This is a genomic window from Roseimicrobium gellanilyticum, assembly GCF_003315205.1.
Classification (GTDB): Bacteria; Verrucomicrobiota; Verrucomicrobiia; order Verrucomicrobiales; family Verrucomicrobiaceae; genus Roseimicrobium; species Roseimicrobium gellanilyticum.
Genome location: NZ_QNRR01000011.1, coordinates 57,672 through 238,772 on the forward strand (window position 1 = coordinate 57,672; position 181,101 = coordinate 238,772).

At 58.4% G+C, this 181,101-nt stretch carries 155 protein-coding genes, 4 tRNA genes and 2 pseudogenes (1 of these 161 cut by a window edge); 85 read left to right on the top strand and 76 right to left on the bottom strand.

The features are described from left to right. From DES53_RS24560 to DES53_RS24575, 4 genes are all read left to right on the top strand, one after another. On the top strand, nt 1–398 hold the 3' portion of the coding sequence (locus tag DES53_RS24560; RefSeq protein ID WP_113960984.1) for a YceI family protein. The gene continues 187 nt to the left of window position 1, outside the view; the window shows 398 of its 585 coding nt (coding positions 188–585); its start codon lies beyond the left edge, outside the window; it ends in the stop codon at nt 396–398. 5 nt (nt 399–403) lie between these two features. Then, nucleotides 404–1,588: a type III polyketide synthase gene (locus tag DES53_RS24565; RefSeq protein ID WP_113960985.1), complete on the top strand. Its 1,185-nt coding sequence runs from the start codon at nt 404–406 to the stop codon at nt 1,586–1,588. Continuing rightward, entirely contained in the window at nt 1,554–2,720 is a 1,167-nt protein-coding gene (locus tag DES53_RS24570; RefSeq protein WP_170157367.1) for an FAD-dependent oxidoreductase, read from the top strand. The genes DES53_RS24565 and DES53_RS24570 overlap by 35 nt, the downstream gene beginning before the upstream one ends. Nucleotides 2,721–2,919: 199 nt before the next feature. Next, entirely contained in the window at nt 2,920–3,060 is a 141-nt protein-coding gene (locus tag DES53_RS24575; protein ID WP_211325672.1) for a hypothetical protein, read from the top strand. Between the two features lie 447 nt (nt 3,061–3,507). Here DES53_RS24575 and cysN read toward each other — a convergent pair whose 3' ends face one another. The 3 genes from cysN to DES53_RS24590 all read right to left on the bottom strand — a co-directional run bounded on the left by cysN (nt 3,508) and on the right by DES53_RS24590 (nt 6,503). Continuing rightward, nucleotides 3,508–4,827 (bottom strand): sulfate adenylyltransferase subunit CysN, encoded by a 1,320-nt coding sequence (cysN, locus tag DES53_RS24580; protein WP_113960987.1) that lies wholly within the window; start codon nt 4,825–4,827, stop codon nt 3,508–3,510. 66 nt (nt 4,828–4,893) lie between these two features. Next, nucleotides 4,894–5,802, bottom strand: coding sequence for a sulfate adenylyltransferase subunit CysD (gene cysD / locus DES53_RS24585; protein ID WP_113960988.1), 909 nt, complete (start codon nt 5,800–5,802; stop codon nt 4,894–4,896). A 44-nt stretch (nt 5,803–5,846) separates the two neighbouring features. Further along, a complete protein-coding gene (locus DES53_RS24590) occupies nt 5,847–6,503 on the bottom strand; it encodes a phosphoadenosine phosphosulfate reductase domain-containing protein (protein WP_113960989.1) in 657 nt (218 codons plus the stop codon). A 150-nt stretch (nt 6,504–6,653) separates the two neighbouring features. On the opposite strand from DES53_RS24590, the gene DES53_RS24595 reads away from it, so the two are divergent. From DES53_RS24595 to DES53_RS24615, 5 genes are all read left to right on the top strand, one after another. Continuing rightward, nucleotides 6,654–7,079, top strand: coding sequence for a hypothetical protein (locus tag DES53_RS24595; protein WP_170157368.1), 426 nt, complete (start codon nt 6,654–6,656; stop codon nt 7,077–7,079). Between the two features lie 30 nt (nt 7,080–7,109). Continuing rightward, entirely contained in the window at nt 7,110–7,412 is a 303-nt protein-coding gene (clpS, locus tag DES53_RS24600; RefSeq protein ID WP_113960991.1) for an ATP-dependent Clp protease adapter ClpS, read from the top strand. An 8-nt stretch (nt 7,413–7,420) separates the two neighbouring features. Next, on the top strand, nt 7,421–7,969 hold the full coding sequence (locus DES53_RS24605; protein ID WP_113960992.1) for a DUF2017 family protein: 549 nt from the start codon (nt 7,421–7,423) through the stop codon (nt 7,967–7,969). Between the two features lie 166 nt (nt 7,970–8,135). Then, nucleotides 8,136–11,264: a PVC-type heme-binding CxxCH protein gene (locus tag DES53_RS24610; RefSeq protein WP_170157369.1), complete on the top strand. Its 3,129-nt coding sequence runs from the start codon at nt 8,136–8,138 to the stop codon at nt 11,262–11,264. A gap of 40 nt (nt 11,265–11,304) precedes the next feature. After that, nucleotides 11,305–13,200 carry a GDSL-type esterase/lipase family protein gene (locus DES53_RS24615; RefSeq protein ID WP_113960994.1) on the top strand — a complete coding sequence of 632 codons (1,896 nt, stop codon included), beginning with the start codon at nt 11,305–11,307 and terminating at the stop codon, nt 13,198–13,200. Nucleotides 13,201–13,210: 10 nt separating this feature from the next. Here the strand turns inward: DES53_RS24615 and DES53_RS33180 are convergent, their stop codons facing one another. Further along, the gene (locus DES53_RS33180; protein ID WP_170157370.1) at nt 13,211–13,894 is read right to left on the bottom strand and encodes a DUF998 domain-containing protein; all 684 of its coding nucleotides are present in this window, start codon (nt 13,892–13,894) and stop codon (nt 13,211–13,213) included. A gap of 244 nt (nt 13,895–14,138) precedes the next feature. On the opposite strand from DES53_RS33180, the gene DES53_RS24625 reads away from it, so the two are divergent. Continuing rightward, nucleotides 14,139–14,630, top strand: coding sequence for a cation transporter (locus DES53_RS24625; RefSeq protein WP_113960995.1), 492 nt, complete (start codon nt 14,139–14,141; stop codon nt 14,628–14,630). 85 nt (nt 14,631–14,715) lie between these two features. Here DES53_RS24625 and DES53_RS24630 read toward each other — a convergent pair whose 3' ends face one another. Continuing rightward, nucleotides 14,716–15,318 (bottom strand): TlpA disulfide reductase family protein, encoded by a 603-nt coding sequence (locus tag DES53_RS24630; RefSeq protein ID WP_170157371.1) that lies wholly within the window; start codon nt 15,316–15,318, stop codon nt 14,716–14,718. Between the two features lie 89 nt (nt 15,319–15,407). Then, nucleotides 15,408–15,617, bottom strand: coding sequence for a hypothetical protein (locus DES53_RS24635; protein ID WP_113960997.1), 210 nt, complete (start codon nt 15,615–15,617; stop codon nt 15,408–15,410). A gap of 192 nt (nt 15,618–15,809) precedes the next feature. On the opposite strand from DES53_RS24635, the gene DES53_RS24640 reads away from it, so the two are divergent. After that, on the top strand, nt 15,810–18,515 hold the full coding sequence (locus DES53_RS24640) for a DEAD/DEAH box helicase (protein ID WP_170157372.1): 2,706 nt from the start codon (nt 15,810–15,812) through the stop codon (nt 18,513–18,515). Here DES53_RS24640 and DES53_RS24645 read toward each other — a convergent pair. Continuing rightward, nucleotides 18,504–19,424, bottom strand: coding sequence for a LysR substrate-binding domain-containing protein (locus tag DES53_RS24645; protein WP_113960999.1), 921 nt, complete (start codon nt 19,422–19,424; stop codon nt 18,504–18,506). The two genes, DES53_RS24640 and DES53_RS24645, sit on opposite strands and share 12 nt — an antisense overlap. A 221-nt stretch (nt 19,425–19,645) precedes the next feature. Here DES53_RS24645 and ilvD point away from each other — a divergent pair, with 221 nt between their 5' ends. Next, on the top strand, nt 19,646–21,340 hold the full coding sequence (ilvD, locus tag DES53_RS24650; RefSeq protein ID WP_113961000.1) for a dihydroxy-acid dehydratase: 1,695 nt from the start codon (nt 19,646–19,648) through the stop codon (nt 21,338–21,340). A 49-nt stretch (nt 21,341–21,389) separates the two neighbouring features. Here the strand turns inward: ilvD and DES53_RS24655 are convergent, their stop codons facing one another. Continuing rightward, nucleotides 21,390–21,965, bottom strand: coding sequence for a hypothetical protein (locus DES53_RS24655; RefSeq protein WP_147263592.1), 576 nt, complete (start codon nt 21,963–21,965; stop codon nt 21,390–21,392). A 269-nt stretch (nt 21,966–22,234) separates the two neighbouring features. On the opposite strand from DES53_RS24655, the gene DES53_RS24660 reads away from it, so the two are divergent. Together DES53_RS24660 and DES53_RS24665 are read left to right on the top strand one after the other, a co-directional pair. After that, nucleotides 22,235–23,269 (top strand): tetratricopeptide repeat protein, encoded by a 1,035-nt coding sequence (locus DES53_RS24660; RefSeq protein ID WP_147263593.1) that lies wholly within the window; start codon nt 22,235–22,237, stop codon nt 23,267–23,269. Between the two features lie 131 nt (nt 23,270–23,400). After that, complete coding sequence (locus DES53_RS24665; protein WP_147263594.1) at nt 23,401–23,955, top strand: hypothetical protein; 555 nt, start codon at nt 23,401–23,403, stop codon at nt 23,953–23,955. Nucleotides 23,956–24,207: 252 nt separating this feature from the next. Here the strand turns inward: DES53_RS24665 and DES53_RS24670 are convergent, their stop codons facing one another. The 8 genes from DES53_RS24670 to DES53_RS24705 form a co-directional block, all read right to left on the bottom strand. Beyond that, the gene (locus DES53_RS24670) at nt 24,208–24,885 is read right to left on the bottom strand and encodes a hypothetical protein (RefSeq protein ID WP_211325673.1); all 678 of its coding nucleotides are present in this window, start codon (nt 24,883–24,885) and stop codon (nt 24,208–24,210) included. 122 nt (nt 24,886–25,007) lie between these two features. Continuing rightward, a complete protein-coding gene (gene fmt, locus DES53_RS24675; RefSeq protein ID WP_113961005.1) occupies nt 25,008–25,961 on the bottom strand; it encodes a methionyl-tRNA formyltransferase in 954 nt (317 codons plus the stop codon). An 80-nt stretch (nt 25,962–26,041) separates the two neighbouring features. Beyond that, entirely contained in the window at nt 26,042–26,698 is a 657-nt protein-coding gene (locus DES53_RS24680) for an adenylate kinase family protein (protein ID WP_113961006.1), read from the bottom strand. A gap of 51 nt (nt 26,699–26,749) precedes the next feature. Further along, a complete protein-coding gene (locus tag DES53_RS24685) occupies nt 26,750–27,751 on the bottom strand; it encodes a glycosyltransferase family 9 protein (protein WP_170157373.1) in 1,002 nt (333 codons plus the stop codon). Nucleotides 27,752–27,796: 45 nt separating this feature from the next. Then, nucleotides 27,797–28,393, bottom strand: a complete 597-nt coding sequence (locus DES53_RS24690) for a hypothetical protein (RefSeq protein ID WP_147263595.1) — start codon at nt 28,391–28,393, stop codon at nt 27,797–27,799. 88 nt (nt 28,394–28,481) lie between these two features. Beyond that, nucleotides 28,482–29,849, bottom strand: a complete 1,368-nt coding sequence (gene miaB / locus DES53_RS24695; RefSeq protein WP_113961131.1) for a tRNA (N6-isopentenyl adenosine(37)-C2)-methylthiotransferase MiaB — start codon at nt 29,847–29,849, stop codon at nt 28,482–28,484. Between the two features lie 102 nt (nt 29,850–29,951). Next, complete coding sequence (locus DES53_RS34075; protein ID WP_113961009.1) at nt 29,952–30,497, bottom strand: SMI1/KNR4 family protein; 546 nt, start codon at nt 30,495–30,497, stop codon at nt 29,952–29,954. Then, nucleotides 30,415–31,743 (bottom strand): carboxypeptidase-like regulatory domain-containing protein, encoded by a 1,329-nt coding sequence (locus tag DES53_RS24705; protein ID WP_113961010.1) that lies wholly within the window; start codon nt 31,741–31,743, stop codon nt 30,415–30,417. Before DES53_RS24705 ends, DES53_RS34075 begins: the two co-directional genes overlap by 83 nt. Nucleotides 31,744–32,018: 275 nt before the next feature. Here DES53_RS24705 and DES53_RS24710 point away from each other — a divergent pair, with 275 nt between their 5' ends. Further along, nucleotides 32,019–33,278 (top strand): sialidase family protein, encoded by a 1,260-nt coding sequence (locus DES53_RS24710; RefSeq protein WP_113961011.1) that lies wholly within the window; start codon nt 32,019–32,021, stop codon nt 33,276–33,278. Between the two features lie 3 nt (nt 33,279–33,281). Here DES53_RS24710 and DES53_RS24715 read toward each other — a convergent pair whose 3' ends face one another. The 4 genes from DES53_RS24715 to DES53_RS24730 form a co-directional block, all read right to left on the bottom strand. Then, nucleotides 33,282–33,572, bottom strand: a complete 291-nt coding sequence (locus DES53_RS24715; protein ID WP_113961012.1) for a hypothetical protein — start codon at nt 33,570–33,572, stop codon at nt 33,282–33,284. 153 nt (nt 33,573–33,725) lie between these two features. Further along, nucleotides 33,726–34,142, bottom strand: coding sequence for a hypothetical protein (locus DES53_RS24720; protein WP_147263596.1), 417 nt, complete (start codon nt 34,140–34,142; stop codon nt 33,726–33,728). A 185-nt stretch (nt 34,143–34,327) separates the two neighbouring features. Then, on the bottom strand, nt 34,328–36,553 hold the full coding sequence (locus DES53_RS24725) for a BamA/OMP85 family outer membrane protein (protein ID WP_113961014.1): 2,226 nt from the start codon (nt 36,551–36,553) through the stop codon (nt 34,328–34,330). Next, nucleotides 36,550–41,043, bottom strand: coding sequence for a translocation/assembly module TamB domain-containing protein (locus DES53_RS24730; protein ID WP_113961015.1), 4,494 nt, complete (start codon nt 41,041–41,043; stop codon nt 36,550–36,552). The genes DES53_RS24725 and DES53_RS24730 overlap by 4 nt, the downstream gene beginning before the upstream one ends. 231 nt (nt 41,044–41,274) lie before the next feature. On the opposite strand from DES53_RS24730, the gene DES53_RS24735 reads away from it, so the two are divergent. The 3 genes from DES53_RS24735 to DES53_RS24745 are packed head-to-tail and all read left to right on the top strand — an operon-like array spanning nt 41,275 to nt 44,920. After that, nucleotides 41,275–42,705 (top strand): DUF1501 domain-containing protein, encoded by a 1,431-nt coding sequence (locus DES53_RS24735; protein WP_113961016.1) that lies wholly within the window; start codon nt 41,275–41,277, stop codon nt 42,703–42,705. 8 nt (nt 42,706–42,713) lie between these two features. After that, nucleotides 42,714–43,013 carry a hypothetical protein gene (locus tag DES53_RS24740; protein WP_113961017.1) on the top strand — a complete coding sequence of 100 codons (300 nt, stop codon included), beginning with the start codon at nt 42,714–42,716 and terminating at the stop codon, nt 43,011–43,013. Between the two features lie 11 nt (nt 43,014–43,024). Beyond that, on the top strand, nt 43,025–44,920 hold the full coding sequence (locus DES53_RS24745; protein ID WP_113961018.1) for a DUF1549 and DUF1553 domain-containing protein: 1,896 nt from the start codon (nt 43,025–43,027) through the stop codon (nt 44,918–44,920). 87 nt (nt 44,921–45,007) lie between these two features. On the opposite strand, the gene DES53_RS24750 is transcribed toward DES53_RS24745, so the two are convergent. The 10 genes from DES53_RS24750 to nuoD form a co-directional block, all read right to left on the bottom strand. After that, nucleotides 45,008–45,766, bottom strand: a complete 759-nt coding sequence (locus DES53_RS24750; RefSeq protein WP_113961132.1) for a Nif3-like dinuclear metal center hexameric protein — start codon at nt 45,764–45,766, stop codon at nt 45,008–45,010. Between the two features lie 207 nt (nt 45,767–45,973). Then, nucleotides 45,974–49,885, bottom strand: coding sequence for an FtsK/SpoIIIE domain-containing protein (locus DES53_RS24755; RefSeq protein ID WP_245958255.1), 3,912 nt, complete (start codon nt 49,883–49,885; stop codon nt 45,974–45,976). A 13-nt stretch (nt 49,886–49,898) separates the two neighbouring features. Then, nucleotides 49,899–50,111, bottom strand: coding sequence for a hypothetical protein (locus DES53_RS24760; RefSeq protein ID WP_113961020.1), 213 nt, complete (start codon nt 50,109–50,111; stop codon nt 49,899–49,901). Next, nucleotides 50,108–50,656 carry a hypothetical protein gene (locus tag DES53_RS24765; protein ID WP_113961021.1) on the bottom strand — a complete coding sequence of 183 codons (549 nt, stop codon included), beginning with the start codon at nt 50,654–50,656 and terminating at the stop codon, nt 50,108–50,110. The genes DES53_RS24760 and DES53_RS24765 overlap by 4 nt, the downstream gene beginning before the upstream one ends. 62 nt (nt 50,657–50,718) lie before the next feature. Then, nucleotides 50,719–50,991: a WXG100 family type VII secretion target gene (locus DES53_RS24770; protein ID WP_113961022.1), complete on the bottom strand. Its 273-nt coding sequence runs from the start codon at nt 50,989–50,991 to the stop codon at nt 50,719–50,721. Nucleotides 50,992–51,477: 486 nt separating this feature from the next. After that, nucleotides 51,478–52,023, bottom strand: coding sequence for a ribonuclease H-like domain-containing protein (locus tag DES53_RS24775; RefSeq protein WP_113961023.1), 546 nt, complete (start codon nt 52,021–52,023; stop codon nt 51,478–51,480). Between the two features lie 33 nt (nt 52,024–52,056). Beyond that, nucleotides 52,057–52,851 (bottom strand): RDD family protein, encoded by a 795-nt coding sequence (locus tag DES53_RS24780; RefSeq protein WP_113961024.1) that lies wholly within the window; start codon nt 52,849–52,851, stop codon nt 52,057–52,059. A 65-nt stretch (nt 52,852–52,916) separates the two neighbouring features. Beyond that, on the bottom strand, nt 52,917–53,333 hold the full coding sequence (gene infA, locus DES53_RS33970) for a translation initiation factor IF-1 (RefSeq protein WP_342782376.1): 417 nt from the start codon (nt 53,331–53,333) through the stop codon (nt 52,917–52,919). A 123-nt stretch (nt 53,334–53,456) separates the two neighbouring features. Then, nucleotides 53,457–53,957, bottom strand: a complete 501-nt coding sequence (locus DES53_RS24790; protein WP_113961025.1) for an NADH-quinone oxidoreductase subunit NuoE family protein — start codon at nt 53,955–53,957, stop codon at nt 53,457–53,459. Between the two features lie 26 nt (nt 53,958–53,983). Further along, nucleotides 53,984–55,231 (bottom strand): NADH dehydrogenase (quinone) subunit D, encoded by a 1,248-nt coding sequence (gene nuoD / locus DES53_RS24795; protein WP_113961026.1) that lies wholly within the window; start codon nt 55,229–55,231, stop codon nt 53,984–53,986. Between the two features lie 744 nt (nt 55,232–55,975). Here nuoD and DES53_RS24800 point away from each other — a divergent pair. From DES53_RS24800 to DES53_RS24815, 4 genes are all read left to right on the top strand, one after another. Beyond that, entirely contained in the window at nt 55,976–56,941 is a 966-nt protein-coding gene (locus DES53_RS24800; RefSeq protein WP_211325674.1) for a DNA-methyltransferase, read from the top strand. After that, the gene (locus tag DES53_RS24805) at nt 56,928–57,326 is read left to right on the top strand and encodes a PD-(D/E)XK nuclease superfamily protein (RefSeq protein WP_113961027.1); all 399 of its coding nucleotides are present in this window, start codon (nt 56,928–56,930) and stop codon (nt 57,324–57,326) included. The genes DES53_RS24800 and DES53_RS24805 overlap by 14 nt, the downstream gene beginning before the upstream one ends. A 67-nt stretch (nt 57,327–57,393) precedes the next feature. Beyond that, nucleotides 57,394–58,200 carry a restriction endonuclease gene (locus tag DES53_RS24810; protein ID WP_113961028.1) on the top strand — a complete coding sequence of 269 codons (807 nt, stop codon included), beginning with the start codon at nt 57,394–57,396 and terminating at the stop codon, nt 58,198–58,200. Nucleotides 58,201–58,916: 716 nt separating this feature from the next. Continuing rightward, entirely contained in the window at nt 58,917–59,165 is a 249-nt protein-coding gene (locus tag DES53_RS24815; protein WP_113961029.1) for a hypothetical protein, read from the top strand. Nucleotides 59,166–59,269: 104 nt separating this feature from the next. Here DES53_RS24815 and DES53_RS24820 read toward each other — a convergent pair whose 3' ends face one another. Both DES53_RS24820 and DES53_RS24825 read right to left on the bottom strand, forming a co-directional pair. Further along, entirely contained in the window at nt 59,270–59,638 is a 369-nt protein-coding gene (locus DES53_RS24820) for a glyoxalase superfamily protein (RefSeq protein WP_113961030.1), read from the bottom strand. A 42-nt stretch (nt 59,639–59,680) separates the two neighbouring features. Then, complete coding sequence (locus tag DES53_RS24825) at nt 59,681–60,382, bottom strand: metallophosphoesterase family protein (protein WP_113961031.1); 702 nt, start codon at nt 60,380–60,382, stop codon at nt 59,681–59,683. Nucleotides 60,383–61,213: 831 nt separating this feature from the next. Between DES53_RS24825 and DES53_RS24835 the strand changes: the two genes are divergently transcribed. From DES53_RS24835 to DES53_RS24860, 7 genes and pseudogenes are all read left to right on the top strand, one after another. After that, the gene (locus DES53_RS24835) at nt 61,214–62,491 is read left to right on the top strand and encodes a site-specific integrase (RefSeq protein ID WP_113961033.1); all 1,278 of its coding nucleotides are present in this window, start codon (nt 61,214–61,216) and stop codon (nt 62,489–62,491) included. Between the two features lie 18 nt (nt 62,492–62,509). Next, nucleotides 62,510–63,460 (top strand): hypothetical protein, encoded by a 951-nt coding sequence (locus DES53_RS24840; RefSeq protein WP_113961034.1) that lies wholly within the window; start codon nt 62,510–62,512, stop codon nt 63,458–63,460. A 75-nt stretch (nt 63,461–63,535) separates the two neighbouring features. Further along, a complete protein-coding gene (locus DES53_RS34080; RefSeq protein WP_113961035.1) occupies nt 63,536–63,880 on the top strand; it encodes a helix-turn-helix transcriptional regulator in 345 nt (114 codons plus the stop codon). A gap of 626 nt (nt 63,881–64,506) precedes the next feature. Beyond that, nucleotides 64,507–64,791, top strand: a pseudogene (locus DES53_RS34085) (reverse transcriptase N-terminal domain-containing protein); the annotation flags it as partial. A 36-nt stretch (nt 64,792–64,827) separates the two neighbouring features. Then, nucleotides 64,828–66,219 (top strand): reverse transcriptase domain-containing protein, encoded by a 1,392-nt coding sequence (locus DES53_RS24850; RefSeq protein WP_245958256.1) that lies wholly within the window; start codon nt 64,828–64,830, stop codon nt 66,217–66,219. Between the two features lie 81 nt (nt 66,220–66,300). Beyond that, nucleotides 66,301–67,347, top strand: a complete 1,047-nt coding sequence (locus DES53_RS24855; protein WP_113961037.1) for a helix-turn-helix domain-containing protein — start codon at nt 66,301–66,303, stop codon at nt 67,345–67,347. Nucleotides 67,348–67,367: 20 nt separating this feature from the next. Beyond that, entirely contained in the window at nt 67,368–68,207 is an 840-nt protein-coding gene (locus DES53_RS24860; RefSeq protein ID WP_211325675.1) for a phage Gp37/Gp68 family protein, read from the top strand. A gap of 55 nt (nt 68,208–68,262) precedes the next feature. On the opposite strand, the gene DES53_RS24865 is transcribed toward DES53_RS24860, so the two are convergent. Both DES53_RS24865 and DES53_RS24870 read right to left on the bottom strand, forming a co-directional pair. Continuing rightward, the gene (locus DES53_RS24865; RefSeq protein WP_113961039.1) at nt 68,263–68,499 is read right to left on the bottom strand and encodes a hypothetical protein; all 237 of its coding nucleotides are present in this window, start codon (nt 68,497–68,499) and stop codon (nt 68,263–68,265) included. Between the two features lie 11 nt (nt 68,500–68,510). Continuing rightward, complete coding sequence (locus DES53_RS24870) at nt 68,511–69,362, bottom strand: hypothetical protein (RefSeq protein ID WP_147263597.1); 852 nt, start codon at nt 69,360–69,362, stop codon at nt 68,511–68,513. A 134-nt stretch (nt 69,363–69,496) separates the two neighbouring features. On the opposite strand from DES53_RS24870, the gene DES53_RS24875 reads away from it, so the two are divergent. The 24 genes from DES53_RS24875 (at nt 69,497) to DES53_RS24985 (ending at nt 96,449) form a co-directional block, all read left to right on the top strand. Then, entirely contained in the window at nt 69,497–69,700 is a 204-nt protein-coding gene (locus DES53_RS24875; RefSeq protein ID WP_281270205.1) for a helix-turn-helix domain-containing protein, read from the top strand. A 93-nt stretch (nt 69,701–69,793) separates the two neighbouring features. Next, nucleotides 69,794–70,189, top strand: coding sequence for a hypothetical protein (locus DES53_RS24880; protein ID WP_113961042.1), 396 nt, complete (start codon nt 69,794–69,796; stop codon nt 70,187–70,189). 129 nt (nt 70,190–70,318) lie between these two features. After that, on the top strand, nt 70,319–71,596 hold the full coding sequence (locus DES53_RS24885) for a TolC family protein (RefSeq protein WP_113961043.1): 1,278 nt from the start codon (nt 70,319–70,321) through the stop codon (nt 71,594–71,596). 19 nt (nt 71,597–71,615) lie between these two features. After that, complete coding sequence (locus tag DES53_RS24890; RefSeq protein ID WP_113961044.1) at nt 71,616–72,335, top strand: efflux RND transporter periplasmic adaptor subunit; 720 nt, start codon at nt 71,616–71,618, stop codon at nt 72,333–72,335. A 1-nt stretch (nt 72,336) separates the two neighbouring features. Continuing rightward, complete coding sequence (locus DES53_RS24895) at nt 72,337–75,501, top strand: efflux RND transporter permease subunit (protein ID WP_113961045.1); 3,165 nt, start codon at nt 72,337–72,339, stop codon at nt 75,499–75,501. Between the two features lie 23 nt (nt 75,502–75,524). Further along, nucleotides 75,525–75,932 carry a hypothetical protein gene (locus tag DES53_RS24900; protein ID WP_211325676.1) on the top strand — a complete coding sequence of 136 codons (408 nt, stop codon included), beginning with the start codon at nt 75,525–75,527 and terminating at the stop codon, nt 75,930–75,932. 581 nt (nt 75,933–76,513) lie between these two features. Beyond that, nucleotides 76,514–76,933 carry a hypothetical protein gene (locus DES53_RS32575; protein WP_147263599.1) on the top strand — a complete coding sequence of 140 codons (420 nt, stop codon included), beginning with the start codon at nt 76,514–76,516 and terminating at the stop codon, nt 76,931–76,933. A 167-nt stretch (nt 76,934–77,100) separates the two neighbouring features. Further along, nucleotides 77,101–78,345, top strand: coding sequence for a TolC family protein (locus DES53_RS24905; RefSeq protein ID WP_113961047.1), 1,245 nt, complete (start codon nt 77,101–77,103; stop codon nt 78,343–78,345). Between the two features lie 26 nt (nt 78,346–78,371). Continuing rightward, nucleotides 78,372–79,544, top strand: a complete 1,173-nt coding sequence (locus DES53_RS24910) for an efflux RND transporter periplasmic adaptor subunit (protein ID WP_147263600.1) — start codon at nt 78,372–78,374, stop codon at nt 79,542–79,544. 3 nt (nt 79,545–79,547) lie between these two features. Continuing rightward, nucleotides 79,548–82,718, top strand: a complete 3,171-nt coding sequence (locus DES53_RS24915; RefSeq protein ID WP_113961049.1) for an efflux RND transporter permease subunit — start codon at nt 79,548–79,550, stop codon at nt 82,716–82,718. 92 nt (nt 82,719–82,810) lie between these two features. Then, a complete protein-coding gene (locus DES53_RS24920; RefSeq protein ID WP_147263601.1) occupies nt 82,811–83,296 on the top strand; it encodes a hypothetical protein in 486 nt (161 codons plus the stop codon). Nucleotides 83,297–83,360: 64 nt separating this feature from the next. Continuing rightward, complete coding sequence (locus DES53_RS24925; protein WP_147263602.1) at nt 83,361–83,858, top strand: hypothetical protein; 498 nt, start codon at nt 83,361–83,363, stop codon at nt 83,856–83,858. A gap of 170 nt (nt 83,859–84,028) precedes the next feature. Further along, nucleotides 84,029–84,529 carry a methyltransferase family protein gene (locus DES53_RS24930; protein WP_113961052.1) on the top strand — a complete coding sequence of 167 codons (501 nt, stop codon included), beginning with the start codon at nt 84,029–84,031 and terminating at the stop codon, nt 84,527–84,529. 176 nt (nt 84,530–84,705) lie between these two features. Beyond that, complete coding sequence (locus DES53_RS24935) at nt 84,706–86,514, top strand: heavy metal translocating P-type ATPase (RefSeq protein ID WP_211325677.1); 1,809 nt, start codon at nt 84,706–84,708, stop codon at nt 86,512–86,514. Between the two features lie 72 nt (nt 86,515–86,586). Next, the gene (locus DES53_RS24940; protein WP_147263603.1) at nt 86,587–86,919 is read left to right on the top strand and encodes a hypothetical protein; all 333 of its coding nucleotides are present in this window, start codon (nt 86,587–86,589) and stop codon (nt 86,917–86,919) included. A gap of 557 nt (nt 86,920–87,476) precedes the next feature. Continuing rightward, nucleotides 87,477–87,680: a hypothetical protein gene (locus DES53_RS33185; RefSeq protein WP_113961056.1), complete on the top strand. Its 204-nt coding sequence runs from the start codon at nt 87,477–87,479 to the stop codon at nt 87,678–87,680. A gap of 214 nt (nt 87,681–87,894) precedes the next feature. After that, nucleotides 87,895–88,203 carry a hypothetical protein gene (locus tag DES53_RS24955; RefSeq protein WP_113961057.1) on the top strand — a complete coding sequence of 103 codons (309 nt, stop codon included), beginning with the start codon at nt 87,895–87,897 and terminating at the stop codon, nt 88,201–88,203. Nucleotides 88,204–88,331: 128 nt separating this feature from the next. Further along, on the top strand, nt 88,332–88,595 hold the full coding sequence (locus DES53_RS24960) for a hypothetical protein (protein WP_113961058.1): 264 nt from the start codon (nt 88,332–88,334) through the stop codon (nt 88,593–88,595). Between the two features lie 104 nt (nt 88,596–88,699). Next, on the top strand, nt 88,700–89,005 hold the full coding sequence (locus tag DES53_RS24965) for a hypothetical protein (protein ID WP_113961059.1): 306 nt from the start codon (nt 88,700–88,702) through the stop codon (nt 89,003–89,005). Beyond that, nucleotides 89,002–89,484, top strand: coding sequence for a hypothetical protein (locus DES53_RS33190; protein WP_170157378.1), 483 nt, complete (start codon nt 89,002–89,004; stop codon nt 89,482–89,484). The genes DES53_RS24965 and DES53_RS33190 overlap by 4 nt, the downstream gene beginning before the upstream one ends. Nucleotides 89,485–89,486: 2 nt before the next feature. Next, nucleotides 89,487–90,068 carry an RNA polymerase sigma factor gene (locus DES53_RS24970; protein WP_170157379.1) on the top strand — a complete coding sequence of 194 codons (582 nt, stop codon included), beginning with the start codon at nt 89,487–89,489 and terminating at the stop codon, nt 90,066–90,068. Continuing rightward, nucleotides 90,065–91,345, top strand: coding sequence for a TolC family protein (locus DES53_RS24975; RefSeq protein ID WP_113961061.1), 1,281 nt, complete (start codon nt 90,065–90,067; stop codon nt 91,343–91,345). Before DES53_RS24970 ends, DES53_RS24975 begins: the two co-directional genes overlap by 4 nt. Then, entirely contained in the window at nt 91,342–93,048 is a 1,707-nt protein-coding gene (locus DES53_RS24980; protein WP_113961062.1) for an efflux RND transporter periplasmic adaptor subunit, read from the top strand. The genes DES53_RS24975 and DES53_RS24980 overlap by 4 nt, the downstream gene beginning before the upstream one ends. Further along, nucleotides 93,045–96,449, top strand: coding sequence for an efflux RND transporter permease subunit (locus DES53_RS24985; protein WP_113961063.1), 3,405 nt, complete (start codon nt 93,045–93,047; stop codon nt 96,447–96,449). Before DES53_RS24980 ends, DES53_RS24985 begins: the two co-directional genes overlap by 4 nt. A gap of 31 nt (nt 96,450–96,480) precedes the next feature. Here the strand turns inward: DES53_RS24985 and DES53_RS24990 are convergent, their stop codons facing one another. From DES53_RS24990 to DES53_RS25035, 10 genes are all read right to left on the bottom strand, one after another. Further along, nucleotides 96,481–98,010 (bottom strand): argonaute/piwi family protein, encoded by a 1,530-nt coding sequence (locus DES53_RS24990; RefSeq protein ID WP_170157380.1) that lies wholly within the window; start codon nt 98,008–98,010, stop codon nt 96,481–96,483. After that, the gene (locus tag DES53_RS24995) at nt 97,907–99,205 is read right to left on the bottom strand and encodes a hypothetical protein (RefSeq protein WP_147263604.1); all 1,299 of its coding nucleotides are present in this window, start codon (nt 99,203–99,205) and stop codon (nt 97,907–97,909) included. Before DES53_RS24995 ends, DES53_RS24990 begins: the two co-directional genes overlap by 104 nt. A gap of 189 nt (nt 99,206–99,394) precedes the next feature. After that, complete coding sequence (locus tag DES53_RS25000) at nt 99,395–100,192, bottom strand: DUF932 domain-containing protein (RefSeq protein WP_113961066.1); 798 nt, start codon at nt 100,190–100,192, stop codon at nt 99,395–99,397. Nucleotides 100,193–100,292: 100 nt separating this feature from the next. Then, the gene (locus tag DES53_RS25005) at nt 100,293–101,792 is read right to left on the bottom strand and encodes a beta clamp domain-containing protein (protein ID WP_113961067.1); all 1,500 of its coding nucleotides are present in this window, start codon (nt 101,790–101,792) and stop codon (nt 100,293–100,295) included. Between the two features lie 110 nt (nt 101,793–101,902). Next, nucleotides 101,903–102,340: a hypothetical protein gene (locus DES53_RS25010; RefSeq protein ID WP_147263605.1), complete on the bottom strand. Its 438-nt coding sequence runs from the start codon at nt 102,338–102,340 to the stop codon at nt 101,903–101,905. After that, on the bottom strand, nt 102,324–102,680 hold the full coding sequence (locus DES53_RS25015; RefSeq protein ID WP_113961069.1) for a hypothetical protein: 357 nt from the start codon (nt 102,678–102,680) through the stop codon (nt 102,324–102,326). The genes DES53_RS25010 and DES53_RS25015 overlap by 17 nt, the downstream gene beginning before the upstream one ends. 81 nt (nt 102,681–102,761) lie before the next feature. After that, entirely contained in the window at nt 102,762–103,838 is a 1,077-nt protein-coding gene (locus DES53_RS25020) for a WGR domain-containing protein (protein ID WP_113961070.1), read from the bottom strand. A gap of 115 nt (nt 103,839–103,953) precedes the next feature. Then, complete coding sequence (locus DES53_RS25025; RefSeq protein WP_113961071.1) at nt 103,954–104,790, bottom strand: RecB family exonuclease; 837 nt, start codon at nt 104,788–104,790, stop codon at nt 103,954–103,956. Next, nucleotides 104,787–105,380, bottom strand: a complete 594-nt coding sequence (locus tag DES53_RS25030; protein WP_113961135.1) for a hypothetical protein — start codon at nt 105,378–105,380, stop codon at nt 104,787–104,789. Before DES53_RS25030 ends, DES53_RS25025 begins: the two co-directional genes overlap by 4 nt. A gap of 114 nt (nt 105,381–105,494) precedes the next feature. After that, entirely contained in the window at nt 105,495–105,719 is a 225-nt protein-coding gene (locus tag DES53_RS25035) for a hypothetical protein (protein ID WP_113961072.1), read from the bottom strand. A gap of 182 nt (nt 105,720–105,901) precedes the next feature. Between DES53_RS25035 and DES53_RS25040 the strand changes: the two genes are divergently transcribed. The 8 genes from DES53_RS25040 to DES53_RS25075 all read left to right on the top strand — a co-directional run bounded on the left by DES53_RS25040 (nt 105,902) and on the right by DES53_RS25075 (nt 111,678). Further along, nucleotides 105,902–106,318 (top strand): ArsR/SmtB family transcription factor, encoded by a 417-nt coding sequence (locus tag DES53_RS25040; RefSeq protein WP_113961073.1) that lies wholly within the window; start codon nt 105,902–105,904, stop codon nt 106,316–106,318. A 24-nt stretch (nt 106,319–106,342) separates the two neighbouring features. Next, nucleotides 106,343–107,353: an ArsJ-associated glyceraldehyde-3-phosphate dehydrogenase gene (locus DES53_RS25045; protein WP_113961074.1), complete on the top strand. Its 1,011-nt coding sequence runs from the start codon at nt 106,343–106,345 to the stop codon at nt 107,351–107,353. A 9-nt stretch (nt 107,354–107,362) separates the two neighbouring features. After that, entirely contained in the window at nt 107,363–108,628 is a 1,266-nt protein-coding gene (arsJ, locus tag DES53_RS25050) for an organoarsenical effux MFS transporter ArsJ (protein WP_113961075.1), read from the top strand. Nucleotides 108,629–108,700: 72 nt separating this feature from the next. Beyond that, the gene (locus DES53_RS25055) at nt 108,701–109,108 is read left to right on the top strand and encodes an ArsR/SmtB family transcription factor (protein WP_170157381.1); all 408 of its coding nucleotides are present in this window, start codon (nt 108,701–108,703) and stop codon (nt 109,106–109,108) included. After that, nucleotides 109,105–109,578, top strand: a complete 474-nt coding sequence (locus tag DES53_RS25060) for a DUF6428 family protein (protein ID WP_211325678.1) — start codon at nt 109,105–109,107, stop codon at nt 109,576–109,578. The genes DES53_RS25055 and DES53_RS25060 overlap by 4 nt, the downstream gene beginning before the upstream one ends. 22 nt (nt 109,579–109,600) lie before the next feature. Then, the gene (gene arsB / locus DES53_RS25065) at nt 109,601–110,701 is read left to right on the top strand and encodes an ACR3 family arsenite efflux transporter (protein ID WP_113961077.1); all 1,101 of its coding nucleotides are present in this window, start codon (nt 109,601–109,603) and stop codon (nt 110,699–110,701) included. Beyond that, nucleotides 110,698–111,141: an arsenate reductase ArsC gene (locus DES53_RS25070; protein WP_113961078.1), complete on the top strand. Its 444-nt coding sequence runs from the start codon at nt 110,698–110,700 to the stop codon at nt 111,139–111,141. Before arsB ends, DES53_RS25070 begins: the two co-directional genes overlap by 4 nt. Before the next feature lie 111 nt (nt 111,142–111,252). Further along, the gene (locus tag DES53_RS25075) at nt 111,253–111,678 is read left to right on the top strand and encodes an ArsR/SmtB family transcription factor (protein WP_113961079.1); all 426 of its coding nucleotides are present in this window, start codon (nt 111,253–111,255) and stop codon (nt 111,676–111,678) included. A 101-nt stretch (nt 111,679–111,779) separates the two neighbouring features. Here the strand turns inward: DES53_RS25075 and DES53_RS25080 are convergent, their stop codons facing one another. Beyond that, nucleotides 111,780–112,964, bottom strand: a complete 1,185-nt coding sequence (locus DES53_RS25080) for a porin (RefSeq protein WP_113961080.1) — start codon at nt 112,962–112,964, stop codon at nt 111,780–111,782. Between the two features lie 237 nt (nt 112,965–113,201). On the opposite strand from DES53_RS25080, the gene DES53_RS25085 reads away from it, so the two are divergent. The 9 genes from DES53_RS25085 to DES53_RS25125 all read left to right on the top strand — a co-directional run bounded on the left by DES53_RS25085 (nt 113,202) and on the right by DES53_RS25125 (nt 124,103). Continuing rightward, nucleotides 113,202–114,155, top strand: a complete 954-nt coding sequence (locus DES53_RS25085) for a PstS family phosphate ABC transporter substrate-binding protein (protein ID WP_113961136.1) — start codon at nt 113,202–113,204, stop codon at nt 114,153–114,155. Between the two features lie 78 nt (nt 114,156–114,233). Beyond that, nucleotides 114,234–116,549 (top strand): ABC transporter permease subunit, encoded by a 2,316-nt coding sequence (locus DES53_RS25090; RefSeq protein WP_113961081.1) that lies wholly within the window; start codon nt 114,234–114,236, stop codon nt 116,547–116,549. A 119-nt stretch (nt 116,550–116,668) separates the two neighbouring features. Continuing rightward, nucleotides 116,669–118,252 carry a phosphate ABC transporter permease PstA gene (gene pstA, locus DES53_RS25095; RefSeq protein ID WP_245958258.1) on the top strand — a complete coding sequence of 528 codons (1,584 nt, stop codon included), beginning with the start codon at nt 116,669–116,671 and terminating at the stop codon, nt 118,250–118,252. A gap of 288 nt (nt 118,253–118,540) precedes the next feature. Continuing rightward, nucleotides 118,541–119,287 (top strand): phosphate ABC transporter ATP-binding protein PstB, encoded by a 747-nt coding sequence (gene pstB, locus DES53_RS25100; RefSeq protein ID WP_245958262.1) that lies wholly within the window; start codon nt 118,541–118,543, stop codon nt 119,285–119,287. A 5-nt stretch (nt 119,288–119,292) separates the two neighbouring features. Further along, on the top strand, nt 119,293–120,132 hold the full coding sequence (gene pstB, locus DES53_RS25105; RefSeq protein ID WP_113961084.1) for a phosphate ABC transporter ATP-binding protein PstB: 840 nt from the start codon (nt 119,293–119,295) through the stop codon (nt 120,130–120,132). Between the two features lie 29 nt (nt 120,133–120,161). Continuing rightward, nucleotides 120,162–120,851 (top strand): phosphate signaling complex PhoU family protein, encoded by a 690-nt coding sequence (locus DES53_RS25110; protein WP_113961085.1) that lies wholly within the window; start codon nt 120,162–120,164, stop codon nt 120,849–120,851. An 83-nt stretch (nt 120,852–120,934) separates the two neighbouring features. Next, the gene (locus tag DES53_RS25115; protein WP_113961137.1) at nt 120,935–121,900 is read left to right on the top strand and encodes a PstS family phosphate ABC transporter substrate-binding protein; all 966 of its coding nucleotides are present in this window, start codon (nt 120,935–120,937) and stop codon (nt 121,898–121,900) included. A gap of 84 nt (nt 121,901–121,984) precedes the next feature. After that, on the top strand, nt 121,985–122,695 hold the full coding sequence (locus DES53_RS25120) for a response regulator transcription factor (protein WP_113961086.1): 711 nt from the start codon (nt 121,985–121,987) through the stop codon (nt 122,693–122,695). Between the two features lie 178 nt (nt 122,696–122,873). Continuing rightward, on the top strand, nt 122,874–124,103 hold the full coding sequence (locus DES53_RS25125) for an MFS transporter (protein WP_113961087.1): 1,230 nt from the start codon (nt 122,874–122,876) through the stop codon (nt 124,101–124,103). A 362-nt stretch (nt 124,104–124,465) separates the two neighbouring features. On the opposite strand, the gene DES53_RS25130 is transcribed toward DES53_RS25125, so the two are convergent. Beyond that, a tRNA-Thr gene (locus DES53_RS25130) sits at nt 124,466–124,541 on the bottom strand. A gap of 530 nt (nt 124,542–125,071) precedes the next feature. On the opposite strand from DES53_RS25130, the gene DES53_RS25135 reads away from it, so the two are divergent. The 5 genes from DES53_RS25135 to DES53_RS25155 all read left to right on the top strand — a co-directional run bounded on the left by DES53_RS25135 (nt 125,072) and on the right by DES53_RS25155 (nt 133,711). Next, nucleotides 125,072–126,013 (top strand): trypsin-like serine peptidase, encoded by a 942-nt coding sequence (locus tag DES53_RS25135; protein WP_211325680.1) that lies wholly within the window; start codon nt 125,072–125,074, stop codon nt 126,011–126,013. A gap of 82 nt (nt 126,014–126,095) precedes the next feature. Continuing rightward, nucleotides 126,096–127,847 carry a phospholipase D-like domain-containing protein gene (locus DES53_RS25140; RefSeq protein ID WP_113961088.1) on the top strand — a complete coding sequence of 584 codons (1,752 nt, stop codon included), beginning with the start codon at nt 126,096–126,098 and terminating at the stop codon, nt 127,845–127,847. A 64-nt stretch (nt 127,848–127,911) separates the two neighbouring features. Beyond that, complete coding sequence (locus DES53_RS25145; protein ID WP_113961089.1) at nt 127,912–128,985, top strand: hypothetical protein; 1,074 nt, start codon at nt 127,912–127,914, stop codon at nt 128,983–128,985. A 2-nt stretch (nt 128,986–128,987) separates the two neighbouring features. Beyond that, nucleotides 128,988–132,623: a hypothetical protein gene (locus tag DES53_RS25150; RefSeq protein ID WP_147263606.1), complete on the top strand. Its 3,636-nt coding sequence runs from the start codon at nt 128,988–128,990 to the stop codon at nt 132,621–132,623. Between the two features lie 14 nt (nt 132,624–132,637). After that, nucleotides 132,638–133,711 (top strand): trypsin-like serine peptidase, encoded by a 1,074-nt coding sequence (locus DES53_RS25155; protein WP_113961091.1) that lies wholly within the window; start codon nt 132,638–132,640, stop codon nt 133,709–133,711. 456 nt (nt 133,712–134,167) lie between these two features. Here DES53_RS25155 and DES53_RS25165 read toward each other — a convergent pair whose 3' ends face one another. The 15 genes and pseudogenes from DES53_RS25165 to DES53_RS25230 form a co-directional block, all read right to left on the bottom strand. Beyond that, entirely contained in the window at nt 134,168–135,067 is a 900-nt protein-coding gene (locus tag DES53_RS25165; protein ID WP_211325681.1) for a Nal1-like putative serine protease, read from the bottom strand. A 210-nt stretch (nt 135,068–135,277) separates the two neighbouring features. Then, nucleotides 135,278–136,621, bottom strand: coding sequence for a hypothetical protein (locus DES53_RS25170; RefSeq protein WP_113961094.1), 1,344 nt, complete (start codon nt 136,619–136,621; stop codon nt 135,278–135,280). Nucleotides 136,622–136,696: 75 nt separating this feature from the next. Then, nucleotides 136,697–137,860, bottom strand: coding sequence for a response regulator (locus DES53_RS25175; protein WP_113961095.1), 1,164 nt, complete (start codon nt 137,858–137,860; stop codon nt 136,697–136,699). After that, nucleotides 137,857–141,642, bottom strand: a complete 3,786-nt coding sequence (locus DES53_RS25180; protein ID WP_113961096.1) for an ATP-binding protein — start codon at nt 141,640–141,642, stop codon at nt 137,857–137,859. The genes DES53_RS25175 and DES53_RS25180 overlap by 4 nt, the downstream gene beginning before the upstream one ends. Next, nucleotides 141,639–142,256 (bottom strand): hypothetical protein, encoded by a 618-nt coding sequence (locus DES53_RS33785; RefSeq protein ID WP_245958259.1) that lies wholly within the window; start codon nt 142,254–142,256, stop codon nt 141,639–141,641. The genes DES53_RS25180 and DES53_RS33785 overlap by 4 nt, the downstream gene beginning before the upstream one ends. Nucleotides 142,257–142,274: 18 nt before the next feature. Then, nucleotides 142,275–143,201 (bottom strand): annotated as a pseudogene (locus DES53_RS34090) (ATP-binding protein); the annotation flags it as partial. After that, nucleotides 143,198–143,773 carry a hypothetical protein gene (locus DES53_RS25190; protein ID WP_113961098.1) on the bottom strand — a complete coding sequence of 192 codons (576 nt, stop codon included), beginning with the start codon at nt 143,771–143,773 and terminating at the stop codon, nt 143,198–143,200. The gene DES53_RS25190 and the pseudogene DES53_RS34090, both read right to left, overlap by 4 nt. Before the next feature lie 16 nt (nt 143,774–143,789). Beyond that, nucleotides 143,790–144,386 (bottom strand): sigma-70 family RNA polymerase sigma factor, encoded by a 597-nt coding sequence (locus DES53_RS25195; RefSeq protein ID WP_113961099.1) that lies wholly within the window; start codon nt 144,384–144,386, stop codon nt 143,790–143,792. Nucleotides 144,387–144,587: 201 nt separating this feature from the next. Continuing rightward, a complete protein-coding gene (locus DES53_RS32580; RefSeq protein ID WP_147263608.1) occupies nt 144,588–145,151 on the bottom strand; it encodes a hypothetical protein in 564 nt (187 codons plus the stop codon). Nucleotides 145,152–145,520: 369 nt separating this feature from the next. Continuing rightward, entirely contained in the window at nt 145,521–145,883 is a 363-nt protein-coding gene (locus tag DES53_RS25205; protein ID WP_113961101.1) for a YciI family protein, read from the bottom strand. A gap of 155 nt (nt 145,884–146,038) precedes the next feature. Beyond that, the gene (locus tag DES53_RS25210) at nt 146,039–146,869 is read right to left on the bottom strand and encodes a sialate O-acetylesterase (protein ID WP_211325682.1); all 831 of its coding nucleotides are present in this window, start codon (nt 146,867–146,869) and stop codon (nt 146,039–146,041) included. Nucleotides 146,870–146,880: 11 nt separating this feature from the next. Continuing rightward, on the bottom strand, nt 146,881–148,362 hold the full coding sequence (locus tag DES53_RS25215) for a sulfatase family protein (RefSeq protein WP_113961102.1): 1,482 nt from the start codon (nt 148,360–148,362) through the stop codon (nt 146,881–146,883). 28 nt (nt 148,363–148,390) lie between these two features. Further along, nucleotides 148,391–150,508, bottom strand: a complete 2,118-nt coding sequence (locus tag DES53_RS25220; protein WP_113961103.1) for a sulfatase family protein — start codon at nt 150,506–150,508, stop codon at nt 148,391–148,393. 70 nt (nt 150,509–150,578) lie between these two features. Then, nucleotides 150,579–152,117: a phospholipase D family protein gene (locus DES53_RS25225; RefSeq protein ID WP_211325683.1), complete on the bottom strand. Its 1,539-nt coding sequence runs from the start codon at nt 152,115–152,117 to the stop codon at nt 150,579–150,581. Nucleotides 152,118–152,501: 384 nt separating this feature from the next. Beyond that, the gene (locus DES53_RS25230) at nt 152,502–152,759 is read right to left on the bottom strand and encodes a hypothetical protein (RefSeq protein ID WP_113961105.1); all 258 of its coding nucleotides are present in this window, start codon (nt 152,757–152,759) and stop codon (nt 152,502–152,504) included. A 378-nt stretch (nt 152,760–153,137) separates the two neighbouring features. On the opposite strand from DES53_RS25230, the gene DES53_RS25235 reads away from it, so the two are divergent. From DES53_RS25235 to DES53_RS25245, 3 genes are all read left to right on the top strand, one after another. Beyond that, nucleotides 153,138–154,043, top strand: coding sequence for an alpha/beta fold hydrolase (locus DES53_RS25235; protein WP_170157385.1), 906 nt, complete (start codon nt 153,138–153,140; stop codon nt 154,041–154,043). A 124-nt stretch (nt 154,044–154,167) separates the two neighbouring features. Further along, a complete protein-coding gene (locus DES53_RS25240) occupies nt 154,168–155,166 on the top strand; it encodes a ribokinase (protein ID WP_113961107.1) in 999 nt (332 codons plus the stop codon). A gap of 225 nt (nt 155,167–155,391) precedes the next feature. After that, on the top strand, nt 155,392–156,516 hold the full coding sequence (locus DES53_RS25245; protein WP_113961108.1) for an aldo/keto reductase: 1,125 nt from the start codon (nt 155,392–155,394) through the stop codon (nt 156,514–156,516). Between the two features lie 207 nt (nt 156,517–156,723). On the opposite strand, the gene DES53_RS25250 is transcribed toward DES53_RS25245, so the two are convergent. Next, a complete protein-coding gene (locus DES53_RS25250; protein ID WP_113961109.1) occupies nt 156,724–157,254 on the bottom strand; it encodes a cytochrome C in 531 nt (176 codons plus the stop codon). Between the two features lie 125 nt (nt 157,255–157,379). Between DES53_RS25250 and gluQRS the strand changes: the two genes are divergently transcribed. Together gluQRS and DES53_RS25260 are read left to right on the top strand one after the other, a co-directional pair. Next, nucleotides 157,380–158,225, top strand: coding sequence for a tRNA glutamyl-Q(34) synthetase GluQRS (gene gluQRS / locus DES53_RS25255; protein WP_113961110.1), 846 nt, complete (start codon nt 157,380–157,382; stop codon nt 158,223–158,225). Between the two features lie 94 nt (nt 158,226–158,319). Next, nucleotides 158,320–159,231: an aldo/keto reductase gene (locus tag DES53_RS25260; RefSeq protein WP_170157386.1), complete on the top strand. Its 912-nt coding sequence runs from the start codon at nt 158,320–158,322 to the stop codon at nt 159,229–159,231. Nucleotides 159,232–159,276: 45 nt separating this feature from the next. On the opposite strand, the gene DES53_RS25265 is transcribed toward DES53_RS25260, so the two are convergent. Then, nucleotides 159,277–159,924: a hypothetical protein gene (locus DES53_RS25265; RefSeq protein ID WP_170157387.1), complete on the bottom strand. Its 648-nt coding sequence runs from the start codon at nt 159,922–159,924 to the stop codon at nt 159,277–159,279. Nucleotides 159,925–160,004: 80 nt separating this feature from the next. On the opposite strand from DES53_RS25265, the gene DES53_RS25270 reads away from it, so the two are divergent. After that, nucleotides 160,005–161,375 carry a Gfo/Idh/MocA family protein gene (locus DES53_RS25270; RefSeq protein ID WP_113961113.1) on the top strand — a complete coding sequence of 457 codons (1,371 nt, stop codon included), beginning with the start codon at nt 160,005–160,007 and terminating at the stop codon, nt 161,373–161,375. An 80-nt stretch (nt 161,376–161,455) separates the two neighbouring features. Here DES53_RS25270 and DES53_RS25275 read toward each other — a convergent pair. Further along, nucleotides 161,456–161,529, bottom strand: a tRNA-Gln gene (locus DES53_RS25275). A gap of 116 nt (nt 161,530–161,645) precedes the next feature. On the opposite strand from DES53_RS25275, the gene DES53_RS25280 reads away from it, so the two are divergent. Continuing rightward, on the top strand, nt 161,646–162,851 hold the full coding sequence (locus DES53_RS25280; protein ID WP_211325684.1) for a sialidase family protein: 1,206 nt from the start codon (nt 161,646–161,648) through the stop codon (nt 162,849–162,851). An 18-nt stretch (nt 162,852–162,869) separates the two neighbouring features. On the opposite strand, the gene DES53_RS25285 is transcribed toward DES53_RS25280, so the two are convergent. The 11 genes from DES53_RS25285 to DES53_RS25335 form a co-directional block, all read right to left on the bottom strand. Next, a complete protein-coding gene (locus DES53_RS25285) occupies nt 162,870–165,035 on the bottom strand; it encodes a carbohydrate binding family 9 domain-containing protein (protein WP_170157388.1) in 2,166 nt (721 codons plus the stop codon). Between the two features lie 337 nt (nt 165,036–165,372). Then, nucleotides 165,373–165,446, bottom strand: a tRNA-Gln gene (locus DES53_RS25290). An 82-nt stretch (nt 165,447–165,528) separates the two neighbouring features. After that, nucleotides 165,529–166,890, bottom strand: a complete 1,362-nt coding sequence (locus tag DES53_RS25295) for an ABC transporter permease (protein WP_170157389.1) — start codon at nt 166,888–166,890, stop codon at nt 165,529–165,531. 73 nt (nt 166,891–166,963) lie between these two features. Beyond that, a complete protein-coding gene (locus tag DES53_RS25300; RefSeq protein ID WP_113961116.1) occupies nt 166,964–167,635 on the bottom strand; it encodes an HAD family hydrolase in 672 nt (223 codons plus the stop codon). A gap of 71 nt (nt 167,636–167,706) precedes the next feature. Beyond that, entirely contained in the window at nt 167,707–168,135 is a 429-nt protein-coding gene (locus DES53_RS25305) for a type II secretion system F family protein (RefSeq protein ID WP_113961117.1), read from the bottom strand. Nucleotides 168,136–168,533: 398 nt separating this feature from the next. After that, complete coding sequence (locus tag DES53_RS25310; RefSeq protein ID WP_113961118.1) at nt 168,534–170,702, bottom strand: thioredoxin domain-containing protein; 2,169 nt, start codon at nt 170,700–170,702, stop codon at nt 168,534–168,536. A gap of 52 nt (nt 170,703–170,754) precedes the next feature. Then, nucleotides 170,755–171,327 carry a polysaccharide biosynthesis/export family protein gene (locus tag DES53_RS25315; protein ID WP_170157390.1) on the bottom strand — a complete coding sequence of 191 codons (573 nt, stop codon included), beginning with the start codon at nt 171,325–171,327 and terminating at the stop codon, nt 170,755–170,757. A gap of 42 nt (nt 171,328–171,369) precedes the next feature. After that, a complete protein-coding gene (locus DES53_RS25320) occupies nt 171,370–173,556 on the bottom strand; it encodes a GumC family protein (protein WP_113961120.1) in 2,187 nt (728 codons plus the stop codon). 109 nt (nt 173,557–173,665) lie between these two features. Beyond that, nucleotides 173,666–174,865: an outer membrane beta-barrel protein gene (locus tag DES53_RS25325; protein ID WP_113961121.1), complete on the bottom strand. Its 1,200-nt coding sequence runs from the start codon at nt 174,863–174,865 to the stop codon at nt 173,666–173,668. Between the two features lie 110 nt (nt 174,866–174,975). Next, nucleotides 174,976–175,302, bottom strand: coding sequence for a hypothetical protein (locus tag DES53_RS32585; protein WP_147263610.1), 327 nt, complete (start codon nt 175,300–175,302; stop codon nt 174,976–174,978). 270 nt (nt 175,303–175,572) lie between these two features. Then, nucleotides 175,573–175,646 (bottom strand) — tRNA-Gly (locus tag DES53_RS25335). A gap of 315 nt (nt 175,647–175,961) precedes the next feature. On the opposite strand from DES53_RS25335, the gene DES53_RS25340 reads away from it, so the two are divergent. Next, nucleotides 175,962–176,615, top strand: coding sequence for a tetratricopeptide repeat protein (locus DES53_RS25340; protein ID WP_147263611.1), 654 nt, complete (start codon nt 175,962–175,964; stop codon nt 176,613–176,615). 19 nt (nt 176,616–176,634) lie between these two features. Next, nucleotides 176,635–179,001, top strand: a complete 2,367-nt coding sequence (locus DES53_RS25345) for a ComEC/Rec2 family competence protein (protein ID WP_211325685.1) — start codon at nt 176,635–176,637, stop codon at nt 178,999–179,001. A 56-nt stretch (nt 179,002–179,057) separates the two neighbouring features. Here the strand turns inward: DES53_RS25345 and DES53_RS25350 are convergent, their stop codons facing one another. Beyond that, nucleotides 179,058–179,783 carry a response regulator transcription factor gene (locus DES53_RS25350; RefSeq protein ID WP_245958260.1) on the bottom strand — a complete coding sequence of 242 codons (726 nt, stop codon included), beginning with the start codon at nt 179,781–179,783 and terminating at the stop codon, nt 179,058–179,060. A gap of 129 nt (nt 179,784–179,912) precedes the next feature. Between DES53_RS25350 and DES53_RS25355 the strand changes: the two genes are divergently transcribed. Next, entirely contained in the window at nt 179,913–181,010 is a 1,098-nt protein-coding gene (locus tag DES53_RS25355) for a YHYH protein (RefSeq protein WP_113961126.1), read from the top strand. The last annotated feature ends 91 nt before the right edge of the window (nt 181,011–181,101 follow it).

Consider the following 181,101-nt stretch of genomic DNA (forward strand, 5'->3'; position numbering starts at 1 on the left):
GCCCCAAGAGCCTCAGCGCCACCGTGAAGGTCAAGGCGGCGGGCATGGACACGAACAATGACAAGCGGGATGCGACCATGCACAAGTCCATGAAGGTCGCAGACTACCCGCTCATCGAGGGAAAGTTTCAGGACATCTCCTTCACCACCATCATGCCGGATGGGAAGACACCTTCGAATCTACCCTTCTCCCTGACTTTGCTCGGCAAGAAGCACGACGTCGTAGCGACCGTGGGCAACTGGAAGTTTGGAGAGGATACCGCCACCTTTGACGTGAGCTTCAGCCTCTCGCTGAAACAATGCGGCATCAATGTTCCATCCGCAATGCTGGTGGTGCGCGTTGGAGATACGGTGAAAGTAACAGCCTCGGTGAAGCTCGTGCGCGCGAAGGGAAACTGAATACCATGCCGGCCTTTGTTCATCACATCACCACACTGACGCCGCCGTTTGCGTACCATCAGGATTTCGCACGGGATCGACTGAAGGATTTGGCGGAGGATGAGCGGACCAAACGCCTCATTCATGCCATCTACCGGCGCTCCGGCATTGTGACCCGGCACAGTGTGTATGGAGACTTCCTGCCGGACGCGGAAGGTTCGCTTTTCAAGTTTGATGAGCATGGCACGCTCATACCTCCCACCACCGGGGAGCGGAATTCGGTCTATGCCGAGTGGTCGCGGAAGCTCGCTGTGGACCTCGCTGGCAAGCTCCTTGCCGAGGTGGAAGACTTCACAAAAGACGAAGTCACCCATCTCATCTTCGCGTCGTGCACGGGCTTCATGAATCCGGGGCCCGACTTTCACATCATCCGCGAGCTGGGACTTCCGCAGAGCGTGGAGCGCTACACTCTGGGCTTCATGGGATGCTACGCGGCCTTCCCCGCTCTTCGCATGGCGGCTCAGTTCTGTGAGGCCAACCCGGATGCGGTGGTCCTGGTGATGTGCCTCGAGCTTTGCAGTCTGCACATGCAGTCCAATGCCCATCAGGATACCATCCTTGCGAACTCGCTCTTCGCAGATGGCGCGGCCGCGGCCATCGTCAGTGCTCGCTCACCTGCGCCCAAACAACCTTCCTACCGCTTGGACGGGTTTGTGTCCTCCCTCGTCGCGGCAGGTGAAGCAGACATGGCATGGGACATCGGAGATCAGGGGTTCAACATCGTGCTCAGCAGCTACATACCGGACATCATCCAGTCCAGTCTGCGCCCCATTGTGGAAGATGTCTTCCAGCAGAAGGGGCTGGTACCCGAGGACATCGATGCTTGGGCAGTACATCCCGGTGGCCGCGCGATTCTTGACAAGGTGGAGCAGAGCCTGTCGCTGCCCGCGACAGCTTTGGAGACTTCCCGACAGGTGCTGCGCGACTACGGCAACATGAGCAGCGCGACGGTGCTCTTCGTGCTCAAGCAGATGTTGGCCGATGCCGGGAAGGAAGATGCTCTCACGTGCGCCATTGCCTTCGGCCCTGGTCTGACAGTGGAGACTGCGCTGTTGACGAGGCTTGGCGTTTCTTCTGACGACGCGAATGCACTTCCCATGTCCGCAGGTGCTGCCTATGCAGAACACGCGCCCGCCGCGCCCGCAGTTTGATTGCGAGGTGGCCATCGTCGGCGCCGGCCCGGTGGGCCTTTTGCTGGCGAATCTCCTCGGAGATGCGGGCATTCGCACCCTCGTGCTGGAGAAGCGCGCCGATTTGCCGGGCAGTTCCCAAGCCATTGGGATCACGCCACCGTCACTGGCCATCCTCTCAAAGATCCGGCTGGCGGAAAAGTTTGTGGCTCGCGGCATTCCAATCCGGGATGTATTCGTGCACGGTGATCAGGGTCTCGTCGGGTGTTGCTCATTCAGGCGCATCCCCGGCGATCATCCCTTCGTCTTGTCTCTGCCGCAACGTCTGAGCATGTCACTCCTGGAGGAGAAGCTGCGTTCCTGTGACTCCGTTCGTCTGGTGAGAAATGCTGCGGTAACCGGCATCAGCCCACAGGAGGATCACGTGACTCTACAGACGAACGGCATCGGCGGTATCACCGCCGCATTCGCGGTTGGCTGTGATGGGCATCGCAGCGCAATACGCGAACTCATGGGAGTGCGAACAAGGGCGCACACCTACGCCTGCCATTTCGTCATGGGGGACTTCACGGGGCACAGCGGCATGGGAGATGACGGTCATGTGTTCTTCACTGAGGAGGGTGCCGTGGAGTCGTTTCCTCTTCCGGATGGGCTGCGTCGGTGGATCGTGCAGACCCATTCACCCATGGAGTGGACTCCACCTGAGTTCATCAGTGCGATGGTGCGCCAACGAACAGGAGTCAACCTGGATGCGGGTCAGCAAATCAACCAGACGTGGTTCACACCGAAGCGCCTCGATTGTCATGCTTACGTGAGCAGTCGTGCGATCCTCTGCGGTGACGCCGCTCATGTGATGAGCCCAATCGGTGGCCAGGGAATGAATGTTGGCTTCGCCGATGCCGCAATGCTTGTTGATGTGCTGAAGCAGGTTCTGAGACGTGATGGCGATGTGAAAGCGCTTCTCTCCACGTACGAAAAAGTGCGCAAACGTGAGGCCGCGATCGCCGCCAATCGTGCCGCTGGAGGCATGTGGTTGGGCACCAGAAGAGGATTTTTTTTGTCCCGGGCACGAGGCGTTTTGATGCGCGGTGTTCTATTGGGTTTCATGCACGACGTTGTATCGGAGCATTACGCCATGATGCATTCTCCCTAGTGAAATCACATCATTGATGATGCAGGCGCGACAAAAGTTCATCTATCCACAATCCAAATGGATCAATCGCATGCGCGCGTCATGACGCTTGGCGTGAGCCTGCGGCGAACAATTTATGCTTCCTTATTTTGAAAAGCTGTGATATCAGTTGTTCCTCGCAACCAATGCGACTGTGAACGAAACCTAAAACAACATCATCATGGCAACCAAGAAGACCGCAAAGAAAGCAACCAAGAAGCCTGCAGCGAAGAAGGTGAAAGCCGCCGCTGTGAAGAAGAAGGCCACCAAGAAGACCGCAAAGAAAGCAGCGAAGAAGGCTGCGAAGAAGAAGGGCAAGTAAGTCCGTTCCGCTTTGAGAAGTCGCGCTAAGCCTTCGCAAAGCGGTAATGAGACACATGCCATTCGTTGCCTGCGCGGCAGCTCCATAGCTCCGCGCAGGCCATGAAAAAGAAAACGACGCGCCATCGCAGTTACCGTTTCGAGGCATAGTCCTCCCCGTACGTGGCGCAAGAGAGGGAAAGCCTCCTTCCTGCTGGAACCAAATTTGCCAGCCCGGCATCCAGCCCTGGTAGTGCGTGTTGTTCACGACCCACGCTGCTTGATGCGCAAGTCCTCTTGGAAGTTGCCAACGAGCGAGGAGCCATCACCCTACCACCTCATGAGCATGAGAGGTTGACGTCAGCGAGGCTCCGACGGCCCACGTCCAAGTCGTCGCAGCGTTCTGGCAGACGAAAAAGGCGCGGCAGGTTTGCCGCGCCTTGGAACGAGGTAGTTAAGCGAGGGTGAGTTAAATCGCGAACTCGTCTGTGCTCTTCGTCGATTCGTCACCCACGGCGCGAAGGATCATGCCGGCGGCCACGGTGTTGTTGGTCTGTTCATCCACGAGGACGAAGCTGCCGGTGGTGCGGTTCTTCGAGTAGGCATCAAAGAACAACGGAGCGGCGCATTTGATGCGGATGCAGCCGATGTCATTGAGCCCGAATTCCTTCACGTCCCCCACCTGCTCCATGGTGCTGATGTCCACCTTGTAGTGCAGGTCAGTCACTGTAGCACGGAGATCGCGGGTGGTGTGGCGCAGGTGAAAGCGCGTGCGGGGCTTGAGTTTCTTCTCGGTAAACCAGCAGATCATCGCATCGATGTGCGGGCTGTGCTGCGGAGCCTGGTCCGGCCGCACAATCATGTCACCGCGGCTGATGTCGATCTCGTCTGCGAGCGTGATGGAGTACGAAAGATCGGGCGTCGTCTCCTCCTTGCGACCTTCAAAGGTGTGAATCCCAGTGATGCGCGAAGTCATACCAGCAGGAAGCGCGAGCACCTCCTCACCCACCTTGAAGGTGCCGCTGGCCATGCGCCCGGCGAAGCCACGGAAGTCATGGTAGTCATCCGACATGGGACGGATGACCCATTGCACGGGGAAGCGGGCATCGTGCTGAGAGGTGCCGCCGCGTACCTGTACGGTCTCGAGATGCTCCAGCAGGGTCTTGCCGCTGTACCAGGGGGTGTTGTCCGACTTGTCCACCACGTTGTCACCGTTCAACGCGCTGATGGGGATGAGCGTGGCATCCACCTCGTTCGGAAGGCTCTTCCGGAACTCGTTGAAGTCCGCAATGATCTTGTTGAAGACTTCCTCGCTGAAATCCACGAGGTCCATCTTGTTCACGGCCAGGACCACCTTCTCAATGCGAAGGAGAGAAGCGAGGTAGGAGTGGCGGCGGGTCTGCTCAACCACACCATGACGCGCATCCACCAGGATGATGGCGAGGTCCGCCGTGCTCGCGCCGGTGACCATGTTTCGCGTGTACTGGATATGACCCGGTGTGTCTGCGATGATGAACTTGCGCTTCGGCGTGGCGAAGTAGCGGTAGGCCACGTCGATGGTGATGCCCTGCTCGCGCTCGGCACGAAGGCCATCGGTCAGCAAGGCGAGATTCACATGGGCATCGCCACGGCGCTTGGAGGATTCCTCCACAGCCAGGAGCTGATCTTCGAAGATGCTCTTGGAATCATACAGCAGGCGGCCGATGAGCGTGCTCTTGCCATCATCCACACTGCCGGCGGTGGTGAAACGCAGGAGGCTGGATTCGGTGGGGTTAACGAGGAGGTCCATGAAAATCAGTAGCGAAAGAAGAGGTGGTCAGAGATGCGGTAGCGCGAGAAGGCAGGCAGGCAGAAATCAGAAGTACCCTTCCTTCTTGCGGTCCTCCATGGCGGTCTCGCTGCGCTTGTCGTCAGCGCGGGTGCCACGCTCGGTCTGGCGGGCGGCAGCGACTTCGGCCACCACATCGTCGATGGTCTTCGCATCGGAGAGCACGGCGCCGGTGCAGGTGGCGTCACCCACGGTGCGGAAGCGGATGGTCATCTCCTTCACCTTGGCCTTCTCTTCTTCCAAGAGGGTCACGAAGCCGGTCTCGGCATCGAGAAGTTGGCCGTGACGCTCAATGATACGGCGCTGGTGGGTGAAGTAGAGATTCGGCAGGGGAATCTCCTCCTGGCGGATGTACTGCCACACATCCATTTCCGTCCAATTGCTCAGGGGGAAGACGCGGAAGTGTTCACCGAAGTTCTTTCGGCCATTGAAGATGTTCCAGAGCTCGGGGCGCTGGTTCTTCGGGTCCCACTGGCCGAACTCGTCACGGTGCGAGAAGAAGCGCTCCTTCGCGCGGGCCTTCTCTTCGTCGCGACGACCACCGCCAAGGCACGCGTCGAACTGGTGCTCCTCAATGGTGTCCAGCAGGGTCACGGTCTGCAGCTTGTTGCGGCTGGCATTGTGCCCGCGCTCCTCCACCACACGTCCGTCATCAATGCTTTTCTGAACCGAGCCGACCACAAGCTCGGCGCGCACTTCCTTCACGAACCAGTCGCGGTAGGTCATCGCCTCGGGGAAGTTGTGCCCGGTGTCGATGTGCAGCAGCGGGAAGGGAAGCTTGGAGGGGTGGAACGCCTTGCGCGCCAGCCATGCCATCACGATGGAGTCCTTGCCGCCGGAAAAAAGCATCGCCGGCTTCGTGAACTGCGCGGCGGTCTCGCGGAGCACGTAGATGGCTTCGCTCTCAAGAAACTGAAGGTGCGTGATGTCGGACATGAAAAAGGAAAATGGTCAGGGCTGGTGCGGGTCGGCCGGAAGGATCAGGCCTTGTCAGTGGTGAGCTTCGCGTGCAGGCCGCACTCGTGCTTCTCGTCGCCCTTGGCAGGGTCGTAATAGGTTCGCTCGTTGGGCAGCTCAAATTCGGCGAGGTAGGCCTCCATTTCCACCGGGGTCCAGTCGAGGATGGGGTTCACCTTCAGGGTCTGGAATTTCGCGTCCCACATGACTGGCTGGAGGGTCGCGGCGCGCTGGGGATTCTGCTCCTTGCGCAGGGCGGTGATCCAAACGGTGGGGGCCAGTTCACGCATGCCGCGCTCAAAGGGTTCCAGCTTCATGATGCGGCTGAAAGCCTCCACTCGCTCCACCTCATCCGGCATGGGGGGCTGGCCGCCATTGAGCGCCAGCCAGTGGTTGGCGGTCATCAGGGGCAGGTACGGTTTAATGTTCAGTTCGAGCTGATTAATCGTCTTGTCTGCAAAAATGTAGGTCTCCGGAAGGTTCGTGCCATGATCCACCCAGAGCACAGGGATGTCCGCTTGGGCTTGGGTCGCGAGATGCAGGATGACGGCCTCGTACGGACGGAAATTCGTGGTTACAATGGCCCGGCCAGCGCTGCGCTCCACGGCCCAGTGGGTGAGTTCCAAGGGGGAAAATCCGCGGACAGCGGCGTTGAGTTCTTGTACTTGTTCGGGGCTCATGGGTGAGGGGTGGCGATGTTAATTCCTAGTTCCCGATATGGCAAGTAGGATTTGAGTATCATACGCTTGGGCAGAGTTCACCAGGTGCAGCGTCCAATCCGCGCCCGGTTGGGTGTTCACCAGCAAACTCAGATGCAAACTTCAATATTCGTGTTGGCGGCTCTCGGTGCGCTGGCCTGGCTGGGCAGCAGGTGGTGGATGAAAAGGAAGAACCTGGCCCCCACCATTCTGCTCGGGGCGGATGTGCACGGCCTGCTCATTCGCGAGCTCACTCCCACCCAGGATCACACGCGCACCATTCCGTGGACAGACGTCCATGCGGTGGCGGCGTACAAAATTGACCTGTTCTCATTCGATACCATTGCGCTGGGATTCCAACTGGCGAATGGGACGCGTCTCGAATTCTGCGAGGAAGTGGAAGGCTGGTCTGACTTGGCCCAAGGTCTGCACCACTACCTGCCCGGATGCATTCCTTTTCACGAATGGTTCAAGCCAGTAGCATTTCCCGCATTCCAGACTAATTTTACAGAGATCTTCAAGCGCGAAACCGCGTTGCAGGTCGAACTTCACCAGTAACACTTTCCGTCCCGATTTCGTCATCAAGCCATGCCTCCTGTCACCACCCCAGAGCGTCGCACCATCGAGCTGCCTCGTGAGGACACCGACAGCCAGCTTGACACCCCGTGGAGCGTGGTCATTCACAATGACCCGGTGAACCTGATGAGCTACGTCACCCACGTGATCCGGAAAATCTTCGGCTACCCGGAAAGGGAAGCCCAGCGACTGATGCTGCAGGTGCATGAACAGGGCCGCAGCATTGTCTGGACTGGGGCGCGTGAACGCGCCGAGCACTATGTGAGGGAGCTTCACGGATTCCAGCTTCTCTCCACCATCGAAAGAGCCGACTAGCAAGCACCATGCGGCTGACCCTTCAGAAGGAACGAGAATCCTGGCGCATGAGCGATCTGGATGACTTCCACCTGCACCTGCTGCGGCAAGTGGCGGAAGATGCCAGTGTGGCCGATGAAGCGGCCCACAAACGCCTCTTCCCACCACCCATCCGGGCGGCCCAGAATGATGACGATGATGAGTTCCTGGAGGACTGGAAGGACTTCGTCGCGGATGAGCTCGAGCAGCAGTTCGCCGGAGACGTGGGCACCGTGCTCGCCGATCTGGACAACGTGCGCCAGCATCGCGGCATCAAGGAGGGACAAGAGCCCCGCCACCTGCTGGAGATTCCCCTCGACCATGCACGTGCGTGGTTCAGCGCGCTGAATCAAGCGCGGCTCATGCTGGATCAAAAATTCAATCTACATCCCGGCGGAGAGAATGAGTTCCGCCTCTTCGTCACCGAGGAGGAGTCCGGTGGCATCGATGTGAAGGATCGCCTCGCGGTTTATATGCGCTACGAGTTCTACGCGGCCATCCAGGAGTGGCTGGTGCAGCGCGCGATGAAGCTGCCGTGAGGACACAAGCCTTCGCAGGGTAAGTTTGCCCGCACATGGGGACCAATGCGCCCAATGGGTCATGGGGCAATGGAGCTCCCATGACAAAAGTACTGAAAGCGGTCATCCCCTGCCCGCACTCGCTGCTTCCTGCGCCGTAGCTTTCCTCGCACACTTGCCCTTTCCCATGAAGCCTCGTTCCGTGCTCCCCTATCTCCTAGCTTTTGCTGGACTATCGAACTCCGTCCTGCATGCGCAACAGCCAAGGGCACAGATCCAGTTGCAGAGTGACTCAAAAAGGATCGAATCCAAGACGACCTACGCAAAGGCGTATGGCGAAACCAAGGGTGCCGTCACTGTGGATCCGGCGAAGGATCTGCCACGCTATCCCGCCGTGGAACCGAAGGACGCCATCGCCACCTTCCAGGTGAAGAAAGGCTTTGCCTTGGAGTTCGCCGCACATGAACCCAATGTGCGCTCGCCCATCGCCATCAGCTTCGATGAGCACGGGCGTATGTTCGTGTGCGAGATGATTGACTACTCAGAGATGCGCGACGCCAATCCGCATCTCGGCCGTGTCTCCATGCTGGAGGACAAGGATGGTGATGGCTTCTTCGAAACAGCCAAGGTCTTCGCAGACAATCTCGCATGGCCTACGGGGCTCATCTGCGCCAACGGAGGTGTGTTCGTGGTCGCAACGCCTGACATCATCTTCTTCAAGGACACGGATGGAGATGGGAAATCCGACGTGCGGGATACCATGTACACCGGATTCGGCACGGGGTTGAAGATTCTCAATGTGCAGGGTATGGCGAATTGTCCGCAGTGGGGTCTGGACAATCGCATCCATGTGCAGGCCGGCGGTGGGAACCGTGGCAAGGTAAAGTGCCTGAAGCGCCCGGAACTTCCCGAGATGGAGCTGGGCGGACGCGACTTCTGGTTTGATCCCCGCACCCTGGAGTTTGGCCTGGAGGCGGGGGGGGGCCAGTACGGCATGAGCTTCGACGATTGGGGTCGCAAGTATGTGTGCAGCAACAGCGACCACCTGCAGTTCTTCATCTACGATGACCGCTTTGCGACCCGGAACCCCTTCTTCACGATGCCTCCCACCAAGCGCAGCGTGGCCGTAGATGGTGGAGCGGCAGAGGTCTTCCGCATCAGCCCGGATGAACCATGGCGCATCATCCGCACCCGGTGGCGTGTGGCTGGCGTGGTGAAGGGTGCGGTCGAAGGCGGTGGACGTGTGAGCGGGTACTTCACCGGAGCGACGGGAACCACGGTGTATCGCGGTGATGCTTATGGACCGGAGTTCGTGAACAACACCTTCTCCGGCGATGCCGGCGGACAGCTCGTGCATCGCAAAATCATCTCCCCGGATGGGGTGAGTGTGAAGGGCGCTCGCCCGGCGGATGAGCAGGGATATGAGTTCCTCGCCAGCAAGGACACCTGGGTGCGCACGGTGAACTTCGCCAATGCGCCCGATGGGCACCTGTACATCTGCGATATGTATCGCGAGGTGATTGAGCATCCCTGGAGCATTCCAGACGAGATCAAGAAACACATCGACCTGAACAGTGGCAACGATCGTGGCCGCATCTACCGCCTCATCAAGAACGGACAGAACCCGAAGAAAGTCGCCCCGCTGGCGGAAGTGTCTCTGCAAGATCTGGTCAACACCTTGGAAAGTCCCAACGGTTGGCATCGTGACTGCGCCTCGCGCCTGATCTATGAGCGCAACGAGAAAGCCGCTGTTCCGCTGCTGGATTCCCTCATCAGGAAGACTTCCAATCCCCTCGCGAAACTGCATGTACTGGGGTGCCTGGACGGCTTCAAGGCGCTGACGGATGAACATCTGGTCATCGCACTCAAAGACTCCAATGAACATGTGCGCGCTCGTGCAGTCATGCTGGCGGCCATTCGGACGAACGGCAAGATCCCCTCCCCTGTCCTGTGGAAGTCATTGGAACCGCTGGTAAAGGATGCATCGCCACGAGTACGCCTGCATCTCGCATTTCTCCTGGGTGGGATGGATGACGGCTCAAAGGATGGCATTGAGCCGTTTCTCTCAAAGCCCGTCGACCGCCCCAATCCTCACTACGCCGCGCTTCAGCTTGCGGAAGTTTCCGCCGATGATGAGTACATCACTTCGGCCATCCTTGCCGCACCGCCGCAACGCGCGCTGCGCTTGTTGGAGAACATCATCAGCACCCGGTCTGCACCGCTGCAGGGCAAGTTTGCCGCGGATCTCATCCGCATCATCGGCAGTGCCGGCGATCCAACCGCGAACTCGTACGTGCTGAAGCTTCTCTCGGCCTCGAACGCGCCTGCAGCATCCCGCAACCTGTGGATCAGCTCCTACACCCAGGGACTGAAGCGTGCAGGCACCACCTTGGAAAAAGCCGACAAGGAAGGAAAGCTCTCCGCTGTCTTTACCACCGCGTCATCCGTGGCTGGCAATCCGTCCGCGAAGGAAACTGAGCGGCTTGATGCCATCGCCTTCATGGAGTCCGCTCCGTTCGCGCAAGCAAAGGCAGCACTCACCCCCTGCCTCGCTTCCGGCCAACCCGAGGCTGTGCAAGCGGCAGCGGTGAAGACGCTCGCCACCTGGTCTGCGGATGACGCGACGAAAGCCATCATCAATCACTGGTCCACCTACACGCCCAAGGCACGCGAAGCCGCGCTCGCCGCCCTCGTTGCCCGGCCCGCCCGCATCGTGGCACTCCTCACAGCGATGCAGGGTGGCGGCGAGAAGGGCATCAAGCCTGCCGACCTCAGCGCAGCCCAGGTTCAGGCTCTGCTGAAACTGGAGGACAAGGCTATCGCCAAGTCTGCCCGTGAGGTGCTGGCCAGTGTGATTCCGCCATCGCGTGAGTCGGTGATCGCGAAGTTCCAACCGGCACTGACATCGAAGGGGGACACGGCCAAAGGCCAGGTGGTGTTCATGCAGCGCTGCTTTGCGTGCCATCGTGCAGCTGGCCAGGGACTTGAAGTAGGCCCCGACTTGATCACGGTGAAGACGAAGGGCCGTGATGCCTTGCTCACTGCCATCCTCGATCCTCACAAGGAAGTCGCGCCACAATACATCGCCTATGCGGTGAACACCAAGGATGGCCAGACGCTCAGTGGCATCATCACCCAGGACGAGGCAGCCAGCATGACCATCAAGATGATGGGCGGCGCACAGCTCAACATCCCGCGCAGCAATATCAAAGGCTCGTCGTCGTCATCTCAAAGCCTGATGCCCGAGGGCCTCGAAACCGGCATGACCACCCAGGACATGGCGGACCTTCTGGATTTCATTGAGGGGCTCAAATAGCCGGTCGAACTCCATCATTCACGCCGCAGTACCGCACACCATGAAGCGAAATCACTTTGTGCCTTTTGCGTTTTTTTGCGGCTGTCTCCTTTCATGCGCCATCGCCCCTGATGCCGCGGCACAAGAGAGCATCCGCATCATCACACTGGGTGACTCCATCACCAAGGCCGTGCGACCCGGGGTGACCACGGAGCAAAGCTTCGCCGCCCTCGTGCAGAAGCAGCTCCGTGCCCAAGGCTTGAACATCGAAGTGCAGAACGTCGGCATCGGAGGTGAACGCACGGACCAGGCACTGCTCCGGCTTGACAAGGCGGTGATTGCACAAAAGCCACACCTCGTGACCATCATGTACGGCACCAATGATGGCTGGGTGGACAAGGAGAAGACCGAGAGCCGTCTGCCGCTCAACAAGTACGAGGCGAACCTCCGCGAATTGGTCTCTCGCCTGAAGACGGCAGACATCCAGCCCGTGCTCATGACGGAGCCGATGTTCGGCGAGAAGAATCCCAAGAACGGCCTCGGCGAAGACGGCAACACTCGTCTCGCGCAGTACATGGAACTCTGCCGCAAAGTGGCGCGCGAAACACAGACCCCGCTGGTGGATCACTTCGGTCACTGGGGCTTCATGCAGACGAAGCTCAAGCACGTGCTCCAGGACTGGACCACAGACGGCTGCCACCCGAATCCCGTCGGCCAGGAAATTCTCGCGCAACGCATCACACAGGTGCTGCTACCGCTGACACAACGTCTCGCAGACAAGCACAAGGCGTGGCAGAGCGACGCCCCCTATCGCGTGCAGGTGGATGTACTCACGCGAGGTTACGATGGCAAGATGTGCTGGGTGCATCCGCGTGCGGGCATCATTCCAGGCAATCCAAATTCCGTGGTCTTCACCATGCAGCGGCTGCTCCTCACCGGCAGTGATGTCTTCTATGCGCTGAACGACATGCGCTCTGATGATCTCGGCGAGACGTGGACCGCGCCCAAGGAACACCTGGCTGAGCTTGGCCGCCGCAATGAGGAGAATGACATTGTGGTGGCCACGTGTGACTTCTGGCCAAAGTGGCACGCGAAATCCGGCAAGCTGCTCGGCATCGGCCACACCGTGCGCTATGAAAACAACAGGGTGATGCACCAGCGGAAGCGCGAGACGAGCTTCTCCGTATACGATGACAAGACCCGCACGTGGACGCCATGGGCCATGCTCGACATGCCCGCTGAGGCCAAGTTTTACAACAGCGGCGCAGGCTGCGTGCAGCGTGTGGACCTCGAGAGTGGCGACATTCTGTTGCCCATCTACTTCCAGGCGAAGGGCGACAAGTACTATCGAGTCACCGTGCTGCGTTGCTCCTTCGACGGCAAAACGCTGAAGTACGTGAGCCATGGCACGGAGCTCGAACTTGAGTCCGGTCGCGGCGTGTATGAGCCCTCGCTCACACGATGGAAGGGCAAGTACTATCTCACTCTCCGCAATGACACCGCCGGCTATGTGAGCGTGAGTGATGACGGTCAAGCCTTTGGCCCCATCAAGAAGTGGACTTGGGAGGACGGCACTGAACTCGGCACTTACAACACGCAGGCACACTGGGTGAATCACGACGATGCGCTCCATCTCGTATACACCAGGCGCGGCGCGTACAATGACCACATCATGCGCAATCGCGCCCCGCTCTTCATGGCCCAGGTGGACACCGGGAAGCTCGTGGTGCGTCGCGACACCGAGCGCATCATCCTGCCCGAAAACGGGTCCCGTTTTGGGAACTTCGGCATCACCGAGGTGAACGAGAATGAAACGTGGGTCACCGACTCGGACTGGATGCAGACGCACGGGCCGAGCTACATCATCCCCAAGAACAACGCCTATGGCGCGGATGACCGAATCTACGCAGCTCGCATTTTGTGGACCAAGCCGAATACGGGGTGGGATAAGAGATAATCGAACCCATTTACCTCGTCAGCCGTGCGTTGAAGAGCAGGTGTCGCATCACCAGCATCCAACCGAACACTGCCAGAAAGCCCACGCGCTGCCACAGTCCGGGAAGCCATTGACGCCCCGTGACCATTGCCACGACCTGTGCCGCCAGCGCGACCACAATCAGCACAAGGATTGCCCCTCGCCCTCGCCGGCACTGATCCAGCAGAAGGCTTGCAGCCATCCCCAACAGCAATGCGGCCATGGAACGCGTGATCGCAAGGAAGTGAGCCCTGTCCCCTGAAAAGGCGGTGAAGACTTCATGAGCAGAGCGCTCCGTGGCCTGATGGAAGACCCCTTTCATGGAGGCCCACAGTCTGTCCCACGCGCCGGCATCCATCCTCGCCTGCAGTTCTTCAAGGCTGATTTCCGGCGGTTTGACCGGAAACACGGCGACCTCAATCATGCTCAACGCACCAAAAGCGAAACATGACACCACGAGAAATTCTTTTGCTGAATGTGTGGAGGACGAAAAAATCCGCCATGCAAACCATGCCTGCACCACCGCAAATGCCAGCATGCACCCCGTAAACAACCACCAGACCGGACTACGGTAAGCATAGTCACTGACATAGTTGTCCCATGGATTGAGGGTCTTCCCATCACTGAAGTTCCATGTGGTTCCCGCGCTCAACAGGTGCCCTGCAAGAAAGGCCACGAGCGTTCCCGCGAGAATGCCAAGCAAAGCTCGGGTCTGCCAGAATGATGGAGAGTCATCGGACGTTGAGGCCATGGTAGATTGGAGATCAAACTCAGCCTGATTCTCCTGCTTCCGCAAGTGCCGGGCGGACGGTGCCTGTGGATTGCGGCAAACTTCAGCTGCCCGCCCTGCCTTTCCGTCACGTTTTCCCCACGATCTTGAAAAGACAGGCCGTGGATCCACGTCTATCCTCCCCTCTCCCATGAAATCCATCACTCTGCTTACCACCGCCATTCTCCTCACTCTGGGCCTTACCGCCCGTGCGGAAACCACCGTTACCCTCACCGGCCTGCACAATTGCTGCGGCTCCTGCGAAAAGGGCATCACCAAGGCGCTCACCAGCGTCAAGGACGTGACCGCTGTCGTAGAAGACGACAAGGCCACCATCACCGCCAAGACCAAGGCAGGTGCCGACAAGGCCATCGACGCTCTTCTCGCCGCCGGCTACTACGGCGTTGGCGCTCCTGAGCAGAAGATCGCCGACAAGAAAGTGAAGTCCGCCACTGTGAGCGGCACCCACCTGTGCTGCGGCAAGTGCGTCACTGGGATCGCCAACGCCATCAAGGACGTCCCCGGCGCCACCACCCACACCGCCACCAAGGGCGCGAAAACCTTCACGGTGGAAGGTGACTTCAACCTGAAGGATCTCCTTGCCGCCCTGAACAAGGCTGGATACCACGGCGAAATCAAGTAAGCGAAACGCTCGCTGATATTTCCATCCCGAAGCCTCCGTCGGAAACGATGGGGGCTTTTTTCATTTGGGCCACGTCGGAAGGGATTCACCCTTCTCGCAGCAGCTCCCTGACCTTCTCCTCCATCAGCTTCGCGTCACCACTGCCGCTTTCATAGCGGCCACCTTCGTGGATGTGGCGTATCACACCCTGCTTGTCGATGAGGAAACTCACGCTGGTCCAGGGACGGTCGCCCGTTTCCAGCCACCACTTCTTGAGCGTGGTCCAGTTGCGATCGATGGCCACAGGGAATTGGAATCCCAGACGCTGCGCATGGGCCGCAACTTCTGACTCCTTCAGTGGCGTGCTGCTTTTGTGGTGGTACACCCCCACAATGACCAATCCCTTGTCCGCGTAATCCTTCTGAAAATCATTCAGCACCGGCGCTGTCGCCACACAATGGGGACACTCGGGGGCCGTCCACCAGCGCACCAACACCACCTTGCCTCGCAGATCCGCGAGCTTCAGCGGCCTGGAGTTCAGCCATCCATCCAGATGCCACTCCGGCGCACGAGTGCCAATCAAATCACCCGAGCCACCCTTGGGCGGCGGCATGGCGGGGAGCTGGACACTGTTGATCGTCATGACGAGCAGACACGCGGCTACCACCGTCATTTTCACCGGCAACGTGGAGGTACAAATGGATGGCATGGCAGCGCTTTGACTCCTTCCCAAGGGATACGTCACACCAGGCGCGACTGCATCACACAACATAGGCGCATACGACGTACCACCCAGGTCTACTCACGCCGTGCGGGGTCCGAGCTGCCGGAGACTTCGCCATTGTGATCCATGGTCTTATCAGACCCGCCACCCATCTGGTAGGGCTTGGTGGTGGTTTCCTCGGTTCGTGGGGGTGGCACAGGGTCACACGCGGCCAGCACCAGCACGGCTGCTGCTGAAGTCACTCCGGTGAGGATGCCGGACTGCACCATCTGCAAAAGCTTCATGATTCATCGAATGGGCTGGGTTGCTGCCCACATTCCTTTCCTCTAATGAGATCGCTCTCGCAGCGGCTCATGCGTGCCTTGGGCTACTCTCCTGACGAAACAGCAGGCCCCGTGCAGAACACACGAAACCTCCAACTCAGTCGTCCTTATCCCTTTTCACTTCCCACTTTTCACTTAAAGAACCTGTCCCCCATGGATTTCGCAACAGTCTGGCAGCATCTGCATTCGAGAGAATGGATGTGGACCTTCGGCCGCAATGCGGTGGAAGGCACCCAGCTTGCGAAGGCAGGCCGTGTGCGCGTGCGAAATGCAGAACTGGTGGATGGACGCGACTTGGAAATCACCGCACACGTGACGGACACCCGCCTCACGCTGTATGAAACCACGGTAACGTTACGGTGGCAGGAGCAAAAGCGTGTGACCATCCTGAGTCGATGCCTCTGCCCGGCAGGCACCCTCTGCAAACATGCCGCCGCCCTCGTGGCACATGCGAGCGAAAAACTGCACCAGCCCGACATAGAGGAGCGCGTGACGAAGCCGCCACCACCTCCTCCTCCAGAGCCCAAAGCCACGGCTGCCCCCGCAGCGAAGGCGATGCGCATCGAGCACCACGCAAAGGTCGCGCCACAACCGCTGCTGCTGCTGCGCCGCATCGATGCCTCGTTGCCGAAGGATGCGAAATCCGCCAGGACCCTGCGTCTTCCCGTGGCGGATCCCATGGTGACGTATCCCGGCTGTCCAGACCGCCTCTCCATCACGGTGCGCTCGCCGGAGCATGAATGGCACACCGCGGATGGCATCACGCATCGCCTGCCTCGCGACACAGAGGCGGAGCGTGCGCTGCTGCGTGAGATCATGTTCCTGGGGATGCTGCCTTTCATGGAGGCGCACCCGGGAGTGGTCACCAGCGCACCACTGAATCACCTCGCCGTGCTGCAAGGACATGAGCTGGAGTTTTGGAAGACCTTCCGCCAGCAGGATGCGCCTCGACTGGAAAAGTGCGGCTGGCGTGTCGAGGCCTCAGATGATTTCGGCTTCGATGTGATTCCGCTGCAGGATCACCACTGGGTCACCTCCCTGAACACAGAGCAGGGCAGCGGCGCCGGTATCATGTATTCCTTGGAGATGGGCGTGGAGATTGAGGGACGCCGTGTCTCGCTGATCCCCATCCTCGCGGAGGCAGTGCAACAGGGTTTGACCGTGCAGGAAGTAGCGGAGAGCCCGAATGCGCCTTTCCTCTTCGTGGTGCCGGAGCTTGGAGAGCGCCTCATCTCGCTGCCAGGCCATCGCCTCCTGCCCATCCTCTCCATCTTGCATGAGCTCTTCACTCCAAGCGCGAAGAAGAAGGGCAAGCTCATGGTGGACCGCCTCCGGGCCGCGCAGCTCGGCATGCAGCAGGGCATGGCTTTGCAAATGCCCAGGGAGCTCACTGCTCTGGGAGAGAAACTCGCCACCTTCACGGAGCTGCCACAGGTGGAGCCGCCGCCGGGTCTCCGCGCCACGCTGCGACCGTACCAGCTGGATGGCCTGCGCTGGTTGCAGTTCCTCCGCGAGTACGGCCTGCATGGCATCCTTGCCGATGACATGGGCCTGGGGAAGACAGTGCAGACCATCTCGCACCTCTGCACGGAAGTGGAATCTGGTCGCGCAGACCGGCCCAGCCTCATCCTCGCGCCCACGAGTGTGCTCCGCAACTGGGCATCTGAGATCAAGAAATTCGCTCCTGCCCTGCGCGTGATGATCCTGCACGGGGAGAATCGTCGTGAGCGCTTCGCCTATATCCGGCAGCAACATGTGGTCATCACCTCCTATCCGTTGTTGATACGAGATATTGAGAAGCTGCAGACCTATGAGTGGCATGTTGCCGTGCTGGATGAGGCACACGGCATCAAGAACGCCCGGGCCAAGGCGGCGCAGGCTGCCCGCTCGTTGAATGCACGCCATCGCCTCTGTCTCACGGGCACGCCGATGGAGAATCACCTCGGCGAGCTCTGGAGCCTCTTCCATTTCCTCATGCCCGGTTTCCTCGGTGAGCAGGATGCCTTCCGCGCCTTCTTCCGGAATCCCATTGAGAAGAAGCAGGACGCGCATGCGCAGCAGCGTCTCGCCGCGCGTTTGCAACCCGTGATGCTGCGACGCACCAAGGATGCCGTGGCCAAGGATCTGCCTCCGAAGACAGAAATCCTCAATACCATCGAGCTCGACAAGACACAGGCGGATCTCTACGAGACCATCCGGGCGGCGGTGAACAAGCGGGTGGCCGATGCCATCAGCGATCAAGGCATCGAGCGCAGCCAGCTCATCGTGCTGGATGCGTTGCTCAAACTCCGCCAGGTCTGCTGCCATCCAGCATTGCTGAAAACGGAGAGCGCGAAGAAGATTGAAGCCTCCGCAAAGACCGAGTTCCTCATGGAGGAATTGCTGCCAGAGCTGCTGGAGGAAGGACGACGCATCCTCATCTTCTCGCAGTTCACCGAGATGCTCGCACTGCTGGAGCAGCAGTTCGTGGAGAAGGGACTGCGCTTTGTGAAGCTCACCGGCTCCACCACCGACCGTGAGAAGCCCGTGCGCGAATTCCAAGAGGGCAAGGTGCCGCTGTTCCTCATTTCATTGAAGGCTGGCGGCGTGGGGCTGAACCTCACCAGGGCAGACACCGTGATTCACTACGACCCCTGGTGGAATCCAGCAGCCGAAGCCCAGGCCACGGACCGTGCGCATCGCATTGGCCAGCAGAATCCGGTCTTTGTGCACAAGCTCATCTGCCAGGGTACGATTGAGGAGCGCATCGTGGAGATGCAGCGGCGGAAGAGCGCACTCATCACGGGATTGCTCACAGGCAGCGCAGAGTCCTTGAAGCTCACGCATGAGGACATCAAGGAGCTGCTGTCACCGTTGTGAGGAGCCATGCACAGTCAGCAATTCCAGGAACTCCCGCATCGCACCGCTCATCCTGCCAGGTCCGTGCGCGAACACGTGCGTGATTTCCGGCGACTCCTTCAACGGCACCGCGCACACTGCTCTGCCCATCAAATGAGCCAGACTCTCCGGTAGCAAGGCGATCCCGGAGCCCGCAGCCACCATCACGGCCACGGCCTGCGCACGCGGAGACTCCAGCACGATGCGGGGACGGAACCCTGCCTCGCGGCACAGCGTGTGTACAAGCGCAGCGAAAGCGGGAGCAGCTCCCGCGCTCACAGCGATGAAGGGTTCACGAGAGAGATCAGCGAGACCGATGCGGAGTTTCTTCTGCATGCCATGCTTCAGCTTCGTCAGCCGATGCCCTTCCGGCAGGAAACACAACAAGGGCTCCTTCCTCCAGGGAACGAACTTCACACCAGCAGGATGGTCGTCCGGCATCAGCCCCACGAAGCCACCCTCGAGGCGACCCTCCGCAATCGCTTGGAGCTGTTCTGCGGGCGGACTGTCGTGCAGCATCACCTGCACTTGAGGATGTGCACCGCGGAACTTGCGGAAGGTCTCCACCAACTCCGCGCTGAGCACGGCGCTCACGAAACCGAGGCGCAGTCGTGTTGTTTCACCGCGCGCGGCGCGACGCACGGCTTCGCTGGCGCGTGAGAGCTGCGGGAGGATGCCACGCGTTTCTTCATAGAAAAGACCGCCTGCCGCCGTGAGCGAGACACCCTTCTGGTCACGCTCGAAAAGGCGTACACCCATCTTTTCCTCCAGCACGCGGACGTGCCGCGAAAGAGGTGGCTGGGCCAGATGCAACCGGCGCGCGGCGCGCGTGAAGGAAAGCTCCTCTGCGACGGCGGTGAAGCACTCCAGTTCGCGCAGGGTATAGTCCATACTGAAATGGTATCACAAAATGACAAAATGGGTAATTTTGTGATGGGATCTGGGGATGGAGTTTGGAGGTGCAAAAGTGATCAGAGGACGTTGCTGCTCTGCAATGCCCAGACGCGGCGCACGCGACACCCACTCACCAGAACAACAACCCACCCTGCATACCCGACAGGCCAGAGGCCCATCGTCCTCTGTCAGGCCGGAGGCCTAACCTCCTTCCCCCCATGCTCAGCGATACCATCAAGTCCGGCCCTCGCCGCGCGCCTCATCGTTCCCTGCTTCGTGCCACGGGAGCCATCCAGTCGGAGGACGATTGGGGAAAGCCCTTCATCGCCATTGCGAATTCCTTTGTGCAAATCATCCCCGGACACGCACATCTGGACGTGGTGGGATGGAAGGTACGCGAGGCCGTGCGCGCCGCAGGTGGTGTGCCCTTTGAATTCAACACTATCGGAGTGGATGATGGCATCGCCATGGGCCACACTGGCATGAAATACTCCCTGGCCTCGCGCGAAATCATCGCAGACAGTGTGGAGACCATGCTGCGGGCACATTGCTTCGATGGCGTGGTGTGTATCCCGAACTGCGACAAGATAACCCCAGGCATGATGATGGCCGTGGCGCGTGTGGACATTCCCGCGGTGTTCGTTTCGGGCGGCCCCATGCAGACGGGTCGCGACCCGGTGACGGGACGCGCGCTGGACCTTTCCTCCGTGTTTGAGGCCGTGGGTGCGCATGCGGCGCAGCGCATCACCGAAGGCCAGCTCAATGACATCGAACGGAACGCGTGCCCCACGTGCGGCTCGTGCTCCGGCATGTTTACCGCGAATTCCATGAACTGCCTGTGCGAGGCCCTCGGGCTGGCGCTTCCGGGCAATGGCTCCACCCTCGCGACTGACCCGGCACGTGACCGGCTTTTTGCAGAGGCGGGACGTGCCATCGTGGAACTGGTGCGGCGAGACATCCGACCCTCGCACATGCTCACGCGTGCCGCTTTTGAGAATGCACTCGCGCTGGACATGGCCATGGGCGGTTCGTCGAACACCGTGCTGCATACCCTGGCAATCGCCCGTGAAGCGGGTGTGCCGCTCAGCATGCAGGATTTCAATGACGTGAGCGACCGCATCCCTCACCTGTGCAAGGTCGCACCCAGCGGCATTCACTACATGTCAGACATCCATCTTGCTGGTGGCGTGTCTGCCATCCTCAAGACACTCTGCGGAAAGCCCGGGGCCGTTCATCAAGACTGCCTCACCGTGACAGGCAGGACGCTCGGAGAGAACATATCCACAGCAGAGGTGCTGGACGCAGAGGTGATTCGTCCGCTCGACCGCGCCTATTCCGAGCGTGGTGGGCTGGCCATCCTCTTTGGCAATCTCGCGCCGAATGGCTCCGTGGTGAAAGCTGCCGGTGTGGCTCCCTCCATGATGCGCTTCCGTGGACCCGCCGTGATCTTTGAATCCCAAGAGTCCGCTACCATCGGCATCCTCACGGGTCAGGTGAAGGCGGGGGATGTGGTCATCATCCGCTACGAAGGTCCCAAAGGCGGCCCAGGCATGCAGGAGATGCTTTCGCCCACCGCTTCGATTGCCGGTCGCGGCCTCGGTGAATCCGTCGCGCTCATCACCGATGGACGGTTCTCCGGTGCCACGCGTGGAGGTTCGATTGGTCATGTGTCACCGGAAGCAGCAGCGGGTGGTCCCATCGCATTGGTGCAGGCTGGCGACCTCATCGAAATCGACATCCCGGCGCGAAAGCTCACCTTGTGTGTGGATGATGCGGAACTGGCGAAACGGAAGGCTGCATGGGAGCATTCACCACCCAAAGGAATGCAGAAGCTGAAGGACGTGCCACGGGGCTACCTGCATCGCTATGCAAAGCTCGTGGGCAGCGCAGATGTGGGAGCAGTGCTCACTTGATGGTGGCATCGGTGCTGTAGCTGTAGCTATTGGATAGCCACCCCTGCCATCACCACATCACACGCTCTTCGATGTCGCGTGTTGAGGGTCTATCCAAGTCGCCTCCTCGCGGCAGCTTGCTCTCGACCTTGGGCAAAGACGGCATGAGGAAACCAGTGGGGAAGTTCCGTTCCGCCTTTCGTCGCAGATGATGTGGCAGTTGGCTCACCTTCCCCTGGTCGCTACGGCCTTGGAGATTCTTGACGTGCACCCAGCGGAAGTTGCCCGGCTGCCCGCGATACTCCAGCACGTCATGCCTGGCTCCGCGGTGCTGGATGGCACCCGTGATGCCATGGACGTACCATCCACTCAGGCAGACGTCGGCTTCAGTAGGCCCCCTGAGGTGATACCAGTCATCGACCAACGCAGCCTCCCAAGCTCTCAGTAGAGGATAAGGTTTGAAGCCATAGTATTTCCTCAAGCGCTTGTCAGCCTCGGCACGGCTCAGGTTGAGCCTGGCCACCTGAGCCTTGTATTCGGGTGTACCCATCCAATACACCCTTGGCGCCGCTGGCCCCACCTTGGGACTCGTGCAGCTTGAAAGAAGCAGCGCCACAAGAGCGGCTGTGAGAGGGAGAGCATTCATCCCGGTCATGGTTTCAAAACTGTTGATGTGCACGCACGCAATGACGGATTGCTCCACGGAGCCCATGACACAACCTAGCGAAAAATCGCCGACGCTGGCAACGGCGAAAGCAAGACCGGGACGATGTTCCCCATGTCCTCGTACAATCCATTTACGTGCGTGGTTCCCTCTGCTCTCTTGCCGTCTGAGTGATCCTCGTCCCACTGACCCTCCTCATTTTTCTGCCGTTCCTGTTCGCAGGTGTTGTCTTCGTGTGGGCCCATCTTCGCATGGTCTTGCATGAGACGGCGCACTACCTCGCAGCGCGCGCAGTCAGTTTCAACCCGTTGCAGATGGAGTGGGGCACCAGCGAGAAAGGGTGGCGCTTCCATCTGTTGGGTGTGCCGGTGGTCTGGCATCTGCAGCCATGGAATGGCATCACCCACTGCCAGCCGACGTCTCTCGAAGGTTTCTGCTGGCGTGGTGCTGTCTGCGTCCTTGCCGGCATAGTGGTGGATGTCCTGCTACTTTTGCTTATCGCCTGGGTGAACCGTCATGCAGAGGCCACGTACACCGAGCCTCCGTTGTGGTACTGGATCACGAAACCCCTCGTCTTCGCGCAGTCGGTCATCCTGATGTTCACACTCCTGCCCATGGACCTGCAAATTGAAGAGTGGAAGAGCTGCACGGATGGCAAGCAACTCTTGAAACACCTCAGCGGCAGATCGATCCGTGACACGCGGGCGGGGCTGGAGGAGTATCTGGCGGTCGTCCGGCGCTATCAGCCAGGCTTCACCTTTGAGGAGAGCTGGCTCTACCGTCCCGACCCCGAGCTCGTGCGTCTTCACCATCGTGCCGTGGCTGCGGCGCGGGAGGGCAAACTCAAGGAAGCTCTGGCCAACGCCGAGACAGTGCTGGCCCGCGCCTCCATGGCACCGGGGGAACGTGCAATGCTCCTCGACAACATGGCTGCTGCCGCCGGTCTTCAGGGGAAACGCTGGGACCTCGAGCGTGCTCTTGCATGGGCACGGGAGGCTCATGCCCTTCTACCCGCAGCGCGTCCTGTGCATGCCACCTTGGGCGGACTGCTCGTGGAGAGTGGCGAGCTCACGGAGGCGGTCATCCTCCTGGAGCCGCTCACCGCGCCGGAGAACGAACCTGAGGTTCGCATCCAGGCTTGCTGCTACCTCGCCAAGGTGTGCAACCAGCTGAATGATCGCAACGAAGCTCGCCAATGGATGGAGAAGGCAAGGGCCATCCAGCCCGACCATCCCCTCGTCATGCAGATGGATGCTGAGCTCGGCGCGACTGCGGTGGAAGCATGATTGAATCGCGTTCTTCATCGCCTTGCTCCCGCGCCCCCGCACCTCCGAAAGTGTGTTGAGCATTTGAACCATCGTTCACCGCTTCCTTGTGGAGCAAGGGTCGCTCAACGGCGAGGTTGCCCCCTCCCTCCATGTCCCTCCCATCTCTCCTTCCCGATATGCTGGCAACACTTGGGTTGGACTATGGGATGGTGATAACGCTCGTGGGCGTAGCAGGTGCGGTGGTGATGCGAGTCCTCATGAACTGGAGCAAGGAGGAGGTGCGGCAACACACGGGGGCGCAAGTATTGCAATATCCCAAGGGTGTCCGACTGATGGTACAGGGGCTCTGGGTGGTTGGGTTGGGATTGCTGGCCTTGGCGGGTTTCGCGTGGGGTGGACCGCATGCGAAGTTCGCACTGTCGTTTGCGACGGTGGTCAATGCCATCGTTCTGACGCTCCACCTGCTGGTTTTTGGAGAGCGGGTGACGTGGGACGCAGCCCACATTCATGTGTTCTCTTTGTGGGGCAGGACTCGCGTGATTCCGATTCACACGGTAGTAGCCTGTGAATTCTCCCGGATGTGGCAGCAGTACCGTGTCCAGACGGAGGGACATGGGCCGGTGAAGGTGAATGTGCACTGGGTAGGCGTGCCGGAGTTTCTAGCCATGCTGCCATGCAGGGTTCCAGCATATCCGCCAGCATAAGATGGGCGTGCCCCTCCTCGCGAATGGAATGAGGGCTGCTTTTTTCACCTGCTCTCCACTTCGGAATATTTGATACAACCGCCGCGGAAAGCAGCGGCGATTCTCCGGGTCGGCATACAACCTTTTTGCCCTGTGTGTCCGATGACCCCAAGACATCCTCCGCCCGCCGGCCTGACCGGTCGAACTGCCGGCGGGCGAGAGGACTTTCAAGGTGTGGCATGTGGCCAACACCGACGGACCGGAAGGCTCATCTTAGTTACCAAACAACCGGCGTAGGAAGCCTTTTTTCTCTTCCTTGGGCGGAGGCTGGGCCTGCCGTTGAGGCTGCGACGGCACAGCGGGATTGTCCTGCGGCTGAACCATGATGCCACCGCTGGCATTCGTACGGTAGCCGGGCGCCGCAGACTCGATTTGCGGAGCCTGGCCGGGCTGCTGGGGAGCTGCGTTGGGGTCCTGCTTCGGCGGAAGCTTGGGCATGTTCGTGAAATCCAGGGTGGAGGCGGACATGTGTGGGGCGCTCACCTTGTAGTCGAATGCCTTCGGCGGCAGGGGGCGGCCACTCTTGTCATACTGGCGAATGACCTGGCGGAAGACTTCATTCCGGGTGTTTACACACCGTTCCTCCACAACCCGGCCGAGGTCATCAAAATAGAACATCACCTTGGCGACCAGCGTACCCTGGCCATCATAGATGGCGCCGTGAGTGGGATCGCCGTTCTGGTTGAGCACGAAGATCTTTTCCGCGATGACGACGCCGCGCGCGTCGAAAGTTTTTTCCGTCTGCTGGAGTTTGATTGGGTCCTTCGTCGATTCGGTCTTGGTGCCGTCTGGATGAAGCACGGTGCGCGCGTTCACACTGGGGCCGGTGATGCGCTGGGCGTGGATGACCGTGGGGCTGAGAAGGGCGACACCGCAGCACCAACAGACCATGGTAAAAATACTGGTCGGTGAAAAGAGGCGGCGGATGGGGAGAAACGTCATTTCTCGAAAAGGGTACTGGAAAGGGGGGAAGAGGGCAAGGGGGATGGAGACGAGCTCCGACTGGCCAGCTACTAAGCCAGCACCATACCCACCTCTGCCGCGCGGCCTTGCAGGAAATCGCGGGCGCTCATCCGCTTGCGACCTTCGAGCTGCACCTCGGTCAGATCCAGCACACCCTGACCGCAGGAGACGAGGAGGTGGTCATCGGCTCGGAGGATGGTTCCGGGCGTGGGACAGGCCTCAGCATCAGGGACGACGCCAGCCTGGTGGACCTTGAGCTGTAGCGCAGGAGCTCCCCCCACAGCGGGCAGGAGGCAATAGGTACCCGGCCATGGATTGTACGCACGGATGAGCAGTGCCAGCTCCTTCGCAGGGCGGGTCCAGTCCAGCTTGCCATGCACGCGCTCCAACTTCCGTGAATGCGTCGAGAGAGCGTCGTTCTGCTTGATGCGCGGCGCGGTCCCCTGCTCCACCATGGCTAACGCACGAAGCAGTCCCTCGGGAGCGAGCGCCGCCAGCTTGTCGTGCAGCACACCTCCGGTGTCCGAGGGGTCGATGGCAATGGGGACGGGAAGGAGAATGTCCCCGGTGTCGAGACCTTCATCCATCCACATGATGGTGACACCGGTCTCTGCATCCCCCTCGCGAATAGCCGCCTGGATGGGCGAGGCGCCGCGATGCCTTGGCAGGAGAGATGCGTGGACATTCAAACAGCCCAGACGCGGGATCTCCAAAACAGTGCGCGGCAATATCTGGCCGTAGGCGATGACCACAAACACATCCGCCTGGAGCCCCTTGAGTTTTTCCACCTCATTCCGAATGCGCTCCGGCTGCAGCACCGGCACACCGGCAGCGAGCGCACGCACCTTCACCTCGGGCGGGGTGAGCACCTGCTTCCGTCCCACCGGCTTGTCCGGCTGGGTGACGACGGCGACGACCTCGTGGTCGTGCCCTTGTTTGGAAAGCAGAGCCTCCAGCGAGGGCAGGCCAATGTCTCCCGTGCCGAGAAAAGCGATGCGCAGCATGTGTGATCCTGCCGTGGGGAAGAGGGCGAGTGGCGGATGATGGTTAACGGGCAAGCACGAGGCGATTCGGCAGGGAGGCCCTACACGCGCACCTTCTCGCGCTCCTTCCACACATCCAGCTCCATGATGCGGGACAGCACATCCAGCACCACCTTTGCCGGGGGCTGGCTGGCATCGACGTCTGTCACCATCTGGCGACCTTCGTAGATGCCAGTGCTGTAATAGTCGAGAATGGGTTTGCTCTCCTCCTCGTAGGTGCGGATGCGCTTGGCAATGACCTCTTCATTCGCGTCATCGAAGCGGTTTTCCTTCAGCGCGCGCTTGCGCAGGCGTCGGGCCAGCTCAGAGCGGTCCGGGCAGCTCAGGTGAAAGACCTGCACCACGTCGATGTCCTGCTCCATGAACTTCGCCTGCTCCACATTCCGCGGGATGCCATCCAGCACGAGGAAGTCGATGTCCGGCTTGAATTGGTGTGTCGTCACACGGTCACGGATGTTCGCGCGCCAGAGCTTCACCGTGGTCTCATCCGGCACGAGCTGGCCACGACTCGAGAAGGCCACAAACTCCTGGCCAAGCGAGGTGCGCGTATCCAGCGAACGGAAGACATCGCCACACGCCATGTGATGAAAACGTGGAATGGTACCGAGCACCTTGCCCTGGGTGCCCTTGCCACTGCCGGGCGCGCCAAACATCAGGAAGGTGCGGAAGCGTTCGAAAGGCTTGGGATTGGCGGACATGTGAGTGTGACACAATCGTAGCGCAACCTGCCCGCCCCTCAAGCGGCGGCATCACTTTTCACTTCCGAGGCGCAGACCTTGCAAGAATCGGCGCATCTCCGCCAGAGCACGGTCCGCAGGCCAGTCCTCCAGCGTCCCCTCCGGCGCGCTCACCACCTGCACACCGGCATTGCGCGGTGCCCAAGTGAGGGGTTCCGTGGGACCAAAGAAGAGCAGGCACGGAGCGCCGCACGCCGCGGCGAGGTGGGAAATGCCACTGTCATGCCCGATGAATGCCGCGGCGCTGGAGAAATGCCCGGCCAGCTGGGTGAGGGGGATCTGATCCCAGTGCAGGTAGTCCAGCCCCTGCCAGCCTTCCTGGACCCGTGCTGTGATGCCCCGCTCATGCTCCGCCTCACCCGTGATGAGTGCGAGGCGCACCAGGGGAAATGCCGTGCTGAGGGCCCGCCCTGCGGCGATCCAGAGCTCCACCGGCAGGTTCTTTTTCAATGAACCACTGCCCGGATGCAGGGCCACGATGGGGCTGGCCGCGGGAGTCTCAGAAAGAGAGCTGGCGAAACGAACTATCGTTTCGGGTGCGGCCACGGGCTCTGCGACGGCGATACGCGGAGCGGGGTCCTCCAGGTACATGGCCAAGCTCTCCAGAGGTTTCGCAAGCTGCTCAGCGGCATGACCTTTCCCCGCCACCACCCGGTGCGGACATGCGAGGAAAGTCTTCACCCCCATGCGCTCCATGTTCTCCCGGAAGTGGCCGTCCGGATCGTATAAATAGCTGACGATGAGGTTAAAGCTTCGAAAATAGTCGGCCAGCTCCCCCTCGGCAGGGGCCTTGGGGGCGAAAAGGCGGGCCATGCTGCCGTGCTCCAGACTGCGGGTCGCATCCGCCACCTCCGCAGCCAAGGCGAGGTCGATGATCGGCTTGTACCCCAAGACCTCAATGTATGCGTTCGGGATATTCTCCCTCAGTAGGCGAATGGCAGGGAGGGTAAGGATGAAGTCTCCAATTGCCCCGCCACGAATCACCAGCACGCGGGGGCGGGCAGGAGCGGCCATGACCATGCGGTGAATGCTTCCGGCTATTCCGTGCCGCTCTGGCTGCTACCAGGCAATCGCCGCCACCACCAGCATGAGCACGCCGTAGGCGGCGCCGCCAGCGGAGGCCATCTTCCAGCGGCCCGGATTTGCCGTCGCCCAAGTGATGCCATCCCTCAGCAAGTAAGGCATGCCGACGAGGAACATGCCGCCCAGCACCCACACATAGGCAAGAATGGGCACCAGAAGGCGGCTGGTCTGCGGCTGGAGGAACGCGGCGTGCAACACGGGAGATGCCGCCAGCAGCAGCAGGGCACCGAGCGCGCGCACGGCCAGGAACTCCGGCACAAAACTCACCACCAGCACGAAGGTCACCGGCAGCAGCATGACAAGCCATCGGCGCCAGGTGAAGAACTCACCCATGTCCATGTACGAGACGAGGAAATAGCTCCACACCGCACCCACGGCCAGCAGGGCAATGCCCCAAGCACGATTGCGCGGAAAGTTCTTCGCGATGGCCATGGCCTGCTCCGACTTCAGATAGGCCCACAGATGGCTCAGCACCAGCAGGGCACCCACGACGAAGCCCGTGGCCTTCAGCGACAATCCTTCGCCATCCGGGCGCTGATGGAAAATCCAGTCGTAGAGCTCTTGCAAATTCATGGAGGGGGTGCGGAGGACTGCATTCCCGCTGGATGAGGCGGCTTGCAAGGGGAAAGAAGCAAGCCGCCGCGCCGCCAAGCAGTTACGCTTACGCCGTCAGGGCAGGATCGCCATACAGGGTGAATCCCTGAAACTCCGTGATGTGGACGTCGAAAATCTGGCCGATGTGGCGCTCGGGGTTCCCTTCGAAAACCACGATCTTGTTCGTGCGCGTGCGACCGGTGAGGCGGGAGGCGTTCGTCTTGCTCGGGCCTTCGCAGAGGATTTCCACATTCGTGCCCACGAGCGGCACATACTTGGCCTGGGCATGCTTGTTGATGAGGGCCAGCAGGTCCTGGTTGCGCTCCTCCTTCACGCGCTCGGGGAGTTGCAGGGCGTCTTCCATCTCGGCAGCGGGGGTGCCGCGGCGCTTGCTGTAGCGGAAGATGAAGGCGTTCTCGAACTCCAGGCGGTCGCACAGGGCGCGGGTCTCGGCGTAGTGCTCATCCGTCTCGCCGGGGAAACCGACGATGATGTCCGTGGTCACGGCGATGCCGGGGCGGGCGGCGCGGATCTTCGCCACCAGTTCCTCAAACTTCTCCGCGGAGTAGGGGCGGTGCATCTTCTTCAGGATGGCATTGCTGCCGCTCTGCATGGGAAGGTGGACGTGCTCGGCCAGCTTCGGCAGGCAGGTGAAGGCATTGATGAGGTCTGCCTTGTAGCCAATGGGATGCGGGCTGGTGAAGCGGATGCGCTCGATGCCGTCCACCTCGTGCACGGCCTCCAGGAGTTGCACGAAGGGGCTCTTGCCATCCTTCATGGGGAATTCATGGCGGCCGTAGAGATTCACAATCTGGCCCAGCAGGGTGACTTCCTTCACGCCACGTGCGGCGAGACGACGGACTTCCTCCACGATATCGGCAATAGGACGGCCTCGCTCACCCCCGCGGGTGTACGGCACGATGCAGAAGGTGCACTTCATGTTGCACCCCTGCATGATGCTCACGAAGGCGGAAGCCTGGCGGTCCTTCAGCTCGTGATCGCGGATGGCATTCTGCGAGGCCTGCTCTTCCTCGGTGTCGACGATGGAGAAGCGTTCGTCATCCATCTGGCGCTGCTCGCGGCCGCGGATGATCTGCTCCACATACTCCACCACGCGGTGGTACTTCTGCGTACCGACGACGAGGTCCACCTTGGAGGTGGTGATGAGCTCAGACCCGCGGCTCTGGGCCATGCAGCCCATGAAGCCCGTGACGAGCTGCGGGCGTTCCGCGCGGAACTTGTTCATCATGCCCATCTTCCCCAGCGCCTTTTGCTCGGCCTGATCACGCACGGAGCAGGTATTGATGAGGATGACATCCGCCTCGGCCTCCTGGGCCGTCATGGTATAACCGCGCTCCACGAACATCTGCGACACCTGCTCGGAGTCGCGCTCGTTCATCTGGCAACCATAGGTACGGATGTGGACGCGGGGCATGACGGTACTGACGGGATACAGAAAGGGAATCTGGAGGGCCGGGAAGATACCGCCCTTGGTGGGGATGACAACTGCGGAGCAAGGGTAGCGCAAGCTGGCTCCTCAGGCAGGAACTAGCCCTTCCATCAACTGCCGAAAGGAGTCTGCAATTCTCACGACACCCAACCCCAAAGCCTCCTCACGATCCACAAAGTGGATGGCGCCACTGTCCGGACCCCGTGTGGCGATAAAGAACTCGGAACCGCCGGGGTCCCGACCAAAGCAGAGATGACCCAAGCTGTACGCCATCTCCCAGTTCAGCGACTTACACATGCGATCAAGCTCGTAAGGGAAGTTGTCATTCAGCGAGTAAAGCGAATGTAAGCAGTAGTCCCGATCTAAAAACGTGAAGTGCGCCAAAGGGCTTACCATCCCCCCATTGTATGCGCGCATGAACTTCCGGTAGCCCTTCGGCAAAGATACGCCGTGCCTGCCTTCGAAGGCGTCAAGTTCAGCTGCGGTGATTTGTCTACCGCAGAATTGCATTGCTATGTCAGCGCTCAGGCCCATTTCAATCGCTCCCCCCTTACGGGGCACCGCGCAACGGTTGTTTCTGGAGCTCCGGCATCTGAGCTCGCTGGTACCGACTTTGATTGTCAGGACGTTCATCGTTCTTGCCCGGGTCCAGCAGCACCTGCAGACCGCTGATGTCCTCGTCGACACGTCCCAGGAGATTGTTATTCAAGATTTCGAAGCTGCCGTTCTTTTCCGAAAGGCGGTATCCCGGCACCCGCAGGCTCACGCTGTACGTTTCTGCGGGAAGTCCTTCGAACGAGAATGAGCCGTCCGGGGAGACCGAAGCTATCTGGAGATCCCATGCCACATCCCGACAGATCATGACACGGACATCGGGAGGCAGAGGTTTGCCATCTGAAAGCACCACCTTCCCGGAGAGCTTGCTGGCACGCCCCAGCTCCATGGTACCCACATCAGAGGTGGATCCGTGTGCCCCGGTGGCCACCTTCCGCAAGGTTGCGGCGCCGCGGTCCTTCAGCCCGCCCATGAGCGAGTACACCGCGAACTCCATGTCTGGGTGCACATTGAAGAAGACGAACTCGCCGACTTCATTCGTCGCGATGTCCGTGTGCCCCAGGAATCCATCCGCACCGCGATCCGTCTGTACGAGGCCCATGCCAGCGGGATGGACAGGCTTGCCATCCTTCACCAGCTTTCCGGAGACTGTGACTCCCACATCCATGCGGATGAGGTGCTCGGACTCCTGAGGGCTGAGCCGGGGCGTGGTGAGTGGAGCCAGGCCGCGTGCCCTGGCATTGAGCGCCACATAGCTAATCGGGTCCTTGGCAGTGATCACGAAGTGACCATCGGCATCGGACACGGCCACGGGGTCGAAGATGTTGGGAGAGTACCCCTCCCATGAGCTGGTCTTGAACATGCCCGCCGAGAATTCTGCACCCACCACAGGTGCCCCTTTGGCGTCAACGACACGGCCGCGAATGACCCGCTTGGGATCGAGCTGCTTCCAGTCAAAGGTCTCCAGCTTCGCTTCCATGGCACCTTTAGCTGGGTCGACCTTGCGCACCAGCAACGGCTTGTACCCCTCCCGCTGCACGAGGATGGTGAACTTCAGTTCTGGGTCCAGGGCGGGGATGGTGAAGGTGCCGGCGGCATCCGTCACTGCCTTCTTCGAACAGTCCGCATAACAGCTCGGGCACAGGGGATTGGTGCCCTTCTTCACACTGGCGGTGTAGATCCAGACGTGCGCTTCATGGATGGGCTTGCCTACAGCGTCCTTCACCACGCCCTTGAGGTCGGGACGCTCTGCGGTCCATCCCTGGGAAGCCATCAGGCTCGCGAGGATGATGATGGCGTGAAGTGGCGAGGTCACGTTTCTCATAGGGATGTTGAACCAGTTTTACAACGTGTGAACAAGATCGATTTTTTCTGTCCGTGATGTGTCGGGAAGCGACGTCAACAGCACGGGAAATGAAATCGGAACCAGTCCTCCATTCAACCGCCGAAAGATTGGGCCTCCGGCATGACAAGCATGCCAAATGAAAGGATGCGCTTCCACTGCATTTGCCCCACTTTTTCCAACCGACACGCGAAATGGCGCCCCTTCCGGCATCGTTGTGAACCGTTCTCCAGCTCACTTCGCCGGCATCTTCCTCCATGACCCACTCTCCCTTCCGCTTCCTTTCGCTCACATGCGCAGTGATGACAGCACTGCTCATCCCCGGCCTCACGCTCCACGCTGCCCAGCCGCTTGCTCAGGATTACACCGTCATCTTCCGCAATCCAGACCCGGAATTCTATGTGGAAGGCCCCGGCTTGGCGAAACTAGATGATGGCTCGCTGCTCGCCGTGGTGCCCGTGGTTCCGCGAGCGAAGTGGAGTGAAGAACGGCGAGCGACGAAAAGCGTGACGCATCTGCTGAGCAGCACGGATGGTGGGAAGACGTGGACGGAGATTTCGAGCCTCCCCTACTACTCCGCCGCGCCTTTCTTGCACAAGGGCACGCTCTACCTCTTCGCGAACAAGGGCGGCACGAAGTCGCGCAATGATGATCTCGTGCTGCTGAACAGCATGGACGGCGGAAAAACATGGTCCGAGCCAGTGACGCTTTTCAAAGGACACTTTTGGAACTGCCACACGGGCATGGTGCAGCGCGAGGACAAGATCTACTGGGCCACGGATGACCTGAGCCTGGGCAAGAATCGTGGTCCTCGCCTCATCGCAGGTGATCTCTCGCACAACCCGATGGATCCAGCATCATGGCGCTTGTCAGCACCTGTCCCCTTTCCCGGAGTACCCAGCATGATGACACTCGCGAAGGATGACGCAGTCTCCAGCCAGTATCTGGAGCCCAATGTGCTCGAAGTAGGTGGCAAGCTGCGCGTGCTCTGTGCCGTGAAGCTGAAACGTCAGGCTGTGACGAATCTGTGCGGCGTGCTGGATGCCACGAATGAGGGTCCGAGTGCACCTCTCGGGCTGAAGTTCACCCACTACCACGCCATGCCGGGTGGGCAGCTCAAGTTCTGCGTGATTCGTGATGAGCCTTCCCGCTTGTTCTGGGCCACCGCGAACTATCCCGCCGACAGCACCGATGTCTTCGACTGGTTCAAGACCGTGAAGGAGAAGACCGACACCAAGGAGTCCACCACCACGGCGGGCGGCAATGATCGCCGCTTCCTCATGCTGCAGTACAGCGTGGATGGGCTGAACTGGTTCCCCGCCGGATGCGTGGCCCAGGCGAAGAAGGTCTCACAGTCCTTCATGTATGCGCGCCCTGTGGTGGATGGAGACGACCTTGCGATTATCGCGCGGTCGAATATCAACGGGCCGAATCATCATGATGCGGACTGCGCCACGTTCCACCGCGTGAAGAACTTCCGGGAGCTGGCGTTGGATTTGTTTCCGGAGGGGGAGTAGTGGTTAGAACCGGATCGACTCCGTCATCAGGTGCGCTTCGTCAAGCTCCTGAAGCGCCGCATAAGAAATTTCCGCCCAATAGGTGACAAAGGTCAAATGTTCTCCATCCGAGATGTACCAGGCTCTGGATAGCCAACCATCTCTGAGATAGTCCGCGTAGATCCCAAAAGTTCCGAAGCATGAGAGTCCCACTTCAAGAATGGTGGGTGCCATGGGCAATTGCTGTGCAATTTCAAACTCCCTCAACAGCTCTTGCAGCACTCTCTTGTCGAACTTGGGTTTTTCACCCGCCACACCTCGCCGTTGTGAACTGCAAGGCGCCTAAGCCACAATCGCCCTTCCCCAAAGTCGGTGGAGCGCCCTCGGGAAGGGAATCTGTCACATCGAGCCATCCTTCCACGAAGTCGATGTTAACGTCTGCAAAGGGGTATCTCATCAATAGGGAGCTCAGTCTCCGCCTCGAATCTCCTCCTCCGCGAAGGTGGTGAACACCCTGCGCTGTGGGAGGATGAGAAGAGCGTCAGGATAGAAATCGAACGATACCGCAAAGGGACGATGGGCAGAGTTGATAGCCTCGAACGCAGCCTGTGCAGCCCTTGAAGGTGGAACATCGTCACTGGGAACAATGGTAATCCACGGTATCTGGTCCACATACCGATAGCCGCTGAAGTCGGCACCCGACCCCGCCCCCTCTGCGAATGTCCCAACCCGACCGAGTGCCTCGGCCAAATGCTCGAAGAGTTTGTCATATTCCGACTCTGCGATGATTCCTTCAGCAGCATCACCATGAGTTTCAGCAAATTCCGACCCCATGTGTTCAGCTTCTTCGTATGTGACAGGATGAAATTCAAAGCTGTTGGACATATTCCCAACAACTGACGCATCGAATGTGGACGCACAAAGACAAAATCTCACACATTTCGAGACGCCATCACGCCGGCCGGAGGCCAGCGCATCCCAGGGCTGATGGATGCCAATCACGCTGCACGGTTCGTTTTTGCGTCTTTCTGTTAGCGAGTGTTAGCGTCCATTAGCGGTCCGGTGTTCGCCTAGAAAGCATACCCAAACGTGATGTGCAGCGCGCCCATGTCCTCGCCTTCTTCGCGGTTCAGGTTGTAGCCGTAGTCGATGCGGAGGGGGCCGACGGGCAGCTTGTATCGGATGCCCAGGCCGACGGCGTAGCGGACGTCCTCCGGTCGGCTGAAGACGGTATCCTCCTCGCGGGTCAGGGTGCCCATGTCAGTGAAGACAGCGAGTTCCAGGTTCTTCGCAACTTCATACGAGAACTCAACGCTGAAGGTCTGGCTCAAGGTGCCGCCCACAGGGGTATCGCCATTGATACTCTTCAGACCCATCTCGCGCTCGGCGAAGCTGCGCACGCTGTTCGCGCCGCCGTTGAAGAGACGGAGGTCGATGGGCACCTCATCCAGACTGCGCTCGGGTCGGATGGCACTGGTGCGTGCCAGCAATGCGGCGCGCATCTTCTTCGTGAAACGCACGAAGTAGGCAAAGCTGAAATCGGCCCGGGTGTAGGAGATGTCTCCGCCGAGCGTGCCGGAGATGCTGCCGTTGAACACAAAGCCTTTCGAGGGAAGCACCGGGCTGTCTCGGAAGTCGATGATGGTGGAGAAGCCGACAATGCCGAGATTGTAATCATCCGGCCCCAGTTCCTCCGGTGTGAGCACGTCGGACTCGGAAGTGTTCATCGAGTAGTCGCCAAAGATGTTCGTGGAGAACTCCTTCGTCCACTGGCGTGAGAGGACCACCTTTCCGCCGTAGCTTTGCCGCTTGTAGTCGAAGATGTCCTGGCCGTCCGCATACAGGGACATGTCCAGCGTGTGTGAGGTGTTGAAGACCGCCGGGTCCGTGAGTCTGGCCACTCCCGTGATGCCCACACCACTCCACTCCGCCTTGAGCTGCCCGGCGTTCCCCGAGTTGAAGATGTTCACCTTGCGCAGTTCGCCCCCAACGATGGGACCCTTGAAGGTTTCATAACCGACATACGCCGCCCGAGTGCGCGTGGGGCCTTCTTCACCGGTGAGTTCCAGGGTGATGGTGTCATCCGTCATCTTCTTGGGGGTGACATCCAATCTTGAGAAAACATCCGACTTCAGGGCCTGCTTGTGCATGACCTCCAAGTCGGCAGGAGAGTACACATGGTTCACCGAGCGCTTGAAGCTGGCACGCACAATGCGATCCGCCCCCTTGGAGAAGCCCGGTGCCACGGAGATGCCGACGATGCGGAAGAGATTTCCTGGGATGACCTGATACACCACCGGCACGGGTCCACCGCGCACCCTGGACAAGTCGGCTGAAGAGATGACTTCCGCAGCGAAGTACCCGCGCTGCTGGTAGAGGCCGACGAGTTGCTTGCGCACTTCTTCAATCTTCACCTCGCTGAAAGGCTGACCGGTCATGCCCTCGATGGCTGCCATCACCTCCTTGCGCTGGGATTCCCAATCGCCTGTGACTGAAACATGCCCGATGTCATAGCGCGGTCCTTCGGTGATCTTCACCAGAATATCCTGCGTCTTCGTCTCCGAGCGCATGGTGATCTGTGGCTCTGCCACCACGGCATTCAAATAACCCTGCGCCTGGAAATAGCGCTGTACCATTTCCGCGCCTTTCTGGATGTCGTTCTCGACGAGAGGAGGGTTGGCATCATTCCGCCCCAGCTTCTCATGCGTGGGCCGCAGGAGGTAGGCGCGCAGGTCGTCCTCCTTCTGTGAGGTGTTCCCTTCAAAGGTGATGGTACCCACCAGGTAGCGTGGTCCTTCCTCGACTTTGAGGACGGCTGTGCCGCCTTCCACCGTCCATGCGACGGTGGCCTCGGGATAGCCCAAGTCGAGCAGGCGCTGCCGCAGGAAGAACGCCATGTCATCCGCCAGCGGGTCGGACATGGAAGTGTCTCCCGCGAGGCCGAGCTGCTCTTCGAGGACTGCTTTTACGTCATCCACATTGGTTTGTGATACACCATCGGCGCGGACGGAGAGCCCCTGCAACTCCACCGGCACGGAGACAGTCGCGGCGGGTACGGGAGTGTTGGGGGAAGGGGTTTCTTTTACGGCGGGTGATTGGGCGGGAAGGGTGACGGTGGCGCAGAGAATAAGAGCGATGATGAGGACACTTACTCGTGGGCCAAAGCGTCCGGAAGAGTTTGGCGACTTCGTCGCGGTGGGGTGTGCAGCAGGCTGCACTATTGGAAAGCGGCAGCAGGCTGCACGCAGTCCAAGGCCTTCGGCTTTAGCTTCGATGGTGTCCCCCGTTTTCATCATCGCAGCCTCACCAGGTAGTAGAGCAATCCACGGAATCCTTCCCCGCCCGCAGAGCCCGTGGCCTGGAGCTTGTCATTGATTTCATACCGCGCGGTCACGCCCGGTCCTGTGCCGCCACCGCTGCGACCACCTCCACTGCCGAGTGGGTCCACGCTGAAGCTGAGCTTGGAGGGTTCTTCATCGAACCGGCGCTTGGGCGCGGCCTTGTTGAAGAGCTTGCGGTACATCTGGCTCACGAGAAGATAGGCGGCGCGATTGGCGGCCATGCCCTCGGCACCGCCTGCGTCCCCTGCCGTGGAACCGGTGGCGAGCAGGGAGGCAATTTCATTCTCCGGCAGCGGCGGGCTGGAGGTGAAGCGGAGCTTTGGATCACGCGCCCTGCCATACGCATACACGGTCACCTGATAGTTGTTGATGAGCGAATCTCCCTGCACGTCGATTTGCGGGTCGAGTGGATTGTCCTTGGTGAAGATGATTTCGCCACGGGTGATGGTGAGTCTGCTGAAGGGCAGCATGAGCTTCACCCCCTCCATGGTCGCCTTTCCCTCGATGGCGGGAGCAGCGCCGCTGCCGCGGACACCCGCGTTCACGAGCACGCTGCCATTCATCACATTTCCCAGCAGGCGGATGGGATCGCGCGTGACCACGGCGACGTCAAAGGTCCAGTCCTTCAGCAGTCCAGGTGCGGCAGGAGGTCCTGCCTTGCCTGTGCGCACCGCAGGTGGTGGAGGGGGGAGTTGATTCGGCAGCGACAGAGGAAGAAATTCCACTTCCTTGAACACACGCCCTCGCACCAACTCGACGCGACCGGTCACGGCGGACTTCGTGAGGGAGCCTTTGCAAGAGACGTCCGCATTGGCGCGGAAGCTCATGGTGTTGTCACGCACCAGCAAGGCTTGATCCGCCACGAGTCGCAGGTCCATCGCGGGGTTCTTCATGTCCTTCGCATCGACCGAGCCTTGCACACGGACCTTGCCACCGGCCACCGTCGCTGACACATCACTGAGTTCCACGCGCGTTTCACGAAAGTCGAGATTTGCCTTCACGTCCTTGATGTCCATGGGCACGTCCTTCACCGTCACTCCAGTCACCAGGGTACGCAATTCACCGGACCACGTGGGCTTCGCAGGCGTACCTGTGATGTCCGCCTCCAGAGCGATGGTGCCATCGAGCTTCTCCAGCTTTGGCACGAAACGCGGCACCACATCCAGCTTTGATGCAGGCAGGCTCACGTGTGCTTTGAAGGATCTTTCCATCAGCGCCTTCGGATTCTTCGTCACCATCTCGGCATCGAGGGCCATGGAACCGGTGACCTTGAGAGGTTGCAACGGCGACTGCCTCACGGTGGTATCGAGCGTGAGTTGATCACGCGCCAGAACGAGTGCCACGTCCGCCTGTGCCGCATCAAGCTTGCCTTGCAAGGCTTTGCTCTTCACGCCACTGAGCGAGGCGTTCACTTTCCCCTGCAGTTCCCTCAGTGTTCCCTCAAACAGGACGTCGCCTGTTACGGTGCCTTCCACCGGGGCCTTCTTCCCGATGGTATCGAACACCTGCTGAAGATTCAGCTTCTCCATCTTGAGCTGCAAATGCATGGGGCGAGCTTCATCCAGTGGCACAGCGGGGCGTGGTTGTTTGGTAAGTGCGAGGGGGAGCTGTACCGTGCCATCGAGCAGCTTCACCTTTTGCGTGGAGAGGGTGAGCCTGGGCACGTTGAGATCGGTGTCGGAGACGGTGGCCTGCGCTTCGAGTTTGAACTCTCCCGCGCTCGCCCTCAGTTCTGTGATCTCCGCGCGCTTGCCTTCGTGTTTGGTATTGAGGAAGAGGTCATAAGTTTCAGTACGGCCCTCCAACTTCACGGCATTCACCGCAATGGTGCCGCCGCCGGTGATGTTGCGTGTGGCGATGATGCCGCTGCCTTTCCAATCGATCTCGGCGCTGCCGGAGGTGATCTTGGGTGACTTCGCGGTGCCCATCCATGGTGCGAGTGCGGTGAGGCGTGGGAGTTTCGCATGCACCTCCGCGCTGAAGGGCTGCTGTACATCCAGCGGCATGCGGCCCTGCAGGGTGATGAAGTTGTCCTTGTCGAATCTCAGCATGCCTGAGGCGATGTCTGCGATGCCCTGCTGCACGGTGAAGGCGAGATCGAGATTTTCCACCGTGCCGCCGCGCCACTGCAATCCGGCCACGGTAAGCCCGCCCTTTGCAGTGGGACGGGTGTATTGCTTCTCCTTCAGGTCGGCCACATCGAATGAGGCTGTGCCTTGTGAGCCTACTGTGCCTGCCGTGGGTGCGGGTGACAGGCCCATGAGGGGTCCGAGTGTGGTGAGCTCGTTGAGATTCACCTGCCACTTCGCGGCAGTGGTTTGACGACCGGTGAGTTGCATCTCAGCATCCACGTCGGCGGTGTTTTTCCCCTCGTGTTCGATGTGGCTGCTAGCGCGCAGGAGGCCATTCGTCACGGAGAACTGGGATGCAAAGAGATCGAGCTTCCCTTCGCGCCAGGCGAGCTTGGAGAGTTGCACATCACCCTCTGCCGCGATTTTCTGAAACTGCTTCTCACGCAGGTCTGCCAGGGCGAATGTGGCGCTGCCTTTCGAGGTCACGGCACCGGCTTGTGGTGGTGGGGAGAGCTGGACGCCGGCGAGTGGAAGCAATGATGCGAGGTCGCCGAGCTGCGCGGTCCACTCCACTTTTGCGGGCTGACGTTCGGAGAGTTGGAGTGATGACTTGAGCGTGGCGGTGTTGGTGCCCTGATGATTGAGATTGGCCGTGAGTGCGAGGATGCCGTCGCGCAGGGATACATCGGTCACGAGTGCCTGGAGGTCGCCATTGCGCCACTTCAGGGCATTCACCTGCAGTGAGGCCTGGGCGGTGGTGCGGTTGAAATTCTTCTCGCGCAGATCCATGAGATCGAAGGCGGAGGTCACCTTCACCTCGGCGCGTCCGGCTTCGGGTGGTGGAGTGTTTGTGAGCTTCAGCACACGGAAGAGACTCGCGATGTCCGAGACGTTGCCGTCTACTTTCAGTTGGGTGGGCTGACGTCCGCTCAACACCATCTCTCCCGTGGCGCGAAGGCTGTTGCTGCCTAGCTCATCCAGGGTGGCGGTGAATTCATTGATGCGCACCGCGGTGTCGTTCGAAGTGATGTCGACTTTGAGGGAGGGAATGTCTGCCTGAGGCAGCTTGATGCCAGCACCGTCCAGCTTCGCGGTGGCTTCGCGCACCTTTCCTTCTGCGAGGGAGACGGTGCCATTTCCATTGAGGCGACCTTGCAGGGCCACACCGGCCTGCTTGACGGTGGAGAGATCCGGCGCGGCGAGGGACCACTGCACCTGCATGTCTGCCTTGCCGAATTGCTTCCACGATTCGGGAAGTTGCACGGTGGCCTGGCTTTCGAGGAGATTGGGGCCTGAGGCGACTTTGAAGGAACCCACGCGCAACGTGCCTTCCTTGATGGTGCCCAGGAGTTCCGCAGTATCACACGCATAGCCGGCCACGCGCACGCCGCTGACCTGCAACACGACTTCAGCATCCAGTTGCCGCGGCCACTGCGGCCGCCCCTTCACCTTGATGTCTGCAAGTGTGACCGTGGTGGCGAAGCCCTCAGGCAGCTTTGTCCAGCGCTGTACTTCGGTGTGGGCCATGTTCGTGATCTTGACCGTGGAATTCAACGCTGGCTCGGTGCCCACGCCTTCCATGCGGCCTTTGGAAGAGAAGGTGCCCTTGCCCGAGTGCACGTCGAGCTGGTACTCCATCGCGCCTTGATGGAGATCCTTCACATCGACATAGAGCAGGGGCACGGTAACACTCGGGTCGATGCGCAGGTCGGCAATGGTGAGGCGGCGGTCCTTCACCGTGGTGCGGCCCTCAACGTCCTGCACATGGAGGTTTGCCGAAGGCAGGATGAACTCCTGGATGCGCAGGGAGCCGGGCTCGTCTTCATCGATGAGCAGGTTCAGGTCTTTCAGGACGATGTCGCCCTCGTCGGTGTGGATGAGCGCGTTGACGTTTTGGAGGTTGATGCGATTCACCCAGATGTCGGGCGGTCGCTTGTTCCGCTTCACCTTGGGCGGTGGCACAGGGGTATCGATGCGGGTTCGGATGTCCGCCTCAATCGTGGCGCCTGAGAGGCGAATCTCCTCCAGGAAGCTGCCGGTCCCCTCCCGCCACAGTTTCCACAGGCTGTAGCGCAGCTCGGCGTCCTTCATATCAATGTCCACCACCGTGGAGCCCTCGGGGCCGCGAACCTTGAGGGCGTTGACCTTGAGGTCGGAGAGCATGGAGCCCTCCAGGTCCCACTCGAGGGTGAAGCCCTGCTTCTGTGCGAAGTAGGTGGCGCCCCAGTTCAGCCCAAACTCGAGGAGCTGCCGGTGGAAAATGACCGCCAGGATAAGGAGCCCGAAAAGCACCAGAAACCCGCGCTTCAGCCATCGCCAAAACCGGGACTTGCGTGGGGGCTTGGATTCCGCAGCAGGCGGCGCTTCAGTCATCTTCTGGAGTTAAATCGTCTCTGCCCCCACTTGAGGACGAGATGGATTCGCACGGGGCCAAGGGGCCGGTTCTGAAGGAGTGACGGCGGGTTGCGCCATCATCGCTGGTATTTTGCACGAGCGAAAGGTGGAATTGCGCCTCCGCTCTTTTTCCTCGCTCCACAGTCCCGTTCCCGATATTCTCGCGTCTGCAAGAAATCCCGATGAGGGTTCGTCATCTACGCCTGAACCATGGCTGCCTGCTCCTGCTCCCCGCACCTGTCCACGGACCGCCGACGTTTTCTCGGTGGCATGGGCAGTATTGCGCTGACGCATCTGCTACAGCAAGACGGCCTGCTGGCCTCCGGCCCGATGACGGGTTCAGGGAATCCCCTCGCGGCGCAGCGGACCCATTTCCCTGCGAAGGCGAAGCGGGTCATCTGGCTCTTCATGCATGGGGGGCCGAGTCATGTGGACCTCTTCGACCCAAAGCCGGAACTCATGAAGTGGGCGGGCAAACCGCTGCCGGAGAGCGTGGGCACCTTCGAAACACGTCGCAAGGTGGCGCAGAATCCCCTGCTGGGTCCGGTGAAGCCCTTCGCGCCACGTGGGCGGAGCGGGATTGAGATGAGCGATTTCCTCCCGCACATGGCGGGTGTGGCGGATGAGTTATGCGTCATCCGGAGCTGCCATGGCGACAGCGTGAATCATCCGCAGTCCGTGTACCAGATGAACACGGGCAGCATCCTCATGGGCAAGCCGAGCATGGGTAGCTGGGTCTCGTATGGTCTGGGTTCGGAGAACGCGGACATGCCTTCCTTCGTGGTGATGCCGGACCCGGGTGGTGGACTCAAAGGCGGTGCACCTGCGTGGGGCAGTGGATTTTTGCCTGCGACGTATCAAGGCACGCCAGTGCGGCCGGGGCCGAATCCGATTTTGCATTTGCAGCGACCGGAAGGGATGACGGCGGAGCGTCAGCGCAGCACGCTGGATGTGCTGCATGAGTTGAATCAACTGCACCTCGACGAGCGCGATCACGACACGCAACTCGCGGCGCGGCTGGAGTCCTATGAACTGGCCTGGCGCATGCAGAGCGCCGCGCCGGAGGCAGTGGACATCTCCAGCGAGAGCGAGGCGACGAAGAATCTCTACGGACTGGATGATCCGGTGACGCGTGACTTCGGCACGCGCTGCCTGCTGGCGCGTCGACTGGTGGAGCGCGGGGTGCGCTTTGTGCAGCTCTACTCCGGCGATACCAATGGCTGGGACGCGCATGAGGATGTGCTGGACAACCACACTGCCCACTGCGCCAAGACTGATAAGCCGGTCGCAGGACTTATCCGCGACCTGAAGCAGCGCGGTCTGCTGGAGGATACGCTGGTCATCTGGGGCGGCGAATTCGGCCGCATGCCCATGAGCGAAAAGGGCAAGGGCCGCGACCACAATCCCTACGGCTACACCACGGTCTTCGCCGGGGCGGGAGTGAAGGGCGGCCACGTGCATGGCGCCACGGATGACTTTGGCCTGCGTGCGGAGCGGGACAAGGTGCATGTGCATGACCTGCACGCCACCGTCCTGCATCTGCTGGGCATCAATCACGAGAACCTCACCTTCCGACACAACGGACGGGATGAGCGACTCACGGATGTGGCGGGGAATGTGGTGAAGTCGATACTCGTGTGAGCATTGCCATGCCGTCTCCTTCCTACATTCAGAGGGCACTCCTAAGTGCGGCGATTATATCTGTTTTGAGCTGCCTGGTCTGGCTCATCGACAGTTGGGAAACCGCCCTCCGCTCACCGTGGAGGCTCCTGGCATTCATCTTTGAAAACACGCGTGCGATGGCTGCCCTACTGGAATCGCCCTTTTATGCGGGAGCTGCGACGCTCGCACTCATTTTGCTCGCAGCACGGCGGGATCTGTATGCGATGTTGGCGACCCTGTACTTTGCCCTCAACATCTTTGCGACTATCCATTTTCTAAAGAGCTAGGACGGTCACTCATGAATCGCAGGACTGTCAGTTTCACCACACTCACACGGGCGATGATCCTGCCCTGCGCGCTGCTGTCGCTGCATGGACCTCCGGCCCTTTCCGCCAGGGCCATTCGGGCCTCTGCCGACCCCGTGAAGGATGAACCGGTCATCACGGAGAAGGATCGGCAGCATTGGGCCTTTGTGCCGCTGAGCACGCCGGTACTACCCACGGTAGCGCATCAGGGTGTGATACGAAATGAGGTGGATCGATTCGTGGAAGCTGAACTGGAAAAGGTGGGACTCAAGCTTCTGCCTCAGGCGGATGCGGCCACGCTGCTGCGGCGCGTGACCTTTGACCTCATCGGCCTGCCGCCTGCGGAGGCGGAGGTGGCGGCGTTCGTGGCGAATCCGAGTGATGATGCGTATGCGGCGTATGTGGATCGCCTGCTGGCTTCACCGCAGTATGGGGAAGCTGCGGCACAGCCGTGGCTGGACCTGGCGCGCTTTGCGGAGACGGATGGCTTCGAGCACGACATCGAGCGCAAGCATGCGTGGAAGTACCGCGACTGGGTCATCTCCGCGCTGAATCGGGACATGCCGTTTGATGCGTTTGTGCGCCATCAGATCGCAGGGGACAAGATGGAAGGTGGTGAGGCGGCGGCGACTGGGTTCCTGCTTTCGGGACCGGACATGCCGGACATCAACAATCAGGATGAGCGCCGGCACTTTGTGCTCAATGACATGACGTCCACGGTGGGGTCGGTGTTTCTGGGGCTCACGATGAGCTGTGCGCAATGCCACGATCATCCCTATGACGCCGTGAGTCAGGCGGACTTCTACCGGCTTCGGGCGTTCTTTGATGTGCTGCCGCCCATCGCGCGGGACCGTCAGCTGGGGCCGGAGATGCGCGAGGCAGATGGGCCGCGTCCTGTGAGCCATGCGTATGTGCGTGGAGACGTACGCCGTGCGGGACCTGAGGTGCAGCCTGGATATCCGCGCATTGCCAATCCGCGTGGAGAGGTTGCGGGTGGGAGCCGCGAGGCGTTGGCAGATTGGCTGGCAACGAAGGACAATGCGCTCTTCCTCCGGGTGGCGGTGAATCGGTTGTGGCAGCAACACTTTGGCAAGGGGCTCGTGGTGAGTGCGAGTGATTTTGGGAAGCAGGGGGACAAGCCGACCAATGCGGAACTGCTGGACTGGCTGGCGATGGAGTTGCCACGTCAGGGCTGGAGCTTGAAGAAGATGCACCGGATGATTGTGCTCTCAGCCACGTACCGACAGCAGAGTGTAGGCAAAGGTGCTGCGTGGGAATCCGCGCTGGCGAAGGACCCGGAGAATAATCTCTACTCCCGCATGCCGCGGAAGCGTCTTACGGGTGAGGCGATTCGTGATGCGATGCTTTACACTTCAGATCATCTCAATCCAAAGGCGGGTGGTCCGAGTGTGCGACTGCCGCTGCCTTTGGAGGTGCGCAACAACCTGCTGAAGAAGCAGCGGGAAGATGTGACGAAGGATCCCACAGAGCACGCGAGACGGAGCGTGTACACGTTCTCGCGGAGGAATCTGCGGTATCCGTTGTTTGACTTGTTCGACCGGCCGGATGCGCTCATCAGTTGCGCGCGACGCGGTGAATCCACAACAGCGCCGCAGGCGCTGCTGCTGTTCAACTCGGAGGTGAGTCAGGAGACGGCAAGAGAGCTTGCGAAGAAGGTGATGAGCGAGAGCGGTGGCGATAGTGCGCCGGAGATGCTGGTGAAGGTGACGAGTCGGGTGCTGCTTTCGCGTGAGCCGACAAAGGAGGAGCTTGCGGTAGGTGCGGCGTTTTTGCAGAAGCACACGGCGCATACGGAGACCTTGCAGCAGGCGTTGACGGACTATTGCCTCGCGGTGCTGAACTCGAATGCGTTTGTCTGGGTGGATTGAGGGGGCGCATTCAAAAGTAGTTTCGGCTTCAGCCGAATGGAATGCCCCCTGATACTGAATGCGGCTGAAGCCGAAGCTACTTTGGAGCTACATCCCCGTGGGATGATCGATGAACTCCCACGGAAGGCCGAAGGTGTTGTTCAGATGTTCTGCGAGGGCGACGACGCCGAAGGTCTCGGTGGCGTAGTGACCGCCGTAGAGGAGATTCACGCCCAACTCTTCGGCGAGGGTGTAGCTCCAGTGGGGGCCTTCGCCGGTGAGGAAGGTGTCAATGCCCAGGGCTTTCATGGCGGCGACTTCGGAACCTGCGCCGCCCGTGACAATGCCGATGTTCCTCACGATGTCCGGGCCTGCTGCGCAGATGTGGGATTTGCCTTCGATGGCTTGCTCGAAGCGTTGCACGAGCTCGATGCGTGGGATCTCGACGGTGGCGCGGACGCCGATGTTGAAGCCTTTGTAGGGGAAGAAAGGTTCCCATGCCGCATCGGGTTCGATGGCACGTCCGAGCAAGATGGAGTTTCCAAGGTCGAGATGGCCATCGAGCGGAAGGTGAGCGCTGTAGATGGCGAGATTGTTTTCGGTGGCGAGTTTGATTTTCTCAAACATGGCGCCGGTGATAGGCTGGAGGCCGCTCCAGAAGAGACCGTGATGCACGAGCAGGAGATCGCAGCCGCGGGCGATGGCGGCCTTCACCACGGGCAGGTGGGCGTCCACGGCAGCGGCAATCTTTGTGATCTCACCGCGAGTGTTTTGAAGCTGCAGACCGTTGAGTGCTGGTGGGTAGTCCGGGACGGTGCTGACTTGCAGCAGGTTATTGAGATGCGTGGTGAGGTCCGCGAGCTTCATGAGGGGATGGTAGCATACCAGCACAACGCCGGCAGTCGCTAGTGAATGTGGAAAGGCGATGTCAGGGGTGATGTAGCGCCGCCAGGATTAGCCGCAAAAAGACGCAAAAGGCTCAAAAAATTAGGAGCTGATGCCAAAATGAAATCAGCTCCCATCACTTGTTTTTATTAGCGTTGATTAGCGCCCATTAGCGGTCCGCGAATTCACTCACGGACTCGGCAACAGCGTCGACAACTCCGAACGCGACACGAGATGCTCGGAGGCTTGTTGAAGCCAGGTGGCATCGGGGGCGGCGTAGGGGCGGAAGGTTTCGAGGGTGCCTTCCTGTTCGTTGTAGTAGAGGGCGCGGTGGAGGCCGAGGTTTCCGGCCTTGGGTGAGTCGATGAGGCTGGCGGAATCGTTGGCGCTCATCTGGAAGACGACGCGCATCTCAAATTCGCCCAGGGCCTTGCGGCTCATGGAGCGGTTCAGATTATTGTACGTGTCCACCGTGGTGATGACGTGGATACCCGCACCGCTACCCTCGGTGATGAGGGTGTTGAACTGCGAGGCGGGATTCGAGCCGGAGGAATCATCCATCGAGAAGGAGAAGTCGTCCTCCTGGCGGAGCTTCTTGAACTTGTGCAGGCCGTGCACAATCAGGAAGGTGCGTGGGGCATCCGCACCATGTTCGGGACTGACGGTGCGGGTCTTCAGTTCTTCGGAGAGGATCTCCATCGCGCCGCTGATGTCCTGGCCACGGGCCACGGTGACCTCATGCGGGACCATGCCGGCCACGCGCTCAAAGAACTCCGCATCCTGCGAGCCGGGATTCGCGCTGTGGAAGAGCACGATTTTCAGCGTCCCAGGAGGATGCTGCGCGGCGAGGGAGAGCATGGACATGCCGAGCATGACCACGGCCGCTTCGTCGCGCTGGCCCACTACGAGCAAGTGATTGCCACTCTGGCGATGGAAGACCGCTTCCGTGGGTCCCTTGATGGAATTCGGCGCGCCAAGCCAGCAACGAGCAGCAACGGGTGCAGTTGCCGGGGGCTTGAGCAGGTAGTGACGCAGGCGTTCGTTCTCGCGGATGTCGGCAGGTGCATTGCCTTCGAAGACGACCGGAGCGGGATGCTCGTCGTTCTTGGCCACGGCCATCTCGTGCACCTTCGCGAGCCACTTATCGCGCTCTTCATCGGAGAGCCAGCACACCTGGAAGGGGCTGTTCCCCTCGATGGCACCGGCAGCGTCGTTGTAGATGCCCTCACCGGGACGGGAGAGCAGGCGTGGCGCGGCGTTGTTCTCATCCATGATGAGATAGGCATCCGCTTCATTGCACTGCAGGGCGACACGAATGACCATCTGACCGAGGGTGGCGCGGGCGAGCGAGTAGGAGCCACCCAAGGTCTGCGAACCGAGCAGCACATGAATGCCGAAAGCACGGCCCTGACGCACGATGCGGTCGAAGAGCAGTGACGCAGTCTGCGCAATGGTGTCGTCATCGACGAAGAACTCCTGGAACTCATCGATGATGAGCAGGGAGCGCGGCATGGGCTCGGCGCCGCCAGCTCGCTTGTAGCCGGCCACGTCCTGCACGCCCAGCTTGCGGAAGATGTCCCCGCGACGTTTCAGTTCATCATCCACACGCTGGAGCACGCTGAGGCCGAATTCGCGATCGCTCTCGATGGCAACCACACGCGCATGCGGCAGTTTGTTTTCCGCGTAGCACTTGAACTCGACGCCCTTCTTGAAGTCGATGAGGTAGAACTCCACCTGGTCCGGACTGCAGGTGAGCGCGAGATTGGTGATGATGATGTGGAAGAGGGTGGACTTACCGGAACCCGTCTTACCCGCGAAGAGCGCATGCTGGCGCGTGCCCTTGCCGATGGCGAGGTACTGCAGCTTCGTGGCGCCGGTGCGGCCGATGGCAATGCGCAGTTCGTTCGTGGTATCGCCGGTCCACAGTTCTCCGGGCGCGGGCGCAATCTGCTCAAAGGGCACCTCCACACGATTGGAGTCAATGCTCGCCTTCCCGATGCGGTGCGCAAGCGCGGCGGCATCCTCCGGCAGAGGTGGCGCATCCAGTGTGAGCGTGGTGCCCGTCTTCGCCTGCGGATAGCCGAGGATGAAACGGTCCTTCTGCTTGATGAGCCGGATGCTGCTCTGCTGCAGTTCATCTGGCGAGAAGCCATCCGGCAGGGGCTGGCGCTGATCCCAGTGGATGAGCGTGTACACGCCGCAGCGAGGGCCGCTGGTGGCGATGCTCTGCAATCTGCGCGCGGCGACTTCACTGAAGTTTGCCGGGAAGTCCGCCACAATGAGGAAGTGATACTTCTCTGCCACACTGCCCGCCTGTTCATTGTACTCGGTGATGGTGGCGTACTCGTTGCGCAGGTACATCTGGATCACCTTCTCGATGTGCTCACCGAGTTCCGCGAGGCGTTCTTCAATCTGGTCACGTTGGGTCCAGATGCGGCGGTTGATGATGCCCTCCTCATAATCCGCAAGGTGCATGAGGCCGGCAAAGTTTTGTCCAAGCCCCACCGGATCGATGATGGTGAAGGCCACCTTCCCCGGAGGCGTCTTGGCGAGCAATCGCAGGATGATATTGTTCAGCGTGCCGACCACGGCGGGTTCGCCGGAGATGCCGCCCTCGAAGAGCACAGAAGCCTCATCCGGCATGGAAAGCGAGATGGGCAGCGAGTACGTCGTGCCGGCAGGCAGGGCCAGGCGCGGATCCTTGGGAACAGACACCCGCTGGGCCAAGTCCACATCGAGACGTCCGAACCGTGAGAAGGAGGTGAAGTCGCGCGGAGGCTGCCAGGTATCCGCCGTGATCTGCGACCACGCCGGGAACTCTGCATCCCCCGTTTCATTCATCTGCACGATCTCCTCATGCAGATGCGTGACGCGCTCCTTCCAGTCCGACTGCAGTGTCTCCCAGGAGGTCTTCTCATGGGAGGAGTAGGCGGAAGACTCGGTGGCGTGGCGTTCACGGGCCTCCTGGCGCTGTGATTCCGCCTGTGCATGGAATCCCTGCACCTGAGAAGGTCCCTGGGAAGTGATGGCAGCCACCTTCGAACTATGCGCCGCGTCGATGCGTGCCATCACTCGCGGATACTGCGCGTCGATGCGGGCCTTCTCCGTGCGCTCGAATTCCTTCTGCACCGAGTCCGCATGCTGGCTCTGCTCCTGGATGTTCGCATTCGCTTCGTCAATGGCGCCTTGATAGCGCTGCCTCATGTCCTCGCGAAGTTTGTCCGAGCCCGCTGCCACCAAATCCAGCAACCGGCGCGCCTCAACGAGTGAGCCTGCAATGCGCTTCGCACTCTCACCGCCCTGGCTTCCGCCCATGAAGTGCAGGACCCAGAAGACCAGGAAGATCGCCGCCGCCGCGATTCCCGCGATGGTCACTGAAGTCTGCGAGGCTCCGGGCACGTAGATGATGGCCGCGCCAATGAGCAGCGCCACGATGAAAATCATCCACAGGGGGACCATCGCGAAGAACTTCGGCAGGGCCAGGGCCTTGAAGGCAGGGAGTTCCTGCTCCGCCACATCGAGATGACCTCCGGCATCCACCAGCATCTGGTGAAGCACGCCCGGATCCTGCGGCACGGGCTCGCCTGCACGCGGAGATTTGCGGCGCAGCCGGCGGAGGAACCCACCATACCCGCCGAAGAGCGTGCCCGCCTGCCGACGCATCTGATCCTGCCGCTCCGAATAGGCCGGGACATGCTGGGTGGGATTGCCCATCCCCTGCTCCAGCGCATTGAGGTCAGAGGCCAGTTGCCGCTCCAGGCGGAAGCGTTGCATCTGCAGCTCACTCATCCAGCGATCTCGGGTCTCACGCGCACGGCGGGGGAGGTTCCTCACACGGTTCTTCTGTGTGCGTTCCACGCGGGCGCGACGGCTGGCGTACCTGGCCTCGATGCGTTCCTCCTGGGCCTTCAGCGCGGCTTCCGTCTCCGCGACCTGCGCAGCGAGGTGGGACTCAGTATGGCCGGAGGCCTCGTGCAGCCGTCTTTCGACGGCCTGCTGGCGAGCGCGCAGATCCTTGTTGAGCTCCTCCTCCCGCTTCGCGAACTCCGCGACGGTCTTTTCCAGAGTCTCCAGGAGCTGCATGCCCCGGCTTGTTCGCATGTCGGTCATCGTCTTATTCACAATCGCGCTTCAGTTTGGAAAGCAAAGTGTCCATCTCATCCATCACATTCCTCGTGATCTGGACGTAGCCCGGGAGTTTTTCGAGGTACTTGTGCTCGAATTCGGCACTCTTGGCATCCCGCCAGTAGTTGCGGGTGTCCTGCCATTGAATCAAGTATTCCTTGAGTATCTGGCCAAGGTTCGAGGCGGCGGCTTTGGTACTCATGCAGTCGGAGGCTTCTCGTCAGGGGTTTCGGGCAGAGGGAGGTCCGCTGCCGGTGGCGCCGAGGCATGCAGCGGGCTCACTTCCGCATAGGACTCAAGCGTGCGCTGGATCTGCACAATGTGCGCCACAGCCTTGGGCAGATCATTGTCCAGGTACTGGCGCAAGACATCCAGTTTCTTGGTCAGAGGGTCAAAGGAGGTGTCAAAATTCCGCAGCCAGCCTTTGATGCGGCGGAGCTTGTCCTCGGCCTCGACCACCGCTTCCTTCGCCTTGCGCACGGCGGAGCGCTGCATGGTCTGGGTGTCATTGAACTCGGAGTACTTGGCAGAAAGCAACTCCTGCTCAGCGCGGTGCAGGTTGGCGGTGCGGCGCTTCAGCTGGCTTTCCCAGTGCGGGCGACGGTCATGCTCCAGCCAGTAGCGGGCTCGACGGACTTCATCGGAGCCCTGGTCCACGGCGGTGCGCGCCTTGGTCATGAAAATGATGGATGCCGCCCGCAAAGAATCGAGCGCATCCAGCGAAGTGACTTTTGCCTGGTCTGCCATGGTGGGAGGATGCCGCTAGCCGGGAAGGAGCGCCATGTTCGACGCGCGCCGGACCTTCACGTTCAACGCTGGTCGAGGTATTGCTCGATGCGCTGCGCCTTGCGCAGGAGGAAGGGCGTGTGCTTCTCCGCAATCTCGGTGAACTTCTTCAGAGCCTTCATCGTGGTGATGAACTCCTCCGCGAACTTTTCATGCTCCTGGTCCTGCCAGGTGCTGCCCAGCGCAGTGAAGCGGGCGTGCAACGCGCCGGCCTTGACCTGCACGTCGTCATTGAAGCGCTTGAGCTCCTTGGCGAAGCGGCGCACTTCCTCGGGATCCATGATTGCCTGGGCCATAAACGTAGGAAATTGAGGTGGAAACGAATGGGGGAAGGATCAAATTGAATACGAGCACCAACCCGCCGGGGAGACCCGGGTTGCGCAGGGCTAAATTCTTTTCGATCCAACCGCGCCGGAAGGCGAATGTCACGAAATTTTGTCTGCGGGGTGGGGCGATTTCGCTTCGAAAACGGTGTCTGCTCCGTAGTGTAAGGCCATTGTGAAGCATGTCCGACGGAAGGGAATGAGCGCAAAGAGCACAAAAGGATGAGGCTGGAAGGGGGAGAAATGTAGAAGGCTTCTCCAGAAGCCTTTCAGGCGTGCGCCTCCGTCAAACGAGGCGCGGAAATCTCGAACTTCCAAGGCTTCTGGAGAAGCCTTCTACTTTCCGAACGTCGCCTCTGCACCTGTGCTCCCGCAAAGCGGAACGAGCCCTCCCACTACATCACCTCGCCCAGCACCCAACCTTCTTTGCGTTCTCTGCGTTCTTTTGCGGCTATTGAACTACAGCGTCCAGTTCACCGCGAGCTGCTGTTCCCTGCCGTTGCGGTCCTTGTATTTCACATGGCCGTGCTGGGCGCCGTATTCGTGGACGCACTTGGTGACTTTCACGTCGTAGGCGCAGTACTCGGCGATTTCGGCCAGCTTACCCTGCTGCCACCAGCGGATGGCCTGGAGACCTTCGGCGGTCTTGCCGACGCCGAGGGTGGCTACGGCGACGTCCTCCAGCTTGGGGCGATGGCCGAGCTCCTTTTCCAGATCCACCATGAGGTCCAGGCTGCGCAGTTCCATGGCAAGGTCGAAGGCGTAGTAACCTCCGAGCACGCCGTAGTCGAAGCTCACATGGTTGAACCCTATCACGAGGCTGGCGGAGCGCAGCTCGGCGATGAGCTGGTTCACCATCTGCTCGCTGTAGATGTTGTACACGCCCTGCCCGGCGTTGTAGGTCACGCCGATGGACATGCCCATCTGGTGCTTGTTGGACCAGCCGCCGACGTCGTTGGCGGTGCGCTGGGTTTCGAGGTCAAAGTAGACGATGCTGCCGGCCATGAGGTTGCTTTCACCTCATGAAGCACAGGCCGCTCACCTGGACAAGTAGTTGCGCCTCGCTGCCTCAAGCTCGGGCCACTTTTGCACCAGCAGGAGGCCGAGGGTCATGGCGACGCCGAGGACGATGCCGGTGAGCAGGACGTAGCGCCAGGGTTCCGGCTCGCCATGCTCCACGCGGGTCTCTGACGATTCATCCCAGGGAGCGACGCGCGACTCCATGATGCGAAACTTCCACCAGAGCATGACCAGCATGGTGATGAAGGGAAGCCCCAGAGCGAGACCTTTCACATACACCAGCAGGCTGCGGTGGAGGGCCTGCCGATACGAAGGAAAACCGCCAGGAAGGGTACGCACCTGGATGCGCAGGAGGGAGCGTCCCGGCGTGGTGCCATAGCGGGAGAGCATCCAGGCCTCCACTGGAACATAGAAAAGTAGAAAGAAAGGCTCCAGCGGGATGAGCGGACGCTCGATCTGCCCAAGCCACTGCCGGGCAGACTCCGGCAGAATCAAGCCCAGCAAGAAGGTGACGGCGCAGAAAAACCACGCCATGTCCAGCATGCGTGCCCAGAAGCGCAGCCACGGCTGGGGCTGGTCCAGCGCGGTGCGGGCCAGTTCTTTCGCGGACTCTGCCTTGGCCAGCATCTCCGGCGAAGGCGGCCAGTAGCTGGAGAAGTCCTCCAGCTCACGGAGCGGCTGCCAGCCTTCCATGCCAAGACGCCAGATGAGTTCGCTGCCACGGAGGCGCCCCTCCCGGATGCCCTGGATGATGTAGAACTGGCTGTGTGGGCCAGTCTGCTTGTCCGCGATGGTGAGGTGATAGTCAGACATCGCGGAGCTCTTGGCGAGAGTGAGGCGGACCTGCGGTCATGAACCGCAGCAGGCTCCTGCCGCGGTCACAGACGGTAAACGATACGCGCCTTGTCCGGATCGTAGGGCGACATTTCGAGCTTCACTTCGTCGCCGATCACGAGACGGATGAACCGCTTGCGCATCTTTCCGGAAATGTGGGCCAGGACCATGTGGCCATTGCGCAGCTTCACGCGGAACATGGTGCCCGCGAGCACAGCGGCCACGGTGCCTTCCACTTCCACGGCATCTTCAGGATTCGTGGGCTCCTCAGGTCCGGGCCGGCCAAACCGGCCGCCACCCATGGGGCCACCACGACCGCGACCGCGACCGCCGCCACCCCCACGACCACGTCCGCCACCGGGCCTGTTCGGCTGCCTGGTGGCTTGGGTGGGACCAAAGCCAGCTCCGGCGGGCGATGAAAGTTCGGACGAGAGAAAGGTAGGACGGAACGGGGAAGACATGCAGTCAATGAGCAAAATCCTGCGCAATAGCAGAAACCGCAACGTGCCGTCACCCAAGGGCGCTGACAAGGAGTTTTTCGCCAGAGATAAAGGGCGGACCGAGGTGACGGCCCGCTTTTCCCCTTACTGGTACTTCTTCAGCAGGTCTTCCGCCTTGTCCGGCTGGATGGCTTCGTGGAAGTCATCCTCCACCATGCAGACCGGACCGAACCCACAACTCGCAAGGCACTCGGCGAACTCGATGCTGTACTTCCCGTCCGGGCTCACCGCGATGGGGTGATGGTGGTCCGTGTGGGAGCGGTCAATATTTGTCACCTTGCACAGGGAGTCCATCAATTCATAGCTGCCTGCCATGGCGCAGGAGAGCGTGCGGCACACGCGGATGTGGAACTTCCCGGGCGCGGTCTGGCGGAAGCCGGGGTAGAAGGTGACCACTTCCAGCACCTTGATGGGCTCCAGCTCCAGCTTCGCCGCGACCCACGTGACCGCCTCCTCGCTGATGTAGCGGAAGTGATGCTGGATGAGGTGAAGGAGCGGCAGCACGGCACTGCGCTTCGAGACGGGGTAATGCGTGATTACCTCATCCATCTTCGCTTCGAGCTCTGCGGGGACTGCCAGTGCCATGGTCGGATATCTGAAAAAGAAAGATTCTACCGGTCGCACTCGCCCATCACGAAGTCGAAGCTGCCAAGGATGGCAGGGACGTCGCTCAGCATGTGGCCGGGGAGGAGCTTGGGCAGGATGCTCAGGTTGATGAAGGAGGGGCTGCGAATCTTCAGGCGGTAGGGGACGCCGCCGCCCTTGCTGCAAAGATAAAAACCGAGTTCGCCCTTGGGATTCTCCGCGCCGAAATACACTTCGCCGGCGGGAGCATCGAGGCCCTGGGTGGCGACGATGAAGTGGTGGATGAGCTCCTCCATCTTCATGAGCACGCCTTCCTTCTTCGGAAGCATGCCCTTGGGGTCGCCCACGTTGATGGCGCCACCGGGGAGGTCAGCGAGCACCTGATTCAGGATGCGGACGCTCTGGCGCATCTCTTCCATGCGGACGAGGTAGCGGTCATAGCTGTCCCCCGTGGTGCCGATGGGGATGTCGAACTCGTACTTGTCGTAGTCGAGATAGGGATTGGCTTTGCGGATGTCGAAGTCGACACCGCTGCCACGCGCATTCGGGCCAGTGATGCCCCAAGTGATGGCGTCTTCCTTCGTGATGACGCCGAGGCCCTGGGTACGGCCGAGGAAAATGCTGTTCTTCGAGAGCAGGGCTTCCAGCTCATCGATGACGGGGAGGATCTCACCCAGGAACTTCTTCAGGCCGGTGATGAAGGCCTCATTCATGTCGCGGGTCTGGCCGCCGACACGGGTGTAGCTGGTGGTGAAGCGGGCTCCGGTGAGCTGCTCGCTGAGATTGTAGAGCTTCTCGCGCTCCGTGAAGGTGTACAGGAACGCGGACATGGCGCCCACGTCCATGGCAAACACCCCCACACCGAGCAGGTGGGAGGAGATGCGGGCCATTTCGCAGCAGATGACGCGGATGGCCTTGCCACGGGCGGGGAGTTCCCAGCCCATGAGCTTTTCCACGGTCATGGCGTAGGCCACGTTGTTGGCGAGGGGGGCCAAGTAGTCCAACCGGTCCGTGTAGGGCACGAACTGGTTGTAATGCATGTTCTCGGCGATTTTCTCATCCCCACGGTGCAGGTAGCCGACATCCGGGTCTGCCTTGGTGATGATTTCACCGTCGAGTTCCAGCACCAGGCGGAGCACGCCGTGGGTGGCCGGGTGAGAGGGGCCCATGTTCAGCACCAGCTTCTCACCAATCATGTCTGACACCGCCTCTTCGTGCAGCGCGGATTTCGCGGCGGCATCGGGAGCTTCAAGTTCGCGGACGGTGGTAGCCATGAGGGAGGCGGAAGGGAGGGGCTGAAAGGGAAAGTGCCCGCGGCAGGGCGTGCGGCAAGATCAATTTGTGAAAAATTTCACAAGCGCGATCGGGGAGTGGACGGGCGCAGCCCAAAAGTAGCGACGGCTTCAGCCGTCTGGGTCAGGGCCATGACTGCGGGTTCGCCGCAAAAAGACGCAAAAGTCTCAAAAGGGATGAGGTCGCTGGGTGGAAGCACTGTGGCTGGGTCATTTCTGGTTAACCGCAAAGGGGCAGAGAGGCAAAGGACGCAGAGGATTATGGGGATGGGATCATGAGTGGTGAATGTGCCTCAAGAATGGTGCCCCTCGATGCGGAGGAGGCAGAGGGCGCGGAGGGATGCTTGCGGGCCTTCTCCGGCCATCCCCCACTCTTTTGAGCCTTTTGCGTCTTTTTGCGGCTACCTCATTCAGTCAGAGCGAACGCTCCACCTGCGCGTCTCTGCCTCCTCTGCTTCGAAACGCAACTACCCCACCCCGTGCCGCGCACCGCGGACCCAAAACCCTCCCCCCCTCTGCGTCCTTTGCCCCTCTGCCCCTTTGCGGTTAACCCGAAGCGTCTCCTTCACCCGCCACTCCCTTCCGCCCACCCTTTTGAGCCTTTTGCGTCTTTTTGCGGCTAATCCTCTCCGCACCACCCGCCTGCCGCTCAAAGTTACACGTATCTTCCGCGTGAACTCTCGAATCGTGCTTGACTCGCCCCCCGCGTATTCGATTGAACAGGGAATGTCGTCCCGCCGAAATGCTCCCAGCAAAAAACCGAAGTCCGACACTGCGGACCCGGTGCTGCGGCCGGAGTGGCTGGTGAAACAGGCGCCGATTGTCGCCAGCGTAGGTCCCACGGATGCGCCGCGGCTCATTCATGAGGACAAGCAACACGGCGCGTGGCTCTACCAGGGCGACTGCCTCGCGCTCATGGAGGCCGCGGTGGACCTGCATCCGAATGGCGTGTTTGACACTATCTTCGCCGACCCGCCCTACTTCCTCTCAAACGGCGGCATGACCTGCAAGAACGGCCGCATGGTGAAGGTGGACAAGGGCGACTGGGACAAGTCCCGCGGCGCGGAGCTGAACCATGAGTTCAACCTCGCCTGGCTGGAGTGGTGCCAGAAGGCGCTCAAGCCCGACGGCACCATCTGGGTGAGCGGCACGCACCACGTCATCTTTTCCGTGGGCTATGCGATGCAGCAGCTCGGGTTCAAGATTCTCAACGACATCACCTGGGAGAAGCCCAATCCCCCACCGAACCTCTCCTGCCGCTACTTCACCCACGCCACGGAAACCGTGCTCTGGGCCGCGAAGTCCGCAAAGAGCAAGCACACCTTCAACTACGCCGCCATGAAGGCCGTGACCGGCAAGCAGATGAAGTCCGTGTGGCGCTTCCCCGCGCCAGGCAAGGACGAGAAGCAGCACGGCAGGCACCCCACGCAGAAGCCGCTCACCCTGGTGGAACGCTGCATCCTCTCCTCCACCAAGGAAGGCGCGCTGGTCTATGACCCCTTCATGGGCAGCGGCACCACGGGAGTCGCTGCCTTGCGCACGGGACGACGCTTCGTCGGCACCGAGATGGAGCGCGACCACGCCACGCTCGCGGTGAAGCGCGTGAGCCATGCGCTGTCCACACCCGCATCGTCGGCATCATCTTCCATCACACCACATCATCCCTCATTGAATCAACATGGCTGGGCGTAAGACGGCAGTCGCCAACGGAGCGCAGCTCGTGAAGCTGTGCATGGAACTGGCCGCCAAGCTCGGCCTGCAGGCACGCGAACAGGTGGTCGTCGCCCGCCGCATCTGGGGAGCCCGCCGTCGCATCGATGTCGTCCTCACCGACCCCGTCACGCGCAAGACCCTGGGCATCGAGTGCAAGTTCCAGGGCGTGGAAGGCACTGCCGAGGAGAAGATTCCCTCCGTGATTCAAGACATCGCCGCCTGGCCCATCCCCGGCATCGTCGTCTTCGCCGGCGAAGGATTCACCGAGAACATGAAGTCCTTCCTCATCTCCACCGGCAAAGCCGTGGAGTTCGAGGACGTGGAGCCGTGGCTGCGGTTGTTCTTTGGGCTGGAGTTGGAGTGAGGGGGAAGTCTTGCGCCTTGCGCTTTGAATGTGACCTGCTCTGTTCTGTAACATCCTCGCCAAACTCATGGCTGAATTTCCCCACCGTCAGACTCTCATGCAGGCCTCCTTGGAAGCCCTGCAGAAGCTTGGCGGCTCAGCTTCAAAAGAGGAGTTGGTTCAAGAAGTCATCGCCTTACTGAAGCTCCCCGATGAAATAGTGGAGCAGAAACACAAGACACGCTCCGCGACCTACAATCGCACCCATCTCGACTATGAGCTCGCGTGGTCTTGGACTTACCTGAAGCAGCTTGGCTTCTTGGAAAATTCTATTCGCGGAATTTGGGCATTGACCGCGAAGGGCAAGACCGGAACCCTGAAGAACCTTGGCGAGGCCACCGAACGAGAGACAGAAGCTGAGATGAATGCCTCCTCGTGGGAGGAAACACTTCTTCGCTTTCTAATCGATAGGCTCTCTCCCAAGGCGTTTGAGAGATTAATCCAGCGCGTGCTCCGCGAAACGGGATTCAGCCAGGTGGAAATCACCGGCAATACGAACGATGGAGGCATCGATGGCCGGGGCATTGCCACTATCAATGGCATGCTTAGCTTCCGCGTGGTGTTTCAATGCAAGCGCCACAAAGGCGGCGTCGGCGCACCTGTGGTTCGAGATTTTCGAGGAGCCATGCAGGGTAGAGCCGACAAGGGCTTATTGATCACGACAGGGCATTTCACGAGAGAAGCCATCAAGGAATCGAATCGTGACGGAGCCATTGCAATTGACCTCTACGACGGCAGCAAATTGGTCGCAAAACTCAAGACACTGGGTCTTGGCGTCAAAGTCACGCAAGTTGAGCACGTGGAAATCGACGAAGGTTGGTTTGACACTTTGTGAAGCGCCGGCTAGTGCCTCCCTCAGGAGGACACATGCATACAGACTCACTGGTTTGCAAAACGGTTCGAGGACACTTGCTTCGAAACATTGGCAAGGGGCTCAGCATTGCGTCACTGGGTGGGTCAGACTACGGAACATCTGCCGTTGAGGATGCCATTCGAGAGCTGTCGGAAAGCCAGGGATACGTGATTGAAAGATTAGATGCAGACACTCCCGCATCGTTTGTCCTTCACAACCCCGCTCCACTTCCGTGGTTCGACCGCTCAATTCCGCTACAGCTCGTTTCCACCCTCATCGAACAAGATGACATTGCCTGTAGTAGGTGTGGTGCAGTGTCTGGTGAACCAGATCCCTATGACAACACGCGTCGGGTGCGGCTCTACATAGATTGGATAGCTGGCGAACCACAAGTATGCTTGCCCGAGTTGAGCGACCTCCGGGCCATTTGTTCTGTTTGTAATGAGGGTGCCTCAAACATCACGCTGCAAAGACCAACCGCTCACAAACTTCTGGTTCAAATCAGGCGTGCTCCAGCACCTGACCAAATCGAGGTGCTAAAGTGGCTGGCGTCGAAATTTCCTAAGCAGATGGTTGAACTAGCGAGTTCATCCAAGCCAAAGAAGCCTGCCGAATCGTAGGAGCACCATCAATCAGGCGCTCGGAACCATTCACCTCCCCCTTGACATCCGTCCAACAAAGTGTTCACTCGAACACTTATGAACCCACCCATTCATGATGTCGTTGAGCGCGTGCCCGGAGAGGGCGATTCGGTGCGAGTTTGGCTGGGGGATGGCATGGAGTTGGCGGCCATCTTCAGCATGCATTGGTGGGATGAGGCGAAGGCACGCCCCATCCACCCGCATCCGGTACGCTGGCAGATGAGGCAGGGATCCGGGAATGGAAATGCCCCAGGGGAAAGGCAGCCGGAGCTGGGGTTGGGACTTGGCTTGGGGCTGGAGGCTTGAAGCTAGCAGCCCGAAGCCTGCGACGGGGATTACGGGGCGACACTTGGCGAAGGCGGCCGCTCCTTAAAGACGCACAACTCGTCTTCATCGCAGCCAGTCCTGCCTCACCCCACACTCTGGTGGGACCAAATCTTGTTCCCGAAGGGATCCGTCACCTCCACGACTTTCGCATTCCAGGGCATGGTCTGTACGGAGGGATTCATGCGCGGGTGGCGGCGGATGCTGGTGATTTCTTGATGCAGGGCATCGGCGTCATCGACATGAATCACTGCCTTGGAACCTGGAGTGCAGTCACCGTGATGCTCAGTGAGATGAAGCAAGGTGCCCCCGCGGCTGATTTGCAGGTAGCGCGGGTAATCAGGTGTGTACTGGTGCTCCCAGTCCACGGTGAAACCAAGCCAGTCGCGGTAGAAGGCCAGAGCCTGATCGTAGTCGAAGATGCGAAAGACAGGGATGGCGGGCTGGAAGGCCATGACAGTATGGAGTGGGGAGACGCGGTACGAAGGCGTGAAGTCTCACGCCAGAGGCGCCTGCACGGCAGCCGGTGTCATCGGACGCCCCAGCATGCCCTCGCGCATTTCACCCTTCTGATTCGCCTGCCAGTACTGACCGGTGGCAGGCTCCAGGCAGGTGAGCCACTGGCCTCCGTAGGCAAAGGTATCAATGCAGATGCCGTGGCCGAAGTCGCGGGGCTCGCCGTTGCGCTGGGGGGTGTGGCCGCAGACGAGGGTCTTGCCGGAGACGTGGCGTCCGGAGTTCCAATAGCGCTCCCAGTAAAGCATGTGATCCTGCTGCTCATTCATGGGCGCCTCTGGATCCACGGTGGCGTGCACATAGATGTGCGTAGCAGTCTCGTGATAGGGCAGTGTCTTTTGTAGAAAGTCCCAATGTGCATCCGGAATCCCCGCGAGCTTCGTGCCCATGTAGGAGGCGATGGTGGCATCCCCGCCGGCGTCGCACCAATCACGGATGATGGCCTCATCCCGATGCGCCATGAGCATCATAATCTCATGATTCCCCCGCAGCGTGATGAGCTGCACTACTTGCGTGCTGCGCAAGGCCATGAGCCTCTCGATGACACCACACGAATCCGGCCCGCGATCGACATAGTCCCCCAGGGTCACCAACGCATCCTCGGAAGACAAGGGCACGATGGAGAGCAGTGCCTCAAAGGCCGCGAGGCAGCCGTGGATGTCGCCAATGGCAAAGGTTCGCATGGGGATTTGTGACGGAGGGAAGACAACGATGCAAAACAACTATTCAATAGGACTAAAAACCAAAAAAACCAGCACCTCTGTGTGAAAGAGCCGTACACGTGAGCCCCCCATCACCAGCATCTCCCACGCCATCACCTCCAGTCGGCACGTTTTTTGCAGCACAGGAAAAACTGCTGGTGCCAGGAGGAAAATTCACGATTCATGCCCTCTCCTGAATCGTGCTCAAGGCCGCCTCCAGCCGTCATGAGACCCACCAAGAAAACCGGGCTCACAGAGCCCATTCGCCGGAAAACTGTTTCCCTACCTAAACCGCATACTTCCCCCCACCCCAGATGTTTTCCATGAGGATCCCAAGGATGTAACAGATGGGATTTGTATCCACTTGGATGGCCTCAGCAGACACAACCGCGAAGCGGCAGGACCAACTCAGAAGTCCATTCCCGAAATTGCAACGGTGCCGTCATCCAGCTTCATGCATTGCATCTCATGATCCCGACGCTGCTTCCGAGTTTTGTACCTACTTGCGCGAACGCTCCCCTCAAAAACAAGGTCCAGGAAATGGGCGAATTTTGCACGGCGCATGCATCTCAACTGCTCGACCGATTCGCACACTCCGTTCATCCTGAATGGAGCCAGTTGTCGGACTCGAACCGACGACCTGCTGATTACAAATCAGTGAGAACATTGTCACCGATTGTCGCTCATTGTCCGCCATTGTCACACTAAATTGTTGTACTCCAACATTTTGTGGCAAATTGGCTCGGTCACTCGTTGACATGTTGAGTCGAACGCGGACAGTGAAAGTGTCCAAAAAGTGTCCTGCTTTTTGCCATGCATTCAAAGACAGATATCCGGCATTGGCGCAGCGTCGTCTTCAGACCCAAAGTTAGTAAATCGGGTCGGGAGATTCAGCAGCTTTATGTGAAGATTCAATACAGAGGTCGGCGCGAAACGTTCGCGCTACAAACCAACAACCAAGACAAAGCTGCGGAAAAAGCCCGCCAGATCTATCTCTCCCTCGTTGCCAAGGGCTGGGATGAAACGTTGGCGGAGCGTAAGCCCAAGAAGCACAGGGCCGCTGGCAAGGTGGCCACAGTGGGAGACCTAATCAAAGTCGCTTCAGAAAGGAGCGATATCGAGCGCCGCACAGTGGCGGACTACTGCCGGGCTTTTCGCCTCATCGTGGGTCACATTCTTGGCATGGGTGCGGCGCCCAGGAATAGCTCCCGGGATGATCTGCGGAGACGCCAAGCCCGAATTGATCAGACAATGCTTTCGTCAATCACCACTCTGAAGATCGAGCAATGGCGCCACAAGATTCTAGCTACGGCAGCGAGTAAGGGCCCCTCCGTTTCCCGGCGGGCTAAGAACTCTCTGAATTCCCAGCTGCGTCAGGCAAAGTCACTCTTCAGTGGAAACGCGTTGAAGTATTTAGAGGAAGGTAAACTCATTCACAATCCATTCGAAGGGGTGGGTTTGGAGCCCCGGCAGTCAATGCGATATCACAGCGAGATCGATCTCGACCATCTAATCGATTTAGCACTCCATGGTAATAAGGAGCGGGACATTGATCGGCTTCCATCTGCACAATTGAAAGTATTTCTCCTGGCGGCTCTCGCCGGTCTTCGGCGGAATGAAATTGACAAACTCGAGTGGAGCTCGTTTCGGTGGGACGAGAACACGATTCGCCTGCAAGCAACCGACTACTTCAGACCCAAGACGGAAGAGTCACTGGGCGACGTAAATGTCGACCGAGAACTGATGCATGCTCTCCAAACGCTGAGGGGAAACTCAACGAGTGCCTTTGTGGTCGAAGCTCCCTCATCTCCCAGACTCAACGTTGGCTATTCGGCCTACAGGTGCACCAAAGTGTTCGATGCCACCACAAAATGGCTGCGGAATGCCGGGGTTAACACACGCACTCCACTCCACACTCTACGTAAGGAGTTTGGCAGTCTGATGTGTTCGCGATACGGCATCTACGTTGCATCGCGTGCACTGCGGCACCGGGACATTCACATTACTAGCCAGCACTACGTGGACACGAAGCAACGACTTGTTCCAGGTCTGTCGGGCGCCCTGGCTGTGGTGCGTTCGCCCACAGCATGACCCCTCAAAAAGCATGCCATGAGAGCCGACGCACCGATTCAAATATCCGACACCGTCATCCGACCAAGGTCCTCGCGTGAGCTTGTCACCTGTTTCATTGCGGAAAGGATGTGGCAGGAACCAGGAGTCACCGATACGTTCGAGACCATTCTTCCACCTTTGCTTAGTGAGTATGGAATTGTGCATGCACAAATCGTACAGACTTTGGAAGGATATTTTGCAAAACTAGGCGACAATGCGGCCATCAGTGATTTTGCGGAGTTCCCGACATCTGGACGCGTTGACTTCAAAGAGACAATTCTCGGATCGGATCAGCCCGCTGAGGCATTCAACAGTATCTTACGCCGCCATCTCTCGTTTTGCGGAATTCTGCAACCTGACGACTGGCCAGAACAGAAAGGTCCATTGCCGACGCTTCCCGTGATTCCTTGGCTGCTGTTTCGAGGGGCTGTCTTCTCAGACAAGAGGCTTCTGAACTCCACGACGTCTGCTGAACTTGCACGCGCTCTAGCAACTGAGAGAAGTCTGCCAAAGTGGATTAGGGAAAAAATTGTTCCGCAAAACTGCGAGCGATATGTGCGCCGCCTGAAAGATGCGCTTGTCCTCGTCCGAAAGGGCAGATTGAGCCGCTTCAACGAGGCGGGGGGCAACGCTTCAGAGATGGCATCGGCCCTTCCCGAGCTCGCTATCATGTATCCAAAGAGCTTACAAACGCTTGGGGCCACGCTGCTAGACCTGGATAAGTTGAAGAGTGTTCTCGAGTGGATCCCAAACGCTGCCTATAAGAAACACATGGCTGCGAAAGGTGTGCACGTTGACTTTCGGCCGGCACTCAGCCCGGCACAGCTCGCCAAATTAGGGTTGCTTATGGCCGGGATTAGGCCTCAAGCTCTACCCGTCGACTTCACTCCACAGAACCCGCCAAACAAGCCTGCGTTGGGCGATGAAGAATCTGTCAAGGATATTTAGCCTACAGGATCCATTGTCCTCGACCTGTAGGGTGGGACAACTGGAAGAAGGGTCGAGGCCAGCAAAGGTGGCCACGTGCGACCTTTGTTGTCATTCAATGACGTAGCTGCGCTGTGCCGGGTATCCACCCGCACCGTTCGCCGTTTCGTTGCCCGAGGCCTACTAAAGCCGATCCATATCACTTCGAAGACAGTCAGGTTTTCGGAGGCCGATGTGCTTCGCTTGATAGAGGACTCAGGCATCACGAGCGATCAGGATTCGGCTTCTTCGTTCACTGAAATTACGCAAAGTTCGCACGGCCCCCGCAAGTGCGGGGAGAACCGGCGGCACGATTCGCCTTCGACTGCCGGTTCGGACACAAGCTCGCGCGTTGATTCTACGTGCGACTCGATGGGGGTGAAGAAGGAGGAACTCGCATGAGCGACGCCTTCGAATCTCCACTGCGTGCGCCCTCCGAGAAGGTAGCCGCGCACCAGAAACAAGCTCGGCTGAGCGGGTGCAATTCCCGCCGTGCTGACAGTGCATTGAAGCATCGGCCACGCGGCCCCGCCAGGAAGAATGCGGTGGAAGCGGAGCTGGCCGAAAAGCTGGAGGAGCGGGAACTGACCTGCTCCATACCGGCGAGCGAAGAGGCCATGGACAATACGGAACGCGTGAAGGACTGCATCGTCGTAAGCGCTAAGCTGCCTAACTCAGGAGCCGCTCGGAAACGGCGCGGCGGGCAGCATTCAAAAGGAATACGTCCCATAGCGGGTGTTGGTGGTGTGGATACACCAACGACTGTCACCCCTGGGATCGGCGAAAAGGTCCGCCCTAAAGCCTCAAATGCAGCCGAGCTTGAACGAGGAAATCTCCCTGCCGTGCTCCATGTGGATTGTTTCACAGTCCCCGTGGAGGATTCGTCTTCCGAATCAAGGCGTGCCGAACAAACCAACAAACCGGCGCAAACATGGAGCGAAGGAATCGCCCCAAAGCAGATGCTCGCGGTAACGCGCGGGATGAGCCCACAGGGCGACGGTTACGAAGGTAAGACTGAGACAGGCCCGATGCCCCAGAGCCGCAAGGTGGGGAAGAAGGTTGGAGAGGCCACCTGCTGGGAAGAAATTCCCTGGAAGCATGTGTACTCAACAACCTATCGGTGGGCGTGCCGCATTCATGCCGCTGCAAGAGCAAACGCAAACAAAGAGACAAAGATCCTGCAATCGCAAATGGCCCGCTGTTTTGCGGCGCGCCTCTACGCGGTCAGACAGGTGTGCGAAATCAATTCAGGAAGGAATAGCCCTGGCATCGACGGCGTGTGCCGCCTGACGAATCCGGAAAAGTGGGCGCTTGCGCAAAGCCTCAACTTTACAGAGCCCCACGCTCCCTTGCTCCGCAAGTGGATCCCGAAACCCGGAAAGTCAGAGCAGCGACCACTGTCCCTGCCAACGGTCAAAGACAGATGCCGCAGCAGGCTCGTCGCCCTCGTCCTTGAACCCGAGGTAGAGGCCCGACTGCATCGTGACGTGTACGGATTCCGTCCCGGGAGGTCGCAGCACGATGCGATCGCCTCGATCCGGAATTTCACAAACAAAGCCCGCAATGGTAAGTTTGTTTTGGACGCGGACATCGAAAACTTCTTCGGCTCTGTCCCTCGCGACTTTCTGATGCGCAGCCTCAAGCTGCCCCGCCCTCTCCTGCGGTTCATCCGTTCGATGCTACATGCGCCGACGATGGACAGCGGGAGGCTGATGCGCACCACCGGCATACCTCAAGGCAGTCCTCTGTCTCCCGTCCTCGCCAACCTGGTTCTCTCCGGGATGCATGAGCATGTGGAGCAGCACTTCCTGAAACTGAGGCACACTGACCAGACAACTCGCTGGAAGGTCCCAGCCATCATCGTATACGCTGATGACTTGGTGGCTCTCCACACGAGCGAAGAGGCCCTCGCACACACGCGCGACGCACTGAACGACTTCCTGCGCATCCGCGGATTGAGACTGCATCCCACGAAGACACAAGTCCGCCACACGGTGGAAAGGTCCTTCGGCAACGTTGGCTTCGACTTTCTCGGCTTCACCATCCGGTCATTCCCGGTTGGGAAGCATAAGAAGACCGCAAGCCAGTCAGGAATGCAGACCCTCATCCAACCGAGCCGCAAGAGCCTGCTCAGGCACCACGCACAACTGGCCACCATTCTGCGATACCACCGGCACTCGCCAACCCGCGATGTCATAGCCGCCCTGAACCGGAACATCCGGGCATGGAGCGCCTACTACAAAACGGAGAACGTGAGCAACGCGTTCTCGCGTGAAGACCACACCCTCTTTCAGATGTTGTGGGCCTTCATCAAGAGACGCCATCAGAAGAAGACGCCAGCCAAGGAGCTGTACGCCCTCTACTGGCCATCGGTGAATGGGCGCAAACGATTCCGTGATCCCAACGGCGGAGAACCTCTCTTGAGCCATGCAGACTTCCTAGTGGAGCCGCATATTAAGGTCCGAGGGTCACTCTCCTTCTACAACGGGGACCGGATCTATTGGGCGACCAGACGAAAGAGGATCCACGCACTCGCCAGGGCCCGGAGGAAACTCCGTGACCATGGAGAAGACGAGGTAGACACGCATCATGCTGCCGGTGTCTCTGAGACCCAGACAGCAGAGGATCTGTGGCTGCTTCACAGAGCTCGAGCTCTTGCAGAGCGAGTAACCGGGGAGCCGGATGCGGTGAAAGCCGCCCGTCCGGTTCTGAAGGAGAGGTCGGACCCGGCGACGGGCTGATCGACTCTAACACCACAACACGCGCGAGCCAGTGTCCCAACTTAGAAGGCAAGCACATCTACCAACAGAGTGACTAATCCCATGGAAGACAAAACTGCAGCAGAAGCTCTCATGACGCCGAAGGAAGCTGCACTTCATCTGAAGTGCCAGCGGCCTAACATTTATCCTCTCATCAAATCAGGCAAGCTCGTGGGCGTCAAGAAGGAGCGCATCACGATGGTCACGAAGGAATCCGTTTCGGCGCTCGCGAAGGCGCGGGGCCACAACGCTCCGGAAATCCAATCTCAGGATCTCAAGACATCGAAGCACGTGGCTGGTGAGACTGGAGATCCTGCCGCCATCAAAAAAGCGGACGTGGTGGACACGCCATCGATCAACCCCCGCGAGCCCGCCAACACCGGCGAGTCGACTCTCCAGATCACGACCATGGAGCGCAGGGTTCCCATCCGCACCATCGTGTTTGATGAAAGCGTCCAAGTGCGTGTGAACCTCGACGAGGCCACGGTCCTTGAATACTCCGAGCGGATGCGCGCCGGTGAAATGTTCCCCCCGGTCCAACTATTTGATGACAAGGGAAAGCTTTTTATCGGCGATGGATGGCATCGTTTGAAGGCCGCGAAAACGCTCAACTACGTCCATTTCCCTGCGGTTGTGAGCACCGGCGGCAGGCTCGCTGCCATCAAGTTTGCATTGTCCGCAAATGCCTCCCACGGCTTGCCGCGCAGCCAGGCGGACAAGCACAAGGCGATTGTGGTCGCAGCTCTCGAGTTTCCCAACATCAGCAACCGCGAGCTCGCGCGCCTTTGCGCCGTCAGCGAGGGATTTGTCAGAACGCACCGCACCAGTTGCGTAACAAACGCACCTGATACTCGGCTGGGTGCGGATGGGAAGCGCTATGCGTCCCGGAAGCCCAGCGGACAGCAGAAGAAAGCCGGGCTACTTGATCCCCGCGTCCGTCAGAAGGCGAACGAGGCTCAGGCGAAAAAGGTCTGCGCATTACTTGAGCGCTTAGACCTCCCCTCACTGCTTGCCATCCGCGGCACCCTTGAGTCGAAGATTGCGCTGTTCGCAGCGGAAAAGAACAGCGCCGCAGCAACACCGACCACCCCTTCGAAGAAGGTCGCATGACCACATTCCATTTTTCTCTCATGAAGGACACAAAAATCGAGTGGGCACACCACACATTCAATCCGTGGTGGGGATGCAGGAAGGTCTCCCCTGCTTGCCTGCACTGCTATGCTGAGACCTTTGCCAAACGTGTGGGACAGCCCGTGTGGGGTAGCCGCGCACCCAGGCGTTTCTTTGGCGATGCTCACTGGAACGAACCTCTCAAGTGGAACGAGGAAGCGAAGGCCAATGGTGTTCGCCGGCGCGTGTTCTGCGCCAGTATGGCGGACGTGTTTGAGAACCGCACTGACTTGAATCCCTGGCGTGAACGGCTCTGGGCATTGATCGAAGCCACACCCTGGCTCGATTGGCTCCTGCTTACGAAACGCCCCGAGAACATCGAATCCATGGTGCCTTGGAAGAATGGTTCATGGCCCCCTAACGTGTGGCTTGGAACGACCGTCGAGTCTCAGGAATACGCCGAGCAGAGGCTGCCTCATTTGCTGAAGCATGCTGCAGCGGTCCGCTTCCTTTCGTGTGAGCCGTTACTGGGGCCGGTTGACCTTTCGGCCTGGTTCCAGAAGCCGGAACTCTATCCCATCGACTGGGTAATCGTAGGAGGCGAAAGCGGTCACCACTCTCGCCCGATGTATCCGCAGTGGGCTCAGGACCTGTTGCATCAGTGTGTTGCCGCCAAGGTGCCTTTCCATTTCAAGCAGTGGGGTGATTGGAAGCCGGTTCGCAAATCCAGCGGCCGGAGGAAGACGTTGCACGATTCGGTAGATGGAAAGAGCATTATCCTGGAACGCGTCGGGAAGAAGGCAGCGGGAAGGACGTTGCTTGGCAGGACCTGGGATCAGGTTCCGAAGCCGCGGTCGTAGACCGCAGGTTCCCCGTGCTCCCTCGCACGTGAGCACCATCAGCGACTCATGACACCTACTGCCTGGAGGCCTTGAGCTTGTCTCTGAGTTCTTCTAATCGCTGTGTTTTCTTGCGCTGCGCATCGCGTTGCTGCAGCTCACTGCGACACGCGATGGAGCCAAGTACGCCGATGATGATCACATACGTCCATGTGCGCCAAACAGGACGCCTCTTCTGAGTTCCCAGGACAGCAGAGATCAACAGCAAAATGGTGCCCAGAGGGCCGAGCAAAGCTGAGAAACCTTCGGACATGGCCAATGGGGCTACTTCGATTCCAACAGCGAATCCATGGCGGCTTTCCCGAGAATCACTCCAATGCCAAAGGCGATTTCTCCGACTTCTTGGTTTGTGGTGCCAGTAGTTTCCACCAATTCATGGGCAGTCACTGCGTTCAGGGCAGCGTTGAACTTCAGGCGTAGCTTCGTATGTCCCGTGGGGCGCACGACCCCCTGCCAGAAGAGGGTGTAATCCACAACGTAGCGCTGGATGCCCTCCGCAGATGTCTTGGTGGCACCTTCCTTCCAGTCGATAGAAACATCCGTCACGCATACACTTACCCCGGAGCCGACCGGGTGGATTGCTTGGAAGAGCCCCTGGGCACCGGTAACGGTCGTGCCATCCTGTAACTTAATCGGCGAGTTCAGGTCAGCCTCCAGTCGCAACTTGAAGAGCTTCCGGAAGGACTCCTCAGATGTGATTGCTCCGTCTGTCTCTGCGGTCTCCAGTTCCGCCTCCCACTCGCCGACTTGCCGATCTGTTCCTGTCTTTGGATTTGCAGCACTGACGTATTCGCCGATTAGCTTATCTCCTCGACGCACCCCTTCCCAAGTGATGGAAAGTCCCCATAGCGGGTCGGAGGTGGTGAACTTGTAGGTATTACCGGCGCGGGATCCCTTGAGCGGCCCGCTGCCGACCAGCCACCCACTGATGGACATGTATCCTTCAAGAGCGCCGTCGGGCTTCTGCACAACGAAGAGCTTGAGCAAGCCGTCCACCCCGTGGGTGACGTTCCGGCAGGTGCCTGCGAATAATGTTGAGTCGTCCGCGCGGACGGTAAAGGCGAGTGTCAAAAGACTCACCAGCAAAAGGGCCGAACGACATGTTTTCGACTTCATGGGTAATAACCGTGTTTTAGCACCGGCTACCCAAACCTATTTGCTCTCATTTTGGAAGCAAGAGGTTTTGCTCTCAAAATCGCAGCGTGCGCAAAGCCGTCCACAGCGCCCTGTCCAAAATTTTCTGCGACCGCGTGAGGGCGCTGCGGGAGAAAGCTGGCATGACCCAACGAGACCTTGCTGAAGCCTTGGGCCGCGAGCACGGCATGGTTGCACGTATTGAGTTGGGTGAGCGCCGGGTGGATCTGGTGGAGGCATATGAGCTATTCAAAGCCCTGAAGGTCGATCCGGTCCGGGAAACGGCAGTGCTCATGAAACGGTTTGCCGAGGCCGGTTGATTTTGGCCTTGGAAAGTCTGCAGTCCTCCAACGACACCACCTGCAAAACTGACAATTGACAATTCGCGGTGGGCCTTCATCGTTACAATCGAAATGAGATCCCCTCTCAAAAACCGGCTTCTTGGCCTTCTGACGTTGCTGCTTTTTGCGGCGGGGATTTTCTATCAACCGCTCTGTTCGGCAGGGTTCATCGACTGCCCGCCGTGTCATGAGGAGTCTACCGCGGGTGGCGGTGAGGAGGAAGGTGATTGCCCGACTTGCCAGAAGTCGGCGCAGTTGGCTCATTCGACCCAGCAGCCGACGAAGTCAGTGGATGCACAGGTTGCGCTTTTCCAACTAGCCTTTGCCTTGGCTGAACAATTTGTGCTTACGGCTCCGGAGAGTCCGGTTGAGGTGCCCAAGCCTCAGACGACCGACACACCAAAGTCGCTCATTATCCGGGACATCAAGCGAAGTATCCCGATTCGCGGCCCATCGATCACGGCCTAACAGAAGCTGCCGCTAGAGCGAGCTTCTGACCTAGCGACCTGCCCCAATACAGGGGCGATGGCGCATTTTCGTGTCTTCATGCCGAGCAGTGGCAGGGCACATTTCCTCAAACCGTGATCTGTCAAAATTATGCCTCGAATCTACGTCTTCCTTACCCTTCTGCTTGCCCTGGCGCAGGCCCCTCGCATGCCCGGCGCGGCGCCTGAGCGTGCGGTGGACACTCTCGTCAAAGAGGTGCTCGCCAAGAACCCCGAGATTGCTTTCTACGAAGCGGAGATTGCTGCAGCCCGGGCCGGACGGTCTGTAGCGGGACGCCTCTCCAATCCTGAATTGAGCCTGGAAATTGGGCACAAAAGGGTATCTTCTGGCAACGGAACTTCCGAGGGGCTTGCCTACGCGACAAGCATCGTCCAGCCCATCGAATGGCCAGGCCGACTCGGGCTCCGGAAGGCCATTGCCAACCGCGACATTGCCCTGGCAGAACTTGGGCTGGAACGCTTCAAATTCCACCTCGCATCACGGGTGCGCACACTGGCGTACACGCTGGCGGCAAATCAGGATGTCTCCAAGGCTGCCAACGAAGTGGCGGATCGCTACAAGGACCTCAAGGACGTGATGGTGCAACGCGAGCCGGCGGGCATAGCCCCACAGCTCGAACTCAAGACCATCGAAGCCGCTGCCGTGGTGTCCCAATCGAAGGCCGCCAAGGCGGACATCGAGGTGCAGAAGGCATTGCTGGAGCTGAATCAGCTCATGGGTCTGCGTGCCGATTCCACCCTGACCGTCGTTCGACCGGCATTCACTCTGGGGGAACTTCCTTCTTCCGAAAAGCTGCTGCGAACCGCTGCTGAAAACAACTATGAGCTGCGAATTCGCCGCTCAGAGCTTGAGCAACAGGGCTTCAAAGTCGCCCTGGCCGAGAACGAGCGCTATCCCACCTTCACTGTCGGCCCGTATGTTTCGCAAGAACGAGCGGATGAGCGGGAGACCGTTGTCGGACTCAGCTTGTCGGTCCCTCTACCGGTGTGGAACGACGGCAAGGCGAACGTGACCACGGCGCAGGCTCGGCAGATTCAGGCTCAAGCCACGCTCAATACCGCTCAGCGGGAGATGGAAAAGCAGGTGATGGAAGCCGTCCTGCTCTTCAGATCGCATCAAAAGCGGCTGAGTCTCTGGAAGGACGATGGCATCGCCAAGTTCAGCGAGGCGGCCTCTCTTGCCGATCGCCACTACCGCCTTGGAGCAGTTCCCATCACCACATACGTCGAGCTCCAGGATAAGTATCTCGAAGCAGTTGAAGCCATCAATGAGGCACAGGCCGAAGCGCTGGAAGCGGCCCTTACACTCGAAGAGCTGACCGGAACCCCGGCAAGCCTCGTCCGTCCAGCTAAACAAAAAGCTGAATAAGCAAAACAGGACCCTCACCATGAAAATTCTAATCGCTACTCTCATTCTTTCCCTCGCCGGCATCATGACGAGCTGCACGGAATCTCAGGCCAGCAATGTGCATGCAGCCGAAGCCGCTCCTGAGAACGGCGCTCAGTTCAAGGAGGGCAAAGGTGTTGCCCTGACGGAGGTGATGGCAAAATCCATCAATCTCCAGACTGCCGAGGTGGCGGAGGAAACACTCACGCCGACGATCTCCCTTCAGCTACAGACGGTGGAACGAGGCGCCGAAGCCTGCGGATGGCTGACCGAGGAACAGGCGGCAAGCATCCGTCCTGGCATGGAAGTGGAACTTCAAGCTACCCAGCCCAAGCCTGCCACACTCAAGGGCAAGGTGACTCGGGTGGACAAGGCGGGCTTCTCAACCACCGGGGAACTGGAGGTCGCTGTAGCGCTGCCCTCGGCTTTCGATGCGGGCATCGCCTTCAGTGGCACCGTTAAGCTGCCAGAGAGCGAAGGGCACACCGCCATCGCGAAATCCGCACTTCTTTCCACCGCGGAAGGCAACTTCGTTTATGCGAAGAACGGAGAGTTCTACGTCAGGACCCCAATCAAAGTGGGAGCCGTGAGCGGCGAACATGTGGAGATAGCCGAGGGGCTCTATGCTGGCGATGAAGTTGTGACGTCGCCCGTGATGTCACTGTGGCTTGCGGAGCTGCAGGTGCTTCGTGGTGGCAAAGCATGCACATGCGGACACTGATATGCTTGGCCGTCTCATCGAGTACGCAATGCGGCAACGGGTGACCGTGCTGCTCGCCACAATCGTGTTGATCGGTGTAGGCTCATGGTCAGCGCTCAAGCTGCCCATCGATGCCGTTCCGGACATCACCAATCCGCAGGTGCAGATCAACACAGCAGTTCCGGCCCTCGCGCCTGAGGAAGTGGAGAAGCTGGTCACCTTCCCCATTGAGAGCGAGATGTCGGGCCTGCCGGACATGATGGAGCTGCGATCTCTTTCGAAGTTCGGACTCTCGCAGGTTACGATGACCTTCAAAGATGGGGTCGACCTCTATCGCATGCGGCAGCTCGTTACCGAGCGCTTGCAGGGCGTGCTGGATGAACTGCCGGAGGGGCTCAGTCCCAAGCTCGCTCCCGTAGCCACCGGCCTTGGTGAAATCTTCTACTACAGTCTAGACTATACGGAAGACGCAGAGCACAAGCCGGCGACTCGTGAAGAGCAATTGATGGCTTTGGCGCAGATCCAGGAATATCAGGTTAAGCCACTCCTGAGAGGAACGAAGGGGGTGGTCGAGGTGAATACCAGTGGGGGCTACGAGAAGCAGATCGTCATTCAACCTGACCCGGCCCGCCTCGCGTCACGCGGCCTCTCGCTCGATTCGCTTGCCGAAATCGTGGAGCAGAACACCAAGAACTCCGGCGGAGGGTATGTCGAAATTGGGGGAGAGCAGCTCATCGTCCGGGCGCCGACGCGGGTAAACACCATCGAAGAGATTGCCAGCCTGCCGCTCAAGTTTGGCGGCGGAGTGAAACCGATTCTGCTGAGTGAAGTGGCCACGGTTTCCATCGGCAGCAACTTCCGAACCGGCGCGAGCACTGACGACGGAAAAGAATCGCTGGTCGGCGCTGCCATCATGCTTGCCGGGGAGAACTCCCGACTGGTCGCAAAGGCCGTCCGTGCCCGGTTGGATGAGATTCAGGAAAAGCTCCCCCACGGAGTTGTGATCCGCCCTCTCTATGACCGCAGCGAATTGGTGAATCGCACCATTGCAACGGTAGAGAAGAATCTCGCGGAGGGTGCCCTGCTCGTGGTGGTGGTGCTTTTCCTGCTTCTGGGCAATTGGCGCGCAGCATTCATTGTCGCACTCGTCATCCCGCTTTCGATGCAGTTCGCCATATCCGGAATGGTGCAGTGGCATTTGAGCGGCAACCTCATGAGCCTCGGGGCCATCGACTTTGGCCTCATCATCGACGGGGCGGTCGTCATGGTGGAGAACATCGTCCGCCACCTCGGAGAGAGACAGCATGAGCTGGGACGAAAGCTGACCTCCGATGAACGGCGGCAGGAGGTTCTGCGCTCCGCCAGGGAGGTGGCCAATCCGATGTTCTTCGGCGTGCTCATCATCACCGTGGTGTATGTGCCTATCCTCGCGCTTCAGGGAATTGAGGGGAAGATGTTCCAGCCTATGGCTCTGGTGGTGATGCTGGCACTCGGCGGCTCCCTGGTGCTGGCCCTGTTCCTGATGCCGGTGCTTTGCTCCTACCTCCTGGGGGGCAACATCAAGGAAAAAGACAACTGGCTCGTGACAGCTACCAAGCGTGTCTATGCACCGCTCCTGAAATTTGGCCTGCGTTTCCGCCTGCTGGTGGTCCTGCCCATGGTGCTGCTCTTCTGCTCGTCCATCTGGCTCTTCACCAAAATGGGAGCGGAGTTCATCCCTCAGCTTGATGAAGGTGACTTCGCCTTTCAACTCATTCGCAGCAGCAGTGCAGGACTCTCGGCTTCGCTGGAGCTTCAGAAGCAAAGCGAGGCTGTAATCCGAAAGGAGTTCCCGGAGGTGAAGGAAATATTCTCCCGCATCGGCACAGCCGAGGTGGCTACGGATCCGATGAATCCGAATGTGGCTGACACTTACATCATGCTCAAACCGCGGGAGCAGTGGCGGCAGAAAAACGGGAAACCCATCTCGAAAGAAGAGCTGGGTGCTCTCATGCGCAAGGCTCTCCTGGATCAGGTGCCGGGGCAGAACATCCTCGTCACCCAGCCCATTCAAATGCGTTTCAATGAGATCATGGCCGGTGCGCGAGCTGACCTTGTCTGCAAAGTGTTTGGTGACAGCTATGATGAACTCGAGCGCTTGGCAGGTGAGGTGCGAACCGCAATCATGGCGGTTCCCGGAGGTGGCGAAACCGAGTTCGACAGCATTGGCAAGAACCCAATGATCGAGATCCAGCCCGACCGGGAGGCTCTCCGCAAATTCAACGTCCATGCAGATGACCTCAATCGCTTGATTGAGACGGCCCTCGCCGGCGCAGAAGTGGGCATGGTCATTGAAGGCAATCGTCGCTCTCCCATCGAGGTCAGACTGTCCGATGAACGACGCAACGATATCGCGGCGATGTCGCGGCTTCCCCTGAGAACGGAGGAGGGCAGCATGCTCACGTTGGGGCAAGTCGCAAAAATCCAGCTCGTTCCGCAACCTGTGCAAATCGCGCGGGAAGATACACAGCGAAGAGTCAGCATCCTTATCAACGTGAGAGGGCGGGATACCGAGAGTTTCGTGCAGGAAGCAACCCGTGCCATCCACGAGAAAGTGAAGTTCCCGGACGGCTACTACTTCGAATTCGGCGGGCAGTTCAAGAATCTCGTGGAAGCCAGAGAGCGACTCCTCGTGGTCGTGCCAATGGCGTTGGCGCTCATCTTTGCCCTCATCTTCCTGTCCTTCGGCTCTCTCCGGCAGGCGGCCTTGATCTTCACCTGCGTGCCACTGGCTGTCACGGGTGGGATTTTCGCTCTCTACCTCAGAGGCATGCCTTTCACCATTTCGGCAGCCGTGGGGTTCATTGCCCTCAGCGGTATTGCCGTCTTGAACGGCATCATGCTGATTAGCTTCATCAACCAGCTTCGGACGCAAGGTTTGTCTCTTCGCGATGCCGTCGTTGAAGGGACTCTCACCCGTCTCCGGCCCAAACTGATGACCGCCTTTGTGGCCTCACTAGGCTTCGTTCCCATGGCCATCGCGACCGGCGCAGGAGCGGAAGTGCAGCGGCCCATCGCTACTGTGGTCATCGGCGGCATCATCACCTCGACTTTCCTCACCCTGCTCGTCGTGCCTGTGCTCTACGAGTGGATCGAGAGAAACACCAACCCGAAACCGAAATCAGAACCCGAAATCCGAACCTTATGAAAAAGCTACTGCTCTCCTTCGCCATGCTTGCCCTGGTCATCTCACCTGCGCTGGCGGACAAACACGTAAAGGCGGGCCCACGCAAAGGCCTCATCATGGAACTTCAGGGAAAGAATGCGGAGTTCTTTGTGGAGAAGGATCATACCGTGAGCATCGCATTCTATGATGCTTCAGGAAAAGCCCTCACCCCATCTGACGAGGTGGTGACCGCTACTGCTGAAGCTCCTTCCGGGAAGGCAAAGCTGGAGTTCGAGAAGAAAGGAAATCTCCTTGTCTCCAAAGCCCCGCTGCCTTCAGGCGATGGCTATCAAGTAGTGGTGCAGGCGAAGGCCAGCGCAGATGCGAAGTCCAAGAACTTCCGGGTCAAGCTGCAACTTCACACCTGCGCTGGGTGCAGCAACCCCGAGTATGCCTGTACCTGTGATGAATAGGTTTTGAGAAGTGCAGCCGTCGCCATCATGCCGTCGGCGGCTGCATGTCCGTCCCCCCCTGTCCTCTGGGCATTCCAGCAACTCTCCCTGAACATCTTGAGCATTTCTCGCTGAAGTCGGACAAACAATAGTACGAAAGGAAGCCATGAACTCATATCCAAGATGTCAAATCTTGATGTGGCTGACGATTGCCACCCTTGGTATCGGAGGACACTCAAACAAAGCATTGGCCCTGCCTCCGTCTTCGAGGACCTCTGATGGTACGATTGAAGATGTATGCACCACATGCAAGGCGGTCACCTTCAAGGATTCCAAAACGCAAAAGGCGTATTTTTTGGAGGTGACTCCACGCACAAAAATCTACTCCAACGGTATGGTATTGCCTTTTAGTTCGTTACAGCCCGGCACTGAAGCAAGAGTGACGCGAAAGCATCCTCTGTTCACACCGGCCTCGGCCAAGCGAATCTCAATCGATGGCCGTCCGAACGTTGATGCACGAACGAATGCTATAGGATCATCCAGCAAATGACATTGAACAAACTTGACGCCTTCACCGTCTGACAGCAGACTCTCGATAGCTAATGCGCAAACTCTGGCAGCTCACAGCTTTGCTTATGCTGGTACTATTTGTACCAGCATCGGGGCATTGCCTGTCCCCCGCTGGTGGGATTTTTGGCCTGCTGCCCTCGCTCGAAACGGATGCTGATCGCTCGCATGCAGAGCATTCCGAGAACGAGCCGGGGCACAATGAGAGTCAGCATGACTGCCCGACCAACAGTCTGCCAAAATCAACGTTACCTGTTCAGGTTCTGGCGCCAGCAGCTCCTTGCGAAGACATGCTGGCCATCTTTGCACTCTTGCAGCGTCTCGCTAATGAAGCGTTGCTGACCGAACAGGCCTCGTTGCCTGATACAGATGTTGATACCACGGCACTCACTAGTTCGTGGATCTTCACTTCGCGAGCGGCATTGCCTGCTCGCTGGCCATCAGAATTGGCCTGATCCCTGAGCGTCGCGGCTCCCTCACCTGAGGGGATTTGCCAACGCTCACCCATGAATACTCCGTAAGGCGGACTGCCTTCACGTGGAGTCACATCTGCGCCTTTTCGGCGAAGCCATGCTCATGGCGCTAGCAATTGCACTCACCATTCACTCAACGCGTTTCTCTTATGTTTCGGTTATTCTCTTTCCTCGCTGCGCTATCCATTGCCGGGCAGCTCTCAGCCCTGACGGTCAGCATCGATGGCATTCCCACTCGTGTACGCTCATCGAACCCGGACTTGGCCGCAGCGCGGCTTCGAATCGAAGAAGCCAAAGGCCGACTGCTCGGGGCCGGCCGTCTTTCCAATCCTGAAGCAGGGGCAGCATTCAAACACGACAAGAGATTTGAGGAAGGCACGGTCGAATTGTCTTTTGATCAAAGGTTCCCCGTTACAGCGCGTCTCCGACTCGAAAAGGTGCTCTCTGCGAAGCTGGTAGAAGCCGCCGAACTCGAAGTGCGTGACCGCGAAAGACTAACGATTGCGGAAGCGCAAGTCCTGGCGGTCAAGCTACTGGCCATTGATCAGCAGGCCGCTCTCCGCACGCAACAGGTTCAGCTTGCCAACAAACTCTCTACATTCGCAACGGATCGTGCGGCCAAGGGTGAAATCTCAGCGCTCGATGCAGCGCAGGCTCAAGTGGACAGCCAGCGCCTCCTCCTGGAGAGCAAAAAGCTGGAAGCCGAGCGCGTTGGTTTGGTAGGTGAATTGAAGCCGAAACTCGGGGTGTCAGCGACGGGCAACCTCGAAGTGACTGGGCCGCTTCCCAAAACAGCCTTGCCCAGCACGATTCCGTGGCAGCGCCGTGCTGACTACCAACTCTCATTGGTCAATGAACAAGCCTCTCTCATGGAGGTGGACCTCGCACGAGCCAAGAAGTGGGACGACGTCACCGCAGGCGTGATGTGGGAAGGAGAGCGCATGGAAGACGCTCCTGAAGGACTGGAGCGCACCGGCTTTTTTGGCTTCCGAGTCTCCATCCCGCTTCCGTTCTGGAACAAGAACCAGGGTGAGATCGCGGAGAAGACCGCTTCTGCCACAAGAGCAGTGCTCGAAACGAAAGCCTTGGCTTCCGACATCACCAATCAAGCGGCAGCTGCACGGGCGGATATGGCCGCCAACGCAAAACTCGCCACAGACACCAAGGACACCCTCCTTCCTCTCGTGCTTGAGCAGACCAGCAAGCTCGAAAAGGCATACGAGCAAGGACAAGTGGACCTCTTTACGGTTCTTCGTGCCCGCGAGCAGCGCCTTCAGCTTGAGGTCGCAGTGATCGACGCAACACGAGACTTCCACCTTGCCCGCATCAGGTACGAGTCCGCCACCGGCAAGCATGCTCCGGCAACTCTTAAACCCGCTTCCAGTTCGAAGTGAACTCCCGGCAAAATCTCTCCCATGTCATGAAAATCTCGCGATACCACATCATCATCATTGGTCTGCTTGCTGCAGTGTGCAGCGTTCAAGCCGTCGACACTAAACGTGCTGCAGCAACCGTCGTCCTAGACGATACGGGCGTGAAGAACCTCCGCATCGAGACGGTTGAGGTAGAAGAAACCGACTTCGAACAGACTGTGTTCGCTCTTGGAAGAGTCGAACACATACCGATTCGTGCGGGAGCGGTGAGCAGCCGCATTTCTGGAAGGGTCATCGATCTGAAAGTCAGTGTTGGCGACGCGGTCAAAAAAGGTCAGGAAGTGGCCCGCGTCGAGAGCAGGCAGCCCGGCGATCCTCCGCCGGTGGTTCCGCTCCTGGCTCCTCTTGACGGACTGGTCACTGAAAGCTCGGTGCGGATTGGCCAACCGGTAGAGCCTGAAAATGCCCTACTGGAAATTACCGACCTTTCCGAAGTGTATGCCATCGCCCGGGTGCCAGAGCATCAGGCTGGCAAGATGAAACCCGGCACCATTGCGCACATCAAGGTTACGGCGCTCCCTCAGGAGAAGTTCGATGGCGAGTTGCTGCGCTTTGGCACGACCGCCGATAAGGCGAGTGGCACCATAGACGCCATCTTTCGTCTACCGAATCCCACGGGGCTGCTGCGTCCGGGCATGCGCGCAGAGTTCAGCATTGTGATGAGCAAACGCGCCAATGTGGTGAGCATACCGCGTGCCTCTTTGCAAGGTGAAGCGAGTAACCGCTTCGTCTATGTGAAGGACTTCGACCTTCCCAACGCGTTTGTGAAAACTCCTGTCACGGTCGGCGAGATCAATGATCGTTTCGTGGAAGTCACCAACGGCCTGTTGCCGGCTGACGAGGTGGTGACGCGGGGAGCCTATTCCCTCTCCTTTGCGGGAGCCAGCAGCGTCTCTCTCAAAGAAGCGCTTGATGCCGCACATGGACATGAACATGCGGCAGATGGATCAGAGCTGACCCCGGAAAAGCTCGCAGAGGCGGAAGCCAAGAAGAAGGGCACGGCTGGCGGGCACGGCCACGAGGAGGGAGCCAGTCCGATGTGGAAGTACGCCAGCGGTGTTCTGCTGGTCTTGCTACTCATCTCCGTTTTCACAAAATCTCGTGGCTCACGCGATAGCGATGAAGCTCCCGCCAAGCCTGCTGGAAAGGAGGCTGCATAGTCCATGCTCAATAGAATGATCCATTGGGCGCTCGCTAACCGCGCGCTCGTATTCGGAGCTTCGCTCGTGCTCATGGTGCTTGGGCTTCGCACCGCAGTGCAGTTGCCTGTTGAGGTGCTTCCGGACCTTACGAAACCCACCGTAATCATCCTGACGGAAGCGCCTGGTCTTGCCCCGGAAGAAGTAGAAACTCGCGTCACTCAGCCAATCGAAAGCGCTCTTATGGGCGTGGCCGGGCTCACTCGCGTGCGCTCGAACTCTGACGTGGCGCTGTCGCTCGTCTATGTGGAGTTTGGCTGGGAGACGGACATCTACAAAGCGCGCATACTCGTGCAGGAGCGGTTGCAGGGCGTGCGTGAGCAGCTGCCTGAGGGTGTGCAGCCGTTCATGACGCCTGTTGCTTCCCTCATGGGAGAAATCCTGCTCGTCGGCGTGCGCAGCACGGTGAAAGAAGGTGAACCTGGTTACTTGCCCCCGCGTGAAGTCCGCTCGCTTGCTGATTGGACGATAAAGCGCCGTCTGCAAAGCATCTCCGGCATTGCGGAGATCCTCAACATGGGCGGCGGTGTCAAGCAGATCGAAATCCAGCCGGATCCTTACAAGATGCAGGCTAACGGAATCAGCTTCGACGAGCTTGAAGAAGCAGCGAGCGAAGCCGCTAACAATACCACGGGTGGATTCATCAATACCGGGCCCACGGAAATCATGGTGCGCAATCTCGCTATGACGGTGGAGTTGGACGACATCGCACGTACGCCGATCAAGAAGATCAACGACCGACCGATTTCAATCGGTGACGTGGCAGATGTTGTCTGGGGCATTGAGCCGATGCGCGGTGATGCCACTGTCAGCCAGTCGCCTGAGACTTCGCCTACCTACGGAGTCATCATGTCGATCACCAAGGCTCCCGGATTTGATACCCGAAAGCTCACCGAGCAGGTCAAAGCCGCACTTGAGGAGCTGAAGCCTACGTTCCCAAAAGGAGTGGAGACTACGCTTCTGTTCCAACAGAAGGACTTCATCGATCACGCCATCGGCAACCTGACGGAGGCCATTCGCGATGGTGCCATCATGGTGACCATCGTGCTCTTCCTCTTCCTGATGAACTTCCGCACGACGTTCATCACGCTCATGGCCATGCCGCTTTCCTTTGGCATCACCATGCTGGTGTTCAAATGGTTTGGAATCAGTGTGAACTCGATGACGCTTGGCGGTCTCGCCGTGGCCATCGGCATGGTTGTGGATGATGCCATTGTAGACGTTGAGAACGTCTTCCGAAGACTGCGTGAGAATGCAGCTCGCGAGAAACCGCACCCCCGGTTGCAGGTCATCGCCAATGCATCGGGTGAAGTGCGAAACTCCATCCTCTACGCGACGGTGCTCATCATCCTGGTGTTCCTGCCGCTGCTTGGGCTCACCGGCGTTGAGGGCAAGCTATTTGCCCCCATCGCGGTAGCCACGATCATCTCAATGGTCGCGTCCTTCATTGTGTCGCTGACGGCTATTCCCGTTCTGTGCTCCATGCTCCTGAATCCAAAGGAAGGCCACGAACACAAGGATGGATTTATCACGAGGGGGATGAAGTGGCTGCTGGAGAATACTTTGCTCAAGTTCGGCCTCAACCAGCCATACCTCATGCTGGGCATCGTGTTGATGATGGTAATCGGGGCATTCTCTCTCTACCCGAGAATGAACAAGGACTTCCTGCCGAAATTCCAGGAGGAGACTGCGTTGGTGGCTGCGACTGCCGCGCCCGGGACCTCATTGGAAGAGATGAACAAGATCTCCGATGTTCTGGAACAGCAGATATTGTCCGTACCTGAGGTGCGGAAAGTCGGGCGGCGTCTGGGGCGTGCTGAGCGCGGGGACCATGTGGTGCCTGTATCCACGGCCGAGTTTGACGTGGACTTCCGTGAACTGGAAGGGGAGCACAAAAGCAAAGGCCGCAGTCGCAAAGACATCCTGGCTGATATTAACCAGAAGGTGCGCTCTGTTCCCGGCGTCTTTGCCGTTGTCAGTGGTCCACTTGCTGACCGCATCGGCCACATGATGAGCGGCGTCTCCGCCCCTGTGGCAGTGAAAGTTTTTGGTCCGGACCTCGACAAGCTGCGTCAGATAGGCATCGAAATTCAGAAGGTCGCCAAAGGCATTCCTGGATTCGAAGATTGCAAGCTCGACCAGACCTCCAGCATTCCGCAGCTCCGTATCGAGGCTGACCGGGATCGTGCCAAAGCATACGGCATCGCGGCCGGAAAGCTCAACGATCAGCTCTCGGCGCTTATCGGTGGCAAAGAGGTGGCAGAACTCCGTGAGGGGCAGCGAGCGGTCAACCTTGTGACACGCCTACCTCTGGAATGGCGGGATTCTCCTGACAAGATCGCCGAACTGCCGGTAGAGACCGAGGAAGGACAGCGCATCCCGCTTTCTCTCGTTGCCGACGTGCGCGAGGCAAAGGGGCCCAACGTTATCTTCCGCGAGAATTCTCAGCGGCGCTTCGCTCTTGCGATCAAGCCGACGGTGCAGGATGTGACCAATCTGGTTACCCGTCTGCGCGATGAGGTGACTGCGCAGGTACAGTTCCCCGAGGGCTACTTCGTTACTTACGAAGGAGAGTTCCAGGCACAGAAGGAAGCGACGCAGCGTATCGCGATCTTCACGGCTGTGGTCCTCGGCATCATTGCCTTCCTGCTCTACGGCTACTTCCGCACGCCATTCTTCGCGTTTCAGGTGTTGTGCGACATCCCGCTGGCTCTGGTGGGCGGTCTCGTATTCACTTACTTCAAGCTGAACAACATCAGCATTGCCACGCTGGTGGGCTTTATCGCCGTAGCTGGTGTGGCTGCTCGAAACAGCATCATGCTGCTGAGCCACTACCTGCACCTGATGCAGCACGAAGGTGAGAGCTTCAGCAAGAAGATGGTGATTCGCGGCACCAAGGAACGGCTTGTACCCGTTCTTATGACTGCACTCGCGGCCGGCATCGGGCTTATCCCGCTTGTGTTGGCTGCAGACCAGCCGGGCAAGGAAATCCTGCATCCTGTGGCAGTAGTTATCGTCGGCGGCTTGGTGACGAGCACCATCCTGGGGCTCGGCGTCACGCCCACTGTCTTCTACACCTTCGGACGCAAGGCGGCTGACAAGGCAATCCAGAATGAGGCCCCAGCTTCACACTAGTCATATGAATTTCCAACGCGGTACCGGCATCCAACGCCGTGCCGTCGAGGCAAAACGACAAAGAACACAAACCAAACAAGGTAACTAAGACCATGAAACGACACATTATCACTACGCTTCTCACGCTTGCACTTGGGTTCACCCTGAGTGCTGCTGACAAGGACAAGCACGATCATGACCATGGCGCCAAGGCTGGCCCCACTGGAGGCAAACTCATCACAGAGATTGAGCCACACGCTGAGTTCTTCGTAAACAAAGACAAAAAGGTGGAAATCCGATTTGTGGATGATGACAACAAGGTGGTACCGCCCGCGGCTCAGACCGTCAATGTCACGTTGGGTGACCGGTCCGCCCCAACAAAACTCACCTTCACCAAAGAGGGTGACAAGCTCATCAGCGACAAGGCGATCCCGGCTGGCAACGATCTTCCGACCGTGGTGCAGATCAAAGCCACTCCCGATGCCAAGTCTGTGACGGAGAAGTTCAATCTGAACCTCAACGATTGCCCCACCTGCAAGAACAAGGAATACGCCTGCACCTGCGAGCACGGCGATGACCACAAGCACGAGAAGAAATAGTGCTTTGATGACCTGCAGCCCGGCTGCCTCAGGCACCGGGCTGCAGGTAATGCCCATTTCCACCATGAAGCGATTGCTGACCTTCGTTTTGCTAACCTTGTTTACCCAAGGCATTCCGTCTGCATTCGCAGACCATGCCGTTCGGGTTGAAGTCAAACTCTCTACGTCGCATGATGATCCCAAGAACAGCCAGGCAGAAGTGGTGAACAAGCAGATGACGGTAGTCCTCGCTGGCAGTGCGAAATCGGGAGGAGACAAGCTGACCGTCAAAGCACGTTTCTACGCGGACGACCTCAAGACCGACCAGCTTGTTGTGGAGAAGGAATTGCAGACGGAAACAACACTCATGAGTGGCAGGGTTGAGGTACCGCTAACTGCTGTCACCTTTAACTTCACACCCGCCCACGCAAAGAGCACGGGGACTGGAAGAAGAGCAAAGTCAGTGCGGGTTCCGGCAAGCGGCAGGCGCTACCACGGCTGGGTTGTTGAGGTGCTCAAAGGTAGTGAAGTGGTCGGTCAGGCGGCGAGCCATCCATCCCTTGTTGAGTCCCGGAACCAATAGAAAGGCGCAAAGGTTCAAAAGTGAATCCCTCTACCGATTCGAGTTCGTCAAAAAGGAAGAAACGAAAGTACACAGGTTGGCGACGTGGACGGATCCTAGTCACTCGCATTGTCGCCACGGTACTGTTCGCAGGATTGTTTGTAATCACTCATCCAACGGAACTGCATGGAATGAAAGATCTTCTGATGGCCGTGTTTGGATTGTATCTCGTACTTGCGAGCATCAAGGGGCGCATCTGGTGCATGCTCTACATTGGAGGAAGGAAGACCGAGACATTGGTCGTCGACGGTCCATATGCCCGGAGCCGAAATCCGCTCTACTACTACAGTGCAATGGGAGTCGTTGGGATCTCCTTCGCGTCTGGGATGTTGAGCATCGTAGCCGTCATGAGCCTCTTGTTCGCTGCCTCTTACCCGTTCGTGATTTGGGAAGAAGAGAAGCGACTGCTGAGCATTCACGGCGAGAGATACAGGCGCTATTGCGAAATGGTGCCTCGCTTTTGGCCTCGCAGAGATGTGCGCGGGGAGAATCGAAGACACGAGTTTGTGCCAAGCTTGTTTCACAAGGCGTTCTGGGACGCGGTCGGATTTCTGGTCGGCTGGCTTCTTGTCGCCGGCACGCATTTTATGCACGCCATCGAGTCTCTTCCAAGATGGATGCGGTTTGTATGACGTCGTAGAGATTCAACATTCAATGAACGGGAGGAAAAATGAGCGGAGAACATCATAGTGAAGAATCAAGTCACGGTGGCTGCGACGGATGCCACGGCGATAGCAGGCTTCCACAGGGGCTTCTGGTCACAGTCTCGGGTGTGCTGACCGGGTTGGGTCTTGCGTTTGAGTGGTTCGTGCCAAGTCAGACCTGGCTGGCCACTGGCTGCTTTTTGCTGGCGACGATATCGGGTGGACTGCTCGTGTTTCCCGCAGCATGGAAAGCACTTCGTGCGCGTCGTCTCGACATGAATGTCCTGATGGCTGTCGCTGTTACTGGTGCGTGGCTTATCGGACAGGGGGAGGAAGCTGCAAGCGTGGTATTCCTGTTCGCTCTGTCTGAGCTCTTGGAATCCTGGTCAGCAGGCCGTGCTCGCCGTGCTATTGCTTCCCTTCTCAAGCTCAGCCCTGAAACAGCTCTTGTCACTGACTCCTCCGGAAAACAGGTGGAAAGGCCGGTCGGCGAACTTGAAGTCGGCACAGAGGTGCTGGTCAAGAGCGGCAGTCGTGTCCCGGTGGATGGTGTGATAGTCACCGGAAACTCCGCCATCAACCAGGCGCCCATTACGGGGGAATCTGTGCCGGTGGAGAAGCAACCCGGCGACCAGGTCTTTGCCGGCACGATCAACGGTGAGAGCTCGCTCACGGTGAAGGTCACGAAGCTCGCAGGGGATTCCACCCTGGCCAGAATCGTTCGCTTGGTTGAGGAGGCAGAAGGTCAGAAGGCTCCCACCCAGCGGTTCGTGGATCGCTTTGCAAGCTACTACACGCCCGCCGTATTCGTAGCGGCGCTGCTTGTAGCGACAATCCCCCCGTTGCTGTTTCAGCAATCATGGACCGATTGGCTCTATCGCTCACTGGTGCTGCTCGTCATCGCTTGCCCATGCGCATTGGTGATTGCAACACCCGTGTCCATCGTCTCAGGTCTCACTGCTCTTGCGCGCAGAGGGGTGCTGGTGAAGGGCGGAGCCTACCTTGAAGCGATTGGGAAGCTGCGGGCACTTGCAGTCGACAAGACCGGCACCATCACACAGGGACGTCCACAGGTGGTAAGAATTGTATCGCTACAAGGTGTCAGTGAGTACGAGATTCTGGCCAAGGCTGCGGCGATTGATACTCATTCGGAACATCCGCTTGCCAAAGCCGTGGTAGACGAGGCGGAGAAACGCGATGTGATCTTTACGCCCGCGTTGGACTACACTTCCCGGACGGGACGAGGCGCTGAGGGGCGCATTGGAGGTCATCCATTCTTTGTGGGCAATCATCGTATGACGCACGAATTGGGCGCGTGCACAGAAGAGGTGAAAGCCAGGCTGGCGGAGGTCGAGTCGGCAGGGCTGTCACTGGCAGTCGTTGGCCACATGCCCCATGATGGATGTTCCGCACAGGCTCTCGGCATCATCGCCATAGGCGATGCCCTTCGCCCTGAAACCCGGGAGGCCTTGAGGCTGCTACATGATGCCGGCCTTGAGAAGGTAGTGATGCTGAGCGGTGACAATCAGCGAACCGCGAGTGCCATCGCTCAGAAAGCCGGGATTGATGAAGCGATTGGTGACTTGCTTCCCGACCAGAAAGTTGAGCATGTCAAAGCACTGGTGATCAAGCACCGCTACGTCGGTATGATCGGCGATGGTGTCAATGACGCCCCTGCGCTCGCGGTCGCCAGTGTTGGTATCGCCATGGGAGCCATCGGCAGCGATACGGCCATTGAGACGGCAGACATGACGCTGATGAAGGATGACCTGACAAAGGTAGCTGAAGCGATCGTGCTCGGAAGACGCACCGTACGCATCATCCAATTTAATGTGGCCTTCGCCCTTGCCATCAAGGCCATTTTCCTAGTTCTAGCCCTGATGGGCCATGCCAGTCTCTGGATGGCCATCGTCGCCGATACCGGCGCCACGTTGCTTGTGATACTGAACGCCCTTCGGCTACTTCGAAACTAACCCAAAGGTAAACATATGAGCCGCGCCGTAAAGAAACGAAAAGCGCCGCCTCCTCAAAAGACGGTGATGACGTTGAGTGACAAACTCCTGGCCTTCGGGATTCCAGGGGTCATTTTCGGAAGCCTGATCTACATCTTGATTTCAGGCAACATCGAGAAGCACAGCATGGTACTCGATCGCACCCTCTCAAAGTGGCAGTCGCTATACCACCTTGATGAGGGACAGAAAGCGGAGATTAAGAGGATTGAAGTCGAGTTCCATGGGAAGGGAAATCCCTTCGCAGTCAGGACGGAACATTCGCGTGAAGAAATTCGGGAACACCATGTCTCAATTAGCAAGGTGATGAAACCTGAGGACGGTTCACGCTTTCTTGAAGCCATGGAGAGGGAACAAAGGTCCCACTAAACAATTCTGTTTTTCGAACCGGGCTGCCGTACTACTCGCTTGACGGCAGCCCGGTCGGTTCCTCCGTTACTCGTGCCCTGGGCAACGGTAACTTTGGTGATCTGCTCCATGCCAGATATGTGCATGGTGATGGTGGTGGCTCCCGCATGACCGGTTGTGAACATGTCCACCGCCATGTGAGTTGCCGCCTCCACCATGAGAATGTCCTCCATTGCCGCCGTGACCATTGCCACCGCCGTGGCTGTGGTCACCCTTCTTTTTGTGGTTGTGGTCCTTTGCTTCTAGCGGCGAGGAAAGACCGAAAGTTGCAACAGTCGCGAAGGCCAACATGGCAATCTTGCTGGCTTTGGAAGTGAAGAGTCTCATTTGTCTTTTAGGTTGGGATTTTAACCGTGCGGCGTTGTATCCGTGCCGAGGTTGTTGGTGAGACGAGACCCCTCCAAAATCTATTCGACATCGGATTCGAATTCTTTCCTGCCATAGCGTGCAGCAGCTAACCGGCGTATCGGCACTCGCGATCTCTTCTTGGCCAGTGGCAGTGCTCGCGACTATGTCGCGTGGGCGGATGGCTCCTCATTCCGCTACTGCTCAAGCGTCGCATCGAGTTTGGCTACTTCCTCGCGTGGACGTACTTTACCGCGATGGCAATCACCGAACTGGCTTACTTCATCTTCCCGTTCTTTTCAGGCCGGGAGCATGGTTACTTTCCAAGGATACTGAGCGTTGTTGCACTTGCGCCGGCTGCTTGGTGGGGCATGTGACGCCTCTCGAATTTTGAGAAGCAATAAGTGATTCGGCCCGAGAAGAGCGGGCGGGCAGCTTTGCAGGATGGGTCGTTTAATCGGCTCATGTTCAGTGAGTTGATGCTTCAGTGAAATCCACTGCATTTTTTCAAGGGTTTGGGGCCTGGGCGGTGTTCTCCCTAGTGAAGGCTCGAAGACATTCTTCGAACTGAAACACTGAACCAACCCTGAAATGAAAACGAAACTTACCCTGCTTCTCACCGCACTGGCCATGATTGGCGGCATCTCTACGGCCACGGCGGGCCCGGACATGCTGACGCTGGAACTGCGCAAGCAGATTGCAGATTCACACCGAGCGGCCCGCATCGCAGTGAGTGACAGCGGCCCTGTCCACTATGTGGCGTCTCCTTCTGGCAAGGGCGGCACTGTTGCGCGGACGGACGGCACAACCGGCATCGCTGTGTTCAAATCCAAGCCCACCAAGATGGCGGGCTGCAATGATGCGGCGTGCTGCGCCAAGGCCAAATCTCACAGTCACTAAGCTGGATCTGCCTAAGACCCGGCATTCTAAAACTCAAACGCCCCGCCTGTGAGTCTCAGGCGGGCGTGGTCTTCTTAAGGCTCACAGCTCTACCTCCCGAAACCGAATTCACTCCACGAACAAAAAGCATGAAAACCTCCAAGTTCCTCCTTCTTCTTGCCGCCGCTCTCTTCAGCTCCGGCATCCTCTCTGCCGCTAACGATGTGCCTGCTGGCTATCCTCTGAAAAAATGCGTCGTGTCCGGCGAATCGCTGGGAGAAATGGGCAAGCCCGTCAAGGTCACCAGCGAAGGCACGGACGTGTATCTCTGCTGCAAGTCCTGTGTGAAGGACTTCAACAAGGAGCCCGCCAAGTACGTCAAGATGGTCAAAGACGCTGCCCCCAAGAAGTAGCCATCCAGCCCCTTCCGCATTCTCGACAAAGCTGTCACAATGATACCGAGTCCTCCACCCCCAATCGTTCCCTCCGCCGGAAGGCGGTTGCGAGCATCCCCGCCATGAATGACGAGAAACTCAATCAGATGTTGCACTCCTGGAAGGTGGAGGCGGAGTTGCCGCCCTCGTTCCAGCGCGATGTGTGGCGTAAGATCGAAACGGCACAGGCAAATACCTCTGTTTTTGCCAACTGGCTGACCTCCTTTTTGAACTGGCTCGCCAAACCCTTGCCAGCGGTCGCCACCTGTGCGCTGACCCTTGGCGCTGGGCTTGTCGTGGGCGGTTTGGTCGGCAGGGACCAATCCGTCTCCAAACCCGCCGCCTACGCATATTCCATAGATCCACTCGCACAACTCTCCAACCCATGAAAACCGGATGGCTCATACTGATGGTCGCGGCCTTGCTCGGTGTCGCCGGCTTTACTGCCAGACTAGTTCAGTCCAAATCGCATGCCTCGTGTGCGAGCTGCGCGGCAAACGTTCGCGATCCGGGCACTGCCCTGGCGTGGATGAAGAGCGAGTTCCAGCTAAGTGAGGAAGAGTTCCAAAAGGTGTGTTCGCTGCATGAAGCCTATCTTCCGAAATGCGATGCCATGTGTGAGCGCATGAAGGAGGCCGGCACCCGGTTGTCTTCCATCCTGGCCCAGAGCGGACCGGAGATGACTCCCGAGGCCGAGGAGGCACTCCGTAACTATGAGACGCTCAGAGCAGAATGCCAGCGCGCGACCCTCGGCCATCTTGCCGAAACCGCCCGCGTGATGAAGCCGGAGGCGGGACGCGCCTACATGAAGAAGGTGCTGCCACACCTTTTAACCACGAACCAGCATGTCTCGGAGGTTACCCGCTAGGCATGGAGACTGGCGCCGACACTGATGCCTCCGCGATGTCGCGCCTGGCGGCGGGAGAAGATATGGCCCTCACGGAACTGATGCACCGCTGGCAGGACAGGGTTGCCTCTTTCCTGCTGCGCATGACAGGTAGCCACGCTACTGCGGGTGACCTTGCCCAGGAGACGTTTGTTCGCCTCTATCAAAACCGCACGCGCTATAAGCCGTCGGCATCATTTTCCAGCTACATCTTCAGCATCGCCGCAAATCTCGCACGCAATCACCACCGCTGGAGCGCCCGGCATCCTGCGGATCCCATCCATGAGCTGCAGAAGGATGGGAAAGAACCAACGATCGATGATTCCAGCCCTGATGAGGCACTGGCGCGAAGCGAAACCGCTGACGCAGTACAGCGGGCCGTCCAGGACCTGCCACCCGACTTACGCGAGACGCTGGTGCTCTTCACCTATCATGATCTCGGCTATCACGAAATCGCCTCCGCAGTCGGCTGCTCACGAAAAGCGGTGGAGACGCGGCTGTATCGGGCTCGGCAAACCCTGAAGGAAAAGCTGCAGCACCTCGCATCCTCACCCGTCTCCTCATGAATCCTCGTTTCCTGGCTATTTCCATGCTGGCTGCCACGGGCATCAGTCTTTCCACTGCGGTTGCCGCCGATGACACCACTACTACAGCGAATTCCGCGTTCATCCGGAAGCTGGTGAATGAAGCCCTGACCAATCATCCGAAGATGGACGCTGCGGAGGCCCGCACCCAAGCGGCAGAAGCTGCTGTCCGCACCGTGCGGCTGTGGGAGGATCCGCAACTCATGCTGGGCGGGACGGCTGCCCGTAAATCCATGCGCATGGACGATGGCGACATCATGGTGGGGGCTGAACAGATGCTTCCGCGCCGTGGGCTCTTCCAAGCGGAGAAACGCCGGGCTACTGCGGAACAGGCCATGCAGGGCGCGGAACAGCGCATGACAGCCTCGGACCTCGGGCTCTCCGTCGCACAGTCTGCCCTGGAACTCGCCCTGGCAGATGACCTCTTGCGGCTGCAAGCCGCAGAGCTGCGTGAGTTAAACGCTCTGGTCGATGTGGCACGCGAGCGCGCCAAGAACCCCGATGCGACCGCGGTGGAGACGCTGCGCCTCGAAGGCGAGCTGGAACTTCGCACACAAACCTTGGAAGCCGCAAAGCGACAGCGCACTCGGTTGGGTCTTACGTTGAGCCTGCTCACGGGCCGTTCGCCTCGCGCCGAGTGGCCTGAGCTGTCCCTTCCCAATACGGTCAGCGCAGAGCCAAGCTCATCCGCCCTTCTGGCCCGGCTTGAGAAAGACAACCCGTCTCTTGCCGTGCTGCGCCACAAGATTGAGGCCGCTCAAGCGGAAACCGACGCTTCGGTACAAAAGCGCAAACCTGCCTTCATGGTTGGTGTGGAATCAAACATCTATTCGGGCGGCGATCTGCGCGACGTCATGTTCACCCTCAAGATGTCGCTCCCTTGGTTCAACGATCCCATCTACAAGGCTGAAACGGCCCGTACGAATCTCCTCCGGGACGCTGCGCAACACGACCTCGCCTCAGAGGTGCGTACTCTCGACGGAGAACTTGCCTCAATGCTCACCGAAGCGGAGAACCAGCGGAGGCTTGCCAAAGCCTACCGCACACAGGTGTTGCCTCGTCAGGAAAAGACGGTTGAAGCCGTCAAGAACGCTTGGGTGTCTTCCAAGGCCACACTGCTTGAAGTCCTCGAAGCTCGCCGCATGCAGCTCGATACCCGCATGGAGATGGAGCGTGCCCTCGCCGCGCATCATGCCGCCCTGCAAAGTCTTACTGCTCTCACGGGCGGCTTTGCCCTCCCCAAAGTATCCAAGCCATGAAATTTGTTCTCGTCCTAGTGCTCCTCACTGCCGCAGCGGGTGCGGGATGGTACGCCCGCGACCGTTTCGGATCCACGCAACAGCACAGCGATGCGCCGGCAGCCAAGGGTGAACGCAAAGTGCTCTACTACCAGAGCGCCATGCATCCCTGGATCAAGAGCGACAAGCCGGGACGCTGCACCATTTGCGGCATGGAACTCACGCCTGTCTATGAAGGAGAAAAGGGCTTCGATAGTGCAGCGGAGGGCGATGTCGTGGCACTGACGCAGACCCAGATTCAGGTGCTGCATGTACAGACCGCTGAGGCCAAGGTCCAGCCATTGACTAAAACGTTGCGAGTGGCCGGTGTGATGGATGACGATGAACGCCGCCACCGGATCATCAGCGCCTACGTCGATAGTCGTGTGGACAAGCTCTTCGCCAACCACCACGGAGCGGAAGTCGTTGCCGGCGAGCCTCTAGCCCGAATCTACAGTCCCACCCTGCTACAGGCCGAGCGTGAGTATCGTCAGCTTACCGGCGACCTGAAAAAGAACACGGCGCTCCGCCTTCAGCAGATGGGCCTCACACCCGATCAGATCGAAGCGCTTCCACAAAAGCCAGCGGACACCCTCTACTCGGAGATTCTGTCGCCTCTCACAGGGACCGTGGTGGAACACGATGTGTACGAAGGCCAGTACGTAACGATGGGTCAGAAGCTCTTCGAGATCGCAGACTTCGGCGTCATGTGGTTTCAGTTCCGGGCCTATGAACAGGACATGCCGTGGATCAAGATCGGACAGAAGGTGGAGGTCGTTACTCCCTCTGTGCCAGGCAAGGTATTCACCGGAGAGATTACCTTCATTGACCCGAACTTTGATGAAGCCACTCGCTCAACCCAAGTGCGGGTAGAGCTGCCGAATCCCCTGGTGGATGGCCGCCGGGAGATTCTGCACCGCCTCTACGCGGATGGGGCTGTGAAAGTGGAAATTCCCGAGGTGCTCGCTGTACCGAAATCCTCGGTCATGCAGACAGGGCCGGAAGCCGTGGTGTATGTGGACGAAGGAGGCGGTGTTTACGCACGCAAGGTGGTGAGACTCGGACGCCGCGGTGACTCGTTGCTAGAGGTCCTCTCCGGCATCAAGGCAGGCGACAAAGTGGTGACCAATGGGAACCTGCTCATCGACGGACAAGCGGAAATGAACCGTTCCTTCATGACGCCGGCGGAGCCAATACCCTCCATGCTCGGGAAACTGACCGAGCCTCAGAAGAAATCCATCGGTGACTTCCTGAAGGTGGCAGACGCCATGGCAGCCGCCCTTTCCGCCGACAACCTGGCCGCTTTCAACAAGGCCAGCGAACCGGCAATGAAGACGACTGGCGCGATGGTTGAAGCCCTGCGTGCCCATGAAGAGCTTGTCCCCAAGCTGGAGGTCTTGGAAAAAGGCAGCCACTTCCACGGGTTTGAGAACATTCAAAAAGCGCGTGAAGCCTTTTACGGGTTCACGATGGCAACCACCGCATTGCTGGAGCCACTGAGAACGAGCGAAGGCATGCCGGAGTTCCAGGTATGGGAGTGCTACATGGTCGATCGCATCATCGATGGCGCTCCCAAGTTTGGTCACTGGGTGCAGACTGGCGGCCGCCCCGGGCACAATCCCTTCTTCGGTAGCGACATGCTGGAGTGCGTGAAGGAAATCAAACCGGGAGAGGCCAAACCGTGATCGAGCGCATCATTGAGTGGAGCCTCAAGAACCGCTTCCTTGTCGCCTGTGGCGCCTTGCTGCTCATCGCCATGGGGGTGAGAGCCATTTACCTCACCCCGGTAGATGCGATTCCGGACCTCACGGAAAACCAAGTCCTCGTCTATGCCGACTGGATGGGCCGCAGTCCGCAGGAGGTGGAAGACCAGGTGACCTTCCCCTTGTCCACCGGCCTGCAAGGCTTGGCTGGGGTGAAGGAGGTGCGTGCGACCTCCATGTTCGGATTCTCGCTTGTCACCATCATCTTCGAGGACAAGGTGGACACGTACTTCGCGAGGGCGCGTGTCCTGGAGCGGCTCAACTACCTGCAAGGATCCATGCCAGAGGGTGTGCAGCCTCAGCTTGGGCCGGATGCCTCGGGCCTCGGCTGGGTCTATCAATACTACTTTGATGTGGATCCGGCGCAGGCAGCAAACGGCGGCTACGACCTCTCGCAATTGCGTTCACTTCAGGACTGGTATGTGCGCTATCAGCTCGCCAGCGTGCAGGGCGTGGCCGAGGTGGCCAGCATTGGCGGTTTCGTGAAACAGTATCAGGTGGAGCTGTCCTCCACCAAGATGCGCATGGCAAACGTCACGCTCATGGACGTGATGACCGCAGTGCAGAACGCCAATCTCAACGTCGGCGGCAAGGTGGTGGAGGAGAACGGCGCGGAGTTCGTGTTGCGCGGCATTGGACTGGTCACGAGCCCTGAGGATCTGGAACTCGTCACGGTCAAATCGGTGGAGGGAACCCCCGTCTATCTGAAGGACATCGCCACAGTCCAGATCGGCGGTGACTTCCGGCGAGGTGCTCTTGACCTGAATGGTCAAGAGGCCGTGGGGGGCACGGTGGTAATGCGCACAGGTGAGAACGCCAAAGCTGTAATCGAACGCATAAAAGAAAAGATCGAGCAGATCGCTCCCAGCCTGCCCCCGGGAGTCACCATCAAGCCATTCTATGATCGCAGTGAACTGATCGACAACACCATCGGCACGCTCAAGCATGCGCTGACCGAGGAGATCATTCTGGTCACGCTCGCGCACATCATCTTCCTCTGGCATTTCCGCAGCATTCTCATCGTCACGCTGCCACTTCCTGTCTCCATCCTGATTTCCTTCCTGCTCATGAAGGAGTTCGGTATCACGAGCAACATCATGTCCCTGACGGGCATCGCCATCGCCATCGGAGTGCTGGTGGATGCCGCCATCGTGGTCACGGAGAATGTCATTCGCCACTGTGAAAGGGCCGAAGAAGAAAAGGGCGGTAGGCTGAGTTCGCAGGAGACCTGGGATGTCACGCTGGCAGCCTGCAAGCAGGTAGGCAGGCCCATCTTCTTTGCCATGGCCATCATCATCCTGGCCTTTGTGCCGGTGTTTGCTCTGGCCGGACAGGAGGGCAAACTGTTTCACCCGCTCGCCTTCACCAAGACGTTCGCGATGATCGGATCCACGCTCCTCGCGGTGACTTTGGTGCCGGTGCTGTGCTCGTTGCTGGTCCGCGGGCCATTCCACTCCGAGGAACACAACATCGTGATGAAGTTCCTGCTGCGCATCTATGAGCCGGCGCTCGATTGGGCACTCGACCATCGCAAGACGGTCATCATGACAGCGCTGTTCATCCTCTCCGTCGCACTGCTCACTGCCTTCGGACTACCACGCACCACGGTGAAACAGATCCGCGATGCTGGCCATCCACGGCTGGCGGACGTGCTCACTGGCTTTGGCAAGGAATTCATGCCGCCGCTCAATGAGGGCAGCCTGCTTTACATGCCGGTGATGATGCCAAAAACGGGCCTCAGCGAGATCCAGCGTGTCATGTCCTGGCAGGACAAGATCATTGCAGCAACGCCCGAAGTGGAGACGGTCGCTGGCAAGCTGGGCCGATTTGAAACCGCCACGGATCCTGCGCCCACCGAGATGCTGGAAACGACCATCATGCTCAAGCCTGAGTACATTCCGGATGGCCGCTGGCGCGTGAAACGCAACCCCGCGTGGCGCGAAGGCATGACAGTCGAAAAGCTGAAAGCCGAACTCACCGAGAAGATGAAGCAGGTGCCTGGCTATGTCCCCGCATTCCTGCAGCCCATCGAAAACCGCATCCTGATGCTCTATACTGGCATCCGCGCGCAGGTGGGCGTGAAGATCTACGGCGACAATCTCGACAAGATCCAGCGCAAAGCCTTCGAGGTGGAGCGGCTGATCAACAGCATCGAAGGTGCCAGCGGTGTCTCGCCCTCCCGCGTCCAGGGCAAACCGTATCTCAACATCCAGGTCGATCGTCAAGCCATGGCCCGCTATGGCCTCAGCGCTAAAGACGTACTCGATGCCGTGGAAATTGCCATCGGCGGAAAGAACGCCAGCACCACGATTGAAGGCAGACAGCGTTTCCCCATTCAGATCCGCGTGGAGCGAGGCGAACGTGATGACATCGAAAAGCTGAGCAGCATCCTCATCGCAGCGCGGCCCGGTATGAGCGCTGCCAGTGCGTCACCGGCAGTTGGCGGAATGAGCGGTGGCATGGCTGGTGGCGGCAGTCCAGCAGCCCCAGTCGGCGGCATGGCCACCGCAGGCTCTGAGCAGCCTATTCCCTACATTCCGCTGGGCATGGTGGCGAAAATCACCCGCGAGGTAGGCGCCAACGAAATCGCCAGCGAGAATGGCCGTCTGCGCTCCTACGTGCAGGCCAACGTCCAGGACCGCGACTTGGGCGGCTTTGTGCAGGAAATCGAGCAGAAGCTCAAGAGCATTAACTGGGAGGGCATGACCTACAAGATGACGGGCGAGTACGAGAATCAGCGCCGCTTCGTGCAGACCATGCAGGTCGTCTTTCCCATCGTCCTGCTCATCATCTTCGTCCTCCTGTACATCGTCTATCACAGCGCTCTGGAAGCCGCTCACGTCATGCTTGCCGTGCCTTTCGCACTGAGCGGTGGCGTACTCCTGCAAAAACTCCTGGGCTACAATTTCAACGGTGCCGTCTGGGTTGGCTACATCGCGCTCTTCGGAACCGCCGTCCAGACCGGGGTCGTCATGGTCGTGTATCTGGAGGAAACCGTGAAAGCTCGCATGGCCGCACTCGGCAGCGCATTCTCATACGCCGACCTCGTCCAGGCCGTGAAGGACGGCGCCCGCCTCCGCCTCCGCCCAAAAGTGATGACCGTCGCCACCATCGTCGCATCCCTGATGCCCATCATGTGGAGCCACCGCCAGGGCGCCGAAGTCATGAAGCCCCTGGCGACTCCCGTGATCGGCGGCATGATTTCCAGCCTTGTTCACATCCTCATTGTCACCCCGGTGATTTTCCTGTGGCTTCGAAGCAGGGAGTTGAGAAAAGGCCATCAATTGCCATCGACCCGAGTGGACAGTATACCAAAAGGTTGACGCCGGCCGGAGTGGTCATCACATGTCAAAACTATACGTAAAACTTATATTTGGGATGGGGAGTGATGTTTTCCGGAACCTCGCGGAGGATGTCGCCCACCAATCGAGCGAAGCGGACCGTTATTGGCATAAGCCCATACATGCGAGCCGAGTTCCAATTCATTTTCGTGAGGGCAAGCGCCTCCTTTAGCAACTGCGAACGAGGAGTGTCTCCGATGTGGTCGGCCAATTCAAGGGGGCTGGGAACGTGTCCTTGCGGAAATCGCCCGAGGAAGGGGATGTAGCCCGTGGTATAGAGGAAAGAAACGTCGCCAAGAGTAAACGACGTCCCTCGCAAAGGCGGGTAGGAGCCAGCGCGAATTAAACGGATCTCGCTGGTTGGGCGAAGAGCTACCAAATCACATTGGGACACCCGTCGTAGAGACCTTTGGAAACCCCGAGTTTCGTCCGGGTCGAACCGCGAGGTCTTATGGACCACGATTCGAGTAGGTCGTTGATGACGAAGTTTCTCATACTGCTCCAACACGTCATCAATCAATTGCGCCGCCAAATCCTCTGTCAGGTGAGGGGTCTTCCCCTGTTTCTGCTCGTCCCAATTGAAGTTGTGCCCCCTGAGTACCAGCCCTTCTCCGTTCTCGTCAAACGCCTGTACGAGGCTTGTCCGCAGCGTGGAAGCCTGTCCAAGCGGTCTGTAGAAACTGACGCCAACGAAGCAGCTGGAGGCCGGCAGATCGGCGGGTCCCCATGGCAGGCCATCGACTTTAAAATAGAGACCGTTGAAGAGATTCCATGCCCGCTCAGAAAGGTGATCGAGTTCACGGGAGCTAGCTTCTACATTCAACGTCGATTCCTGAATGATCTGGGTTGCGGTGTTGTACTGCATCGCCCTTGCTTTGAAGGCACGTCGCAGATCGCGATGGACCATTCCCACACCCTTCTCGTGGTAGTCAGCAACGCGGCACTCCTTGAACATTTCTGGAGGGACCACAAGCACCACGTAGTTCAGCGGGTGATCGTGCTCTTGTGTCATGAGCCGAAGCTTTTCCGTGAGCAGCTCCAACGTTGCGTCGAAACGTTGTTTGCTGTCGCGAATCTTAAGAAGGTCACCGAGTTCAGTTTGGGTGATCTTTTCGTTAAAGCTATCATCCATCTTGAGGGTGAAGCGGTAACCTCTGTCAATCTTGCATCCCGGGAACGGAGCATGCTGATCGTCGCCATCAAGACCATCGCAGCAGGTCTCATAAAACCGCATCGCCTTCTGAATTCCTTCGCCCGTGCCAATGAATCCAGCGTGCACCTCGGTCTTGTGCCGGGATGTGCCCACCGAAGCTGGACCATAGAGAGGGATTCCAACTTTGGGATCCACGTGCATCGAGCCACCTCCGAATGTCAAAGACGGCTCTTCGAACCACTCTGATGAGGCTGTGATCTGTTTGAGCTGCTTCTGCTGAAAGGGTTTAGTCGGCCTCATCGTCGGAATCCTCCTCATCTGTCTCTTCTTCCTCGTCATCTTGCCCAGAGGACGCTTGCTGAAGTTCACCAAAGGTGAAAAGGTCTTCATCAAAGACTTGGTTGGTAAATGCCTTGGCGTCGGCTGGAATGCCCTCCCACTCTACATCGAGGGACAATAGCTGTGTTTCAACAATGGCGAACTGTGCCCCAAAGTTCAGGATGAAGCGCGGTTTTCCGCCAGACAAGAAGTCACGCCAAAAGTGGACTTCGCTCAAATAGCCGTCGTTGAACATCCTGGCTTTCAACTTCGTGACTTTGCGGCCGACGAATTTTGAATTGTAAGGAGTCACTCCATCTTTGGTGACGTGCCGTTCGGGGCGAATGGTGAAGCACCATTGCTCAGCAGCGAGTTGATGGAAGCTGAGGTCGGCGGCCAGGTGAAGCCAGTGCCTTTTCCCTTCGCCTGTTTTCCGCGTTTTTGGATTCCACACGACATTGCGAGACTCGTTGCGTCCAGTGAGAGTGCGATATGGTTCAACTCGTTCGGTTTCGGCTTCTGTCGGGACAAAGTAGAAGCGGTGATGTTCTCGGTCGAAGAAGACTCTCTTTCGTCCGCAGTGCTTCGCTATCGCGCTATTCAGTAAACTTACGAATCGTCGCTTCCCCTCAGCCTCCGTGCACAAATCTCTCACGGGAATACGGATCGCTCCAACCGGGTTCGCAACTTTCGCGAAGGGGTTCTCATAGGCGCGAAGATCCTGGAAGGCGAACAGCCGGTTCTCTCTAAGAATGAAAGGGACGAACTCCTCTCGGCTGATGCTCATGTAATCAATTTCCTTCTTCACTTCGTCCTTCTGCTTCTCTGTGTAGTCGGTTTCGGCAGAATAAACGTACCTTGGCAACTGCGAAACGTGAAGGAGCGTGCTGTGCAACGATTCCTTTGTTTTGGCTGTTGGCGCTTTTGTCTGAGGAAGACGGGTTGCCTTTGCGATTTTGGCCTCGTGGTCTGCCTTCATCTGCCGCAGAACCTGCACACTGTAGACCTGGGGATTACGGTCGACTACGGTGTGGTGAGGAGAACATAACAAGAGAATATTCGTGGCCTTATTACGTTGCTCATCACTCATCTTCTCTCGACCACGAGGTCCCTGTCGTTGCTCTGCAACAATGTGAGCGAGTTCGCCAATAATCGTGGCATCGGATCCGGCATCGTAGTTGACAAGCGATACTCCGCAGCCCGGAAAGGCGCACACGCCACCCGAAGCTAGGCAAACCAATTTCTGCTCTGGAAGCGGAATTGACATGTCATCGATTATAATCTTTTTTCGACAATTTCAAAAAGTTAATAATCGCCAATGGCAGACTCTCTTCCACTTCTGTGGAACGCCGGAGCGCACTATGGACTAGGAAGCCTAGGGATGAGAAGCTGCTTAGGGATCGCACAGCTAAAAGAAAAGCCCCGCTGATTCAGCGAAGCTCTCCTTGAGGGCACCTCAGTTGAGCCCGAGCCCAACGTGGGTGTCCAGCAAGCCGTGGAGTGCTTCCGTGCGTTTCGGAAGCTCAGCCAGGTTGCCATCTTTTAACGATTCCGTGAATGCGTTGAAGAGCGACCAAACATTGCGTGCCTCGAATGCAGCATGCCGAGGTTCTCGCCATTCATGAAGAACGGAGGGAATGAGGCGATTACTGCAGACGCCGACATCCGTGGCCCGGATGACGAGGTCGTGGGCGCTGGCGTCGTCGATATCGGCCTCTTTGTAGGCGCCGATACGCTTGTCTTGATCGTGCCATTTGGCCATGAGGCGACCCACGGCCCGCTCAGTGAGTTGGGGCAGATCGCGCATGATGAAGCGCGTGTGCTTCCTGGCGAATTTGACCTCTCCGGAGAAGCTGAGGTTGTCGCAGCAAAAGACAGTGGCGCCAGCGACGATACCCGCGGGGAATGTCTTGTCATGGCTGTTACGTAGGCCTAGCACCCAGCAGTAGTCCTGGCTGGAACTGCGGCCCATGATTTCCATGAGACCAAAGTAGCGATTTCCTTCAGCATCCAGGCTGTGGGCTACACTGCCCAAGCGAAGGTTAGAGGCTGCCAGAGTCCGCTCGATGGTTTGAACCAGTGTGGCATGGGGGATGGGTTGCCAGGTCGCAGTTGATGGCGGGGTGCGAACTCTGGCAACTTCATCCAATGTGGCGAGGCGGGCACCGCAATGGAGGATGAGATTTGGATGGTGTGGCCGGGCCTGAACGGGAGGCGCCGTGACGACCGGGAGTGCGAGGGCATTGTCATTCATGATGGTGGTTCCTTTCTTATGGTGAGACTCAAATGAAGAGGCCCATGCAGCGGGTTGCTGCATGGGCCGGAGCGGTGGTTGCGGAGTTGAGCGAAGTCGGTCAGAACTGGACAGCTTGCAAAGCACGCAGGCGTTGGCGGAATGTGTGGAGTTCCTTGGTGCCTGCCTTTTGTTCCCGCAGCGCGATCCGCAGCTTGGTGCCGAGGTCGCGCAGTTTGTCCTGGGACTGGCTGTGGTAGGCGCGAAGTTCGTCCACCAGTTCGATGGCGTGTTCCATCTGACTCTTGTTGGCCGAGTTTGGCGAGGCATTGTGATCGCCGCTTTGGAGAGAGGCCACGTTTGGTGGCGTCTCGAGCGATGCTGGGCTGGCCTCAGTCTGTTCTAGCGCAGGTGTGGGCGTTGCTTGTGGTATCGTGGCCTCCGCCTCCCTTGCTGGCACTTCTGATGTACTGGGCGTAGTTTCGCTCGGACCGTTCGGTCGCAAGGGCATGACGATCATCTGGCGCCCCCCTTCGGTGAACCGCAGGGGTGAGATTTCGTCGATGAGGCCAATGGTGCAAAGACCGAAGCCCAGCGCCTTGGCCAGGAATCGCCGATCCACAAAGACGCGCTGGTCCGGACCTTTTGCCTCTACGTTGGGCAGGGGCACCCGGGTCCAGTCTCGGTCTTCAGGCGCTTTAGCCAGCAAGGCGGCTTCGCCATGGTCCCAGGCAATGCCGATGGTCTGATGCAGTGGCTCATGGCAGGGCAGGCGATTGATGGCCTGTTGTACCTGTTCCACAGTGTCTGCACCGAGGACCAGGGTGGTCTTGGTGGACGCTGCGTCCGGTACAGCAACTTTCCACTCTGGGTAGTTGCCGGTCAGTTGCCGGGTGATGAAGCGCCAACGGCGGCTACTCAGCTGCACCCAGCCTGGGACGTCCGTCTCTTGCGAGGGAGTCACCTTGAGCCGCCAGTTGCCGTCGAGGGCAAAGTCCCGCCAGCCCAAAAACTTGTGCTTGGGCAGCACCATGGATTGGGTGAGCGGCAGTGTGAATGAGTTGCTGCTGTAGAGATGTTTGCCATCGGTGCCCACCACGTAGTGAGCCCCAGCTTTGGAAACGTCAATGCAGGCGCTTTGGAGGATGTAGCGGCCGGGATCGCCGCTGGAACACTCCAGCGCCTCCAGCAGGGATTGGCGGAGGGTTTCAGGGAGCGGGATGGGCTCGCCTTTGAGCTTTGGCACTTCGGGAAACTCACCGACCGGGAAGGCCCGGATCTTGGCCTCGCCGGTCTGTCCTGCCAGGGGGAACCTGAGCAGCGCAGTGTCTTCTGAGGCCGGTTCCAGTTGGAGGGTTTCGCCCTTGCCGCAGTTCTTGCTGAGACGCTGGAGGTCTTCGAAGGAAACCACCATGGCGCAGGGACTGCCCTGACCGGGCTGTTCGAGGCGCATGGTGACGAACCGATCGAGGTCAGTGGCGGTGAGGCACACCCAGCCGTCGGCGGTGCGTTCCACCTGGATGCCGCCGAGGATGGGCAGGGTAGTGTGGCGATTGATGACTTTGCTCAGGCCGGTGAGCGCGGGTTTGAGTTCATTGAGGGGAAGGGAAATCGGATTCATGAGGTTGTCCTTTCTGTTTGGTTGAATTGAGGGGTCGGGTGTGGGCACAAAAACGCCGATGCCACCGCGAAGGACGGCATCGGCAGTGGTAGGGAACCGCGAGGTTGGGTTCAGTGGCGCAGGAGCCAGCGCAGGAGCAGGCCGCCTGCCACGGCAATGAGCACGCCTGCACTGAGGCGTCCCGGAATCTGCGCGAGATTGGAGCAGATCTGCAGCAGGGCGGCTGACCAGGTAGTGAGATGTTCCAGGAATACTGCCACCAAGGGACTGATGCACAGTAGTGGCACCGCAGTGAACAGTGCCAGCAGCAGGCAGCGGCGGCACCATTCGCGAAGCAGGCCGTTGGGGGACAGCCAGAACTCGAAGCGATGCAGCGTGTGATGCAGGACCGTGGTCGAGCGAGCCAGATGGCCTTGTCGGGGAAGCGAGCGATCCACGCGTGGTGGTGCCAGCGGTATTGCCGACAATTTCCACCGCGAGATGGCCAGAGACCACTCTTTCCGATTCGAAACCTCGTGGGGAGGTTCGTTGTCAGGAGACGTTGTCATGGCTGTCTTCCGCCTCCTTTCGAGTATCGGAGCCAAGGCTCATGCCGATGAGCAGCGCCAGCACCGTGGTGACGCCGGCGATGACAGTCAGGGTCTGCCACCGGCTGCGCCAGGACTGCTCCAGGGCGAGTCGCTGCTCTGTTTTTTGGTGCAGTTCCTTTTGCGCCTGGAGTTGTTCCTCCAGGATCGTGTTCTGTTGAACGAGGTTCTCCACCGAGATTGCCGGGATGCTGGAAACTCCATGGTCCCTGGACTCCGGCGGCGTCCGGCGTCCGCACGAGGTCACGAGGCATATCAGCAGGAGCCAAAGGATGGGATGAATGATGCAGGTAATCTTCATGGCTATGCAGATGGATGAGGTTAAACCCGCCTCCCAGTGGAAGACGGGCTTGGCATGTGGATGTGAGCAGCGAGGTGCCCTTCAGACCGTAACCGGCTCGGGTTTGTATTTGAGCTGGGCGGTAGTGCACTCTTCCGCGCGGATGTCCTCCCTTGGACCGAGATACACTGGCTGGTAGATGGAGCCGGACTCACGGAAGGCGTACAGGTAGCGGCATTCCACAATGGTGCCCGGAGCCGGGACATTGTGGTTGGGTGGAATAGTCACGTTGCCCGCGGACACGACGCGGTCCCCATCAAAGAGGATCAGGGACACGCTGCGTTTGGGGTTGGGCTTGGTGACGATGAAGGAGGCTGTCTCGCAGAACTTGTACTTGAGCTGCATTCCTCCCGAGGCGGGACGGCCCGGAGTGTACGGAGCCATCATGTGTCTGAAGACCGCCCCTTCGCGATGCTCGCGCTGAAGCCGCGTGAACATTTCCCGCTTGGCACTGAGCTGGCAGGCGATGTCCACGAGTTTGAAGTGCGGAGGAATGGAGACCTTGAGGAACTTGCTCAGACGCACGAAGCGTTCGGCGTAGCCCTCATGGCGCAGATCCTCGCTGTGGAGGCTCAGGGCATCGAACACGTGAAGCACGTCGCCCAGACCTTCTCCATCGAGGATGAAGTCGGCAGTGCAAGCCAGGGCGCTCTCCACCATGGTTTGGGGAAGAGCGGTTTCCTGGCCGAGGCGATTGATGCCGGTGATGGTGGTGCCTTCCTTGCGGATGAGGAGACGCCGGCCATCGATTTTCTCCTGCAGCCACCAGTCCGGGTGAGTGAGCAGTTCCTGGACTTTCTCCTCCTCAACGGGATTGAGGAGTTGGCAATGGATGCCGGTAGGTGCTTTGGCGGTTGCCGGGAGGGTGGCGGCGGTCACGCCGCCGTTGCCATCAGCTACCAGATAGCCTTTGGCAGTTTTCTCGCGCACCAACTTGTCGAAGGTGCGCTTGGCTTCGTCGTGCCTGACTGGTGTGGGTGTCTTGGTGCCTGCGTTGAGGGTCGAACCGCGACGGCCATAGGCGAAGGTGACGACATATCCGCCGTCCTTGGGCACAATGGAGGCCTGGTAGACTTTGTCAGAGGCGCCTTCGCGGTAGTAGAGGGAGATGCTTTCCATGGGTTGGAGTCCTTTCTGTCGAGGTTTGGAGTTTGAGTTTCGGGGTGAAAACAGAGCGACCCGCACACCGGAAAGGCGTGCGGGTCGCTTGTTGGTTGAGGTGGATGGTCGTTCGCTACTTCCAGCGCCGGCATTCGTTGAAGAACTCACAGCTGGCGCACTGCATCCCGGGCGAGGGAACGAAGTCGCCACGCTGGAGGCCGGTCTGGTACGCGTCCATGAGATGGAACAGCCGGGTTTGCTGGTCGTCACTCATGGGTGGCATGGGAGTGATCACCACCTTGGGGTTCTTGAGTTTGACCAGGTGATGCAGTTCCAGCCCCAGCTCGCGCTGCCCGGTATTGTGCCGGTACAGCACGGCGTAGCCGCTGGTCTGCACTTCGTGGGTGTGAGCCACCTTCTCCGGGTTGGGGGTGGTGGATGAGGTCTTGTAGTCGATGATGCGGCGTTGTAGGACCAAATCGAGGATGCCCACCAGACGAGGCAGACCGTGCTGGCGCAGGTCTGCTTCGATAGACACCTCGATTGCATCCGGCTTGAGATCCTCCGGGAGGGGATGCTCCCGGAGGTACGTCTCGAATAGGCGCCAGCCGATGGCCTTCTCCTCGGCCTCGGAGCTGGCCCAGTCCACCTTGCCCTCGCTCTCATCCGTCCACGCTGCAGAGTATGCGTCGTGGAGGGCTTTGAGTGAGAGTGGCTGCTGGAGCCAGCGGGCTCGGTTGCGGGCTTTGAGCGCTACATGCACGGCATTGCCGACATGCAGGGCTGGAGTCTTGGGCTTGGGAATGGATAGCACGTATCTAAAGAAGAACTTCAACCGGCATTGCAGGAACAGCGTCAGCCGGGAAGCTGACACGGCCTGCAGGAGTTCAGCGATGATGTCTTTTTCGGCCCGTGTGCTTGCCTCCGGGGTGGAGACAGGCGTCTTGGGCTGGGTGGTGCGGGCACTCATGATGAGACGGCAGGTTCGTGTTGGGATGATGACGGCTGCCTGCGGCGGTGGGTCTGACGGGGCTGACCCACCTTCGCGAGCAGTTCGTCCAAGAGCTGGGAGGCCTGCATCTTGTTGAGCTCCCGGACACCGATGCCGAAGAACTGGCGGGCCAGATCTTCTACCCCTTGCTTGTCGAGGTTGTGCTCGTTGACCAGGCGCAGGATGAACCCGCGCTGGCCATCGGTGCAGTTCCATCGCTCGCTGCTCGCATTGCCATTGCTGGCCCGAGAGTGACCGTTGACGCTGTTTCCACGGCCATTCCCGTTTCGGGCATGGCCGTTTGTGTGCCCATGGGCATGCCCGGTTCGGTGGCCATTGTTCCCCGATTGGTCCACGGCGTCGATGCCGTAGAACTCCCCGGGAACAAAGCCGACCTGCTGGATCTCATGATCAACCGATTGCTGAAGAAGCTGGTAGAGCTTCTGGCATTCGGCCTCCACTTGGGAGAGATCGGTGAGTTCCACTTCAACAGAAGCGCTGAAGCTGTGAGAGCTGAAGCCAGGAAGGCCGAGTTTCTTGCTGTAGTTGGCGGACAGTTTGACTGCCATGAGGTTGGTTTCCTTTCGATTGGGTTTGGTGTGGGATGAACCTTCCACCCCAGAAACGACAAAACCCGGCGCGGGGCCGGGTTCGGAGGTGAGGGATGGAAGGAACAAAACTGGCTACCGCTTGGAAGCGGTGTCAGCGTGGTCTGGATGCTCCTGTATTGCGGATGAGGTCTGTGCTTGCATTTGGGCCAACTGCCATCCCGTAGTCCCTTGAAGGGCCACGGTCAGCAGCTCGTCCACGAGGCGAGTCATCGGCTTGCGCCGGTGTCGAGCTTCGTGGTAGAGAGCACAGACCACATTCCGCGAGATGCAGGGCACATAGTGCCGGGGACTGGACATGGTGAATGAAGCAACCGGTAGGAGGTGCTTCACAAGTATATGACACGGCGAAGCAGCCTATTGCAGTGAGGTCCTCAGGCCGGACCGGCTGAAGTGGCGACACCAGTGCATTCTGACTTTTTTGTAACATTTCCAGCCGATTCGAGATTTGACGAATCGTAAATTACCGATACGACTCAGGCATGGAAAGGTCGATTGCCGTCGCTCATGCCCTGGCTGATGAAACTCGCTGGCGCATCGCAGCGCTTATGACTGACGAAGCACTGTGCGTCTGCGAGCTGGCCGACGTGCTCGAAATGGCCCAGTCCACCGTGTCCAGTCACTTGCAGGTGATGCGAAAGGGAGGGCTCGTCACTGTGGAGAAGGAAGACAAGTGGGCCTACTATCAACTGTCTGAAGAAGTGCTGCCCGTATGGAATGCGCTGCGAGCACTCGAAGCAGAAAAGGCCGACAAAACCTTGGACCGCGATCGCAAAAAGGCCATTGCGCGGTTGGCATTAAGAGGGCGCAGCGAATGCAAAGGGCCCCGTCGCAGCATTCCTCCCCTAAGAACTGCGCCCCAGCTCGGCACCGGCATGCGCAAGGCGCAGCCCGCTTGATTTTCAATCTCTCACACAACATCTATGGCAACACGCATCGGCATCAATGGTTTCGGCAGAATGGGACGTCTCGCGTTACGCGCAGGCTGGGCCTGGCCTGAAGTAGAGTTTGCTCACATCAATGAAATCGGTGGCGACGGAGCCACTTCTGCACACCTGCTCTATTTTGACTCCGTTCACGGCCGGTGGGATCGCGAATGTTCTGGCGACGCCGACAATGTCTTCATCGACGGCAAGACGGTCAGCCACACCAGCAAAAAAGACTTTTCCGAAGTGCCGTGGGGTGATCTCGGGATCGATATTGTGCTTGAGGCCAGCGGAAAGTTCCGCAAACAAGAACAGCTGGAAGCTTACTTCAAGGCCGGCGTGAAGAAGGTCATCGTCGCGGCTCCAGTAAACACCGGTGCACTGAACATCGTGATGGGCGTGAATGATCATCTTTACGAGCCCGATGAGCATCACCTGCTGACTGCCGCTTCCTGCACGACCAACTGCCTAGCCCCCGTGGTCAAAGTGATCCACGAAGGATTGGGGATTCGCCACGGGATGATCACGACACTGCACGACATCACGAATACCCAGTCGATACTCGACAAGCCTCACAAAGACCTCAGGAGAGCACGTGCCTCCAGCATGTCACTCATTCCCACGACGACTGGTTCTGCGACAGCTATCGGCATGATTTTCCCTGAACTGCTTGGGAAACTGGACGGTGTGGCAGTTCGCGTTCCGCTCGCCAATGCATCGCTCACGGATTGCGTTTTTGAGGTCAGTCGCAAGACCACTGTTGCTGAAGTAAATTCACTTCTCGAGCAAGCGGCAAATGGGCCTCTCAAAGGAATCCTCGGCTATGAAACGCGGCCCCTGGTGTCGATTGATTACAAAGACGATCCACGCTCTTCTATCATTGATGCGCTGTCGACCATGGTGACCAACGGCACCCAAGTAAAAATCCTCGCCTGGTACGACAATGAGTGGGGTTACGCCAACCGCTATGCGGAACTGGCGCGCAAGGTTGCATCGTCACTCTCCTAAGCCTTCGGTATGACGAAGAACGCGGACAACAGCAATGTGCGAAACTACGCTGTAGTCACGGCAGCGTATTGGGCGGACACACTGGCAGACGGCGCAATCCGTATGCTGGTGCTGTTCTACTTCTACCAACTTGGCTACACGGCTCTTCAGGTCGCTTCGCTGTTTCTGTTCTACGAGGTCTTCGGCATCATCACCAACCTCTGCGGAGGATTTCTGGCAACTCGCTTTGGTCTCAAGAGCACATTGTTCATGGGACTCGGCACGCAGGTGGCGGCGCTCCTCATGCTTGGCCTGATGCCGGCCAGCTCTCTCACCGTTGCGTACGTCATGGTGTCGCAAGCTCTCTCTGGCATTGCCAAAGACCTTACGAAGATGAGCAGCAAAAGTGCGGTCAAGCTCGTTGCCGGTGAGAGCCAAGGGAGGCTTTACAAATGGGTCGCCATCCTCACTGGGAGCAAGAACGCCCTGAAAGGCGTCGGATTCTTCCTGGGAGGGGTCATGCTGTCTTTCATTGGCTTTCAGCCTGCGATCTGGACTCTCGCCTCAATCGTCGCTGCAGCCATGCTATTGGCTGCACTGCTCATGAAAGGCAGCCTTGGCGTCTCCAACAAAAAGGTAAAGTTCCGTCAGATCTTCTCCCCAGACCGGAAGGTCAATATTCTTGCGCTGGCGAGGATGTTCCTCTTCGGTGCCCGCGATGTCTGGTTTGTGGTCGGGGTGCCGGTGTTTCTCTCGTCCGTTCTCGGATGGAAGTTTTGGCAGTCTGGCGGTTTCATGGCCCTGTGGGTGATTGGTTACGGGATTGTACAGGCGTCGGCTCCAGCCATCGTGGGAAAGCCGAGGCAGCAGAAGTCCGCGCAGCCCGATGGCGGAACCGCGACTTTGCTTGCATTCGTGTTGGCATTTCTACCCGCGATCATCGCAGCTGCTCTGTGGCAGAATTTCAGCACGACATTTGTCGTTGTCGGCGGGCTCATAGCTTTCGGCATCATTTTTGCCCTCAATTCCGCAGTTCACTCCTACCTCATACTGGCATACACCGATAGCGACAAGGTCGCAATGAATGTAGGACTTTACTACATGGCCAACGCCTGCGGTCGACTTGGCGGGACAATTCTCTCGGGCCTCCTTTACCAGCTGGGTGCCGCCCGCTCAGTGAACGGCGGACTAATCTGGTGCCTGATTGCCTCGGCTATTCTCGTCGCCAGCGCCGGCCTGTTGTCGATCTGGCTTCCCCGGGGAGGCGTGAAAGGGACCGTAGCTGAAGCAGGATAATTTCCTTAAAAAAGGCAGCATCCAATGACGGTCATTGACGTAATGTAAAAAGACGTTATGATGAAGTCCGTCATGAAAGACCTAATCGCATTCAACCACGCACTCTCCGACGACAAACGCTGGAGAATCCTGCAACTCATTATGAGTGAGGCACTTTGCGTGTGCGAGATCGCGGACATCATGAAGATGCCCCAGTCATCCGTCTCAAGTCACGTCCAGGTGATCAAAAAAGCCGACCTGCTGGACAGCGAGCGGCGCGAGAAGTGGATCTACTACCGGGTGCAGAGCAAGCACCGAGCTCTTCTCAATTCGATTGCCAATTACTTCGGCGTTTCGCCAGAGTCCGAACCGGTGATGCGGGCGGACGCGAAACATGCCGAAAAGCGCCTCGCCAAACGTGAGGCAAGCTGCTGCCCAAGACCGGAAGAATTAGCCAGTAAAATCCCCATTAAGAAACCAACGAAAGCAGGAAAGCCATGAACCTACACGAACTGAAGACACTCCTTCGCGACAATGCCGGAAAACATTTCCGCCTCAAGCTGCCCGACGGCGATCCTGTGCCGGTTTCATTTCACGTAACTGAGGTGGGCCGCGTTCAGAAAACCTTCATTGACTGCGGAGGTAAATTCCGCGAGTCAGTTGCCTGCCAGCTTCAGATCTGGGTAGGCGAAGATGTTGAGCATCGCATCGAAGCGCAAAAGGCGGCCGCTATCCTTGAGAAGGCCAAAACATTCCTTCCTGACGAGACTATTCCCGTCGAGATCGAGTATGAGAAAGACGTCATCTCGCAATACACCATTGAAGGGTCTGAAAGTCACGCTGACTCCCTAGTGCTGACTCTGGCGCCCAAGCATACGCAGTGCCTTGCGATGGAACTTTGCGGCGTACCCGACAAGTCCAAGAAGGAGGAGGCAGCTTGTTGCACGCCGAGCAGCGGATGCTGCGCATGAACCGAACCCCGGAGAATCACAAATGACGCCGAAGCAGCCATCCGCCATTGCGCAGGAAGCAAGTGTAGCACGAAACATGTCCTTCATGGACCGTTATCTGACGGTCTGGATCTTTGCTGCGATGGCGCTCGGCGTCCTGCTTGGAAGTTTCGTGATCAAAGACCCGGCAGCTCTTTTCGCGCCGCTTACAATCGGGACAACCAATCTTCCCATTGCTATCGGCCTCATCCTCATGATGTATCCGCCCCTTGCCAAGGTACGGTACAGGGAACTTCCCAAGGTCTTTGCGAACCCCAAAATTCTCGGACTCTCACTTGTCCAGAACTGGGTGATCGGGCCCGTGCTCATGTGGATCCTCGCAGTCACGCTGCTTCGTGATCATCCTGACTACATGGTCGGGCTGATTCTTGTGGGACTGGCCAGGTGCATTGCGATGGTACTGGTATGGAATGAACTGGCTGAAGGCAGCAACGAATATGCCGCCGGTCTGGTCGCTCTTAACAGCATTGCCCAGATACTCTTCTACAGCGCCTACGCGTGGCTCTTCATCACTGTGTTGCCGCAGTATGTGGGTCTCAAAGGCGTAGTCGTCCAGGTGCCCATGAGCGAGATCTTCTGGAGTGTCATGATTTATCTTGGCATTCCGTTCGCTGCTGGTGCCCTAAGCAGAATTTTCCTCGTGAGATGGAAGGGGGAGGATTGGTACGAGAAGACCTTCATCCCCCGTATTTCGCCGATGACGTTGGTAGCCCTTCTCTTTACCATTGTCGTGATGTTCACCTTCAAAGGCGATGCGATCCTTCGGCTGCCAATGGATGTCCTCAGGATCGCCATCCCGCTCGTCATCTATTTTGTGGTGATGTTCATTGTAAGTTTTGTAATGTCCGCAAGGCTTGGCGCAGACTATCCACGTACGGCCAGCGTCGCATTTACCTCAGCCGGTAACAATTTTGAACTGGCCATCGCAGTTGCGATCGCCGTGTTCGGTCTTGAATCAAGTGTAGCCTTTGCAGCTGTCGTCGGGCCGCTCATTGAGGTTCCCGCGCTCATCGGCCTTGTGCATGTTGCTTTCTGGCTTCGCTCCAGGTTCTTTCGTCCAACAATTTCAAAGGTAGTGTCATGACAAAACCCCTCATTCTAATTCTCTGTACCGGAAACAGCTGCAGGTCGCAGATAGCAGAGGCCATCCTTCGAGCCGCGCTCGGTTCAGAATTCCGCGTGGCGAGTGCTGGCTCAAAGCCCGCGGGCCATGTGCATCCACTGGCAATTCGCGTGATGGCCGAAGCCGGCGTCGACATCTCGAAGCAGCATTCAAAGCATCTTGATGAATTCCTAGGTTCGCCGGTGGAGACCGTGATTACGGTCTGCGGCAAGGCCGACCAAGTCTGTCCGATGTTCCCCGGACAGTGCAACCGCCATCATTTCCCTTTTGACGATCCAGCCGACGCCACCGGCACTGAGGAACAACAGCTGGAAGTGTTCAGGAAAGTGCGAGATGAGATCACTGAGGTCTTTGGCGCCTATGCTGCCGGAAGACGAGATGAATCTGCACTTCACGTTTAGCCGCGCCAGCTTAAAGTGCCGAAGTTGAGTCGTTTACGCAAATGTGACGAAAACGCCAGTTTTTGCCTGCCCGATCCCGCATGAAGGGTATTCTTACCGATACCCCGAGAAATGAGGCGCGCTGAATCTTCCGAGAACCTGACTGAACAGGACCTGGTCCACGTATACGAGTGCTTTTGCGACTTGAGTCGTCTGAGGATCCTCAACCTACTGATGGCCTCCCCGCTTTGCGTCTGCCATTTGGAGCAGATCATCGGGCCCCCACAAGCCAAGATCTCACGGCATCTGGCCTACCTCAAGAGCCACAGGATGGTCACGACACAGCGGTACCAGAACTGGAGTATCTACCGGATTGAAGCCAGACACTCTGACCTGATGCAGATGCAATTGAAGTGCCTTCAGGATTGCACAAATGAACTGAAAGTCTTCAAGTCTGATCTCGCCCTACTCAAGGGAATGAAGGCAGATGTCGGATGGATTGCCAAATTCGTGGACGGCAAACCGTTCAAGGTCCCCGCAAAAGGCGGGTGCTCCTGAGTCGAGAAATGCTAACGGCGCAGGTACTCCCTGCGCCGCTCGCATTTTGGCTTATACCTCCCAGTCAATACCCCATATCGGCCGGGAAACCTTTCTGCTGATTACCAGCTGATACGCAGGCCGGCAGTGACACCCCAGCCATCATACTCGCCGCCGTCACCTGCCGAGTCGTCCAGGGTAGTGTACTGGACGCCGCCCTGCAGCTTCAGCTTGTGGCCGTAGATGTAGTAGTTCAGACCCGCGTAGATCTCGTTGTACTCATCACCACGGCCCGAGACGATCGTATTTTCATAACGGGCAAGACGGATGCCGTTGTCGCCATCGCTGTTGATGTAGGTGTAGCGAAGCACGCCCTGGAATGTCTTCGATTCGTTGAGATAGACACTCGGCATCACTTGGAGACCGAAGAGATCGGGCTGACCGAGGTAGCCTTTGGAAGCCACAAGGTCAGAGGCGAAGCCAAAACGGCCTTCTTCCATCTGGAAATTGAGGGAGCCAACCATTTCGTGATTGCGGGTGAAAGCCGAGGGTGTTCCCCTCGCGTTCCCCGGATCTTCGTCCTGATAGATGAAATCAGCACGCACCACCGCCTTGTCGACCCCGAGTGTCTCAGCAAGATTGTAACCGATGCTGACGAGGCCGAAGCTGCCGGCATTGAACTCACCAAATTCCGGGCTGGCTTGGCCTGAGCTGAAGTAGCCGATGTTGTAAATCCACTTGCCGACTTCACCGCTGATACTGACACCCGGCATATATTCCTCCGGGAACCAGAAGTTGTTGGCGATGTTGCTGCGGTCAATCGTGATGAGCTGCGTCGAGGAGGTCGAGCCGTCGAGCGTGAATTTTGCTCCGTGCTTGCCAACCGTAAGATTGAACTCCTTGGAGGGTGACCACTTGATATAGGCATCGGTCAGCTTGTTGTAGACCGGGTCATGATCCTGCAGGTCGAGGTCCACTTCACCGTGAATGGTGAGCGTCTCAAACATTTTGGCTTTGAGGCCAATACGTGAGCGGCGGTTGATCCAGTCGTCGTCGTTTCCCTGGTCGGCATCGAAATAGTAGTAGTCATTCTGCTGACGACCCACGATGGCCAATTCCTGAAGGACCGGGTTCTCCTTGTCCTTGTAGATGACGGCGAGTCCCCAGATCTTGTCGAAGATGCTCTTTTCTTTCTCTGGAGTGGCCGTTGTTGTGATGGATTTGCCTGATACTGACGGGGTTTCACCTGCGACGAGGCTGGATGAAAGCCCACCCACCAGCAAAATCAGCGGGAGTGCATGTTTCATATTTTAGGCGGTTGATGTGTTTGAAGCGCCCATCGAGTTTTCCCGGTAGAATCTTCTCCGGCTCCATAGGGTGTGCCGAGGCTAGCAACATGCATGTATACGTCTAAGCGTGTTTAGTGACAGATTTGTGACATTATATGGGTAGCCGTATATACGGCTTCTCGCATGGTGGATCTGAAGCCTGCTGACGACGTTCTGGTGGGCCGAACAAACACAAAGCCAACAATCCACACAAACATGAAGATCCTTCCTGTCACCCTAGCCCTTGCCGCTCTTTGCGGTGTGGCCAGCGCTGAGAAGCCAAAAGTCGACCCGGCGATCGGCGAGTACAAGCAGGTCTCCGGCGTTACCGGCAACCTCAACTCCATTGGATCCGATACACTCAACAACCTGATGACATTGTGGGCAGAAGGCTTCAAGGCCCTCTATCCGAATGTGAACATCCAGATTGAGGGTAAAGGTTCTGCAACCGCTCCTCCCGCGCTCATCGAAGGTACGGCCCAGATCGGCCCCATGAGCCGCCCCATGAAAAGCGAAGAACTGGATGCCTTCGAGAAGAAGTACGGTTACAAGCCAGTCGAAATCAAGGTCGCGGTCGACGCCTTGGCTGTGTTCGTTCACAAGGACAACCCTATCAAGGGCCTCACCATGCAGCAGGTCGACAGCATCTTTTCCTCCACCCGGAAGGCTGGCGGCCAAGACATCACGACCTGGGACAAGGTTGGCCTCAAGGACTGGTCGGGCCGGGCACTTAGCCTCTATGGCCGCAACAGCGCATCGGGCACCTATGGCTTCTTCAAGGAGCATGCCCTCGCCAAAGGCGACTTCAAGAGCACAGTGAAAGAACAGCCTGGTTCATCCGCGGTGGTCCAAGGAATTTCTGGTGACCAGTTCGGCATTGGCTATTCCGGCATTGGCTACATCACTTCCGGGGTCCGTGCTGTGCCGCTTGGCAAAGAAGAGGGACAATATGCTGAAGCCACCTACGAGAACTGCCTCGATGGCAGCTTCCCGCTTGCCCGCTTCCTCTATATCTATATCAACGTGAAGCCCGGCACTTCCCCTGACAAGCTGACCAGCGAATTCATCAAATTCATTGTGTCGAAGGCCGGACAGGAAGTGGTCGTGAAGGATGGCTACTTCCCAATCCCTCCGGAAGTCTCGAAGGAAGTCTTGGAACAGGTCAAGTAACCACTTCCAAAGCGCCAAACCCTAAGATGGGGTGAGCCCGCGATAACGGGCTCGCCCTTCCAGCCTCAGGCTTCGAACATGCCAGACCGCCAACCCACCCAACCGCGCCCCGTGCCAGCGCGGTTCCTTGCGTCGAAAGGCACCATCCTATTGGACCGCCTGATGACGCGTGCCATCCAGTTTGGTGGACTCGGCATCATCGTTGCCGTGTTTGGGATCTTCGTATTCATTCTGATGGAGATTCTTCCCCTCTTCGGTGGGGCCAAGGCACATGAGGACAAGTCATTTTCCCTTGGGATCGTAGGGCAGGGTGTGCTTGGCGTGGATGAGTGGGCGCAGAAGCCATTCTTCTACGACGGCAATGCTGTGCGCTTTGCCGACCTCTCCACAGAAGACAGCAAAGTAGAGGAACAGCTTCCAGTTTTTCCCGAGGGTGCGAAACCAATCTGTTGGACCCTCGACAACAAATCAAACCGCGTAACTGTTGGGACCAAGGATGGCCGCATTGGCTCATTCAAAGTTCAGTACGCCAGTAAACTAGCATCAGTTGCCGGGGAAAAGTCCAGTGTCAGCGCAAACCTCAAAATGGACGAATTCCATCCAATAGGCATTGCAGGCAAGCCCCTCAGCGCGGTGTCATTCGGAGATGGCGGCGCTGCAAAAATTATGGCGGCAATACAGAATGTCGACGGCACACCGCAAGTACATGCCCAATGCATTGCAGAAAAGCGCGGCTTGATGGGCGCAGGCAAGCCTACAGTGGTGGGCAGGTTTGACCTCACTCCACACCTCAAATCGAAACCAACGCTGATTCTGGCGTCCGCTGTGGGTGATAACCTCCTCGTGAGTGACGATCAGGGCCGACTCTACTATTTCTTCTTCACGAACGGGACAAAGATGGAACTGAGGCAGGAGTTTCAGCCGTTCTCCGACCTTAAAGACACGCGCATCAGCAGCATGGGCTACGTCTTCGGTGACGTTTCTATTGTAGCCACAAGCATGGATGGGCACCAGCAGGTCTGGAGTCTCTACAATCAGATCACGGAAAAGGACGGCCAGTCACTCCATGTCAGGCTCTATGGCAAGATCAAAGAAATGCCAGAGCTGAACGGCGCTGCCGAACTATTTGCCAGCAGCCAGCGCAACAAAACCTTCATGGTGGCGCAGGGGAAGAATGTTTCCGTGCGACACAGCACGTCGGGCACGGTTCGCTGGGAGAAGGAGCTCCCTTTCACACTCGCCCGCGCAGTGATCGACGGCAAAGGAGAGCATCTCCTCTTTCTCGATACCTCAGGAAACCTCCACCGCTATGGCTACCACGACCCCCATCCCGAATCAGGCTGGAGAGCGTTTTTCGGGAAGATCTGGTATGAAGGCGCAGACAAGCCCGAATACACATGGCAATCCACCAGCGGAACTGATGACTTCGAACCGAAGCTGTCATTGGTTCCTCTAATTGTTGGCTCATTGAAGGGAACTCTTTACGCGCTGCTCTTCGCTGTTCCCATCGCACTGCTTGCCGCAGTTTACAGCGCCAACTTTCTTCCCCAGGAGGTGAAATCGGTAGTGAAGCCCGCCATGGAAATCATGGCTTCACTTCCTTCCGTAGTGCTCGGCTTTCTCGCAGGACTTTGGCTTGCGCCAATCATCGAGGACAAGGTTCCGTCGCTCCTCCTCACCTTTATTGCTCTTCCCCTCGGCGTAATGGCGCTTGGATGGGCATTTACAAAATTGCCGGTCACCCTCCGCTCTAGAGTTCCAGCAGGGAGTGAATACTGGCTTCTGGTGCTTCCCATCCTCCTCATCATTGCTGCAGCATGGACTCTCGGTCCCTGGGTGGAAAGCTGGGCCTTTGTGGTGCATCAACCTGGAGGCGGAAGCGTTGCCGACTTCCGCCTGTGGTGGCCACAGGTTACCGGAACGCCGTTTGACCAACGCAATTCGCTCGTGGTCGGATTCATGATGGGATTTGCAGTGATCCCCATCATCTTCACCATCACTGAAGATGCTCTCAGCAATGTCCCTCCCCAGCTTAAAGCGGCATCGCTCGCGCTTGGGGCAACCCGCTGGCAGATGGTGCGCTCCATCGTCATCCCAGTTGCTTCCGCCGGGATATTCTCTGCGCTAATGATCGGCTTCGGACGCGCTGTTGGTGAAACCATGATCGTCGTGATGGCAACAGGGAACACTCCCATCATGGACCTCAACATCTTCTCCGGCATGCGCACGCTTTCGGCAAATATTGCCGTTGAGCTCCCCGAAGCGCCTGTCCATTCCACTCACTACCGCACGCTGTTCCTTGGCGCCATGGCGCTCTTCATAATGACCTTCGCCCTTAATACCGTGGCCGAAGTGATGCGCTTCCGCCTTCGCGAGAGGTTCAAGATAGTTTGAGGCGCTACTTACTCCAAATCTCCCTGCAAATGCACGATATCGCAAAATCACGCTACGGCGTTCCCGGAGCGAGAATCTCCAACTCCCAGCTTGGCGAATCGAAGGTCTGGCTCTCAGCTTTGGGCCTGGCCCTCGGCATCCTGATGGTGACAGGACTGCTTCTGCTCATCTTGATACAAGGACTTGTCGTATTCTGGCCACGCGAAGTTGTGCAGGTCACCCTCCGTACCTCAGAGGGAAAGACGGAAACCACTGCCGGTGAGATCCGGAAAGTGCAGCACCGCAAAGATGTCGGCAAAGGCGGAAAGGAGGTAGAAGAATGGCTCCTTTTCACCGGAAACAAAGATGTTACCGGTAATGGCTTCCGCTACCTCGATGTCCAGAACATCAGCGAACAGACCAAGCCTGCGGACCTCATCATCGCTGAGCGAATGGAATATGGCGACGCGATCTTCCGAGCCGTATCGCTCAAACTCAGCGACGGAACGGTTGTTCCAAATGACGATGCTCGGCTCCTAGCAGAACTTGACCGCCTCGTTGGGGAAGCGAACAAGCGAAGAAAAGAAATCACCAAGATTGAGAAGGGGAAGATCGGTAAAATCAACACCCAGCTTGCCAAGCTTGATCTCGAGGAAAAGGAACTAAAGGCGGAATCAAGCCGGACAGAGGAACGCCTTGGGCACATCGCCCAGAAGCGAACCGCACTTCAATCCGAATATCAGAAGCTCGCCGCCGAGGCGCAAGCACTCCGGAAACAGCAGCAGGAGAATGTTCTGACCTACAGGACTCCAGAGGGAACTGAGAAGAATCAGAATGTAGGTGATATCGTCAGTTACTACCGTCCAAATGCATTGGGATTCGGCGGAAAAATCGGCTGGTTCATTCACGGAATCTGGGACTTCATCTGGAGCGAGCCCCGCGAAGCAAACACGGAAGGCGGCATCTTTCCCGCGATCTTCGGAACCTTCGTGATGACAATTCTAATGAGCGCCCTGGTCACCCCGCTTGGTGTTGTCGCTGCGATCTACCTGCGCGAATATGCCAAGCAAGGGATGCTCGTGCAGTGCGTCCGCATCTCGGTAAACAATCTGGCCGGAGTACCTTCTATCGTCTTCGGTGTCTTCGGTCTCGGCTTCTTCGTCTACTTCCTCGGCGCATCAATTGACCAGCTTTTCTTCAGCAGTTCACTGCCAACCCCTACATTCGGGACTGGAGGTATCCTTTGGGCATCTTTCACTCTGGCGCTGCTTACGCTTCCCGTTGTGATCGTGGCAACCGAAGAGGCGCTTGTCGCCGTGCCTCGGGGCGTTCGCGAAGCCGGCCTCGCGTGTGGTGCATCGAAGTGGCAGATGATTCAGCGAGTCGTGCTTCCAAGTGCGCTTCCTGGGATCCTAACCGGCGTCATCCTCTCCATGGCAAGAGGAGCAGGCGAGGTAGCGCCCCTCATGCTGGTCGGAGTGGTAAAACTCGCGCCGTCGCTACCGCTTGATCTGACCGCGCCATTCATTCATGCGGAGCGGAAGTTCATGCATCTGGGCTTTCACATCTACGACTTGGGATTCCAGTCTCCGGATTCCGAAGCAGCCAAACCCATGGTTTTTGCCACCACGCTTTTGCTCATCACGCTCGTCGTTGTCATGAATGTCGCGGCCATCCGTATCCGCACCAAACTGCGCAAAAAGTATGCAGCCAGCACCTTCTGAACAATTGAACTTGAACGCTGCCATGTCGCCTGTTGGCCAAAATGGAGACGATCTACACGCTTCTTCGCGATTTGGCGAAGCATGGGTTGAGTGGGTAGCCCTGCTGACCATGATTGTGATCGATTCGGTAGCAATCCTGATTTCCCATTTCACTGGGGGGCCCGGCCGGGCTGAAGAAACGCAGGGATCCTAAACAACATGGCTTCCCCTAATTCCAACACAAGCGTCGTGCAAAATTCGGAGCCTCCTACGGCGACGTCATTAGTCGATGACTTTAGCAATCCCAAAATGGTCGAAGTCGATCATTTCAATTTCTACTATGGAGCAAAACAGGCAATCTTTGACGTTTGCCTGGACATCCCCGAGCGGCAGATTACGGCATTCATTGGCCCCAGTGGTTGCGGGAAGTCCACGCTACTTCGTAATCTGAACCGCCTCAACGACCTCATCGATGGGGTTCGCCATGAAGGAGACATTCGCATCGACGGGACTAGTCTCTACGATCCCACCGTGGAAGTGATCAGCCTGCGAAAGCGCGTCGGCATGGTCTTCCAGAAATACAATCCGTTCCCCAAGACAATCTACGAGAATGTTGTGTTCAGTCTCCGAGTAGCCGGCAGGAACAAGAAATCCGAACTTGATGAGGTCGTGGAACGAAGCCTCCGGTCCGCTGCCCTCTGGGATGAAGTGAAGGACAGGCTACACGACAGTGCATACGGCCTCTCAGGCGGACAGCAGCAACGCCTTTGCATCGCACGTGCCATCGCCAACCGGCCGCAGATTCTTCTCATGGATGAACCTTGCGCCGCACTTGACCCCATCGCGACGCTCAAAATCGAAGAACTGATGCTGGACCTCAAAAAGGAATTCACCATCGCCATCGTCACCCACAACATGCAGCAAGCCAGCCGGTGTTCGGACCGCACGGCCTTCATGTTCATGGGAAGACTCATAGAACACGGGGAGACAAAACAGATTTTCACGGAACCGAAGGAACAACAGACTGAGTCCTACATTTCCGGACGCTTCAGCTGAACCACATGGAAACCCAACTGCCATCCACAATTCCGGTGCTCCCTGAACCAATCCTGCAGCCTGGAACCCAACCTCCTGAGGCGGTTTCCGAGGCGAAGATCCGATTTGAGCATGTGGATTTCTGCTACGGCTCAAAGCAGGCGCTTTGGGATATCCATCTGGACATCCCTCCCCAGCAGGTGACTGCCTTCATCGGTCCCTCTGGCTGCGGCAAATCCACAGTCCTCAGGTGCCTGAACCGCATGAATGACATGGTGCCCGGAGCAAGGGTTACCAGCGGCAAAATAGAGATCGATGGTGAAGATATTAACCTGGCTACCCAGGATGTTACCGATCTCAGGAAGCGCGTCGGAATGGTATTTCAAAAATCCAACCCTTTCCCAGACTCAATTTACGGCAATGTCAGTTACGGCCTCCGCATCGCGGGCGTGAAGGACCGAAAGATTCTGGACGAGGCAGTGGAAGCGAGCCTCCGCGGAGCTGCCCTCTGGGATGAGGTAAAAGACCGTCTCCAGACGAGCGCCTTCGGGCTTTCGGGAGGTCAGCAGCAAAGGCTCTGCATTGCCAGGGCCATCGCTGTCCGTCCCGAGATCATCCTGATGGACGAACCATGCAGTGCACTTGATCCGATTGCGACGAGCAAAGTCGAGGATCTCATCACAAAACTGAAGGAGGAATTCACTATCGTGATGGTCACGCACAATATGGAACAGGCGAGACGATGTGCGGACAGGACCGCATTCTTTTACGTCGGCAAGCTCGTTGAGTTCGACGACACCATGACTCTATTCCAGAACCCGGCGCAGAAACTTACCCGGGACTACATCATGGGAAGATTCAGCTGAAGGCAATTCAACCAACTTACTGACACGTGATGCCTGAGCATACGGGGCCGCACATCCTGAGCCGCTTCGATCACGATCTTGAATCCTTGAGGAGGAAGATCGACGAAATGTTCTCACTGGTCCTCAAGGGACTTACCAATGTTGAGTCATGCCTTCTCGATAAGGATGTAGAGAGGTGCAACATGACCATCGCAGATGATGAAGAAGTTGATGGTTTTGAGCGCTGCATCAGTGTTGAGGCGACCGGTCTCATCATGCGCTTCCAACCGGTGGCCGTTGACCTCCGCATTGTGATCGCGACCATTAAGGTCAGTGGTAATCTAGAGCGAGTCGGCGACAATCTCGTTGGCATCGCAAGACGGGCAAAAAAGCTGCTTGCCACACGGAGCATTCCTGAGATGGAGCCACTCAAAATCATCCTCGTTGAAACACGAACATTTCTTGAGCATGTCGTGTGCGCATTTCTTAACCGGAATCCACCGTCACTCAACTGGATGGAGTCAGCGTACACAGCGCTAATCACCCGGACGCACACCTATTCCGAGTTCGTAACCAACAGGATCTCGTACGAACTGGACCAGGGAGTGTCGTCGTGCATTGATCTCATTCACATCGCAAAGCATCTCGAACAGCTTGCAAGCATCGGGCGGGGAATTGGCCTGGACACTCACTTTGCCATGCATCCGGATGCTGCTCTAAAGACCAGCGGAGACGCCTAAATCCAAAGTGACGCAGTTGTCACACTATACGGGTATCCGTATGCAGAAGCTTCTCTAGTGTGGTGAATTCCCTCAGCACGGTCATGAAAAGCACCTCCTCTTTTTCAGCTTTGTTCGCGGTTGCGGCATTTCAATGCGCTTCCGCTGCGCCTGCAGTTGTCGACACTTCACTTCCTACTTACAAACCAGCGGTCAGTCTCTCCGGTAGCCTCAGATCCATTGGGTCAGACACTCTGGACAAGCTGATGCATGCTTGGTCTGCGAAGTTCACCGAATTCCATCCTGGAATTCGGTTTAACTTGGAAGGCAAAGGTTCCGCCACAGCGCCTCCAGCTCTCACCGAAGGCGATGCTCAATTCGCTCCGATGAGCCGCGAAATGTGGAAGAGCGAGGCAGAAGCCTTCGAAAAAAAGCACGGCTATAAGCCCGTCGCCATTCCCGTGGCAATTGACGCGCTCGCTGTGTTCGTCCACAAGGACAATCCCATCAAGGGGCTGACCCTGAAGCAACTCGATGGCATCTTTTCCACCGAACGCAAACGGGGAGGCGCCAACATCACCAACTGGGACCAACTGGGTGTAGCCCACCAATGGCAAGGCAGGAAGATTGTGGTCTATGGAAGAAACACGATTTCAGGTACCCATGGTTTCTTCAGCGAGCACGCGCTCTTAAGGGGCACGCTCAAAGGCACCGTTAAACAGCAATCGGGTTCGCAAGAAGTGGTCTCTCATGTTGCTGGCGACCTCTTCGGAATCGGCTACTCCGGCATCGGCTACACGACATCAGGAGTCAAAGCCCTGCCTCTCGGAGAAAAGGAAGGCCACCTATGGAAGCCCACCCAGCAAAATTGTATGTTGGGCAACTACCCCCTCACGCGCCATCTATTCATCTACGTGAACAAGAAGCCGGGTCAGCAGGTGGATGCGGCTACCTTTGAGTTTCTCAAGTTTGCACTTTCCAAAGACGGCCAGGACATTGTGTCGGAGACTGGCTTCTTCCCTTTAGGGAAAGCCGGCGTCGAGCTTGGTCTCAACGCCCTGACAAAGTGAGAGACGATATGCATCAGGGTCTTTTGGAGCAGGACTGATTGTCGGCAGGGCATCTCAAGCTGCTGGCCTGGAACTGCGTAAGTTATGGACGGTACATACCTAATCCTCGTAGCGGATGACAACGACGATCTCCGGCAACTGGTAGCCTCAAATCTTCGCAGATCCGGGTTCGAGACTGTTGAAGCTCGTAACGGGCTCGAAACCCTGCACATGGTTCGCTATCACCGACCAGATGCAGTTCTGCTCGATATCATGATGCCGGGGAGGGATGGCTTGCAGGTCTGCGAAGAGCTCCGCAGCGATGAAGACACAAAGCAGATTCCGATTATGATGCTCACCGCCAAGGGGGAGGTGGAGGACCGTATCATCGGCCTGGAAGCAGGAGCGGACGATTACCTCAGTAAGCCTTTCATACTCAAAGAGCTTATCCTCCGCGTGCAGGTCATGCTTCGGAGAAGTTCAGCGACTGGACGTGTACCGGAACTCAAGATCGGACCGTTTCAATTTGACGTGATAGGAACCAAGCTGACCCTGGATGGCCAGGTGACAGATCTGCCGCTGCTCGAGTTCAAACTCCTTCACTTACTCGCAGCAAGAAGTGGAAGAGTGGTAGAACGCGGAATCATTTTGCAAGAGGTGTGGGGTCTGGACCCAAGAACGGTGACCCGCACCATCGACACGCACGCAAGACGCGCTCGTGGAAAACTTGGCGAACATTCGGCCTGGGTTCAAACGGTCCGAGGGATAGGTTTCATTTTCAAAGAGCCTGAAGCGCTCGTGGCGGAAGTTCGGTAATCTTTGCTGGGCGGACTTTAGTCGGGCCTCTCAGCAATCGTAAGAAGTCAGTGAAGTACATGCAAGAGTGTTATGAGCAGCCTTGCCCGGGTGGGCAAGGCTGACTCATTTTCAGGAAGCTCTGTAGAAATGCGGGCGCGAACAAGACGCTAAAGCGTAGTTAGTAGCAACCCACTGGATGAATTCTGATACGCTTCAAGACGCCACAGCTTCTGCCCGTCCTCCTTGGGCACTCGCTTGGCGAATTGCTGCCGGGCAGATCCTTTCCTGGGGCATTCTCTATTACTTCTTCTCGGTAGTTGCTGGACCGATGCAAGCTGCCACCAGCTGGACCCGCGAGTTCATCAATGGTGGTCTTTCGCTGGGGCTCCTCACCTGGGGGATCTGTGCCATCCCGGCAGGCGCATGGCTACAGCGCCATGGTGGACGCCTTCTTATGTCCGTCGGCTCACTTGTGGGAGGGCTTGCGCTCATGCTGATGGGAACGTGCATCCATCCGGCAGCCTACTTGCTCAGTTGGATCGCCCTTGGTATGTCAATGGCAGCCCTTCTTTACGAACCGGCCTTCGCGGTCGTCACGACAGAGTTCGGACCGCACTACCGTAATGGCATTACGCTCATCACGCTTGTTGCCGGTCTTGCCAGCACGGTCTTCATCCCTCTCGGGGCTTGGCTAGTCGCAAACTTTACGTGGGAAAAGGCTCTGCTCGCGCTTGGTTCCGTACAGATCCTTCTCGGTGTGCCGCTGCATGCACTCGGACTTCCTGCCTCTCGGCACGAGAACTCCCCATCTCTCAAAACTTCCATTCACCATCGAATCATGAGTTGGGGAAGAAGTCTCTACAGTGAAGCCGGCAACAGAACATTCGCCGGACTTGCGATCTGGGTTGCGGCTCACACGGCCGCATTCTCAGGAATGACCTTCCTGTTGATCCCGATGTTCCAGCATGAAGCTGTCGACATGGGAGCACTACTTTTTGCCATCGCACTCATCGGGCCCATGCAGGTGACCGGGAGATTACTTCTGGTAAGATTCGGAAGTCACTCACCTTCGCGCACCATAGGATTCTGGGCGATGGGTGCGATCGTTGCCGCAATCTTGCTCCTGGCTGCATTCCCACACTCCCGCTGGACCCTAGCCACCTACGCCATCCTATACGGTGCCGGCAATGGCGTGATGACGATACTGAAGGGGACCGCGGTCGCGGAATATTTCGGCCGGGCGCGCTACGCCGAACTGAATGGACTGCTGTCGGCTCCCGCCGTTCTCTCGAAGGCGGCCGCGCCGGTTCTGCTTGCAGGTATCTGGACGCATTCAGGCAAAACCGAAGTTGTCTTGGGCACCGTAGTCATCGTTCTGTTTGCAGGTATCGGGGGGCTTCTACTCGTTTCCCCGGTTCGCCAGTGAACGCATGCGGACTGCCACCTTTGGTATGTAACGTTGAAGCCTGGCGAAGCTACGACCTTGCTGCCGCGACGATCATAAAGCCGCATAGCCGCAATCGAGAAGTCCCCTAGCCGTTCCTGTACCCTTGCAATATGGGTCCAATGGTCGAGTCTATTTGTGGCTGCAGGTAGCACTCGAAGTCGGTGGTGCCGGTGACTGTCTGAAGGACAATTGAGGCGACAGTCAACGCTGGTCGGTTGACCACGCTGTGCCACCTCGCACAACGCCATTGACTACTAATCGCACGTCAAAAGTGTCCAAATTGTGTCCAACACATGCGATCCATATTCCCCTCATGGACGCCATAACGTGCTCATTCTGAATGGAGCCAGTTGTCGGACTCGAACCGACGACCTGCTGATTACAAATCAGCTGCTCTACCAACTGAGCTAAACTGGCAAGACTCTTATTTTCAACGGGTCACATCTGTAAAAAATTCGACCCGGTTTACCTTCCTATACTTGGTTTCTATACTCGGTCAATTGCAAATGAGCAAACGTCCGTCCAGAAGAAAGCTTCCGTGCCAGCCCTGATTTGGTACATTCCGTCGGGCGTTCACTGTCCGTGCCGGAGAAAGCCGCAAGTTGTCTTACGAGTCGCTCAAGGCGACCGCGTTCTCAGTGACGAAGCGGCGCAACAGTGACCCAACCTCCTGTTTGCTGCCATCTCCGGAATACGCTGCACGAGGAGACTGCAAAAGCGCGCAATACGTCCTCACAGATCAACAAAAGGCTCTGGGCGCAATTTTCAAGCCGATGGAAACGGAGTTCGACCTGTCTCAGAGACTGGGCTTTCCTTCAGTTGTCACATCGCAAAACTCAATGTGACATCGGCTCTCATCTCCCCTCCCCATTTCAGCCGGTGTCATTGTTTTGAAATTGACACGAACATTCTCATTCGACATCATATGGTACAATTTCTCCATATCCATGCCTACTATTACCATTCCAACGGGGGCACACACTCCAATCACAAATATTGTGGCGAGTGAATCGGTTATCGAAAAACAACAGATTTCCCATGGGTCTGTCGGGACGGGAGAAGTGCTTGAGCTTGTCGATGGTACGGCTTCTGAAGTCCTCCCCACACCGGAGGTTGCGTTTGAGTCGTCGGAGGTAGTTCAATGGACGGCACCCAGCCTTGAAAACCTTTCCGACATCGGTGTTGCTTCCTTTGGCACACCGCCCGCTTTTGAGGCCGTACTGGGCACCGATGAGCGAGTACGCATTGCGGACACCACAGTATATCCGTGGCGGACAATTGCGTCACTGCTGATTACCGCCGCAGACAATTCACAATGGATAGGCACAGCCTGGTTCATCAGTCCACGCACCCTCGTGACAGCAGGCCATTGCGTATTTATCAAGCACAGTGGCGTTGTGGGACGCGACGGCTGGGTCAAGAAGATTCAGGTCATGCCCGGCCGCAATGCAGATATCCTCCCATTCGGCGGCATCACGGCAACCGAGTTCTGGTCAGTAAAAGGCTGGGGGGAGGATGGCTCCGAAAACTATGATTACGGAGCCATCGTCTTACCGGCCGCCTTCCCGCAAGAGCTGGGATTCTTCGGTTACGGCGTGTTTACGGACGAGGACTTGCTCGCTTCCGTCGCCAATGTCGGTGGCTATCCTGGTGACAAGCCAAAGGGCACACTTTGGTACGACAAGCGGGAGATAGGAAGCGTGAAACCGGACAAGGTCTTTTATGCCGCCGATACGGCGGGAGGACAGAGCGGGACTGCGGCCTACATCGTTCGCAATGGTGAAAGGGTGGCGGTGGGCATCCATGCCTATGGTGGCCAGACGTCAAACTCGGGCACCCGCATCTCCTCACAAGTGTTCGCTAATCTTGAAAGTTGGAAGCGGGACTAACGACGAGACGCAGATCCCTGGATTGTCACATGTCGACATGGTTTGCTGCGGTGCCGCCATCCTCTGAGAACGCATTGCCAACATGAAAACATATCGAGGTATCATACATGTACTCCCCAACGAGGTGATCCTGGACGCGGGTGGAGTTGAAGTGAAGCTCCAAGGCGACCGTGCAGAGTTCTCACCGCGGGAAGGGCTCGTCACTGCGGTGACGGGGGTGCAAATGGGAGATGTGATTGAGCACGCCCGCGTGGCTCCCCAACTGGAGTCGGCGAAAGCAATCAGCATTGATGCATTCTCCCCAGTTGTTTCAGCCATTCGAGAGGAGGGGGAAGCAATCGCGGCCCATGAGGGAGTTGTTGGCATACGACCAGGATTCCGCCTTCTGGAGAACGAGGCCGGGGAAGAACCTTGCATGGTGATCCTGACCCGTCCTGGCGCCACGCAGGATTGGCCTCCTGCCAGCCTGAGAGGCGTGCCCGTGGAAGTCCGCACTGCTTCTGCTCTGGAGATGATTGAGGGCACCGCTCCACTTGAGGCCTGGACGGGCCTTGTGCCTGAAGCCGCCGAAGCGGGTTCAGGCATTCACTACACGCCACCGGATCCTGATGTGGTATCCTTGAAAGAGGCGCGCGTTCACAACATCACCTGCCATGTAGGGCCCGATTCCGGTTGGCCGATTTTGAAGGGATTTCTCGAAGGAACCACCAGTCATCTCACGGTGGCGATGTATGAGTTTTACGCCAAACACATCCTGACAGCCGTCTGTGATTTGGGCGAGGAAAGCGACGCAAGGCTGAACATCATCTTGCAGACAGGCCCAGGCGAGAACGACAAGGATACCGAGGAACTGCTGCGTGACAGCTGGGGTGACCGGCTGGAGTTCACCAAAGCCTCAGTGTCCGGCCCCAACAAAGTATTCAAGAATTCCTATCACACCAAAGTGGTGGTGCGGGATTCACGTGCCATGTGGGCCTCCAGCGGAAACTTCAGCCCCAACAGCCAGCCAAAGGTCACTGACAGTGACGCACCGAATTTCTACCGGCTGGGCAACCGTGAGTGGCACGTGATTATCGAAGACGAGGAACTGGCCAAAATATACGAGAAGTTCATCGAACACGATATCAAGCAGGCACAGGAGGCCGCCGCCATGCCAGCTCCGGAGGCCATGCCCGAAGCCATGCCGGATCTCCTGATTCCCATGGAGGCCTTCGCTGCAGAGGCTGCTGTGTTGCAGGATCACCAGTTCGTGGCCAGGACTTTCGCGACGAGCGGCACCCCGGTTAAGGTCCAGCCGTTGATGAGCCCGGACAACTACGCGGCCGAAATTCTGAAATTGATCCAGAAGGCGAAGAAGAGCTTGTATCTCCAATTTTCATATATCCGACAACCTTCACTCGAAATCTTCGATGATATCATTTCCGCCATTGCCGAAAAGATGGCTGACCCCGAGATCGATGTGCGCGTACTGGTCAGTCAAAATCAAAAGTCCGAGCACTCCGATCTGCTCGTAGGACCCCGACGCTGGAAGCGGCGCATGTTCCGCCGGCAAACCAGCAAGATGCACAACAAGGGCGTCCTCATAGACGGCAAGATTGCCGTGGTGGGAAGCAACAACTGGTCCAGCGACGGAACGCAGTTCAACCGCGATACCAGCCTGGTATTTCATTCCCGGGAAATCACCAAATATTATACTGAGGTCTTCCTCTTTGACTGGGACAACCTCTCCAAACCCGCCACAGGCTCAGAAGAGATCGTGCCTGAGCTTGCCGGAGACGGTCCGACTCCTCTGGGGAAACTACGCATTCCCTGGCAGGCATGGTATGATGAATGACACCGCAGACAGAGGGATGGAGGAAAGAATTCCCCAGTCCACGCGCGTATTTTTTTAAATTGCGATGGCTCACCCGTTTTTCGATGAGATCACTTTCCCCTTTCATCTGCGGGAAGCACAGGAGTTGGAAGCGGTACTTATCCTGGTCTACGACAACAGGGACGCGATCACGCACCTCTGTGACATGTGTGGGCTCAATCGTTCCGAACTGAACATCGAGCAAGCGCCAGCGCCACTATGGAGAGAGGCTCTCAAGCTCTTCGCCAGACAGGCACGCGTAAAAAGCTTGTGCGAACGAGTTGGCAGAAGTTTTCAAGGAACTCCCAGAGTGGTCAAAGCAATTCAGGCCGTTTTCGATGCTGAAGATCCAAGAAAGCAGGTATACGCTGCGGACCGCATGCTGGTGCTCAATCGCAAGAGCCTTCGGGAAAAGCTCAGCGAGTTCGAAGTAAGTGATAGTCCGATCCGGGTGTTGCTGGTCCGGGGAGAGGCCAAAAGTGGCAAGAGCCACGGTCGATATCTATTTTTCCGTATCGCGACGAGCCTTGGAGCACAGCCAATTTATCTCCATCGAGCCCGGGTGAGTACGGTGCCGGTAGCGGTCGATACGATCTTTGCTGCACTCGGACTGCCAAACACCGCCCCTCCCCAAGGTGATTCCACAAAGGTAGCGTGGTATCAGGCCATTTGCCGCGAGATCCTGCGGCAGACTGCACATTCCGGTATCAGGGCGTGGATTGCCGTAGACGATCTGGGGCTCGATGCGAATGGCCAACCTTTGCTGGACCCAGACATCAAACTTTTCTTCGACGAGTTTGCCGCATTCATGAACACGCCCCAGTTCCAGAGTCGATTCTGGCTGCTCCTGATTCACTACCCAGACGGGGAGGTGCCCACACATTGGGAGGAAGGGTTTTGGCTTGAGGATCGCACCAGTACAGGTGACCTGACCCTTGATGATGTGGCGGAAGCCTTGCGCGAAGGGATAAAACGCCAGGGCCTCGTCGGTTTGGAAGACCAGATCAAGGCGGATGCCGAGCAAGTGATCCGCACTGCCGATACGCTTGCTCCGTCAGCCCGGCTCAAAGGTATCAACACCGATGTCAAAAACCGGCTGACAAACCTGACCACGCCCTAACCATGATTCTAGGACAGCAAAGTCGAATCGTGTCGATGGATGTATTCCAGGCGGGCTTGCAGAAGGCCGCGCAAGGGGTGCTGCTTTTTCTCAGCCGGGATGCGGAAAGCTCATCCAGGGGGCCAACTTATGCCACGACTTGGCTAATCACCGACACATTAGTGGTCGTGCCAAGGTACGTGCTTCTGCCCCATGAGAAGGTTGTCTTCTCTGTACGCCGCTCCGGCGACACCACTGAAACCATAGCAACACCGGTGGATCCATCCCCACCATCTTATGCAGTAGATGCAAACACCGATTCCTTTCACAAGTCGGCGGTACTCCTGCGCCTCGCGCAGCCGATGCCTGGCTGCGCGCTACCTCTTGAGACGGCCAGCGCCCTGTCCGATCACACACTGTTCCTGCTGCACTTCTCAGGCGGGATGGACTCCATGAAGATCAGTGTGGGGCGATTCGTGGGCGTCTCTTCTGATACGTTGGAATACGATGCCGATTCGATGGCCGGATCGAGTGGGGCACCGATATTCTCGGAGTCGGGTTGGACGGTGTTGGGAATGCACACTGGCTCGGGAGAATCCCGAAGTTCGAACTACGGGAGACCCTTGGCACTGGTGCTGGAGGACTTGCGACAATCCTCCGCCTGGCCGGAAATCGCAGCACACCATCGCTTGGCCAATGTCTCTGCGACAGGCCAAGGCACAGAAGCCGGTCCTGCCATGTCGAGAGCGCTCGAATCCACCATCGTTCAGCCTTCATACGCGATGATGGTTGAAACCTCAAGCACAGGAGCTTCCAAGCCCGAACTACTCGCCGCAGCGCTGCGCTGGACCTTCGATCCCGACGTTTTGGGCCGCCGGGAGCAATACGCGCCTTTTGTGATAGATGCTGACGAATCTTCAAGGCAGTGGGTACTGGAAGACGATACTCGCCGCGAGCTTCTGCAAGGCCGCACGCTCACGGAACTGCGACGCGTGCGCGGGAAAGAGAAGAGCGAGAATCCAGGCCAGGAGGTGATCGACAAGATTCTACAGGGGCCGCCCTATCCAATGTCGAAGATCGCTGATGCTGCACTGCCCTACTGGCTCCAAGCCGTCCGCTGGTTCAAAGGGATTGCGCCAGGACTTCCAACTGTAGCCACGATCAACCGCGAGTTGGGCCGGCGTCGGGTGCGTGGTGATCTGAGAGTCCTGACCAAGGACAAAGTGCGGGGTCGCAAAACGGAACTGGAACACGTGCAGGCCTGGTTCGAGAACACGAGGAAGGGGCCACTGGTCATTTCGGGCTTGGGAGGGATCGGCAAGTCCACTTTGATCGCTCAATTCGTGCTCGACCAGCCGGAGAAGATGCTCCTGCTCTGGCTGGATTTCGACCGGTCTGACCTCTCGCCGGATGACGCGGTATCCATCCTCAAAGTCATCGTGGAGCAAATGAAGGTCCAACTGGCCAACTTTGTCGCGCCAACCCTCAACGAAAACGAATGGAAGCAGGCAGCGGCAGCCATCGGCAAACAGCTAAAAGCAGAGACGCGGGAAGAGCTTGCATTGATGGTGTTGGACGGGTTTGAGATCGCACAACACGAGAAGCGGCACGATGAAATCTGGGATGTGCTCAATGTCATCATGGCCGCCGCCCCGCGGGTTCGCGTGATCGTGAGCGGCCGTGCGCCAGTGCACGGATTGAAGCTGAAGAACAAGGCTGCGGTGCCCCTGGCACTCAAGGGCATGACCGAGAAAGACGCCAAACTCTGGTTGAAGCAGAGTGGAGTCGAGGATGAGAAAGTCCATGACCAAGTATGGAAAAACTCCAAGAATGGCGTGCCTCTCGTACTGAAGCTGGCGCTACGACTCATCCGTGAGGGTGGCACGGAAGATCTGGCGAATACGCTGCCGCAAAAGCTTGTCGAGGGTTTTCTCTATCGTCGTATCCTCAACCGCGTGGTCGACGACCGGCTCAAGCCCCTGGCCAAAGACGCCCTGGTGCTGCGCAACGTGACGGAAAACATGGTTGCAGAGATTCTCTATGACCGGTTGCCACAGGAGCTCACGACCCAGACGGCCTTTGCCGAATTGGCCCGGGAGATGGCCCTGATCAGCCCTGGAATGGGCGGCAGTGCAATACAACTGACGCAAGACTCCGACACCGGAGCATTGCAAGTCCGTCCAGAGGTACGCACTGCTTCTCTGCGCCTGCTTGAGATGGACGACGCACCACGCGTGCGCGAGATCGATCAGCGGGCGGTCGCATGGTATGAGCAACAAGACCTCTCCGAAACCTCCTATCGCGCGGACGTTATCTATCATTATCTGCGGCTCGGAAGAATCGCCGATGCAGAACGTCTGTGGCGGCCTGATTGCGGTCGATTGCTGAAATATGCGGAAGAAGACCTGCAGGAAGACGCCACCGTCGAGCGCGAATGGCTGCGATTCAAGGTGACGGAATCTGAAAACAGCCTCGAGTCCTGGGAAGAAGAGGCCGTCAAGCGCATCCGCGGCCACCAGCGGCGGGGTCTGGTGCGCAGCCTGGGGCAGATCCTTTCTGAGCGCACCGACCGCAGCACCGGAAGTCCACTTGTGTTCTACGACGTGTGGCAGGAGTGGCAAAATGGCCGACTGCCCGAAGCCCGCCGCATCTTGGATTCCGCTGGATCGGCCGATGGAGAGATTCAGCGGAATCGAACGCTGCTCGCGGCGCTAGTCGCCGTCGGGGAGGGAAAACCCCAAGCAGCCGACAAACTCTTGTTGCAAATTCAAGGAGAGAAAAAGTGGAGGGACCCTATCGAGGCGCTGGCTGTGATGGCCGCTCGTATCCGGCTGACGGTCGACCTCGAGAAGGAACTGGATGTGGCGGAGCAATTGGGACAGGTACCCATGGACAAGGCAGTGACCCGTCATCTTCCTCCCTGCGATGTCATATTCTCGGAGCTATCCAAACTGTTGGGCAGAAAGAGTCGTGCCGAAACAACCCACTTCCTTTGGCCACCAGAGACCGTGGATGAACTTCCCGAGTTCGCCATGCAACTGCAAAAGCGCCGCATGGCCGCTTCCGGCCTCGGCCTCTCGATCGCAAAGAAATATCCGGTCGTAAGAAACGCCAATCTGAGGTCTCTAGCACAGCCCTTTCCTGGTGGAACGGGAATCACTCCCTCCAAGGATTTGTTCAACAAGGCATGGAAGCGCTGGATGCTCAGCGCGAATTCCATGTTCTTGCGTGATGCCTCGGAACTCGGAGCAACATCCTCCGCAACACAAACGATGATGTGGAGGAATATAGAAGCCTCCATCTTCACTACCCTTGTGGCTTTCCGCGGCATCGACATTGGTTTCAGGAACTCCAATAACATCGATGAGGCTGTCATGAAGAACAGCTATGCTCTTGCCCGCAACCCCGCCCGGCCCAGTGACAAGACTCTCGAGCTAATCAAAAGAGCATCCGCACTATTGCCAGCCAGTGAGCAGTGGCTCAAGAGGAGGATTGAAGCGATATTGACCAGTGACAGGAACGACTGGACGCTCTCAGATCTCCTCATAGGAACCAAGGTGAAAGCATCCCCCTTCCTCTCTTGGTTGGTTCTGCTTCTCGCGCCTGATCCCCTGCAGGCCTTGTGCGAACGGGTCGGTGGCTTGAATCCCAACTCCTGATAACCCACCTCACCATGCCCGAATTTCTCGATTCCCTTCCCTATCCCTGGGTCAATCCGGTGGCCCAGGAGCTCCATCGTGTTCTCTGCCAGATTCATCCAACCGGGCAGGCGGCCCTTTTTGTAGCGCGGAAGGTAGGACTCGATACGACAATGATTTTCGCTGAACAGCCGGTCTTTTACCTTTGGAGGGATATCCTTGATGAGGCTTGCAGGCATGGCGCGCTTCGCTCGCTCATCCAGGAGGTGTCCGATCGACTCGCCGCCACGAGTCCGTTCAAGGGGTATCTTGCTGAGCTTTTGCAGGATCGCCCGCCGCCCGTGGCCGACGAACCCCGCCAGGCTGATGGAGCTCCCAAATTCATCAGCGGAACCGACGATGTCTTCGAGCCAGAAGCGCTACTGTATCGCGATGACTTGACGCTCCAAATCGGAAAGGTACCAGGACTCATCGACACCTTGAAAACGCTGCTCACCCTGTCCCCAGCGGTCTGCAAGCTCAATGTCAATCTTGCTGGCACTACGAAAACAGGCACTGGCTTCCGGGTCGGCGCTGATCTACTGCTCACCAACTGGCACGTGCTGCACCATATTGGCACTGGTGCGCGAGCCACCGGCGTGGCGGCGGAGTTTCTCTACGAAGATGACAGAGATGGGGTCCCCACTGCGGCCAAAATCATCCGCTGTGACGTCAGCACGATCCACACAGACAAAGACGACGATTGGGCCGTGATACGGACAACAGACCTCATGGAGGACTCATGGCCGGTGATCCCGATGGATGCAGCCGTAACCTTCAAGGAGGGAGACCCTGCTTACATCATTCAACATCCGGCAGGTCAGCGTAAACGGTTGGGATTTGTGCGAAACCAGGTCTCCTTCATTGACGACCGCGTGACACACTACCTAACAGACACCCAAGAGGGATCGTCAGGATCGCCTGTGTTGGACCGCGAAGGAAGACTTTTCGCCCTGCACCACGCTGGCGGTCGTCCACAGGAGGTTGTAGGCCGGGCGCCTCTGCGGAAAAATGAGGGCATCCGAATTTCGCGCGTTGTTGCAGGCCTCAAGGCTGCTGGCGTGCTATAGAGATTCTCTGCAAACTTAATGTGCAGCTGGTATGCTCGGTGGAAGCGCCAGTGGGCTCATCCCCTTCGCAAGTCTCGCAGAGGAAGGCCTCGCTCTCTTGCTCATTCCTCGGTGGGCTTGCTCTCTGACCATCGTTCCGCCCTAGCTGTCTTGCACGCCACCTGGTGCTCATCAAGGCAACATCAAGAATTCAAACCAGATCCGGTCCTCTCTCCGGTTTGGGCCCTCACCTCACCGACAACTTCCACATCCAGAACAGGAACCCCTGCCACTTGGTCGGGTATCGCGGCCCGATCCTCGCCTCTAACGATGTTGACCTTGAGGCCAAGCACCCCCGCCCTCTTGGCAATGCCCACGCCTGTGAGCCGAACTTTGACCGTACGGATCAATTCAGCCTGTGCAGCACGAGCCTTCTGCAACTTCAGGTCCTCCATGACTCCGACCTTACCGCAGATTCTAGCGTGTGACAAGGTCAATGCGGAGACCGTCAAGAACAGTTTGGATGGGATTGGCATAAGTCAAACCGAGTCCTCCATGGCCACCGAAGTCTGTGCCCGCGAAAAGCAGGCCGACTGCTTCGGTGCCGTCTGAGGTCACCACAAGCGAGCCACTGTCGCCGCCCCGGCTGAAAGGCAGATTGTTTGTCGACTGGATTTCGATTTGATGATGATACGGTGCAACCTTGCCCTCACCAAAAGCGACTCCGTTTGGCACTACAACTTCCACTGCGGTAATCTCACCCTCAGTGATCCCCGTAGTACGTCCGAGCTTCTTTACCTTGAGCTTTTCCTCATAAAGCTGCCCTGCGGCGGCCACCCCCGCAATGCCCCCAATGCCCCGAAGTTGTCCGGGTACAATATCGATCTCCTCAACGAGTGTCGCGAGCGCCGCATCCACTTCATTGGAGCCCGTGAAAAGAATACGCTTGTAGGTTTCCAGTACTGCCACTGTGTCCTGCGACCTCATGCCCCCATCCGCTGGTCCTCGTTGCAGAATAGGATCCCCACGGCGCGCACGGTTTACATTCGCCAGGACATGATTGTTGCTGAGGATGCGAAGACGCTCGTCCCCACCGGACTTCATCCGGACAAAGCAACCGAGAGTGCCGGCAGTAATGTTGAAGTGCCCAATCGAAATGCCAGGCTCCAGCGGCCGGACATGCTCGCGATTCCAGGGCACTTTGAGAGCGTACACTCTTCCAACGACCCTGATATCCACCTCGCCCCTGGCTTCCTCGATGAAGTCCCGCACCGGCTTGCTATGCTCCAAGGCCGCATCCCCCAATCGAAGGGCCACCGCATATCCCTTGCCCTGGAACCCCAACGAGATGCCAACTCCAACAATGGGACCAGACACCTGATCACCGGCCGCTGACTCGCCCACTCCCTTCCGCAGTGCTCGGCTCAGCACAAAACTTTGTGGGACCCCGTTCGCCATTGTCTCAATGGAAGGGACGGCAAAATTCAGAAACTTCTGCTGCAGCTCTCGTGCGCTGTCGAGTGTCATAGATGCGTGAAGATGGAGTGTGTATACGTGCGTCCATTCTTCCTACGACAGGGTGTGACATCAGCGCCTTATGGGCGGCTCCTCAAACGCGATGGAGATATTTGTGCCATAGAAATCCGGCACGCGCGTGGGGGAAGGAAGATGCGTGTGAATCACCAGAAAGTCATATGGCTCGTTGTCTGGTATTTCCCAACCAGGAACCTCCAGATGGCTCCAACCTCCGTTTCCATCATGCATGTGGATTTCGACAAAACCATTGCTAGAAGGCGGACCCCAGTTCAGACGGCGACCCTTGCCTTGCCCAGCAAATTGAACCCAATGGGCTCCCAAAGGCCAGGATTGGAAGGCCAGTGTCGTCATCGGCGGGGTGCTTTGCATATCGACCCTCCAGCTCGGCGCCCGTGTCGTGAATCGTCCGTTCATGGCGCCAACCACCTCGCAACCAGCGGAATTGGGCCGCAGGGCCGCCTGGCAAAACGATACCCATTCGCGAGAAAGCGAGTACCCTTGCTTTTGCAGCGATTCATCAATGAGCAGCCATGGCGAATTGACCTTGCCATCTGTGCCTCTCCATTGCCTCCAGATAGCCCGGCAACCATCCTTGAGTCCACAGGCCGACTTGAGTTTCTCATCGATCTGAATGAGAAATGGAAAATACCAGTAAATAGGATGGGTCTTGCGAGCATTTTCCACCTTATCCAGGACACGGATCATTCCATCAACGGTCTGGCGTGAAAGCACACCTTGGGGAAAACGTGTCTGAAAGGCCAGCCCATAGTCGAGGAAAGACCGGGAACCCGGGTGTCTGCTCTGCTCCGCCTTCATGGCGCACATTTCCGAAAAATCCCTCCACGCTGCTCCTACATTGTCCGTGCCAATCGTCAGGAACTGCCAGATGTGCTCCAGTTCGTGGACAGTCACATCCAGCAACCAGTCAACTTCGGCTTCACGACTCCGAAAAGGCTGCGGGTACGGAATCATTAGGAGGAAACTGAGTTGCCTGCAGTCGTCTGAGTCAAGATAAGGGAGCACGAACGCTTCGCTTTCACCCAGCTCGTCGCCCTCGTCGTTCAACTCAGTCAGTTCCTGGAGGTCTGTGCAGATGATGACATAGACATGAGCGAGTCGTTCAAATTGCCAGGCATAGGCATCGCTCATCTCTTGCTCCCATGCCGACAGTAATTCTTCGATCCGGAGCAAATCATCCCTTTCGATGCCCATCCATACTTGCCGGGGAGTCTTGGGCTGCAAAAAAATGCCCCCATTGACTTGGTTCACGTGCCGTACTGTGACCTTGCCTGCCGGATGGCCCACCTCCCAGGGCAATTCCTGTGTCCGTTCGAGAACTGTAAGGGCAATTTCTCGCAGACGAGCCGCACGCGCTTCTGTCCATGGATCGGTCATTTCATGGACATCTTGCGGGATAATTAGGCGGTCCCCAAGAGTAAATAATCGGGAAAAGCATTTTTTTTACTACATTTAGGTTAACTTTCGTTCAAACTGCCGCAGCCCAATCTCAGGCAAATCCGAATCAGGCCCATGTTCTGAAATATGGAACAAGTTCCGCGCCTTGTTCTTCGTTTGCTCATCCAGGTCCGGCCAGACCTTCTGCAGACGCCTCGCAAACAGTCCCAATGAAAAGCCCTTGGGCATCCTCGGCTTCCAGGTTCCCGTCGGAATCTTCCCCAGATATTCCGCCAGCCACACACTTTGCAGCGGCCCCTTGATCTCCTGGAACCTCAGGCCAGAAAGAACCTCCGCAACGATGGTCTCAGACTTTTGGAGTATCGAATAATCACTCGCGTGAGGCAGGGATTCCTTAACTCCTGGCCGCACAAGGAGATATACCCTGCCGGACTTGGACTCCTGCTCTGCACAGAATCGCGCCAGTTCCCGCGACTCGGTAATGTCCGACACGTCCGCATCGATAAAAATTGCATCGAATGCTGCCCCCACCGCCGCCCGCCGATTCACCACAGCAATGCATTCCGTGAGCGAACGTGCCACGCCCCTTTCTACCTTGTAGTGGTCCTCAAACGAGGACAGGGTATTTTCTGTTTGGGCATGAAGTTCATCATCACAGGAAACCACCAGTATCCGAAAATGCGCCAGCACTACAGCATCGGGCGGATTTCCTGGGACAGAGGCCTTCGCTTGTCCAAGAATCATTGATGATAACTTCTTGAGAGACCATGGCTCTTCTTTGGAAAGCAACACGTCTTCGATGTCGAGAGGATCTGATTCCCAGAAACTCTTCAGGTCTTCACTATCCGTGTAGCTGGTGAGTTGGTAAGCTTGCCTGCACGCATCGGGAGTCGTCCGGCAAAAGTTGGCGAGTGCCAAATCCGGTTTCTCTGAGGTGCCTTCCGTTTGTGGCAGACAGTAATCCAGCACCACCGCATCAAAAGGCTCCTTGTTTCTCTCAGCCTCTTTAAGGTTGGCATAGGCCTTTTCCGCGGAATGTTCTATCCGGACATCGATCTTCGCCTTTGCAATCTCGGCCTCGGTTTCGAAAAAGATTTTCACTTCATCGGCATACGCAGCCACATCTTCCACGAGCAATACTTTGATCGGTCGGTCGTCATATTCTTGCAAAACTTCACTCGCTTTCGCAGTGACTGGGAGGAGGGTATCAAGGGTCATATCTGGTATTCTCTACGTTGTTTCAAATCGTTCCATGGAACAGAAAGAATAAATCTTGCGCCCACGCCGTGCTCGCCAGTCTCCTCGATCGTACCTCCGTGAGCTTCCATCACCCTCCCCACATAACTCAGCCCAATACCGCCACCCTTTTTGTTCCCGATCTCCTCGCGATGTGACTGCTTCCGAAAAATTACCTTCTTGAATTCCTCCCGTACGCCTCTGCCGTTGTCTTCATAGGTCAAGACCATCCACCTCATGGCACCGCTATATTGTTCACGCATGGCGACTGTAACCTTCAAGGCAAGCTCGGGCTTGGCAAAATCAATGGAGTTGTGGATCATTTCCTGCAATGTGTTCTCCCAATGCGTTGCATCCCAGCACCCCAAACAGTTAGACATCGACTCCGGGGACCATGACCAAGCGCCCATCTTCCCCAAACCAATCTGCATGGCGTTGGAGATAACCTCAACGAGATCACAGGGCACCGGCTTGAGGGTTACCGGTCCCACCCGATCCTTTATGCGTCTGATCGAAAGAACTGCCCCCTTGTAGAATGCCTCCAGACGGTCTGTCACGGACTTCAACTGCGGACAGTGATGTTCCTGGCCACGATAATGGAGCACAAACACACTGAGGGCCGCGAACCGACTCACAAGATTGTGTGCCGTTTCTGACATCGCTCGCTGCGCATCTTTCTGATACTGGAGCTCACGCTCTTCCATTTCTTTCTCCCGCCGCATCAACAGGTCACTAAACACGAGAGACAAAGCCGCTAGTTGCCCGGGAAACTCTGCGGACAACTTTTCCGCATCTTCTCCCGTCAAGTTGATGGTCAACTTCCCCAGTGACTCAGGGATGGACAAGAGCGGAAAATCAATAGCGACGTCGCCGGGCTTCTTCTCCAATATCTCATGTTTCGGCAGTATATCTATCCACTCGAACTCCAAGCCGTTGTTAGTGCGCCCCGTGGTGGCCAAGTCCAGAGGATTGGTTCTCGTGCGAAAGGCCTGAGGATGTTGTGAAGCGAGACACCTCCAGGCAGTCTCCTCGAGTTTGTTGACAAATACCACGCCCCCACTTTCAAAATGCTTCGTGTTCGATGGCGTCAGACCAGTCGCATACGAACTGACAAGCTTCGTCCGGTCCTGCTTATCTATAAGATAGATGCGTATCTTCGGTTTCGCCCTGTGGTCCAGAAGCTTCCAGAGACTGTTTGTCAGAATGCGCAACGCCTGGCTGATGTCAGTCGATTTCTCCAGATCCCGAAGCAGTTCAAAAGACTTGAAAAGGAAGGAGCGATTTCTGAAAGTGACAACCCAGCCTCGCGGCGAACGGCGCTCGTCTTCCAAAGGAAGACACTCACGAATCCACCACCCGAACATCTCACCAGTGAGATCTTCAAACTTTTCATGCCGCCGTTCCGTATGTGGCGCGATGGCTTTCCGCTGTGCAGGAGTCATGTCCTTGATGCTGGAAATCGAAACGGGGGGTGCCTGCCATCCTGAATTGATGCCCAGTACAAGCCTGTCAATGGCTGGTTGATTCGCGTAAATGATGCGACTTTTCCGGTCCAGCAACAATTTGGGTGTATGATCGACATCCATGCTCTGATGCAGCACTTTCATACGCATGGCTTGCGCCCAGACTGACTCAAAACGCTTGGCCAGGGTGAAGAGGAACACCATGTCGGATTCGGTGATCGAAATGCCCCTCGCCTGCTCTAAAAGCACTACGCCCTTGATGCCTGGACTGCCAATAATGAGAGTTCCATTTGAGAATGGAGCCAGCCCTCCAGCACCAAACAATTCGTTGGCCTCGTGCTCGTCGACCTCTGTCGGAGGTTGCATTTCATTCCAATCTGCGAGTCTCCCTTTGGCAACGACTGCATGGAATCTCTCCGGTGTCGTGTGCGGAAATCCAGAATCATAGATAGGTTTCAATCGACGCTCCCCCGAAGATGCCTCGTGCTCGAATTCGCAGAAAACGAGCCTCGATACGGATGGGAGCGCCCTGAGCAGTGGGTGGGCAATTGCGGGCAGCGCCCGATGCGCATCCCAGCTTCCTGAATGTGTCAGCTTCCAAAATGTCTCGAAAATCTCCGTTTCCAGCTGGCTGCGAATGCTCTTCTCTTCCAGCCCTTGAATCAACCACTGACGTTCACGCGCCCTTACAAAAGCCCGGAAGACCCTGAAGATCGCGTCTTTGCGCATTTCATGCTCCATGAGCGGATCGGATCTCCCATCCACCAGAATAGCTGACACGGGCCGCCTTTCAGCGTTTCTGCACACCACCCAATGCCAGCCATGCTTATGACCGAAATACTCGTTTTCATCCACGGACTTCCGCATGACCAATGCTTCCCAGTCATAACGAATCTCCGAGGGTAGCACCGTGAATTCGCCATATCCACTGACACGCACCCACTGGCCACGATAGTCTCTTTCCCAGCACGTGATCTTTTCGTCTGTGAAGCCAAGAAGATTCTTCAATGCCAGGCGCACTTCCTTGCGCAACAAGGTCACGAGAGATTCGTCCGTCTCGTCTTCATGCCGCGAAGCAGCCGCTTTGCTTACGGCCCGGTGAAAGTAGACAGACAGCCCATCCATCAACCTCAGAAGGACAGCGTTGTCATCATCAGAGAGAGGACGGCAGCGCTCTTCCGGGCTGAGCTTTTCGTACAAGCGGTGCGCATTCGGCCAATCATGAGCAAATGCATAGTAATCTCCCAGCCTGCGGTGGTTGAACCATGATAGGGCAAATTTTTCGGCGTACGGGCAGAACCATTCCAGCACATCTTCGTTTCGCCTAGCCAGGCCCGCCAGTTCAAGGAGGTGGGGCTGATCGCCCACATAGATGCATTCCGATCGCAGAAGCATCCTCTCAAGATCTTCAAGCACTTTGTTGGTGGAATCAAGGCCATCGAGCTTCCTGCTTGATGGATGTGGCTCCCTGATGGCCGAATGCACCGCATGCGCCGCGTAGCGAAATGGGACAAGCCCTGCCGTGGGGACCACATGCGTCCTCGTCAGATCTTCGGGAATGAATTTCTCCTCAATCCCCATGGGACGCCTGCCAGGGCGCTCCAAGTGGAATGTAAGGGTATCAGCTACACTCCACAGTACAGCACGTGCAAGGGTCACATTACCGCCAGTGCAATCGTAGATCTTTTCAAACACCCTTTTTGCGCCAGCGATGCCGTGCGGGAAGCGAAGACCCATCTGCCTCATGCGCTTGAAGAGAAATTTCCCAAAATGATACCGGTCGTGCGCGTGGACCACAAACTGGTGCGTGCAACTCCAGGCAGACGTAGGGCTGCCATCTACCAGATCTATCACATTACCCTCTCCTGTCACTACGGTGACAAGCACATGTGCCTTCACCAGCTTCTGGATGGATGACAATAGATGGTGCGCAAGTCGTTTGGACAAGCCATCAAGATTGGAGATGTAAATCCTTAGTGGAGATTGTGCTGTGTAACGTGTCTGCACTTTCTCGGCCCAATGCTCTATCGAAGGCTCCCCCTCCAGGTCCACCTCAGATGCGTTGGCCAGACTGCGGGCAACGTCACTCTCCAGAAAACTGACCTCGGACGAACTGAACTTGGCGTGGGTCGGCAAGTCCATTCCCTTTTCCGCAAAGATTTCATCAACCAGGTCCAGCAGGTACCTCTTCCCTACGCCGCGAGGGCCCAGAATCATCACACTCTCTCCCCGTTGCATCAATTCCGAAATGCGCCGGGCGGTGGCACTGCTGATCTCAGAGTAGTAAAAGGTAGAATTCATCCCGCCCTGTGCGTTCGGCGAACAACCGCAAGTTTTTCCTCCAGCATGGCCATGAACAGGCGCCGTTGCCCCTGTCCCTCGGCAACAATATCCCAGCGGGCCATCCGGTAGTCTCCCTCGGAATAACCCAGAAGGTGATGAATGACCAGCTCATCACAAATCTCCATGCAATCCTCTACAGGCACTACAATGTCCCGCTGCAAGAACTGGCCCTGAATCGAGAGTGGATCGACTTGCGCGCCACCCTGCTGTTTGCCTTCAAGAGCCAGCAGGAGAGCTGCAGATTGCGCTACCGGTGACGACAAATCCTTCAACAATCCCAGCAGACGGGAGGAGGTAATCACACGATTCAAAGCCCGTTTCAGGGATTCTGGTTCAAGCGTGCCCCGAGACTCTTCCACAAGGAATGCACCCAGTTCCTGAACCAAGCCAGGCACACGGCCCAGCCTGTTGATCGCAGATCTAAGTTCGTGCCGTGTGAAAGACCTTTCGAATCCTAAATCGGCCAGCGGACGTTCCACAATCTCCATCGCTTCATCCACGCTCAGGGGCGTGAGCACGGCTGGCTCGAGGCGGTTAAAATTGTCATCCTGGGTATGCATCGCCATCTTCATGAGGCGCCAGCGTCCGACAAGAATGAGACGGCACAAGCCTCGCACCGCGAGATGAATCAGCACACGCATGGACTCCAGGTCCAAATGACGATCTGTTTCATCAAGGACAATCTCAAGCGGTCCTATTCGCGAGCGAACTTTGCCGAGAAAATCCGACAACGTCTCCGCGGGCTCATTGTATGCCGGGGATCCGGGATCAAGTGCCATGCGAATTGCTCTGGCAAGTGAAAGCTCAGTGACTGCCCTGTCGAAGAGGTCCACATACACCTGCGTGGAACGTGAAGAACGCATCCCAGACAAAGGACTGAGATAGCGCTTCACGAGAGACGTCTTCCCCATTTTAGAAGGACCCACGAGGGCAAAATTGGTAGATGGATTATCCCGGAGACGCTGCAGGAAATCATGCCTGCCCTTGAACAAAGCATCTTCCACGGGCTTCTGGTGCTCAAAAGGATGAAGCATACCTGGCGTAAACCGCGAACGGATCAAGGACTTGAGACACTCCAGCGGCACCGACGAAGCAAGCATGCGGATGATTTCTGCAGGAGAAATAACAAGCACATGGTTCCCCCCCACCTTGCGACTGGCATCCGCATATTCCTCGGGCCCACATGCAAACACCAGAGGCATGTCCACCGGACTTTCAATGCGCGCACGGAAGGATGCATCCGCGCAACTCCATATCTCCTCCGAACCAGCCAGGATGAGTGCGTGAACACACTCGCCGCTAAAGCCCCGGAGGGCAATGTCCAATCGCTCGAGGGTAAACCGGAGCGAGCGCCCTAGAGGTGTGCTGGAAAGCACCTTCACATTCAAGGCACGCCCGATGAGAGATGCGAGGGACTGGGCCTGCTGCAAGAATGCCCCCTCTCTCCCGGTCCGCAGCAAGTCGAGCAAAGCTTCAGGGGCTGGCGACTGGAGAGATGAAAGAGGACTGCCATTCATCGGGGAGCGTCTTCCAAAGCTGCGAGACAGGAGGTCAACAGTTCTCTGGCATGGGGCGGATACTGGGACTCGAGACGGTTCAACGCCTCCGATGCCGCCTGCTCATCCATCCCATGAAACACAAGCGACACACTTGCTTCTTTGGATGCCTTTCCACGGTGCGCCACCAAGGCAGGAGCAGGTTCCAGGACCGCAAAGCGATCCGCCACCCAGAGTCGCAAATGAAGCGCGATGCGATCCGCGGCCATTCCCAGTTTCGCAGCCACCTGCACCCACGGCGTCGCAGAAGAAGCACCGGCTTCGGCGATTGGCATAATCTTCCCCAGATTGACTCGCGCCTTGTTAGCCACAGTGGCTACATAGTCCGGAAGCGGCACAGGACTAAATCCCAATTCCGACACGGCATTCCGCATCAGGCGAATGGCATTGCCATTTCGGGCGGCCTCACCAGCACGTACCAGGAACGCCTGCGAAGGCGGTGCGGTCTCCCATTCGATGTGATTAGCTGACCATTCGGCCAAGACCAGGTCGAGAATGTCAGACGGCATTTTCAAGTTATTGTTCGTGTCCATTTCTATGAATGTGTTTCTATTGGGGCGACGGTTCAGAGGATGAGCCCAAGTCAATGCGCAGCCGCTCTCTGAGCCGCTGATAGATCTTTCTTACGTTGGCATGTGACAGCCCCACCTCCTCAGCCACCACCTTCGCGGATCGCCCTTGGCTGATGCCCAGCAAAATCCGACGGTGCACGGGCTCCATTTGCTCGAGCATTTGTGACAAGGCAGCAAGCTGGGGACGTTGAACCTGAGGCTCATCAGACTCGGGTGGGTGGGCACTTTCTGCGACCCGCTCCAGTACTTCCTCAGTCATCGCTTCATGCAACACATCATGGCCATCCCTCAAATGGCGACCTTTGTCATAAGCGAGATTCCTGGCCATGATGTAGAGCCAAGTCTTGAAACTGCCCTTACGCGGGGAGTAGCGATCCAGTTTCGAAAACGCCCGCTCAATTACCTCAAGCACAAAATCTTCTCGATCCGCGTCCGTGATGTGGATGAACTTGCGCGATACGCCCATCATATACCGATGCACCAACGGAAAAAAAACGGCCTCCGCCTCGGGATCACCCGCAAGGAGCCTCGAGACAAGAGGCTGAAATGGATCTGGGGGAATAACACTCATCATCCGGATATACGACGATGTGTGACATGCTTTCGACAGGGACTGTAAAATCTGCCGAATGGATAAAGATCCGCTGCTGCACTTTCCCAATTAGCGCGTGGGGCAGCGGGGAATTGCGGCGAAGCTTTGAGCTTGCAGAAGCAAAAAAAGAAAACGGCCTCCCCCAGAGGGCGAGGCCGTTGCAGTCGATACTGACGCAAAGATCTAGCTGTCTCTGCGTTCCTCGCGCGGAGGGGCGCTGGGGGGAACGTCGCGGCGCTCTTCACGACGGGGTTCGTCGGGGCGGCGGATTTGTTCGCGCGGAGGCTCGGGGGTGCGCTGTTTCAGAGTGTTCTTGAGTGCTTCCACTTCCCGGGCGAGGCGCTGCACCTGGCCGCGGAGCTCTTCCACGCCGGAGTTCTGCTCGCGCTTCGGTTCGGGGCTACTGGCGCGCGTGGAGTCAGGACGCGGATTCGGGATACGCTGGGGAGCGGCGAAGGTATTGCCGCCATCGCGTCTTCCCTGCTCCGCCCATTGCGGATGACGATGGTGGCGGCGCTCCTCGGGACGACGGGCATCGCTGCCGCCTTGGGGAGTCATGCGGCGTCCCTCCGCAACATTTGGTCGATGATGCCCACGACGGTCATGAACGTCGCGACGCTGCCCAATGGCCTGCTCAATCCGTTGCGCCATGTCTCCAAGCCCGGCCTCACGAAGGTGTTTCAGAGCCTCGCGGATGTGCGCGTCGCGATCCGGGGTGGATGCGGCATGCTGGTGGGGCCTGTGCATGTCGGGTCTCACCTGCGAGCCAGGGCCACGATCTGGGGAGCGGTCGGAATCACGACGCTGCATATCAGGCTTGGCATCCGGTCGCGAAACAGGTGGAAGTGGATCCTTGGGGCGGTCTTGATCTGGCCCAGGCTGCTGAGCCTGCAATGACAACGACAGTCCCAATGCTGTCGCGATAGTGAAGAAGCAGTTGGTTTTCATATGCACCCTTAAAACCCCGTCTCATGTCCCTGGTTGCGGAAGATCTAAGAGTTGTCTTTAGTCGCGTTTGATTCGTGCAAAGGAGTCGCGATTTTTGTCTGCATATTCACCCCGGTCATAACACGCTCGCAGCGCTTCCCCGCGCGAGCGCGCTGACACATGCCCTGATCAGTCCACACAAGGACCGGTCATGAGTGGCCGCACCTCCAGGGCTGTGCCGACTCGCAACCCGGGAAAGCGCTTCGCAATGGCCAGGGCTTCATCGAGGTCCACGCACTCCAGGGTCGCGAATCCACCGAGCACCTCCTTGGTCTCGGCAAAGGGTCCATCAGTGATGGACACTTTTCCATTCACCTCCCGCAATGTCGTGGCGGTGGAAGGTGGCTGGAGTGCCACACCGTCGACGGACTTCCCAGCACGGACGAGTTCCTCATGCCAGACCCCGCAGTCGGCGTGGATCTGATTCTTTTCCTCGCTGGAAAGCTGCGCCCAGCGGGCGGTGTGAATGTTGATGAGCATCAAGTATCGCATGGTGTTATTTCTTCTGAGTTCACCATCTGGTCGATTGGGAGCGCCGGAAATCGACAGCCGCTGTAGATTTCCGGCGTTTTCTTCCGGAGCCAGCCGATACTCGCCAAACTAAACTCCGCACACCCACCTCCAGGTGTGCGGCGGATGTCGTGCAGTTATTTGCTTCTGCCAGCCTGCAGCTCCTGCATGGCCTTCGCGTAGCGCTTGCCCAGTTCACGCAGCGAGGCGGAATCGAAGTGCACTACATCTCCTTTGTGCTTCAACCCGGATGAGTCGACTACCGCTGCGTTTTTCACCAGGGTGGGAATCTGGGCGATTTGTTCATTCACCAGTTTCCAGTGCACCGGCTTCCCGTCCTTCGAGGTTTCCGCAAGGAAATCACCCAACTCGCCTGCCACGAAGGGGACATTCGGAGCGTCCAAATCCTTGCGCCATGCTTCCACCATGGCAGCCAGTCGAGTGGCGTAGGTCTTTGATTTCTCCAGATCCCCGGAGTCACTCTCGCCTTGGTGCCAGAGGATGCCTTTGAGCGTGCCATCCTTCATCGCAGCCTTGATGCGCACCAGCGCCGCTTTGTACAGATCCTTGTCCTGCTGCCAGCGTTCCAGCGGTGTGCCGCCCACGGCGCACGGCACGAGGCCGATGGTCACTCCGGGATTCGCATCCGCCATCACGCGGCCAAAGGTGGAGCCGAGACCCACGCCAGCGATGGGCTTGTCAAAGTGCAGCGGGTCGAGCGCCGGCGCCCACTTCTGTTCCTTGGTGAACATCACCACACGCTCATGCGGCTTCTTGTCCACAGCCTCCACCACGCCACGGCCTGCCATGTTTGATTGGCCAATGAGCAGGTAGAGATGGAGCGATTCCTTCTTCGGCAGGGTGATGCTCGCAGGTGGCGCGGGGTCCGCCGCAAACGACGTGAGGCATGTGAGAAGGCTGCAGGACAGAAGGGAGGAGAGGAAACGGGAGCGGGAGATTCGCATCATAAGAATAGAGGTCACTTGGGTGATTGGCGGGAGGCTTCCTCTTCACGTACGCGCTTCACCTTGCTTTTATAGCCCTCAGCGAAATTTACCTGTGAGGAGCGCAGTTGCAGCAGGAGCTGTTCACGCATGCGGTTCATCGTGCCCTGATGCGCGGGGTCCGCTGAGAGGTCGGTCATCTCCAGGGGATCTGCATCGAGATCATACAGGTACTCCCGCGACTCATCCGCCCAGTACTTGTAGCGCACATCACGCACCATGATGCGCAGGGGCGGAGTATCCCCAATCTCGCTGATGGCCACTGGACGGATTCTTTCCCTCTTGCCGGTTGCGATAGGCATGAGAGAGCGGGCAAAGCGGCCCGGTGTCGTCTTGCCCCCCGCAGCTTCCACGAGGGTGGGATACACATCCATCATCTGCACCGGGGCTTTGCTCCTGCCGGGCTTCACCTGCGCTGGCCACCGCACCACGAGAGGCACACGTGCGGACTCTTCATAGAAGCGCCCTTTGGTCAGCATCCCATGAGCGCCCATCATTTCACCGTGGTCGGCGGTGAAGGCCACCAATGTGTTGTCCCAGGTGCCACGTTCCTTCAGTGCGGTCACGAGCCTTCCAGTGCAGTGGTCCACGAGGGAGATCTTTCCCAGATAATTCGCCAGCAGCTTCTTCATCGTGGCATGATCCACATTGAAGCTCTCCCGCTTGAAAGACTCCGGCACATTCGCGGGCAGGGTGAGCTTTTCGGGATCGTACATGGTGGCGTATTCTCCCGGCGCATCGAGCGGAGGATGGGGCGAGTGCAGGCTCACCACAAGACAGAGCGGCTTGTCCTTCGGTTGTGCTTTGATGAAGTCGACGGCCTGACCGGTGGTGAAGCTGTCGTGGTACTGCTCCACGGATGCCAGACTGGCACGCGGCTCAAATTCCCACAGCACATACCGGCGGCGAATGTCTTTGGCCACTCCGTCTAGCAAGCCGAGTCCACTCAAGTACTTGCCGTACAGGCCGCGGTCCGTGATGTTGTCCGGCGGACCGGCGATGTCCTTCACCACATCCAGGCCGAGTGCCTTGTGGTACTCAGCGGGAGTCGGGTATTCACGTTTCCACTCCGGTCCCGAGTTCCAGTGCAGCTTGCCGATCTGCGCCGTGGTATAGCCGGCCTGCTGCATATCGCGAAACATCGGAGCGGTCTCCGCTCTCACGTAGTAGCCGGAGGCATTTCCCCACAACGCATGACCATGATTGTGCGGATACAACCCGGTGATGAGCGAGACACGTGCCGGCATGCAAACCGGCGAGGTCGTGTAGCAGGCGTCAAAAATCATGCCCTCCTTCGCAATCTGATCGAGATGCGGCGTCTTTACCTGGGGATTGTCCCAGCTTGTGTACCTCGGGCTCCATTGGTCCGTGAGAATCACCACCACATCCGGCTTCTGCGCCGACACAGTCAAGGCAAACGAACACAACGCCGAGGTCAGCAGGAACAGCTTCTTCATGGGCTTGCAGGAGTAGTCGTGAGTATTGCTAGCGGGTCACACGCACGTTGCGAAATCCAGCGCTCGATTCGAACACGAGGAAGTTCAGCGCATTTTTGGATTCGCCGAGCACCGCATGCGTGCCTTCGATGGTGACATCATTCACCTGCACCGTGGCCTTGTCTCCTTTGAAGGTGATGCGCACGGGGTACCAGGTCTTTTGCGCGAGCTTCACCGGCTTTCTTGCGATGCGCTCGATGGCATCCTTGGCTTCGCCGGCGGAAGGGTTCTTGGTCAGCCCCACCATTTCCGGCGAGACTTCCACGCGGAAGCTTCCTTTCTTGTCGCCCCATTCGATGCGCAATGAATGCCGATCCGCACCATCAAAGGAAATCTCGTAGTCGATCACACCATCCGTGAGAGACGCTGGCACGCGCATCACGGCGCCGTTCTTGTCCTTTGCGAGTTGCGAGCCCCAGAGCCCGCCATCTCGTGCAGTCCAGTTGTCCTTTCGCGCCACCCACGGTGCGCCCGGGACTTCCTGCAAGGTCGCTTCCAGCACCACGCCACCCGCTGCTTTATCCATCGTCGCAATCTTCTCTGTCTGCTTCGTTACGACGGGTGGCAGCTCGCGGCTGTAGCCACCGTCACGATAGCGTACCAACAGGACACGCAGTTCCTCCACCACTTCGGGATGAGCCGCACTCACGTCCTTCTCTTCAGCTGGGTCGTCCTTCGTATTGAAAAGCTGCGGACGAAACTGCGATCCGTTCTTCTTCCTCGCAGCAAGCTTGATGCCTTCTGCGGGCACGCCCTCCACCCACTTCCACGGTCCTTTGCGGATGGCATACACTCCGTCCGAACTGTGCACGATCATGTCATCACGCACGGGTGATTTCGCATGCCCCTTCAATGCTGCGAGGAAGCTGCGACTGTCTTCCGCAGCCTTGTCCGCCGACGGCAATGGCTCACCGATGATCTCAGCCGTGGTGGCGAGGATATCGGCAACACTGATCATATCGTGGGAAACGGACCCTGCCTGCACCTGCCCGGGCCAGCGCACCATGAAGGGCACCTTGAAACCGCCTTCCCACACGTCGTGTTTCCGACCACGGAGCGCACCGTTCACCTTGAGACCGGCCTTGTAAGCCTGCGACTGCGGAGTGTCATCGTCCGTTTTGACAACACCGCCGTTGTCGCTCGTGAAGAGCACCAGCGTATTCTGCGCGACGCCCTTCTTCTCCAGCGCTTCGAGTATGCCACCCACACTGCGATCCAGTTCGTGGATCCAGTCTCCGTAGGAACCGGCGGGACTTTTGCCGGCAAGGTCCTTGTCGGGTGTGATGGGATTATGCGCGGCCACCGGAGTGAAGTAGAGGAAGAAGGGCTTGTCCTTGGGCTGTTGCTCAATCCATCGTGTGGCTTTGAGCGTGAGCTGCGCCATCACGCGCTCATTCTTCCGGCGTGGCGCATCGAGAGGAAGGATGTTACCACGCCCAACTTCGGTATCTTCCGGACCATACGTGGACTGGAAGTTCTGCTCCTCATCCGCGCCCGGTCCGGGAATCTTGATGCCCTTTGGAAAGTTCCCGCTGCGCAATCCATATACGAAGCGGTTCTCGACGAAGACGCCGGTGAGATCTCCATGATTGGCGGGCACGCCGAAGTGGTAGTCGAAACCGATGTCCAGTGGCCCTGGTGAAAGCTCTGCGGTGTAGTCCGTGCGCCAATTCGGATTCTCCGTCGCCTTGCCGTAGCCAAGATGCCACTTACCTACTGCTGCCGTGGTGTAGCCATGTTTCTTCAGGAGCGAAGCCATGTTCAAGCGGGAGCTCTCAATGTGCAGGGGTGAGAAGGTGCTGAGCACGCCGTGCTTCTCCGTGGTGCGCCAGCAGTAACGCCCCGTTAGCAGGGAGTAGCGTGTGGGCGAGCACACGGAGGACGTGGTGTTCGCATCGGTGAAGCGGCGACCTTCCTTCGCCAGTCGATCCATGTTCGGTGTCTGCACCAGCTTGGGATCCGCCCCGTACGCGTTCGTGCTGCCATAGCCGAAGTCATCCGAGAGAATGACGACGATGTTTGGCAAAGAAGAAGCCGCGCGCGCCGCTTCACCGACAGTGAAAGTGATGGCGATAGCAAGCAGAGAGAAGAGCTTCCGGAAGCGCATCCCCGCCTAACGAAAGGAACGGTCGCAGATTTCAGCAATCACCATTCCCTGCAAAAATGTAACGGAACGCTCAAAGCATCTCATCGATGGGCAGCCACGAGACCAGGCGCATGAGAAGGCGTGAGCCCCAGCGGGTTTCCGGCTCGCGTCGCAGCACGCTTCGTTTCTCCGTCTCGTCACCGCACCAGCACACCGGGCCGGAGCCATGCACATGCCCACCATTCTGCTTCACCTTGGTGGGATTCCCCAGGGACAGCCGCCAGCTCCGCTCGGGCTGCATCCCACCTTCCATGAAGGCGGCAACTTCGCCCGCCAGCTTCTTGTTCTCCACCATCAATCCGATTTCGGTATTCAAGTCTGCCGACCTGGGATCGAGGTTGAAGGTTCCCACAAAGACTTGTTCGCGATCAAACACCACTGCCTTGGTATGCAACACGGTGCGGGGACCGCGATGCTTCCAGTCCTCAGTCGTGTCGCCCAGGGGATAGGGGCGCAGCTCATACAATGCCACGCCTGTTTCGAGCAGCCGCTTGCGATGCTTCGCGTAGCCGGCATGGGCAGGCATCTGGTTGGTGGAGGCCATCGAGTTCGTGAGAACGCACACGTGCACGCCATGATCGATGCGCTCGTGCATGTTCTCAAAGGTCACATTCACTGGCACGAAATAGGCGGACTCCACGAGAATCTCCTTCTTGGATCCACGAGCCTGAGCCGCCAGTGCCTCTGCTACGAGTGGCTCGCCGGTGGGTTTATGCACCTTGCCTGGAAGATCCGCCACCACGCGCACCGGAGCCTTCACCATGCGGGCGGTGATGCGATGGAGTGCCTTCGTGGTCTCCACATCGCTTTCCAATTCCTTCAGGCGTTCATGTTTCTCCCACTGGAAGGCATCAGTCAGTTCCTTGCGCAATCCGGCAAGGCGCTGCTCGGAGCGACGCTTCATGGCGAAGGCATGCACAGGCACGGCCCACTCACTGTTCCAATAGAGGTCGAAGCTTTCAGAAACATCGTTCACGACCGGTCCGCTCACCATGAGGTCCAGATCGCGGAAGTCATACTTCTCATGCAGGCCGAAGTAGTTGTCCGCAATGTTCCTGCCGCCCACGATGGCGATCTGGTTGTCTGCGGCGAAGACCTTGTTGTGCATGCGGCGGTTCAGACGGGAGAAGTCCGCGAGGAACTGGAAGGCACGCCCCACGCCGCTGCGCCGGCGCGAGTTGAACGCATTGAACATCCGCACCTCGATATTCGGGTGTGTGTCCAAGGCTGCCGCAATGAGGTCACGTCCTCCGGTGTGGATTTCATCCATGAGATCGCGGATGCGGTCCTTGCGCTCCAAGTCATCCGGCGTGATCTCCGCCAATGTGTCCTCCAAGTCCGCGGTGGCCGCCCGAGCTGCAGAGGCGAGTTGCTGCAGCATCCCATCTACAATGCCGCGTGACGTGATGTCATCCAGCAGCAGGCGTACCCGCACGCCACGATCCGCAGCCTCGATCAGCTCTGAAAGGAGATAAGTGCCCGTCTGGTCGCCGTCCCAGATGTAGTACTGCATGTCCAGCGACTGGCGGGCAAAGCGTGCCAACGCCACACGCGCAGTGAAGGCCTCCATGCCCTCATGCATTTGCGCGACCTCCGAGATACGGCGGGGTCCCTCGCCTGCACGCAACGCGGAAGGAGCCACCTCCGCCCGCGTGAATGCCGCATTCCTCTCCGGCTTCACAGCCTGGGAGGTAACGGGCGTCTCCCTTCCGTTTTGGGGAATAGCTCGGCAGCTTGATATCAACAGGCTGCCTAAAACAAGAAGTCGCCACAATCCCGGCCCACGCGGCATGCGTGAATCGAGGAAATGGGTGGCCGCGTGCCCCGGCTGCATGCGGCGCTATAGCCGACGCCGCTGCAATCTCAACGGGATAGAAGAAACACGCCCCCGCTCCCGTCACCACGGCATACGAGAGGGACGGGAGTTTGGGGGCGTAAATCTTCAGCCTCGGTCTTAGTTCGACTTCGTTTCCGTTTGCGTGCTCTGCGTAGTAGAGCCGCCGCCACTATTCGTGGTCGTGGTGGAGGAGCTGGACTCCGTCTTCTTTTCGGCGGGTGGGTTCACCACGGTCGTGTTGTGCTCCTCCTTTTTCTCACCTGGAGTCACAATGGTGGTCTTCGACTCACTGGGCGGCACGTTCACATCAGCATCGCAGGATGTCAGGCAGCATGCGGCAAAAGCAGCAGCAAGGGTACAGATCAGGGTTTTCATGTTGTTGAATCGGGTGGTTTGCGCGCACCTTCTGTCTCGCAGACAGCCATGTACGCTTAGCTAAAATTCGCGGCCCTCCGATCTTGCGGATGTCCGGATTAGCCCGCTTTTGCAAGAAGCCCAATTGCGTCATCGCTTTCATCAATGGGCCCCAACAGATTATCAATTCGCGCCCAGCGAGCATTTCCGCAAAATGACACGGCTCCCGTGGGTCGCCCGTCATCCCTTTCATCCAACACTGCCATGCCCAAGCCGGTCCATGTAGGTATCAGTTTCGCCATTTGCACGACGGCGGTGAGCTGCACTTCTTTGCCAGGACCTCATTCCGGCGCTCCCTCCCCGCAGGCTTCCGTGACAGCTCCATCCGATTCACCCAAGATGACTGATCAGACCATCACCCTCTCCTCTGGATTGAAGCTTGGATTCGCGGAGTATGGAGACCCCAAGGGCGTGCCACTGTTCTTCTATCACGGCTGGCCCAGCTCCCGGACCCAGGGTGAGCTGCTCCATGACATTGGCCGGGACTTCAACTTGCGCATCATCTCTCCGGACCGCCCGGGTCTTGGTCTTTCCGATTTCCAGCCGGACCGCAAGCTGCTGGACTGGCCGCCCGTGCTGGATGAGCTGGCCAGGCATCTGGGGGTGGAGAAGTTTCATGTGCTGGGCATCTCCGGCGGAGGCCCCTATGTGCTGGCCACGGCACACTCCATGCCCGAGCGCGTGCTGAGTGCCACGGTGGTCTGCGGCGCACCGCCTCTGCGCGAAGTGGGCACCAGCGAGCTGATGTGGACCTACAAGCTGGCCCTGTGGACCCAGCGTCGCACGCCCATCCTCCTGGCTCCCGGCCTGGCGCTCTCAGCCAAAGTGCTCGGTCTGCCCATGAACTCCCTGCCGATGCGCGCCTTCGTCTCGACCCTGGGCCCGCGGGATCAGGAAGCACTCCACGATGTGCACAATGCCCGCATCATCATGAGCAGCGGCAAAACGGGCCTCGAGTCCGGACATCGTGCCATGACGCTGGATGGCAACATCTACAACTCCGACTGGGGCATCGAGCTGGAGAAAGTCACCTACCCCATCCGCTACTGGCATGGCTCGCTGGACTTGAATATCCCCGCGTCACTCGTGCAGAAATTCACGAGTCGCATTCCGAATGCCAAGCTGGTCATCATGGAGGGTGAGGGGCACTATTCGCTGCCTGCCCTGCGCATCCGTGAAATGCTCTCGGAGCAACTGGGCATGCAGGGGCGCTCTCCCGAGATCACTGCCGAAGCCGAGGGCTAATCCACCCGCTGGCACGGATTTTACGCGCAAGTTTTCAAGTTCGCGTTTTTTGGTGCGTTGATCGCATGTATGGCGCAGCGGGCCGACCATCTGCGCCTATATTATTGAGATCTTGCCTCCCACCATGCCTGAGCCTGTTGCCACGCCCACCGTCACCGTCGTCGGATCCCTGAACCTCGACACCCTGCTCACCGTGCCCCATTTGCCCGAACCTGGGGCCACGGTCATCTGCTCTGGTTGGGATGCGCGCTACGGCGGCAAGGGGGCGAACCAGGCGATTGCGGCATGCAGACAGGGTGGATTCGTCAACATCATCGGCTGCGTGGGTGATGACCCCGTGGGCGCGGCGTATGTGAACAGCCTCATCGAGCAGCAGGTGGGTGTGAGCGGCATCCAGCCCCTGCAGGAAACCCAAACCGGCCGCGCCTACATCAGCATCGATGCTGCGGGGCAAAACACCATTGTGGTGAACCAAGGCGCCAACATGTACCTTTCCGCCGATCTGGTGCTCACGCAGGAGCCGCTGCTGGAGGCATCCGATGTGGTGCTGGCCCAGTGTGAAGTGCCCATCGAGGCCGTGGTCGTGGCACTCCAGAGAGCGTCTGAGCTGGGGAAAACCACCATCCTGAATGCCTCCCCCATCAATCCCGAATTCCCCTGGGGTCAGGTGCCGATTGATTTCCTCATCGTGAATGAGCGTGAGGCCGCCGCACTGCTGGGCTACTTCGTCGAGAGCACGAATGAAGCATCCACCGTCCGCGCCCAGATGGCCGACCTCGGCGTGAGCACCCTCATCATCACCCGGGGGAAGGAGCACACCTTTGCCTTCAGCCAGAACCAGGCCCTCAAGGTGCCACCGCCTCAAGTGGACGTCGCGGACACCACCGGGGCAGGAGACGCCTTCGCCGGGGCCTTCGCCGTCCACTGGGCCCAGACGCAAAACCTGCTTTCCAGCGTGCGCAAGGCGAACATCGCCGGTGCCATCACCACCACCCGGCTGGGAGCGCAGGACGCCATCCCCACCCGCGAGGAGGTGGATGGCTTCGGCAAACCGCCTGTCGTTCCGCAAGAAACACCCAGTGAGCGCAGCGTTTCCAATGAAGAGGAGGAAGTGCCGGCGTAATCTGCGAGCTTCGGAAGGTGTCTTCCTGCGATGTTCGTCAGCACAGTAGCAGAGCACGTGGTTACCTGTAAGACACAGAGCAGAACGCCCCTGCCCCACCGTATTTGGTAAAGCGTCCTGAGCTGTTCGGGGACAACAGGAAATGCCTCTGCTTGCGCAATCCTGCACTTTGACCCGGCAGCATTCCGGCCTACCCTTGACTCAATTTCTCACGTTCCCCACCCCATGAACCTTACTCGTACTGCATTTGGAAGCTGGAGCGGCGGTCGCTTCATGCACTTTGGCGAAGCGCTGGATGACGCGCGCTACATCAATCTGGTCCACCGCTCGTACGAAAAGGGCACCCGCAGCTTCATCACGGCGGATGTGTACGGCGGCGGTCGTGCAGATACCCTTCTGGGTGAGGCGCTCAAAGGCATCGACCGCAGCACCTACAACCTCACCGGCATCGTGGGCCACGACTTCTACGGTGGCCTCCGCGCCGGTGCGAAGGGCTACCCCCGCTTCACCGAACCCGGATTGCGCAGCCCCGAGGAGTATGCAAGCTACCTCGTCATGGCGACGGAGAAGTCGCTGGAGCGCTGTGGTGCAGAGAAGTTCGACCTGCTCATGCTGCACAACCCGGACTCCGTCGGCTACAGTAGTGAAGCGGTGTGGGATGGCATGCGTGCCCTGAAGCAGCGCGGCCTGGTGGAGCGCCTCGGCATCGCCCCCGGACCGGCCAACGGGTTCACCCTCGACATCATCGGCTGCTTTGAAAAGTTCGCCGCCGATCTCGACTGGGCCATGATCATTCTGAACCCCTTCGAGCCCTGGCCAGGCCAGCATGTGCTCGCGGCGGCGAAAAAGCACAACATCGACCTGCTCGCCCGTGTGGTGGACTTCGGCGGCATCTTCCATGACGACGTGAAGCCTGGACACAAGTTCCGCGACGGCGATCACCGCACCTTCCGCCCACAAGGCTGGGTGGAACACGGCTGCGAGAAGCTGGAAAAGGTGCGCCCCATTGCAGAGAAGTATGGCCTGACCATGCTGCAGTTCTCCGCCATCTGGGATCTCTCCCAGGAGCCCGTGAAGAGCGTGGTACCCACGCTGATTCAGGAAGCTTACGAAGGTGCCAAGAGCATTGAGAGCAAAGTGGATGAGCTCGCCGCCCTGCCGGACGTCACCTTTACCCCGGCAGAGGTGGCGGAGATCGCCGCCATCGGCGACAACACCGGCTGCATGAAGCTGAAGGGCGCCAGCGAACGTCACGCCGGCCAGGATCCTCGCGCCGACGAGTGGCCCATTCAGGAAGGCCAGCTCCGCGTCGCCGAGCGCTGGGGGCTGGGCGCGACGTGGGCGTGGTGAGTCTTTCGTACATTCATCGAGACACGGAAGCCACGATGCAGATCGTGGCTTCTTTTTTTAGCCGCAAAGAGACGCAAAAGGCAAAGGGATGGGCGGGTAGGGTGGAGAATGCGAAGCTTTGGCTTCGGCCGAGTCGGGATCCGAGGGGGGAAGGTACGTCTGGAGCGACTTCATTTCGGCTGAAGCCGAAGATACTTTGGGACGCAGCTACGACCACTGGCTCATTTCATAGAGCTTTGGGTCGCGCACGGGAGCGGCGAAGCTGGCTTTGAATTTTTTTACGGTCTGCGCAAAGAGGTCGGTGCCCTCACCGCCCTCTCCGGTTCCCCCATCGAGATCGCCGAATTCATTCTCCAGCTTCTCGGGATCTTCTCCTGCTTCGAGGCGGCGTACCAGCTCACGCATCTCCGGCGGCACCTTGTCACCCATGAGGTCGGTCATCTTCTTCATCACGTGGCCGAGCTGACGCGGATCGGGATTGTTTTCATCCATGCCCGCCATGTCCCGTTCCATCTCCGCCATGATGGCCTCCATTTTAGTTTCATCCATGCCGGCAAAGGGATCATCCCCGCCCTCTTCCTGCAGCCCTTTCAACATCGCGAAACGGGACACACGCTTCTCCATGCGGAACTTGGGATCGTCAGGGCAGCGGGGGGTGCGGACGCCCTCTGCGCTGTTGCGTGCCAGGAACTGGTAGATGCGGTTGTTGTCCGGGCAGAAGAACTCGTAGATGGGCATGGCGGAAAGTTGCGGGTTGAAAAGTGGGGTCGGCGGGACTGTATGAGTGCGAGAATTTTGCGCGAGATTGGGCGTTCGCTCAACCTTCAACCGCAGAACTGATTCGCACCACCCCGCCTCGAGACGTGACCACCCGCTTTGCCCCCTCCCCCACTGGATGGCTACATCTTGGTCATGCGTATGCGGCGCTCTTCGCTGCAGCGGAGGCGTGCCGGGCTGGCGCAGCGGGAAGATTTCTTCTGCGTCTGGAGGATATCGACACCACGCGCTCACGGTCTGAGTACGAAGCGGCCATCTACGAGGATCTGCGCTGGCTGGGCCTCACCTGGGAGGAGCCGGTGCGCCGGCAAAGTGAACATTTCCAGGACTACAGGAATGCGCTGGCCAAGCTCGATGCGATGGGGCTGCTGTATCCGTGTTTCTGCACGCGGAAGGAAATCCAGGAGGAAATCGCCCGAGCGGGAGCCGCGCCGCACGGACCGGAGGGGCCGCTGTATCCCGGCACGTGCCGAAGTCTTTCCCAGGAGGAGGCGCAGCAGCGCAAAACCGCCGGGCGGGACTATGCGCTCCGGCTTGATATTGAGAAAGCGATGGCGCTCGGGGGGCGTGAGCTGGTGTGGGAGGATCTCGCCTACGGCACCTTCGTAGCGACACCCGAGGTGCTGGGTGACGTGGTGCTGGCGCGGAAAGAGACGCCCACCAGTTATCACCTCGCTGTCGTGGTGGATGATGCTGCCCAGGACATCACGCTGGTGACACGTGGGGAAGACCTCCTCACCGCCACCCATCTGCACCGTCTGCTGCAAGCGCTGCTTGGTTTGCCGGTGCCGCAATGGAAACATCACAGGCTCGTGACGGACAGTGAAGGCAAGCGACTCGCCAAGCGCGACAATGCCCGGGCGCTGCGCACGCTGCGCGAACAAGGGTGGACTTCCGCGCGCGTCTTCACAGAACTCGGCTTCGCCCGCTGAAAATCTCTTGCTCGCACTCTCGCTCCTGCTCTTCAATCCCCTCAACGGAAACTTCCCTCTCCGCACTCTGGACTCCGCCTTCAACACTTCTCCCATGATTCCCCGCCTCCGCCTCGCTCCGCACAGCCCCGAGTTCTCCCGCATCGCGTATGGCACGTGGCGCATCATCGACGAACCTGCACCGACGCCGCAGGAGCTCAACCGCCGCATCCAGACCTGCCTGGAGCTCGGCATGACCACACTCGACACCGCGGAAATCTACGGCGGCTACGAAGTGGAAGAAGCCCTTGGCCGTGCTCTGGCTCTCACCCCGGGGCTGCGCGACAAGCTGGAAATCGTGACCAAGGCCGGCATCTACGTGCCGAACAAATTCCACCCCGAGCGCCGCACCGCGCACTACAATGCCACCGGCGCGCGCATGGTGAAGAGTTTGGAAAAGTCACTGCGCTTCCTCGGCACGGATCATGTGGAACTGCTGCTGGTGCACCGTCCCGACTGGCTCACCCGCGCGGAGGACACTGCGAAAGGACTCAACGATCTCGTGCGCTCCGGCAAGGTCCGCAGCACGGGTGTATCCAACTATAATGTACACCAGTTCAGCCTGCTGAACTCGCAGATGGAGAAGCCGCTGGTGACGAACCAGCTCGAGTACCACTTCCTGCACATGGAGCCGATTTATGATGGCACCTTCAGCCAGTGCGAGCAGCTCGGCATTGTCCCCATGGCCTGGAGCCCCATGGCGCAGGGTCGCATCTTCGACCCGAAGAACGAAGCTGCAGTGCGTCTCAAGGACGCCGCAGAGAAGATGGCGCCGCGCTACAATGGCGCGACGCTCGAGCAGCTTGCGTATGCCTGGATTCTCGCGCATCCCAGCAAGCCCATGCCGATCCTTGGGACGAACAAGGTCGAGCGCATCCAGAGTGCGGCGGCTTCGGTGGGGATCACGCTGGAGCGTGAGGACTGGTATGCGCTTTGGGAGGCGGCGCAGGGAAGGCGCATTCCTTGAAGGCAGTTCACAAGGCACGCTGGCTGACGCGTTCCCATGCGCTGCTCACCCCTGAGGCGGCGCGACTGATTCCTTTGGCCCGGCTGTGGCTTTCCTCACAAACATAAGGATGATCGCCGCGCCGAGCCAAATGACCGCTCCAATTCCAAGAAAAATCCCTGCCAGCAAACCAAAGATCGCAGAGAGGAAAGGCTGGGGAAACTTGGACGGCTCGATGGAAAAGGACCTTCCTTCTTCCGGCGGCATGGAAATCGCGATTCCATAGTTACCCGGCTCCGTGAAGGTCACGGTGCCAAGGGAAACCTTGCGGCTTACTCCCGATGTCTGCCTCATACCCACACGTGCTTTCCAAGGCACAGTGCTCCCATCCTTTTCATGGATGATTTCGACTTTCGTCCCATCGGGCACCTCGTCGGGGAACGTACGAAAGGTGCCATTTTGCACGGTCTTGACTTGATTCCATAAAACGTAATCACCGGGCTTGAGGATCTGCACCTTGGTGAAGCCAGGGGTCGCCAGATGAAGCCCCTCGTCTGCCACAACGCTCAAAAAGGAACGAACGCCCAACACGCCGAGCGCCAGGGCGCAGCCCAACACGATGACGGGAAAAATGATGTTCAGGATTCTCATCGTACGCTTGCAGTGAGCTTTCCTGGTTTTTCCTCGGATGTCACGGGTCTTTTCAGACAGCACGGATCGAGTGAGGTTCATCACAAAAACGCTGACCAAAACTCAGAGACAGGACCGTTCCCTCCGACCTACGCCTCCTTGCCATGAATCCACGCATCACCATTTCCTCGCGCCGTCGCTTTCTGCAGCAATCCATTCTTGCCACTGGAGCTTCGGTCTTGGGTTTCCCGGCCATCGTTTCCAGCCGCTCCCCCAATGGGAAGCTGCAGGTCGGTGTCATTGGGAGCGGTGGTCGCGGTGCGAGCAACCTCAAGGAAGTGGCGCAGGTTTCCGACATCGTCGCTCTGTGCGATGTGAACGAGAAGAACCTCGAGTACGCGTCAGCCGCACATCCACAGGCGCGCAAGTACCGTGACTATCGTGAGCTGCACACGAAGATGGAGGATCTCGATGCTGTGGTGGTGAGCACCACGGAGCACACGCATGCCTTCGCAATCCTGCCGGCACTCCGGGCGAAGAAACATGTGTACTGCGAAAAACCCCTCACACGCGATGTGCATGAAGCCCGCGTGGTGATGGAAGAGGCAAAGAAGGCGGATGTGACCACACAGATGGGCACCCAGATGCATGCCACGGCGAACTACCACCGCGTGGTGGAGTTGATTCAAAGCGGCGCCATCGGCCAGGTAGGTGAAGTCCACGTATGGGTGGGCCGCTCCTGGGGCATGCAGACGCGCGCCGAGGCGGAGAAGAATGACGACCTCTTCGTGAAAGCCGGCCTTCTCGATTACATCGACAAGATGCCGGAGAAGGGCCTCGCGGTACCGCCGCAGATTGACTGGGACCTTTGGATCGGGCCGGCACCAATGCGTGAGTATCATGACATCTACCTGCCCGGCCCGCGCTGGTACCGGTATTGGGACTTCGCCAATGGCACCATGAGTGACCTGGGCAGCCACTGGAATGATCTGCCCTTCTGGGCGCTGAAGCTCGACCATCCGAAAATCATCGAGGCCAGCGGCCCGCCTCCGCACAAGGAGATCGCTCCCGCGAACATGACCGCCACCTGGACCTACGGAAAGCGAGGCGACCTCGCCCCCGTGACCATGCACTGGTACCAAGGCACCGCCGTGCCCAAGCCCATCAAGGACGGCATCCTTCCCAACTCCGTGAAAAACGGCGTGCTCTTCATCGGCGAGAAAGGCATGCTCTTCGCCGACTACGGCAAGCACACCCTCATGCCCGAGGAGAAGTTCAAGGGATTCACCCCACCCAAGCCCTTCATTCCCGACTCCCCTGGACACCAGAAAGAGTGGATCGAAGCCGCCATGGCCGGAAAGAAATCCTCCTGTGATTTCAGCTACAGCGGCCTGCTCACCGTGGCGAATCACCTCGGAGGCGTCGCCTATCGCGCCGGGAAGAAGATCACGTGGGATCACGTCGCCGGGAAAACGGATGACGAGGGCGCGAACAAGCTACTCACGCGGGAGTATCGGGCGGGGTGGAAGCTGTAGTCGAAGGGCTCGAAGCCTCAAAGCGCTACGCCAAGTGGCAGCGGGCAGACCGCTGCCAAAACTCCCTGTCTCTCAGAGAGTGGCTACCGCGTAAGGATTCGAACCTTAACTGGGGGAGTCAGAATCCCACGTGCTACCGTTACACTACGCGGCAATCGGCTGGACGGTGAGCATAACGAATCCCGCGCCGTGTGCAACTGCGGCGTGCAATTTCAGTGGCTGTTCCGGTGTACCCTTCCCGGACAACCTCCTTCCTGTCCCATTTCTCTCATGCTGAACCTCTCCTTTCGCACGGGCTTATCCCTCCTCGCCTGCCTTTTGACCCTGCCGGCTGCCTCTGGCCAGGATGGTCCAGCTCCCCTCCTGCCACGCGGCTGGAACCCCAAAGATGCGGGAGACCGGGTCATGAAGGGGCTGGTCAACACCACCGCGCCGCGTGTGAAGGGTGCTCATGACGCAGGCATGGTGCTGGCGAGGGACCGGGCCTGGATCGTGGCCGAGGCCAATGATGTGCGCTCCGGAGAGGCGGCCAAGTGGCCCTATGTGTACGTGACGCTCTCGATCGTGAATCTGAAGACGATGGAGGTGGAGAAGATCATCGACTTCGCCCGGGGGGAGCAGGTCTATGAGAACGAAACGCTGCCCATTGGCGCCTGCTTTGTACCGCGCATCATTCAAAAGGACGAGAACACGCTGCGCTGCTACTTCGCCAGCGAGTCGCCCGGTGAGCGCCAGTCCCAGATGTGGTACACGGACTTCGACATGGAGCGCATGAGCTTCAGCAATCGCATCGACAAGGTGAAACTGAAGACCGCCAGCGGCACCCATGACATGCAGCCACAGCATTTCTATGAGGACGCGGTGGCGGCAGGCTTCAAACATCCAGCCCAAGACTTCGGCCTCTATATCTTCGACAACTTCAAGACAGTCGGGGGCAGGACGTATGTCACGCTGAACAACTACCCCATCTGCCAGAATGCGCTGGCCCTGGTGCATCCCTCGCTGGATACCTTTGAGGTGTTGGGACACTTCCATGAGCCTACGGACCTGAAACTCTCCGAGTCTGCGGCTCATATGCTGCCTGATGGCACGTGGCTGGCGATCTGCCGACAGGAGGGCGGCAATCGGAACTATACTTTCACCACCAGTGTGGATGGCAAGAAGTGGACCGTGAATGAGGAGCGGCCCTTTGTGACCAATGGCGCCAGCTCAAAACCCACACTGGATAAGTTCGGCGATGTCTACTACCTCGGCTGGCAGGAAGGCACACGCATCGATAACGTAAGCCGTTCCGTCTTCAATGTGGAAGTCTCCAAGGATGGAAAGCAGTGGACGAGGAAATACCGCTTCGAAACGACGAAGTCTTTTCAGTATCCGGTCTTTGCTGAATACGGTGGGAAGCTCTACGTGGCTGTCACCCAGGGTGAGACATCGACGGACCGGAAGGAAAAGATCATGTTCGGCCTGCTAGAATAGGCGACACGCGCCTTTCGATCAGAACCGCCACGTCACGCCTGCCTTCAATGCGGCCTCCGAGCCCACACGGCGCAGGCGGTTGCGCTCTTCCACGACATAGCCCTGGTTCAGCACGAGGTACACGTCCGTGCCGGGGCGCACGGTCCAGCGGATGCGGCTGTTGACTCCGAAGCTGTCCGATTCGTTGTCATACTGGGCGAGGGTGTTCCACGAAAGACGTGGAGAGAAGGCCAGATTGAGATTCACGGAAGCGAGGCGTGTGGTGAATTCTCCCTGCGGAAGATCGACGGCCTGCTCGGCATAGGAGAGACCAAGATGGAGATACGGGGAGGGGCGATACTCCAAGCCCACGTTCCATGCGATGATGTCTCCATTCAAGAATTCGCCGATTTCCATGCCCATGTTTGGCGCGATTACGCGTGAGGGAGCGCCTTCGTATTCCATCTGCACACTTTGGAACTTGTAATCGCCCACAGGCACCACCACGCCGGGTTGAATCTCGAAGGGCTCGAAAAATTGCTCCTCCTTCAAACTAAGCCAGACGGACAATTCTGCGCCACTGTCCCAGCCCCATTCCAAGCCAGGCAATGAGATATCCGCTGTCTCGATCTCCCCATCCAGACGGGTGATGATGATGGGCAGCACCTCCAGCTCGAAGGTGCGCAGACCGCCTCTGTTGATCTGCCACTGGTAGGTGGCGACGAAGTAGTACTCCCGCACACCTTGTCGCGCGAGGTAGCCCATGGCAGGATAAAATCCCCCATCAATCTGCGCGAAGATGCCATAGAGATACCAAGGCTGATTCGTGTAGCCAAACGTGCCGCCAAAGGTGGTACCCGTGCCCATGTCCGTGGTGTCGCTTCCAATGAGCCACGCCTGCAGGTCGAAGTTCTTGTCCCCCATGAAGGTGGACGTACGCCATTGGTAGTCGAGACCCAGCACTGTGTTGTCGCCGTTTGAGTACGGATCACCATGCGTGATGATGGCGCCCAAGGTGTGATCCGCAGCGAGTTCGCGTGTCACGCGCGCCACGAGGAGATTCTTCTCGTCGATGCCATCGTGCGAGTCCTGCTGCACATCCAGTATGCCGATGGTGTATGGCCCGGCGCGTCCCGTGAACTTCGCACCCACGAGAATATCCACCGGTTCCCCCTCCGCACTACGCCCGATGGTACGCGAGAAGAAGGGCATCATCAGCGCGGTGCCGTACGGGAAGCTAAAGTACGGCGCATCTCGCAGGAAGAAGTCGCGCTTCTCAGGGAAGAACAGCGGGAAGCGTGTGAGATTGATTTGCCGGTCGTCCACCTCTGCCTCGGCGAAGTCGGTATTCACGGTGAGCGTGGCGGTGAGCGCGGGTGTGATGAGCCAGTTCGCATCGAAGCCGGCGCGCAGTTCCGTGGAGCCCTCACCATCTACTTCATCGAGATGGCGGAACACGGTATACGGCTTCAGCTCAATACCCAGTCCCTGATTGAGCCCGCTCATGCCCTCGATCCGTGCAATGTCATCCAGCCAGTCGCCTTCGCGTGACTGCGAAGGCTGGGTCCAGCGGATCATCTCCTCTTTCCTGCGGATCACACGCTGCACATTCACGCCCCACGAATCCTTTGCCGGATCAAAGCTGAGCGTGCTGAAGGGGATGCGAAGCTCTGCGGTCCATCCCTCCGCATCGCGCTGCGCGCGTGCATCCCAAATGCCATCCCACTCCTTCGCTGTGGAACCGCCGTGCTCGATGCGGCCGTCGGTCATGGCCCCGAGTGGATTGACGGCGAAGAGAAATCCGTCACGCTCCCGACCGAACGGATCCAGAGCCACCTGCACATGGTCGTCCGCAGGGAAGGACTCTTCCTCGAAGGAGTCACGCTGCAGGTCCCGCGCGGTGATGCGATCGGGTTCCCTATCGTGGCAGCGGATGGCCACATACAAATAGCGTCCATCGTGGGCAAATTTCACTACCGTCCCCTCGCTGGGTATCGCACCTTCCTTGGGGAAGACTTGGGTGAAGGCGCTGACGGTCTCCGCCTTTTCCCAGCAAGGATCGCTCAATACACCATCAAGCTCTGGTGGCGTCAGCCCGTCTTTCAACTCAAGCGTTCTGACGCTCGGGGTCTCCGCGTGCAGGCACTCCAAGCCCAACAGGAAACCGCAAAAGACGAGGAAGTGCTGACGAAGGAAGGAAATCACCAGGAAAATGAAGTCGGAATGTCTCTCTGAAGAAAACAGCGAACACCTCCGCACCGGGTCAGGAATACAGCGCGCGACTCAAACGAGTCGCGTCATCGTGGATTGATGTTGAGTCTTTTAGGGGCAGAACTCTTGAGCACGGAGTTCCGAGAAGAGCCACCTTTATTGCGACAACATCTCAACAGCAACCCAAAAGATGGGCTTAATGAGACAAATTCTCGTTAGTGGACATTTTTTGTTCCTCGCAAAGACGCTGGCTCGGTCACGAGCCTCCAAGCCACGCGTCGCCCATGCTGCGAGGACGCCCCGCCACTCGATGCCTCTCTCGGCTTCAAAGTGGCTACCGCGTAAGGATTCGAACCTTAACAAAGAGAACCAAAATCTCTTGTGCTACCGTTACACCACGCGGCAATTGGGAAAAAGGAGGGCCAAATTACCCGGTTCGCCCCGGCGTGCAAGGGGAATCGACCACTGGAAAGCGTATCGACAGAGCTCAATCCCGCAATGCCTGCGCAGGCTCGACCTTGGCGGCGAGCCAAGCGGGAATGACGGAGGCCAGGGAGCTGAGGAGGAAGGCGCTGCCACAGATGAAAGCCACATCATTCGGAAGGACTTTGGCAGGCAGGTCGATGAGGCCATAGATGTCCGGATTGAACATGTCCATGCCCAGCATCTTCCCGAGTCCGTTCTTGATCGTATTGATGTTGCTGGCGATCAGGATGCCCAGCCCCAGGCCGAGCACGGCGCCTGCGGCTCCTACAATCATCCCCTGGATGATGAAGACAGACATGGTCTGCCCCACACGCGAGCCCAGTGCGGCCACGATGCCGATCTCGCGGCGCTTCTGCACGGTCACGGTGATCATCGTATTCATCACGCAGAACGCGGCCACAATCATGATGAAGAAGAGAATCACGTACATCATCAAGAGTTCCGTCTGCACCGCGCTGAAGAGCGCCTGATGCGCCTCCGTCCAGGTGTAGGCATCCCAACTGGGAGGGATGACTTTGGACTCCAGCAACTGGTTTCGAATCACCGCCGCCTGGTAGGGATCGCTCAACTCGATGCCGATGCTTGAAATGCCGTCGCCGAGGTCGCGAGCTTCCTGTGCCACTACGAGGGACACAATGGCCAGCGGTACCTTGCTGGAATCTTGAAACTGCGGCGGCTCGATGATGCCGGTGATGGTCAACTCTTCGGGCAGGGTCAGTTCCTTCAGTTTCTCGTACGCGGCCTTCTTCTGGTCCTCGGGCAGGTCATCGATCTGGCGGCTCAGATTCATCACCTCCTTGAGATTGGAAGGCGCATACGCCGTGATGGTGTCACCCACTTTAAGTCCCCAGGGATCGGCCAGCCTATGATCCAGCACAATGCTGCTGCCCGAGAGATCCATGGAGCCACCTCCTTCCTCCTTCTTTCGCATGAACTGAGCATGCTTTTCGGCAAGACGATTGCCGTCCTCATTGCTCAGGCCCCACATGGCGGTGATGGAGGTGCCGGACTCGGACTCCACCAGCAGCAGGCCGCGCACCATGGGCGTGGCACTGACGACACCGGGGGTCTTCTTGATCTGTTCCAGAATCTCACGCCAGGGCTTGTCTTCCGCATCCTTCGGGCGCTGCTTGGAATCCAGCATCGAAGTGCCGTACCGATCCGCAGCCTCGATGTGCGTCTCGTAGCCCGCCGCCAGCTCCTTCATTTGCGCGTGGAACCCGGCCATGACGGCAATCACCACAATGAGCAATGCCACCCCGAGGCTCACGCCCAGAATGGAAATCACCGTGATGACGGACACAAAGGTCCGCTTCGGCCGCAGGTAGCGGAGCGCAAGGTAGAGGCTGAAGTTTTTCGTCACGCAGAAAAGGGCACCTTGGGGGCGGCGCAGTGTGAACGGGAGGCGGACGAATGCAACCGCCGTTCCACGCCCCTCAGACAAACAGGTCCGGCACCGTGAACTCCTCCAGCGAGCGATGATGCTTCCACGCCCCGTCAAAGGCGAGGTGCTTCGTCACCTCACAGGGCACGACGATGCAGCGCATGCCGGCGGCATGGGCGGCACGCATGCCATTGAGCGAATCCTCCAGCACAATCGCTTCCGCAGGCTCCACGTTGAGGGCCGCTGCCGCGTGCAGAAAGAGGCTCGGGTCGGGCTTGGCCTTGCCCGTATCCTCCAGACAACTCACGTGGCTGAAGAAGGGCCGCAAATCCAGCCGGTCAATCCAGCCATCCACCCAGCGGTGGCTGGAGCTACTGGCCACGGCACAGACGAGGCCGTGCTCCTGAGCCTCGCGCAGGCGATCACGCACGCCGGGCATGGGCTGCTTGTCCGCCAGGATCTCGTTCACCCGCTTGCGACGGGTATCCGTCAGAGCCGGCCAATCGAGGGTACGCCCCACGAACTGCTCCAGCTCCACCTGCGGATCATAGTGGCCGAAGTCACTGCCCACGCACTGCGCCCAAGTCTCAAGGGTCAGCGGAAATCCATGCGCCGCGTACATCTCCCGCCACGCATCATAGATAGCCACCTCGGTATCGAGGATCAGCCCGTCGAAATCAAAAATCAAGGCGCGCACGCCGCCTTTCGCTGCCGGTAGTGCCATGGGGGCGGGCAAGGTCGGGGCAGTGGGAGCGATTTGCAAGTGGTGGATGGTCCGGTTGGGGCGAACTCCTTTCAGCCCCTCTGATTGATTCCTTGCATGATTTGCAGTAGGGGGCTCTGAATAGCTAATGCAACGATGACCCAGTGGAAGATGAGAAAGAGAATGACCAAGGCCGCGAACACCTGGGCCCAAAGCGTCTTGCGAAACAGCACATAGGTCACGCAGGTCGAAACAGGCACGACAATCATCAGGGCATAAGGCAACATCCACCCGCCCAACCTGCTGTAAGAGATGACCCAATGGGTCAACGTGGGCAGCTTCCTCAGATCCCCGAGCATCTCCTCGAAGACTTTCACCATTTTGGGAACTTGGAACACCGCCAGCAAGTTCCCAAACATCAGTGCAACCAGCACAAACATGACGATCAGCATCGTCATCAGCCGCAGTGCCTTTACTTCCTCCCGCAAAAGGGAAAAATCGGGATGGGAATCTTCGCTCATGTATGGGTCAGTCTGACCGGAATCAACGGCCTCCGTCAAGCTTCCCCCCTTGAGGTTTTTTCACGGTATCATGAGGCGAGGATGTTGCTGCTCCACCCCTGCTTGCCAGGTTCACAAAGTTGTCGCGGCGGCGCTGAGCGCGCTAGAACGTAAGCGCATTGATAAAGAAGCGATGCCGAAGGCCTTGGAGTGCGCGCAGCCCTGCTGCCGCTTTCCAGAGTCCACAGCCTGCTGTGACGATGCTGATACTCGCTCGTGGCGCTACGCGTCCGGAAAAGTTGGCGACTGCGTCGCGGTGGGTCGTGCAGCAGGCTGCACTTTAGAAAAGCGGCAGCAGGGCTGCACGCACTCCAAGGACGCTTCGCGTCACAACATCAAATCTGTCGCGCAGGTCACGACTACGCTTCCGCCTTCGGCTCCAGCACCTTCATCAACGCCTCCACCGTGGTCACCGGTGCCTGGCAGGCGCGGTTGCGGCAGACGTAGACGGCGGCCTTGCCACCCACGGGCTTCATCGCGCCGAGAGCTTCGTTCTTCATGGAGAGGAACTGCTGACCTTCGCCACCATCGGCATGGAGGATGACGGCGTGGGGCAGGTAGCGTTTGCGCACTTCGGCGGCGAGGGCATCAAAGCCTGCGTCGCCGGGAGTACCGGCGAGCACGATTTCCATTTCACCGTGCTGCATGAAATCCAGAGCGGACACCATGACGGGCACGCTGAAGGGTGACTTGGAAAGGCTGTGGCCGAAGAGCTTCAGGATCTTCTCCGCCGACGTGCGGCAGGTATCATCCGCCAGCATCTTGCCGAGGCGGAGGAGATTGAGCGCGGCCACGCTGTTGGGTGAAGGCTCGGCGCTGTCGTAGTCCTCCTTCACCTGGAGCACGGAGTTCGGGATGGTCTTGCTCACGCTGAAATAACCACCCTTCTCGGGGTCGCCGCATTTCGCCTCGAACTCATCCTGCAAGGTCGTCGCCCACTTCAGCCATTTGATTTCAAAGCTGGCCTCATACAGGTCCAGCAGGCCCTGGATGAGCATGGCGTAGTCTGGGGCGAATGCCGGGACGGTGGAGCTGCCTTCCCGCCAGCTCCGGCGCAGTTCGCGACCGTTGTTGGAGAGCTTGTCGTAGATGAACTGCGCACACTTCTTCGCGGACTCCAGGTGTGCCTTGTCGCCGAGCACGTTCGAGGCCTTTGCGAGACCGGAGATCATGAGGCCGTTCCATGCGGTGAGCACCTTGTCATCGAGATGGGGGTGCTGGCGTTTGCCGCGTGATTCCAGCAGCACCTTGATGCCACGCGTGATGATGTCTTCCACCTTCTCCGGCTCCAGCTTGAAGAATTCCGCCGTCTTCTTCACGGTGTAAGCTCGGAAGAGCGTGTTTGTTCCCGTGAGCTCACCGTGCGGATCGCTTTCCGGGCGCGCATTGCCATCGCGACGAGCACCGAAAGCATAGCGGAAGATGCTTCCTTCCTCCTTGCCCAGCCGTTCGTCGATCTCGGCGGCCTTCCAGACATAGAAGAAACCTTCGCGCTTCTCCGTGCGCGTGTCGTCGATGTAGCTGTCCGCATCTTCAGCGGAGTAATAACCACCCTCGGGATGACGCAGTTCGCGATTGCAGTAGGTGATGATACCCTTCGCCACTTCCACGAAGTAGCCCATCCCAAGATGCTGATACCCCTCAAGGTACGCGGTGAGGAGCTGCCCCTGGTCGTAGAGCATCTTCTCATAGTGCGGGATGTGCCAGTAGCCATCCACGCTGTAGCGGTGGAAGCCACCACCAAGCTGGTCATGCATGCCCCCCTTGGCCATGTGGGTCAGCGTGGTCTTTGCCATCGCCCCGGCCCAGCTTGCATCGCTCTCCTCCTTCTTGGAGTCGAGATACTCCTTCAGACGCCACAACACCAGCAAGGTGGAAGGGCGCGGAAACTTCGGTGCGCCGCTGAAGCCGCCCTCGTGATAGTCAAAGGAGCCTGCGATGTCGTCATAGAGCTTCTTTGCCACTTCATCAAACGCGGCCTCATGATGACGCTGCTCGTCATCGAGATGTTCCTGCAGCTTCTGCATGGAGACAGCGCTGCGCTCCAGCACGCCTTCACGCTCATCTTTCCATACCTCAGCAATCTTGAGGCAGAGTGATTTGAACCCCATGCGGCCGGCGCGATCCTCCGGCGGGAAATAGGTGCCCGCGAAGAAGGGCTTCAGCTCAGGAGTGAGCCACACACTCAAAGGCCAGCCGCCCCCGCCATTCACCGCCTGGGCATAGGTCATGTAGGTGAGGTCCACGTCCGGACGCTCCTCACGGTCCACCTTCACACAGATGAACTGCTCATTGAGCACGGCCGCGATCTCCTCGCTCTCGAAGGACTCGCGTTCCATCACATGGCACCAGTGGCAGGTGGAGTAGCCGATGCTCAGAAAGATGGGCTTCTCTTCCTTCCGCGCACGCTCAAACGCCGCCTCGCCCCACGGCAGCCAATCCACCGGATTGTGGGCATGCTGGAGCAGATAAGGCGATGTCTCCTTCGCCAGCGCGTTCGTGTGCTTCTTTTCCTGACCTTCGGGCATGCCGGAAGGTAGGCCACTCCCCGGCCAATGCAATTCCTTGCCTGCGGATGCTCTATTGGGGCACGTGAATGGTGTCCCCCGGCTGCACGGGCGTCTGGGCGGCCGGGCTGTCCACCCGTCGCAGGTCGATTTCCACGGCCTTGCCATTGCGCAACAGGCGCACGGCCTTGGCCTTGGCAAATTCCGTCAGGTCGCCCGCCGCCACGATGGCGCCGTGCACCGTCATACCCGGTGACATGGGGATTTTGCCCGGGGTTTTCACCTCCCCGCTCACGAAAACCACCTGGGTATTCGCATCGCGGTTCGGCGTCACCTGGATGGTGGGATTGGTGTAGATCTCGGCGGATTTGTAGGCGGACTGGATGTTCTGCTGCAACGTGGAAGGGCGCATGCCGGAGGCCTTCACCTGGCCGATGTAGGGCAGGTTGATGGTGCCATTGTCAGAGATGTCGTAGCTGTTGTTCACCACCACGATTTCTTCCGCGGGCACGCCGGAGATTTTGATCACCACGCTGTCGCCGGCACGCAGGGCGGACTCGTTTCCCTGGGCAGCAGCGGAACCGGTAAAGCAGGCCACCACGACGAAAGTCGAGCAGGCGATGATTTTTTTCAGATTCAGGATCATGGATGAATGGAGCATCAGGGTTCCTTGGAGAGCGTTCTCGAATCAGAAGACTTCATCTGCCTTGGCGCGAGGCGACTTCACCTTCGCACCCTTCGCGGGGGTGCTCTGCCTGGTCTTGCGCTTCGCTTTCATTGTGCCATCGCCCTTGCCGTCGCCGCTGTAGTAACCGTAGTAGCTGGTGTAGTAGCCGTAGGTCGCGTCGCTATTGATGTTCACATTGTTGAGCACCGCTCCAGCCACTTTGCCGCCCACTTGCTCGATGGTCTGCTTCACACGCTGCAGCATCTGACGCGGCAGCTTGCGATGCTGCACGACGATGATCGTCATGTCCGCCTCCGCAGCAAGCACGCTGGCATCACTCACGCCAATGATGGGAGGCGAGTCGATGAGCACCAGATCAAAGCGGCTTTTCACATCTGTCAGCAGGTCCACAAACTTCTGCGAGTTCAGAAGGCCGGCGCTGTCCGCAGGCATCACCCCGCTGGGCATGAAATACAAGTGGTCCACCTGGGTCTGCACCACGACTTCCTCGAGGGGCACATTGCTGGAGAGATAGTTGCTCAGGCCAAACGTGTGCGGCACGTTGAAAAACGTGTGCTGGCGCGGACGACGCATGTCCGCATCGATGATCAGTGTATTGTAGCCGCCTTGCGCGCAGATGGTGGCGAGGTTCACCATCGTGGTGCTCTTCCCTTCCCCAGGGCTGCCACTCGCCACGCTGATGCAGTTCGCATTCGGATCACGGCGGTTGAACTCAAGATTTGTACGGAGGATCCGATACGCCTCGGCATCTGGTGTGATGCCCGTGGCATGCATCAGCGTGCCTACGCCCTTGGGCACCACAGCGAGCACGGGCACACTCAGGGTCCGCTCCAGATCGTCCATGGTCCGCACGCTGGTGTCCAGGTACTCAAGGAAGAACGCCATGCCGAAGCCGAACATCAGACCGATGATGCCGCCCAGCAGGAGATTGAGCTTCACGTTCGGCTTGGATGGCGTGGTATCAGGTTCCGCCGGTTGATACACCGTGATGGGCGTCTTGGAACCATCGCGTTCAATTTCCTTCTGCGCCTTGGTATCCTTCAGCTTTGCGGTGTCCTGCTGCAGTGTCTCCCACTCACGTTTCGCGGCGAGGTATTCATGATGGCCCGCCTGGGAGTCGAGCGACTTCGCACGGGTGTCCTTGTTGTGCTTTTCCGCTTCTTCGAGCTGCCTCTCCACGGTGGTGATGCGCACGCCGAGATTCTTCCGGTAGTCCTGGGCGGCCTCCAGAAGAAGCGCGCGAGTCTGTTCCAGTGATCCGGCTATGCCGCGCATCGTGGGGTGCTTCCTTCCAAGACCGGCTGTCGCCAGGCTCTGCTGTTTGAGCAGAAGCTCCTGGTACGTCGGTCCCATGCGGCGGATGGTTTCATTTTCCACCTTCATCTCACCAGCGAGCCGGATGAGTTCATCGCCTTCAAGCGTCATCATCTGGTCATGTTGCGCCTTCAAGTCGCGCACCTGCTTCTGCAGCGTGGCCACATCCCGCTGGGTATCCAGCAGCATGGCGCTCTCCGGTGTCATCACATCATCCTGCGCCCCCTTGGCATCCATGGAGGTCGGCAGCGTGACGAGATCCAGATCCTTCTTGAGCTGGATCATCCTCTCCATCGACTGCTTTGCCTGAAGTTCCTTCGCAGCAATCTGGATGTTCAATCCTTCAATGGCCTTGTTGATGCGGGCGTTGTCCGTTTCCAGACGCGTTTCCTTGTAGCTGTCTGCAATGGTATTCGCGATGAGCGCGGCGAGATCAGGATCTTCATCATAGTAGTCCAGCGTGATGAAATCGCTCTTGATGCTGCTCTGGGCGTCCAGGTTTCCGATGAGTTTCCCGGCGGCCGCCTGCTTGCTCTTCAGATTCCACTTTTCCAGCAAGTCCAGTTTGTCCACCACCCGATCCAAGGTGCGGCGCTTGGTGATGATTTCGAACTGGGTTTTGAGGAAGCTGTCGGTGCTCGCCAGGTTGTCATCCTGCAGATTGGCATTCCCGACCACACGCGCGTCATCGAGCTTGCGCTCGATCACCATTTCCACCCGCCCGCGGAACTTGCGCGGCATGATGTAGGTGAGCACTGCCGCCACCGCGAAGATGAAAATGAAGGAGGCTAGGATGAGTCCCAGACGATTCCGGATAATCTGCCAGTAGTCCAGGGCGTGGCGCTGAAGCTCGAGGTTGTTCGGAGTGGCCATGGGATGCAATCCGTTGCGTGACTATCAAATGTCTCGAAAAACGTGACTTTTATAAAATCGAGTCCAAAGAAACCCCGCCATAGGGCGGGGCATCAGAGAGGAGCTCTAACTAGAAGGTGGCGTTCAGCCCCACATTCACACGATGGCGGTCGTAATCGCCAAAGTCCGTGTCTGACGAAATCGTCGTGAAGGTGTAGCCCGCGTCGAGGCTCAGGTTGTTCCAGAAGTTGTAGCTCAAGCCGAGCGCGGCATCGATCTCGTCCTCGCTCCCTCCGCCGGTCGCGCCGCCTTCATACTCGCTATGCACATAGTGCAGACCTGCAGTGCCGCTGAGCTTTTCAGTGAAGTGGTGCGTCGCCGTCACGCCGGTGCGGTAGGAGTAGCGGGAGTCGTAGTCGCCGAGCTCAGCGGCATCATAGCCCACCTGTGCATACCAGCGGGCCACGGTACGGCGGCTGAGTGCGTAAGTGAGGGAGCCTTCCGCGTAAGGAGCGGTCTCGCTGGTGCGGTCACTTTCGTAAATCTCAGCACCGACACGGAGGCTGGAGGAAAGACGCTCGCTCCAGGCATTGTCCACACCCGCGAGGATGTAGTGGCTGGTGTAGTCTGGGCTGGGGAGTCCGGCCGGGGAGTTCGCGTACTGCGTGATGCGGAAGCGGTACTCGCCCACCAGCTTCGTGCGGCGGCTCAGTGCGTAGCTGATGTCCTGGCTGAAGATATTCGTCAGACGATCCTCGAATTCACCGAGCTCGTCATTATCCGTGTACTTGATGCCTTCCACCGTGTGCGAGGTGGTGGTGGCGATGCGCTCGCTCCAGGCGTAGCCCACGGAAAGCTTATTGTACCCGTACACATACTGACCGGAACGGCGTCCCGCGGAGGCGCCCACACCGAAGTCGGGTTCCGCGTCATAGGTGAAGTATGCGTTGTCCTGGACCCAGAGGCGGCGGCTCAACTCGTGTTTGATGTTGAAGGAGACCCGCGCGCTGTAGTACAGATCTTCGCCCCGGTTGGTGTCGTCCAGGTACTGGATCACGCCGAAGTCCGCACCCACATCCCACGGAGTGGTCGGGTCATTCTTGGCGTAGAGAAGTCCTACTGCACCGTTGACGAACCATGAATCATAATCGCCAAGATCCGTGCCGCTGTAGTCGACACGGTCATAGCCACCACCCGCTCCCACGATGAAGGTCAGCGGGACGCTATCCTCATAGTCGGCGCGCTGGCCTAAGGCCATCAACCCCTGACCGTGAGCGGGGCGCGCGAGGAGCGCCGCTCCGGCAAGGAGCAAAAAGAGATACGGCTTCATGTGTTGTCAGGTTGGGCTGCTGTTGTTGCACGATGCGTTGTCTTGTCTGCCACCCGGGGCTGCAAAGGTTCAGGGCCTTGCAGCCAGGGTAATTGGCAAGCGCCACCCCATCAGGGTTTGGGGCACGCTTGGGAGGGGGACTGCGGCTCGCCATCCTTGGGCGGAGTCCGCTTGATCTTGTCGCATTCGCCATCCTTCTGGATGACGATGCCACCGCCGCCGTTGGAAATGAGGTAGACACCGCGAATATCGGCCGGGGCCCGCACATAATCGGAACCGCCCGTGGCCATCGGCGCCTCTGGCTGTACTGCGATGACCTGTTTCACTTCCTTGCCACCACCGGTGTTGGCTGCCACCACGCTCCGGGCGCATTCGGAAATCACTTTTGAGAGATTCGGCGCGACATTGGAGGCCGTCAGCGCGATTTGGCGGGACAATTCAGGATTGGCATTGGATGCCAGAATCGCTGCCTTCACAATTTCGCAAGCACACCCCTCATTTGCGATCATTGCATCCTCAACAATGATAAGAACGCGGCTTGGGGCGGCTTCCACAGCGGCACGCACGTCCGCAGCGGCTTTGTCACAGGTGGGTGCCGCTGTTGCGGAGGCACCACCAAGTAGGCCCGCCGTCAATACGGCGAGAACGGATGAGCGCAGGTGTGTGGTCATATCTTGCTGGGATTGAGGCCCCGGTTACCCGGAGGGTGGAGCGGGCAACGGGAATCGAACCCGTCTGACCAGCTTGGAAGGCTGGAGCATTACCACTATGCTATGCCCGCAATTCACCTAAATCTGCGCCCTAAATCAATTGCGTTCAAGATAATTTTTAGAATTTATCTGAATATTGATAAAAGAACGCTAAACCTTGAAGATCCATCCCAGCAAGAATTTTTGAAAAACGAACCTTCTCGGCGCTACGATTCAATCACTCCAGAACGGCTTTGCAAGCAAGTATTTTTTTGGTGCACCCGTTCACATGAATGAAAGTTTATGTCACTTCGTCCCTTTGCGCACCTCTTCTCAATTATGACTTTCATCGCGCGTCGCATTTTGATAAAATTTTTGCACAGCTTCACCTCACAGCCTCCTCTCCCATGAACTCTCGACTCCTCACTCAAGTTTGTTTGGTTGGATTGTTCGTCATCGCCGTTCTCTGGGTCGCAGGGAACTGGGGCAGCGAAGAATGGAATAAAAATCCCATCATGCCCCTCGTCTCCGTGCTCGTACTCGCGATCTGTGGCGGGATTTTTTTCGTGATGGTCATTTTACCCAAGCTGGGGGATGCCGTGGGCACGATGATGTATTCCTCCGGTGAAGAGATTAAAGCCGACAGCAGCATGCGGGCAGCTGCCTGCATGGCGGCCGGCGACTACGATGGCGCGATCGATGAGTATAAGAAGGCGATTGCGGAAAAGCCCGGCGACCCATTTCCCGTCTCCGAAATCGCAAAGATTTACTCAGACAAACAAAAGGATCCCGAGCGCGCTCTTACCTATCTTCAGGCGCACCTCGAGTCGCATGAGTGGGCGGAAGACAATGCAGCGTTCCTGATGTTCCGCATCGTGGATATTCACATGCACGAGCACCGTCTCGAAGAGGCAAAGGACATCCTTGAGCAGGTCGTGGGAAATTTCCCCGGCACACGTCATGCGGCGAATGCCAAGCATAAGATCAACGAAGTGGAGCAGCTCCAGTTCAAAGAGCTCCAGGCCCAGCGTGCCAAGCAAAGCTCCCAAGGGCACGCCTGATTGATTCATGCTGGGCGGCGTGGATTGGTCTCAGAAGATTCGGGCACGGCCGTTGGTGCTGCTCGCACTTTCGGCAGTGGCAGGGATTTGTCTGACGGATGCCCTGCCTCCTCTGGGTGGAAAGTACTGGTTCTTGCCGGCGCTGGCTGCAGTCTTTGCGTTGTGGCTTCTCCGCAGCGCACGTTTGCGCTGGGCACTGGTGCTCGCGGCATTGTCATTCGCTGCGCTGCACCACACGACCCTCCAGTCGACACGGGATCATCCTGTGCGCGGCATGCTCGCGCATCATGGCGCGAGCATGCACGTGCAGGTGGAGGGAGAAGTACAGCGGGCGCTGCGCAGCGATCTTCCTGGAGCGCAGCCATGGGAGGCGCTTTTCATCGCCGATCACATCACGTGTTCGCCCCTTGGAAAATCCTTTGATGGCCCCACGCGATTGCACCTGCTCACCGGAAGTCGTGTCCCTCTCAAGCCAGGACGCTATCGCATCGTCGGCAGGATGCAGCTGCCGCCGTGGCCGGACAACCCGGGGGAATTTGACCGGCGCACCTATGATTTGCGACGTGGATTGACGGCACAACTGCGCGCGACAGAGGTCACCTTGCTTCAGGAGGACCGCTTTCCTGTCAGCGCCACATTGGTAGCTGCGGCGGAGCGATGCCGCGCATGGGTGACGGACATTCTCTCCGTGGATCTGGAAGATCGCCCTGACGAGCGGACCATCATCCTGGCCATGGCCCTTGGCACCATGCAATCAGACGCCAGGGATCTGCAGATCCCATTCCGGGAAAGCGGTACCCTGCATGTCTTTGCCGTCAGTGGACTGCATGTGGTGATCGTTGGTGGGATCTTGCTGGCACTGCTCCGCCCCTTTGTGCGCAATCGCACCGCTCTGTGCCTTCTCTTGATCGGTGCTCTGTTCGGCTACGCATTTCTGACGGGTCTGAAGCCTTCCGCCGTGCGTGCCACGGTGATGATGGCCGTGGTGTTCGCGGGCACGATGTTGAATCGACACGGCGACCTGCTCAACACTCTGGGAGGCGCTGCCTTGTTGCTGCTCGTCTTTGACACCAATCAGATCTTCGCCGCGGGATTCCAGCTTTCCTTCGGCGTCCTTGCCAGCATTGGAATCTTCGCAGCCATGTTCCCAAGGCCATTCCATCACTGGGTGGATCCGGATCCGTTTCTTCCAAAACCACTGCTCACCGGCACACAGAAGCTCCTCTGGCGGGTGCGGCGGGAATCCATCGGTCTGGTCACGGTATCCGCAGCGGCATGGATCGGGAGCCTGCCTCTGATTTTTCATCACTTCCATCTCGTCACGCCTGTTTCGATTGCGGCAAACATGCTGCTGGTTCCGCTCTCGTTTGCAGTATTGGGCACGGCCATCCTCACTCTGATTACCGGTGCCCTGCACCTCACCTGGATCCAGGTCTTGTTGAGTAATGCAAATCTTGCGTTTGCCTGGTGCACGCTGCATTCAGCCCAGTTCTTCGCAGACGTTCCTGGAGGGAATTTCTATGTGCCGCACGCCACCCTCGGCCCTCAGCCTCCAGCAGAGATGCATGTGCTCCGTCTTCCTGATGGCGCAGCCGCCCAGCTCATACGCATCGGAGATCATAACTGGCTCTTCGACTGCGGAAGGGAAGGCAACTACCCGTTCATCCTTCGACCTTGTCTTCAGCACCTCGGATTGAACCGTCTCCACGGACTCGTGCTCAGCCACAACGACGTAGGCCACATTGGCGCGGCCTTGAAGGTGCAGCGCGACTTCGGCTCCCCGGCTGTATTTCTCTCTGCACGTGAACCGTGGCGCTGGGACCCTGGCCTTGGCACCATGCGCCAGCTGCACAAGGCAGGGCTACAGGGCCAGGCGCTTCAGTGGGGAGATTCCATTGCTCTGGGAAGCTTCAGCGATGGTTCTGCGGTGAAGGCACGGGTGCTCTTCCCTACCGACGATGTCTGGCCACGCCGCGCGGATGATCGCACCCTGGTCCTTCGGATCGAGGTGGGACCGCATCGCATCCTGTGGTGCAATGACGCTGGCTTCATCGCAGAAAAGAAGATCCTGGAAACCACCAAGCCTGAGGACCTGCAGTGCTCCATCCTCATCCGCAACCAACACGCCTCTGACTTCGCCCTCCTGCCGGAGTTCCTCGATGCTGTGCGCCCCCAGCTCATCATCACCTCCAGCGACACCTTTCCCGCGGAACCGAAACTCCCGCTCCAGACCCTGGAATACTGCACCTCACATGGCATTCGCATTCTGAATCAGGAATCCACCGGCTCCACCCTCCTGCGGATCTGGCCTGACCGCATTGGAGTCCGCCCCTTCCACGATGATCCATCATTTCCCATCATACCACATCAAGAGGCTGGACCATAACATGCGGCACGCATGATGGCCCGGAGCGCTGATCCGGCGGCGGCATCGCCCATACTTCACGGCGACTCCGGATCTACCAGCATGTAACCCGCCGAACGCAAGGTGCGGATGAACCGCGGCTGTCGCGCGTCATCCCCAAGTTTTTTTCTGAGCGCGGCAATGTGTACATCCACACTGCGGTCGAACACCTCCCACTCGCGATCGCGAATCTCGTCCAGCAATTGCTCGCGCGTCTTCACCCTGCCGCGAGCGCGGGCCAGCGAGTGCAGAATATCAAACTCCACCGGAGTAAGCGACAGTGGCTTGTCTGCCAGCAGCGCCACGCGGTTGTTGGGATTCACCCGCAAAGGGCCCACCACAACCTCTGGCTGCACTTCGTCATCCTGTGCAGTCCCGCCCGGTTGGGCGGTGTGCATCGTGGCTCTGCGCGTCACGGCCCGCAATCTCGCCAGCAACTCCCGCATGGAGAATGTCTTCGGAAGATAGTCGTCCGCACCGACCTCGAGACCTACGATGCGGTCCATCTCATCACCTCGCGAGGTCAGCATCAGCACCGGGACCATGCTTGCCTTGCGGATGCCTTTCAGCACCTCAAAGCCGTCCATCCCCGGCAGCATCACATCGAGGATTACCGCGTGCCACTCTTCGGAAGTCGCACGCGCCACGCCGTCTGGTCCAGTGTGTACCGCCTGCACATCATAGCCCAGCGGCTCAAGATAATCGCGCAGCAGCTCGCACAGCTCGCGGTCATCATCCACGAGCAGGAGACGTGGTTCGCGCACTTCTGACTGGCTCACAGTTGCACTAACTGCACCCCAATCCCCGGCCTGCAAGCCTTCCTTAACACAATCTTTACAAAACTCCGGTCCTCGACTCATCGCCGCTTTACGGGGCCATGGTTCACTCCCACCATGAGAACTTCATCTCTTCTCGTAGTGGCGTGCGCCGTCGCCGTCATCCCTGTCAGCATCACCCATGCCCACCCCGGCCATGAAGGGGAGGGAAATGACACGGGCAGCTTCGTCTTTGCCTCATTCGCTGTCGCGGCGAAATCCTCGGCGACAGTGAGCACCAGTCAGGTGACCACCACGGTGGAGGGCGATACCCGCATCGTGCGTAGCAATGGCATGCCGGATCACCGTCCGGGGCAATTTCCCAATCGCGGCAATCCGCACAGCCTCTCACCACAGGCCAATGAGTTCCGCATGACGACCAAGCCACAGGACTCCGGCCAGCTCACCCCGGCTCGCGGTGCATGGTTTGGCGTGGCGGTCAACGGCGTCACCTTTGAGCCCGGAACAGCCGAGTTCTGGAATGGCAATCCCCAGTGGACCTACGAAGCCCTCGGCGGCTTCATCAATCTGGGAATCGACCAGCACAATGCCCACGTGCAACCCAGCGGCGCCTACCACTACCACGCGCTCCCCACCGGATTGATCAAAAACCTCGGTGGTGACGGCAAGGCCATGCGCCTCATCGGCTGGGCCGCGGATGGTTTTCCCATCTACTCCGCCTATGCCCACGAGAAGGCCGATGACGCCAGCTCACCGCTGAAGAAGATGAAGTCGAGCTACCAGCTCAAGGACGGTAGCCGCGATGGCGGTCCGGGGGGCACGCCCGATGGCCGCTTCACTTCCGACTTCAAATATGTGCAGGGGTCTGGCGACCTCGATGAAGCCAACGGACGCAACGGCGTGACCCCTGAGTACCCGCAGGGCACCTACTACTACGTCATCACGGACGAGTTCCCCTGGATCAGCCGTTACTGGAAAGGCACGCCCGACCCCAGCTTCTACAAGCAGGGTGGTCGTGGTCCCCGAGGCGGCCAAGGCGGTGGTGCCGGACCTGGTGGCCAAGGTCAAGGCCAGATGCCCAGAGGTGGGCAGGGCCAGGGTGGAGGCCAGGGACAAGGCCCGCGTGGCCGAAACCGTCCCCAAGGCCCCCCTCCCTTTCCGCCACCCTCCCGTGACGGTGAAGCTCCCCCACCCTTTGGACCGCCGCCGTTCTAGAGCATTTTCTATTTAATTTGTCGCATATTGAGGAGGATGGTAGAGTGTAGCTCATGAAGAGCTTCAGTCTGGATCTGCGCAAGCGACTGGT

What these genes read in the sequence shown, in the direction of transcription:
- DES53_RS24565 (WP_113960985.1), top strand. Translation starts at nt 404, where the DNA reads ATGCCGGCCTTTGTTCATCACATCACCACACTGACGCCGCCGTTTGCG.
- DES53_RS24570 (WP_170157367.1), top strand. Translation starts at nt 1,554, where the DNA reads ATGCAGAACACGCGCCCGCCGCGCCCGCAGTTTGATTGCGAGGTGGCC.
- DES53_RS24575 (WP_211325672.1), top strand. Translation starts at nt 2,920, where the DNA reads ATGGCAACCAAGAAGACCGCAAAGAAAGCAACCAAGAAGCCTGCAGCG.
- cysN (WP_113960987.1), bottom strand. Translation starts at nt 4,827, where the DNA reads ATGGACCTCCTCGTTAACCCCACCGAATCCAGCCTCCTGCGTTTCACC.
- cysD (WP_113960988.1), bottom strand. Translation starts at nt 5,802, where the DNA reads ATGTCCGACATCACGCACCTTCAGTTTCTTGAGAGCGAAGCCATCTAC.
- DES53_RS24590 (WP_113960989.1), bottom strand. Translation starts at nt 6,503, where the DNA reads ATGAGCCCCGAACAAGTACAAGAACTCAACGCCGCTGTCCGCGGATTT.
- clpS (WP_113960991.1), top strand. Translation starts at nt 7,110, where the DNA reads ATGCCTCCTGTCACCACCCCAGAGCGTCGCACCATCGAGCTGCCTCGT.
- DES53_RS24605 (WP_113960992.1), top strand. Translation starts at nt 7,421, where the DNA reads ATGCGGCTGACCCTTCAGAAGGAACGAGAATCCTGGCGCATGAGCGAT.
- DES53_RS24610 (WP_170157369.1), top strand. Translation starts at nt 8,136, where the DNA reads ATGAAGCCTCGTTCCGTGCTCCCCTATCTCCTAGCTTTTGCTGGACTA.
- DES53_RS24615 (WP_113960994.1), top strand. Translation starts at nt 11,305, where the DNA reads ATGAAGCGAAATCACTTTGTGCCTTTTGCGTTTTTTTGCGGCTGTCTC.
- DES53_RS24625 (WP_113960995.1), top strand. Translation starts at nt 14,139, where the DNA reads ATGAAATCCATCACTCTGCTTACCACCGCCATTCTCCTCACTCTGGGC.
- DES53_RS24630 (WP_170157371.1), bottom strand. Translation starts at nt 15,318, where the DNA reads ATGCCATCCATTTGTACCTCCACGTTGCCGGTGAAAATGACGGTGGTA.
- DES53_RS24635 (WP_113960997.1), bottom strand. Translation starts at nt 15,617, where the DNA reads ATGAAGCTTTTGCAGATGGTGCAGTCCGGCATCCTCACCGGAGTGACT.
- DES53_RS24640 (WP_170157372.1), top strand. Translation starts at nt 15,810, where the DNA reads ATGGATTTCGCAACAGTCTGGCAGCATCTGCATTCGAGAGAATGGATG.
- DES53_RS24645 (WP_113960999.1), bottom strand. Translation starts at nt 19,424, where the DNA reads ATGGACTATACCCTGCGCGAACTGGAGTGCTTCACCGCCGTCGCAGAG.
- ilvD (WP_113961000.1), top strand. Translation starts at nt 19,646, where the DNA reads ATGCTCAGCGATACCATCAAGTCCGGCCCTCGCCGCGCGCCTCATCGT.
- DES53_RS24655 (WP_147263592.1), bottom strand. Translation starts at nt 21,965, where the DNA reads ATGAATGCTCTCCCTCTCACAGCCGCTCTTGTGGCGCTGCTTCTTTCA.
- DES53_RS24660 (WP_147263593.1), top strand. Translation starts at nt 22,235, where the DNA reads ATGGTCTTGCATGAGACGGCGCACTACCTCGCAGCGCGCGCAGTCAGT.
- DES53_RS24665 (WP_147263594.1), top strand. Translation starts at nt 23,401, where the DNA reads ATGTCCCTCCCATCTCTCCTTCCCGATATGCTGGCAACACTTGGGTTG.
- DES53_RS24670 (WP_211325673.1), bottom strand. Translation starts at nt 24,885, where the DNA reads ATGGTCTGTTGGTGCTGCGGTGTCGCCCTTCTCAGCCCCACGGTCATC.
- fmt (WP_113961005.1), bottom strand. Translation starts at nt 25,961, where the DNA reads ATGCTGCGCATCGCTTTTCTCGGCACGGGAGACATTGGCCTGCCCTCG.
- DES53_RS24680 (WP_113961006.1), bottom strand. Translation starts at nt 26,698, where the DNA reads ATGTCCGCCAATCCCAAGCCTTTCGAACGCTTCCGCACCTTCCTGATG.
- DES53_RS24685 (WP_170157373.1), bottom strand. Translation starts at nt 27,751, where the DNA reads ATGGCCGCTCCTGCCCGCCCCCGCGTGCTGGTGATTCGTGGCGGGGCA.
- DES53_RS24690 (WP_147263595.1), bottom strand. Translation starts at nt 28,393, where the DNA reads ATGAATTTGCAAGAGCTCTACGACTGGATTTTCCATCAGCGCCCGGAT.
- miaB (WP_113961131.1), bottom strand. Translation starts at nt 29,849, where the DNA reads ATGCCCCGCGTCCACATCCGTACCTATGGTTGCCAGATGAACGAGCGC.
- DES53_RS34075 (WP_113961009.1), bottom strand. Translation starts at nt 30,497, where the DNA reads ATGAACGTCCTGACAATCAAAGTCGGTACCAGCGAGCTCAGATGCCGG.
- DES53_RS24705 (WP_113961010.1), bottom strand. Translation starts at nt 31,743, where the DNA reads ATGAGAAACGTGACCTCGCCACTTCACGCCATCATCATCCTCGCGAGC.
- DES53_RS24710 (WP_113961011.1), top strand. Translation starts at nt 32,019, where the DNA reads ATGACCCACTCTCCCTTCCGCTTCCTTTCGCTCACATGCGCAGTGATG.
- DES53_RS24720 (WP_147263596.1), bottom strand. Translation starts at nt 34,142, where the DNA reads ATGTCCAACAGCTTTGAATTTCATCCTGTCACATACGAAGAAGCTGAA.
- DES53_RS24725 (WP_113961014.1), bottom strand. Translation starts at nt 36,553, where the DNA reads ATGATGAAAACGGGGGACACCATCGAAGCTAAAGCCGAAGGCCTTGGA.
- DES53_RS24730 (WP_113961015.1), bottom strand. Translation starts at nt 41,043, where the DNA reads ATGACTGAAGCGCCGCCTGCTGCGGAATCCAAGCCCCCACGCAAGTCC.
- DES53_RS24735 (WP_113961016.1), top strand. Translation starts at nt 41,275, where the DNA reads ATGGCTGCCTGCTCCTGCTCCCCGCACCTGTCCACGGACCGCCGACGT.
- DES53_RS24740 (WP_113961017.1), top strand. Translation starts at nt 42,714, where the DNA reads ATGCCGTCTCCTTCCTACATTCAGAGGGCACTCCTAAGTGCGGCGATT.
- DES53_RS24745 (WP_113961018.1), top strand. Translation starts at nt 43,025, where the DNA reads ATGAATCGCAGGACTGTCAGTTTCACCACACTCACACGGGCGATGATC.
- DES53_RS24750 (WP_113961132.1), bottom strand. Translation starts at nt 45,766, where the DNA reads ATGAAGCTCGCGGACCTCACCACGCATCTCAATAACCTGCTGCAAGTC.
- DES53_RS24755 (WP_245958255.1), bottom strand. Translation starts at nt 49,885, where the DNA reads ATGCGAACAAGCCGGGGCATGCAGCTCCTGGAGACTCTGGAAAAGACC.
- DES53_RS24760 (WP_113961020.1), bottom strand. Translation starts at nt 50,111, where the DNA reads ATGAGTACCAAAGCCGCCGCCTCGAACCTTGGCCAGATACTCAAGGAA.
- DES53_RS24765 (WP_113961021.1), bottom strand. Translation starts at nt 50,656, where the DNA reads ATGGCAGACCAGGCAAAAGTCACTTCGCTGGATGCGCTCGATTCTTTG.
- DES53_RS24770 (WP_113961022.1), bottom strand. Translation starts at nt 50,991, where the DNA reads ATGGCCCAGGCAATCATGGATCCCGAGGAAGTGCGCCGCTTCGCCAAG.
- DES53_RS24775 (WP_113961023.1), bottom strand. Translation starts at nt 52,023, where the DNA reads ATGGCCGGCAGCATCGTCTACTTTGACCTCGAAACCCAGCGCACCGCC.
- DES53_RS24780 (WP_113961024.1), bottom strand. Translation starts at nt 52,851, where the DNA reads ATGTCTGACTATCACCTCACCATCGCGGACAAGCAGACTGGCCCACAC.
- infA (WP_342782376.1), bottom strand. Translation starts at nt 53,333, where the DNA reads ATGTCTTCCCCGTTCCGTCCTACCTTTCTCTCGTCCGAACTTTCATCG.
- DES53_RS24790 (WP_113961025.1), bottom strand. Translation starts at nt 53,957, where the DNA reads ATGGCACTGGCAGTCCCCGCAGAGCTCGAAGCGAAGATGGATGAGGTA.
- nuoD (WP_113961026.1), bottom strand. Translation starts at nt 55,231, where the DNA reads ATGGCTACCACCGTCCGCGAACTTGAAGCTCCCGATGCCGCCGCGAAA.
- DES53_RS24800 (WP_211325674.1), top strand. Translation starts at nt 55,976, where the DNA reads ATGTCGTCCCGCCGAAATGCTCCCAGCAAAAAACCGAAGTCCGACACT.
- DES53_RS24805 (WP_113961027.1), top strand. Translation starts at nt 56,928, where the DNA reads ATGGCTGGGCGTAAGACGGCAGTCGCCAACGGAGCGCAGCTCGTGAAG.
- DES53_RS24810 (WP_113961028.1), top strand. Translation starts at nt 57,394, where the DNA reads ATGGCTGAATTTCCCCACCGTCAGACTCTCATGCAGGCCTCCTTGGAA.
- DES53_RS24815 (WP_113961029.1), top strand. Translation starts at nt 58,917, where the DNA reads ATGAACCCACCCATTCATGATGTCGTTGAGCGCGTGCCCGGAGAGGGC.
- DES53_RS24820 (WP_113961030.1), bottom strand. Translation starts at nt 59,638, where the DNA reads ATGGCCTTCCAGCCCGCCATCCCTGTCTTTCGCATCTTCGACTACGAT.
- DES53_RS24825 (WP_113961031.1), bottom strand. Translation starts at nt 60,382, where the DNA reads ATGCGAACCTTTGCCATTGGCGACATCCACGGCTGCCTCGCGGCCTTT.
- DES53_RS24835 (WP_113961033.1), top strand. Translation starts at nt 61,214, where the DNA reads ATGCATTCAAAGACAGATATCCGGCATTGGCGCAGCGTCGTCTTCAGA.
- DES53_RS24840 (WP_113961034.1), top strand. Translation starts at nt 62,510, where the DNA reads ATGAGAGCCGACGCACCGATTCAAATATCCGACACCGTCATCCGACCA.
- DES53_RS24855 (WP_113961037.1), top strand. Translation starts at nt 66,301, where the DNA reads ATGGAAGACAAAACTGCAGCAGAAGCTCTCATGACGCCGAAGGAAGCT.
- DES53_RS24860 (WP_211325675.1), top strand. Translation starts at nt 67,368, where the DNA reads ATGAAGGACACAAAAATCGAGTGGGCACACCACACATTCAATCCGTGG.
- DES53_RS24865 (WP_113961039.1), bottom strand. Translation starts at nt 68,499, where the DNA reads ATGTCCGAAGGTTTCTCAGCTTTGCTCGGCCCTCTGGGCACCATTTTG.
- DES53_RS24870 (WP_147263597.1), bottom strand. Translation starts at nt 69,362, where the DNA reads ATGAAGTCGAAAACATGTCGTTCGGCCCTTTTGCTGGTGAGTCTTTTG.
- DES53_RS24880 (WP_113961042.1), top strand. Translation starts at nt 69,794, where the DNA reads ATGAGATCCCCTCTCAAAAACCGGCTTCTTGGCCTTCTGACGTTGCTG.
- DES53_RS24885 (WP_113961043.1), top strand. Translation starts at nt 70,319, where the DNA reads ATGCCTCGAATCTACGTCTTCCTTACCCTTCTGCTTGCCCTGGCGCAG.
- DES53_RS24890 (WP_113961044.1), top strand. Translation starts at nt 71,616, where the DNA reads ATGAAAATTCTAATCGCTACTCTCATTCTTTCCCTCGCCGGCATCATG.
- DES53_RS24895 (WP_113961045.1), top strand. Translation starts at nt 72,337, where the DNA reads ATGCTTGGCCGTCTCATCGAGTACGCAATGCGGCAACGGGTGACCGTG.
- DES53_RS24900 (WP_211325676.1), top strand. Translation starts at nt 75,525, where the DNA reads ATGCTTGCCCTGGTCATCTCACCTGCGCTGGCGGACAAACACGTAAAG.
- DES53_RS32575 (WP_147263599.1), top strand. Translation starts at nt 76,514, where the DNA reads ATGCGCAAACTCTGGCAGCTCACAGCTTTGCTTATGCTGGTACTATTT.
- DES53_RS24905 (WP_113961047.1), top strand. Translation starts at nt 77,101, where the DNA reads ATGTTTCGGTTATTCTCTTTCCTCGCTGCGCTATCCATTGCCGGGCAG.
- DES53_RS24910 (WP_147263600.1), top strand. Translation starts at nt 78,372, where the DNA reads ATGAAAATCTCGCGATACCACATCATCATCATTGGTCTGCTTGCTGCA.
- DES53_RS24915 (WP_113961049.1), top strand. Translation starts at nt 79,548, where the DNA reads ATGCTCAATAGAATGATCCATTGGGCGCTCGCTAACCGCGCGCTCGTA.
- DES53_RS24920 (WP_147263601.1), top strand. Translation starts at nt 82,811, where the DNA reads ATGAAACGACACATTATCACTACGCTTCTCACGCTTGCACTTGGGTTC.
- DES53_RS24925 (WP_147263602.1), top strand. Translation starts at nt 83,361, where the DNA reads ATGAAGCGATTGCTGACCTTCGTTTTGCTAACCTTGTTTACCCAAGGC.
- DES53_RS24930 (WP_113961052.1), top strand. Translation starts at nt 84,029, where the DNA reads ATGAAAGATCTTCTGATGGCCGTGTTTGGATTGTATCTCGTACTTGCG.
- DES53_RS24955 (WP_113961057.1), top strand. Translation starts at nt 87,895, where the DNA reads ATGAAAACGAAACTTACCCTGCTTCTCACCGCACTGGCCATGATTGGC.
- DES53_RS24960 (WP_113961058.1), top strand. Translation starts at nt 88,332, where the DNA reads ATGAAAACCTCCAAGTTCCTCCTTCTTCTTGCCGCCGCTCTCTTCAGC.
- DES53_RS24965 (WP_113961059.1), top strand. Translation starts at nt 88,700, where the DNA reads ATGAATGACGAGAAACTCAATCAGATGTTGCACTCCTGGAAGGTGGAG.
- DES53_RS33190 (WP_170157378.1), top strand. Translation starts at nt 89,002, where the DNA reads ATGAAAACCGGATGGCTCATACTGATGGTCGCGGCCTTGCTCGGTGTC.
- DES53_RS24970 (WP_170157379.1), top strand. Translation starts at nt 89,487, where the DNA reads ATGGAGACTGGCGCCGACACTGATGCCTCCGCGATGTCGCGCCTGGCG.
- DES53_RS24975 (WP_113961061.1), top strand. Translation starts at nt 90,065, where the DNA reads ATGAATCCTCGTTTCCTGGCTATTTCCATGCTGGCTGCCACGGGCATC.
- DES53_RS24980 (WP_113961062.1), top strand. Translation starts at nt 91,342, where the DNA reads ATGAAATTTGTTCTCGTCCTAGTGCTCCTCACTGCCGCAGCGGGTGCG.
- DES53_RS24990 (WP_170157380.1), bottom strand. Translation starts at nt 98,010, where the DNA reads ATGAAGACCTTTTCACCTTTGGTGAACTTCAGCAAGCGTCCTCTGGGC.
- DES53_RS24995 (WP_147263604.1), bottom strand. Translation starts at nt 99,205, where the DNA reads ATGTCAATTCCGCTTCCAGAGCAGAAATTGGTTTGCCTAGCTTCGGGT.
- DES53_RS25000 (WP_113961066.1), bottom strand. Translation starts at nt 100,192, where the DNA reads ATGAATGACAATGCCCTCGCACTCCCGGTCGTCACGGCGCCTCCCGTT.
- DES53_RS25005 (WP_113961067.1), bottom strand. Translation starts at nt 101,792, where the DNA reads ATGAATCCGATTTCCCTTCCCCTCAATGAACTCAAACCCGCGCTCACC.
- DES53_RS25010 (WP_147263605.1), bottom strand. Translation starts at nt 102,340, where the DNA reads ATGACAACGTCTCCTGACAACGAACCTCCCCACGAGGTTTCGAATCGG.
- DES53_RS25015 (WP_113961069.1), bottom strand. Translation starts at nt 102,680, where the DNA reads ATGAAGATTACCTGCATCATTCATCCCATCCTTTGGCTCCTGCTGATA.
- DES53_RS25020 (WP_113961070.1), bottom strand. Translation starts at nt 103,838, where the DNA reads ATGGAAAGCATCTCCCTCTACTACCGCGAAGGCGCCTCTGACAAAGTC.
- DES53_RS25025 (WP_113961071.1), bottom strand. Translation starts at nt 104,790, where the DNA reads ATGAGTGCCCGCACCACCCAGCCCAAGACGCCTGTCTCCACCCCGGAG.
- DES53_RS25030 (WP_113961135.1), bottom strand. Translation starts at nt 105,380, where the DNA reads ATGGCAGTCAAACTGTCCGCCAACTACAGCAAGAAACTCGGCCTTCCT.
- DES53_RS25035 (WP_113961072.1), bottom strand. Translation starts at nt 105,719, where the DNA reads ATGTCCAGTCCCCGGCACTATGTGCCCTGCATCTCGCGGAATGTGGTC.
- DES53_RS25040 (WP_113961073.1), top strand. Translation starts at nt 105,902, where the DNA reads ATGGAAAGGTCGATTGCCGTCGCTCATGCCCTGGCTGATGAAACTCGC.
- DES53_RS25045 (WP_113961074.1), top strand. Translation starts at nt 106,343, where the DNA reads ATGGCAACACGCATCGGCATCAATGGTTTCGGCAGAATGGGACGTCTC.
- arsJ (WP_113961075.1), top strand. Translation starts at nt 107,363, where the DNA reads ATGACGAAGAACGCGGACAACAGCAATGTGCGAAACTACGCTGTAGTC.
- DES53_RS25055 (WP_170157381.1), top strand. Translation starts at nt 108,701, where the DNA reads ATGAAAGACCTAATCGCATTCAACCACGCACTCTCCGACGACAAACGC.
- DES53_RS25060 (WP_211325678.1), top strand. Translation starts at nt 109,105, where the DNA reads ATGAACCTACACGAACTGAAGACACTCCTTCGCGACAATGCCGGAAAA.
- arsB (WP_113961077.1), top strand. Translation starts at nt 109,601, where the DNA reads ATGACGCCGAAGCAGCCATCCGCCATTGCGCAGGAAGCAAGTGTAGCA.
- DES53_RS25070 (WP_113961078.1), top strand. Translation starts at nt 110,698, where the DNA reads ATGACAAAACCCCTCATTCTAATTCTCTGTACCGGAAACAGCTGCAGG.
- DES53_RS25075 (WP_113961079.1), top strand. Translation starts at nt 111,253, where the DNA reads ATGAGGCGCGCTGAATCTTCCGAGAACCTGACTGAACAGGACCTGGTC.
- DES53_RS25080 (WP_113961080.1), bottom strand. Translation starts at nt 112,964, where the DNA reads ATGAAACATGCACTCCCGCTGATTTTGCTGGTGGGTGGGCTTTCATCC.
- DES53_RS25085 (WP_113961136.1), top strand. Translation starts at nt 113,202, where the DNA reads ATGAAGATCCTTCCTGTCACCCTAGCCCTTGCCGCTCTTTGCGGTGTG.
- DES53_RS25090 (WP_113961081.1), top strand. Translation starts at nt 114,234, where the DNA reads ATGCCAGACCGCCAACCCACCCAACCGCGCCCCGTGCCAGCGCGGTTC.
- pstB (WP_245958262.1), top strand. Translation starts at nt 118,541, where the DNA reads ATGGTCGAAGTCGATCATTTCAATTTCTACTATGGAGCAAAACAGGCA.
- pstB (WP_113961084.1), top strand. Translation starts at nt 119,293, where the DNA reads ATGGAAACCCAACTGCCATCCACAATTCCGGTGCTCCCTGAACCAATC.
- DES53_RS25110 (WP_113961085.1), top strand. Translation starts at nt 120,162, where the DNA reads ATGCCTGAGCATACGGGGCCGCACATCCTGAGCCGCTTCGATCACGAT.
- DES53_RS25115 (WP_113961137.1), top strand. Translation starts at nt 120,935, where the DNA reads ATGAAAAGCACCTCCTCTTTTTCAGCTTTGTTCGCGGTTGCGGCATTT.
- DES53_RS25120 (WP_113961086.1), top strand. Translation starts at nt 121,985, where the DNA reads ATGGACGGTACATACCTAATCCTCGTAGCGGATGACAACGACGATCTC.
- DES53_RS25125 (WP_113961087.1), top strand. Translation starts at nt 122,874, where the DNA reads ATGAATTCTGATACGCTTCAAGACGCCACAGCTTCTGCCCGTCCTCCT.
- DES53_RS25135 (WP_211325680.1), top strand. Translation starts at nt 125,072, where the DNA reads ATGCCTACTATTACCATTCCAACGGGGGCACACACTCCAATCACAAAT.
- DES53_RS25140 (WP_113961088.1), top strand. Translation starts at nt 126,096, where the DNA reads ATGAAAACATATCGAGGTATCATACATGTACTCCCCAACGAGGTGATC.
- DES53_RS25145 (WP_113961089.1), top strand. Translation starts at nt 127,912, where the DNA reads ATGGCTCACCCGTTTTTCGATGAGATCACTTTCCCCTTTCATCTGCGG.
- DES53_RS25150 (WP_147263606.1), top strand. Translation starts at nt 128,988, where the DNA reads ATGATTCTAGGACAGCAAAGTCGAATCGTGTCGATGGATGTATTCCAG.
- DES53_RS25155 (WP_113961091.1), top strand. Translation starts at nt 132,638, where the DNA reads ATGCCCGAATTTCTCGATTCCCTTCCCTATCCCTGGGTCAATCCGGTG.
- DES53_RS25170 (WP_113961094.1), bottom strand. Translation starts at nt 136,621, where the DNA reads ATGACCGATCCATGGACAGAAGCGCGTGCGGCTCGTCTGCGAGAAATT.
- DES53_RS25175 (WP_113961095.1), bottom strand. Translation starts at nt 137,860, where the DNA reads ATGACCCTTGATACCCTCCTCCCAGTCACTGCGAAAGCGAGTGAAGTT.
- DES53_RS25180 (WP_113961096.1), bottom strand. Translation starts at nt 141,642, where the DNA reads ATGAATTCTACCTTTTACTACTCTGAGATCAGCAGTGCCACCGCCCGG.
- DES53_RS33785 (WP_245958259.1), bottom strand. Translation starts at nt 142,256, where the DNA reads ATGAAGATGGCGATGCATACCCAGGATGACAATTTTAACCGCCTCGAG.
- DES53_RS25190 (WP_113961098.1), bottom strand. Translation starts at nt 143,773, where the DNA reads ATGGACACGAACAATAACTTGAAAATGCCGTCTGACATTCTCGACCTG.
- DES53_RS25195 (WP_113961099.1), bottom strand. Translation starts at nt 144,386, where the DNA reads ATGATGAGTGTTATTCCCCCAGATCCATTTCAGCCTCTTGTCTCGAGG.
- DES53_RS32580 (WP_147263608.1), bottom strand. Translation starts at nt 145,151, where the DNA reads ATGCACAGGCCCCACCAGCATGCCGCATCCACCCCGGATCGCGACGCG.
- DES53_RS25205 (WP_113961101.1), bottom strand. Translation starts at nt 145,883, where the DNA reads ATGCGATACTTGATGCTCATCAACATTCACACCGCCCGCTGGGCGCAG.
- DES53_RS25210 (WP_211325682.1), bottom strand. Translation starts at nt 146,869, where the DNA reads ATGATGCGAATCTCCCGCTCCCGTTTCCTCTCCTCCCTTCTGTCCTGC.
- DES53_RS25215 (WP_113961102.1), bottom strand. Translation starts at nt 148,362, where the DNA reads ATGAAGAAGCTGTTCCTGCTGACCTCGGCGTTGTGTTCGTTTGCCTTG.
- DES53_RS25220 (WP_113961103.1), bottom strand. Translation starts at nt 150,508, where the DNA reads ATGCGCTTCCGGAAGCTCTTCTCTCTGCTTGCTATCGCCATCACTTTC.
- DES53_RS25225 (WP_211325683.1), bottom strand. Translation starts at nt 152,117, where the DNA reads ATGGAGGCCTTCACTGCGCGTGTGGCGTTGGCACGCTTTGCCCGCCAG.
- DES53_RS25230 (WP_113961105.1), bottom strand. Translation starts at nt 152,759, where the DNA reads ATGAAAACCCTGATCTGTACCCTTGCTGCTGCTTTTGCCGCATGCTGC.
- DES53_RS25235 (WP_170157385.1), top strand. Translation starts at nt 153,138, where the DNA reads ATGACTGATCAGACCATCACCCTCTCCTCTGGATTGAAGCTTGGATTC.
- DES53_RS25240 (WP_113961107.1), top strand. Translation starts at nt 154,168, where the DNA reads ATGCCTGAGCCTGTTGCCACGCCCACCGTCACCGTCGTCGGATCCCTG.
- DES53_RS25245 (WP_113961108.1), top strand. Translation starts at nt 155,392, where the DNA reads ATGAACCTTACTCGTACTGCATTTGGAAGCTGGAGCGGCGGTCGCTTC.
- DES53_RS25250 (WP_113961109.1), bottom strand. Translation starts at nt 157,254, where the DNA reads ATGCCCATCTACGAGTTCTTCTGCCCGGACAACAACCGCATCTACCAG.
- DES53_RS25260 (WP_170157386.1), top strand. Translation starts at nt 158,320, where the DNA reads ATGATTCCCCGCCTCCGCCTCGCTCCGCACAGCCCCGAGTTCTCCCGC.
- DES53_RS25270 (WP_113961113.1), top strand. Translation starts at nt 160,005, where the DNA reads ATGAATCCACGCATCACCATTTCCTCGCGCCGTCGCTTTCTGCAGCAA.
- DES53_RS25280 (WP_211325684.1), top strand. Translation starts at nt 161,646, where the DNA reads ATGCTGAACCTCTCCTTTCGCACGGGCTTATCCCTCCTCGCCTGCCTT.
- DES53_RS25300 (WP_113961116.1), bottom strand. Translation starts at nt 167,635, where the DNA reads ATGGCACTACCGGCAGCGAAAGGCGGCGTGCGCGCCTTGATTTTTGAT.
- DES53_RS25305 (WP_113961117.1), bottom strand. Translation starts at nt 168,135, where the DNA reads ATGAGCGAAGATTCCCATCCCGATTTTTCCCTTTTGCGGGAGGAAGTA.
- DES53_RS25310 (WP_113961118.1), bottom strand. Translation starts at nt 170,702, where the DNA reads ATGCCCGAAGGTCAGGAAAAGAAGCACACGAACGCGCTGGCGAAGGAG.
- DES53_RS25315 (WP_170157390.1), bottom strand. Translation starts at nt 171,327, where the DNA reads ATGATCCTGAATCTGAAAAAAATCATCGCCTGCTCGACTTTCGTCGTG.
- DES53_RS25320 (WP_113961120.1), bottom strand. Translation starts at nt 173,556, where the DNA reads ATGGCCACTCCGAACAACCTCGAGCTTCAGCGCCACGCCCTGGACTAC.
- DES53_RS25325 (WP_113961121.1), bottom strand. Translation starts at nt 174,865, where the DNA reads ATGAAGCCGTATCTCTTTTTGCTCCTTGCCGGAGCGGCGCTCCTCGCG.
- DES53_RS25340 (WP_147263611.1), top strand. Translation starts at nt 175,962, where the DNA reads ATGAACTCTCGACTCCTCACTCAAGTTTGTTTGGTTGGATTGTTCGTC.
- DES53_RS25355 (WP_113961126.1), top strand. Translation starts at nt 179,913, where the DNA reads ATGAGAACTTCATCTCTTCTCGTAGTGGCGTGCGCCGTCGCCGTCATC.